The sequence below is a fragment of the Terrisporobacter hibernicus genome, assembly GCF_020809405.1.
Taxonomy (GTDB): Bacteria; Bacillota; Clostridia; order Peptostreptococcales; family Peptostreptococcaceae; genus Terrisporobacter; species Terrisporobacter petrolearius.
In genome coordinates this window covers 2,595,216-2,825,901 of sequence record NZ_CP081135.1, presented here as the reverse complement: position 1 = coordinate 2,825,901, position 230,686 = coordinate 2,595,216, and the positions used below count along the sequence as shown (strand labels likewise).

At 28.6% G+C, this 230,686-nt stretch carries 217 protein-coding genes, 1 tRNA gene, 1 other RNA gene and 1 other annotated feature (2 of these 220 only partly in view); of the genes, 36 read left to right on the top strand and 183 right to left on the bottom strand.

Annotated elements, in window-relative coordinates; genetic code table 11:
• Positions 1-386 carry the beginning of a molybdate ABC transporter substrate-binding protein gene (modA, locus tag JW646_RS13695; protein ID WP_228415455.1) on the bottom strand. 424 nt of this gene lie to the left of the window's left edge, so only the first 386 of its 810 coding nucleotides appear in the window; its start codon is at positions 384-386; its stop codon lies beyond the left edge, outside the window.
• 167 nt (positions 387-553) lie between these two features.
• Between modA and JW646_RS13690 the strand changes: the two genes are divergently transcribed.
• Complete coding sequence (locus tag JW646_RS13690) at positions 554-1,489, top strand: helix-turn-helix transcriptional regulator (protein ID WP_228415454.1); 936 nt, start codon at positions 554-556, stop codon at positions 1,487-1,489.
• An 81-nt stretch (positions 1,490-1,570) separates the two neighbouring features.
• Here JW646_RS13690 and JW646_RS13685 read toward each other — a convergent pair whose 3' ends face one another.
• The 14 genes from JW646_RS13685 to JW646_RS13620 all read right to left on the bottom strand — a co-directional run bounded on the left by JW646_RS13685 (position 1,571) and on the right by JW646_RS13620 (position 23,470).
• Positions 1,571-2,473 (bottom strand): ECF transporter S component, encoded by a 903-nt coding sequence (locus tag JW646_RS13685; RefSeq protein WP_074915045.1) that lies wholly within the window; start codon positions 2,471-2,473, stop codon positions 1,571-1,573.
• Positions 2,431-4,131 (bottom strand): ABC transporter ATP-binding protein, encoded by a 1,701-nt coding sequence (locus JW646_RS13680; protein WP_228415453.1) that lies wholly within the window; start codon positions 4,129-4,131, stop codon positions 2,431-2,433. The genes JW646_RS13685 and JW646_RS13680 overlap by 43 nt, the downstream gene beginning before the upstream one ends.
• Positions 4,104-4,994 carry an energy-coupling factor transporter transmembrane component T gene (locus JW646_RS13675; RefSeq protein ID WP_206924150.1) on the bottom strand — a complete coding sequence of 297 codons (891 nt, stop codon included), beginning with the start codon at positions 4,992-4,994 and terminating at the stop codon, positions 4,104-4,106. The genes JW646_RS13680 and JW646_RS13675 overlap by 28 nt, the downstream gene beginning before the upstream one ends.
• On the bottom strand, positions 4,991-6,241 hold the full coding sequence (locus JW646_RS13670; RefSeq protein ID WP_228415452.1) for a DUF4430 domain-containing protein: 1,251 nt from the start codon (positions 6,239-6,241) through the stop codon (positions 4,991-4,993). Before JW646_RS13670 ends, JW646_RS13675 begins: the two co-directional genes overlap by 4 nt.
• 21 nt (positions 6,242-6,262) lie before the next feature.
• A complete protein-coding gene (locus tag JW646_RS13665; protein WP_148556170.1) occupies positions 6,263-6,907 on the bottom strand; it encodes a cohesin domain-containing protein in 645 nt (214 codons plus the stop codon).
• A complete protein-coding gene (locus JW646_RS13660) occupies positions 6,908-8,662 on the bottom strand; it encodes a hypothetical protein (RefSeq protein WP_228415451.1) in 1,755 nt (584 codons plus the stop codon).
• Positions 8,663-8,874: 212 nt separating this feature from the next.
• On the bottom strand, positions 8,875-13,137 hold the full coding sequence (locus JW646_RS13655; protein ID WP_228415450.1) for an Ig-like domain-containing protein: 4,263 nt from the start codon (positions 13,135-13,137) through the stop codon (positions 8,875-8,877).
• A gap of 22 nt (positions 13,138-13,159) precedes the next feature.
• Positions 13,160-14,749 (bottom strand): DUF4430 domain-containing protein, encoded by a 1,590-nt coding sequence (locus JW646_RS13650; protein ID WP_228415449.1) that lies wholly within the window; start codon positions 14,747-14,749, stop codon positions 13,160-13,162.
• A gap of 214 nt (positions 14,750-14,963) precedes the next feature.
• Positions 14,964-19,445: an Ig-like domain-containing protein gene (locus JW646_RS13645; protein WP_228415448.1), complete on the bottom strand. Its 4,482-nt coding sequence runs from the start codon at positions 19,443-19,445 to the stop codon at positions 14,964-14,966.
• Between the two features lie 168 nt (positions 19,446-19,613).
• Positions 19,614-20,225, bottom strand: a complete 612-nt coding sequence (locus tag JW646_RS13640; RefSeq protein ID WP_074915027.1) for a helix-turn-helix transcriptional regulator — start codon at positions 20,223-20,225, stop codon at positions 19,614-19,616.
• A 229-nt stretch (positions 20,226-20,454) separates the two neighbouring features.
• Positions 20,455-21,237 (bottom strand): Cof-type HAD-IIB family hydrolase, encoded by a 783-nt coding sequence (locus JW646_RS13635; protein WP_074915025.1) that lies wholly within the window; start codon positions 21,235-21,237, stop codon positions 20,455-20,457.
• A gap of 342 nt (positions 21,238-21,579) precedes the next feature.
• Positions 21,580-21,993: a YkvA family protein gene (locus tag JW646_RS13630; RefSeq protein WP_083399231.1), complete on the bottom strand. Its 414-nt coding sequence runs from the start codon at positions 21,991-21,993 to the stop codon at positions 21,580-21,582.
• A gap of 101 nt (positions 21,994-22,094) precedes the next feature.
• Positions 22,095-22,748, bottom strand: coding sequence for a pentapeptide repeat-containing protein (locus JW646_RS13625; protein ID WP_074918970.1), 654 nt, complete (start codon positions 22,746-22,748; stop codon positions 22,095-22,097).
• Between the two features lie 59 nt (positions 22,749-22,807).
• Positions 22,808-23,470: a B3/B4 domain-containing protein gene (locus tag JW646_RS13620; protein ID WP_074915019.1), complete on the bottom strand. Its 663-nt coding sequence runs from the start codon at positions 23,468-23,470 to the stop codon at positions 22,808-22,810.
• A 201-nt stretch (positions 23,471-23,671) separates the two neighbouring features.
• Between JW646_RS13620 and JW646_RS13615 the strand changes: the two genes are divergently transcribed.
• The 5 genes from JW646_RS13615 to JW646_RS13595 all read left to right on the top strand — a co-directional run bounded on the left by JW646_RS13615 (position 23,672) and on the right by JW646_RS13595 (position 30,628).
• Entirely contained in the window at positions 23,672-24,181 is a 510-nt protein-coding gene (locus tag JW646_RS13615) for a ferritin (protein ID WP_074915017.1), read from the top strand.
• Positions 24,182-24,341: 160 nt separating this feature from the next.
• The gene (locus JW646_RS13610) at positions 24,342-25,016 is read left to right on the top strand and encodes a TetR/AcrR family transcriptional regulator (protein WP_074915015.1); all 675 of its coding nucleotides are present in this window, start codon (positions 24,342-24,344) and stop codon (positions 25,014-25,016) included.
• Between the two features lie 149 nt (positions 25,017-25,165).
• Entirely contained in the window at positions 25,166-27,259 is a 2,094-nt protein-coding gene (locus JW646_RS13605) for an efflux RND transporter permease subunit (protein ID WP_228415447.1), read from the top strand.
• 20 nt (positions 27,260-27,279) lie between these two features.
• Positions 27,280-29,817 (top strand): YhgE/Pip domain-containing protein, encoded by a 2,538-nt coding sequence (locus JW646_RS13600; protein ID WP_228415446.1) that lies wholly within the window; start codon positions 27,280-27,282, stop codon positions 29,815-29,817.
• A gap of 166 nt (positions 29,818-29,983) precedes the next feature.
• On the top strand, positions 29,984-30,628 hold the full coding sequence (locus JW646_RS13595) for an HD domain-containing protein (RefSeq protein WP_228415445.1): 645 nt from the start codon (positions 29,984-29,986) through the stop codon (positions 30,626-30,628).
• 38 nt (positions 30,629-30,666) lie between these two features.
• Here the strand turns inward: JW646_RS13595 and JW646_RS13590 are convergent, their stop codons facing one another.
• Both JW646_RS13590 and JW646_RS13585 read right to left on the bottom strand, forming a co-directional pair.
• Positions 30,667-31,176, bottom strand: coding sequence for a TIGR03943 family putative permease subunit (locus JW646_RS13590; RefSeq protein WP_228415444.1), 510 nt, complete (start codon positions 31,174-31,176; stop codon positions 30,667-30,669).
• Between the two features lie 67 nt (positions 31,177-31,243).
• Entirely contained in the window at positions 31,244-32,155 is a 912-nt protein-coding gene (locus tag JW646_RS13585) for a DMT family transporter (RefSeq protein ID WP_228415443.1), read from the bottom strand.
• A 175-nt stretch (positions 32,156-32,330) separates the two neighbouring features.
• Here JW646_RS13585 and JW646_RS13580 point away from each other — a divergent pair, with 175 nt between their 5' ends.
• Positions 32,331-33,047, top strand: coding sequence for a DUF1648 domain-containing protein (locus JW646_RS13580; RefSeq protein ID WP_228415442.1), 717 nt, complete (start codon positions 32,331-32,333; stop codon positions 33,045-33,047).
• A gap of 194 nt (positions 33,048-33,241) precedes the next feature.
• Here the strand turns inward: JW646_RS13580 and JW646_RS13575 are convergent, their stop codons facing one another.
• The 29 genes from JW646_RS13575 to JW646_RS13440 form a co-directional block, all read right to left on the bottom strand.
• A complete protein-coding gene (locus JW646_RS13575; protein ID WP_206924163.1) occupies positions 33,242-34,198 on the bottom strand; it encodes a carbohydrate kinase family protein in 957 nt (318 codons plus the stop codon).
• A gap of 215 nt (positions 34,199-34,413) precedes the next feature.
• Positions 34,414-34,653, bottom strand: a complete 240-nt coding sequence (locus JW646_RS13570; protein ID WP_148556161.1) for a hypothetical protein — start codon at positions 34,651-34,653, stop codon at positions 34,414-34,416.
• 24 nt (positions 34,654-34,677) lie between these two features.
• Complete coding sequence (locus tag JW646_RS13565) at positions 34,678-35,223, bottom strand: DUF2812 domain-containing protein (RefSeq protein WP_074914996.1); 546 nt, start codon at positions 35,221-35,223, stop codon at positions 34,678-34,680.
• Positions 35,224-35,242: 19 nt separating this feature from the next.
• Positions 35,243-35,569, bottom strand: a complete 327-nt coding sequence (locus JW646_RS13560) for a PadR family transcriptional regulator (RefSeq protein ID WP_074914994.1) — start codon at positions 35,567-35,569, stop codon at positions 35,243-35,245.
• 188 nt (positions 35,570-35,757) lie between these two features.
• Positions 35,758-36,480: an ABC transporter ATP-binding protein gene (locus tag JW646_RS13555; RefSeq protein ID WP_074914992.1), complete on the bottom strand. Its 723-nt coding sequence runs from the start codon at positions 36,478-36,480 to the stop codon at positions 35,758-35,760.
• Positions 36,462-38,900, bottom strand: a complete 2,439-nt coding sequence (locus JW646_RS13550) for an FtsX-like permease family protein (protein ID WP_228415441.1) — start codon at positions 38,898-38,900, stop codon at positions 36,462-36,464. Before JW646_RS13550 ends, JW646_RS13555 begins: the two co-directional genes overlap by 19 nt.
• Positions 38,901-39,302: 402 nt before the next feature.
• Positions 39,303-39,680 (bottom strand): hypothetical protein, encoded by a 378-nt coding sequence (locus tag JW646_RS13545; protein ID WP_074914988.1) that lies wholly within the window; start codon positions 39,678-39,680, stop codon positions 39,303-39,305.
• A gap of 31 nt (positions 39,681-39,711) precedes the next feature.
• Positions 39,712-41,880: a M56 family metallopeptidase gene (locus JW646_RS13540; protein WP_228415440.1), complete on the bottom strand. Its 2,169-nt coding sequence runs from the start codon at positions 41,878-41,880 to the stop codon at positions 39,712-39,714.
• Positions 41,881-41,894: 14 nt separating this feature from the next.
• Positions 41,895-42,260: a BlaI/MecI/CopY family transcriptional regulator gene (locus JW646_RS13535; RefSeq protein WP_074914984.1), complete on the bottom strand. Its 366-nt coding sequence runs from the start codon at positions 42,258-42,260 to the stop codon at positions 41,895-41,897.
• Positions 42,261-42,339: 79 nt separating this feature from the next.
• Positions 42,340-43,131: a DUF3298 and DUF4163 domain-containing protein gene (locus JW646_RS13530; protein ID WP_074914982.1), complete on the bottom strand. Its 792-nt coding sequence runs from the start codon at positions 43,129-43,131 to the stop codon at positions 42,340-42,342.
• A gap of 95 nt (positions 43,132-43,226) precedes the next feature.
• Complete coding sequence (locus tag JW646_RS13525) at positions 43,227-44,072, bottom strand: DegV family protein (protein ID WP_228415439.1); 846 nt, start codon at positions 44,070-44,072, stop codon at positions 43,227-43,229.
• 19 nt (positions 44,073-44,091) lie between these two features.
• Positions 44,092-44,532, bottom strand: a complete 441-nt coding sequence (locus JW646_RS13520; protein ID WP_074914978.1) for a MarR family winged helix-turn-helix transcriptional regulator — start codon at positions 44,530-44,532, stop codon at positions 44,092-44,094.
• A gap of 24 nt (positions 44,533-44,556) precedes the next feature.
• A complete protein-coding gene (locus JW646_RS13515) occupies positions 44,557-45,306 on the bottom strand; it encodes an acyl-[acyl-carrier-protein] thioesterase (RefSeq protein ID WP_074914975.1) in 750 nt (249 codons plus the stop codon).
• A gap of 177 nt (positions 45,307-45,483) precedes the next feature.
• Positions 45,484-46,014, bottom strand: a complete 531-nt coding sequence (locus JW646_RS13510) for a hypothetical protein (RefSeq protein WP_074914974.1) — start codon at positions 46,012-46,014, stop codon at positions 45,484-45,486.
• Positions 46,015-46,138: 124 nt separating this feature from the next.
• On the bottom strand, positions 46,139-47,014 hold the full coding sequence (locus tag JW646_RS13505; RefSeq protein WP_074914972.1) for a DegV family protein: 876 nt from the start codon (positions 47,012-47,014) through the stop codon (positions 46,139-46,141).
• 146 nt (positions 47,015-47,160) lie between these two features.
• Positions 47,161-47,775, bottom strand: a complete 615-nt coding sequence (locus tag JW646_RS13500; protein ID WP_206924175.1) for a DUF4397 domain-containing protein — start codon at positions 47,773-47,775, stop codon at positions 47,161-47,163.
• Positions 47,776-48,097: 322 nt separating this feature from the next.
• The gene (locus JW646_RS13495) at positions 48,098-50,194 is read right to left on the bottom strand and encodes a DEAD/DEAH box helicase (RefSeq protein WP_228415438.1); all 2,097 of its coding nucleotides are present in this window, start codon (positions 50,192-50,194) and stop codon (positions 48,098-48,100) included.
• Between the two features lie 225 nt (positions 50,195-50,419).
• Entirely contained in the window at positions 50,420-50,548 is a 129-nt protein-coding gene (locus JW646_RS20140) for a hypothetical protein (protein ID WP_255701312.1), read from the bottom strand.
• Positions 50,549-50,671: 123 nt separating this feature from the next.
• Positions 50,672-51,664 carry a catalase family protein gene (locus tag JW646_RS13490; RefSeq protein WP_228415437.1) on the bottom strand — a complete coding sequence of 331 codons (993 nt, stop codon included), beginning with the start codon at positions 51,662-51,664 and terminating at the stop codon, positions 50,672-50,674.
• A gap of 95 nt (positions 51,665-51,759) precedes the next feature.
• Positions 51,760-53,124 carry an MATE family efflux transporter gene (locus JW646_RS13485; protein ID WP_228415436.1) on the bottom strand — a complete coding sequence of 455 codons (1,365 nt, stop codon included), beginning with the start codon at positions 53,122-53,124 and terminating at the stop codon, positions 51,760-51,762.
• 210 nt (positions 53,125-53,334) lie between these two features.
• Positions 53,335-54,375: an energy-coupling factor ABC transporter permease gene (locus JW646_RS13480; RefSeq protein ID WP_228415435.1), complete on the bottom strand. Its 1,041-nt coding sequence runs from the start codon at positions 54,373-54,375 to the stop codon at positions 53,335-53,337.
• Between the two features lie 167 nt (positions 54,376-54,542).
• Entirely contained in the window at positions 54,543-55,010 is a 468-nt protein-coding gene (locus JW646_RS13475) for a DUF1648 domain-containing protein (RefSeq protein ID WP_074914960.1), read from the bottom strand.
• 231 nt (positions 55,011-55,241) lie between these two features.
• Positions 55,242-56,219: an SPFH domain-containing protein gene (locus JW646_RS13470; protein ID WP_148556149.1), complete on the bottom strand. Its 978-nt coding sequence runs from the start codon at positions 56,217-56,219 to the stop codon at positions 55,242-55,244.
• A gap of 52 nt (positions 56,220-56,271) precedes the next feature.
• A complete protein-coding gene (locus JW646_RS13465) occupies positions 56,272-56,460 on the bottom strand; it encodes a hypothetical protein (RefSeq protein WP_074914956.1) in 189 nt (62 codons plus the stop codon).
• Positions 56,461-56,537: 77 nt separating this feature from the next.
• Positions 56,538-57,008, bottom strand: a complete 471-nt coding sequence (locus JW646_RS13460) for an HAD family hydrolase (protein WP_228415434.1) — start codon at positions 57,006-57,008, stop codon at positions 56,538-56,540.
• Positions 57,009-57,032: 24 nt separating this feature from the next.
• The gene (locus tag JW646_RS13455) at positions 57,033-57,782 is read right to left on the bottom strand and encodes a phosphate ABC transporter ATP-binding protein (protein ID WP_074914951.1); all 750 of its coding nucleotides are present in this window, start codon (positions 57,780-57,782) and stop codon (positions 57,033-57,035) included.
• Positions 57,764-58,609: a PstA family ABC transporter permease gene (locus tag JW646_RS13450; RefSeq protein ID WP_074914949.1), complete on the bottom strand. Its 846-nt coding sequence runs from the start codon at positions 58,607-58,609 to the stop codon at positions 57,764-57,766. The genes JW646_RS13455 and JW646_RS13450 overlap by 19 nt, the downstream gene beginning before the upstream one ends.
• A 3-nt stretch (positions 58,610-58,612) precedes the next feature.
• On the bottom strand, positions 58,613-59,479 hold the full coding sequence (pstC, locus tag JW646_RS13445; protein ID WP_228415433.1) for a phosphate ABC transporter permease subunit PstC: 867 nt from the start codon (positions 59,477-59,479) through the stop codon (positions 58,613-58,615).
• A 108-nt stretch (positions 59,480-59,587) separates the two neighbouring features.
• The gene (locus tag JW646_RS13440; protein ID WP_074914945.1) at positions 59,588-60,487 is read right to left on the bottom strand and encodes a phosphate ABC transporter substrate-binding protein; all 900 of its coding nucleotides are present in this window, start codon (positions 60,485-60,487) and stop codon (positions 59,588-59,590) included.
• A 159-nt stretch (positions 60,488-60,646) separates the two neighbouring features.
• Between JW646_RS13440 and JW646_RS13435 the strand changes: the two genes are divergently transcribed.
• The 4 genes from JW646_RS13435 to JW646_RS13420 all read left to right on the top strand — a co-directional run bounded on the left by JW646_RS13435 (position 60,647) and on the right by JW646_RS13420 (position 62,184).
• Entirely contained in the window at positions 60,647-60,775 is a 129-nt protein-coding gene (locus tag JW646_RS13435) for a helix-turn-helix domain-containing protein (protein ID WP_228415432.1), read from the top strand.
• A gap of 253 nt (positions 60,776-61,028) precedes the next feature.
• A complete protein-coding gene (locus JW646_RS13430; RefSeq protein WP_228415431.1) occupies positions 61,029-61,187 on the top strand; it encodes a cupin domain-containing protein in 159 nt (52 codons plus the stop codon).
• A gap of 122 nt (positions 61,188-61,309) precedes the next feature.
• Entirely contained in the window at positions 61,310-61,855 is a 546-nt protein-coding gene (locus JW646_RS13425; protein WP_228415430.1) for an NADH peroxidase, read from the top strand.
• An 11-nt stretch (positions 61,856-61,866) separates the two neighbouring features.
• Positions 61,867-62,184, top strand: coding sequence for a DUF1540 domain-containing protein (locus JW646_RS13420; RefSeq protein ID WP_074914943.1), 318 nt, complete (start codon positions 61,867-61,869; stop codon positions 62,182-62,184).
• A 75-nt stretch (positions 62,185-62,259) separates the two neighbouring features.
• Here JW646_RS13420 and JW646_RS13415 read toward each other — a convergent pair whose 3' ends face one another.
• From JW646_RS13415 to JW646_RS13405, 3 genes are all read right to left on the bottom strand, one after another.
• Complete coding sequence (locus JW646_RS13415) at positions 62,260-62,673, bottom strand: MarR family winged helix-turn-helix transcriptional regulator (RefSeq protein WP_074914941.1); 414 nt, start codon at positions 62,671-62,673, stop codon at positions 62,260-62,262.
• Between the two features lie 21 nt (positions 62,674-62,694).
• Complete coding sequence (locus JW646_RS13410; protein ID WP_228415429.1) at positions 62,695-63,255, bottom strand: hypothetical protein; 561 nt, start codon at positions 63,253-63,255, stop codon at positions 62,695-62,697.
• Between the two features lie 86 nt (positions 63,256-63,341).
• Positions 63,342-63,749 (bottom strand): VOC family protein, encoded by a 408-nt coding sequence (locus JW646_RS13405; protein ID WP_228415428.1) that lies wholly within the window; start codon positions 63,747-63,749, stop codon positions 63,342-63,344.
• A 142-nt stretch (positions 63,750-63,891) separates the two neighbouring features.
• On the opposite strand from JW646_RS13405, the gene JW646_RS13400 reads away from it, so the two are divergent.
• Entirely contained in the window at positions 63,892-64,227 is a 336-nt protein-coding gene (locus tag JW646_RS13400; protein WP_074914935.1) for a hypothetical protein, read from the top strand.
• Positions 64,228-64,267: 40 nt separating this feature from the next.
• On the opposite strand, the gene JW646_RS13395 is transcribed toward JW646_RS13400, so the two are convergent.
• The 3 genes from JW646_RS13395 to JW646_RS13385 form a co-directional block, all read right to left on the bottom strand.
• Positions 64,268-66,751 (bottom strand): heavy metal translocating P-type ATPase, encoded by a 2,484-nt coding sequence (locus JW646_RS13395; RefSeq protein ID WP_228415427.1) that lies wholly within the window; start codon positions 66,749-66,751, stop codon positions 64,268-64,270.
• Between the two features lie 96 nt (positions 66,752-66,847).
• Positions 66,848-67,951 (bottom strand): sensor histidine kinase, encoded by a 1,104-nt coding sequence (locus tag JW646_RS13390; RefSeq protein ID WP_228415426.1) that lies wholly within the window; start codon positions 67,949-67,951, stop codon positions 66,848-66,850.
• Positions 67,941-68,609: a response regulator transcription factor gene (locus JW646_RS13385; protein ID WP_148556140.1), complete on the bottom strand. Its 669-nt coding sequence runs from the start codon at positions 68,607-68,609 to the stop codon at positions 67,941-67,943. The genes JW646_RS13390 and JW646_RS13385 overlap by 11 nt, the downstream gene beginning before the upstream one ends.
• Before the next feature lie 156 nt (positions 68,610-68,765).
• On the opposite strand from JW646_RS13385, the gene JW646_RS13380 reads away from it, so the two are divergent.
• A complete protein-coding gene (locus JW646_RS13380) occupies positions 68,766-69,716 on the top strand; it encodes an urease accessory protein UreH domain-containing protein (RefSeq protein WP_148556139.1) in 951 nt (316 codons plus the stop codon).
• 49 nt (positions 69,717-69,765) lie between these two features.
• Here JW646_RS13380 and JW646_RS13375 read toward each other — a convergent pair whose 3' ends face one another.
• Positions 69,766-70,407: a hypothetical protein gene (locus JW646_RS13375; RefSeq protein WP_074914924.1), complete on the bottom strand. Its 642-nt coding sequence runs from the start codon at positions 70,405-70,407 to the stop codon at positions 69,766-69,768.
• A 433-nt stretch (positions 70,408-70,840) separates the two neighbouring features.
• Here JW646_RS13375 and JW646_RS13370 point away from each other — a divergent pair, with 433 nt between their 5' ends.
• The gene (locus JW646_RS13370) at positions 70,841-71,479 is read left to right on the top strand and encodes an HAD family hydrolase (RefSeq protein WP_228415425.1); all 639 of its coding nucleotides are present in this window, start codon (positions 70,841-70,843) and stop codon (positions 71,477-71,479) included.
• Positions 71,480-71,560: 81 nt separating this feature from the next.
• Here JW646_RS13370 and JW646_RS13365 read toward each other — a convergent pair whose 3' ends face one another.
• The 4 genes from JW646_RS13365 to JW646_RS13350 all read right to left on the bottom strand — a co-directional run bounded on the left by JW646_RS13365 (position 71,561) and on the right by JW646_RS13350 (position 74,333).
• Positions 71,561-72,157 carry a cytidylate kinase-like family protein gene (locus tag JW646_RS13365; RefSeq protein ID WP_074914919.1) on the bottom strand — a complete coding sequence of 199 codons (597 nt, stop codon included), beginning with the start codon at positions 72,155-72,157 and terminating at the stop codon, positions 71,561-71,563.
• A 48-nt stretch (positions 72,158-72,205) separates the two neighbouring features.
• Entirely contained in the window at positions 72,206-72,850 is a 645-nt protein-coding gene (locus tag JW646_RS13360; protein ID WP_074918969.1) for an HAD family hydrolase, read from the bottom strand.
• 98 nt (positions 72,851-72,948) lie between these two features.
• Positions 72,949-73,578: a tetratricopeptide repeat protein gene (locus JW646_RS13355; protein ID WP_074914917.1), complete on the bottom strand. Its 630-nt coding sequence runs from the start codon at positions 73,576-73,578 to the stop codon at positions 72,949-72,951.
• Positions 73,579-73,664: 86 nt separating this feature from the next.
• On the bottom strand, positions 73,665-74,333 hold the full coding sequence (locus JW646_RS13350; protein WP_228415424.1) for a CPBP family intramembrane glutamic endopeptidase: 669 nt from the start codon (positions 74,331-74,333) through the stop codon (positions 73,665-73,667).
• Between the two features lie 152 nt (positions 74,334-74,485).
• Here JW646_RS13350 and srtB point away from each other — a divergent pair, with 152 nt between their 5' ends.
• Positions 74,486-75,181, top strand: coding sequence for a class B sortase (gene srtB, locus JW646_RS13345; protein WP_187359172.1), 696 nt, complete (start codon positions 74,486-74,488; stop codon positions 75,179-75,181).
• Positions 75,182-75,234: 53 nt separating this feature from the next.
• Here srtB and JW646_RS13340 read toward each other — a convergent pair whose 3' ends face one another.
• From JW646_RS13340 to JW646_RS13295, 10 genes are all read right to left on the bottom strand, one after another.
• The gene (locus JW646_RS13340; RefSeq protein WP_148556133.1) at positions 75,235-75,912 is read right to left on the bottom strand and encodes a nitrite/sulfite reductase domain-containing protein; all 678 of its coding nucleotides are present in this window, start codon (positions 75,910-75,912) and stop codon (positions 75,235-75,237) included.
• 72 nt (positions 75,913-75,984) lie between these two features.
• Positions 75,985-76,851, bottom strand: coding sequence for an aldose 1-epimerase family protein (locus tag JW646_RS13335; RefSeq protein ID WP_228415423.1), 867 nt, complete (start codon positions 76,849-76,851; stop codon positions 75,985-75,987).
• Positions 76,852-76,930: 79 nt separating this feature from the next.
• A complete protein-coding gene (gene ptsP, locus JW646_RS13330) occupies positions 76,931-78,640 on the bottom strand; it encodes a phosphoenolpyruvate--protein phosphotransferase (protein ID WP_148556131.1) in 1,710 nt (569 codons plus the stop codon).
• Between the two features lie 68 nt (positions 78,641-78,708).
• A complete protein-coding gene (locus JW646_RS13325; RefSeq protein WP_074914905.1) occupies positions 78,709-78,969 on the bottom strand; it encodes an HPr family phosphocarrier protein in 261 nt (86 codons plus the stop codon).
• A 45-nt stretch (positions 78,970-79,014) separates the two neighbouring features.
• A complete protein-coding gene (locus JW646_RS13320) occupies positions 79,015-80,265 on the bottom strand; it encodes a patatin-like phospholipase family protein (RefSeq protein WP_148556130.1) in 1,251 nt (416 codons plus the stop codon).
• Between the two features lies 1 nt (position 80,266).
• Positions 80,267-80,611: a hypothetical protein gene (locus tag JW646_RS13315; RefSeq protein WP_228415422.1), complete on the bottom strand. Its 345-nt coding sequence runs from the start codon at positions 80,609-80,611 to the stop codon at positions 80,267-80,269.
• A 58-nt stretch (positions 80,612-80,669) separates the two neighbouring features.
• Positions 80,670-82,439, bottom strand: coding sequence for an Eco57I restriction-modification methylase domain-containing protein (locus tag JW646_RS13310; protein ID WP_187359171.1), 1,770 nt, complete (start codon positions 82,437-82,439; stop codon positions 80,670-80,672).
• A 125-nt stretch (positions 82,440-82,564) separates the two neighbouring features.
• Positions 82,565-83,386, bottom strand: coding sequence for a C40 family peptidase (locus JW646_RS13305; protein WP_148556129.1), 822 nt, complete (start codon positions 83,384-83,386; stop codon positions 82,565-82,567).
• 169 nt (positions 83,387-83,555) lie between these two features.
• On the bottom strand, positions 83,556-84,833 hold the full coding sequence (locus tag JW646_RS13300; RefSeq protein WP_148556128.1) for a C40 family peptidase: 1,278 nt from the start codon (positions 84,831-84,833) through the stop codon (positions 83,556-83,558).
• 248 nt (positions 84,834-85,081) lie between these two features.
• Entirely contained in the window at positions 85,082-85,516 is a 435-nt protein-coding gene (locus tag JW646_RS13295) for a dUTP diphosphatase (RefSeq protein WP_074914895.1), read from the bottom strand.
• A gap of 165 nt (positions 85,517-85,681) precedes the next feature.
• On the opposite strand from JW646_RS13295, the gene JW646_RS13290 reads away from it, so the two are divergent.
• Positions 85,682-87,871, top strand: a complete 2,190-nt coding sequence (locus JW646_RS13290) for a type IA DNA topoisomerase (protein ID WP_228415421.1) — start codon at positions 85,682-85,684, stop codon at positions 87,869-87,871.
• 65 nt (positions 87,872-87,936) lie between these two features.
• Here the strand turns inward: JW646_RS13290 and pepT are convergent, their stop codons facing one another.
• From pepT to JW646_RS13275, 3 genes are all read right to left on the bottom strand, one after another.
• Complete coding sequence (gene pepT / locus JW646_RS13285; protein ID WP_228415420.1) at positions 87,937-89,154, bottom strand: peptidase T; 1,218 nt, start codon at positions 89,152-89,154, stop codon at positions 87,937-87,939.
• A gap of 109 nt (positions 89,155-89,263) precedes the next feature.
• On the bottom strand, positions 89,264-90,643 hold the full coding sequence (locus tag JW646_RS13280; protein WP_074914890.1) for a peptide MFS transporter: 1,380 nt from the start codon (positions 90,641-90,643) through the stop codon (positions 89,264-89,266).
• A 194-nt stretch (positions 90,644-90,837) separates the two neighbouring features.
• Positions 90,838-92,631, bottom strand: coding sequence for an aminopeptidase P family protein (locus JW646_RS13275; protein WP_074914889.1), 1,794 nt, complete (start codon positions 92,629-92,631; stop codon positions 90,838-90,840).
• 401 nt (positions 92,632-93,032) lie between these two features.
• On the opposite strand from JW646_RS13275, the gene JW646_RS13270 reads away from it, so the two are divergent.
• The 6 genes from JW646_RS13270 (at position 93,033) to JW646_RS13245 (ending at position 102,524) form a co-directional block, all read left to right on the top strand.
• The gene (locus tag JW646_RS13270) at positions 93,033-94,112 is read left to right on the top strand and encodes a M24 family metallopeptidase (protein ID WP_074914887.1); all 1,080 of its coding nucleotides are present in this window, start codon (positions 93,033-93,035) and stop codon (positions 94,110-94,112) included.
• Positions 94,113-94,409: 297 nt separating this feature from the next.
• A complete protein-coding gene (gene kdpA / locus JW646_RS13265) occupies positions 94,410-96,224 on the top strand; it encodes a potassium-transporting ATPase subunit KdpA (RefSeq protein WP_228415419.1) in 1,815 nt (604 codons plus the stop codon).
• 13 nt (positions 96,225-96,237) lie between these two features.
• Positions 96,238-98,307 carry a potassium-transporting ATPase subunit KdpB gene (kdpB, locus tag JW646_RS13260; protein WP_228415418.1) on the top strand — a complete coding sequence of 690 codons (2,070 nt, stop codon included), beginning with the start codon at positions 96,238-96,240 and terminating at the stop codon, positions 98,305-98,307.
• Between the two features lie 20 nt (positions 98,308-98,327).
• Positions 98,328-98,924, top strand: coding sequence for a potassium-transporting ATPase subunit KdpC (kdpC, locus tag JW646_RS13255; protein ID WP_228415417.1), 597 nt, complete (start codon positions 98,328-98,330; stop codon positions 98,922-98,924).
• 215 nt (positions 98,925-99,139) lie between these two features.
• Entirely contained in the window at positions 99,140-101,836 is a 2,697-nt protein-coding gene (locus JW646_RS13250; RefSeq protein ID WP_228415416.1) for a sensor histidine kinase, read from the top strand.
• Positions 101,829-102,524: a response regulator gene (locus JW646_RS13245; RefSeq protein ID WP_074914878.1), complete on the top strand. Its 696-nt coding sequence runs from the start codon at positions 101,829-101,831 to the stop codon at positions 102,522-102,524. The genes JW646_RS13250 and JW646_RS13245 overlap by 8 nt, the downstream gene beginning before the upstream one ends.
• Before the next feature lie 58 nt (positions 102,525-102,582).
• Here the strand turns inward: JW646_RS13245 and ppdK are convergent, their stop codons facing one another.
• From ppdK to gpr, 34 genes are all read right to left on the bottom strand, one after another.
• Positions 102,583-105,213: a pyruvate, phosphate dikinase gene (gene ppdK, locus JW646_RS13240; protein ID WP_148556117.1), complete on the bottom strand. Its 2,631-nt coding sequence runs from the start codon at positions 105,211-105,213 to the stop codon at positions 102,583-102,585.
• 49 nt (positions 105,214-105,262) lie between these two features.
• On the bottom strand, positions 105,263-106,102 hold the full coding sequence (locus JW646_RS13235) for a pyruvate, water dikinase regulatory protein (RefSeq protein WP_074914874.1): 840 nt from the start codon (positions 106,100-106,102) through the stop codon (positions 105,263-105,265).
• A gap of 10 nt (positions 106,103-106,112) precedes the next feature.
• The gene (locus JW646_RS13230) at positions 106,113-106,742 is read right to left on the bottom strand and encodes a helix-turn-helix transcriptional regulator (protein ID WP_074914871.1); all 630 of its coding nucleotides are present in this window, start codon (positions 106,740-106,742) and stop codon (positions 106,113-106,115) included.
• A 273-nt stretch (positions 106,743-107,015) separates the two neighbouring features.
• Positions 107,016-109,082 (bottom strand): glycine--tRNA ligase subunit beta, encoded by a 2,067-nt coding sequence (gene glyS, locus JW646_RS13225; RefSeq protein WP_228415415.1) that lies wholly within the window; start codon positions 109,080-109,082, stop codon positions 107,016-107,018.
• Positions 109,082-109,960, bottom strand: coding sequence for a glycine--tRNA ligase subunit alpha (glyQ, locus tag JW646_RS13220; protein ID WP_074914867.1), 879 nt, complete (start codon positions 109,958-109,960; stop codon positions 109,082-109,084). The genes glyS and glyQ overlap by 1 nt, the downstream gene beginning before the upstream one ends.
• A gap of 142 nt (positions 109,961-110,102) precedes the next feature.
• Complete coding sequence (locus JW646_RS13215) at positions 110,103-110,705, bottom strand: DUF4342 domain-containing protein (protein ID WP_074914865.1); 603 nt, start codon at positions 110,703-110,705, stop codon at positions 110,103-110,105.
• The gene (recO, locus tag JW646_RS13210) at positions 110,706-111,467 is read right to left on the bottom strand and encodes a DNA repair protein RecO (RefSeq protein ID WP_228415414.1); all 762 of its coding nucleotides are present in this window, start codon (positions 111,465-111,467) and stop codon (positions 110,706-110,708) included.
• A gap of 194 nt (positions 111,468-111,661) precedes the next feature.
• The gene (mgtE, locus tag JW646_RS13205; RefSeq protein WP_228415413.1) at positions 111,662-113,035 is read right to left on the bottom strand and encodes a magnesium transporter; all 1,374 of its coding nucleotides are present in this window, start codon (positions 113,033-113,035) and stop codon (positions 111,662-111,664) included.
• An 11-nt stretch (positions 113,036-113,046) separates the two neighbouring features.
• Positions 113,047-113,937 (bottom strand): GTPase Era, encoded by an 891-nt coding sequence (gene era, locus JW646_RS13200; RefSeq protein WP_074914860.1) that lies wholly within the window; start codon positions 113,935-113,937, stop codon positions 113,047-113,049.
• Positions 113,938-114,066: 129 nt separating this feature from the next.
• The gene (locus JW646_RS13195) at positions 114,067-114,789 is read right to left on the bottom strand and encodes a diacylglycerol kinase (RefSeq protein WP_074914859.1); all 723 of its coding nucleotides are present in this window, start codon (positions 114,787-114,789) and stop codon (positions 114,067-114,069) included.
• Between the two features lie 5 nt (positions 114,790-114,794).
• Entirely contained in the window at positions 114,795-115,256 is a 462-nt protein-coding gene (gene ybeY, locus JW646_RS13190) for an rRNA maturation RNase YbeY (RefSeq protein ID WP_074914857.1), read from the bottom strand.
• 22 nt (positions 115,257-115,278) lie between these two features.
• The gene (locus tag JW646_RS13185; RefSeq protein ID WP_148556113.1) at positions 115,279-116,292 is read right to left on the bottom strand and encodes a PhoH family protein; all 1,014 of its coding nucleotides are present in this window, start codon (positions 116,290-116,292) and stop codon (positions 115,279-115,281) included.
• 34 nt (positions 116,293-116,326) lie between these two features.
• Positions 116,327-117,619, bottom strand: a complete 1,293-nt coding sequence (locus tag JW646_RS13180; RefSeq protein WP_228415412.1) for a sporulation protein YqfD — start codon at positions 117,617-117,619, stop codon at positions 116,327-116,329.
• 12 nt (positions 117,620-117,631) lie between these two features.
• Entirely contained in the window at positions 117,632-117,865 is a 234-nt protein-coding gene (locus JW646_RS13175; RefSeq protein ID WP_074914851.1) for a YabP/YqfC family sporulation protein, read from the bottom strand.
• Positions 117,866-117,984: 119 nt separating this feature from the next.
• Positions 117,985-118,482 (bottom strand): TspO/MBR family protein, encoded by a 498-nt coding sequence (locus tag JW646_RS13170; protein ID WP_074914849.1) that lies wholly within the window; start codon positions 118,480-118,482, stop codon positions 117,985-117,987.
• Positions 118,483-118,611: 129 nt separating this feature from the next.
• On the bottom strand, positions 118,612-119,055 hold the full coding sequence (locus tag JW646_RS13165) for a GatB/YqeY domain-containing protein (RefSeq protein ID WP_018591463.1): 444 nt from the start codon (positions 119,053-119,055) through the stop codon (positions 118,612-118,614).
• Positions 119,056-119,081: 26 nt separating this feature from the next.
• On the bottom strand, positions 119,082-119,261 hold the full coding sequence (rpsU, locus tag JW646_RS13160) for a 30S ribosomal protein S21 (protein WP_074914847.1): 180 nt from the start codon (positions 119,259-119,261) through the stop codon (positions 119,082-119,084).
• A 159-nt stretch (positions 119,262-119,420) separates the two neighbouring features.
• On the bottom strand, positions 119,421-119,771 hold the full coding sequence (locus JW646_RS13155) for a histidine triad nucleotide-binding protein (protein ID WP_074914845.1): 351 nt from the start codon (positions 119,769-119,771) through the stop codon (positions 119,421-119,423).
• Positions 119,772-119,816: 45 nt separating this feature from the next.
• Positions 119,817-121,127, bottom strand: a complete 1,311-nt coding sequence (gene mtaB / locus JW646_RS13150; protein ID WP_228415411.1) for a tRNA (N(6)-L-threonylcarbamoyladenosine(37)-C(2))-methylthiotransferase MtaB — start codon at positions 121,125-121,127, stop codon at positions 119,817-119,819.
• Positions 121,127-121,879: an RsmE family RNA methyltransferase gene (locus JW646_RS13145; protein ID WP_074914842.1), complete on the bottom strand. Its 753-nt coding sequence runs from the start codon at positions 121,877-121,879 to the stop codon at positions 121,127-121,129. Before JW646_RS13145 ends, mtaB begins: the two co-directional genes overlap by 1 nt.
• An 8-nt stretch (positions 121,880-121,887) precedes the next feature.
• Complete coding sequence (prmA, locus tag JW646_RS13140) at positions 121,888-122,829, bottom strand: 50S ribosomal protein L11 methyltransferase (RefSeq protein WP_074914840.1); 942 nt, start codon at positions 122,827-122,829, stop codon at positions 121,888-121,890.
• 155 nt (positions 122,830-122,984) lie between these two features.
• The gene (gene dnaJ, locus JW646_RS13135; RefSeq protein WP_074914838.1) at positions 122,985-124,145 is read right to left on the bottom strand and encodes a molecular chaperone DnaJ; all 1,161 of its coding nucleotides are present in this window, start codon (positions 124,143-124,145) and stop codon (positions 122,985-122,987) included.
• Between the two features lie 132 nt (positions 124,146-124,277).
• The gene (dnaK, locus tag JW646_RS13130) at positions 124,278-126,107 is read right to left on the bottom strand and encodes a molecular chaperone DnaK (protein ID WP_228415410.1); all 1,830 of its coding nucleotides are present in this window, start codon (positions 126,105-126,107) and stop codon (positions 124,278-124,280) included.
• A 57-nt stretch (positions 126,108-126,164) separates the two neighbouring features.
• On the bottom strand, positions 126,165-126,761 hold the full coding sequence (gene grpE / locus JW646_RS13125) for a nucleotide exchange factor GrpE (RefSeq protein ID WP_228415409.1): 597 nt from the start codon (positions 126,759-126,761) through the stop codon (positions 126,165-126,167).
• A gap of 17 nt (positions 126,762-126,778) precedes the next feature.
• Complete coding sequence (gene hrcA, locus JW646_RS13120) at positions 126,779-127,810, bottom strand: heat-inducible transcriptional repressor HrcA (RefSeq protein ID WP_074914834.1); 1,032 nt, start codon at positions 127,808-127,810, stop codon at positions 126,779-126,781.
• Between the two features lie 115 nt (positions 127,811-127,925).
• Positions 127,926-129,056: a radical SAM family heme chaperone HemW gene (hemW, locus tag JW646_RS13115; RefSeq protein WP_074914832.1), complete on the bottom strand. Its 1,131-nt coding sequence runs from the start codon at positions 129,054-129,056 to the stop codon at positions 127,926-127,928.
• 145 nt (positions 129,057-129,201) lie between these two features.
• Positions 129,202-130,821 (bottom strand): gamma-glutamyltransferase, encoded by a 1,620-nt coding sequence (locus JW646_RS13110; protein WP_148556107.1) that lies wholly within the window; start codon positions 130,819-130,821, stop codon positions 129,202-129,204.
• A gap of 122 nt (positions 130,822-130,943) precedes the next feature.
• A complete protein-coding gene (locus tag JW646_RS13105; RefSeq protein ID WP_228415408.1) occupies positions 130,944-132,281 on the bottom strand; it encodes a CapA family protein in 1,338 nt (445 codons plus the stop codon).
• Between the two features lie 10 nt (positions 132,282-132,291).
• Positions 132,292-132,741, bottom strand: coding sequence for a poly-gamma-glutamate biosynthesis protein PgsC (pgsC, locus tag JW646_RS13100; RefSeq protein ID WP_074914828.1), 450 nt, complete (start codon positions 132,739-132,741; stop codon positions 132,292-132,294).
• Between the two features lie 17 nt (positions 132,742-132,758).
• A complete protein-coding gene (gene pgsB / locus JW646_RS13095; RefSeq protein ID WP_206924227.1) occupies positions 132,759-134,033 on the bottom strand; it encodes a poly-gamma-glutamate synthase PgsB in 1,275 nt (424 codons plus the stop codon).
• A 745-nt stretch (positions 134,034-134,778) separates the two neighbouring features.
• Positions 134,779-136,581 carry a translation elongation factor 4 gene (gene lepA, locus JW646_RS13090; RefSeq protein WP_074914824.1) on the bottom strand — a complete coding sequence of 601 codons (1,803 nt, stop codon included), beginning with the start codon at positions 136,579-136,581 and terminating at the stop codon, positions 134,779-134,781.
• Positions 136,582-136,764: 183 nt separating this feature from the next.
• The gene (locus JW646_RS13085) at positions 136,765-136,959 is read right to left on the bottom strand and encodes a hypothetical protein (RefSeq protein ID WP_074914822.1); all 195 of its coding nucleotides are present in this window, start codon (positions 136,957-136,959) and stop codon (positions 136,765-136,767) included.
• Positions 136,960-136,973: 14 nt separating this feature from the next.
• A complete protein-coding gene (gene spoIIP, locus JW646_RS13080) occupies positions 136,974-137,945 on the bottom strand; it encodes a stage II sporulation protein P (protein WP_228415407.1) in 972 nt (323 codons plus the stop codon).
• 15 nt (positions 137,946-137,960) lie between these two features.
• Entirely contained in the window at positions 137,961-138,914 is a 954-nt protein-coding gene (gene gpr / locus JW646_RS13075; protein WP_074914819.1) for a GPR endopeptidase, read from the bottom strand.
• Between the two features lie 273 nt (positions 138,915-139,187).
• Between gpr and rpsT the strand changes: the two genes are divergently transcribed.
• Positions 139,188-139,454 (top strand): 30S ribosomal protein S20, encoded by a 267-nt coding sequence (gene rpsT / locus JW646_RS13070; RefSeq protein ID WP_018591488.1) that lies wholly within the window; start codon positions 139,188-139,190, stop codon positions 139,452-139,454.
• 128 nt (positions 139,455-139,582) lie between these two features.
• Here rpsT and holA read toward each other — a convergent pair whose 3' ends face one another.
• The 4 genes from holA to JW646_RS13050 form a co-directional block, all read right to left on the bottom strand.
• Complete coding sequence (holA, locus tag JW646_RS13065; RefSeq protein WP_228415406.1) at positions 139,583-140,626, bottom strand: DNA polymerase III subunit delta; 1,044 nt, start codon at positions 140,624-140,626, stop codon at positions 139,583-139,585.
• Positions 140,595-141,860, bottom strand: coding sequence for a ComEC/Rec2 family competence protein (locus tag JW646_RS13060; RefSeq protein ID WP_228415405.1), 1,266 nt, complete (start codon positions 141,858-141,860; stop codon positions 140,595-140,597). Before JW646_RS13060 ends, holA begins: the two co-directional genes overlap by 32 nt.
• Positions 141,861-142,101: 241 nt before the next feature.
• Positions 142,102-143,259, bottom strand: a complete 1,158-nt coding sequence (locus JW646_RS13055; protein ID WP_228415404.1) for a GNAT family N-acetyltransferase — start codon at positions 143,257-143,259, stop codon at positions 142,102-142,104.
• Positions 143,260-143,264: 5 nt separating this feature from the next.
• Complete coding sequence (locus JW646_RS13050) at positions 143,265-144,170, bottom strand: DUF2156 domain-containing protein (RefSeq protein WP_074914812.1); 906 nt, start codon at positions 144,168-144,170, stop codon at positions 143,265-143,267.
• A 309-nt stretch (positions 144,171-144,479) separates the two neighbouring features.
• On the opposite strand from JW646_RS13050, the gene JW646_RS13045 reads away from it, so the two are divergent.
• On the top strand, positions 144,480-145,313 hold the full coding sequence (locus JW646_RS13045) for a ComEC/Rec2 family competence protein (RefSeq protein WP_331478021.1): 834 nt from the start codon (positions 144,480-144,482) through the stop codon (positions 145,311-145,313).
• A 147-nt stretch (positions 145,314-145,460) separates the two neighbouring features.
• Here JW646_RS13045 and JW646_RS13040 read toward each other — a convergent pair whose 3' ends face one another.
• From JW646_RS13040 to JW646_RS12995, 10 genes are all read right to left on the bottom strand, one after another.
• Complete coding sequence (locus JW646_RS13040; RefSeq protein WP_228415403.1) at positions 145,461-146,165, bottom strand: tRNA threonylcarbamoyladenosine dehydratase; 705 nt, start codon at positions 146,163-146,165, stop codon at positions 145,461-145,463.
• A gap of 211 nt (positions 146,166-146,376) precedes the next feature.
• Complete coding sequence (gene metK / locus JW646_RS13035; protein WP_228415402.1) at positions 146,377-147,570, bottom strand: methionine adenosyltransferase; 1,194 nt, start codon at positions 147,568-147,570, stop codon at positions 146,377-146,379.
• Positions 147,571-147,580: 10 nt separating this feature from the next.
• Complete coding sequence (speB, locus tag JW646_RS13030; RefSeq protein WP_228415401.1) at positions 147,581-148,498, bottom strand: agmatinase; 918 nt, start codon at positions 148,496-148,498, stop codon at positions 147,581-147,583.
• Positions 148,488-149,339, bottom strand: a complete 852-nt coding sequence (gene speE / locus JW646_RS13025) for a polyamine aminopropyltransferase (RefSeq protein ID WP_228415400.1) — start codon at positions 149,337-149,339, stop codon at positions 148,488-148,490. The genes speB and speE overlap by 11 nt, the downstream gene beginning before the upstream one ends.
• 129 nt (positions 149,340-149,468) lie before the next feature.
• Positions 149,469-149,882, bottom strand: a complete 414-nt coding sequence (speD, locus tag JW646_RS13020; protein ID WP_074914803.1) for an adenosylmethionine decarboxylase — start codon at positions 149,880-149,882, stop codon at positions 149,469-149,471.
• 19 nt (positions 149,883-149,901) lie between these two features.
• A complete protein-coding gene (locus JW646_RS13015; RefSeq protein ID WP_228415399.1) occupies positions 149,902-151,380 on the bottom strand; it encodes an aminotransferase class I/II-fold pyridoxal phosphate-dependent enzyme in 1,479 nt (492 codons plus the stop codon).
• A gap of 533 nt (positions 151,381-151,913) precedes the next feature.
• A complete protein-coding gene (locus JW646_RS13010) occupies positions 151,914-152,744 on the bottom strand; it encodes a 3D domain-containing protein (RefSeq protein WP_228415398.1) in 831 nt (276 codons plus the stop codon).
• A 193-nt stretch (positions 152,745-152,937) separates the two neighbouring features.
• The gene (locus JW646_RS13005) at positions 152,938-153,252 is read right to left on the bottom strand and encodes a rhodanese-like domain-containing protein (protein WP_074914799.1); all 315 of its coding nucleotides are present in this window, start codon (positions 153,250-153,252) and stop codon (positions 152,938-152,940) included.
• A gap of 68 nt (positions 153,253-153,320) precedes the next feature.
• Complete coding sequence (locus JW646_RS13000) at positions 153,321-153,995, bottom strand: uracil-DNA glycosylase (protein WP_228415397.1); 675 nt, start codon at positions 153,993-153,995, stop codon at positions 153,321-153,323.
• Positions 153,996-154,010: 15 nt separating this feature from the next.
• On the bottom strand, positions 154,011-154,388 hold the full coding sequence (locus tag JW646_RS12995) for a NusG domain II-containing protein (protein WP_074914795.1): 378 nt from the start codon (positions 154,386-154,388) through the stop codon (positions 154,011-154,013).
• A gap of 96 nt (positions 154,389-154,484) precedes the next feature.
• On the opposite strand from JW646_RS12995, the gene JW646_RS12990 reads away from it, so the two are divergent.
• Positions 154,485-155,534 carry an FAD:protein FMN transferase gene (locus JW646_RS12990; RefSeq protein WP_074914793.1) on the top strand — a complete coding sequence of 350 codons (1,050 nt, stop codon included), beginning with the start codon at positions 154,485-154,487 and terminating at the stop codon, positions 155,532-155,534.
• 73 nt (positions 155,535-155,607) lie between these two features.
• On the opposite strand, the gene JW646_RS12985 is transcribed toward JW646_RS12990, so the two are convergent.
• Positions 155,608-156,237, bottom strand: a complete 630-nt coding sequence (locus tag JW646_RS12985) for a helix-hairpin-helix domain-containing protein (protein ID WP_228415396.1) — start codon at positions 156,235-156,237, stop codon at positions 155,608-155,610.
• Positions 156,238-156,316: 79 nt separating this feature from the next.
• On the opposite strand from JW646_RS12985, the gene JW646_RS12980 reads away from it, so the two are divergent.
• Positions 156,317-157,618: a D-alanyl-D-alanine carboxypeptidase family protein gene (locus JW646_RS12980; protein ID WP_228415395.1), complete on the top strand. Its 1,302-nt coding sequence runs from the start codon at positions 156,317-156,319 to the stop codon at positions 157,616-157,618.
• Positions 157,619-157,649: 31 nt separating this feature from the next.
• On the opposite strand, the gene argH is transcribed toward JW646_RS12980, so the two are convergent.
• From argH to nadD, 8 genes are all read right to left on the bottom strand, one after another.
• Positions 157,650-158,966: an argininosuccinate lyase gene (gene argH / locus JW646_RS12975; protein WP_228415394.1), complete on the bottom strand. Its 1,317-nt coding sequence runs from the start codon at positions 158,964-158,966 to the stop codon at positions 157,650-157,652.
• Between the two features lie 72 nt (positions 158,967-159,038).
• Positions 159,039-159,878 carry a Cof-type HAD-IIB family hydrolase gene (locus JW646_RS12970; protein ID WP_228415393.1) on the bottom strand — a complete coding sequence of 280 codons (840 nt, stop codon included), beginning with the start codon at positions 159,876-159,878 and terminating at the stop codon, positions 159,039-159,041.
• A gap of 117 nt (positions 159,879-159,995) precedes the next feature.
• Positions 159,996-161,261: a cation:proton antiporter gene (locus JW646_RS12965; protein ID WP_228415392.1), complete on the bottom strand. Its 1,266-nt coding sequence runs from the start codon at positions 161,259-161,261 to the stop codon at positions 159,996-159,998.
• A 110-nt stretch (positions 161,262-161,371) separates the two neighbouring features.
• Positions 161,372-161,755 (bottom strand): RidA family protein, encoded by a 384-nt coding sequence (locus JW646_RS12960; protein WP_018591515.1) that lies wholly within the window; start codon positions 161,753-161,755, stop codon positions 161,372-161,374.
• 180 nt (positions 161,756-161,935) lie between these two features.
• Positions 161,936-164,356, bottom strand: coding sequence for a leucine--tRNA ligase (gene leuS, locus JW646_RS12955; protein ID WP_228415391.1), 2,421 nt, complete (start codon positions 164,354-164,356; stop codon positions 161,936-161,938).
• Between the two features lie 114 nt (positions 164,357-164,470).
• Positions 164,471-164,667, bottom strand: a binding site (T-box leader).
• A gap of 29 nt (positions 164,668-164,696) precedes the next feature.
• Positions 164,697-165,047 (bottom strand): ribosome silencing factor, encoded by a 351-nt coding sequence (rsfS, locus tag JW646_RS12950; RefSeq protein WP_026255137.1) that lies wholly within the window; start codon positions 165,045-165,047, stop codon positions 164,697-164,699.
• Between the two features lie 150 nt (positions 165,048-165,197).
• Positions 165,198-165,782: a bis(5'-nucleosyl)-tetraphosphatase (symmetrical) YqeK gene (yqeK, locus tag JW646_RS12945; RefSeq protein ID WP_074914782.1), complete on the bottom strand. Its 585-nt coding sequence runs from the start codon at positions 165,780-165,782 to the stop codon at positions 165,198-165,200.
• Positions 165,783-166,472, bottom strand: coding sequence for a nicotinate-nucleotide adenylyltransferase (gene nadD / locus JW646_RS12940; protein WP_139216727.1), 690 nt, complete (start codon positions 166,470-166,472; stop codon positions 165,783-165,785). It abuts the gene before it with no gap.
• Between the two features lie 236 nt (positions 166,473-166,708).
• Here nadD and recX point away from each other — a divergent pair, with 236 nt between their 5' ends.
• Both recX and JW646_RS12930 read left to right on the top strand, forming a co-directional pair.
• Positions 166,709-167,350: a recombination regulator RecX gene (gene recX / locus JW646_RS12935; RefSeq protein ID WP_074914780.1), complete on the top strand. Its 642-nt coding sequence runs from the start codon at positions 166,709-166,711 to the stop codon at positions 167,348-167,350.
• Positions 167,351-167,583: 233 nt separating this feature from the next.
• Positions 167,584-168,504 carry a ribonuclease Z gene (locus tag JW646_RS12930; RefSeq protein WP_228415390.1) on the top strand — a complete coding sequence of 307 codons (921 nt, stop codon included), beginning with the start codon at positions 167,584-167,586 and terminating at the stop codon, positions 168,502-168,504.
• A gap of 30 nt (positions 168,505-168,534) precedes the next feature.
• Here JW646_RS12930 and JW646_RS12925 read toward each other — a convergent pair whose 3' ends face one another.
• The 12 genes from JW646_RS12925 to JW646_RS12870 form a co-directional block, all read right to left on the bottom strand.
• On the bottom strand, positions 168,535-169,707 hold the full coding sequence (locus JW646_RS12925; protein ID WP_228415389.1) for a S41 family peptidase: 1,173 nt from the start codon (positions 169,705-169,707) through the stop codon (positions 168,535-168,537).
• Positions 169,708-169,722: 15 nt separating this feature from the next.
• Positions 169,723-169,938 (bottom strand): helix-turn-helix domain-containing protein, encoded by a 216-nt coding sequence (locus JW646_RS12920; RefSeq protein WP_074914774.1) that lies wholly within the window; start codon positions 169,936-169,938, stop codon positions 169,723-169,725.
• A 9-nt stretch (positions 169,939-169,947) separates the two neighbouring features.
• The gene (locus tag JW646_RS12915) at positions 169,948-170,430 is read right to left on the bottom strand and encodes a DUF2975 domain-containing protein (RefSeq protein WP_228415388.1); all 483 of its coding nucleotides are present in this window, start codon (positions 170,428-170,430) and stop codon (positions 169,948-169,950) included.
• Positions 170,431-170,584: 154 nt separating this feature from the next.
• A complete protein-coding gene (locus JW646_RS12910; protein ID WP_074914770.1) occupies positions 170,585-171,649 on the bottom strand; it encodes an ABC transporter substrate-binding protein in 1,065 nt (354 codons plus the stop codon).
• Positions 171,650-171,871: 222 nt separating this feature from the next.
• On the bottom strand, positions 171,872-172,243 hold the full coding sequence (locus JW646_RS12905) for a YhbY family RNA-binding protein (RefSeq protein WP_074914769.1): 372 nt from the start codon (positions 172,241-172,243) through the stop codon (positions 171,872-171,874).
• 25 nt (positions 172,244-172,268) lie between these two features.
• On the bottom strand, positions 172,269-173,546 hold the full coding sequence (obgE, locus tag JW646_RS12900) for a GTPase ObgE (RefSeq protein ID WP_228415387.1): 1,278 nt from the start codon (positions 173,544-173,546) through the stop codon (positions 172,269-172,271).
• A gap of 88 nt (positions 173,547-173,634) precedes the next feature.
• A complete protein-coding gene (rpmA, locus tag JW646_RS12895; RefSeq protein ID WP_018591528.1) occupies positions 173,635-173,925 on the bottom strand; it encodes a 50S ribosomal protein L27 in 291 nt (96 codons plus the stop codon).
• A 13-nt stretch (positions 173,926-173,938) separates the two neighbouring features.
• Positions 173,939-174,259, bottom strand: coding sequence for a ribosomal-processing cysteine protease Prp (locus tag JW646_RS12890; protein ID WP_018591529.1), 321 nt, complete (start codon positions 174,257-174,259; stop codon positions 173,939-173,941).
• A 15-nt stretch (positions 174,260-174,274) separates the two neighbouring features.
• Positions 174,275-174,589 carry a 50S ribosomal protein L21 gene (gene rplU, locus JW646_RS12885; RefSeq protein WP_228415386.1) on the bottom strand — a complete coding sequence of 105 codons (315 nt, stop codon included), beginning with the start codon at positions 174,587-174,589 and terminating at the stop codon, positions 174,275-174,277.
• Positions 174,590-174,707: 118 nt separating this feature from the next.
• Positions 174,708-176,111 carry an Rne/Rng family ribonuclease gene (locus tag JW646_RS12880; RefSeq protein ID WP_228415385.1) on the bottom strand — a complete coding sequence of 468 codons (1,404 nt, stop codon included), beginning with the start codon at positions 176,109-176,111 and terminating at the stop codon, positions 174,708-174,710.
• Positions 176,112-176,122: 11 nt separating this feature from the next.
• Positions 176,123-176,821 carry a TIGR03936 family radical SAM-associated protein gene (locus tag JW646_RS12875; protein ID WP_228415384.1) on the bottom strand — a complete coding sequence of 233 codons (699 nt, stop codon included), beginning with the start codon at positions 176,819-176,821 and terminating at the stop codon, positions 176,123-176,125.
• A gap of 2 nt (positions 176,822-176,823) precedes the next feature.
• Positions 176,824-178,668, bottom strand: a complete 1,845-nt coding sequence (locus tag JW646_RS12870) for a TIGR03960 family B12-binding radical SAM protein (RefSeq protein WP_228415383.1) — start codon at positions 178,666-178,668, stop codon at positions 176,824-176,826.
• 375 nt (positions 178,669-179,043) lie between these two features.
• On the opposite strand from JW646_RS12870, the gene JW646_RS12865 reads away from it, so the two are divergent.
• The gene (locus JW646_RS12865) at positions 179,044-180,237 is read left to right on the top strand and encodes an FprA family A-type flavoprotein (protein ID WP_074914757.1); all 1,194 of its coding nucleotides are present in this window, start codon (positions 179,044-179,046) and stop codon (positions 180,235-180,237) included.
• A 55-nt stretch (positions 180,238-180,292) separates the two neighbouring features.
• Here JW646_RS12865 and mgsA read toward each other — a convergent pair whose 3' ends face one another.
• The 32 genes from mgsA to polA form a co-directional block, all read right to left on the bottom strand.
• Positions 180,293-180,706, bottom strand: coding sequence for a methylglyoxal synthase (gene mgsA / locus JW646_RS12860; protein WP_074918960.1), 414 nt, complete (start codon positions 180,704-180,706; stop codon positions 180,293-180,295).
• Between the two features lie 30 nt (positions 180,707-180,736).
• Entirely contained in the window at positions 180,737-181,855 is a 1,119-nt protein-coding gene (gene rodA / locus JW646_RS12855; protein ID WP_074914755.1) for a rod shape-determining protein RodA, read from the bottom strand.
• A gap of 97 nt (positions 181,856-181,952) precedes the next feature.
• A complete protein-coding gene (gene minE, locus JW646_RS12850) occupies positions 181,953-182,237 on the bottom strand; it encodes a cell division topological specificity factor MinE (RefSeq protein WP_018591537.1) in 285 nt (94 codons plus the stop codon).
• A gap of 15 nt (positions 182,238-182,252) precedes the next feature.
• Positions 182,253-183,050, bottom strand: coding sequence for a septum site-determining protein MinD (gene minD, locus JW646_RS12845; protein WP_074914753.1), 798 nt, complete (start codon positions 183,048-183,050; stop codon positions 182,253-182,255).
• Positions 183,051-183,054: 4 nt separating this feature from the next.
• Positions 183,055-183,762: a septum site-determining protein MinC gene (locus JW646_RS12840; protein ID WP_074914751.1), complete on the bottom strand. Its 708-nt coding sequence runs from the start codon at positions 183,760-183,762 to the stop codon at positions 183,055-183,057.
• A gap of 61 nt (positions 183,763-183,823) precedes the next feature.
• Positions 183,824-186,868 carry a penicillin-binding transpeptidase domain-containing protein gene (locus tag JW646_RS12835; protein ID WP_228415382.1) on the bottom strand — a complete coding sequence of 1,015 codons (3,045 nt, stop codon included), beginning with the start codon at positions 186,866-186,868 and terminating at the stop codon, positions 183,824-183,826.
• An 11-nt stretch (positions 186,869-186,879) separates the two neighbouring features.
• Positions 186,880-187,368: a rod shape-determining protein MreD gene (mreD, locus tag JW646_RS12830; RefSeq protein ID WP_074914748.1), complete on the bottom strand. Its 489-nt coding sequence runs from the start codon at positions 187,366-187,368 to the stop codon at positions 186,880-186,882.
• A gap of 15 nt (positions 187,369-187,383) precedes the next feature.
• Positions 187,384-188,280, bottom strand: a complete 897-nt coding sequence (gene mreC / locus JW646_RS12825) for a rod shape-determining protein MreC (RefSeq protein WP_228415381.1) — start codon at positions 188,278-188,280, stop codon at positions 187,384-187,386.
• Positions 188,281-188,288: 8 nt separating this feature from the next.
• The gene (locus JW646_RS12820; RefSeq protein WP_074918956.1) at positions 188,289-189,356 is read right to left on the bottom strand and encodes a rod shape-determining protein; all 1,068 of its coding nucleotides are present in this window, start codon (positions 189,354-189,356) and stop codon (positions 188,289-188,291) included.
• 30 nt (positions 189,357-189,386) lie between these two features.
• On the bottom strand, positions 189,387-190,043 hold the full coding sequence (radC, locus tag JW646_RS12815) for a RadC family protein (protein WP_175487684.1): 657 nt from the start codon (positions 190,041-190,043) through the stop codon (positions 189,387-189,389).
• A 44-nt stretch (positions 190,044-190,087) separates the two neighbouring features.
• Positions 190,088-190,672 (bottom strand): Maf family protein, encoded by a 585-nt coding sequence (locus JW646_RS12810; protein ID WP_074914744.1) that lies wholly within the window; start codon positions 190,670-190,672, stop codon positions 190,088-190,090.
• Between the two features lie 242 nt (positions 190,673-190,914).
• Positions 190,915-191,913 carry an RnfABCDGE type electron transport complex subunit B gene (locus JW646_RS12805; protein WP_148556080.1) on the bottom strand — a complete coding sequence of 333 codons (999 nt, stop codon included), beginning with the start codon at positions 191,911-191,913 and terminating at the stop codon, positions 190,915-190,917.
• A 16-nt stretch (positions 191,914-191,929) separates the two neighbouring features.
• Positions 191,930-192,505: an electron transport complex subunit RsxA gene (gene rsxA / locus JW646_RS12800; protein ID WP_074914740.1), complete on the bottom strand. Its 576-nt coding sequence runs from the start codon at positions 192,503-192,505 to the stop codon at positions 191,930-191,932.
• Between the two features lie 16 nt (positions 192,506-192,521).
• Positions 192,522-193,115, bottom strand: a complete 594-nt coding sequence (gene rsxE / locus JW646_RS12795; protein ID WP_074914737.1) for an electron transport complex subunit RsxE — start codon at positions 193,113-193,115, stop codon at positions 192,522-192,524.
• 12 nt (positions 193,116-193,127) lie between these two features.
• A complete protein-coding gene (locus tag JW646_RS12790) occupies positions 193,128-193,694 on the bottom strand; it encodes an RnfABCDGE type electron transport complex subunit G (RefSeq protein ID WP_074914735.1) in 567 nt (188 codons plus the stop codon).
• Positions 193,687-194,673: an RnfABCDGE type electron transport complex subunit D gene (locus tag JW646_RS12785; RefSeq protein ID WP_074914733.1), complete on the bottom strand. Its 987-nt coding sequence runs from the start codon at positions 194,671-194,673 to the stop codon at positions 193,687-193,689. Before JW646_RS12785 ends, JW646_RS12790 begins: the two co-directional genes overlap by 8 nt.
• 18 nt (positions 194,674-194,691) lie before the next feature.
• Positions 194,692-196,032, bottom strand: coding sequence for an electron transport complex subunit RsxC (gene rsxC, locus JW646_RS12780; RefSeq protein ID WP_148556076.1), 1,341 nt, complete (start codon positions 196,030-196,032; stop codon positions 194,692-194,694).
• Between the two features lie 238 nt (positions 196,033-196,270).
• Positions 196,271-197,185, bottom strand: coding sequence for a hypothetical protein (locus tag JW646_RS12775; RefSeq protein ID WP_074914729.1), 915 nt, complete (start codon positions 197,183-197,185; stop codon positions 196,271-196,273).
• Positions 197,186-197,320: 135 nt separating this feature from the next.
• Positions 197,321-198,664: a C40 family peptidase gene (locus tag JW646_RS12770; RefSeq protein WP_228415380.1), complete on the bottom strand. Its 1,344-nt coding sequence runs from the start codon at positions 198,662-198,664 to the stop codon at positions 197,321-197,323.
• 26 nt (positions 198,665-198,690) lie between these two features.
• Complete coding sequence (locus tag JW646_RS12765) at positions 198,691-199,062, bottom strand: VOC family protein (protein WP_074914725.1); 372 nt, start codon at positions 199,060-199,062, stop codon at positions 198,691-198,693.
• An 89-nt stretch (positions 199,063-199,151) separates the two neighbouring features.
• On the bottom strand, positions 199,152-199,787 hold the full coding sequence (locus JW646_RS12760; RefSeq protein WP_228417388.1) for an endonuclease/exonuclease/phosphatase family protein: 636 nt from the start codon (positions 199,785-199,787) through the stop codon (positions 199,152-199,154).
• Positions 199,788-199,979: 192 nt separating this feature from the next.
• Entirely contained in the window at positions 199,980-200,588 is a 609-nt protein-coding gene (locus tag JW646_RS12755; RefSeq protein ID WP_074914721.1) for a hypothetical protein, read from the bottom strand.
• 317 nt (positions 200,589-200,905) lie between these two features.
• Positions 200,906-201,298, bottom strand: a complete 393-nt coding sequence (locus JW646_RS12750; RefSeq protein ID WP_074914719.1) for a DUF3887 domain-containing protein — start codon at positions 201,296-201,298, stop codon at positions 200,906-200,908.
• A 1-nt stretch (position 201,299) separates the two neighbouring features.
• Complete coding sequence (locus JW646_RS12745) at positions 201,300-202,019, bottom strand: YhfC family glutamic-type intramembrane protease (protein ID WP_228415379.1); 720 nt, start codon at positions 202,017-202,019, stop codon at positions 201,300-201,302.
• A 19-nt stretch (positions 202,020-202,038) separates the two neighbouring features.
• Positions 202,039-203,349 carry a sensor histidine kinase gene (locus tag JW646_RS12740; RefSeq protein WP_228415378.1) on the bottom strand — a complete coding sequence of 437 codons (1,311 nt, stop codon included), beginning with the start codon at positions 203,347-203,349 and terminating at the stop codon, positions 202,039-202,041.
• Positions 203,349-204,065, bottom strand: coding sequence for a LytR/AlgR family response regulator transcription factor (locus tag JW646_RS12735; protein ID WP_228415377.1), 717 nt, complete (start codon positions 204,063-204,065; stop codon positions 203,349-203,351). Before JW646_RS12735 ends, JW646_RS12740 begins: the two co-directional genes overlap by 1 nt.
• Before the next feature lie 345 nt (positions 204,066-204,410).
• On the bottom strand, positions 204,411-204,818 hold the full coding sequence (locus tag JW646_RS12730; RefSeq protein WP_228415376.1) for a bacteriohemerythrin: 408 nt from the start codon (positions 204,816-204,818) through the stop codon (positions 204,411-204,413).
• A gap of 261 nt (positions 204,819-205,079) precedes the next feature.
• Positions 205,080-206,108, bottom strand: a complete 1,029-nt coding sequence (locus tag JW646_RS12725; RefSeq protein WP_228415375.1) for a branched-chain amino acid aminotransferase — start codon at positions 206,106-206,108, stop codon at positions 205,080-205,082.
• Positions 206,109-206,253: 145 nt separating this feature from the next.
• The gene (locus JW646_RS12720; protein WP_228415374.1) at positions 206,254-207,933 is read right to left on the bottom strand and encodes an ABC transporter substrate-binding protein; all 1,680 of its coding nucleotides are present in this window, start codon (positions 207,931-207,933) and stop codon (positions 206,254-206,256) included.
• Positions 207,933-208,490 (bottom strand): lytic transglycosylase domain-containing protein, encoded by a 558-nt coding sequence (locus tag JW646_RS12715; protein WP_228415373.1) that lies wholly within the window; start codon positions 208,488-208,490, stop codon positions 207,933-207,935. The genes JW646_RS12720 and JW646_RS12715 overlap by 1 nt, the downstream gene beginning before the upstream one ends.
• The gene (gene coaE, locus JW646_RS12710; RefSeq protein ID WP_074914704.1) at positions 208,483-209,085 is read right to left on the bottom strand and encodes a dephospho-CoA kinase; all 603 of its coding nucleotides are present in this window, start codon (positions 209,083-209,085) and stop codon (positions 208,483-208,485) included. Before coaE ends, JW646_RS12715 begins: the two co-directional genes overlap by 8 nt.
• A gap of 8 nt (positions 209,086-209,093) precedes the next feature.
• On the bottom strand, positions 209,094-211,748 hold the full coding sequence (gene polA, locus JW646_RS12705; RefSeq protein ID WP_228415372.1) for a DNA polymerase I: 2,655 nt from the start codon (positions 211,746-211,748) through the stop codon (positions 209,094-209,096).
• A gap of 272 nt (positions 211,749-212,020) precedes the next feature.
• On the opposite strand from polA, the gene JW646_RS12700 reads away from it, so the two are divergent.
• Positions 212,021-212,106, top strand: a tRNA-Leu gene (locus JW646_RS12700).
• A 49-nt stretch (positions 212,107-212,155) separates the two neighbouring features.
• Here the strand turns inward: JW646_RS12700 and JW646_RS12695 are convergent.
• From JW646_RS12695 to pdxR, 9 genes are all read right to left on the bottom strand, one after another.
• Positions 212,156-213,082: a DUF1848 domain-containing protein gene (locus JW646_RS12695; RefSeq protein ID WP_228415371.1), complete on the bottom strand. Its 927-nt coding sequence runs from the start codon at positions 213,080-213,082 to the stop codon at positions 212,156-212,158.
• Between the two features lie 229 nt (positions 213,083-213,311).
• The gene (locus tag JW646_RS12690; protein WP_228415370.1) at positions 213,312-215,333 is read right to left on the bottom strand and encodes a methyl-accepting chemotaxis protein; all 2,022 of its coding nucleotides are present in this window, start codon (positions 215,331-215,333) and stop codon (positions 213,312-213,314) included.
• 280 nt (positions 215,334-215,613) lie between these two features.
• On the bottom strand, positions 215,614-216,489 hold the full coding sequence (pdxS, locus tag JW646_RS12685) for a pyridoxal 5'-phosphate synthase lyase subunit PdxS (RefSeq protein WP_074914648.1): 876 nt from the start codon (positions 216,487-216,489) through the stop codon (positions 215,614-215,616).
• Positions 216,490-216,585: 96 nt separating this feature from the next.
• Entirely contained in the window at positions 216,586-217,407 is an 822-nt protein-coding gene (locus JW646_RS12680) for an alpha/beta hydrolase (RefSeq protein WP_228415369.1), read from the bottom strand.
• A 170-nt stretch (positions 217,408-217,577) separates the two neighbouring features.
• The gene (locus JW646_RS12675) at positions 217,578-218,387 is read right to left on the bottom strand and encodes a metallophosphoesterase (RefSeq protein ID WP_228415368.1); all 810 of its coding nucleotides are present in this window, start codon (positions 218,385-218,387) and stop codon (positions 217,578-217,580) included.
• A 78-nt stretch (positions 218,388-218,465) separates the two neighbouring features.
• A complete protein-coding gene (locus JW646_RS12670) occupies positions 218,466-219,200 on the bottom strand; it encodes a hypothetical protein (protein ID WP_074914642.1) in 735 nt (244 codons plus the stop codon).
• Positions 219,201-219,561: 361 nt separating this feature from the next.
• Positions 219,562-220,956: an aminopeptidase gene (locus JW646_RS12665; protein ID WP_228415367.1), complete on the bottom strand. Its 1,395-nt coding sequence runs from the start codon at positions 220,954-220,956 to the stop codon at positions 219,562-219,564.
• 33 nt (positions 220,957-220,989) lie between these two features.
• Entirely contained in the window at positions 220,990-221,202 is a 213-nt protein-coding gene (locus tag JW646_RS12660; RefSeq protein ID WP_074914637.1) for a DUF896 domain-containing protein, read from the bottom strand.
• Between the two features lie 25 nt (positions 221,203-221,227).
• Positions 221,228-222,649 (bottom strand): MocR-like pyridoxine biosynthesis transcription factor PdxR, encoded by a 1,422-nt coding sequence (pdxR, locus tag JW646_RS12655; protein WP_074914635.1) that lies wholly within the window; start codon positions 222,647-222,649, stop codon positions 221,228-221,230.
• A gap of 102 nt (positions 222,650-222,751) precedes the next feature.
• On the opposite strand from pdxR, the gene JW646_RS12650 reads away from it, so the two are divergent.
• From JW646_RS12650 to JW646_RS12640, 3 genes are read left to right on the top strand one after another with little or no spacing between them, the layout of a single operon-like run.
• On the top strand, positions 222,752-223,546 hold the full coding sequence (locus tag JW646_RS12650; protein WP_228415366.1) for a histidinol-phosphatase HisJ family protein: 795 nt from the start codon (positions 222,752-222,754) through the stop codon (positions 223,544-223,546).
• A 51-nt stretch (positions 223,547-223,597) separates the two neighbouring features.
• A complete protein-coding gene (locus JW646_RS12645) occupies positions 223,598-224,917 on the top strand; it encodes a polysaccharide biosynthesis protein (protein ID WP_074914630.1) in 1,320 nt (439 codons plus the stop codon).
• Between the two features lie 17 nt (positions 224,918-224,934).
• Positions 224,935-225,582: a hypothetical protein gene (locus tag JW646_RS12640; protein ID WP_228415365.1), complete on the top strand. Its 648-nt coding sequence runs from the start codon at positions 224,935-224,937 to the stop codon at positions 225,580-225,582.
• 91 nt (positions 225,583-225,673) lie between these two features.
• Here the strand turns inward: JW646_RS12640 and JW646_RS12635 are convergent, their stop codons facing one another.
• Positions 225,674-226,870 (bottom strand): exosporium morphogenetic protein CdeC, encoded by a 1,197-nt coding sequence (locus JW646_RS12635; protein ID WP_228415364.1) that lies wholly within the window; start codon positions 226,868-226,870, stop codon positions 225,674-225,676.
• Positions 226,871-227,045: 175 nt separating this feature from the next.
• Here JW646_RS12635 and JW646_RS12630 point away from each other — a divergent pair, with 175 nt between their 5' ends.
• Complete coding sequence (locus JW646_RS12630) at positions 227,046-228,062, top strand: hypothetical protein (RefSeq protein ID WP_228415363.1); 1,017 nt, start codon at positions 227,046-227,048, stop codon at positions 228,060-228,062.
• Between the two features lie 56 nt (positions 228,063-228,118).
• Here the strand turns inward: JW646_RS12630 and ssrS are convergent.
• Positions 228,119-228,303: non-coding RNA, 6S RNA (ssrS, locus tag JW646_RS12625), on the bottom strand.
• A 151-nt stretch (positions 228,304-228,454) separates the two neighbouring features.
• Positions 228,455-229,351 carry a hypothetical protein gene (locus JW646_RS12620; RefSeq protein WP_228415362.1) on the bottom strand — a complete coding sequence of 299 codons (897 nt, stop codon included), beginning with the start codon at positions 229,349-229,351 and terminating at the stop codon, positions 228,455-228,457.
• A 262-nt stretch (positions 229,352-229,613) separates the two neighbouring features.
• Between JW646_RS12620 and JW646_RS12615 the strand changes: the two genes are divergently transcribed.
• Together JW646_RS12615 and JW646_RS12610 are read left to right on the top strand one after the other, a co-directional pair.
• The gene (locus tag JW646_RS12615; protein WP_074914618.1) at positions 229,614-230,405 is read left to right on the top strand and encodes a zinc dependent phospholipase C family protein; all 792 of its coding nucleotides are present in this window, start codon (positions 229,614-229,616) and stop codon (positions 230,403-230,405) included.
• Between the two features lie 115 nt (positions 230,406-230,520).
• Positions 230,521-230,686, top strand: partial view of a biotin transporter BioY gene (locus JW646_RS12610; RefSeq protein ID WP_228415361.1) — the 5' portion only. The gene runs 374 nt beyond the window's last position; only the first 166 of its 540 coding nucleotides appear in the window; its start codon is at positions 230,521-230,523; its stop codon lies beyond the right edge, outside the window.

The window sequence follows — 230,686 nt, the reverse complement described above, 5'->3', positions numbered from 1 at the left end:
GCAACTAATACTAAATCATTAGTTAATAAAGTTTTATTTGTTCCATCTAATAACAAATCCTTTTCTTCTAATGCTTTCATTTGTTTTTCACCTGCTGATATAAACACATCACAAGCAGCGCCTTGCTCTATTTGTTGCTGTAAAGCTCCAGAAGATCCTAAGTTAACTTCTAGTTTTACACTTGAATCTATTTCTTTAAATTTTGTTTCTAATTCAGTCATTGCCTCTTGTAGAGACGCTGCTGCAGATATATTTAAAGTTACTCCCTCTTCACTTGTTGTGTCATCCTTCTTACTCTTGTCTTCACTGTTGCTAGAACACCCAACTACTCCTAGGGCTAAACCTAAAACGAGACCCATTATTCCTAACTTTCTTAAAACTTTCATAAACATCCACCTCTATTATGTTTTATTATGTTTCGTAACATTATGTCATGTTTTATAATTTATATTGTATATATTTGATACTTTTATATCAACAAGTTTATACATTTTTTAGAATATTTAGTAAAAAAAATATTTTATGTTACAATATTTCTAGGGAGGTGTTTGTTATGAACTCATCATTAAATGCAATAGAAGTTGCTGACATGTTAAACATTACAAAAAATACAGTTTATGAAATGATAAAGAGAGGAGAGCTTCCCTCTTATAAGGTTGGTAGAAAAATAAGAATTGATAAAAGTGATGTGGAAAATTATATAAATAGTCAAAAAAATACATTTATCAACAATTCCATACCCTTATTTGAACCTACTATTAATATGAAACCTTCTGCTACAAAAAGTGGAGAAATTATAATTTCTGGCCAAGATATTATTTTAGATATATTATGTAGAATTATAGAAGTTAAAACAAAAAATATAAGAACATATCGTTCTCATATGGGCAGCTATAATGGATTATACGACATGTATAATAACAAAGTTTCCATATCTTCTTGTCATCTTTGGGATATGGAAACAGATACATATAATACTAATTTTGTAAAAAAGTTATTACCAGGTGTGCCTTGTATTTTAATTAATATTGCTTATAGAACACAAGGGTTTTATGTTAAAAAATGTAATCCTAAAAATATAAAAAATTGGAATGATTTAAGCAGAAATGACATTACTATGATTAATAGAGAAAAAGGTTCAGGAGTTAGAGTATTGCTTGATGGAAAACTTCATTCACTTAATATATCTACTGATATAAATGGATATGAAAATGAAGAAACATCTCATCTTAGCGTTGCTAGCTATGTTGCTAGAGGTGGTGCTGATGTGGGAATTGGTAATGAAAAGGTTTCGAAACAAGTGGATAATATTGAATTTGTTCCTCTTCAAAAAGAACGCTACGACTTAGTAATAAAAAAATCCGATTTAGATAATCCAGTTTATAAATCTATTATTGATATTCTATCTTCTAAAGAATTCAAATATGAGCTTGAAGGACTTGGAGGATATGATTTAAAAGATACCGGTAAAATAGTTGGCCAAACATAAAATTCAAAACAAAAGCATGAATTAAAATCTAATCTTGCTTTATACTAAAAAATAATGCTCCTCATAGAGGAGCATTATTTTTTATGGTTCAATTAATCCGTATTTTACCTTTATTCTATCAAGCTTTTCTATCATAGGTTTACTAAGTATAAACAAGAAAAATATTGTTGATATGCCATGAATCATATTAAATGGTATACCACTTATGTATACTGATATAGCTCCTGCTTTTGTTATATTTTTTTCTGAAAACATAAATATGGATGCAGTGTCTAATAAAAAACCATATATAAAGAATGTGGAAATACCTCCATATATACATAAGGATAGTTTTTTCTTTTTTAACATTCCTTTTTTAAATAATAGCCCTGCTATAAATCCTATTATTCCAAAACCAAACATTTGCCATGGAGTCCAAGGTCCCTGCCCAAAGAAGAAATTAGACACAATTCCAGAAACAGCTCCTACTAAAAAACCTGCTTCCCCTCCAAAACAAACTCCTGCTATTATCACTATAGCTGCAACAGGTTTGAACTGAGGCAGCATAAAAAATGCACCTCTCCCAGCTACCGCTATAGCTGCTAACACCGATATTACAACAAGTTCTCTAGCCTGAGGATCCCTATCTTCAAATACCATAAAAAATGGTACCATGGTTTCTATAACTATAATAAGACTAGTTGCATAATAATTTTCTCTTTGATTTCCATGAAAAACAGCTAAATATATAGTGAATGGTATAGCAAGTAATATTATAAACATGGCTACAAAAGTTCTTTTACTTAATTTAGAATCTTTTGCTAAAGTCCTTTTTGCAACTCTATTTCTAGCAAAATAATAGCGCCTACTTCTTTTTTTTATTTTCTCTTTTTTTTCTTCTTTTATATATATTTTCTTCTTTTTTTCTTCTATAGAGTTAATATTGTCACATAGATTATCTACTAAGCTAATGTTTGTAGCATTGCTTCCTTGTTCCCATTGCATAAAGTTATCACATCCTCACATGTTACAGCATTTTCAAATACCTGCCTACTCATTCTATTTGCTACAGTTGTGTAGAAACTATTTCCCGAGAAAAACTTATTTGGTGTATTACTAGTTACAATACTTCCATCAAAGAAAAGAGCACATCTATGAGCATAACTTGCACAAAATTCTATATCATGAGATACCATAACTACTGTTACTTTATTTTCTATTAATTTATTTATTATTTTAGCAAACTTAACCTTAAAATGAGCATCTAAGCCTTTTGTTGGCTCATCAAGTATTAATAGTTTAGGTTCTAAAAGCAATACTTTTGCCAAAGCTGCTCTTTGTTGCTCTCCACCGCTTAAGTCATATGGATGGTGATTTAATAAATCTTCTATTTCAACTAATTTAGATATCTTTGCTATTTTATTTATTTTTTCCCTTTTACTCATTCCCAACTTTGGAAACATTTCATATAAATCTTTTTCTACTGTATTTTTTACAAATAAAGACTGAGGATCTTGAGGAAGAATAGCTATATTATTATTAAATAACTCTTTATTTTTATATTCTTTTATATTTTTTTCAAAAACTTCTACTTTGCCTCTATAAGGTTTGTTTATTCCACATATTAGTGAAACTGTTGTACTTTTTCCCGTACCATTACCTCCTACTACACAGAAAAACTCACCTTCTTTAACTTCAAAGTTTAAATCTTTTACAATGTCATTGCCATCTTTCTCATATTTAAACCAAACATCCTTCATTTTTATTGCTGCTTTATCTGAGTATATATTATTATATTCTTTATCATCTTCTACTCTTGTATATGCTACTTCTTCATTTACAAATAATTCATTAATAAAATATCGTCCCTCTTTTACAGTAATAGGTGTTTCATTTATATTTAAAGAAGAAGCTATTTTTATAGGAGATGGCATTGCCTCAAACATATCCGGCATTAATTGCTTTACCTTTTTCCCCACATTCTTTGGCTTATCATCAATAATTACTTCGCCAGCGTCCATAAGTATTATTCTATCAGCCATATTAAAAACTTCTTCTAAATCATGTTCTACCATTACTATTGTAATTCCCAACTCTTCATTAATTTTTTTTATAGTCTTTAAAAAATCACTAGCTGTTATAGGATCTAGTTGACTAGTTGGTTCGTCCAAAATTAGTACAGATGGTTGCATCGCCATAATTGAAGCCAAATTTAATAATTGCTTCTGTCCTCCTGAAAGTTCTGTTACATTTTTTCTAAACCAAGTTTGTATACCAAAGAAACTAGCCATTTCTGCTACTCTAAGTCGAATGGTATTATTGTCATAACCTAAACTTTCAAGACCAAAAGCTAATTCATGCCATACTTTATCTGTTACTATTTGATTTTCAGGACTTTGCAATACATACCCTATTTGTGATGACTGAGTTCTATCATCAACTAAATCAAGCAATTTCCCTTGAAAATATATATCACCTTCTCTTTTTCCATAAGGTGTAAGTACGGTTTTTAAATGTCTTATTAATGTACTTTTCCCACAGCCTGACTTTCCACAAATTACTACAAATTCTCCAGAATCAATAGTTAAGTTTATGTTTTTTAAAGCTAGTTTTTCCATATTAGGATAAGAAAACGCTAATTGTTCAATTCTAAATGTCTCCATTTTATTTCCTCCTTAATATCAAGAATCACTGGGATAATACATAAAAGAAAATATGCAGTATAATCAATTATACTAAATATTGTAATAGGAACCGTTTTTATGGCAGGAAAATAAATCATAGTGTTTTCTCCCCTAGAATGACCTATTAAAATTATTATTGTAAAAAAAATCATTATAGTTATTACAATTTTATCCCTATTATCAAATCTATAATTTGAAAAACTAGTTCTTCCTTTAAGACCATACCCCCTTGATTTCATTGAATCAGCTGTTTCTATCCCATTTTCCAATGCCCAAGTCATCATTATAGATAAAATTTTTATTCCATTAAGAGCCTTAGTTATTATATTTCCGTTACTAACATCTCTCCCTATACATTTTTGTGAATTAGATATTACTTTAATTTGTGCCTTATACTTTGGTACAAATCTTAATACCATAGATATAATAAGTGATAATCCTGGTATTATTCGTCCAAATAGATATATAAATTTATCTGAACATACTACTGCGTTATAACAAGAAAACCAAAGAATCATTGATATAAACATAGTTGCTGCTGCTATACCATAAACAATAGATTCTAGGGTTAATGGATTTCCTGTACTAAAGTATCCAAGAATAGTTACTCCTGCATGACTAAAGGCTGGATTTATTACTGCACAAAATACTAAAAATGGTATCATATATACTATATTAAACTTTACAGCTTTTCCTCCATTTAAACAAATAGAGTAAATGAATGATGTAATAAAAGATATCCCTAAAAAAACAGGGTGCATGAAAAACATGCTAAATAATATTACTACTGTAAAATAATAAAAATTCACAATTGGATGGTAAGATTTAAAAGAGTTTATCATTTTTTATTTGCCATCCAATCACATCCAACATCTTGACCTAAATCACAAGTATATCTCCATTTTATCTTGTCATTATTTTTTAATTTATATCTACTACATCCATAATTAGGGTACCATCCGTTAACTTGATACATCCATCCACTTAATTCTCCTCCGTCAAACTCATATAAATTATGAATACCTTCTATATAATTACTGTTATAAATAGGAGTCATGGAAAATTCCATATGAATTTTATTATCTTTTACTTCTCTTAATAAAACATCGAATACTGTTTCATTTTTATAAAACTTAACTTTTTTAGTTTTATATATAATTCCATCTGATGGAATCATATCTCCTTTTCCATTTTCTATTGCAACCTTTCTATTTGATGGTTTTAATAAAGTCTTACAATCTATTGATAAAGTTACATATCCTGCTACTTTACTTTTGTCAACTTTATTTCCACCTTCATTCCATTCAAAAGGTTTAGGTTTTCCAGCTGGAGTTGGATCTGTTAAATATTTATCTTTTCCATCTTTCCCTGGAGTCCCTTCTTCTACATTAATTCCCATCTGCTTTTTATATTCTAAACTTTGTTTTGCTTTGTCACTCTTACTGTCATTACTACTTCCACCATTTGAACTATTTGAACTCTCTGAGCTCTCTGAACTACTTCCATCAGTATCTGCATCTATTGCTGCTTGTTTTGGATCACTTCCTACAATATAAAATGTTCCTTCTCGATCTTGTATACTAAAGTTAATAGTTGTTTTATCTGATGAAAAATCTACAGTAGCTGTAGTTACTTTTTCCAATTTATCTGATTTTAGCTTATATATATCTGCTGCACTGCACTTTAACTTACTATTAAATATAATTGATAAAGCTGTGCTGCTTTCTAAACTTGAAGCTTCTTCAAAAGAAAACCCATAAACTATATCTGATTTAGATTTTTCTTTTACTAAATCTATATTTTCACTTACTGAATTAACTTTTAAGTTTATATCTTTAGGTTCTTTAATATCACTAGCCAAAAACATCCATTCATAAGAAAAATCTTTATTATTACTTTCAAATAAGGCCATTTCTCCACTATCTTTTATTTTTTCAAATGTTTGTGCAGTGACTACTCCATTTTCAGGAATCTTACTATTATCTCCAGAAGCTCCACTACCTTCACCACTACTAACTACATTACATCCTGTAACAGCAAAAACCATAATCAAAAGTAAGGATATGACTATTTTTTTTATCTGCTTCATTTTTCTCATCCCCCTAGCAAATTACTCTATTTTTATATTGCAGTCTTCAAATTTAATATTTTTATTTTTTGTTGATAAACTTGAATTGTCTTTGTCCCCATTAACAGTTGCAAAAACTGCATCTTTTATCTTAAAACTTATATTTTCTCCACTTTCAACATCATCTTTTAATTTAAATTCTAATATTAAAATATTATTTTTTCTTTCTTCTACTATAGATTTACTAGTAAATGATTCTTTTCCTCCTGTAGAATCCAGATACATAATATTAGCTTGACCTCTTTTATTACTTGCTTTTACATCATATTCCCAAGATGGTGAATTAGATGAGTAAGTTAATATATCACCTTTTTCTATATCAACAAATTCAACTTTATTTTTATCAAAAGAAATAGAAAAACTTGCACTTGAATATATATTAGAAGGAATCTGTGACATCTTTAACTTTAATTTAAAAGTATTTTTATTATTCTTAGATAAAATACTATCTCCATTCAATGATATTGATACTTCTTTTTTTATTTCACTGTTGTTATCTATATCGTTTTTAGTATTTTTTTCTTGTGAATTTATAACTACAATATAAGAAATTCCTATTACAATTGCTAAAATAGAAAGCAAAATTAATATGGTATATTTTTGTTTTTTATCCAAATTATTTAACATTTAAGATTCCTCACTTACTTTATCCGATTCTTTGTCTTTTTTATTATCATCTTTGTATATTCCAAAGGCTTTATAATCTTTATTACTTACAAACTTATTTATTATGCTATCAATATCTCCATTATCAATTTTAGAATCTATCGTCACATTTGCCGCTATTATTTCTTTATCCTTGGAAATTTTTATCTTTCCACTTAGAACTGATTGTAAATTCAATAAATCTTGACCATTAACTATTTTGTCATTATTCAAATCTCCAAATATTATTTCTTCTCCTTTTTCTTTCATAAACTTATATTTTTCCATATTTATTAAATCTTCTTTTTTACTATCTTTACTAATAAGACCTATATATGTAGGTGATTTACTTAATTTTGATAATTCTTCGCTATAATACAAATTATTTTTTTCATTATACATTACCCCTACTTGATCATCTCTTTTAGGAAATTCTACAACTATGCATTTTTTATTTTCAGGAATCAAACCATCTTTTTCACCTTCATAAATAATTTTAAAGTTTATAGTAGCATCTTTTTTGTTTTTAGATGAACTACTTGTATTGGGTGAAGTATTTGAACTACCTGAACTAGTTGATCTATTACTTACTGATGAACTACTAACTCCTTTGCTAGGCAAATTACTGTCCTGATTTATCGTCCCTCCAGATGAATTTTGACTATTATTTTCTTTGTTATTGTCTTTATCATCACTAGGCTTGACTAAATCAGGATTTTCTCCAGTGGATAATGTTCCTTTTGCATCTGTCATATTATAAAGTCTATTTTTACCATCTAAAAATCTTTGGTATGCTACTAATGCATACATTCCTTGATCAGTAGCCATTGCGTCTATTTCCATATTTTCCACATGTTTAAATCCGCCACCTTTAACATAAAATCTCATTAAATTAGATATTAACCAGCAATCACCTTTAATAAATCTTTCATCTTTTCCTGGATCTATACCAAGTGCACATAGTGCCACTATAACCTGATCAACACTTTCACTATTTGTAGTTCCCCAACTAGAATATCCCCCCTTATCATTTTGTAATTTTGATAATACTTTAATAGCTCTATTTATATACGGCTTAACTTTTTCTTCATTTTTATATGGCGCCAATGATTGTAGGGCCATTGCAGTAATATCTGGGTCTGGAGTTTTTCCACTAAGTGCCCATCCACCTCCATCAATTTCTTTGTTTAAAATATAATCAATTAGTTTTTCTCTACTAGTTTGAACTTTTACACCATCAACTATTGGTATCTCATAATTATTAGTGTCAAAAGCTATAAGAGCAAAAATTGGACCATTTATACCTTGTTTTATTACTTTACTAAAATCTGCTAATTTTTCAAGTAAATTATATCCTCCAACATTTCTAGGATCTTTTCCTATGGATGTTAAACCTAGAATAACCCTAGAGTACTCTGTATATTTTATATTATGCAAAACACCATCACATTCTTTTAGGGTTTTAACTACATTTGAATAATATTTATCATAATAAGACTGTGGTATTTTAATTCCACCTCTTGCTAAACATAGTATGGACCATTCACCACTAAATGTCCCTACATTTGGGTCCGGTGTATTTTTGTGGATCAATATACCTGTATTATTTATAGCCTCCTTAACACTTGGATTGGGAGTTTTTAACGATAATGCATAAGATCCACTTAAGCAAGTAGTTACCATTACTACAAATGTCAATATGCATATTATTTTTTTTAATATTCTATTCCTAAACAAAATCTTTCCCCCTTTATATAAAATTTTAGAATGATTATTTCAACCTATTTAAATGGTAGATTTTATTTTATTTATGTACAATAAAATAAAGTAAAGAGTATACTTAAGTTACTACAGTAGTACTACCTTGTATACTACTTATAAATACATTTTTATCAAAAAAGTTAGGATAAATATGATAGTAAATATCCTATTATCCTAACTTAAAAATATTATTTTACTATAATAGTTTTATCTAATCCTAGCGTTTCAGTTTTAGTCATTTTTATAGTAATCTTAGTATTTTTCTTTTGTTTAGGTATGTTAACGCTAAACTTGTTATTTTTAGATACTTTAATAGTTTTTCCTATTTGCTTTCCATTAACATACACTCTTACTGTAGCACCATATTGTCCTTTTCCTGTAATTACCTTAGATCTAGATTTTACCGAATTTACACTTAATTTTTTGCTAAATACTTTTAAAACTGTTGTTGTTTTACTTCTTGTATAATATCCTGATTTAGATATTCTTAAAGTTACAGATTTTCTGGCCGCTTGTTTTTGCACAGATATAGAGAATTTTCCTTTTGAATCTACTTTTACAGTACTTCCTATTTGTTTTCCACTTTTATCATATGCTCTAACATAAAACCCAACATTTCCTGTACCTGTTATTTTTTTATCTCCACATTTCACTTTGTCTACTGTAAATTTCTTTATTTCCTTTAAAACTGATTTTTTTACTTCTGCCGTTTTATATCCTTCTTTTTTCATTTTTACAGCTATCGTTGCTCCGCCAATTAACTTGTCAGTTTTAATAGTATAAGTACCATCTTTTTTAACTGTTGATGACCCTATTAATTTTGAACCAACATATGCATGGACTTTAGCTCCAGCTTCACCTTTTCCAGCTATAGATGTGGAATTATATTTTATATTATTTATTGATAAGACTTTTTTAAACTCTTTTTCTATTGGTTTTTCTGGCTTATTTGATATTTCTATTATAATTTGATCCAAAATATTTTTAGTATTTTGTACTTTTAAGTGTTGTTGCAATTCACTATCCATATTAGAATAAGCACCCGCAGCATCTATTACTTTATTAATAGAAGTTTTAGTTGCTGGTCTTTCTATTTTAGAAACTAAATTTACAAAATTGTCTATTTCTAATTCTTTTATTTTATCTATTGATATATTCAATTTTTCATGTAATTCTTTTGATACCAAAGATTTTTGAGTTTCACTTAATTTATCAAATTCATTCTTAGCATTGTTTACTTTATTTTTTTCTACTGAGCTAAACCCATTAGTTAAATCTATTGCTTCTATTTTTTCACTTACTTTTTGCGCCAATACTTTATTTGTGGTTTCTTCTTCTACATTTACAACTTTTATAGTTATTTTAGGTAATTCATTTTCACAGTATTTTTTAGTAACGGCTGGTGCCAATTCAATTGGCATATTGGGATGTATAGCAGCTCTCCAATATGCTTCTATATATCCATCTGATAAAGTATATTCTCCTGCTTTTGTATCTTCTGGAACTGTAAATTTAATAGTTTTTATTAACTCACTATTTATTATTGCATTTTCAGATTTAGTTTGTGAAACACCTGGCATATTAGTATTAAACATAAGACTAAATCTTTCCAACCTACTATTCCCATTACCATCATTACTTATATCTGGTACTTCTAACCCAGTAAATTTTATAGTAACTTCATCTCCTACTTCTATTCTTTTTGGAGATATAGTTACATTTATTGCTTTTTTAAGATTATCAATTGCTTGTTGTAAGTCCTTCGTTGTATTATTTATTTCATTTTTTAAAGATTTTTCATTATTATAAACTTCCTTTGATATTTTTAATTGTTCTTGTAATTTTAGCCAAGTATCTTCTGTGTATTTACTTTCGTTCATTGATTGAACTTCTTCTATTAAGGCTTTTAATGATTCTCTCTCTTCATCAGTAGCCGGTTTTTCTGGTGTTACCTTAACAGTTATAGAATCCGTTTTATTTGAATCTTTTGTAGTAACTATTATTGTAACATTTCCTTCTTTTAATCCTTTTATCACTCCATTTTGATCAACAGTAGCTACTTCTTCATTATCACTTGACCATGTTACAACTTTATCTGTAGCATTCTCTGGAAGTACAGTAGCAGTTAATTTAGTTTCCCCTGTAACTTCTATAGATACATCTTTTTCATTGATTTTTACACTTTCAACTGGTTTATATTCTGCTGATGCTACATTTATTGTAAAGTTTGGCACAGAAGAGAAATATCTTGAATTTTGTGGAGCTTCTAAGTTAGGTTCTCCTGAACCTTCTTGTCCTTTATCAGCCCCAAGCTCGCTTCCCCACCATTCACTAAATATTTGTCCTGAATTAAATTTGTACTCTCCTGCTTTATCAAAAGTCACTTTAATAGTATTTACTGTAGCTAGATCCCATTGGTTACAATATCCTTTTACAGTACCTAATACATCATTTTTATACTCAACAAAAGTTCCTTTTGATGGCCAAGGTGCTGTACTTTGCCAAGTTGGATTGTATATCGTTGCTAATTTATACACCGGATGAGTTATACCTTTAAAACTTATTTTAGCAGTATCACCAGCTTCAAATGTAGCACCTGGTCTAGAGCTATTTACTATTGATACTTCTATTTTTCTAGCATCTACAACTTTGAAATAACTCTTAGTCCCTTTTGAATTAGTTGCTTTTATTCCTATAATGTTACTTTTATTTTCTAATTTTGCAGTATATTTGCCATTTTTTTCAGTAACTACATTTCCATTACATGTTACTTCAACAGTATCAGCTCCTGTAATAGTTGGATCTATTTCATAGTCAACTGTTGATCCTTCTTTATAGTAAATTGTATCGTAAGAAGTTTCTTTAATATTTGAATTTATAGTTATTCCTGTATTAGCATCTCCTACTACATCATATACAACATAAGCTGTATTAACTATTGAAGATGCCCCATAACTTCCACATGCATCATATGTAACTTTTACTATAGAAGTACCTTCTTTGACTGCTGTAACTGTTGCTTTGTCTGTAGATTTTGTTGTATCTAGACTTATACTATCACCTGATATTATTTGAAAATTAAAATTTGGTCTTGTTACATGGTTACTTATTGGATCGTCTATTATTTGAGGTACTCTTCTTGGATATATAGTAGCTGTGCCATTAACTTTTAATTCTTTGTAATCATATTGCAACCACAAATCATTTTCAAAATCATCTGGTACATTACTTGGTGCGTCTACATCTCCGCCATGGTCTGTATCTTCTTTCTCTAATGTAGTAACTGCATCATTTATTTCTTTAATGTGTTTACTTACTACTAACTCCTTATCAGTGTCTTTGCTATTATATTGTTCGTCTGAAGTTATTACTTTAGCATCTTTTATGGCTGTATTAACTTTAGCTATAGATTGTGAAGTATAATTTCCATTTTTAATTGTATCTTGTGCATCTGCAATTAATTGTTTTAAATAATCTACAAGTGGATTATTTAATTCTTCACTTTCTACTGTTCTACAATATCTTAATCTTACTGTGTCATTTACTTTTAACTTATACGCTGATAGGCCTACATCTGGGAATACTCCATTTACTTCATATTTCCATCCGCTTCCTTGTCCATGGTCAAACTCTCCATCACCTGAAATAGAAGATACATAAACAGAGTTATAAGCTTCATGATGAGTGTATTTTAATTCTATTCCTCTGGCTTCTGATTCTCTTTTTAATACATCCCAAGCAGTATCCCCTTCATACATATCAACTTCTTCCATTGACAACGTGTCACCTTTACCAATAGTTCTTTTTTCTATTGATAAATTAACTTTTCCTACTGGTTGCTCTTGATCAGATCCTACTGTAAAAGTTATATCTGGTAATCTTCCAAAATATCCTTCTGTTCCTATTTCTGTTATACCCGAACTCCACTCATTTGCTTTTTCATATATAGATCCATTTGTTAAATGATAAGTTCCATTTGTTAGTCCTGTTATTTCCAAAGTCTTAAGATCATAATTTTTAGAAGTTATTTTTGTTTGGCTTTCTATATCTGTATCATAAGATATTTTTGTTTCTCCTGCATAAGCCGAGTTCCATTGACCACTTACAGAACCTATAGGTGTATTAATACCCGTAAATGCTATAGTGGCTTTATCACCTTCAACCTTTATGTTCACTGTAGTCTTTTTGTTTTTTAAGTTTAAAGTTTCATCCCCAGCTTTAATTTGGTTTTCTGATATAAACTCTACACTTTTACCATTGTAAGTATAGCTTTCATTTTCTACATAGTAATATGTTTCATATCGATTACCATTTAAGTCATTCTCTTTTATTTCAATAGAATTACTTTTTGATTTTGTACTATCTGCAAACACATTTGTAGGTACGACAGAAATTATCATCATAAATGCCATTAATACAGATAAAAATTTTGATATTATTTTGTTTTTCATTCTACTTCCCCTTGTAATCTAATTATTTTACTTTTGTATATTTTACAGTGCTGAATGAACTATAAACTTTATTTCCATCAATAGTTTTATAGGATCTAACTTTATAATAATATGCTTTCTTTTTGGTAAGTTTACTATTTGTATATGATAATGTAGACCCCTTAGTTATTGTATTTATTTTTGAATATTTTCCAGATTTACTAGTTGCTCTATAAACTTCATATCCACTTGCATTTGTTATCTTATTCCAAGATACTTTAATTTTTTTACTTCCTGCTCTTAATTTAATACTTGGAGTTGATGGTTTTGTAGTTATTTTTTTTACATCACTAAAATTGCCATAATAAGTCTTTTTACTATCTGTTGTATATGCCCTTACTTTATAAGAATAACTTGTTACAGGACTTCTTTTTGAATTTGTATATGAAGTAGTGCTGTTCTTGCTTATAGTAGAAATATGGTCATAAGATTTAGTTTTAGAATTGTATCTGTAAATTCTGTATCCACTGGCTTGGGGTACTTTGTCCCAAGTAAGTTTAACTGATGAAGTTGTTGCAGAAGCTTTTACATTTTTTACTTTCCTTGGTAAAATTTTAAATGTTACTTCCTTTCCAAGTTTTTTATAATTATTTTTACCTATTACTTTTACTTTAGCTGTTCCTACTTTTTTATTATTGCTATAGGATAATGTATAATCTGTACCTGATTTTAATTTTTCACTTCCATCTTTTACTGTTACCAATGGTTTTATTTCTTTTCCTGTATATTCTTGATTTGATATTGTACTAACAGATAATGTTTTAGGAATTTCAACATTAACCAAGGCTTTATTTAAAGTAGTCAAAGTATCATCTACTTTATCTTGTTTAGATTCCATATTTTGTAATACTTTGTACCCATTATCATAAGCTAATTTTACATCTTTATCTTGTAAAATATATTCCTTTTTATCTGAGCTATTTATTTTAGCAATAGCTGTAGTTAACTTGTCTTTATTTGCTGCATTTACCAATGCATCTGTACCGCTATCACCAGACATAAATGTTGATCCTAAATCTGCGCCATACCCCCAAACAGTATATTGCCATCTCATTACATCTCCATCTTTTAATTTGTATTGTCCTGATCCATAATTAGGAAACCAATTATTTACAGCATACATCCAGCCTGACATAAATGTATAATCAAACTCACCTAACCAGTCTTTTTCATTTCTTCCATAGGGCTCATCACACACATCTAAAATATATTTTGGTATTTTAGCCTCTCTTTTATCTCTGTCTTTTACACTTGCTAAGTAAAATGTTTGTCCTACTACACCTGATTGGTCCCCTATGCTTCCAGTATGTTTATAGCTTCCTTTTCCCAAATTTTCATCCATTAGTCTAGTTATAATTTTTGCACCAGTATCTCCCTCATATATGGGAACTCTTACTGGTTCTACAATATAACCAAGTCCTAAAGTGAATTTTTCCATACTAACTGTAACGTATCCCTTTGGAACAGAAGCTGCTTCAGCACTTTGTGGCATAGAAAAACACATAACAAAAGTTAAAATAAATGCCATTAATACTGATAACATTCTACCTATTTTAGATTCTAATCTTTTCATGAAATCACCCCTTAATAAAAGTTTTCTAACTACTCATTTGATTATAGTTATTCACACATTTCTTATCAATAAATTAACAATAAGATTACACTAAAGTTACTTTAGTAGTACTACTTACCCTTGCTACTATTTATATAAATAAATCCTCCATATATGGAGGATTTATTAAAAAGGGTAAATTTTATATTAAATAAAATTATTTGATGACATTTAATTATTTTACAACTCTATCTTTATCTACACTTGCTGTGGCTGTTTTACTCATTTTTATAGTTATTTTAGTATTTTTCTTTTGTTTTGGTATGTTTATTGAATAAGTACTATTTTTACTAACTCTAACTGATTTACCTATTTGTTTTTCATTTACATAAACTCTAATAGTTGCTCCAGGTTCACCTTTTCCACTAATTTTTGTTGATGTTGATTTAATTGAATTTGCAATAAGTTTTTTAGAGAACACTTTTAAAACTGTTGTAGTTTTTCCTTGTGTATAATATCCTGATTTTGAAATTTTAATATTTATTTTAGAATATAGTTTTTGAGTAGGTATTTTAACAGAGTATTTACCATTTTTATCTACTGTTGCTTTTCCTATTTCTTTATTATTTGAATATACTCTAACTATAGCTCCTGACATACCTTTTCCTGTTACTAATTTATCCTTTGGTTTTATTCTATTTACTGTAAAAGTTTTTATTTGCTTTAATACTGTTTTTGATAGTTTTTGTGATATGTACCCATCCTTAATCATCTTTACAGTAATTTTTGTTCCTCCTGCTTGCTTTGATATTTTTATAGAATAAGTTCCATCAGCTAAAACTGTTGAAGATCCTATTAGTTTATTTCCAACATAAGCTTGTACTTTAGCACCACCTTGTCCTTTACCTTTAATTATAGTTGCATTGTATTTAATATTATTTATAGTCATGTTATTATCAAACTTAACTTTTAGTTGACTTACTGCACTATTTAACCTGTCTATTTTTTCCACATAATTTTTTTGTTCATTACTTAATTTATCATAAGCTGATTTTACTTCTCTTATTTGCTCGTAATCATTTTCTGTTATTTTTGATGGTATTTTACTTATTAATTCATCTACCTTAGTAGCCCCTTTTAAATCTGATTCACCTTTTAATACTAAGTCTTTTAAATTATTTATTTTATCATCTGTTAATATATAATCTTGTACTTCCTTACTAAGTTTTTTAAAGTCACTTAAAAGTAACTTTCCTTCTTCCAATTGTTTTTTATTAGTAACTATTAAAGAAGCATCTTTTACTTTATTGTCAAATTCATCAGCTTTTTTAATTAATTCTAAATTGGTTATGACTTTGTTATAAGATTCTTTTGCAGAACTATTTGCATCAAAGTATTTTTTAGATTTAGAATTTAACGACTCATATCTATTTATTAACATCTTAGCTTTTTCAACAGTACTTCTATCGTATTTTAAAGGTAGTTGTAAATCTGCAAATTCCTTTGCAAGCATTGAAGCATTTTCTTTATTTACATTGTCTTTTCCTATTTCTAGTACTATTTCGTCAAGCATAGCTTTTGCAGTTTTCACCTTATTATTATTTTTCACACTATTATCCATATTCCCATGTGCGCTTATTGCAATTACTACATTTTCCATATCTTTCTCTAATGCTGGTCTTTGAATTTTTTCAACCAAACTTACAAAGTTATTTATTTCCAAATCCTTAATTTCTTCTATGCATTTATTTAACTTTAACACTGTTGAGTTATCTATTAGTAGTTTTTGATCTTCGCTTAATGAGTCATACATTGATTTTGCTGATAATATGTCCGTTTTATTTTTATCACTATACCCATTACTCAAATTAATACTATTAATAGCTTTTACAACATTATCTACAAATGCTTTATTAACTGCTTTTATACTAATAATTGTATTTTCTGCATTTTTTATTTTACTTATATTGTTTGTCATATCAGTATTTAGTAGTTCTTGTTGCTCTTTTTTTAATGAATCATATGCTTTTCTTGCTTCTTTTATTGCATCTTCATCATTCAAAGTTATTTCATCTGGTATTTTTGAAATAATAGTTTTTACTTTTTCTATTTCTAATTTACTTATTGTTTCTTCAGCGTTAAGTAATTTATTTAAATTAGTGACATATTTTTTTTGTTCATCTGTTAAAGAATTATATGCATTTCTTATTTCTTCAATTTCTTCTTTGTTGTTTAAAGTAACGTCTCCTATTTTATTGATTTTTTCTATAACAGAACTTACTGTTTCTTCATCTTCACTTATAACAGTTACTTTACAGTAAGCAGATTTTCCACCGACTTTACCATATATATTTGTATTTCCAGCTTTTTTGCCAGTTACTACACCATTTTTATCTACCGTTGCTATTGAATTACTAGAAGTTGTCCAAGTAACTGTTTTATCTACTGTTGAATTATCTGGTTCTGTAATTGCAGAAAGTTTTATAGTTTTATTTACAGATATTTTAGCTGTACTTGGATTTATAGTAACTTTTGTTATAGGTATATTTACTGTAACGCTACATTTAGCAGTAAATTCTCCTATTTGTGCTACTATATTTGTTCTTCCTGCTCCAACTGCTGCTACCAATCCGTTTTTATCAACCTTTGCAATTGATTCGTCCTCTGATTTCCATATTGCAGTAGCATCTCCCATAGCATCTACTGGATCAGCAGTAGCAATTAATGTATAAGTTTTATCTAAATCTAAAGATAATTCAGTTTTACTAATTTTTACCCCAGTAAGTTTCGATTGAACATTTACATTACAAGATATATCTTGACCATTTACGTAGGCATGTACTTTAGTAGTACCTACACCCATGCCTTCTATAGTTCCATCTTGAGAAACTGTTGCTATTTTATCATCATCTGTAGACCAGTATATATCTTTAGGTGTTAACCCTCCATTTATCTTTAATTCTAGTTTCTTACTTTCATTCTTTTGCAAAGTCACATCACTTAGTGACATAGAAATTACATCTGTCATATCATAAAGGCTATTTTTTCCTTGTAAAAATCTTTGATACGCCACAAGTGCATACATTGCTTGATCTGTAGCCATTCCATTTACTGTACCACTTAATGTGTGCTTAAATCCCCCACCTTCACAGTAATATTCCATAATTGCTGTTAATAACCAGTTTTTCTCTTTTATAAATCTTACATCTGTTGTTGGATCTATGCCTAGTTCACACAAAGCAACTATAACTTGAGCTATGCTTTCACTATTTACAGTTCCCCAACTTGCATAACCACCATTTTCTTTTTGTATATTAGAAAGCTTAGTTAATGCTCTTTCTATAAAAGGAGCTACTTTTTCATTATCTTTATATGGTGCTAGGGCTTGTAGTGCCATAGCTGTTATATCTGGATCTGGTGTAGTTCCAGTTAATGCCCATCCTCCTGCTTCATTAGTACCAGTCTTTATCTCTTTACTTAATATATAATCAATATATTTATCTCTTGTAGCTTGTTCTTTACCTTCTTGCACCGTTGGTATGTTATAATCTCTAGAGTCTAAAGCTATAAGTGCAAAAACAGGTCCATTAATCCCTTGCCATATAACTTGTTGGTAATCTGCCAAAGGAGCAACCATATTATATCCAGCTACATCTCTTGCGTCCTTATCTATAGAAGATAATGCCAATATTAATCTTGAATACTCTGTATATTTTCTCTTGTCTAACACACCATCTACACTTTTTACTTTTTCTTCTATTCTTTTGTAATAGTCTCCATAATAATTTTTGGGAACGCTGATATTTCCTCTTGCAAGAGAAAGAACTGTCCATTCTCCTCCACCTGTCCCAAAATCCGGTTTTGGAACTGTATTTATCATAAGTTTTCCAGTTGAACTTATCGCTTCCTCAACTGATGGTGATGGTTTATTTATATTATCATTTGCACCCAATTGTTTAAGGGAACTTTCCAACGATTTCAATGCATTATCTACTTCATCTTGCGTACTTTCCATATTTGTTAATACATTATTGGCTTTATCATAAGCTTTTCTTACTTTTATATTACTTAATAATGATAATTTATTGTCTCCACTATTTATTTTTGCAACTGCTGTTGTTAATTTATCTTTATTTGCTGTTTTAATCGAACCCCAAGATGCACCTAAATCTTCGCCATATCCATATACAGTAAATTGCCATCTCATTACATCTCCATTTTGGGGCTCATATCCAGACACCCCCACATTTGGAAATTCATTGGCTACTGTATACATCCATCCAGACATTTGAGTATAGTCAAATGCACATAACCATCCATCTTTTTTTCTTGAAGTAGGATCACTTGATAATCTTTCTAAAATATATGTTGGTATATTTTCTGTTCTATAGTCATCGTCTTTTACACCAGAAATATAGAAAGTATTTTCAATATCTCCTGTTGCTTTATAGTTTTCTGACCCAAGAACTCTATCTACAACCTTAGCGCCATTATCACCTTCATAATAAGGAACTATAACAGGCTCTTGTATATAACCTAGTCCAAGTGTAAATTTTTCTATACTTAGAGTTATATACCCTTGAGGAGTTTTTCCCTCAAGATAGCCTAACTTTTTATTGGTTTGATTCTCACCACTTGCAAATACTGGACACAACACATTAAATACAAGTACTAAAGACATCACTAGGGATAAAAATTTCCCTTTGAGTTTTTTCATAAAACCCATCCCCCTTTTAAATTTTATCAGTGAAATATTTACAAGATGTTATCAAAATTGCTATATTTTGTTCTATATAAAATTATATAAAAAAAAAGACTAAAACATAGTCTAGTCTTTTTGTATTAGCATGGTAGTACTACTGGAAGTAATACCATATAAATATTTTTATTCTTTACTTTGTAACTTCACATATGAAATTGCTTCTTTTCTGTTTCGAAGATTTAGCTTTACAAAAATATTACTAACATGCTTTTTAACTGTACATTCTGTAATATATAATTTACTTCCAATTTCTTTGTTATTACATCCATCTCCAATTAACTGCAAAACTTCATCTTCCCTTTTAGTTAACTTATTTCTACTATGTTTTTCTTCGTGCTCAAACAACTTTTCAAGTAAATCTAAATCATAGTACTTTTTACCTTTTATTACGCTATGTAAAATAGAAGAAAAATCGTTTTTGTCAGGTATGTCTGCAACATAACCTTCCACACCATTTTTTAAAGCTCTCTTAAAAATAGCCCCTCTTTTTCTAATATCCAACACAATAACTTTTATTTGATTATTGATAGACTTTATAGATTCTACAAAACTTAATAATTCCAAATAGTCATTCCTTATATCTATTATTATCATTTCAATATTATCGTATTGCATATTGCAAATAAGTTCTAATTTTTTCACAGAAATAACTTCAATTTCATCTTCACTATTATTTAGTATCTCTTCTACTACCCCAATAATAATATCTGATTCCGAAATAACCAAAACATTCATTTTGTTACACCCCTTACTAAAAACAAAAAATCAAGCAAACTGACATTTTAGTTTTAAATTTATTCCCTCAATCTTGAAAAAATCATAACCTTAACCCTAATAAATTACTTTTATCATTTAATTATCTGTATTTATAAAGGAGTCTATCATTTAACTTAAGTTCTGTCAATTAAAGTAGTACTACTTTATTAATCTAAAAAAATATATTTAAAGTAAATAGAGTTTATATTTAATCAATAATATCAAAATATTTCATTGCATGTTCTATTCCATCTTCATCTATATGTTTTGTTACAAATGTAGCTTTTTTAAACAAATCTGGATTGCCATTTCCCATAACTATACTATTGGAGGCACTTTCTAACATTGGTATATCATTGTTGCTGTCTCCAAAAGCAAATGTATTTTCTTTATTTATATTAAAATAATTGATTAAAAAATCTATCCCACTTCCTTTTGAATGTCCTTTGGGTATTAATTCTCTCGTTCCTTTTCCATGATCTATGTAATCAAATATTTCTTTTATTTCTTCACAGAAATCATCTATATATTTGTTATCATCATACCTAATAAACATCTTATTAAATGTCATATTTTCTAAATCATATGCCTTTACTGGGTAGTTTTGTTTTCTTAGATTAGACAATAAAAAGTCATCTTCTGCATTTTCGTCAACATATATAGCTTCTTCACCTTCTAAAACAGCATTTAGCTCATATTTTTTTAATGAATCTAGTATAACGTTATACTTTTCTTTATTTACTCTGTTAACATAAAGTACTTCATTGTTAACTTCTATATAAGTCCCGCATCCACAAACATATCCATCAAAACCTAGTTCCTTTATATCATCACCAATTAATGATTTTGTCCTTCCTGTATTTATAAAAATCAAATGGCCTTTTTCTTTTGCTTTTTTAAGTGCATTCTTTGTACTTTCTGGTATTGTAAACGTTTTGTGAGAAAGCAAAGTTTCATCAATATCGAAAAATAAAATTTTTCTATTTTCCATGTTATTATCCTCCCTAATGTCTTTTTATTTAAATATAAATATAGCCTTAAGTTATATTTTTTTCAATTGCATTTTTTCTATTATACAAATAATTTTATGAAATCTAATTACTCAAATATTAATATTTTTCGCAAAATAAAATTTATGGAAAAACTAAATTTTTGTATGTTTTTGCCGAAATAAAGCAATGTATAATGTAATAATGTGCAAATTATCTAATATATAATAATTTTTTCACTTTTCTAATATATCTACTTTGTAACACATACAGTTATGCCAACTTATATCCCTAAAATTAAAGTAGCTGGAAATTACAATAAAAAAGCCAGTGTAAAACTGGCTTTATTCTTCATCTTTAATGCTATAGCTAGCATCATCTATTATATTTGGGTCTTTATATATTTTTTTGCCACTTCTCTCATATGGATCTTGAGGACCCTTATACTTGGACAGTTCCTCATGAATTATACCTATTGCCCATATTATCATGAAGGCATCATCAAAAAAACCTAATGGCCCAAACAATGCCTCTGGAATCACATCTATAGAAAATACAAAGTATATTAGTGTGGCTACAAAAGAAAAAAATACTTTTGCTTTTCCTAAAAAAGATACATTTCTATCACTAAAATAGTCTGCAACTTTAGGTAAATTTTTTATAAATCCTATGCCAAATCCAGCTTCTTTAAATCTTACTAATATTCTCTTAAAGCTATCTAAAAACCTGTTGCCAGTATTCATAGTCTTGTTCATCATACATTCTCCTTAAGAATAAGATCTTTGTACATAATTGTTTATACAATATATTAAAACAAAAATCGACTATATTCAAGAATTTTATTATGTATTCCTATAGTTTATTCTATAATTAATCCTATTAGTCTTACCAATTCTAATCCTTGACTAGCATTTACTTTAGCTTTATATAGTTCAGGTATTCCAATTTCTATTCCATCAATCTCACAGTTAGATAAATTTACACCTTCTAAATATGTTCTTGTAAAGACTGTCTTTTTAAAATCACAATCATCGAAGTTCAAACATTTATTTTTTACTTCCATAAATACACTTGAAGCAAAAGATGAGCCTTCTAAGCTTACCTTATTTAATTTACTGAAAGCAAAACTACTGTAATCACCTAAAATATTTTTAAATAAGCAATCTTTTAAATGTGCATCTTCAATTTTGCACCCTAACATCTTGCAATTTACAAATTCAGTTCTAAATATACTTCCTTCTGAAAAATCTATATTTGATAGATCACATTTGTCAAATATAACATCTAATAAGTCTATATATCTAAATATACAATTGTCGAAATTCACATTTTTAAAAACACAACTATCAAAAGATAACCTAGACTCATCCATAGTTGGAATATCAATATTTTCAATCAACTTATCACAAATTTTTTCATCTTCCTCTATTAATTCTAATAACTGGTCTACAGTGTTTATTACTTCTAAATTAACATTTATCTTAGGCTTTTGAATTTTTTTCAATCTACTCATCTCCATTCTTAAAATTTCTCCATATCCTTTGGAAAAATAATTATTTTTATTTAATTATATTACCATTTATTTATTTCTTTACATAAAATTTTTCCATCAGCATATTTTTCTAAATATTCACAAGCCTCATCCATATATTTATCTAACTCTTCTTCACCATTAAATGAAATTATATTCATTAAAATATGCTTAGAATCTGTGGTTATCATAGCTCTTATAGAATCTGAAGTTGTGCTACCAAACTTTCCTTTATCATCATAAAATACTGGTAAATTAGAAATATTCAATTCTCCCTTACCTATACCTGCATAAGTTTCGCCTTCCTCAGCAATTGTAAAATGTATATCTCCACTTATCTTATCTAAATCATAAGTTCCCACAGAGTATGCAGAGTTTAAAGAAATTAAATTATTTATGTCTACCACATTATTAACTCTGTATAAACCAATCCCTCTGGCTATTCTTCTATATAGTGCCTCAGAAGATAATCTATATCTAGATGGATCTTTTCCAAAAGATTTATAAGCAGCTCTAGAGTTTGCAATATTTTTTATTGTATTAATTGTTTTAACAGGTACACTATTTTCTATTTCCTTTGCTTTTTCATCAATTATGTTCCATAATTTTTCATTATTTTCTGTTACTCTAACATAAGCTTCAATAGAACCGATCGCCACCTTGTTGCATTTTTCATTAATTTTATCATCAATTATTATTTTCATTTTTTCAACCCCTTTTCTATTTAGATATAATTATACTATAAAAAAACATACTTATCATTTTTAACCAAATTTTTGTTTATATCCATATTTTTTCTTTTCAATAATACTATTTTCTTAATATAAATTATTTTTATGGCCAAAATATTCCATAAGCTATGTTAAAATGATAGTAGTTAAAATATTATATTAAGAGGTGTAAATATGTTAAGTGAAAAGCTAGAAAAAAGTTTAAATGATCAAATAACTTTTGAATTCTATTCTTCATATACTTATTTAGCAATGTCTGCATTTTGTGAGTCTTCTGACTTAAGTGGATTTGCTAATTTTTTTAGAGTTCAAGCAAAAGAAGAGTTAGATCATGCTATGAAGTTATATGATTATGTATTCCAAAAAGGTGGTAAAGTGATCCTTGGGGAAGTAGAACAACCTAAAAAAGAATATGATAACATGGTAGATGTATTTGAAACTGGTTTAGAGCATGAAAGAATGGTAACAAGTAGAATCTACGCTATTACTGATATAGCTACCGAAGAAAGAGAACACGCTACTATGAGTTTCTTAAAATGGTTTATTGATGAACAAGTAGAAGAAGAAAATAACTTTAACTCTTTACTAAAAAAAGTAAAAAGATGCGAAAATAATCCAGCCGCTCTTTATATGCTTGATGATGAGTTAGCAAATAGAACTTACGTGGCGCCTGTTACAAATTAATTTATAAAGTTACCTATAATGACAATCATTTTAGGTAACTTATTTTTTTACTTTTATTTAAATATTAATTAATATTTTATTTAAATAAAAAAAACTTTCCAAATTAGAATATAGTATTATAATAGTGTTAAATAAATTCTAATTAAAAGGGAGTCTTAATATGAATGAATTAAAAACGCAAACCATAAGTGATATGGAGAAAAATATATTAAAAATATCTACAGGGTTATTTTTAAATCAAGGCTATGATAAAACAACTATTAGACAAATTGCTGAACAGTGTGGAATAGGAAGAGGTCATTTATATTATTACTTCAGAAAAAAGGAAGATATTTTAATCCATATTTTTAAACAAATCTTAAATAAAATTTATGATGATGTTATAGAAAGTAGCGATGATAAAACAGAAGTATTATTAAGCTATGCTACAATACAATGTGTTTATACCTATACTTTAGTTTTAAATGAAAAATTATTTAGAATTTACCTACAAGGTTCTAATATAGAAATTGTAAGAAGAGCTGCTCAAAATATTTTAATAGATTTGTGCAAGAAAAAGGCTGAAGATATGAATTACGATATAAAAGAAAAAGATATATGTTTTAGTGTTACTATTGGGTATGCAGGGGAATGTGAATTATTAAAAAGATATTATCACGGTGAAGAGGACTTTGACATAGATTCAATTGTAAGAAGTATTACCTCTACTCGTTTACTATTGCTTAATATCATAGATCATAAACAAGTGAATGAAATCGTTGATAAAGCAATGGTAGAGGCAAAAAAATTTGATTATAATGACATAATTGCAAAATTCCACTATTTTGAATTTTAAGATGAACAATGTAAAGTTGTTCATCTTTTTTTATTTTAAACTAATTAGAAAATTTTAACAAAAACAGTTGACATAGTATTGGGCGCGCCCTATAATTTTGTTATAAATTTGGGCGCGCCTAAACGTGCTAATATTTTGGAGGGGTAAATATGGAAAGAATTGCAGAAAAAATTGCAAATCACAGTAAGTTAATCTTACTACTGGCAGTAATCTTATTAATTCCATCTGCGTTTGGTTATTTTAACACAAATATTAATTATGATATCTTAAGTTATTTGCCAGACAATATTTCTACTACAAAGGCCGAAAAACTTTTAAAAGATGATTTTGGTTGTGGTACTCTAGCCATGTTAATTGTAGAAAATATGGATGATAAAGACGTTTCTAAGGTTAAGGACAAGATTGCTCAGGTTGATGGTGTAGCTGATGTGCTATGGGTAGATGATTTTATGGATTTATCAGTACCTAAAGAAATTTTACCAAAAGATATGACTGATTTTCTATACAACGGGGATAAATCTACGATGATGATAGTAAAAATGGAAAAAGCTACTGGGGATATAAAAACTCAAAATGCCGTATCTTCTATAAGAAGCATTGCAGGAAAGCAAGCTTTTTTAAGTGGTATGTGTGGAATTCTTAAAGATACCAAGGATTTAGCCGACAAAGAAGTTCCTTTATATATACTAGCAGCAAGTATTTTAATTCTAGTCATTCTTTTTCTTACTTTAGAATCCTCTGTTATACCAATAATTTTCTTAACAAGTATTGGTATGGCCGTAATATATAACTTTGGCTCAAACATTATATTTGGAGAAATTTCTTATATAACAAAAGCCTTAGCTGCTGTATTACAACTAGGTGTTACTATGGATTATTCAATATTCTTATTGCATCGATACGAAGAAGAAAAAATCAAGTGCCCAAAGGATAAAAAAAGTGCTATGGCAAGTGCCATAAAAAATACCTTTATATCTGTTGCTGGTGGCTCTGTTACTACCATAGCAGGTTTTTTAGCTCTATGTACTATGGAGTTAGGCTTTGGAAAAGATATAGGTCTAGTAATGGCAAAAGGAGTTTTAATTGGTGTTCTTAGTACTATTACTATACTACCTTCTTTCATACTTGTGTTTGACAAACAAATTGAAAAATATAAACATAGAACAGTAATGCCAAAGTTTAATAAAGTATCTAAAATTATAGTCAAGAATTATAAGAAATTAGCTATCTTATTTGTAATAATATTTATTCCATCTTATTTTGGATATAAAAATGCTAATGTCTACTATAATTTAGATGAAAGTTTACCAAGTAATTTTCCTTCAATTATTGCTACAAACAAAATGAAAACTGATTACAGTATGGAAAGTACTAATTTTATATTAGTAAAAGATAGTGTTTCTCCAAATGATTTAAGTAAAATGATTAAGGAAATTGAAAATTTAGACGGTATTACTTCTGTTATTGGACTTGAAAAATATATAGGCCCAAGGGTTTATCAAGATTTCTTACCTGACGATATTTTAAGCGAAGTAAAATCTAATGGTTATGAACAAATACTAGTCAACTCAAAATATAAAGCAGCTACGGATAAATGTAATGCTCAGATTGAAAAATTAAATAAAATAGTTCATGAATATGATAGTGAAGGACTTGTAGGTGGTGAAGCACCTCTTACTTTAGACTTAATAAAAATTGCAGACACAGATTTCAAAAAAGTAAGCGCTGCCTCTATTATTGCTATATTCATTATTATTGCTTTATTATTTAAATCAGCATCACTTCCAGTAATACTGGTTGCTACTATACAGTGTGCTATATTCCTTAATTTAGGTATTCCTTATTATACCGGAAATGTAGAACCATTTATAGCCTCTATAGTTCTTGGTACTATACAACTGGGAGCTACTATTGACTACGCTATACTTCTTACTTCTAGGTTTAGAGAGGAAAGAAATGAAGGATATGAAAAATTCGAAGCTATGGAACGCTCAATAAAAGGAAGTGCTCCTTCTATTATAACTAGTGCTCTATCATTCTTTGGCGCTACTGTTGGTGTAGGATTAATTTCAAAGCTTGATATGATTAGTGCTCTTTGCACTCTAATGGCAAGAGGTGCCATAGTTAGTATGTTTATAATTATTTTTATACTTCCTGCAATATTATTATTATTTGAAGGAATAGTTATTAAAACTAGTAAAAATTTTATAACTAAAAAAGAATTATGTGAAGAAACTAATTAATTAATAGGGGGTTTATTAAAATGAATAATAAAGAAATAAAAAATAAATCTGTTGCTCTTGCAACTATAGTACTTATGCTTGGTAATTCATCTTGTGTTTTTGCTGATAACAATATAAGTAAAGATGAAACCGTATACTCTATCTTAGATGAAAATGGTAATGTTAATAAAAATATAGTATCGGCTTGGATTAATAGTTCATCTTCTCTTGGAACTATCCATGATGTAAGTTCTCTAAGTAATATAAAAAATGTTAAAGGCGATGAAAAACCTGAAATTAGTGGAGACAAAATAACTTGGGATGTTAAAGACGATGATTTATATTATCAAGGTGAAACTAGCAAGAATTTACCTATTAATGTAGATATTAAATATGAATTAAATGGCAAAGAAATAGATCCTCAAGATATTCAAGGTAAAAGTGGTCAATTTAAAATCACTTTATCCTTAAAAAATAATGAAAGCCGTCAAGTAACTATAAATGGAAAAAACAGAACTATTTATGTTCCTTTTATAACTGCTTCAGAAATTGTTTTAAATAGAGATAATTTTAAAGATATAAAAACAAGCACAGGGGCTTTATTAGATGAAGGAAGTAATTGCGCTATTACATTTGTATCTATACCAGGTTTCAAAGAATCTCTTGATTTAGACAGTAAGTTCTCTAGTTATCTTGATTTAAAAGATGAGGTTGTTATCGAAGGAAATACTACTTCTTTTGAAACTCCAAATATAATGATTGCCGCTACAAGTGATGTATCAAAATATCTAGAAGATATAGATGATGATACTAGCTTTGGTGATTTAAAACATTCTTTGGATAAATTACAAGACGGTGGTAAAAGCTTAGTAGATGGTGCTAAACAAGTTAGTAATGGTGCTAATACTTTAGATACTAATTATAAAAAATTTAATAACGGAGTTAAAACATTAGATAATGGTATAACTACTCTTAATAATGGCGCTTCTCAACTTGTAAGTAAATTACCTGAATTAAATAATGGAGCTCAAAGTTTATCTAGTGGTCTTAATACTTTAAGCTCTTCTTCAAAGGACTTAAGTAATGGTGTTAATAAAGTTAATTCTGGCGCTTCTAGTTTATCTAGTGGGCTTAGTACTTTAAGTTCTTCTTCTAAAGATTTAAATAGTGGTGCTAAACAAGTTAGTGATGGAGCTTCTTCTCTATCTAGTGGACTTGGTACTTTAAGTTCTTCTTCTAAAGACTTAAGTAGTGGTGCTAAACAAGTTAGTGATGGTGCTTCTAAATTAAATAGTAACTATTCTGCATTAGATAAAGGTATTAATTCTTCATATAGCGGTGCTAGTGAGTTACAAAAAGGGGCTAAACAACTACAAGCTGGTGCTGACAATTTAGAAGAAGGATTAAGCGATGGTTCTAGCGGAGTAAATGACTTAATATCTTCTACAAATGTAATTAGAACTCTTGCTTCAAAAATAGAGGACATTGCTTCTAAATTAAATGCTGGAAGTAGCAGCAAGATTCAATCTAACCTTTCATCTATAGCTACTAGAGCATCTGAAAATGGTGATAAAAAAACATTAGCTAATGTACAAGAAATTAGTGATTCACTTAGTAAACAATCTTCAAGTATTAGTAGTGCTGCCGATGGCTTAAATAGCATTGCCAAGGGATTAAATGATTTAGCTGATAAACAAGAAAGCGGTCTAAAATCTTTAGCAAAAGGGATTAATTCTGCAGTAGCTGGTGCTAAAAAACTTTCTTCTGGTTTGAGTAATCTTAATAGTGGATTATCGGATTTAAAAACTGGTTTAGGAGAAGTAAGCAAAGGTTCTAACTCTGTTTCTAGTGGACTAAAAACCCTAAGTGATGGTAGTTCAAATTTGGCAAGTGGTTCTTCTAAACTTGCTAAAGGTGCTTCTGATGCTTACTCTGGTAGTGCTAGCTTAACATCTGGTACTTCTAGTCTTGCTAAAGGTTCTTCTATGCTTGCTAAAGGTGCTTCTGATGCTTACTCTGGTAGTGCTAGCTTAACATCTGGTACTTCTAGTCTTGCTAAAGGTTCTTCTATGCTTGCTAAAGGGGCTTTTGATGCTTACTCTGGTAGTAAGACTCTAGCTAACGGTACTTCTCTATTAGAATCTAGCGGTAAAGCTTTGGCTGACGGAGTGGGTACATTAAAGAATGGTTCCTCTGAACTTTCTAGCAATTCTGACAAAATTTCAACTGGAATAGGAACATTATCTAGTGGTACTGACCAATTATATTCAGGCGCTAAAAAGCTTCAAAATGAAGGTTTAAATAAACTTGCTAAAGAAGGTGATTCTTTAATAAGTTCTTTAGATGGAGCTATGGAAGTTAGAGACAAATTAATAGACACTGCTAAAGAATATGATAACTTTACTGGTATAAGTGATAGCATGGATGGTAGTGTAAAATTTGTAATGAAAGTAAAAGCTGAAGATTCCAATAAAGAACAAGCTTCTGATACTAAAAATGATGATTCAAAAAAAGTTGATAACAGTGAAAGTTCTAGTAGTAATTTTATCGACTGGATAAAGAGCAAGTTTAATAAATAGATATTACCATTTTACCTCTTTATAAGGAGCAAAGGAAAATAATTATGACCTTGCTCCTTTTTAATTACATATTTTTCTCTTGTTTGTGAAAAAATGTATGTAAGAGCATAATTTATATTATAATAAATTTATGCTTTACATAAAATTGAAATTGAAGGATGGTTAAATGGATAAAGACGTAATATTGAAAGAAACCAAATCATTTATAAAAAATAAATTATATAAAGAAGGCTCTGGCCATGATTGGTTTCATATAAAAAGAGTTTATAATTTGGCTACTTATATTTGTGAAAAGGAGGGGGGAGATGAATTCATTATTAAAATGGCTTCTCTACTTCATGATATTGATGATTGGAAATTTAGCAATAATAATAAAACAACAGAAAGCTTTTTAAAATCCATTCCTGTTGATGAAGAGTCTATTTATAAAATAATAAATATAATCACCACCACGTCCTATAAAGGCGGTGTAGTAAATTCTTATCAAAACAATCTAGAAGGCAAAATTGTTCAAGATGCGGATAGATTAGATGCTATGGGTGCCATAGGCATAGCAAGAGCTTTTACATATGGTGGTAGTAAAAATAGATCAATGTATGATCCTCATATTAAACCTAAAAATTTTCAAAACCTAGATGAAGTAAAAAATCTTGATAACCACACAATAAATCATTTCTATGAAAAATTACTTAAGCTTAAAGATTTAATAAACACAGATACTGCTAAACAAATTGCTGAAGAAAGACATAGATTTATGGAAATTTATTTGGATGAGTTTTATTATGAATGGAATTTTAATAAAGAAAAATAATCAATAAAAAGTCCTATAAATAATATAGGACTTTTCTTTTAATAAAATTGCTTTACTTTTTCCATTCCTCTGTTTTCCATTATCTTTACAGAATCTGCCTTAATAACTAAATTTCCATCTTCCTCTTCTAACTTACCTAAAACTTGTATCCAATTATTTTCTTTTGGCAAATCCCCATCATAGTCAAATTCTAATCCGCACATAGTTTCAACTTCTTTATGCTCTTCATCTTCATGTCCAGAGTCATCATCATGGTTATGTTCTACTGTATCAGTTAATCTATAAACATATAAATGATTTTTATTATCTTTATTTGTCAATTTTGTGAACATACCTTCTAGTTCTATGGTTTTGCCCACATATTTGCTGCTATCTAAATAAATATCGTTTATATAGTCAACATATACATTTTCCATTATTTTAATTATTTCTTGAGAATCTTCATTTTTATGTATTTCAGCACTTTCACTAGATACTTTTTTATTACATCCAGTCATAATAATTATTGTGCATAAACTAATTAGTATAATACCAAATACTTTCTTCACTTATTGACCTCCAAAATATGTATTAAATATTTTGTCTTATCTTATCATGAAGAAAAAAATGTGTCAATTACTCTTCCTCAGTAGTAGCCGACTCCAATAAAAATTCTTGTGATTTTATTTTATTGCTATACACCTCACTAATAAATGTAGATCCTAATATTAATATTCCTCCAATAATTTGTAATAAACTCATACTTTCATTTAAAATTATAGTTGACATAAATATTGCAGAAATGGGATCCACATAGGAGTAAATAGCCACAGTCTGACTTTCTATTTTTTGAATAACAGTAAAATATAACAAATAAGCTATTCCTGTATGAACTACACCTAGTACTAGTAATAGAATTATTGACTGACTAGAAACACCTACTAAACTTATTTTTTCTGTGAAAATTACATAAGGTAGCAGAAATATAGCTGATACTGATAGCTGTACTATGGCACTATCTCTACCTGAAATCCCCTTTAAAAATTTATTTAATATTACCACACCTGTATAAAAGCATGCAGCACTTAAGCCATAGAGTATTCCAACCATATTATTTTCCCCCATACTACTCTTATCAATTCCTACAATACAAAGCATTCCTATCATGGCTGCAACTATACAGGAAACTTTTACTGAGTTTAGTTTTTCTTTTAATAAAAATGGTGATAAAAACATGACTATTATTGGTGCTAAGTAATAACAAATTGTTGCTGTAGAAATAGTTGTGTAGTGATAAGCTTGAAATAAGAAAATCCAATTGAAGCCTAAGCATATTCCACAACATATTAATACCAATAAATTTGATTTTATCTTTTCCTTGGATAAACTTTCTTTTGATATCATACTAAAAATTATCAAAAATATACTTCCTACAATTGCTCTTACCAATGCTATTTGGCTAGACGTAAAATTAATATATTTAACAAACATACCAATACTACCCCAAATTAACATGGAAATAATAAGACCTAATTTATATTTTTTCATATACTATCTCCCTTAATAACAAAACTTATTATATAAATTATAACCAATGTCAAATATAATTGGTTTAATATTCTAAATTTTATAAAAGTTTTTATTTTAGTCACATCTATTAGCTTTTTCACTATATAATATTATATAGAGTAATCTAAATTTTTAATTAAAGAGGACGAGTATAATGAGGAAAGTAGAAAAGATTAACACGATGGTTAAGGCTTTTTATAATATATTTGGCACGCTTCCTTTGTTAATAACCCTATATATATACCCCTTAATCCCCAACAAGATTCCTATTCACTATTGGATGAATGGAACTATCGATAGATGGGGAAGTAACAATGAATTATTTATTGTTCCAATAATAATTTTTTTATTGTTTGTTATTTTTAAACCTAAGTTCTTTTTTTTAAGTTTTAATTATGAACCTGAAGATAAAATAACAAGATGGAACAACTATTATTTTTTGATAATATTAAATATTTTAGTTTATACAAGTATATATATTTCTTTAAACTATGAGACTTGCTTAAATAATTTTAACTTTTACAATTTTTTTGCTTGTGCTATTTGCTTTCTATTTGGCTTTTATGGTAACTATTTACCTAATTGTAGTAGAATCTCTAGTTTTTCTATAAGAAATAAATATACATTAGAAAATCATATTATTTGGCATAAAACTCATAGATTTTGTGGAATACTTTGGTTTGCTGGTAGTGTCATATTCTTTCCTACGCTTTTGTTTAGCAGTAACTATTATCTTTTAGCTATTGTAATCTTAATGTTATGTATTTTTTTAATATCTCCCATTATATATATCAAATATCTTCATGATAAACATATTAAAGATGAGTTGAAAAATAATACTATGAAAAAAAAAATTCAGCATTCTCATTAGTTAAAAAAGACTCTAGATAATTATAATATCTACAGTCTTTTTTAACTATTTTCTCTTACAAATTTACTAACTCAAATTTGTAATGAATTTTCTCAAATATATATTATGTTAAGATCAAATGATTTTCCTTTATTCTCATATTCTATAACTAAAAAAATCCAACCATTATTATGGAAGGATTCTAATTTTAAAGATTATTTATTATATTTTACATGAGTCCATTGTATATTATCAACATATTTTTTAACTAAATCATAGCACATATCAGTATGAATAGTTTCTTCTGTTGATATAGTTATAGTTGACATGGAAATAGCAAACTTAAGCGTATCTATTAATGAAATATTTTCCATATATCCATAGGCTATTCCTGCAACAAAAGAATCTCCGGCTCCTGTCACATTTACAACTTTAACATCATTAGCTTTTAATTTACCTTCTTCAACTCCGTTGTTATAGTATATTCCGTCTTCATCTAATGTAATAAATACATTTTTTATTCCTAAATCAATAAAGTATTTTCCAGCTTTTTTTACATCTTCATCATTTTTAATTTTAAATCCGCACATTATTTCAGCTTCATATCTGTTTGGCTTTATAGTGTGGAAATATTTTATTAAATGTTTTATACCTTCTGCTTTTGCAGCAGATACAGGATCTAATATGAATTTAGTTTCTCCACTAAAATTTTTAAGTATATATTCTACTATGTCCGGTCTATCTGAATCTAATATCATATATTCAGAATTTCTTATTGTTTCTGCCTTAGAGTCGATAAATTCAGTAGTAAATTTATCTATTATTTTCATATCTACTACTGCTGATACCATCTCTCCTTGGTGGTTAAGTATTGCCATATATGTTGGTGTATGGCCACCTTCTATAATTAAAGAATCACTCATATCGTAATTCATAAGCTTTGAATGTTCTATCATTCTATTTCCAGTTTCATCATCGCCTAAGATTGATATAAACTTAGTATTAACTCCTACTCTAGACATACATTCAGCTATGTTTCTGCAAACACCTCCAAAAGAAGTCTTCACCTGACCTGGGTTAGAGTCATTGCATCTATAATTATTATCCGTAAATCCACAAATATCAAAAACTGATACTCCGAATACTAATGCATAGGAATTTGTATTTTTCATAATATAATCGTAACCTTTCTAAGAAATTATTTTTATATTTTAACATATTTTTAACGTTAATTTCTACAAATTTCAACATTTTTACAATGTATTTTTTTTACATCTCATATAAATTTATTTTTCCACATCTATAATAACTTATTAGTCACGAAAATATTACCATAATTATTACATATAAAAAGGAGTAATAAACCTCCTTTTTTATATGCCACATTCTATTTCCCAAAGATTTTATTTAACATTTTATGTTTATAATTTTTTATTTTTACCAAATTATAAGTCTCACAGTATAGTCCAAATAGTATTAATATTAAACCTAAACTTATTAAAAACCCTTGTAAAAATCCTTTAATAAAATCTGGTAAAATAATATAAAATATATGAAGCTGACTTATTAGAAATGAAGTCCCACTAAAAATTAATCCAATGCAAATGTATTTTTTATTATTATTCATATTTATCATCCCCAAATAAAATTTTTATTTATCTTCCATTTTTTCATTCATTATATCAAGACCTTTTTTTATCCATAGAAAAATTCCCCAGAACAATACTGCTTCAATTCCAATAAATATATCCATATGTTTTATTGCAATAAATGTATATATCAAAGCAAGTACAAGCTCTACAACAAATATAACTTTACCTAATTTACACCATCTCCCTAACATTTCTTTGTAAGAAGTATGATCTGTGTATATTTCATATTCGCTAGCGTCATTATTTTCATTGTATTCTTTTCTAAAGTAATTCCAACCGTTATAAGTTGAGTTAATATATTCCCATCCTAAATCTTCAAACATTTCTATATATCTTCTATTCTCTATGAATTTCTTCATAGTTTTTGGATTATAGTCTATCTTATATACATATTTTTTTGAATCATCTTTTTCATATACACTGTGGAAACACCCTCCCTTTATAAGTTGCCATCCATCATTACTATTTTCATTTATAAAATCTTCTTCTTTTTCATAATTCCAAGCCGTATATAATCTATATGATCTTTTTAACTCTTTTCCCATTTTTATTATCCCCCTATTTTTATATCTTGTCTTCTATCAACTTTGCGCTATTTAGCAGCTCTTTAAGTCTTTTTATTTCACCATATAATATATCCGTTCCTTCTTTTGTTATTTCATATGTTCTTCTTCTATCATCACTGTCATCTACTGTTATACTATCTCTTATCCACCCTTTTTTTATCATTTTGCTTACTGCAGTATACATTGTTCCCGACCCTATTTTCACCCTATTATCTGAAAATTTCATAGCATCTTGCATTATTCCATAACCGTGATTAGGTCCTTTATATAAACAAAGCAAAATATAGTAATAGCTTTCTGTTAAAGGTTCATACTTCTTTGTCATCCATTATCATTCCTTCCTTTGTTGTGTTGCATGACGATATATCGCCATGCGATATATCTAGCTTATTTATATCGTAACACGACATATATCGTAGGTCAACATATTTTGAATATTATTTTACTATTTATTACCAATATAAAAGACTAGAGAGTTTTCTCTAGCCTAATAAATTAAAATATACTTTCACCTTATATTTCTTTCATTTTTTCAATAATTTCACCATATAGTTTATCTTTATCATTTCCTCTAATTTCATGAGCAATCATTCCATCTTTTAGCCATATTACCCTGTTACAGTAGCTAGCTATAACTGGATCATGGGTTACCATTATCAGAGTTTTTTTAAGCTCAACATTTGTATTTATCAGAATATCTATTATGGTTTTACCTGTTTTTGAGTCTAAATTTCCTGTAGGCTCATCAGCATAAATAATGCTTGGGTCATTTATTAAGGCTCTACAAATTGCTGTTCTTTGTTTCTCACCACCGGAAATATTAGATGGCTTTTTATTTAATAGATGTTCTATTCCAACTTTTTTAGCATAATAATTACATTTTTCAAACATAATATTTTCTTCCTCTTTATTTATTATCATGGGAAGCATGATATTTTCTTGAACCGTTAAGCTATCTAATAATCGAAATTCTTGAAAAACAAATCCTATGTCATTTAATCTAATTTCTGAAATTTCATCACTACATAAGCTTTTACTTTCCTTACCTTTATAATAAACTTCTCCATATGTAGAACAATCTATAAGACCTAATATTTTTAATAATGTAGTTTTCCCACATCCAGAGTTTCCCATAATTGCAATTCTTTCGCCTTCTTCTATTTGAAAGTTTAATCCTCTTAATACATCAACACTTCCAAAAGATTTTTTTAAGTCAACTACTTTGATAATTTCCATGGCTTTTTCCCTCCAATGTTTCTAATTAAAATATGAGATATAATAAAAGTTGATATACTATATATAACTAGAAAAACTAACATAATACTTATATAAACTTTTCCGCTTGATATTATTTCTAAATAAGTAAATCCACGCATATAAACTGTGGTTATAACAACTATTAAAGAAGTTACTATTGCTAATATACATGGTAAAAAAGCAAATGATGTTATTTCTCTTATTATTATAGAGTTGGACTTCTTTTTCTTTTCTCCTAAATAACTAAGCAATTGATAACGATTTTTATAATAAGATATATTTCCAAAAGCATGTACAAAAACAATTATTATACTTGCAATTACAAATGTTAATAGTATGGATATGTTAATAATTAGTTTAAATATTTTTTCGCCTTGAAAACCATCATTTAAATCTTTTGAGTTATAAAGATGCTTCACATTGCTATCAAGATTACTTTCTTCTTTATGGTTTTTTCCATAATTACTCATATAACTTTCTAATGATTTATCATTACTTACATTGCTTTTAACTGTCATTAAATACTTGATGCCATCACTAGTATTATGTTTATTATTAAAATAATCATCAGAGAAAACCACTATATTTTCATACATTACATTTGTCAATCTTCCAAATAGAATTTCTCTTTTTTCACCAACTACCTTATAGTCATTGCTAAATACAACCTTTCTTAATCCAAAATAATAGTTTTCTGCCTCACCTATTTTAATTAACGGCTTAGATCTTATAGCATAAAAATCCAATGGATGAGCTTTATTTGATTTATCTTCTTGATATATAATATAAATTTCTTTATCTTTTAAATTCAATTCTTTGCCACTTATCTTTTCATAAGTGCTTTGAGAAATACCAAGATGATGTCCTATAGGTATTGTTTTATATAGATCTCCATAGCCACCATCTTCTCCACCTGGTACACTAACTCTTACAACAGGATACAGTTCACTTTTTACATCAAATTTATTATCTATACTTTCAAGCTCACTTTTATCCTTTTCATAACCTAAACATACATAATCATAGGGATAAAGCTCTTTAGTTTCTAACGGAAATAAAGTAGCTATTTGAAAAATACTTGTGAAAAACATTATAAAAAGTAAAGTATATAATATTAAAGAATTTTTTAAATAGGTTCTAGATTTATAAAGTGCAAGGTTAAGTGGTAAAATATTTTTCAAATAATATTTTCTATTTTTAATTTTATTAAGAATATAACCTGATCCATAATAAACAAATATTACAAATATTATTATGCAAGGATAAATTATATACTTTGATTCAGCCCAATGAGGATCTGAATAGAATTTAAATAATACTAAAAGAAATATTGGCAACATAAGTATTATCTTTTTATATTTCGGAAGTTTTTCTTCCATATCTGAAGATGAAATATTAGTAATACTACCCTCAATAGCTAAATCTTGAACTATTGCCATAATAAATCCTAATATGACTACACATCCTATAAATGATAACTCTGTAACAAGTACTAAATCTACACTTGGTATATTAGTATTTTGTAAATAAAATTCATATACTTTTCTAAAAACAAAAATCATTCCATTACCTAAAACAGCACCTATTACATAAGAAATCAATAAACTTACAATTAGTAAGTATCTCATACTTTTATATATTTCTTGTTTTTTAATACCTAATAGCAATAGGGTCTTAAAATCATACATTCTGTTTTGTATATAGTTTTTAAGTGAATAAAATTGAATTAATATTGTTACAATTGAAATAACAAATAATGCATTTATTACAACTGAGGTAATTCCTTCAGTAATATATGCAATACTAGTTTGTTGCATATTGTGCACAATGAAAAGGTTTCCTAAAAAACCATAAATATATGTGACTGTCAACACTGCACTTATTATAAAAACTATATAATTTTTAATATTAGCTTTAAAATCCTGTAATAAAATTCTATAAATCCATTTACTATTCTTTTTCTTCTTTATTTTTTTATGATTGGACTCTTTATTCAATCTATTTTGTTCCTTTATTCTTTTGTCTATATCTGCATCTTTGTAACTTAATTGACGAAAAATAATAATACCTAAAGCAATTATTAATCTAAAAAATAATATTATGGGTATTATTTTCAAACTATTTTGTTGACCTAAAATAAATAAAAATGCATACGTAGCCACATGAACTATTATCTCTCCCACTATAGATAAATATATTAATACATTTTCATATGTTACATTTTCCTTATTTTTATATACATAAATAAAATGTATTAAGTATAAAAAAGATACTATTAGATGAAATCCAAAATAAAATAATACTACCCTTTTGTCCACTTCATAAAATATCATGGATGGAATTATCCATAAAAAAATGCCACAAAAAATTAACACATTAAACAATTTTCTTTTCTTCATAACTTCCTGCCCTTTTTAATAAATTTTAATATTTTGGTCTAAATTATTTAGCTTTATATATTTGCTGATTTAATGCTGTCTAATTCAATAATATGGAATAATATGTAAAAAGTAAAGTTAGTTAATTCATTAAAATATCTCTTTCATAATAAAAATAAAATTTATACAATTTTTCATATACAAATAAAAAGAGTGCAGATATATTTATTTATATCTGCACTCTTTTGCATTGAAATTTTAATTTTTATATAATTGTTTATTTTTAATTAGTAGTACTTTATGTTTCTACATATTTATGCAAATTACTTTTTAGATTTACTTCAAGATTTTTTTTATTACTTAATTTAATATCTTCACTTTTTAGTTTTTTTATTTTTCATTAACCAATTTGTCCTTTCAACTTTATGATATTGGTCTTAGTAAATAAACAACTAATGCTGAAATGACTATATCTCCTATTACTATCACATTGTAAAAAGAGAAATTACTAGTTTCTATCATCATTAAAGCAAAAATTACATTTAGTGCAGCGCCTACAAATATAAGAGTAATCGCTAATTTTTTTCCTTTAAAACAAAAATATAACAATAAAAATGATATTGATGCTGAAATAATTAATCCTATAAAAGTATTATTAAAACCAAAGGTAACACTTCCTGCTAAAGTTTCATCATTCACATTAAGCATTACAAAGTTTCCAAAAACATATGAGTACAAAGCATGTATTATTAAAACTACCTTAGACATAATACTAAGTTGATTTTTATTTTCCATATCCATGTGTATTTCCCCCAATTTCCGTATAAATAATCTATTTAAATATAAAATAATATTCTTTAGAATTACCTAAAAATTCTCCGTATATTTTATCATTAAGATCTTCTAATTTAGATACATCATTTATTTTTAAATTAGCATATTTATTTTCTTTAGCTTTTAATTTAGTTTTAAATTCAACTGTTTTCACTGAATCTCCTATGTGGATTTCATCTAGACTTATTTCCATTATATTACTACTCTTGTTTTCTATATATAATCCATACTCCACATTATTATTAATTATAGATATATTTTTTACTGTAATCTTAAAATTTTCATTATCTATAAATACTGGCATCATATCACCAGAATATAGTTTGAAATTTTCACTATCTATTTTTTCGAGTTTCTTTCCATTAATTTTGTATTGCATACGCTCCAGTTCTTCTTTATCTTCATTATATTTAATAAAAGTTAAAATTTTTGAAGATTTATCATATTGAGTTTCATAAATATATCTTTTTTTATCTACCAACTCTTCTTTAGTGCCTATCCAATCTGGATAATTCCATAATCCATCCATATCAGCTCTATCTGCCATAGCTAGTTCATCTATGTATTCTTTTTCAACATATTCAGTTGTTACTTTACATTCTCGCCTTATACTTTTTACATAAGATTGTGCTTGCTTGTTAACATCCTTTAATAATTCCTCTGTAAAATTCCCATTTAAAGCTTCCTGCCCTTCTTTTTTAGGAAACATTTCAAGTACAGAGTCTTTGTAATCTTCACCATCTTTTGCCTCTTCGCTTTCTAGATAATAATATCCGGCTTGTGTTGTTAAAAATTCGCCTTCTTTTACCTTTGAAAATTTTATTCTTATTGGTATATTATAACTTGCACTTGTCATACTAAATATGTCGTTTTCAAAGCTATAATGACCATAAGTTGCCATAACATAAACTTCAACAGAATCATCATCTTCATTTTTCCCTAACATTACATGACTTTCCACATTTAACTCACCACTAAAATCTACACCATACCAATTCTTTATGTAATTATCTATTATTGCTTTTGATATAGCTTGATCTAAATTTTTTAAGTCAGTTTTTTCTGAAGCTAATAATACATTATTCTCTTCTTTATTTATAACTTTGCCATTAGTAAGAAGAACACCGCATAAAACAAATAAACAAGTTATTCCTGTTACAGCAAATATCCTTTTTTTCTTTGTGAAATATTTTGAATTTTTAATTAGCTCAACTCTCTTTTTTATAGTTTTTTTATCATCAGTCATATTTAAACCTACTGTTAATCTTTTATTGTGATTAACTTTTTCTAATACAGTAAGCATAGTAATACCATACTTATTATGGTCTTTTTCCTTTAGATTGTATAAGACTCTTTCATCACAAGCCATCTCCATATCATTTCTCACATGTTTAAATAAATACCAAACTAAAGGGTTAAACCAGTGAACACATTGCAAAACAACTAATATATTGTCAACATAAGTATCTTTGCTTTTGAAATGGCATAATTCATGTAAGAATATATGTTGTAATTCTTCTCTACTCAAATTAGCTAAATTGCTTGGTATAATAATTCTAGTCTTAAACACTCCAACTAAAGATGGGGAATTTATCATATCGTCAACTACCAGTTTGATTTTTCTTTTTATATGTAATTTTTCCTTACATTCCTTCAAAATATTTTCTAAATAATCACATTTATAATCTTCTTTTTTTCTAATATTTTTTATAAAATGCAGATAAATTATAATATAAGTAGTTAAACTTAAAATTAAACCACTTATCCAAATAATAGGTATTATACTTTTAAAAATGCTTTTTTCACTTTCAACATTAATAGTTGAAGAACTGGAGCTATTAATATCATTTTCTTGATCCAAGTTTTCACTTGAGCTACTATTATAATTTTTACCAACAGTAGAATTTATTTCCTCACTAATATTTGACATGTTAGCAGTATTTATATCAGATTGACTATTTATTTTTACCGGTATTTTATTAAATAAACTTAAACTACTTTCTGGTCCAAATGGAAATGCTAGCTTAATAATTAATATCATCCATAATAAATAAGCATATTTTTTATTAATTCTATTTTTCAATAAGCTTTTTATCAGTAATATTACTACTCCCGTTATACTACCATAAATAGTAGCATTTAATATGTACCCCCATATATTGCCCATACTCCACCTCTTTTCTATTCATCCCTTAATATATCTTTTAATTCTTCAATTTCAGCTTTAGATAACTTCTTGTCTTTTACAAAACTAAGAACCATTTTATTTATGGATCCATTATAAAGTTTTTCTAAAAAAGATTTACTTGCATAATTTTTATACTCTTCCTCACTTATGCTAGCGCTGTAGATATAAGATTTTTTATTGCTTTTATCCACATTTACAAAATCTTTTGATACAAGTCTTGTTATAAGGGTTTGTATAGTTTTTGGTTTCCACTCCCTTTTATCTTTTAAATTTTCTATAATTTCAGCACTTGTTGCCTCTTTAAATTTCCATAATACTTTCATTACTTCTAGTTCAGATTCTGAAATATTTTGTTTCATTGATTAACCTCCTTTTAAAACTTACACTTGTAATCTTTAATTAAATCTTACAAGTGTAATCCAGAAATGTCAACCTTTTTTAGAAATACAAAGGGTTAAGTTTTCCTTCTATTTCATTAAGGGGAATTTTAAATTTTGGAATACCTACATAGTAAGGTGCTATTTCGTACAATTGAAAATAAATTACTAATTTATCATTTTCTAAATAAAACCCCTGATCATCATCTATACCTTTAAATCCTTCTTTCCCTGTAAAATATAAATCATTATTTTTTTTAATTTCTTTCTTTATATAAGTATTTATAATACTTTTATAGTTTACATTATCCTTAAAAATATTTTTTAGCTTTAGCTCTTCTCCACTTTTTAAATTATAATTAAAAGATTTTAGTACAGACATTCCATGAGCTCCACCTGTAAATTCATAAGTTAAAATTGGTATACTAACTAAATTATTTTCATTGTATGTCACATCATATTGGCTATAAGCTTCATATATAAACTTTGGTAAAGATGACTCTTTATTACTAATTTCATATTCTTTTTTATACTCTTCAGATTGTTTTTTTATATTATCCTTAAAACCAACTATATAGTTATATATATCGTTGTTAATTTTATATATTGATTTTATACTTTCTTTCTCTTTATCCTCATATTTTTCTTTTATTTGAAAATAAGGATAGTCTAAATGGGTTTCAAAAAACTCACTTTCTTCTTCAATTTTTTTAAGTTGAATATTATATAGATAATTTATTTCATCTCTATCTTTTCTAAAAATTAATGGAAAAGACTCCTGTCCTGCTGAAATGCTTGTACTAAAAAACATAATAATTAAAACTAAAAATGATATCCTTTTTAAATTAGTCATGTTAATAAATCTCCTCATATTTTTATATAAACTTATTATTTGCAAATACGCAAAAAAAAAATGCACCTAAATCATTAGATTTAGGTGCATTTTAATTATTTATTCCACATACAAAGTCCTATTGTCCCTGCTCCAGTATGAGAACCTATACTTGGACCTATTTTAGTTTCTGTCATTTTAGCAAAATTTAATTCACTATTAATTGCCTCTTTTAATTTTTCAAATTCAACTTCATTGTCTCCATGAGCAATGCCTATTCTCTTATCTTCAATATTATTTTTGAAATGCTCTTTTGTTATACTTATCAATTTTGATATAACTTTTTTATGCCCTCTCGCTTGATCTATATTGACTATAAGTCCATCTTGCATTTGTAATATTGGTTTTATACTCAACATACTCCCTATGGCAGCCTTTGATGCTGATAGCCTTCCACCTTTTTTTAAATAATCTAAGTTATCAACTGCAAATAATACCAATATATTATCTCTTATTTCTTCTAGTTTTTTTACTATATCTTCTATTGATTTGCCTTGTTCATTCATTTCACAAGCTGTAACAACTTGAGCTCCACAACCATAAGATAAGTTTAAGCTATCAAATATATGTATTTCCCCTTGTAAATCATTTTTTGTAATCATAGCTGATTGATATGTACCAGTAACCTTAGATGACCCACTAATATATAATATCTTTTTCCCTTGATCCAAATATTTTTTAAATATTGCTTTAAATTGAATATAAGTAGCTTGAGATGTTTTAGGTATTTCATCATATTCTTTTATGAGCTTATAAAATTCTTCATTTGTAAGATTTTGTCCATCTTTATATTCAATATCGTTGATTATTATTGTTAAAGGAATTACTTCTATATCATATAGTTTCACTAAATTTTCTGGAACATCAGCTAAACTATCGCATATTATTTTCAAATCACTCATTGTGCCTATTCTCCTGTCTTTATTCTATCTTATTTCTCTCTATTGCTTTAATAGACATCTGTTTTATAGTATTGTATACTACATTTAATGTTTCAGTATCTATATCCTTTGTTATATAACTATTCCACTGTTCAAGCAGATTCGTTAGTCTTTCCTGTACTTGTATACCCTTTTGGGTCAATTTTATTCTGTTAGTTCTTTTATCATTTTCATCTTTTATTCTAAAAATATATTCTTTTTCTTCTAAAGATTTAATTGCTCTTGCTGTAGCTGCCTTATCAACTATTAAGGACCTTGAAAGCTCTTCTTGACTCATATTATTATTTTCATACATTTCCATTAAAAAAATATATTCTGATGCACCTATTCCTAAGTCTTTTGTGTTGTTATTTATATAAGCCTGAAATTGCCTATATAAAACTGAGATACATTTTCTCATTTCCTTATTTCTTTTATTCATATTTAATATCCTTAATTACTTATTTTATATTTTATACCAGTGAGTTTCTAAAAGAGCTACTACTTCTTCACTATCATTTACAATTTCATGGTATGCACTAACTTTATCATCATTATGCTTTATCTCTGTCTGTACACTTACTTTATCTCCATAAGTTAATTCTTTTTGGTATTTAATTTTAACTGAATAAATTTTATAATTCGTCATAACATCAAAAGGTATGGTTTCTAGTATCCATCCTAAATATGTAACATTCCCAACATGCAAATTCAAATCTATATCGGAATACCTCACATTAAATTCTTTTTTATAATCAATATTTTGACATTTTGAAAGTTTAAGTTTATTTCTTCCTATAATAGGATTCTTCTCCTTAACGCCATATGCTATATAATGTTCATCTGGTATTGATATTGGTCTTCTTTTTTGCGAATCAACTAATATTACTAAGGTCTTTCCCTGAAGAATTAAATTATTACTATCATCGTGTATTTTAAAATGTCTAACTGCATAAAACTTATTCATACCTTCAACATAAGTTGTAGCTTTAAGCTTTTCTTTGTATTTAACATATTTGTAAATTGTTATTTCATAATCTACTAACATCCATGTATGATTTTCCTTTACCATGTCAGCAATAACAAAACCATACTTTTCGTCTTGGCTCAAACCAGAATCTGCCATAAAATTCATATAAGAAGTTAAAAAACATTCTCCTCTTGCATCTGTATCTCTATATGTAACCTCATATTCTTTAGTAAATATTTTTTCCATATCTTATACCTTCTTCCTGTTATATAAATAATTTTATTTATGTTTTTATATAATTAGTTGATATGTCAATTATTTTAATCATATTTAGTTGATATGTCAATTATTATCATACTTATTTTAGTAAAAAGCCATAGTAAAGAATTTAAATCTTTACTACAGCTTCATAATTATATATTATTAATTCTTAGATTTTATTTTTGCTTCACCAAGTAAGAAACCTATAGAAGTACACATTAGATCTCTAAATTGTGCTAATATTGCTACATCTTTAGTAATATCAAAAGCATAAATACTTAGTATTACTAATGCAGCAATTATGGTTATTGATAGTGCTACAACAACCTGTACTGTATTTCCATCACCATAATAATACTTAATTGTTTCTTTTTTTATCTTACATTCTTCAGTAATAGCCTTTTCTCTTTCCATACTAATAGTCATTTTTTCCACATAACTATTTTTATCATTATCTTCTTTTCGTTTTGTATTAGAACTTAGTATAAATCCAAATACTGAAGCTAGAGAAGTCCTAAATATAACTTCAATTCTGTTATATAGGTCTATATCCTTTGCATCACAAATAGCTATAAATATTGTAGATAGTACTAAAAAAAATCCAAGATAAACTAAAAGTTTTGCTGCTAAGTTTAATTTATCCCAATCCATTAGTAACTCTTCAATTAAAGCTTGCACTCTACAAAATTTCATAGATATCACCACCTCAAAGGTATAAATCTCCCCTTATCTTCATAATATTACATAAATACTTATTTGGTGATAAAAAAAGAATTGTTATAATAACAGCCATTATTTTAACAATTCTATAATATAATTATTCTCTTTGTTTTCCGTAAAAATTAATCAATAGTGTACCTTTTCCACTATGAGCTCCTATTATAGGACCTATTTTTGAATGTATGATTTCTCCAACATCACACTCTTTTTTTAGTATTTGTTCTAATTGCATTGCCTCATGCTCACAATCAGCATGAGAAATAATTATAGTATCATATTTATCAGGCAAATAATTATCTTTTAACTTATTAATCATATGATGCTCACAAGTTTTAGTTCCTCTTATTTTTTCTACTAGCTGAAGTTTACCTCCATTATCCATATTCAATAATGGTTTTATATTTAAAGCTGTTCCAAAGGTAGCAGCCACAGAACTAATCCTTCCACCTCTTTTTAGATGAAATAAGTCATCTACTTTATACCAATGACATATATTTAATCTATTTTCTTCAACCCAATTATATAGTTCTTCAATAGATTTTCCCTTTAACTTTTCTTTAGCTGCTAAATAAACTAAAAGTCCTTCTCCTGAAGATGCACATAATGAATCAACGGACATTATCTTTCTCTCCGGGTAGTCTTCTTTTAAGCTTGATATGGCTATTTGTGATGATCCATATGTTCCACTTAAGCCTGATGAAAAACAAATATAAAGAATGTCTTTTCCTTCTTTTAATACAGGAGTAAAATATTCGATAAATCTTACTGGCGTAATTTGAGTTGTTGTTGACATTAATCCTTCTTGTGACATCTTGTAAAATATTTTGCTATCTAACTCCCTTTCATCAGGATAATGTGAGTATACTTTTCCATTCATTTCAAAATCCATGGGAATAATTTTAATTCCAAGAGAATCTATTACTTCTAGTGGCAAATCACTAGTTGCATCCGTGAATATTTCATACTGAGTCATATATTTTTCCCCCTTTTTCATAAATAAAGTATGTATGATTTCTAATTATATTGTAATTATAGTAGTCTTTCATTCAATTTTCAATTATTATGCATATAAAAAAATAGAGGTTTTCACCCCTACTTTTTTACAAATAATTTTATTAACTATTTAAATCTTACAAAGGTACTTCCATCCAAAGACTGCATTCCTAATAGATTTGGCGGATTACCAACTACATAAATAGTATATACCTTTTGACTTTTTAAGTCTGTATTTAGGGTTAATACGGTATCTTTTGTATCAGCAAGATTTACTGTTAAATTATACGAATCTGAAAGTAGTTGGACATAATCTGTTGCATCCATAAATCCTATATCTGTAAATGCCAAATTTCCATCTATTAATACGTCTACATTTGGTGCATCAGGTGATAAATGTATAATTCTTACTCTGCTTTCATCTTCAAATAAATCATCTGCATTACCTTCTATATATGGTATTAATTGAAGATCTTCAAAATTTCCTACTGCAGCTATGGTTACTACTTCTTTTTCTGGTAGCCTAATACTTTGTGTAAGTATAGGAGTTTCTTTTTGCCCAGCTGAAAATACTTCTATTTTATATTCTCCCATTGGTAATTGAACATACTCAGTAAAGTCTTTAAATTGTAAATTTTTAAAAGCAAGTCCTCCATTAACGTAGATGTCTACTGAAGGTCCATTTGGAGAAGCATGAAACACTCTCACATAAGATACATCCATATCATTTCTAATAAACATAAAATTATCATCCCCCTTATATAAAACAATAAGAAATAGCTTTTTATTAATAATTCTATGTTAAATATTTTTTTTTGATACATATTAAAATGCATTTGACAAAATATGTAAATTAGTATACTATAATATTAACAATAAGATAATTAATAATTATATTTTGAAGATATAAATAAGTCAGAAGGCTTTCACCTTCTGACTTTTTTTGTCTTTAAATATTTTTAACCCTTAGATATAGTAATTAATTAACTTAAATTGTATTCTTACTTTCCCCGAGTATGAATTATAATGTTTAAAGATGGTTTTCACCATCTTTTTTTCTTGTTTATATATTTTCAAATAAATCAATTATTTCTTCTCTCGTTAATTTTTTCAAAGATGAACTACTTTCTAAATTAGAATTTATTATATCTTCAATAAGGTCCTTTTTATAGTCTTGCATAGCTATTACTTTTTCTTCTACAGTATTTTTAGAAATTAATTTAATAACATCTACCACATTTTTTTGCCCAATTCTATGTGCCCTATCGCTAGCTTGGTCTTCACTTGCTGGATTAAACCAAGGATCAAAGTGAACTACAATGGATGCGCTAGTTAAATTAAGTCCTGTTCCTCCTGCTTTTAAGGATATTAAGAATACCTTCTTAGTTTCACTATTATTAAATTCTTCTACCAACTTTATTCTATCTTTTGCATCTGTTTTTCCATCTAAGTAGGAATATGATATATTTTCTTCTCCTAATCTTTTTTCTATAATTTTAAGAACTTTTGTAAACTGAGAAAATACTAATATTTTTCTATCACTTTCTTCCTTTATAATATTAATTAAAATTTCTAACTTTGAATTTTTACCTTTATAATTTTTAACAATTATTTCTGGAGCAATACTTAGCTGTCTTAACTTTGTTAAATAAGAAAAAACAGTCATATTATCTTCATTATTTTCTAAAATTCTTCTTTTTATTAAATTCACAAAACTTTTATATGCTCTTTTATGCTCCTTGTCCAACTCAACATAAAATTTATGCTCTATTTTGTCTGGTAATTCATTAATAACTTCTTTTTTAGTTCTTCTAAGCATAAATGGTTTTATTAAATTTTTTAGCTGACAGTGATTTTTTTCATTATTAACAAATATAGTTTCAAATTTCTTTTTACTATATAAATATCCTGGCATGACAAAATCAAAAATTGACCAAAGTTCCATAAGGTTATTTTCTACAGGTGTTCCTGTTAAAGCAAATTTCACATTAGCATTTACTTCTTTCACTGATTTAGTAATTATAGAATCTGGGTTTTTAATATTTTGCGCCTCGTCAATTATACAGTAATCAAAGGTTATATTTTTATATTTTTCCATATCATTTTTATAGGTACCATAACTAGTTAGTATAACATCATAGTCTTTATAATTCTCTAATATTTTTTCTCTTTGAACTTTATTCCCATAAGCAATCCCTAGTTTAATATCTGGTGTAAATTTTTCAAATTCATTTTCCCAGTTATATATTAAAGATGTTGGTGTTATAACTATTGATTTTTTATCTTTTTGTGAAAGTAAAAAAGCTAAAGTTTGTACAGTTTTACCAAGTCCCATTTCATCTGCAAGTATTCCACCAAAGCTATAATTTGATAAAGTATTAAAAAATTCAAATCCATCTACTTGATAATCTCTAAGATTTGCATTTAAATTTTGGGGTACTTTTATGTTTTTGTTTAATTTATTATATTTTTTTATTACATTATCTACGTATTTTCTTCCACTTATTAAAGTATTACTTTCATCATCTAGTAACTTTTCTAGAAATACTGCTTTATTATCTGGAATCTTTATTTTTTGAAAATCACTATAAATACCCAATACATCTATAATTTGAAATATTTTTTCTAAATCATTGTCCTTTAAGTCAATATAACTACCATCTGGCATAAGATGGTACTTGTATTTATTTTTATATGAGTTATATATATTGTCATATTCATTTTTATCTATTTTATCAATATGTAAGCTAGCACCTAAATTTCCACCTCTAGATTGACTTAAATCAAATATTACAGTAGGGTTTAATATTCTATCTCCTTCTGAAAATTCTTCTTTAGTTTTATCCCTTAATTTTTTTATTCCCTCAAGAACTGAAGCCACCATATGAGAGCATACTTGAGTTCCTTTATTATTAAATACATTTTGACAATCACAACTAAGATTGGAAACCGTCCTACTTTTAGTATTTATACTGATCATAGATGTGTAACTTCGTCTATGATGTTCATCAAATACTGTAGCATAAAACGTTGCTTCATCCCCTCTTGTATTTACATAGTCATTACTTACATAGCTTCTCTTATATGATGCAAATCCACTATTATATTTTAACTTATCTGTATATAATCTTAATATTTCACTAAGTTTATCTATTTCCATTTTTCCACCTTTTCCTTAAAAATTTGTCATAGTTTTTTGTGAAAATTCCCTTTCATTTAAAACAGTTTCTATTTTAAAAATAAAATATCATGAGATTGTCCCCATGATATTTCAAATTTTATTGAATTTTAATTTTTATACTTTCATTTTCACATACTTCAACTTAAATTATACTCATATTATTATAAGTCATTCAAGTAGTTATTTAATTCTTTTTTCTTTTATTTACTTTGGCTTTTTTACTAAAGCTAATATTCCAGCAATAATTAAAACTCCTGTTCCTATCCATATCAATGCTTCACCACAACTAGCAAAAGAAATGTCCCTCATACAAAAATCTAATATATTTTTCATCTTTTGACACCCCCCTTTAGCTTATTGCAAAAAATATTTTTAATTATTCAATTTAGCTCTACTATATACTATGAATCCTAAAATAAAAAAATGACACCTACATATTTTAGGTGTCATCAATTTTCATATATTATCAAAATCTTCATCATTTGCTTCATATAATTCTTCTTTATTTCTATAATGTCTATATTTTGTCATTTCTTTATAAATTTTCATTCTTCCTTCATTGATATCTCCAATAGGTTTATGAGAAAGAAGACTATGACCTGGTGAAAAAGACATTTTCTCTGCCAAGTCAAATCTTTTATTAGTTGTAAATCTTTGTTTTGGAATTCTTATCTCTCCCAGTTTAATAAAAGGAGATTTATCCTCTTCCCACTCTATTGAGGCATCATTTATTGGTGTATATATGTTATTTATATAAAATTGTACCATAAAATCAAATACTGCTTCTTCCTTATATAAATGCCTTTGCATATTTTCTGTAAGATAGTTTTTCCCAAGTTTTTTAGGAAGCTTGCTCTTGTACATAGACCTTGGAACTATACTATATTTCACTATTTTATTACCAAACATATATGGTGTAGTGCTGTAATATCTAATGTCTAAAGGACTTGTATCATGTTTCATACTTTTTATAATATCAGTAATTACTTTTGTGTTCTTATCTTTTATTAATTTTCCCATAAAAATTATTGGTGTAGATTTTGTTGTATAGTATAAAGCATCATACATTAATTTTAGGTTTCCTATAGGCATGGTTTTCATACTAACTAATAGAAAATCTTGAGTAAATTTTTCATCTTTTACACATTTATCTCCATAAACATTTAATAACTTTATTGAAAATCCTCTAATATCCCTATATTTATCACTTCTTATTTTAGGATTTGAGTTAGATACTCTTATAAACGCTTTGTAATAATCTCTATTAAAGATTCCTTCTCTATACTGTAAAGGTAAATTTTTATCCACAATAAAATAACCTTTTAGAAGTCCTAAACATTTTGGATGAGCATCTCTTCTTGTTAAGCCCTTTACGTAATCTTTGTCTAATTTTTCTTTTAATAAACATATTATCTTTGAACTTAATTCATCGTTGCTATATTTTCTCAATTATTTTGCTCCTTTACTAAAATTGTAAATAATACTTATTATTCCAATAATAGAAAAGAATAATTACAAAAAAAGAAGGTATTTTACCTTCTTTTCTATTTAGCTATTGCAATATTATTAAACTTAGCTTCATTATTCAAATCACTACTCTTTAGTTTTTTGGTATATATTATTATTCCAAATAAAGTTATAGCTTCTGTAACAGGCACAACAAACCATAAACTAGACCCACCAAATGCCACTGGTAAACTTATCACAAGAATGATATTTAATAAAAACCCTCTTATAACTGATATAAATATGGATGGTTTTTCTTTTCCCACAGATTGAAAATAGTTACAAAGCAATATATTAATATTCATAATACAGAAAGCACTTAAATAAGCTCTCACTGCTGGTACTCCCATAGAAACAATATCTGCATTAGCTTTTACAAAAGCATATATTACTTCTTCTGTAAACATAAATACTACAACATATAGTAAGCATCCTATTGAAATAGTAGTAAACATAGCATATTTTAAAACCGTTCTTACACGCTTGCTCTCATTTGCACCATAGTTAGTTGCTATAATAGGTTGACTAGCTTGAGCAACACCATTAAATAATGCCGTTCCAACTATTACACAATTTGATATAATTCCATAAACTACGATTCCCATATCCCCTATATATTTTAAAATTTGAATATTAAATATAAATATTACAAATCCAGCAGCCACTTCCATTAAGAAACTAGATCCACCACAACTGATTATCCTCTTTATTCTTTTTACTGATGCTTCTTTCAAAGATAGCTTTATTCTATTTTTCTTTGATATAAAATGAGTCAAAAGAACTGTAACTGTTGTTAAACTTCCTATAACTGTTGCTAAAGCTGCCCCCATCATTCCCATATCCATAGGAAATACAAAAATATAATCTAATACTATATTTAATCCTGCTCCTACAAGTACTGATATCATAGCTAGTTTAGGAGCTTTTTTATTACGAATTATAGGTGATAAAAAATTAGTTGCTATAAATATTGGTGTAAATATTGTTATACATCTTCCATATTGTAATACTAAATCAATACTATTTTCATTTGCTCCAAGAAAGTAAGAGATACTTTCTAAAAATATGTTTGTAAATATTGTAAATATTAGTCCTATTATTACTACTGCCACCAAGCTAGAAATAAAATATTTATCTGATTCTTCTTTATTTCCCATTCCATCTTCCATTGATATTAATATTCCTCCTCCCAGTCCAAACATAAGACCTATACCGTTGTATACGGCAAAAAAAGGTAGAAAAATATTTAGTGCAGAAATACCTTCTGCTCCAACACCTTGACCTATCATAAGAGTATCTGCCAATATATAAATTGCTGTTACAAGTGTAGAACATATCGATGGTATTAAATAGTGGTAAAAAACTTTTTTCTCATCATCTTTTAATAAATTTAATTTTTCCATTACAACCCCTCCTATTTTATTAACAATAAAAAAGCCAAATAAGCATGCTAAGTATACTTATTTGGCTTGTTACTTATATTTTATTTTTTGAACCATTAAATTATCTTGCATTGCGATTATAAATTAAATATAATTCGCCACTTGTAACGGCTCTTTTAACAAAAACTATTCTAATACATTAAGTTAATAAAGTCAACCTGGATTTTGCTTTTATTCATTAGTTTCTTTTTTCTTTGCTTTACTAAGTCCAAAGGCTATTACACCACATAAACCTAGTGTTATTGCTGAGCCTACCACTCCAGATACTGTAGTACCCATTGTATTTTCACCATCGGATTTGAAGGCATAATCTGGTAAAAACGCTACTTTTTCTTGAACTCCTCCTAGTGTCTCATTTACACTATTAGTCCTTTCAAGTTCATCACTACCAGTTATATTTTGTATTGCCCACTCTAATCCATCTGGATTTGAAGATGCATATAGGGATAGGCCTCCTCCTATAAGCACTGTAACTACTGCTAAAGTTATAACTATAGATTTTATGCTTGCCTTACCTTCTACATGTTTATCACCATTGTACCCAATTAATAGTTCTGGTTTTGCATTATATATAAATACTAAAACAAGGCCTGTCATAATACCTTCTATTGCACCTATAGCCAAATGTATAGGTTGCATCAACATTACAAAAGTGCTAAATGGTAATTCTGATACACCTGATAGAGTAGTTTCCATTACTACTCCGAAAGCTCCAAGCTGAAGAGATATGACAACTGCCAAAATTGAAGCTACCATTATTTTAGTTGGTGTAAATCCTTTTTTAAGTATCTTACTATATATAAATGGGAACCCAATAAAACAAGCAAATAATCCCATATTTATCATATTACATCCCAGCGCTAGTATTCCTCCATCTGCAAAGAATAAACACTGAATAAGAAGTACAGAAGCTATAGTTAAAAAACCTGCCTCTGGTCCTAATAGAGAGGCCAATAATATTCCACCTCCTATATGTCCACTAGATCCCGTTCCTGGTATAGTAAAGTTAATCATTTGAGATGCAAATACAAAAGCCCCTAAAACTCCCATCAGTGGAATTTTCTTTTGTAAATCCATTGATTCAGGATTTTTTAATTTATACCCTTTTTCTTCTTGAGATAGTTTTTTACAACAATATCCCATTGTAGCTGCTGCTGCAACCCACATTGTTCCCCCAACTACTGGTGACAAAAGTGCATCTGCCATATGCATAACGTAAATCCCCCTTTTAGAAATTAAAAAGCCACGAAGTTATCCTTATTAAGAAATAACCTTCATGGCTTTAATTTCAATTCATATATATTTTTATTATGTATTATATTTTTCTAATTAAATATTAGCACTACAATTTATAAAGGTCAATAAAAATAGTAATATTTCTAACTTCTTAAAGCTTTTATCTTTGCTGAAGTATTAAACCCTATAGCCAACGGTAAAAATGCTGACATTGGAATAAATATAAAGCCTAAATCAACATTATTTATAATGGAAAAAATTATATACGCCATTATACTTACAAGAATTAATTTTAAAAATACAAATAAATCTCCTGCTAATAGAAATGCTTGCTCTTGCTTCTTTTTATCTTTTATATTACCTATTCCCCATAAAGATGGATTTAAATATATCATAGTAAAAACTATATATATTCCGTAAGATATAGCTAGTTTCCATAAGATACTTGTTTTTGAGCCCATACCACCTATTTTACCAGTAATTCCAAAAGATGTTGCTACCTCTTGTGGTATTTTTCCCCACATGACCGCCACATAAATTGATATTGCTATTAGTGTAAATATTGTAAGTCCTTCAATCATTCTTTGTTTTTGTGTGAAAGCCATCTTCATATTTTCATCCCCCTCAATTTTATTTAACATATAAGTATAATTTTACATTATATTATAAGTTTTAAAAAGGTGTTTTATTACAATATTACTTTTTTATATGTTGATTTTTTAAGATTTAACTAAAACTTATTTTTCATACTTACAAATTATATATAAGTTAATACTAAAATATTTTTATGGTTTGTAATACATAAAAAGCTAGATAGTCTTATTACTATCTAGCTGTATATATTAATTAATATTTCCACTATTCACAACAGGCTGAGCATCTTTGTTTCCACAAAGTACTACTAATAAATTACTTACCATTGCTGCTTTTTTCTCATCATCTAGTTTTACAATTTCATTTTCATTTAAAGAATTAAGAGCCATTTCTACCATTCCAACAGCACCTTCAACAATCTTTTTACGTGCAGCAATAATCGCCTCAGCTTGTTGACGTTGAAGCATGGCAGCTGCTATTTCTGGAGCATAAGCTAAATGAGTTATTCTAACTTCACACACTTCAAGACCTGCCACATGAACTCTCGACTGCAATTCTTCTTTTAATTTATCTGCAACTTCTTGAGAAGATCCTCTAAGTGTTTTTTCCTCTGAAGCGTCATTAACATCATAAGGATAAAGTCTTGCCACATTTCTAAGTGCTGTATCACATTGAATTGATAAATATGTTTTATAATTATCCACATTAAATACTGCTTTTGTAGGATTTATAACTTTCCAAATTACTACTACCCCTATCATTATAGGGTTTCCCATTTCATCATTTACTTTTTGTATTCCATTATTTAATGTTAGGGTCTTAAGAGATACTTTTTTTGTTGTAGATGCTATTGCAGCTTCAGACTTATTTTCATCTTCTTTTCCCTTAGCCATTCTTAGTGCTGCTGATTCATATGTTGGGTTTATAGCACTACAAAATGGATTTACAAAATAAAAACCTTCTTTTGAAATTGTTCCATAATAGTTACCAAATAGCACCAAAACTATTGCCTCATTAGGATTTAATATCTTTAATCCACAAAGCATAAAGATACCAGCTATTAAGCATATAATTCCTATTATTGTTGGAAATGCTATATCCTTAATTATAGTAAAGTAAATTGCCACTGGAAAAATCAACATTAAAATTAATCCAATAAGTAAACCTAGCCAACCACTCATAGGTTTAAGTTCTTTTTCATTAAATTTAATTCTTTCTTCTATCATAATTTCCCCTCCCTTAAAATAACACCATATCCTGCAATACTTTTTATTTTCATTATTCTTTTACAAAAAACAAATATGCTATTGTAAAAGCAATTTGCCAAAAGGTTAATACTATACCTGTGGCATACTGTTTTGATATAAACAATTCATATATCCATACAACTACAAATAAAATTGTAAACATAACATATAGAAATAAAATAAAATTATTGCTAGAAGATTTCTTTTTCCTTAATCTCAATCATATTGCCCCCTAAATACAAAGTGACTCAAAAATATATTGCAGGATATCATTAATTATATATTATACTATATTACTTACCATCGCAAATCTGCTTTAATATGATTTGGAACTAAAAATAAATTTAATGCTTCTTCTATACTCCTTGTTACTATATCACTATTCATAATTAGTTTACTGCAGGTACCTTCTCCCTCAATAACCGCAATAGAAAGTCTAGCTTCTTTGAACATATCTATATCATTAAAACCATTTCCAACTGCTCCAGTAACATCTCCTCCTAACTTTTTTACTAAATCGCTTTTGTGTTTTCCTACACATCCTGTTGGCACTGTTATTACTTTTAAGTTTGCTTTTTCACATTCTTCTTGTGCAACGCCATATGTATCCGCTGTAATAACATATATATTTATTTTCCTTGATAATTGACTTAATTTATTTTTAATATTTTCTAAAATTCTTCCATCTACAGCTATGGTTCCATTAAAATCAAAAACTAGATTTTCCAATTCTAAACTTTCTCTTCCCGGTATATCAATCTTGATCATCACATCACCCCCAAATTTTATATTTTACGTTGCCATATATTGAATATATTCTTTGCTCAAATCTTCTTTGGGAGAATTAAAAAACTCTTCTGACTTACCTATTTCAATAATTTCTCCATTATCCATAAAAATAATATTATCACCTATTCTTTTGGCTTGAGCTAGATTATGTGTAACTATTATTATAGTATATTTATACTTTAACTCCTTTAACATTTCTTCAATAAACATGGTATTTTTAACATCTAAAGCAGAACAAGGCTCATCTAGTAATAATATTTTTGGCTTCACACTTAAACATCTTGCAATTGATAATCGTTGCTTTTGACCACCTGATAATTTGCCTGCAAACATATGAAGGTTATCTTTTACTTCATCATACAACTTAGTTTGTTTAAGTAACTCTATTTTTCTTTTTTCTATTTCTTTATTATCATAATTATTGTGATATTTTAAAGCATATGTAAGGTTTTTTTCTATAGAAAAAGGAAAAATTGTAGGATTTTGAAAAACTAACCCAATTTGAGTTCTTAACGTTTGTAAGGGTATATTATTAAAATTTATTCCGTCAATTATAATATTTCCTTCTATTTTTCCTCCTTCTTCTTCAATAATTCTATTAAAAGATTTTAACAACGTGGACTTTCCACATCCTGATTGTCCTAGTATAACAGTTATTTGTTTTTCTTTTATATTAAAGTTAATATCATTTAATATTCTTTTTTTTCCAAAAAATACATTCAAATTTTCTACATTTAAAACATTCTTTTCCATGATGCACCTTCTCTCCATATTCCTATTAGCCTACATAAGCCATTTATTATAAGTAACAGTACCATTAATACAAAAGCTGTTCCATAAGCATTTTCCAAAGATAATCCTTCATTGACTAAAATATATAAATGATATGGAAGAGCCATTACAGGTGAATTAATTTCACTTGGCAAACCAGAATATATAACTGCTCCTGTATACATAATAGGCGCTGTTGCTCCCATAGCATAAGCCATTCCTAGTGTTATACATGTTAATATATTTATCATAATATTTGGAAGAATAATTCTAAATAAAGTATATGACTTAGATACTCCAAGACATAGTGAAGACTTCATTATGTCTTCTCCACCATCCATTAATAATTTTATTATTCTTATGGATATGAACGGTATTATCATAACAGCAAGTGTTATTGAAGCACATAATAATCCTCTTTCCATTCCAAACTTACATATTAAAATTGTATAACCAACCAACCCCAATACAATAGATGGTACACCTGACAATCCATAAAGAAATGACAATATTATGTTTTTGAACTTAATGGAAGTACAGTAAAATACTAAATATATAGAAATTGAAATACCTAAAAAACCTCCAATTATTCCTGATAATAACCCCATAAGTAGACTTCCAACAATTGCTGGAAAAATTCCTCCCTCTGTTCCAAGAGGTGATCCTTTTGGACTATTTAGTATAAAATCAACAGATATTACATTAAAACCTTTACATAATATATAAATAAAAATGCCTAAAGTAATACTTATAACTAGCATTCCAGATATAAAAATCCATAACTTTAATAAGTAATCTCTTTTTTTCATAATTTACTCCATTCTGCTCTTAATTTTTAAGTATTTTGCTATGGCAAAAATTATTATAAGTAAAAATATTAAAACCACATTCGCTGCGTATAAGGCAGATGAATGTAAACTACCATACTGCACGGTTCCCATTTCCAGTGCTGTCAATGAAGGTATAGTCTCTCCTCTAGAAAATAATCTAGGCAATATTGGAGAGTTTCCCATTACCATCATCACGGCCATAGTTTCTCCCATAGCTCTTCCAAAAGACATCATTATAGCTGAATAAATACTGTTTTTTATTGATGGAAGTATAACTTTTTTTATAGTATATTCTTTAGATACTCCCAAAGATAAAGACTCTATTTCAAATTTATTTTTAGCTTCATCTATGGATTCACTACAATTTGATATTATATATGGCAATAGCATAATTGCTAGCAATATTCCTGCAGCTAATACACATTCTCCTGATGTCATATTAAAAAATATTTCAAAATATTTCACTATTATTACCAAACCAATAAAGCCAAATATAACAGATGGAATACCCGCTAATAAATCTATGCATGCTAGTATAGTCTTTGAAATTCCCTTTTTATTATAAAAGTTTAAGAAAATAGCACATCCTAGTCCTATTGGAAGAGCTATAAATACAGCTAAAAATGAAACATATAGTGTTGCTAAAATCATCGGCAACAAAGAATAGCTAGCTTCTGATTTTAAAGGATTCCATCCTCCCGAAATAATAAATCCATTAATTCCGATTTCTTTAAAGAAAGGAATGCTTTCTATTGTTACACATGCAAACAAAGATACTACTATTAATAAAAACAATATGACGGTTAAAAACAAAACATATTTAATAAAACTGTCTTTTATATACTTCAATAAATCACCTTCTTAATTATTTATCGTTAATTTAATTGTAATAAATTTCAACTAAAAAAGAGCTTAAATACAAAATAATAAGCTCTTTTTAGAAAATATTTATATTTTTTATTTATTCATTGGAATAAATCCTAATTCTTCTACCATAGCTTGTCCTTCTGTCCCTAAAACATAGTCTATAAATGCTTGTTGTTCAGCAGTTGGATCTCCACTTCCTAATATTAATAAAGGTCTTTGTATTTTGTAATCACCACTTAATATATTTTTTGCATTAGCTTCTACACCATCAACTTTTAATTTAGATATTTTACCATCATTTTGGTTTGCAACACCATATGAAGCATATCCTATAGCATATTCATTTTCTATTACTTTAGATACTAAAGCACCCATAGAAGCGGCTTGTATAGCATCAGCTTTTACTTCTTTTTCTCCCATTATAGCTTTTTGGAATACTTCATGGGCTCCTCCACCAATGTCTCTAGTTACTACAACTATTTCTTTATCTGGTAAAGATGAATCTACATCTTTCCAAGTTTTATATTCTCCCGAAAATATTTTTGCAATCTCTTCTGATGTTAAATTATCTTTTACTTTTAATATAGGATTTTTAGGATTAACAGCTATTGTTAATGCGTCTATACCTGCTTGATACTCTTTCTCATTTTCTATTTTTTCTTTTTCTTCGTCTTTTACTTTTCTTGCAACCATACCAAAGTTTGCTGTCTTATCAATTACAGCTTGTACACCTTGACCTGAACCACCTGCTGATACGTATATTTCTATATTATCTTCTGAAAAGTCTTTATTTACCTTATTCCAAGTTCCATAAGACTCAATAAATTCTAATGATATTTTTGACATAACTGGAGCTAAAGTTGAAGAACCTATAAACATTATTTGTGATTTATCCTTTGAATCACTTTTATCTTTTTCTCCACTATTACAAGCAACTAAGGATAACATCATAGCCATAGACATAAATATAGCCCAAAATTTCTTTTTCATTTCTAATCCCCCTATTTCGTTAAATTTCTACAAATTCATTTTATCACAAGTTTTATGGAAATATTTGTAATAAAAATCTTTTGTGTATTGAAATATTAAATAATTCCTATACTTTTATAGTTTTTATCTATAAATATATTTTTCTATGGAGATGAATTTATGATGACACAAATCCCAAAAGTCGGGCAAAATTTAAGAAAAATACGAAATGATTTAGGACTAAGCTTAGATGAAACCTCTAAATTAACTGGTGTTAGTAAACCCATGTTAGGTCAAGTGGAAAGATGAGAATCAAGTCCTACTATTTCTACTTTATGGAAAATTTCTTCTGGTCTTAAAGTTAACTTCACTTCTCTTTTAGACGATAATTCTGGAGAATTAGTCCTTGCAAAAAAAGAATATGTTGAAGTAGTTCAAGAAGAAAATACTCATATGAGACTTTTTCCTATTTTCCCTTTTGATTCCAAAAGTGGAATGGATGTATTTATTATAGAATTAGATGTAAACTGTAAACATATATCTGCAACGCATAAAAGAAATAGTGATGGTTACAGAGGGTTCCTTAGAACTTACTATTGAAGATAAGACTTTTATATTAGAAAAAGATCATTCATTAAAATTTGATGGTAGCTTAAACCCCTCTTATAAAAATTACGGTAATAAAAAAACAGTTTTTTATAATATAGAAATTTATAAATAATACTTATCATCAATTAATATATTTATTATTTGTTTATAGTATTTTAATTTTCCAAATGCATATCTTTATTCATTTATGAAAATAATAAAATTGTTACATAAATAAACAAAGGAGTGTAATGAATGAAAAAATTTATTTGTACTGTTTGTGGATATATACATGAAGGAGATGTTCCTCCTGAAATTTGCCCAATTTGTAAAGTTGGAGCTGACAAGTTCATAGAAGCAAAAGAAGAAATGGTATGGGCAGACGAGCATAGAATAGGTATAGCAAAAGATATAGATCCTGAAATAATTGAGGGTTTAAGAGCTAATTTTATGGGTGAATGTACAGAAGTGGGAATGTACATCGCTATGAGCAGACAAGCTGATAGAGAAGGCTATCCCGAAGTTGCAGAAGCTTACAAAAGAATAGCTTGGGAAGAGGCTGAACATGCTTCTAAATTTGCTGAAATTTTAGGTGAAGTTGTTTATCCTAGCACTAAGCAAAATCTATCTGCTAGAGTTGAAGCTGAGTTTGGTGCTTGTTCAGGCAAAAAAGAATTAGCTACAGCTGCTAAAAAAGCTAATCTAGATGCTATTCATGATACTGTTCATGAAATGTGTAAAGACGAAGCTCGACATGGTAGAGCTTTTAAAGGTTTATTAGATAGATACTTTTCTAAATAGGAGGTTTTGAAATGACGAAAATTAATTGCAATGTAACTAATTGTTCTCATAATAAATCTAGTGTTTGTTATTCAAATATAGTTAATATTAAGGGTGGTAAAGCAAAAGATTCATGTAACACTTGTTGCGGAAACTTCCTTGATGAAAAAAATTATTCTACTTTAACTAATAATACAAACACTAGTGGAGAATGTGACTCTCTAGTTTGTACAGTTCAAACTTGTGTATACAATAGAAACCTAGCTTGCACTGCCGAAAATATTAATGTAGATGGAGCAAATGTTAACATCTATACTGAAACAAATTGTTCTACATTTAAACATGCATAAATTATTTTCTAAAATTATATAAATAAAAAGTAGATAGTTTAACACTATCTACTTTTTATTTATTATACTTAAAATTTAAATATTACTACAAAGCTTATTTAGTAAATTGATTAAAGTATCTGATTCTTCTTTATTAAAATTTTTTATTACTTTTTCATACCATTTTTCTTGATATTCGTTAATTAATTTAAGAATTGATATACCCTCATCTGTAAGGCATAAGTCAAAAAACCTATTGTCATTTAATCTCTTAACTTTTACTACATAATTCAAATCTTCCAGCTTTTTTATATTTCTAGTAATAATGGCATTGTCCACATTCAGTGACAGGGCTATATCTTTTAAATTGCAACTTTTATTATTTTCTATTATCATCATACAACGCCACATATTGAGAGTTAATCTGTATTCAGATAATTTTAATTCTGAATGTTTAATAAAATCTCTATTTAAATCTGATAAGTATTTTCCTAGCATTCTATACGTCAAATACACTCCTCTTTTCTTATTTTAATTTATTTTTCCATAAATTATAGGATCAATAAAACCAAAAGTTATTTTCCCATTTTTTCTAAATACTTCACTTACATACATTTTATTATTTTCAATTTTTTCTTCTAGAGTGAATTCAATCTCTTCAGTAAAATCACTTATACTTTTACCTTCATATGATCCATTATTTTCTGTGTACATCATAGGATTAAATTTTGATGAAGCATTAAGTTCTTTATAATCCATAGTTAAATTTTTATTATCATTTCTAAAATCTACTTTAGGAATGTCATGTGGAATATCATATGAAGTTAAAACTATGTTATTATCTTCATTTAATGTAAATAAAAATAAATGAGGAAGAATATTCTTATGGTTGCCTTGCTCATAATAGCTTTCTTCTATAACAAAATATCCCTTAAAATCCCTTGGTAAATTAATTATTTTGTTATTACAAATTCCATTAATATGCTTTGCCTTGGGATGTTTTAACTGCCCTAATTTCATTTCTTCCTTTATTTGATTTTCATTGCTAAATACTCCACACAATTCTTTTATAAATACATCTAGTTTATTCATAAAATCACTCCTTTAATATTTGATACTGTCAAGTATATCAATATTGTTTGACATGGTCAAGTATTAAATTGTTAAATCATTAGTTTCTATTTTATGTCTGTATCTCTTATTTCTATTTCTGTTCCCTCTGGAGCTTTTATTTTAAATAAACTTTCACCTTTTACTTTATATACTATTTCTCCATTTTTAACTTTAAAATCTGTATATCCTAAATTCTTTATTCTATTATATTCCTCTTCAACACTCTCTACTATAAATCCCATATGCACTGGTCCTGAATTTAAATTACTCCACTTGTTGAATTTATTATTACTTTTAGGTGTTTGTAATTCTATCATAAAGTTTTGTAATTTTAGCCATGTGTTATAATCTCTTCCATGAAAATTCTTTGTTTCATTTATTACTTCAAATCCTAAAATATTTTTATAAAAGTTTAATGACTCTTTGTAGTTTTCTGTTTGAATACAAACATGATGTACCATCTTTATGCTCATAATCTTCTCCTCTTTCATTTAATATATTTTGAAATATTATATATTTATTTTACACCATTATAAAAAATATGGTAACCAATATCATCCCTCGCCATAAAATGTAATACAAATATTTAATAATCATATATTGGAGGTTAAAGCATTGGATTATGTTGATATTTTATATAATGTTAATGAAATTATTGTTGATTTAGGACTTGAAAAATCTTATAAAGAATTTTCTTGTAATCTAAATAATTACTTATTAAATAAATATGGTGAATACTATCTAGGATTACAACTATACCAGAGCAATGAAAAACAAAATTATTTCTACGTTGTGGCAAGTTATGATAATGATTTTGGTTTGGATTGGGTGATAAAGGATATTCAAAAAGACATTTCTAATACTTATGATTATAAATGGGGTAGCACTGTAAAACGAATTTCTTTGTTTTCATTTACTACAACTACTAGATTTCTTCCTCCTCTTTACTAAATTAAAAAGGCTAATCTATTTTTAGATTAGCCTTTTTAATTTATTTTTCTACTTTAAACCTTTTTAATCTTAATGCATTTAATAAGACTGATGTTGAACTGAATGCCATAGCAAGAGCTGCTATTACTGGACTTAAAAGGGGACCACCAAATAAATATAAAATTCCAGCTGCTACTGGTATACCTATTATGTTATATCCAAATGCCCAGAATAAGTTTTCTTTTATATTCGTCATTGTACTTTTACTAAGTCTTATGGCAGTTGGTACATCTAACAAATCACTTCTCATTAAAACAATATCTGCAGATTCCATAGCCACGTCCGTACCACTTCCTATGGCTATTCCAATATCTGCTTGGGCTAAAGCTGGTGCATCATTTATTCCATCACCAACCATGGCAACAAATTTACCTTCTTGTTGAAGTTTTTTAACTTCACTAGATTTATCTTTTGGTAAAACTTCTGCTAAAACTCTATCTATTCCAACTTGAGAAGCAATTGCCTGAGCTGTCTTTTTATTATCTCCAGTAATCATAGCCACTTCTATTCCCATGTCATGAAGCTTTTTAATAGCTTTTGCACTGTTTTCTTTAACTATATCAGCAACAGCTATTACCCCACCTATTTTATTGTTAATTGCAACGTACATAGGTGTCTTTCCTTCACTTGCAAGCTTATCAGATTTTTCTTCTAAATCTTCAAGGTCTATATTTTTATCTTTCATTAATTTTTCATTTCCAAGTAAAATGTCACTTCCATTTATAACAACTTCAATACCATGACCTGGTATTGCCATGAATTTATCTAGTTTATAAAATTCAAGATTTTTCTCTTCACAATCTCTAACTATAGCTTCTCCTAAAGGATGTTCTGAAGATTTTTCTGCACTTGCTGCTACTTTCAATAATTCTTCTTCTGTAATATTTCCATGGGTTATTATATTTGTAACTACTGGTTTACCTTCAGTAATTGTACCTGTTTTATCAAATACTATGGTATTAATTTTATGAGTAGTTTCTAGAGCTTGACCACCTTTAATTAAAATACCATTTTCTGCTCCTTTACCTGTTCCAACCATTATAGCTGTAGGTGTTGCAAGACCTAGGGCACATGGACAAGCTATAACTAAAACTGCTATAAATACTGTTAGTGAAAATACTGCTCCTTTACCTGCTATAAACCAAGAAAGTCCTGCAATTATAGCTATAACTACGACTACTGGAACAAAATAACCTGCAATTATATCAGCTAATTTTGCTATGGGTGCTTTTGAACCTTGAGCATCTTCTACTAATTTTATTATTTGAGATATTGCTGTATCACTACCTACTTTTTCAGCTTTAAATCTTATAGTTCCATTTTTATTTATACTAGCGCCTACTACTGAACTACCAATATTTTTTTCTACTGGTATACTTTCACCTGTTAACATTGATTCATCTACAGAAGTATGTCCTTCTACAACAGTACCATCTACAGGTATCTTAGAACCTGGTTTAACTACTATAACATCTCCAACTTCAACTTCTTCTATTGGTATTTCTATTTCTTTATCACTTTTAACTATTATAGCCGTTTTAGGGCTTAGTCCCATTAGCTTTTTAATAGCTTCACCTGTTTTTCCTTTAGCACGAGTTTCAAAATATTTTCCAAGTAATACAAGAGTAATTATTACACCTGCACTTTCAAAGTACATATGATGTACGGCCATTTTGTCACCACTATATACTAAATATAGTGAATATAAACTATATATAAGAGCTGCACTTGATCCTATAGTTATTAATGAATCCATAGTTGGTGCTTTGGCAATCATAGATTTAACTCCTTTTGAGAAAAACTTATTTCCTGCTATAACTATGGGTATAGTTAAAAACAATTGAGTAAGTGCAAAGTTTAATGGATTTATATTAGGGTCTATTATTTTAGGTAGGGGTAAGGGGCCAATTGGTGCTGGTATCATGTGTCCCATTGCTATATAAAATAATGGAACTGCAAATATAGCTGATATTACAAATTTATTAAACAAAGTTTTCATTTCTTTTTCTTTTCTTAATTTATCATCATCAACTGATACTTTCTTTTCCATCTCCAAAACTTTAAATCCAGCTTTTTCTATAACATCTTTTATTTCATATAATTTTACTTTGCTTGGTATATAACTTATTGTTGCTTTTTCTGTCGCTAAATTAACCTGAACATTTTTTACCCCATCTATTTTTTTAACTGCCCTTTCCACTGCTTTTACACAGGATGCACACGTCATTCCACCTATTGGTATTATTACTTCTTTATCTTTTTCTTCTTTTACTACTGTAAAACCAACTTTCTCTATAGCACTTTCTATATCTTCATTTTTTACTTTCTCTTTATCATAAGATATACTCAACTTTTCTGTTGCCATATTAACGCTAGCTACAACACTTGAGTCTAGTTTTTTAACTGCTCTTTCCACTGCTTTTGCACAAGATGCACATGTCATTCCACTTATTTTTATATCATAAACATTTATTTTATTATCCATGACTGTTCTCCTTTCATAAGTTATTTTTAGTATTATTATCTTGCTACAATAACATCCTATAATAACTTTATGAATATTTTATGAAGATAAAAATCTTTAAGAAGGAAGAGTAATTATAAACTCACTGCCTTCATTTACTTTGCTTCTAACTTCTATTTTTCCTTTATGTAAATCAATTATAGATTTGCATATGGTAAGTCCTATTCCTGTTCCACCTGTATTTCTACATCTTGATTTATCTACTCTATAAAATCTTTCAAATATATAATCCAAACTTTCCTCTGGTATTCCTATTCCATTATCTTTTACAACTATTTTAATAAAATCATCTGCTTTATATAATTTAATAATAATCTTTCCTTCTATTTTACAATTACAATTTGTATACCTTACAGCATTAGATATTAAATTAACTATAACTTGAGTTATTTTTTCTTTATCTACTTTCGCTGTAAGTTCTTCCAATTCATACTCTATTTTTATATTCTTTTCAAATGCAAAACTTTGATTATTATATATAATATTTTTAATTAATTGTTTTAAATCAACTTCACTTATTTCCAGCTTGTTTTTTTCACTATCATATTTAGTAAGATTTTTCAACTGATTTACTAAATGATTAAGCCTAATTACTTCTTCATTTACACTGTTTAATCTTTCTTGTGATGGTTCCCATATTCCATCAATCATTGCCTCTAAATGTGTTTGTATACTTGTTAGAGGAGTTTTAAGTTCATGAGAAATATCTGATGTTAATTTTTTTCTCATCTCCTCCATTTTATATAATTCTCTAGATAACTCATTAATAGAATTTATTAAGTCATCTATTTCTACAATAGAACTTTCATATTCTAGTGTTTGGTCATATCCTCCTCTTTTGATAAAATCTGTCATTTTTGACACAACAATTATAGGCTTTGAAATTTTTTGAGATATAAAAATAGAAATTGATATTGAAACTATAATCATAAGCAAAGATATTCCTATAATTAAGTTAGTAATATCTTGTAAAAATAATTTCCTATTTTTAGCTAAAGATGATTTAGACAACTCCATCATATTTGAAGAATAATATATAATTTTGTTTTCCACTGAAAAGTTAATGCTTACAGCCATTATTAAAATGATACCTATCATTACCATAGCTAAATAAAATATTAACTTTTTATTAAGGTTTAGTTTCCTCTTGTTAAATTCCAAATTTATACCCCACTCCATAAACTGTTTGTATTATTTTTGGTTTTTTAGTGTCTTTTTCTATTTTTTGTCTTAAATTTTTAATATGAGCATCTATTATCCTATCAAACTTTTCATAATAATCATCTGTTACTAGCTCTAATAATTCTTCTCTCGTAAAAATTTTCTTTTGATTATTTACAAATAATAATAATAACTTATATTCTGTATTTGTCAGATTTACATCCTTATCTCTTATTTTGACTTCATGAGATAATGTATTAATCTCTATTTCATCATTTACTTTTATAATTTCTTCTTTTTTTATTTTTCTAAGTGCTGCCTTAGCCCTCAAAACTAGTTCCTTCACATTAAATGGCTTACAAACATAATCATCACATCCCAAGTTAAATCCATCTATTTTATCTTCATCTTCAGTTTTCGCCGTTAGCATTATTATATGTACTAAAGATGTTTCTCTTATTTTTTCACAAATTTCTTCACCACTTATATCTGGTAACATTCTATCTAAAATTATTAAATCCAATTCATTGTTATTAAATAAATTTAATGCTTCGTTACCATCATGGGCTACTAAAGTATTATATCCTTCTTTATCTAGGTAAGCCTTTACAACTTCTGTTATTTTTTTTTCATCATCAACTAATAATATATTAAACATAAATCCTCCTAAAATTTCCTTATAATTTTACAATATCATATAATTATATATTTTTTATGAATTTTTAACTCAAGTATTACTATTCTTCATTATTTTTTCATAATTATAGAATATAATATACATAATATAAACTTATTTTAAAATTGAGGTAATATTATGAGTAAAATTACTAAATTCTTTCATGTCTATGGAATGAAATGTCACTCTTGCGAAGTGGCAGTTGAGGAAGAAATTAATAAACTACAAGGCATTGTAAATATAGACGCTGACCATAATAACTCTATGGTCATAGTCACTTATGAAAATGCCTTATGCAATGATGATAAAATTAAATTAGCTATTAAAAACTCTGGCTTTTCCTCAAGTAATAATATGTTAATAAAAGTTTTGGCTTTAAGTATTGTGATAATATCTATGTTTTTCCTGGGAAATAATCCTTTAACAGGATCAAGTGCTTCTTTCACAAGTGTTGAAACTTCTTTTATAATGTTATTTGTACTTGGTTTTTTTACATCATTTCATTGTGTTGGAATGTGTGGAGGTATTTTACTTACACAAACCATAAATAAAGCCGAAAATATCAAGGATAAAAAATCATCTTTTAAAACTGCTTTACTTTACAATAGTGGACGTGTAATCTCTTATACTATCATTGGAGGAATTGTTGGTGCTCTTGGTTCAATTTTTTCTGCCACTATTCAAATTCAAAACTTTATAAAAATAATTGCTGGTGTTTTTATGATAATTTCTGGACTTCATATGATTGGAATCAAAATATTAAATAATATTAAGATACCCATATTTTTCAAAAAAAGTACTTGCGTAAATAATCATAAAAATCCATTTATAGTTGGCTATCTAAGTGGATTTTTACCTTGTGGTCCCCTACAAACTATGCAATTATATGCTCTATCTAGTGGCAGCTTTATTATGGGCGCTTCGTCTATGTTTGTTTTTTCATTAGGAACACTTCCTATTATGTTATCATTTGCTTATTTTTCATCTAGAATGTGTAAGTCATTCAATGAGAAATTATATAAATATGCAGGGATTTTAATTGTTATATTGGGTGTTCTTATGATGAACCCTCGTCTACATTTTAGATAAAAAATAAACCGATAAAATTCAATAAATTATTATCGGTTTATTTTCTTATTTAAATTTTTTTCTCAATAATTATAGTCAAATCTGAAATTATTATTTGATTCAAAACCGTTAAATTAAATCCAAATTCCTTTAAAGAAACATTAACTTTATAAGGTAAGTTTTCTTGCACAATCTGTAGTTTAGTACCTTGAATTGTGTTGCTTATTTCGTTACTCTCTCCATCATCTATACTTGGTACAATTATTGTATTATCTATTGAAAACAATTCTTCATTGTTTCCATCTATCTTAAAACCCACTCTAAATACATCCCCTTCTTTTGCATTTTCATTAAACTTGAAACTATATTTTAAAGAAACATATATAGAATAAATGCCTAATTCATTTATTGTTAAAGTATCATTAGGTCTTTGAATAACACTTGATTCAATTTTATAAGATGATGTATTTATTTCAAGAGGTACAGCTGTAAGATGTAAATTTTGATTATCAGTTATTATTTGTAATAATTTTGGGTCATTAACTTGTACTATACATATATCCTTTGGTTGCAAATAGCAACAATTATTATTGTTATAAGATAGTTTATCACATTTGCATATGCATATTTTTTCACAGCCACAAGGACAAATTTTTTCACATTTTTTGTGCTCCTCACAACTATTATTTTTTGAGTCATCTTTCATAGTCATTTTATTATCCCCTCCCATATTTTAATTACTATCTTATTTAATATACTTCTACAATATTTTATTCTTTATATGTACCTTTAGTGACATTATTTGATACATTTTTAATTATTGCAATTTTCAATATATTATTTGTACCTTTAGAATTGAAATTTGTCTTTAATAAAGCCATTGTATTAAAGTCATAAATTGATAGGGCATATTTTAAACTATCTCTGTTCGATTATCCTCTTTGCATTTTAACATCAAGTTCATCTACTATAAAATCTTCACAATCCATACAGGGAACTAAAGTGAAATCTACTACACTATCTTAATTTTTAGGATATATTTCACTGTTTATTGAATAAATTTATACTATACGTTTTATTGTAAAATAATGTATAATTTTTATTGAGATTAAAATTGTCAAAATAGGGTTTAAAAGGAGTAATATATGTATAAATTAATAGTTTTTGATATTGATGGCACATTATTAGATACAGAATCTGCTGTACTAAAAGGATTACAAAAATGTTTAAATGAACATCATAATATAAAAGTAAACTTAAAAGATTTAGAATTTGCTATTGGCATGCCTGGAGATGAAGTCTTTTCAAATTTTGGTATTAGTGATAATGGATTTAGTTATAGTAAGTGGATTAAGTATGTGGATGACTATAAAGAAGAGATAAAATTATTTGATGAAATTGAAGATACTTTAGAATACTTAAGAAAAAATAACGTTATTCTTGCCATTGCCACTTCTAAAACTAGATTTGAATATGATACAACAGTTAAGCACTTCAATATTAATCATTATTTTGATTATGTAGTTTGTATAGATGAAGTTGAACATCCAAAACCAAGTGCAGATTCACTTTTAAAAATTCTTCAACAGTCAAAAATTCCAGCTGAAGAAGCATTATTTATAGGTGATACTTATTTTGATATAGAGTGTGCTAGAAACGCACAAATTGATTTTGGTTTAGCATTATGGGGAGCTCATGAAAAATGTAAGTCTATGTGTGATATTCATTTTTCAACTCCAAAAGAATTATGTAAAACTAATATATTAGATTCTGTAAATGCTTAAATTACATATTTACAGTAATTAAAAAGCTGGACATATAATAATACATCCAGCTTTTTAATTAGTTTTTTATATACTAATTGATTATTTGTATCTTTTTTCTACAAAGTTTATTATCATCCTTGTTGCCTCATCTATTCCCATAAAGCTAGTATCTAAACATAAATGATAGTTCTTTGCATCTCCCCAGTAAGAATCTGTATAGTACTTATAATAAGATGCTCTTTCTTTGTCTATTTTTTTTACAACAGAAGCACTTATTTCTTCCTTTACATTATGTTCAATTATAGCTCTTTTTCTCCTAAACTCAAATTCTCCATGAATGAATATATTAAATACATTATCAAACTCTTTTAATGCATAATTTGATGCTCTTCCTACGAATATGCAAGATTTTTCACTAGCAAGTTTTTGTATCAAATTAAATTGTTTTAAAAATAATTGGTGATTAATAGGTAGATTATTTGAGCCGTAGTCATATCCAAAGTAGCTCAAAACTTTTAATGGCTTTTCATCATATTTCTCAAAATATTCCTTACAATATCCACTTTCTTTTGCAACCATAGTTAGTAATTCTTTATCATAGCATGGTATATCAAAGTATGCAGCTAATCTTCTTCCTATTTCTCCACCACCACTACCATATTCTCTACCAATAGTAATTACAAATTTATCTTTCATAAGTATCCCCCATTTTTAAATAAATGTTAAAGTAATAAATAATATCTTCTATATAACATCTAGTATAGATGATATATTATTTACTATCTTAATATTATTATATTCTTTAAAGTCATTTTGTGATGTAGTCCCAGTAGTAACTCCAACAAAATCTATTTGTCCATTTTCTGCTGCCTTAGCATCTATATAACTATCTCCAACATATAATACATCTTCTTTTTTACAATTGAAGTAATCTAATGCTTTCATTAATCCTTCTGGATTTGGTTTATGAGTTGTTACATTTTCATAACCTATTATGTAATCAACATATTTTCTACAATTTAAGTGTTCTAATATTTTATCTATTCTAGCTCCCATTCTACTAGATACTATTCCCACCTTTATTCCATTTTTCTTAAGGGTTTGTAGCGTTTCAACAGTATCTTCAAATAAAACAGTATTTTGAATTGTAATCTCATCTGATTTAACTCTATAAATTGATACAAGTTCTTGAACCTTTTTTTCATCCTTTATTCCTGTTAGTTCTGGAAAGGCATTATCCAATGTCATACCTATAGTTTTAATAGCTTTTTCTCTATCAAAGCCATCTATATTCATCGTTTCGAAAGTATGCCTAAAACATTCTACTATGGGCTTGGTTGTATCTGCTAAAGTGTAATCAAAGTCAAATAAGCATAATTTATATTTCATATTTGTCCCCCTAAATTTGTCATTTATTATTAATAATATCATAAATACAAATTTATTTCTTAACATAATTAAAGAGGGCTTACACCCTCTTAATGATTTTAATGATCCTTCCAATAGTTATCCCTCTTAGCACAATAATATTTATACATCTTTTCATCTCCTAATTCTTCATAGCAAGATGCAATATCAAAAAAGAAAAATGGATTATCTCCATATAATTTTGTAATTTTTTTTAAAGTGCCTATTGCATCCTCATACTTTTTAGCTTCTATCTGACTTTGCGACTTAAGATATTGTATATATTGATCCTCTTTAATTTCCTCTTCCATATCTTCAGCAATTTCAAAATATTTTATTGCTTCCTCATGTTCATTTATTTCTGCTAATATATCAGCTTTTAATAAGTAACTATCTGGAAATATTGGTATAAAATCAATAAGCTCATTTGATATTAATAAAGCCTTTTTGTAATTTTTTTTCTTTTTATATTCTTCACACATAGTATATAAAACATCATACTTATCTTCTAAATAATCAAATTCCTTTATGGCTGAAATCATTTCAAAAGCTTTGTCTACTCTATCTATTCTTCTTTGTGCAAGGAACAAAACTGAATCATCTATACTTAATTCATCATAATATTTTTTCATCAAATTGAAATAAGATTCCTTGACTTCCTCTTCAGAAAAATCTTCTTTTACATTAAGCTCTCTAAAAATATTTTTCATCTTGACCTCCCCTGCATAGCAACTAATTTTCTTATTTTAATTATAGTACTTAATTACTAATTACAATCCATAAATTACAAATATTTTTATCTACTAAATATATTTATAAAACTATGGACTAATATACAAGAGTATGAGTTTTTTATTTTATATCTAAAAAATCCTATAAAGAATCCATAGCTTAGCATTAGTGAACATTTAATTAAAATCATTAATGCCATCTGATTAAATCCACTTGTCATAATAATTGTATCTATATAACCAATATGATAAATAGAGAATAGAACTGTAGTCAAAAAATAGGCTTTTACTTCATCCTCATTATCTTGTTTCAAAACATTCCATATGTAAGATCTAAATAGTAATTCCTCATATATAGGTGTCATTATAGCAGTATAAAGTAAGGGGATAATACTTTCTATTGATGTTTTTGTCAAAAAAGAAGGAGATGTAAAAATTAAAAGTAATACAGCCCCAGTAACAATAACATAATAAATTTTTGATTCTTTATTTTTCATATAAGAGAAAATATCTAAAGAAACTTTTTCTTTTTTAGATTTATATATTACAAATAACGTAAGTAAAAACATTACAATCATAGATATTAATACATCGTTAAATTTGTTATAAGATAAAAATAAAAATGCACTTTGCTTTAGTGCTATTCTACTTACCTGTAATCCAATTAGTAACGCTACAATTTTTATCATTGTGTAAGAATTTTCATTATTATTTAACTCACTACTATTATTCATTTTGTACTCCTTTGTATTAATATAAATAATCACTCACTTTAAGTTTATTATTGTTTTAATTAATAATTACATATATTCTTATGTTTTAATTAAATTGTGTTTATTTTTAGTAAAACATTGTATAAAATTATATATTAAAGGAGGTATATTTAGTGAAAAAATTATTTCTTAATATATTAACATTCATATGTATAGTAGTAATTTGTATATCTGGTTATAAGATTTATACTACTCTAAAAGATTATAAAAAAGCTGATGATGTTTATTCTCAACTTAGAAATACAAAAGAAAATTCAAAAGATATGACTGAAGCTAAGAAAAACTTATCATCCATAAATTCAGATTATAAACTTTGGATTAGTGTGGAGGGTACAAATATTGATTATCCTGTTGTCCAAGGAAGTGACAATGATTTTTATCTAAACCATGATTTTAATAAAAACTACTTACCTTCAGGATCTATATTTTTAGACTATAGAAATAATCTTGAAACAGATTCTAACTCTGTTATTTATGGCCATCATATGAAAAATTCAACTATGTTTGGTCAAATGGAAAAATTTAAAGATAAAGATTTTTTTAGAAATAATAAAATCATCACACTTAAAACAGACAATACTACATATACCTATGAAATATTTGCTATCGGCGTGTATGATGCTGATTTTGGATATAATAAGGTAAATTTTACAAACGAAAATGATTTTAATAACTTTATAAATAAAATCTTAAGTAAATCTATGTATAGCAGGAATATTGTGACTTCAAAAGATCAAATATTAACTTTATCAACATGTAGTTATGAGTACGACAATGCTAGAATAGCTATTTTGGGTGTAAAAAGGTAATTATATAATTAAAGAGTTATAAAAAACGCTATAACTCTTTAATTATAGTAATATTATAATTTAAGTTCTAAATTAGCTATATTAAGAATTTCTTCTCTAAAAGTATCTAAACTTATTCTATCTATGAAATCTCCTAATTTTTCACCTGCTTTTGCTGTGTCTTTATAGTAAAAAAGTATAGTTTTTACTAAATTAAATGCATCCTTTTCTAACAATCCTTTAGTAAGTATATCTGCACTTCTTGGATAATACCCCCCACTACCACCAACAGTAATAAAAAAAGTACTATCTAAATCAACAATTACTCCTATATCTTTGGAATATACACTTGTACATGCGTTTTTGCATCCTGCTACACCTATTTTCGTTCTGCATGGAAGTTCCATCCCATGAAAATTTTTGCTAATTTTCATACCTATCCCAATAGTTGGATATTTTGAACGCTTGCAATAGTTTGCTGGACACATTTCCACATTTTTAAGTGAATTTTGTACTTTTACAGCTGGTTCCATTCCTAATTCTTCCCATATTGTAGGTAAATCCTCTTGTTTTAAATTTGTAATTAAAATTCTTTGGCCAGAAGTTATTTTTAAAACACCTTTGTATTTTTTAGCTACTTCTCCTATTTTTATTAAATTATCTGGAAGAATAAATCCACCTGGAATATGTGGTGTTATGGCATAAGTTCGTTTTCCATCTTTTATCTTTTGCAAATTTCCATATGCACTCATTTACATATATCTCCTTTGTCTAAGTTAATTAATATTTTTAGTATACAACAATATAATTTAATTTATCACTTTTTATTTAACTTCAATATAATAACTTACTTCAAAACTATCTCCAGTATTTAACTTATTAATATATTTTTTATTTTTATATATCTTGTTAGAATCAATACCATCTGCTATTCCATACCAAGGCTCTATTGAAATAAATGGTGCTGTACTATTTTTATCTTTATAATAGGGAGTCCATATTCCAACTAATGGGAAATCTTTAAAGTTCACATTAATGTAGAATTCTTCTTTTGTAGACTTTAATGAAATTTCATCTATATTAGTATAAATGATTGCATCATTTTCAAATAAACCAGGATTTAATTTCAGTGTAGATAAAGAGTTCACTTCATCTATTTCACTATAATAAGGACCTTCTAAATTAATTTTTTGTACATTTTTTCTGCACTTAAATTCAATATAGTACTCCCATAAGTTTTCTGGTGAGGAAATATTAAATGCTGGATGGCCTCCTATAGAAAAATATATATCTTGAGAATCAATATTTTGCACATTCCAAGTAATCTTAACTTTTTCCTCTACTATTTTATATGAGATGAAGAGATTAAAATTATATGGGTATATTTTTATTGTTTTTTCATTAGATGTTAACTTGTAGGTTATAGTATTTTCATCCTTATTGATCAAATCAAAATCCATATCTCTAGCAAATCCATGTTTATTTATATTATATATTTCACCTTCTATTAAAGTTTTATCTTCCTTTAATTTTCCTACAATAGGAAATAGTATTGGAGATTGTCTCTTCCAATATTTTTTATCTCCATTCCATAGAATTTCTTTTTTGTATTTCTTAGAATATATCCTCGTTAATTCTGCTCCATTACTTTTAGTTTCTATTATTAAATTATTATTTTCTAAAATCTGCATATATCCTCCAAATTTATAATTTTTCAATATGTAAAAAGCTATCTTATACAAGATAGCTTTTTTCTATTATTTAAGTTAGTTATTTACTAAAAGTTTTTTCTACATAAGCTTTTATTTCTTCTGCAGTTCCAAGAGATAATACTTCCTCTGAGAACTTTTTCATGTCTTCAAAGCTTAATGAATTTATTAATTTTCTAGCAGGTAATATTGATATTGGACTCATTGAAAATTCATCTAACCCAAATCCAAGTAATATTGGTATCATTAATTGATCTCCTGCAGACTCTCCACACATTCCAGCCCATTTGCCTTCTTTGTGTGCATTATCTATAACCATTTTTATAAGTCTAAGTACAGCCGGATTAAATTGATTGTACAAGTAACTTATTTTTTGGTTCATTCTATCAACAGCACAAGTATATTGTATTAAGTCATTAGTTCCTATTGAGAAGAAATCAACATGCTTAGCAAGTACATCTGATATTACTGCAGCAGATGGAACTTCTATCATCATACCAACTTCTACTTCTTCAGAATAAGCTATCCCTTCAGTTTTTAACTGTGCTTTAACTTCTTCACAAACTTCTTTAGCTTGTAATAGTTCTTCTAATGATGATATCATTGGGAACATTATTCTTAATTTTCCATGCACACTTGCTCTATATAAAGCCCTAAGTTGAGTTACAAATATTTCTTTTCTATCTAGACAAAGTCTTATGGCTCTATATCCTAAAAATGGATTCATTTCTTCGTCCATTGGAAGGTAGTCTAATTTCTTATCTCCACCTATATCTAATGTTCTTATAACTATTGGTTTTCCTGCCATTCCTTCAAGTACTGCTTTGTAAGCATTGTATTGCTCTTCTTCACTTGGAAAATCACTTCTGTCCATGTATAAGAATTCTGTTCTATAAAGTCCTACACCTTCAGCATCATTTTTTATAAGGCCTTCTACGTCACCTGGAGTACCTATGTTACCTGCAAGTTCCACATGTCTTTTGTCAGTAGTTATTGAAGCCTTACCTTTTAATAAGTCTAATGCTTTTTTATATTCTTCAAAATCAGTTTTTAATTTTGTATATTTAGCTATAGTTTCTTCATCTGGATTTATTATTACTTCACCAGTGTCTCCATTAAATGCTACAAAATCACCATCTTTTATTTCTTTAGTAGCATGACTTAAACCAACTATAGCAGCTATTTCTAAAGTTCTAGACATTATAGCAGTATGAGAAGTTCTTCCACCTATATCTGTTAAGAATCCTAAAACTTTTTTCTTATCCATTGTTGCTGTATCAGATGGTGTTAAATCATGAGCAACTAATACTACTTCCTCAGCTAAGTCAGCTAAGTCTACAACTTTGACACCTAATATGTGTCTAAGAACTCTATTTGTTACATCCTTTATATCAGCAGCTCTTTCTCTCATATATTCATTATCCATAGATTCAAACATACCTACGAACATTTCTTTTATTTCATTTAATGCAAAGTCTGCATTAACTTTTTCATCATTTATTTTACTAACAGCAGATTCAACTAATTCTGGATCTTCTAACACTAATAAATGTGCTTCAAATATTTCAGCCTCATGCTCACCAAGTTCAGCTAAAGCCTTTTCCTTTACTTTTGTTAGTTCTTCTTTTGAAACTTCAACAGCAGTTCTTAATTTTACTACTTCTGCTTCACAATCAGTTATTGTTTTTCTTTCTACTACTAACTGCGTATCTTCAACTACTAATGCCTTCCCCAAAACAATACCTGGAGATGCTCCTATACCCTTTAACATGTTGCTATTCCTCCTAAAGATATTATTACATTAAAACCTGGGTAATTTATACCCAGGTTTATATTGGATTATTCACCAAATCCAGATTCTACTAGTTCAACTAATGCATTAACTGCTGCTTCTTCATCTGCACCAGCTGCACATATAGTTACTTCTTCACCTTTTCCAAGTCCTAAACTCATTATTCCCATTATTGATTTAGCGTTTACTACTTTACCTTTGCATTTTACTTCAACTGTTGAAGTGAATTCTGATGCTTTTTTTACAAACATACCAGCTGGTCTTGCATGTAAACCTGTTTCGTTTTTGATTATTACTACTTTTTCCATTTTACAACCTCCAGGCAAATTAAAAAATTTAATTAAATAATTAGCTTATTTTTGTTTATTAAAATCATAAATAATCAAATTAGTGATTATTTTTGCTAATTTACTAGTTGAGTGAGTAACAAGTAACTTGTCATCATTCATTTGTTTATTACAAATTTGGATAACTTTATTAAAATCATAAAGTTCAACCCTATTTATATTATTTTCCTCAAGCTTTCTTTCATATATACTGTAAAAAATATCTTTGTAAGAAGAGTTTTTGTCAATATCTAAAACCTCTATGATTTTAGGTATAACATTTTCCATTAGTGTTCTACGATTTATATCCTTTTTTATATTTAATAAATAGCATAAATCATTTATAGTATCCTTACTCAAATTACATATTTTATTAAAACAATAATCCTCATTATATTTACAGTCAAGATTGAAGAAATAATTAACACCATCATATCTTTTATAAGCTTTCATAGTATCCAGATATCCAAGCTTTATATTTGACTCAATATGATCCTTATCTTTATTAAGAGAACCTCCCAAATATTGAGAGGGTACTATAACTTTTAAATTCAAATCTTGATATCGGTTTATTATCATTTTACCAAGAAAATCATCCACTAATCTAATTACTACTATATCATCATATCCTTTTTGTGCCAACATATTAATTGGTATATTGTCTGAAAACATTCCATCTAGATAAAGTTTATCATCTAGCTTGTCCAATTGAAATATTGGTAGTGATGAGCTAGCTATTAAATAATCTATCAACCTTCCTTCTGGTATGTCCTCTGTATATAGAAGTTTTGGAAATATCTTTCCGTCCCAATATGCTGTAGTTATACCAAAATCAATTTTAGATTTTCTAATTTTATCTTCATCAATTTTTTCTTCTAGTAATTTTCTAAGTGGGCTTATATCTATTCCTTGATTTTTTCTAGCATTATTCATTAGTTCTACAACATCGTGAAAGCTTTTCACCTTCATTTCAAGATTTTTATATCTTTCATAAGTGTCCTCATCTATATTCATAAAGCTTTTATAATCATAGTTTACCCAAATATCTTCCATAGCATCGAAATCTCCCTGAACAATAAGGGCTCCATTTAATGCCCCTATAGAAGTTCCTGCTATTCCAGTAAATTGCATTCCTAAATCTGTTAATGCTCTATATGCGCCTATTTGATAAGCGCCTTTTGTTCCCCCACCTTCTAACACAAGACCTTTTTTCATTTTATCACCTAACTTTTCATGGAGAATATATATATAATAATACATTCTCCATATTTTTTTCATGTTATTTTATAGCCCCTTTAGTGTTTACAACCTTTACTGACTTTAAAAATAATTTCTTTTCAATCGGTTTTAGTGATAAGTTGCTCATTATATAATTTGCTTCATCAACAAGATAAATTTTCTTATATCCTGTTTTTAAGAAAGCCATACATACTGTTCTGATATCATCTTCATCTTCGCATTCGAAAAAAGATGGAGAAACTACTAGTTTATATGATGATGATTTTTTATTTTTCATAGTTTGCTTATAAGTATTTAAAAAATTATTTGCTTCTCTTTTACTTATAAAACCACTTACATCAATACAAACTTTCTTTTCTTCTTCATTTATATTCATATTTATCACTTATCTCACCCCCAAATAATTCATTATTTTATTATATGAATTGTTTAGAGTAAAATTGCTATAAGTTAAGTGATTTATTAATTAATTCGTTAACTTTATTTTGCAGGAAATGGCTTTCATTTTCAAGGTAATTAATTTCCTTATTAATGGCATTTTTTTTACCTTGCAACTTTTCGTTATTTTTAATTGATTCAACTTCTTTTTTTATTGAAATTATTTTTTTACTAATGTCCTCTATTTGACTATAATTCTCATCTTTAAATATTTTTAATTTCATTACTTTATTTGGATAATAATCGTATAATTTGTTTCCCATACCTTTACCTATCATTTTAAAATATCTATCATAGATTTCACTGTTTAATATTCCCACTATATATTCATAAGAAAATACGTTTTCATATTCTTTTTTAATATAAAAAGAGTATACGTCTGCGCTACTAAAATTGTTATTATTATCTATGGCAAATTTGTTGTTAGAGCTCTTGTATGGATACATTATTTTTTTTCTTTCAAATAAACTTTTTTCTCTTCCCCATTGAAGTTCATACCATTTTCTAACTTTCTTAATACATTCCCTTCTGTCTTCCAATTTTCCCCTATACGGTTTAAAACAATTTTCTTCTATATAAGGATAGTCTTGAATTTCCTCAATATCATTTGCATAAATTAACTTTTGATTACTTTGTTCTATTATATATTGATTTACATTTCTATTTTTTATCCATGACTTTAAGAGCTTTTTGTCAATATGTTCTATTCTTTCATCTTCAATATTTAATATAAAGGCTTTATCACAACCAGTTATTATCCCTTGAAAACTTATACAAATATCTTCTAAATTATATTTACTTTTTTGAACTATTCTTTCATAAAGCATTTTGTCTTCATAATTAAGTATTATCCAATTATTCCTTAAATCTACTTGATTAATACTTATTTTTTCACATTTTTCACTATTTAACAATATTTTTAAGTCTTTTATATTTTCAATATTTGTGTTATCTCTTATTTTATATGTAGCTAATATATTGTAGTTAGTTTTTTTCTCCAAAATTGCTATAAGAGGTGCTATCCCTAAATTTTTAAATATATTAACATTCTTTAAATCTATAATTTTTTTTATGTCACAATTACTCCTAAGGTAATCTCTAAGAAGTTTGCCAGATGGACTTTCTAAAAAGTATCTCGGTGTAATAATTCCTATTTTCCCCTCATCACTTATTAAATCTAAAGCTTTTTTATAAAAACAAAAATACATATCAGCTTTATCTTTATAAACATCTTTATATTCCCTTAATAAAAATTTTTTGTATTCCTTATCTAGCATCTTATGTCCTATATACGGTGGGTTTCCTATAATATAATCAAATTTCATATTATAATTTTTTTTTAGAGCGTCTTCACAACTTATGTTGTCTATTGTTGATTGATTTTCTTCATTGTGATTATATGATTTTTTTTTATTTAAGGTTTCTTTTAAAATATTTATGGCATCTTTATCTATATCTACTCCATAAATACATTTATTTATAATATGATCACTTATATTATTGATATAGTTTTCACCGTACGCTTCATTTATTTCATCTATGTTATTTTTTATCAATTTATATATCATATTATATGCTTCTATTAAAAAGTTCCCACATCCACAAGATAAATCTAAAATCTTAGGCTCTGGATTTTTAATTATATTATGATTTTTAAATACTTCTTGTAATATATAGCTAACAATTATTTTGGGTGTATAATAAATACCATTCACCTTTTTGTCATACAAAGATAAACTTTCTTCATATGACTTTGCCAATTCATAGTTATCCATTTGTCTCCCCCCTTACAATTTTTATCCCCTATGTTGAAATTATAGCATATTTGTTTTTTGTATAAATATGTAAATTATAAAGTCTTAATAATTTTAAAACCGCCTCTTTAAAGAGGCGGTCTTAATTATTTTAATACTCTTCTTCCATTAACGAAAGCTTTTGAGTAATAATCACTATTCAATTGAGAAATTACTACTTTACCCTGGCTGGAAGATGCATGTATGAATTCATTATTTCCTGCATAAATTCCTGCATGAGAAATAACATTATCCATAGCTCCTACAGTATCAAAAAACACTAAATCTCCAACTTGTAAATCTTTTTTATTAATATATTTTCCATACGCTCCTTGCTCTTTTGATGAACGTGGTAAATATATTTTTGCTACGTTTTTATATACATACCAAATGAATCCAGAACAATCAAAAGTTTCAGGACCTTCATCTGCCCAAACATACTTTTTACCAATTAAAGTTTTAGCATATTTAATTATCTTCTCTGCACTTACTGAAATAGTAATTTCATTAATATCTGATATTTTATTGCTTAAATAATTACTTGCCACATATCCTTCTTTTCCATTGTATTTTATTTTTGACCATCCATCTGATGTTGATATGACTTCTACTTCCCTTTCCTTCGATATGGTGCCTATAATAGAAGATTTTGTTGAAGGCCCACTTCTAAAATTCAATACACTTACATTAACATACTTTTTAACCTTTTCTACAACTTGTGCTGTTTTGTCACTTAAATACTTACTGGATACAAATCCAAGAGTATCTTTGTACCTAACTAAAGTCCATCCATCTGACTGTGGCACTACTTCAACCTGAGTATTTTTAGGAAGAGATTGTATTATTTTATGATTAGTAGAGGGTCCCTTTCTAAAATTTAAATTGTCCACATTAACTATTTTTATTTTATTATTTACACTTGCACTCATGTTTTCTCTTACAATTTAATATTATAAGATTATCAACTCCTACTGATAATTTTAATAGAAAAAACTCTATTATTGTAAATATATGCAGATTTATAATAATTTGTGTTTGTTTAAATATAATAAAAAATTCATTAAAGCAAAAAACACCTCTAAAAATAGAGGTGTTTTTTTATAATACTCTTCTAGCATTTACAAAAGCTCCGTTATAATAAGAACTCATTTGAGAAATTACAACTTTTCCTTTACTTGATGATGCATGTATAAATTCATTATTTCCTAAATATATTCCAACATGGCTAACATTACCATTATTTGATCCACTTGTATCAAAAAATATTAAGTCTCCAGCTTTTAAATTACTTTTACTTACATAAGTTCCATATTTACTTTGATCCTTTGAGACTCTTGGTAAACTTATATTTGTTGCATTTTTAAATACATAGTAAGTATACCCTGAACAATCAAAGCTACTAGGTCCTTGCGCTCCCCATACATAAGGCTTTCCAAGTAAAGTTTTAGCCATTGATATAACCTTACTTACTGATGAAGATGTTGAATTAGAATCATCAGGAGCATTACTACTTAAATACTCACTTGATACATATCCTGTTTTATTATTATATTTTATTTTTGACCATCCATTTGATGTTGATATTACTCCTATCTTAGTCCCACTTGATAATGTTCCTATTACTGAATAACTTGTTGATGGCCCACTTCTAACATTTAATGTTGAAGTATTTACATATTTTGTTGTTGTATTGTTTGATTCAGGAGCACTACTACTTAAATACTCACTTGATACATATCCTGTTTTGCCATCATATTTTATTTTTGACCATCCATTTGATGTTGATATTACTTCTACCTTAGCTCCACTTGATAGTTTTCCTATTACTGAATAGCTTGTTGATGGTCCACTTCTAAAATTTAATGTTGCAGTATTTACATATTTTGTTGTTGTATTGTTTGATTCAGGAGCACTACTACTTAAATACTTACTTGATACATATCCTGTTTTACCATCATATTTTATTTTTGACCATCCATTTGATGTTGATATTACTTCTACTTTAGTTCCACTTGATAGTTTTCCTATTATTGAGTAACTTGTTGATGGACCACTTCTAAAGTTTAATGATGTAGTATTTACATACTTTGTTGTACTAGACGAATATTTTTCAACGTATTCCCCATAAACATATCCTGTTTTGTTAGAATATTTAACTTTTATCCAGGAACCGCTTTCACCTAAATATTCTACTTTATCACCTTTATTGAACTTTCCAATTGATGAATAACTTGTTGATGGTCCACTTCTAAAGTTTACTGCATCTGCTGTTATAACTCTATATTCAGTATCTGCAAATGCTGTAGTCATTCCTGTATGTAACATAATTGATGATGCTACTAATCCTGTTAAAACATATTTTTTATCAATACTCATAAATATATTATAACCTTTATATAGTTATAATTTACTCAACTCCTCTCACAGTGCCATTTCTATATTGTCAATTTTTAAAGATAACTTTCTTAATAATTATAAATATTACAATTAGTATTATTACAAAAACGTAAGGTTTTGTCCATAAGTTTGAATGTTTTTACATTATTTACATGAGTAATTAACTAATTTTGGGACATAATAATAGGCTAACTATAATTTAGTTAACCTATTATTATGTAAATATATTATTGTTTCCCTGTACTTCCAATTCCACCTCTGTCTTCTGCTTGAAGCTTTTCAACTTCATCAAAAACTATCTTTGGTTGATTTTCTTGTATTCTAAATTGGCATATTCTATCATTTATTTCTATTACTGTATCTCTAAGAGCAAATGCTGGCATAAACCACCAATCATTAGAGCCACAATATGTGTTATCTACGATTCCACAATGATTAGTTTGAATTATTCCAAAGTTTTTAAAAGTACTACTTCTCGGCACTATATGCGCTTCATAACCTTCAGGTAACTCCATAGCTACTCCTAAATGTATTAATTTAAATTCTCCTGCTTTTAATTCTACTTTTTCAGCAGCTCTTAAATCTATCCAATCAGACTTTCCATCTATGTATTCTAATCTTTTTATTTCATCATTAAGATATTGAATTTTTATATTTTCCATGTTGTTATCTCCTTTTAAACTTGTTATTTTTCATCTTACTTTAAAGCACTTTTATATTTTACTACAATATCTAATATTATGTAAGTGTATAAGAATTTAATTTGCAAATACTTGAGTAGTTCCAATATATGTGGTAATATTGTAATGTTCAAAAGGAGGTATGAAATGAAACTTATTTTAGCAGAAAAACCATCTGTTGCTAAAACTATTGCATCCTTTTTAGGTGCAAAAACTAGGCACAATGGATATTTTGAAGGAAATGAATATATCGTCACTTATGCAGTTGGACATTTAGTATCTCTATATGATATGAAAGATTATGATAAAGATAAGTATTCTGGGTCATGGAAAATGGATAATTTTCCATTTATTCCTCAAGATAGATTTAAATTTAAAGTTGAAGCTTCTAAAAAAGATCAATTCAATGTAATTAAGACCTTGTTAAACAGAAATGATGTTGAATATATAATAAATGCAACTGATAATGATAGAGAAGGTGAACTAATATCTTTTTTAATTTTTCTTATGGCAAAAAATAAGAAGCCTGTAAAAAGAATATTAGTTAATGAGTGGACTCCTCAAGATATTACAAAAGGTCTTCAAAATCTTAAAGACGATGAAGAAATGAGAAATTTACAAGCTGCTGGCTATACAAGGCTAATCACAGACTGGCTAATAGGCATAAACTTTACTTCTATAGCCACTCTTAAATATGGAAATGGTAAATTACTAAACATAGGACGTGTTATACTTCCTACTGTAAAACTAGTTTACGATAGAGACATGGAAATCAGAAACTTTGTTCCAAAAGCTTATTATGAAATAGAAGGACATTTTAGATGTAAAAACGGTGAATATAAAGGTAAATTAGTTAAAAATAAAAATAGTAAATTTGATACACCTGAAGAAGCTAAGGTAATAATAGATAGTATTACTTCTAAAGAAGGTATTATAACAGATAAAAAAGTTACTACTTCTAAAGAATATGCTCCTAAATTATTTTCTCTGACTTCACTTCAAGGTTTTATAACTTCTAAGTATAGTAACTTTACATCGGATAAAGTTCTTAGCGTTTGTCAGTCTTTATATGAAGGTAAAGGAAAAGGTGGATATATTACTTATCCAAGAACTGATTCTATTTATTTGGAAGAAAGTTTAGTGGATAAAACTGCTCAAACTTTAGAAAAATTAAAAAAGGGTCTTCCTTACGAAGGTAAAATTAAGTTTACAAAAACAAAAAGAGTTTTTGACTCTTCAAAAGTTGATAGCCATAGTGCCATCACACCTACTTACATAATTCCTACAAATCTAACGCCTGATGAAGCTATTGTTTACAATACTATCAAAGATAGATTTATGGCTAACTTTATGCCACCTGCAGAATATGAAAATACAGAAATTAAAACTGATGTGGATAAAAATATCTTCCTTACTAAAGGAAAGGTGTTAAAAGTTAAAGGTTATTTAGAAGTATATAATAAGGAAGAAAAAGACGACTTACTTCCTATGATGGATAAAAATGAAGTAGTAAAGGTTATTGAAGTAAAACCTATAAGTAAACAAACTACTCCTCCTAAAGCATATACTGAGGATACTTTACTTAAAGCTATGAAAAACTGTGGTAAAAATGTATCTGACGAAGACACTGCTGTATTATCTGGTTATTCCATAGGAACTTCTGCCACTCGTGCTGATGTACTAAAAAAAATCGGTCAAGTTGGGTACGTAGGTAAAAAAGGAAAATCTTATTTTGTAACTGACTTAGGTCAAAACCTAGTAGAAATATTCCCTGTTAAGGAATTATTTGACGTGGATTATACTGGTAAACTAGAAAAAAGTTTAAGTGATATACAAAAAGGTCAGTTTACTAGAAAAGAATATTTAAACAATATAATGAGTTTTATTTGGAATAATGTAAATCTTATTAAATACGATAGACCAAAAAAAATCTCTACAGAAAGTTTCACTTATAATGCAAAAACTAAAAAGTTTGTAAGTGATAAAAAGCTTTCATCCTCTAAAAAATCTGCAAAAAGTGATACTAAGACATCTAAATCCAGTGAAAATACTTCTCTAGGAAAATGTCCTGTTTGCGATGGTGATGTTATGGAAAGTGAAAAAGGATTCTTTTGTACAAATTATAATAATTGTAAATATGGCATATTCAAGGATGATAAATATTTACAATTATTTAAAAAAAAGCCAACAAAAACTATGGTAAAAAGCTTACTTAAAAAAGGTGAGGCTAAAGTAAAATCTATGACTGGTAAGGATGGCAATAAATTTGATGCCATACTAAAATATGAAAAAAACAATAATGGATATTATGGCTGGTTAATAAAAAAAGATTCATAATAAAAATGGAGGAATAAATTATAATATTCATTCCTCCATTTTTCTAATTAACTATTTAAATATAATTACATTTGGGCATATATTTTAACTAATTCTACAGCTATGTCTACAACCTTATCCATTCCTTCTACACTTATATGTTCACAAGCACCATGATAAGCAGCTCCACCTGTCCCTATATTTGGACAAGGTAATCCTTTGAAACTTAATTGTGCTCCATCAGTACCACCACGTATAGCTCCTACTTCAGGTTCTATTCCAACTGCCCTTATAGCTTTTTTAGCATTATCTATTAAGTGCATGCATGGTTCTATTTTTTCTTTCATATTTCTGTATTGTTGCTTTATAGTAAGAGTTACCACACCTTCACCATATTTTTCATTCATAGTTTTTTCTATATTTTTTAAGAATTCATTTCTTGCATCAAATTTATCTGCATCATGATCTCTAACTATGTACACTAATTTTGTATTTTCTACTGATCCTGTAATTTCCATCAAGTGATAGAATCCTTCATATCCTTCAGTAGTAGCTGGAGTTTCAGTAGGTAACATTGAGTTAATTTCCATTCCTATTAACTGAGAGTTTACCATTATATCTTTTGCACTTCCTGGATGAACATTTATACCTTTTATTTCAAATATAGCAGAAGAAGCATTAAAGTTTTCAAATTCTATATGTCCTTCTAACCATCCATCTAAAGTATATGCAAAGTCAGCACCAAATTTTTCAACATCAAAGTTATGAGCTCCAGTCCCTATCTCTTCATCTGGATTAAATCCTATACTTATTTTACCATGAGGTATATTTTCACTTTGGATTCTTTCTATAGCAGTCATTATTTCTGCTATACCAGCTTTATCATCAGCTCCAAGTAAAGTAGTTCCATCAGTAGTTATTAAAGTTCTTCCTTTAAAGTTCTTTAAATGTGGGAAATCAGAAGTTCTTATTACTCTTCCACTATCTCCTAGAACTATATCTTCTCCATCATAATTTTCTATAATCTGAGGTTTTACATTTTGACCGCTTATATCTTCTGAAGTATCTAAGTGAGCTATAAATCCTAATTTAGATTTATCTTCATATCCTTTTGTTGCAGGTAAAGTTCCATAAACATAACATTTATCATCTACATGAGCATCTTCTATTCCTAGTTCCTTCAATTCTTCTACTAATAATTTTGCTAAATCGAATTGACGAGAAGTTGAAGGCACACTTTCACTACTACTATCACTAGTAGTCCATACTTTTACATAATTTAACATTCTTTCATAAGCTCTCATAGTTTCAATCTCCTTCTATTTAAAAATTTATTTTAATTTAATAAAAAACTGGGTTCTGTAACAGCTCAGAACCCAGTTATAATATTTTTATTTTGATATTGTATGATAATTAAGCTACTTTATTTGCGCCATTTTCATTATCATCAGCAACTAATTTGCTTAAGTTTTTATCTAGTGCAAATAATGCTACTGCACAAACAAATAATATTACTGGTATTGCAGTATAAACTGTTATCATATCAAATTGCTTTGTAAAGTTATATATTGCTCCGTGAGTTTTACCAGCTATAAATGTAGCAAAAGTCCAAACTCCCATTAATACTGCTAAGTATTTTTTTGGAGCATATTTACTTACAAATGAGTTTCCAAGTGGAGAGAAGCACATCTCACCTAAACTTAAGAAGAATCCAAATGCTATTATCCATATTATAGAAGCTTTTGCTGTATCTGGAGCACCTATTCCTCTTGTAAATTCAGCTCCAACTAACATTAAGAATGCAACTCCTAAGAAAGCTAATCCTATACCTGTTTTCTTAAATAAAGATAAGTCACCTTGTGGTCTTTGAGATAGTTTGTACCATAAAGCACCTAAAACTGGCCCAAGTGCAATACATAAGAATGCATTTTCTGAGTCAAACCATAATAATGGTACTTCAAAGTTACCAATTGACATATCAACAAATGCTCCACCATAATCATAAACTGCTAGGTAAGTAAGATACCAGAATAACCAGAATATTACTGAAAAAGTAGAAACTAAAACTATAGCCATTACTCTTTTCTTTTCAATTACAGTTAATGGTGCTTTGCTGTCATCTTTATTACTAGTATCTTTTTCTTGACCAGCTAAGAATGGCTTTTTACCATGTTCTCCTAATAGCTTCCATCCTAAAACAAATATTATTGCTCCAACTACCATTATGGCTGCTGAGAATTTAAAGCATGCTGTAAATCCTAAAACATCGCCTTTATTAAATAAATACATATAAGCAAATCCAAAGAAAGTTGTTCCAAAGAAACTACCTATATTTATGAAACTATATTGTGTTGAGAAAGCTGAGTCAAGTTGATCTTGATCTTCAAATAAAGTACCTGTTAATGCAGATAAATTACCTTTAAATAAACCTGTACCTAAAGCAACTAAAGCTATCATTATATTAATTCCTGATATATCTGTAGCATTAGCCCCTACAAAATAACCAGCACCCATTATTAACATCCCTACTGGTATAGCATATCTAGCTCCTAACCATCTATCACAAACCATACCACCAAATATTGGTGCTAAGTAAGTAAATGCAACTAAGTTAGCTACTGCTAAAGCTGCTTGATCTGATGTAAGTCCTAAACCGCCTGTTGCAACGCTTGCTGCAATAAATAATAACAATATTCCCTTACTTCCATAGTATGCTGATCTTTCAAATGAAAAAGCACCTGAGCATAAATAGAAAGCTAAAGGTCTCTTTTTTGATTTAACTGTGTTTTCCATGTTGTCCCCCATTTAATGTATTTTTGTGTATCTTTCATATCAGTCATTTCCAAAGCTGTTAATAAATATGTCTGATTGTCTGTACACAGTTTTATGATAATTATCAAAAATATATTGATAGATATCTTTGATAATTTCAAACTCCTTAAGCTTATTTCAAACTTCTATAACTATTCTGTTTTTAATTTTAAATACTATATTGCTCTTGTATATTCTTTTAACCAGTTTCTTTCTTCTTCATTTAAATAAGGACTGATTGTTTCATATACATTTTTATGATAATCATTTAAATATGATTTTTCTCTTTCAGTCATTAAGCTTGGATTAATTCCATCTAAATCTATTGGACACATAGTTATTGCATCAAATGCCATGAATTGTCCATTTATATTTTTCTCTAGCTTTTTAACAACTAGTTGATTTTCTATACGAATTCCATGAGAACCTTCCATATAAATTCCTGGTTCATTTGTTATAACCATTCCTTCTTCAAAAGGAGTCGTCTCATGTTTTGCAGGTACAATATACCATCTGAATCCAGCTGGTCCTTCATGTACGCTTAACATATATCCAACACCATGTCCTGTTCCACATTTATAGTCAATTCCCATATCCCACATTGGGCCTCTTGCAAGTATATCTAAGTTATATCCTCTACACCCGTGTAGGAACTTAGCCTGAGATAAATTTATCATACCCCTTGCTACTGCAGTATAATGAGTTTTCAATTCCTCAGATATTTCTCCCAATATATATGTTCTTGTTATATCTGTAGTTCCTTCTAAGTAATGACCTCCAGAATCTACTAAGAACATATGCTCTGCTTTTATTTTGTAATCGCTTTCTTCAGTAGCTGCATAATGCATCATGGCAGCATGTTCTTTATAACCTGCTATAGTTTCAAAACTTAAATCAACAAATCCTTCTTGTTCTTTTCTAAGTTGTAATAATTTTTCTGATGCGCTAAGTTCACTAATTTCAATTTTACCTACATTAGTTTTTAACCAGTACATAAATTTAGTACAAGCTACACCATCTTTTATATATGCATTTTCTATATTTTTTAATTCAGTTTTATTTTTCATTGCTTTCATTAAAACTGCAGGATTTTCTATTTCTACTTTTTTAATATTTTCTGAAATATTATTATATAAAGAGTAGTTTACTCTCTCTGGGTCTAGCATTATAATTTCTTTTTCATCTAATTCTTTTATAAAATCATAAACATCATTATATGGTTTTATTTCTATATTAGATTCATTAAATTCTAATTTAACAGAATCATCAAGTTTATTGTCATTAATAAATAAATAAGCTTTATCAAGAGTTATAGCTGCATAAGCTAACACTACTGGTGTATAACTTACATCATTTCCTCTTATATTAAATATCCATGCTACCTCATCTAAAGTTGTTACTACATGAGTTGTTGCACCATTTTCTCTCATTACATTTCTTATTCTATTTATTTTTGATTGAAAGCTTTCTCCAGCATATTTCACATCTAATACGAAAGCCTTTTCTTCTGATAAAGCAGGTCTATTTTCCCAAATGCAATCAATAAGATCTTCGTCATATTTAATGATAACGTTTTTCTTTTCTAATTCTTCTTTAAGTTCTAATCCATCACCGGCTGCTATTAATCTTCCGTCAAAACCTAATTTTCCACCTGTGTTTATATTTTCTATAACAAACTCATTAACAGTTGGTACTCCTTCTTCTCCCATTTTGAATAGGTCTATACCACTTCCTGCCAACTCTTTTTCCGCTTGAATAAAATATCTTCCATCAGTCCATAGTCCAGCTTTTTCTTTAGTTACTACTACAGTTCCTGCTGAACCTTTAAAGCCTGAAATAAATTGTCTAGATTTAAAGTGTTCCCCAACATATTCACTTTGATGATTGTCTGCAGAAGGAATAATGTAAGCATCAATATTTCTGTCTTCCATTATTTTTCTAAGTGCAGATACTCTACTTGCTATACTCATAACTATCCACCCCTAAATATAATATTTCGTAAAACATTTGATATTATGTTGTCTACAAGTCACATACATTTGAATATAATTATTTTATTTGAAATATATATTTGCATTTAACATGTCTTGTCATTTGTAATTATAATATAATCTTAGAATAATTACACTACATATTATTTTTTTTTTATATAAATTTACATTTTTTTGTCACATTACTTCTCATAACTACACACCAATAATAAATTATTAATTTATTAATAATTTAACAGACTTTAAATGTTTTATTTTTTCATGTTTTCAGTGACTAATATTGACTTTATTAGACATGAATACTACAATAATCTTAGTTAATTTAAATATATGAATTTTTAGATTAATTAATTTGTACTTTACAATAGGGGGATTTATTAATGGATCAAATGAAATTACAAAGAATTATTACATCAATGAAGGAAAACAATGTTCCTCAATTAATAGTAGCTGATCCAGCTTCTATATGTTATTTAACAGGCCGTATGTTAAATTGTGGCGAAAGAATGCTTGCTCTTTATCTTGATGTTGAAGGCAATCATAAATTTTTCATAGGTAAATTATTCCCACAGTCTACTCCAATTGAAGGAGCTGAAATAGTTTACTTTGATGATATTGACGATTATGTAGGAATGTTAGCAAACTGCATGAGAGAAAATACTATAGTTGGTATAGATAAAGTTTGGCCAGCTAAGTTCTTATTACCTTTAATGAGCAAATTAAATGCCACTAAATTTATTGATGGATCATTCATAATAGATAACATTCGTCAAATTAAAGATGAAAAAGAACAAGAATTAATGAGAGAAGCTTCAAAATTAAATGATAGCGTTATAGAAAGATTAATGCCTCTTGTTAAAGAAGGTTACACTGAATTAGAAATGGCAGACAAAATTCTAGAAATGTATCTTGAAGGTGGAGCATCAGGTCACTCTTTTGATCCAATAATAGGATATGGTGCTAATGCTGCTGACCCTCACCACGAATCAGACAACTCTAAAGGTAAGTTAGGTGATTCAGTTGTTCTTGACTTAGGTTGTGTAAAAGATGGATACTGCTCTGACATGACTAGAACAGTATTTTTAGGTGAAGTTTCTGAAAAAGGAAGAGAAGTATACGAAGTAGTTAAAGAAGCTAACTTAAGAGGTATAGCTGCTTGTAAACCAGGAAATAGATTCTGCGATGTAGATAATGCTTGTCGTGACTACATAACTGAAAAAGGTTACGGAGAATACTTTACTCATAGAACTGGTCACTCTATAGGAATGGAATGCCATGAGTTCGGTGATGTATCTTCTGTAAATGAAGCTATATTAAAACCAGGTATGATATTCTCAGTTGAGCCAGGTGTTTATTTACCAGGTGAAGTTGGAGTTAGAATAGAAGACTTAGTATTAATAACTGAAGATGGTTGTGAAGTATTAAACAACGTAACTAAAGATTTAATTGTTATAAAATAAATATTACTTTAATTATTTATTATAAAACCAGAGTTTTTCTAGCTCTGGTTTTTTTGTGCATATTTTTAAGCAATTACAGTATTATATTTTTCAAAAACATTTCATATCTTATAAATCTTAATACTATTTTAATACTACTCCTATAAGTCTTAATACATTTTTTAAACCTCAATTCTTATAATTGAATTATAAAAAAAAGGAGGTATAAGAAATGCAAATACTAATTTGGACAATTGGTCTAGTTGCGATAATTTTATTAATTTACTATTTTGTAATTCTTATGGGAGGAGATAAACAATGACATACACAATTTTGCAATATTTAATTTATTTAGTAATTCTTATAGTGCTTGCCATACCACTTGGTTCATATATAGGTAAAGTAATGAATGGAGAAAAAATATTCTTATCAAAACTTTTATATCCATGTGAAAAATTTATTTATAAATTAATGAAAGTTAAAAGTAATGAAGAAATGAACTGGAAAAAATATATCTATTCTGTTTTAACCTTTAATGTAATAGGTTTAATATTTTTATTTCTTCTTCAGCTATTACAAGGTCATTTAATTGGTAACCCTCAAAAGCTACCTGGTGTTCCATGGGATTTATCTTTAAATACAGCTATAAGTTTCATAACAAATACTAACTGGCAAGCCTATAGTGGTGAATCTACTTTAAGTTATCTGACTCAAGCCCTTGGACTTACAGTGCAAAACTTTGTTTCAGCTGCAACAGGCATATCTGTATTATTTGCTCTAATTCGCGGATTTACAAAGGTTAATTCAAAAGGACTTGGTAGCTATTGGGTTGATATGACTAGAATAATACTTTATATTTTAATCCCTCTGAATATAGTTATTTCTGTTGGACTTTTATCTCAAGGTGTTGTTCAAAACTTTAAGTCTGCTGAAACTGTTCAATTAGTTGAACCTATTGCTGTTGACAATGATGGTAATATTATTGAAAATGCAAAAATTGACTTAAAAACTAATACAGTTTCTGTTAATGGAAAAGTAGTTAACAATGCACAAGTTATAGATAAAGAAATTATTCCTCTTGGCCCTGCTGCTAGTCAAGTGGCAATAAAGCAAACCGGTACTAATGGTGGTGGTTTTTATGGAGTGAACTCTGCTCACCCTTTAGAAAACCCAACAATAATTTCTAATTTACTAGAAATGATTTCAATTTTACTTATACCTGCATCTTTATGCTTTACATTTGGTAGAAATGTAAAAAACAAAAAGCAAGGTATTGCAATTTTTATGGCTATGTTTATAGTTCTTGTAATAGCCCTTGGAGCACTAGCTGTATGTGAACAAAATGCTACTCCTCAACTTTCACAAAGTGGTATTGATATGACTACTATAGAACAGTCTGGCGGAAATATGGAAGGTAAAGAATCTCGTTTTGGTATTGCTGCTTCATCTACATGGGCTACATTTACTACAGCTGCTTCCAATGGTTCTGTAAATTCTATGCATGATAGTTATACTCCTCTGGGTGGAATGGTAACCATGTTACTAATGCAACTTGGTGAAGTAATCTTCGGTGGTGTTGGATGTGGATTGTATGGAATGCTAGCTTTTGCCATATTAACTGTATTTATAGCAGGACTTATGGTTGGTAGAACGCCTGAATTTTTAGGTAAAAAAATTGAACCTTACGAAATGAAGTGGTCAGTTCTTACCTGCCTTGCTACTCCTATTGCTATATTAATTGGTAGTGGTATTGCAGCTGTTTGGCCTGGTATTACAGATAGTCTAAACAATGCCGGAGCCCATGGTTTTTCTGAAATACTTTATGCATATTCATCAGTGGGTGGAAATAATGGATCTGCTTTTGCTGGTTTTGGTGCGAATACAGTATTTTTAAATCTTACTTTAGGGTTTTGCATGTTATTTGCTAGATTTATTCCAATGATAGGCATTATGGCTATTGCTGGTAGCTTAGCTCAAAAGAAAAAAATTGCTACTACAGCAGGTACGTTATCAACTACAAATGCCATGTTTGTATTTTTATTAATTATGATTATTTTATTAATTGGTGCCCTTAGCTTTTTCCCAGCATTATCATTAGGACCAATCGCTGAATATTTCAGCTCAATCTTATAGGAGGTGACCTTAATTGAACAATAACACAAAGACTGCTTTTTCAGATAAAAATATGATTAAAAGGGCTATAAAAGATTCATTTACAAAATTAAATCCAAAAACACAAAAGGAAAATCCTGTAATGTTATTGGTTTATATATCTGCCATATTAACTAGTTTGCTTTGGATAGCATCATTATTTGGTATTAAGGATGCTTCACCTGGGTACACATTGTCCATAGCAATAATTCTTTGGTTTACAGTAATATTTGCAAATTTTGCAGAAGCCATAGCTGAAGGTAGAGGTAAAGCTCAAGCAGATACTTTAAGAGCAAGCAAACAGGACGTAAATGCATATAAAATTCTATCTTTAACTGAAAAAGATAATGTAACTGTAGTTGCATCTGCTACTTTAAAAAAAGGTGATTTAGTAATTGTTAAGGCTAATCATCAAGTACCTGCTGATGGTGAAGTAATTGAAGGCGCTGCTTCTGTAGATGAAAGTGCTATAACTGGTGAATCTGCACCAGTTATACGCGAGGCTGGCGGAGATAGAAGTGCTGTTACAGGAGGAACTACAGTAATTTCCGACTGGATAATAATAAAAGTCTCTAACGAAGCAGGAGAAAGCTTTCTTGACAAAATGATTGCCATGGTTGAAGGTGCCTCAAGGAAAAAAACACCTAATGAGATAGCCCTTGAAATATTTCTTGTAGCTCTTTCAATAATATTTATTTTGGTTACTATGTCACTTTATACTTACTCTGATTTTGTTGCAAATCAAGAAGGAATGAATAATCCAACATCTATAACTACATTAGTAGCTTTGCTTGTTTGTTTAGCTCCTACAACAATAGGCGCTCTACTTTCTTCCATCGGTATAGCCGGTATGAGCAGGCTAAACTCTGCAAATGTACTTGCAATGAGCGGTCGTGCCATAGAGGCTGCTGGCGATGTGGATACATTAATGCTTGATAAAACAGGTACTATAACACTTGGTAATCGTCAAGCCAGTGAATTTATTCCTGTAGATGGTAATTATCCTAAAGATTTAGCTGATGCTGCACAATTATCATCTTTAGCTGACGAAACTCCAGAAGGTAGAAGCATAGTAATTCTTGCTAAAGAGCAATTTAATATAAGAGGAAGAAATCTAAATGATAAAGATATTAATTTCATTTCCTTCTCTGCTAAAACTCGTATGAGTGGAGTTGATTATAATGGAGACGAAATTCGTAAAGGTGCTGTAGATGCAATAAAAGACTATGTCTCTCAATTTGGTGGTATATATAGCGATGAATGCGATGAAGTTGTAAGAAAAATATCTAACCAAGGTGGTACTCCATTAATAGTTGCTAAAAATCATAAAATACTTGGGGTAATACATTTAAAAGATATTATAAAAAAAGGCGTAAAAGAAAAGTTTGCTGATTTAAGAAAAATGGGTATTAAAACCATAATGATAACTGGAGATAACCCTCTTACTGCAGCTGCCATATCTGCTGAAGCTGGAGTTGATGATTTTCTTGCAGAGGCTACACCAGAAGGAAAACTAGAATTAATCAGAGAATACCAAAGAAAAGGTCATCTAGTTGCTATGACTGGTGATGGAACAAATGATGCTCCAGCTCTTGCTCAGGCTGATGTTGCTGTTGCTATGAACTCAGGTACACAGGCTGCAAAAGAAGCTGGAAATATGGTTGACTTAGATTCATCACCTACAAAACTTATAGATATAGTTCGCATTGGTAAGCAACTTTTGATGACAAGAGGTAGTCTAACTACTTTTTCTATAGCAAATGACCTGGCAAAATATTTTGCCATAATACCCGCCCTATTTTTAGGCTTGTACCCTCAACTTTCTGCGTTGAATATTATGAACCTTTACAGTCCGCAAAGTGCTGTTTTGTCAGCAATAATATACAATGCTTTAATAATCATTGCTTTGATTCCACTGGCATTAAAAGGTGTTAAATATCGTGAGGTATCTGCTGGCAAATTGCTATCTAGAAATTTATTGGTATATGGACTTGGTGGCGTAATAACTCCATTTATTTTTATAAAAATAATAGATGTGTTATTAACTTCTGTTGGTCTAGTTTAATTTAGTAAGGAGGCATTAAAATGAAATCTATTTTTTGTAAAGGAGTATCATCCTTTATAATTTTCACCCTACTTTGTGGTGTTATATATACAGGGGCTATAACAGGTATTGCTCAAGCATTCTTTCCATCTAAGGCCAATGGCAGTATTATTGAAGTTGATGGAAAGCAGTATGGTTCACAATTAGTTGCTCAACAATATACAGATGAAAAACATATGTGGGGACGTATAATGAATATAGATACAAAAACATTTACTGACGAAAATGGTAATAAAGTATTGTACTCTACTCCATCTAATTTAAGCCCCTCTAGTGATAAATATGAAAAACTTGTAAAAGAAAGAGTTGATAAAATAAAATCATCTCATGAATATAATAAAAGTCAAGCAGTTCCTGTTGATTTAGTAACATGTTCTGGAAGTGGACTAGATCCTGAAATATCATTAGCCGCTGCCAAGTATCAAGTTAAAAGAATTGCTGATAATAATAATATGACTGAATCACAAGTTAATGATATTATAAATAAATGTACTAATAAGCCATTTTTAGGAGTACTTGGTGAAACTACAGTAAATGTACTAAAGGTAAATTTAATGATAGATGGTATACTTTCATAAATTTAAATAAAAAGCAAAGCTTTTAAATAAAATTGCTTTGCTTTTTATACTGTAAAATGTTCATCAATCATTTATATAAGTTTAATAAATTAAAATTTAACATTATTTTAATATGAATCTTTATATAATTTTAATACAATTATATAAAACTATAATACATTAATAACACGTATTCTGTTAAGATTATAGCATAATTACATTTTGAGGTATTTATTATGATAGATAGAAAAATTAATCCAGATAAAATATTAAAAAAAATAAACTATGAAGAGAGATCAAAAGGAAGAGGCCATCTTAAAATCTTTTTTGGATATGCTGCTGGTGTTGGTAAAACTTATGCCATGTTAAAAGCTGCCCATAAAGCAAAAGATTCTGGCATAGATGTAGTTGTTGGATATATTGAGCCTCATGCAAGACCTGAAACAAAAGAACTTTTAAAAGGCCTGGAGGTTATTCCAACACTTAATATAAAACATAAAAGCCTTAATTTGAATGAGTTCAACATTGATTTAGTCATAAAAAGAAATCCACAAGTTATATTGGTAGATGAATTAGCTCATACAAATGCTACTGGATGTCGCCATTTAAAAAGATATCAAGATATAAACGAACTCCTAAATTTAGGATTTGATGTTTATACTACTGTTAATGTTCAACACATAGAAAGCTTAAATGATATTGTATCTTCTATAACAAAGATTACAGTTCGTGAAAGAATACCCGACTATGTCTTCGATAATGCAGATCAAGTGGAACTTGTAGATATAGAACCAGAGGAGCTTATTGAAAGGTTGAACGAAGGCAAAATATATGCACCAATACAAGCAAGAAATGCATTAGTTAACTTTTTTAGCATTGAAAATCTAACTGCTTTAAGAGAAATTGCATTAAGAAGAAGTGCTGATAGAGTTAATAAAATTTCAGAAAAAGTAAAACAAAATGACGCTGCTAGTTATTTTACAGATGAGAAAATATTAGTTTGTCTATCTTCTTCTCCTACTAATAGTAAAATCATTAGGAGCGCAGCTAGAATGGCTTCTGCTTTTAGAGGAGAATTTATTGGCTTATTCGTTGAAACATCTGACTTTGATAATATGAAGGAAGAAGATAAAATTCGTTTAAGAAATAATATTCATTTAGCAGAACAACTAGGAGCTAAAATAGAAACAGTCACTGGAGATGATATAGCTCTGCAAATAGCTGAATTCGCAAGACTTGCAGGCATTTCCAAGGTAATACTTGGTAGAAGTAACAGCAGGAGAAAATACTTCTTTGGAAAATCACCTTTAACCGAAAGACTTACTTCTTATGCACCCAATTTAGATATTTATATTATTCCCGATTCAGCATCATTTAGCTATTCTTCAAATGCACAGATTAATATTAAGTCGACAATAACATTAAAGGATTTATTTATATCTTTGTGTGTTTTAATCTTAGCAACTATTATAAGTTTTGTATTTTTCTCTCTTGGTTTTAGTGAGTCTAATATTATAACTGTATATATTTTAGGTGTTTTAGTTACAGCAATACTTACAGAAAATACGTTACAAAGTATTATATCTGCATTTATAAGTGTCTTTGTATTTAATTTTTTCTTTACTGATCCGAGGTTTACTTTTAACTCTTATGATGCTGGCTATCCAGTAACCTTCGTTATTATGTTTATATCAGCATTTTTAACAGGATCTCTTGCTTCTAAGATAAAACGTCAAGCTAATCAATCTGCCTATATGGCTTATCGTACTAAGATTTTGCTTGAAACTAATCAGCTTTTACAACAAGAAAGTAAAAAAGAAGGAATTATTAAAGTTACAGCTATACAATTGGCAAAATTATTAAATAAAAATATTATATTTTATAATTCAGAAGATAATCAGTTATTAGATCCTATTATTTTTTCACCTGCCGAGTACGCTTGTGACACATCTAAGTTTATTACATCTAACGAAAAAGCTGTAGCTCAGTGGGTGTTTAAAAATAATAAACATGCAGGTGCAACTACAAACACACTAGGAAATTCTAAATGTTTGTATTTAGCAATAAGAGTTGGTAAAAGAGTTTATGGTGTAGTAGGTATTGCTTTAGAAAATGATTCTTTAGACTCTTTTGAAAATAATATTATGTTATCCATATTAGGCGAATGTGCTATTGCTTTAGAAAATAATTTTATAAGTAAGCAAAGAGAAGAAGCTGCCACTCTTGCAAAGAACGAGCAGTTAAGAGCTAATTTACTACGCTCTATTTCTCATGATTTACGAACTCCTCTAACTAGCATATTTGGCAACTCGGAAATGCTATTAAAAGACGAAAAAATTATTTCTAAGGAAAAAAGAGTTCAACTTTATTCTGATATTCATGAAGACTCTTTATGGCTAATTAATTTGGTAGAAAATTTACTTGCTGCTACTAAAATTGAAGATAATACAATGATTCTAAATATGAAGCCTGAACTTATGGAAGAAGTAATAAATGAAGCCCTTAGACATATTAAAAGAAAAAGCATAAATCACTTTGTAGAGGTTACTAGCTCACACGATATAATTTTTGCAAAAATGGATGCCAAATTAATAATACAAGTAATTATAAATATTGTAGATAATGCACTTAAATATACACCAGAAAACACCCATATTAATATTCATACACAAAAAAATGAAGATATGGTTTTAGTAGAAATTAGTGATGATGGTAATGGTCTGTCTGATAAAGATAAAGATAAAATCTTTGATATGTTTTACACTGTTAACAATCAAATTGTTGATAGTAAGCGTAGTTTAGGTTTAGGATTAGCTCTTTGTAAATCTATTATTTTAGCTCACGGAGGAGAAATAGATGTAAAAGACAACAAGCCTCACGGAACAATATTCTCATTTACATTACCATTGGAGGAGGTAAACTTACATGAATAAACCATTAATTTTAATAATAGAAGATGATAAAGCAGTTAAGAATTTAATATCAACTACTTTAGAAACACATAATTACAATTATCACACTGCTTCAAACGGTGAGTCTGCCATATTAGACGCAACTTCTAATAACCCTGATGTTATTTTTCTAGACTTAGGACTTCCTGATATAGATGGTATTGATATTATAAAAAAAATTCGATCCTGGTCTAATGTACCTATCATTGTAATAAGCGCAAGAAGTGAAGATAAAGATAAAATAGATGCTTTGGATGCAGGTGCAGATGACTTTATAACTAAACCATTCTCTATTGATGAACTTCTTGCAAGACTAAGAGTTACTTTGCGTAGATTAAATAACATGCAGTCTGCCACTACAGAAAGTTCAATTTTTAATAATGGTGATTTAAAAATTGACTATGCTAGTGGATGTGTTTATAAAAACAATGAAGAATTGCATCTAACGCCTATTGAGTATAAATTAATTTGTCTACTTGCTAGAAATGTTGGAAAAGTTTTGACTCATACTTATATGACAAAGGAAATTTGGGGAAGTTCTTGGGATAGTTATGTTTCTTCTTTAAGAGTTTATATGGCCACACTTCGAAAAAAAATTGAAACTGATACTTCTCATCCTCAGTATATTCAAACTCATGTAGGTGTTGGCTACAGGATGATAAAGATATAATAAAAAGGTCAAAGTGCTTACACTTTGACCTTTTTATTATATCTTATTATTTATGTTTCTATTTTGATTTTTTCTTAATAGTTGCTTGTGCAGCTGCAAGTCTAGCTATTGGAACTCTATATGGTGAACAAGATACATAGTTAAGTCCTGTCTCATAACAGAATTCTACTGATGTAGGATCTCCTCCATGCTCTCCACATATTCCAAGTTTAATATTATTACCTTTTTCTTCTCTTGCTAGTGTTGTTGCCATTTTCACTAATTTACCAACACCATTTTGGTCTAACACTTGGAATGGATCTTTTTCTAAGATTTCTTCATCCACATATTGACCTAAGAATTTTCCAGCGTCATCTCTAGAATACCCAAATGTCATTTGTGTTAAGTCATTTGTTCCAAATGAGAAGAAATCAGCTTCTCTTGCTATTTCATCAGCTATTAAACAAGCTCTCGGTATCTCTATCATTGTACCTACAGTATATTTTAAATCTACGTTGCTATCTTTTATAATTGCATTTGCTGTTTCAACTATAATATTTTTAACTACTTTAAATTCATTTAAAGCTCCAACAAGTGGTATCATTATTTCTGGTTCAACATTTAAACCTTCTTTATTAACTTCTATAGCAGCATTTATTATAGCTTTAGTTTGCATTACAGCTATTTCTGGATAAGTAACTGCTAGTCTACATCCTCTGTGGCCAAGCATAGGGTTAAATTCTGCTAAGTCCACTATTCTCTTTTTGATTTCACTAGCTTGAATATTCATATCCTTAGCTAATTGTTCTATTGTTTCATCATCATGTGGTAAGAATTCATGTAGTGGTGGATCCAATAGTCTTATATTAACCGGTCTGTCACCCATAACCTTGTATATATCAACAAAATCTTGTTGTTGCATAGGTAATAACTTATCTAATGCTTCAACTCTATCTTCAACAGTATTTGATAATATCATTTTTCTAACAGCAGGTATTCTATCTTCATCAAAGAACATATGCTCAGTTCTACAAAGTCCTATACCTTCTGCACCAAAATCAACAGCAGCTTTTGAGTCTCTTGGATTATCTGCATTAGTTCTAACCTTCATATCTCTAACTTCGTCAACCCAGTTCATTAATTTTTCAAAATTGCCTGTCATAGATACTTTTGTTTTAGCTACATCTCCTAAGTAAACAATACCTGTAGAACCATCTATAGATATGAAATCGCCTTCTCTTAGAACTAAGTTGTCTCTTCTTACTTCTTTGGCTATTTCATCAACTTTTATTTCTCCACAGCCAGCGACACAACATTTACCCATACCTCTAGCCACAACTGCAGCATGAGAAGTCATACCACCTCTTGCAGTAAGTATACCTTGAGAACAAACCATTCCTTCTATATCTTCTGGAGATGTTTCTTGTCTAACAAGTATTACTTTTTCTCCGTTTTTTGAAGCTTCTACAGCCTCTTCAGCAGTAAAGTAAATTTTACCACTTCCTGCCCCTGGTGATGCTGGTAACCCTTTAGCTAAAACTGTAGCTTCTTTTAATGCTTTATCTTCAAACTTTGGATGTAATAATTGATCTAATTGCTTAGGCTCAACTCTCATTATAGCTTCTTCTTTACTTATTAAACCTTCTTCAACTAAATCTACTGCAACATTTATAGCAGATGCAGCTGTTCTTTTACCATTTCTAGTTTGTAAGAAGAATAATCTTCCTTTTTCTATAGTAAACTCAACATCTTGCATATCTTTATAATGATTTTCTAATTTTTTAACAGTATCTATAAACTGTTTGTAAATCTCTGGCATTGCTTTTTCAAGTGTAGCTATAGGCTCTGGAGTTCTTATACCTGCAACAACATCTTCACCTTGTGCATTTATTAAGTATTCTCCTAATAACTTGTTTTCTCCTGTTCCAGGGTCTCTTGTGAAAGCAACTCCTGTACCAGAAGTATCTCCCATGTTACCAAATACCATTGATTGTATATTAACTGCAGTTCCCAAATCATTTGGAATATCATTTAATCTACGATATACTATAGCTCTTGGGTTATTCCAAGATCTAAATACAGCTTCTACTGCTAACATTAATTGTTTTTTAGGCTCTTGTGGAAAATCTTCTCCAACTTCTTTTTTATATATTGCTTTATAGTCTTCTACTACTGATTTTAAATGATCACATGTTAAGTCTGTGTCAAATTTAAAATTATTTTCTTCTTTGTAGTTATTTAGAACATTTTCAAATTTGTATTTTGGAACTTCCATAGCAACATCAGAGAACATTTGTATAAATCTTCTATAACTATCATATGCAAATCTATCGTTATCAGTTGCTATTGCCAATGCTTTAACTGTATTATCATTCAATCCAAGATTTAATATAGTATCCATCATACCTGGCATTGATATAACTGCACCTGAACGAACAGACACAAGAAGCGGGTTTTCTTCACTTCCTAATTGTTTGTTTAAATCTTTTTCTAGAGAAGATAACTTTTCTTCAATTTGGTTTATAATTTCTTGCTTTATTGTTTTGTTGTTTTCATAATAATCGATACATGACTCAGTTGTTATAGTAAACCCAGGAGGCACAGGAAGTCCTATTTTAGTCATTTCTGCTAAGTTAGCTCCTTTCCCTCCTAATAATGATTTCATTTCTTTACTTCCTTCATTAAAGCTATAAACGTATTTAACACTCATATCACGAATCCCCTTTGAAATATTTATTTATGCAAATCTTAAAAAGATTTTAATTAGCTGTGTGTATTTTTTTCTTTAAACCATTTTCTTTCATAATATCTATAATTAATCCAGCTGTTTCTTCTATTGCTTTATTGGCAACATTAATAACTGGACAAGATAGCTTCTTCATTACTTCTTCAGAGTAATCTAACTCTTCTAAAATTCTATCTAATTTAGCGTAATTTGCACTACTTGATAATCCAAGAGCTTTAAGTCTTGCTTGTCTTATCTCATTAAGTTTTTCTGGTGTGTTAGTAAGTCCTATTATTTTTTTAGGATTTATTTCATATATTTCTTTTGGTATTGGTATTTCTGGTACTAAAGGAATATTTGCTACTTTTATATTTCTATTTGCTAGGTACATACTAAGTGGAGTTTTTGACGTTCTTGATATACCAACTAGTACTAAATCTGCCTTTAATACTCCTCTTGGGTCTTTACCATCATCATACTTAACAGCAAATTCTATAGCCTCTATTCTTCTGAAGTATTCTTCATTCATTCTTCTGATTATACCAGGCTCTCTCTTTGGAGATGCTCCTATTTTTTCTGTTAATATATTTAATATTTGAGACATTAAGTCTACACAGTGTAAATTTTCTTTTGAACAGAAATTTTCAACAATATCGCCTAAATGTTCACTTACTAGAGTATAGACAACTATAGCATTTTCACTTTTAGCACTTTCTAAGATTTCAAGAAGAACTTCCTTGCTAGACACATAAGGAAATCTTCTTATATCGTAAGTTTCTTCTTTTATATCAAACTGCGATATGGCTGCCTTAGCAACTTGTTGTGCAGTCTCCCCTATTGAATCGGATATTGCATATAATATAAAACTCTCCATATTCTCCTCCTTAATTGTCTACAATCTCTAAAAATAATTTTGTAATGTTTGTTTTTGATATTTTTCCTATTACCTTGATTTTATCATCTATATTTTCAACTACTGGAATAGAATCTATTTCATGCTCTATTATTTTTTTAGCTACTAAGATAACACTGTCTTCTTTTTCTACTGTAATAATATTAGGAGTTCTAGTCATTATCATTCCTATAGGCATTTTATTCATATCTGCACCACCTATAGTTGCCTTTAATAAATCTTTTCTCGATACTATACCGCATAAACCTTCATCATCATCTATGATAAAAATACTTCCCACATCTGATAAAAACATATTTACTATTACTTCATATAAACTATCATCTTTTTTTGCTATTACAGGAATACTCATGATATCTTCAACCTTTTTATTTTTCATGTCGTTTCCTACTAAGTTAAGTTTATTTATTCCCGAATAAAAGTAACCTACTTTTGGTCTAGCATCTAATATTCCCGTCATTGTTAGGATTGCTAAATCTGATCTTAACGTAGCACGAGTAACATTTAATATAGAAGCAATTTGCTCACTTGTTATAGGTTCATCTTCTTTTACTATTTCTATTATCTTTTGTTGTCTTTGATTTAGTTGAATGACAATCACCTTCTTTCAATATGCTATACTTTATCTCCGTTACACCTTATATAGTATATTATATATCCATATATGCTATTGTGTAAATAGATTTTTTCATTATTTATGATATATTTTTAATTATTTTCATCATGTATGTACTTAGTTTTTACTGTACCATTAATATTAATACACACTATATCAATTTATACATAGTATTTGTGTTACACTAAATATCCTAAGCAAAAAATGCCTTCCTTTATTTTGGATTCAAAAGGAAGGCCAGTATTTTTATATAATTGTTTATTTATAAACTATCTTAGATAAATCACAAATAGTAAGCATTGTGCTGTAAATTTGTTTTAATAATCCAAGTCTATTTTCTTTTATTGCTTCATCTTTGTCCATTATCATTACATTGTCAAATAAATTATCAACTAATGGTCTTAGTATAGCGAAAGCATCTAAAGCTTCATTATATTTTTTATCTGCCAACAAAGCCTCCACATTTGATTTTATTTCATTAAATCCATTATTTAATTTAATTTCTGCATCTTCTTTTAATAGTTCTTCTTTAACTATATCAGTAGTTGCCTTCTCTGCTAAAGTAGAAACTCTGTTGAAAGCAGTTAACATTTCAACTAGTTCGTCTTTTTGAAGCCATCTATTTAGTTCAAGAGCTCTTGTATGTATATCTGATATATCATCTAAATTACTATTTAATACTGCATCTATGACATCATATCTTATTCCTAAATCTTTGAATAGATTTTTAACTCTTTCAACAAAGAATTCAACTATTTGAGAAGCTACTTCTTCTTTATTAAATTCTAAGCTAGAATAGTTATCTAGTGCTGCATTTATTAAATTATTTAAGTTAACAGATAATTTTTTATCTAATAATATAGAAAGTATTCCTAAGGCTTGACGTCTTAGAGCATAAGGGTCTTGAGATCCTGATGGCTTAATTCCTATAGCAAAAAATCCTGCTATTGAATCTAGTTTGTCAGCTATAGATAAAGCTATACCTGCATTAGTTTTTGGTAATATATCACCTGCAAATCTTGGTAGATAATGCTCAAATATACCTTGGCATACTTCTTCATTTTCTCCACTTACTTTTGCATAATCCCTACCCATTATACCTTGAAGTTCAGTAAACTCGAATACCATATTAGTTACAAGGTCAGCTTTACAAAGTTTAGCTGCTCTTGAAGTATTTTGGGCACTCTCAGTCATATTTAATTCATCAAGTATAACTTTAGATAATTTTTCTATTCTTAATGTTTTATCATAAACTGTACCAAGTTTAGCTTGGAATACTACTGTATGTAATTTATCAACAAAACTTTCTAAAGACTTTTTAGTATCTTCATTGTAGAAGAATAAAGCATCTGCAAGTCTAGCTCTAAGAACTTTCTCATTCCCAGCTTTAACTAAATCTATTCTATTAGAATCACCATTTCTAACAGCTATAAAGTTTGGTAATAATTTTCCATCTTTTAATACTGGGAAGTATCTTTGATGTTCTTTCATTGGTGTAGTTACAACTTCTTTTGGTAACTTAACATATTCTTCGTCAAACTCACCATAAAAAGCTGTTGGATATTCTACTAAGAATGTTATTTCTTCTAGTAAATCATCATCTAATTCAACTTCTCCACCTAAAGAATTAGCTACTTCTATAGCTTGTTCTTTTATCATTTCTTTTCTTTTATGTTGATCTAATACCACAAAGTTCTTTTCTAATTTTTCAAAATAATCTTCTATTGAATTTACTTCAAATTCTTTTTCTCCTAAGAATCTATGACCTTTAGTAATATTAGAAGATTTTATACCCTCTAGGTTTACCTCTAGTACTTCATTATTTAATAATGTAACCATCCATCTTATTGGTCTAGCAAATCTCATGTTTTTACCACCCCAACGCATTGCTTTAGGGAAAGTTACATTTTTAATAGCTTCAGGAATTATATTTTTTAACACTTCTTTAGTATCTTTTCCTTCTTGCTTAATTGTACTAAATAAGTATTCAGCATTTCCTACTTGCTTAAAGTATACATTTTCTGGGTCTAAACCTTTACTTCTCATAAACCCAAGAGCAGGTTTTGTAAAGTTTCCTTCATCATCTACTGCTATTTTTTTAGCAGGCCCTTTAACTTCTTCCTCTAAGTCACTTGCTTTATCAGCTAAGTCAACTATAACAAAAGTTAATCTTCTTGGAGTTGCATACTTTTCTATTTTGTTAAAACTTACTCTTTCATCTTTAAGTAACTTACTTAAATTATTTTCTATTTGATCTAATGTAGTTTGTCCAAATCTTGATGGTAATTCTTCTACCCCAATCTCTAATAAAAGGTAATTATTCATTATTTGTCACCTTCCTTTAATAGTGGATATCCCATTTCTTCTCTTTGCTTAACATAAAGTTCAGCTACAGCTTTTGCCATGTTTCTAACTCTACCTATAAATGATGCTCTTTGACTTACACCTATAGCTCCTCTAGCATCTAATGTATTAAAAGTATGAGAACATTTTAACACATAGTCATATGCTGGTACTACAAGCCCTCTTTCTATTATTCTTAATGCTTCTTTTTCATATATATCAAATAAGTTAAATAACATATCTGCATCGCACTCATCAAATGAATATGTACTATTTTCAAATTCAGCTTTTTTAAACACGTCACCATAAGTTATACTATCGTTCCACTTTAAATCATAAACACTGTCAACGTCTTGTATATACATGGCAAGTCTTTCTAATCCATATGTTATTTCTCCAGTTTCTAACTCACACTCTATTCCTCCAACTTGTTGGAAGTATGTGAATTGAGTAACTTCCATACCATCTAACCAGACTTCCCATCCAAGCCCCCAAGCACCAACAGTAGTTGATTCCCAGTTATCTTCAACAAATCTTATATCATGTTCTAATGGATTAATTCCTATAGCTTCTAAACTTTTTAAGTATAGTTCTTGTATGTTTTCTGGAGATGGCTTTAGAATAACTTGGAATTGGTGATGTTGATATAATCTATTAGGATTTTCTCCATATCTACCATCTGCAGGTCTTCTTGATGGTTCTACATAACAAACACTCCATGGTTCTGGACCTAATGATCTTAAGATAGTGTTTGGATTCATTGTTCCTGCACCTTTTTCCACGTCATAAGGTTGCATCATGATACATCCTTGCTTAGACCAGTAACTTTGAAGTGCTAGTATCATATCTTGAAAATTCATATTAATACCTCCTAAATTTAATTTCTTAACTATTTATAGCAATAAGGCCTTCCGTATCCACGAAAGGCCTTTTAATACTTCGTTTATATTTGTAAGAATAACAAAACATAAAAAATTTGTCAATAAACTAGCTCATTATTTGTTATTCTTCATCCTTTTTTTCTCTGTAGTCGTTTTTATTAAGATCAATTATAACTTCGTCATTATCACATTCATTTTTATCTTCTGTGTTTTTATTTTTCTTATCAACAGCTTGTTTTACATCTTTAGCAGCTGAACTTACCATATCTTTAATAATATTCAATTTTTCTTCGCTAAATTCGCCTAAATCAACTGTTGTGCCTTCATCTTCATTTTCAATTTTTATTCTATATTTTGCAAGTACTGATGCTGATAAACCTATTAATGATAATATCGGTGCAAATACTACTCCAACAACTCCTACAGTAATAGGTATATTCATTATTATTTTTCCATTTTTTTCAATAACTATACGTATAACGCTACTTTTTCTTAAAAGTTCTGTTACTTCTTCTTTTATTTTATCTGAGTCTTTTCCAAATACATCTTCAAATGATTTTTTATCTTTATCCTCTTGTGAACCTGTAGAATTGTCTTGTAGTAAAATTATAGCATCAACCACATCTCCATCACATTTTTCAAGAGCCTCTTTTACTTGAGAATAAGTTACTCCTGGCACTCTTTCCATCACCTGATCAATGGCTTCAATAGTTATTTTACTCATTTATTCCACTCCCTTTTTATTTAGACTTTTTAAAACATTCAATGATTTTTCGTTTATACTTCCTAAATATTCGTTCATGTAAATTTTTAAAATCTTATTTAGCTCATTTATTAGATATTTAGATACTTTAGCTTTTGAACATATAAGCATATCATTTTTTAATATATAGTCCATTAGATTTGCTGTAGTTATATTCATCCTTAAGTTATGTTGGAAATTATCACTACACCTTTCACATAATATTCCACCTTCATATATATTAAATGCAGGATTTTTAAAATTATTATTGTTACAACTTACACATTTATTAACAATAGGCTTAAATCCTACATAATCTAAAAATTTAAGTTCAAAGCATAAGCTCACGTATTCCATATCTATATTTTCTTCACAAAATAAGTAAAGAGTTTGAGCCAGCGATATAAACAGTCTGTTATTAGATTGATTATCAACAACAAAATTGTCTAATAATTTTAGTATATGCGTTGCATAAGAAAAAGCCTCAAAATTATAAGATAAGTTATAAAAACTTTTTATAATTTCACTTTGGGTTACTCTATACATATTTCCTTCTTTTTTTAATGTAAAGTTAGAATATGCAAATATTTGCGAAGAGGACAATAAAGAACTTTTACTTTTCTTTGCGCCTCTAGCTATTGCAGCTATCTTTCCCAGCTTTCTAGTATATATAGTTAATATTAAATCATTCTCTTTATATGTGACTGATTTAAGCACTATACCCTGGGTGTTTAATATTACCATTACTTATCTCCCTTTTATTCTTTCTTTTTAAGTAAGGCTTTATGATTATTAATATACAAGTAAGCTTCTATACTTCCACTTTTTTTAAAAAATTGCCAACATATATTGTGCATATTATTACCCCCTTCTTACATTATTTATAATATTTTTCGTAAGAATGATGGAAATAATTCATATCTTTTAAAAACAATTTTTTACAGGAATATAGTTACTATTAAGAAAAATATACATATTCCTATAAAATCAAGTATTACAGAAATTAGAGGTGCAGATACTATAGATGTATCTATATCTAATTTTTTTAATAAAGCAGGGACAAAGGCTCCAATAGTAGCTCCAAATATCATATTTATCATTATTGCTATTCCCACAAGTAAAGCAATATTTTCATTGTTAATTATAATATATGTTCCAGCTCCTCCTATCAGTCCACATAATGCACCTGTTATTATACCTACTAAAATTTCTTTTAGTGTGTTATTTAAAGATGTCATATCTTTATTTGATAAGGTCATTATTGTTATAGATGATGATTGCATACCTATACTTCCACCTAAACATAAAATAACAGGCAAGAAGAAAAGTATATTTACATAGGTTGAATCTGCTCCAACAAAATCTAGTTTCGTTAAAAGTATTGTTGATAATAATCCCATTATTAGTATTATTATTAACCATGGCATTCTAGCTCTAACAGAGGATGTTACTTGTTGAAGTGGTGTGGCATTTTGATCTTCTGCCACATCTCTTTCGTGTTCTGAAGAACCTGCTAACTTATATAAGTCTTCACTTGCTTCTTCTTCCATAACATCTATAATATCATCTACTGTTATTATCCCCTTTAATACTCCTTGTTTATCTATTACTGGTATGGCAATTAAATCATATTTTGATACTAATCTAACTGCTTCTTCTCTATCTTCATCTACATCTATTGAAATAATATTTTCACTCATTAAATCTTCTACAATAACTGAATCTCTTGCTGTTATTAATTCTCTAAGAGATAAAACACCAACTAGTTTTTCATCGTTATCTACTACGTAAATATAATATATTGTCTCTGCATCTAAAGCATTTTCTCTCATGTGATCTATTGCTTCTTTTGCAGTCATATTTTTATTTATTTCAATATAACCAGGAGTCATTATACCACCAGCTGAATCTTCATCGTATACTAATAATTCTTTAACATCATCAGCATCCTCTTTACTTAAAAGATTCATTATTTTATGTCTTTCTTCTTCTTCTATTTCGCTCAAAATATCTGTTAAATCGTCTAATGACATTTGTTCTAATATATTTCTGCCATGTTCTTGGTCTATATTAGACAATATTGATTTAAAGAAATCTGGACCACTTTCTTCCAAAATAGAAGCAGACATATCTATTGGCAATACTTCAAATAATTTTATTTGCATATCTTCATCTAAATTTTCCATTACATCGAAAATATCCATAATATGATATTCTTCTAGTAATTCTATTAGATCTAATAATTTATTATTTTCAAGTAAGGATATAACATCCTTTAACAAATCCCTGGAATCTTCTTGTTTCTTATCCATATAATCCACCTTTATTTATCATTGTAACCAAAATCACTTATGTAATTTTGAGAGTTTCTCCAATTTTCTTTTACTTTTACCCATAATTGAAGATTAACTTTAGCTCCTAAAAGCAATTCCATATCTTCTCTTGCTGACTTTCCTATCCCTTTTAGTTTTCTACCATTCTTTCCTATAATTATACCTTTATGTGAACTTCTTTCGCAACAGATAACCGCAGAAATATCTATGATGTTTTTATCTTCTCTAAATTTCATTCGTTCTATTTCTACTGCTACACCATGAGGAACTTCATCATGGACAAAGTGTAGTACTTTTTCCCTAATTAACTCAGAAACTAAAACTCTTTCTGGTTGATCAGTTATCATATAGTCTGGGAAATACTTAGGTCCTTCTTCAAGGTAACCTTCTATTACCTTTAGTAATTCTTTTACATTTCTACCTTTTAATGCTGATAGTGGCACAATTTCTTTGAATATGCCTTCCTCATTATATAATTTCATTAAATTAAACAAATCAGCTTCTTCTATTAAATCCATTTTATTTATTACTAATACTACAGGAGTTTTTATATTCCTTAAATCTTCTATTATTTTTTTATCTCCTGGTCCTATTTTTTTAGATTCATCAACAACAAACAAAACTACATCTACATTTTTAAATGCATCTGTTGCTTGACTTACCATAAACTCACCTAGTTTAGTTTTAGGTTTATGTATTCCTGGTGTATCTAAAAATACGATTTGGCAATCTTCATTTGTGTATACTGCCTGTATTGTATTTCTTGTTGTCTGAGGTTTATCACTCATTATGGCGATTTTTTCACCTATTACATTATTCATTAATGTAGATTTACCAACATTTGGTCTACCTACTATACTTACAAAGCCTGATTTAAACATTTATGATTCTCCTAACTTTTCTTTATGATTGTTTATATTATTGTTCATTTTTTCCTAGGTTTATATATCTATTCATTTCACTAATATTTTTTATAAAAATTAAATAAACATCTAATATTATAACACATTTTAGTAAAAGTTAATTATTTTTAATTGGAAAACTAACATAGCCACTAAAATACCCAATAATGCACCTGCAACCGTCTCCCAAAATGTATGTATCTTACCTTCTATTCTACTTTGCGCCACTAATATTGCCATAACATAAGCTAGTGCTGATACTAAAGGTCTTTCTATTAACATTGTTATAGATGTAGCTACTGCAAAGGCAAGAGCTGAGTGCCCACTCGGCATTCCGCCTTTTAACGGTGTTCCTGTAGATGTTAATGCTTTTACTACTACAACAGATATTAATACTAATACAATACATATTAATGTAACATGGGGGTCTGATTTTCTAATGGTAAATATTAAGGATTTAGATAAATCCGTGAATTTATCATAAAATATAAGATAACCTACTGCTACTGCATTCAAAGCCGATATTAATACGCCTCCTGCAGCCACATCTTTTGCTATTTTAGCTAGCTTATGATATTTATCTGTAACTAAGTCTACTGTATTTTCTATAGCAGTGTTAAACATTTCAGCTATTATAACTAGAGAAATAGATAATATTAATATCATCATCTCCAGTTTACTTAAATCAAAACGCGAACTTACAATTAGCACCGCAACTGCTATAAAATAATGTATTTTCATATTTCGCTCATATTTAAATGTATATAATATACCCTGAATAGCTGCATTAAATGCTTCTATAATACTAGGGCGAGTTTTTTTATCTTTCATAAAAATTACTCCCTTGTTATACCAAGCTTATTTAAGATAAGTTCTTCCTTTTCTCTCATTTCTTTTGTATTTTCTTCTGTGTCATGATCGTATCCTAATAAATGAAACATACTGTGACATACTAAAAAACACACTTCTCTTTCAAAACTATGGTTATATTCTCTACTTTGTTCAAAAGCTCTTTCTAAGGAAATAACTATATCTCCTAAAGATTCTTCTCCAAAGTCTACGTCAAATTCTTCATCTACCAAAAGAGGAAATGATAATACATCTGTAGGTCTATTTACCCCTCTAAACTCTCTATTTAATTGATGTATTTCTTTATTGTCAACAAAAGATAAACTTACTTCGTAGTCGTCATCATAACCTTCATAATCTAAACACTCTGATATAATATCTTTTATTTTTTCTATTAGTTCTTCTTTAACTTCTAATTTGTCTTGTCTATTGTCTATTATTAATTCCATTTTTTCACCTTCTATTATCGCCTTATTTTTTTGTACTGTTATCTTTTATTTTGGTCTCTTGTTTTTTATTTAAGTTAAATTCTTCTTTTTTCTCAAATTTTTCATACGCTCTAATTATTCTTTGAACTAACTCGTGTCTTACAACATCCTTTTCACTTAGAGCAATACTTCCTATCCCACTTACATTAGAGAGTATTTTTGTAGCCTGAACTAATCCACTTTTTTTATTATTTGGAAGATCAGTTTGAGTTATATCTCCAGTTACTACAGCTTTTGAGCCAAAACCAAGTCTTGTTAAAAACATCTTCATTTGTTCTGGTGTAGTATTTTGGGCTTCATCTAGTATAATAAATGCATTATCCAAAGTTCTACCTCTCATAAAAGCTAGTGGTGCTACTTCTATTGTTCCTCGTTCTAAGTATTTATTAAATCTATCAGGTCCTAGCATATCAAATAAAGCGTCATATAAAGGTCTTAAATAAGGATCTACTTTATCTTTCATATCTCCAGGCAAAAAACCTAAACTTTCCCCTGCTTCAACAGCTGGTCTTGTAAGGATTATTCTACTTACCTCATCATTTTTAAAAGCTCTTACTGCCATAGCTACAGCCAAATAAGTTTTTCCTGTTCCTGCTGGACCAATTCCAAAGGTTATATCATTATTTCCAATCAGGTCCACATATTCTTTTTGGCCTAAAGTTTTAGGCTGTACAGGATTTCCTTTTTTGGTTAAAACTATTACACCCTCTAGCTCTTTTATCTTTTTTTCACTTCCTTCTAATAATAGTCCCAAAGAGTAGGTAATACTTTGCTTGTCTAAAGACTTGCCTTTAGACACTGAATCATGTAATTCATTCATTAATCTAAGTGCCAAGCCTACATTTTTTTCTTCTCCCATTAGCACTATATTACCTTCTCTTAGTATCACATCTATATTTAAAGCATTTTCTATTAATTTTATATTTTCGTCAAAATTCCCAAATAATTCTCTTTCAAATTTTTCTTCTGATACTATAAATTTTTTTTGTATAATCAATTGAAATATTCCTCCTTAAGTGATATACAGTATATTAATTTTCTTTATCTTTATCATTAGTCTTAATATCTTCTTCTTTAAATTCATTTCTTATATCATTAATAGGTCTGTTTTGTGGATTTGAACTCTTTTGTTCTCCTTCTTCTTGCTTTTTCTTTTCTAGATTAGACTTAATTATTGCTTGTGCTTCACTTTTACTTAATATATCAAGCTGGGCTATATCTTCACTTGTAGTTACTGTCACTACATATTCTACCATACTTTTATTTACATTATATTTATCCTTGGAATCTACTATCCTTGCTGATACTGGAATTTTATAATCTAACTCTTTTAGCACTGATGATGATAATTCTTCTTTTACTTTTTCAACATCTATTTTATTTTCAACTTTTTTCACTTCATAAAAAGTACTTACTATTATTTTCACAGGAAATGTATAATCTCCTACTTTAAGCTCATGTGTTTTATTTTCAATTTCATAGTCCTTATATTTTATATTTCTCAATATTTTATATTTCTTATCATAGAAACTTATGGTATAAACTTTTTTCTTATTATCAGTCCTTTGATTTTTAATATCTATGTAATTTGAAGATTTTTTTGCTTCATAAAAAGTCGTTGCCCACACTTCTGGTAAAGCTGTTGTATTTGCTCCATTAACTAGAACATCTCCTTTTTTTACTATGTCACCTTCTTCAACAAGAGCTTCCCCACTTCTAGGTACTACTTTTTCTATTATACCATCTTTTGTTGCTATAATATTACAATAATTAGAGTTTTCCTTGGAATTTTGACTTCCGTCTTTTTTTGTTATATTTACAAAAATATTAGTTCCTTTAACATTTATTGATACATATGCAATTTGATTAAATTTAACCATTATATTTTCTCTTACAACTTTTCTGTCTATGCTCTTTTTGTATACTCCTGGTTTAACTCCTTGTATGTAGAGCTCCTTTTTTAGAGCCACTTTGTCTATTCCCTCTGGAACTGTAATATACACATCTGTAACAAACTGGGATGTGGACATTAATATGATTAAAGAAATTATTGCACATATAACCATACCTCTATAAGTATATATTCTTCTAGCAATAAAAGGAATGCCTGTCTGTTTTTTAACCTTAATATTAAACTTGTTACTTCTATGAATTTTTTTTAACCTTTTAAAATTTTCTCTATCAATATTAAATTCAATTTTAGTTTTTTCCATCCTATTTACATTGTAAACATATATTTTATTTCTTATAAGGTAATTTAGAAAGCTTTCTGTATCAAGTCCTTCTACAACAATTGTATAATATCCTCTTATGAAACTTATCACTACTATCTCCTCCTAATCAACATACTCTAGGGAGTATATAAGCCCTTTTATTCCAATCTCTTCTGTTTCTATATACTTTAATAAAAGTTTATCCCCAGTTATTTTTATTGTTTTAACTTTTGTCTTTATTTTAATTAAACTAGTATCATAAGTTATAATTGATAAATAATTTTCTATTTTAATAAATGTATTGCTTACTAAAGTAACTGTCGGTTGCGTCACTTTCAAATCTGGCGATATATCCATAATGAAAATCCCCTCCTCCTTGTATATTCTATTAATGTACCTCCTTAAAATTTCATATTTTTTTATATGTTCATATAAAAAAAACTGAGAATACTCTCAGCATTTTTTATTTCATTTCTCTACTTATTTATAAACCATATGAAATAATTAAGAACTAGAGCATAAATCAACCACAGAATATATGGTATATTTAAATAAGAAGCAATTGGTTTAATCTTATAAAACTTATAAACCATAATTAATACAAAAACAAAGAGTAGTATTAAGTCTACTAACGCTGTTAATCTAAGTTGAAATCCAAAAAATAAGATAGACCACAAGAAATTTAAACCCAATTGAACCCAATAATAAAACATAGCATCTTTTATTTTTGTTTCATTTTTCTTTTGTGATAATATTATGTAAGAGGATGTTCCCATTAATATGTATAACACAGTCCAAACAATAGGAAATACTATACCTGGAGGTGCAAACCCCGGTTTAATAAGTTCATGATAATATGTTATAGTATCTACTCCACTTATAGCTTGGGCTAAAATACTACTCAAATACCCAACAAGTAATGGGATTAATACGCAACAGATATACTTTTTAACTTCTTTTACTGATATAATCAACTTCCTCCCTCTCTTTCACTTATTATTCATATTTATTTCTATTAAATAAATATGAACAACAACAAGTTATTATGATTATTAATTAATTACAGCACAAAAAAACCTAGAGATTTCTCTCTAGGTTTTTATCTATTGTAAATTTTTCTTTACTAACTCATTTATTAGTTTTCCATCAGCTCTGCCTTTTACTTTAGGCATGATTGATGTCATAATTTTTTTCATATCTTTCATAGAAGTAGCTCCTACTTCAGATATAGTAGAAATTACAATTTTATTTAATTCTTCTTCGCTTAATTGTTGAGGTAGGTACTCTTTTAAAACTTCTATTTCTGCTTCTGCCTTGCTCACTAAATCTTCTCTCCCAGCTTTTAAAAACTCTTCACGAGAATCTCTAGTCTGCTTTAATTGCTTTGCAATAAGATCTACTATTTCATCGTCTCCTAATTCAACTCTATTATCAACTTCATATTGTTTAATAGAAGCTCTAATAAGAGTTATAACAGACTTCTTAATAGCATCTTTATTTTTCATAGAAGATTTTAGATCTTCTTGTAACTTTTGTTTAAGGGACATTCCCCTCACCTCTTTATTTCTATTTACTATTTCTTAGCGTTTTTTCTTCTAGCTGCTTCAGCTTTTTTCTTACGTTTAACACTTGGCTTATCATAGTGCTCTCTTTTTCTCACTTCTGACATTATGCCAGACATTGCACATTGACGTTTAAATCTTCTTAAAGCACTGTCCAATGATTCATTTTCTCTTACTCTTACTTCTGACATTCTTTTTCCCTCCCTCCGATTGCGCGAATTATGCTGGGACTGTAATCTGATTATATCTGCATCACTGCATTACAACCTCACACTTTGTTTATTATAAACTAAAATTAAATTTTTATCAAGTATTTAATTATTTATAATTTTAATTTATTCAAGAAAAAATTATTTCTTATCAGCTTCATAATTAGGTAGTTTTTTACCTGCTAATATGTGATAGTGAAGGTGTTTTACTTCTTGTCCTCCGTCACTTCCACAGTTATTAATTATTCTAAATCCAGCATCACTAAAACCTTTATCTATAGCTATTTTATTTATAACAGAGTGAATGTGTGCAACAATTTCAATTTCTTTATCTGAAATATCTATTATACTATCATAATGTTTTTTTGGAACAACTAATATATGATATGGCGCCACAGGATTTATGTCATTAAAAGCTAATACCTTATCATCTTCATATACTTTGTCACAAGGTATATTTCCATCTATTATTTTACAAAATAAACAATCCATCTTTCCACCTCCTCACTATTGATTATAACCCTAAAATTCTACATGTTACACTAAAATTCCTTCTACATATTCATCTTTTACTTCTGTAATTTTAACTTTCAGTATTTTTCCACAAATATCTTCATTATAATTAACAAAAGTTTTTAAATAATTAGGAGTTAATCCTTCATATTTATTTTCTTCAGTTTTTTGTTCAAATAATACTTCAAATTCTTTACCAACCATTCTTGATGCGAATTTTTCAAAGTTTTCTTTATTTAACTGTAAAAGTTTTTCACTTCTTTCATGTTTAATTTGTGGAGAAATTTGATCTTTCATATCTGCCGCTTTAGTTCCTTTTCTTGGTGAATACTTGAATATATGCATTTGTGATAACTCAATATCTTTTAAGAAATTGTAAGTTTGTTCAAATTCTTCTTCTGTTTCACCAGGAAAGCCAACTATTACATCAGTAGTTATTGTTACGTTAGGAATTTCACTTCTCAATTTATCAACTATTTCTTTATATTCTTCAGTTGTATATCTTCTGTTCATTCTTTCTAATGTCTTATCACATCCACTTTGTAGTGATAAATGATAATGAGGCATTACTTTTTCCATTTTAGATACTTCATTTACAAATTCGTCTGTAAATAATATCGGCTCAACAGAACTTGTTCTTATTCTTTCTATTCCATCTATTTCATTTATTTTCTTAATTACATCTAAAAGACTCGCTTGTTCTTCTTTTAAATCTTTTCCATAAGAAGCTACATGTATACCTGTAAGTACCACTTCTTCGTACCCATTTTCAGCTAAAGTTTTAGCTTCATTTACTATACTTTCCATATCTCTACTTCTTACTTTTCCACCTCTTGCGTAAGGTATTATACAGTAGGTGCAGAATCTATCACATCCATCTTGTATTTTCATAAATGCTCTAGTTCTACCATTTGATTGGCTTATTTCTATTTCTTCAAAAGCTCTAACCTTCATTATGTCATCAACTGTAGAAGCTTTTCTATCTCCTTGTACAACTTCTAGTTTTTTTATTTCATCAACGATAGTTCTTCTCTCATTAGTTCCCATAACCAAGTTTACTTCTTCTATTTCAAGTATTTCTTCTGGGGATACTTGAGAATAACATCCAACAACAGCTATTATAGCATTTGGATTTTTCTTTTTCATTCTTCTTATATATTGACGTGACTTTCTATCACTCATATGTGTTACCGTACATGTGTTTATAACATAAACATCTGCAAAGTCTTCGCTACCAACTTGTTCATATCCGTCTGCTTTGAACATTTCAAGCATAGCTTCTGTTTCATATTGATTCACTTTACATCCTAAAGTATAAAAAGCTACTTTTTTCATTATATATTTCCTCCTAAGTCACTTAGCTCATATAAAACTATGGAAGAAGCAACTACAGATGCGGTTTCTGTTCTAAGTATTCTAGGTCCTAGAGAAACTACTTTTCCATCTATATTTTGAATTTTTTCAATTTCTTCTTCTTCAAATCCACCTTCTGGTCCAACAAAAATTCCAATTGTATTTGCACGACAATCCTTTAAGCCTTCTTTTACAGAAATTGTTCTTTCATTTTCATAAGGACAAAGATTTAAATCATTATTTTTCATATCTTCTAGGGCCTCTTTAAAAGTTAAAACTCCTGTAAGTTTTGGGATTTTTCCTCTTTTACTTTGCTTAGCTGCTTCATAAATGATTCTTTCCCATCTTTCAATCTTTTTGTCTTCTTTTTTATTGTCTATTTTAGTTACACTTCTTTTGGTTTGTACTAAAACTATTTCATCTACACCTATTTCTGTTAGTTTTTGAAGTATTAACTCCATTTTAGTTCCTTTAGGCATACCTTGATATAGCTTGATTTTTAAATCAGATTCACGTTTTATATTTGCTTTTTCAATTATGTCTAATAATATACTGTCTTTATTTATTTCTTTTATTTCACAAATATACTCATTATTGTCCATATCACATACTTCTAATTTGTCACTTTCTTTACATCTAAGAACTCTAGAAATATGCTTAACATCTTCACCTTCGATAATACAAGTATTTTGTTCTAAATTAATGTTATTTTTAGGCGTGAAAAATCTATCCATAATTTCACCTACTTAAGTTTTGATACTATAGCTGACCATTCGCCAAGTTTTACTATCTCAACTATCTCAAATCCATTTTTTTCTAAAGACTCTACAACTTCATCTATTTTAGCATGAATTATCCCTGATGATATAAACACTCCATCTTCACTTAAGAATTTACTTACATCATTTGCTAATATTTTTATTATATCTGCTATTATATTAGCAACAATTACATCTGCTTTCCCTTCTACAACTTCAAATAAGCTACCGTGTTTTACAACAACTTTGTCTGATACATTATTTAGTTCACAGTTTTCTTTAGAAACTTTCACTGCTACTTCATCCAGATCTCCTGCAACAACTTCTTTCCCTCCAAGTTTAGCTGCAGCTATTGCAAGTATTCCACTACCACATCCTATATCAAATACTCTTTTACTTTCATCAACATATTTTTCTAATTCTCTAATACACATTGAAGTTGTTTCATGGGTTCCCGTACCAAAAGCCATTCCTGGATCTAACTCTATTATTAAATCACCCTCTTGCTTATCATAATCTTCCCAAGTAGGTTTCACTACAATTTTTTGCCCAATCTTTGTTGGCTTATAATACTTTTTCCACTCATTTGCCCAATCTGACTCATTAACATCACTTAAAGAAACAGTTCCTTCACCTATGTCTAAGCCAAAAGATGGTAGTAGTGATATTTTAGCTTTTATAGTTTCAACAAGTTCTAATACATTTCTTTCCTCAGGTATATATGTTTTTATTAATACTCCATCTTGATTGCTTTTATTAAATACTTCTTCTTCTACATAATCCCAATCCAATTCATTTTTCTTTTGGAATAGGAAGTCTTTAGGGTCTTCAATCATTACCCCTCCACATCTTTCTTCTAATAATATATTACTTATAGCTTCAACAGCTTCTGTCGTTGTTTTCACTGTTACTTCTGTCCAATTCATATGTAAACCTTCTTTCAATAATTTAATACTTTTTCATGAATTTTATTATATCATAATTATTCTCTTTTATAATATTGTTTTATACATATAATAGTCATAATCATATAAAAAATCCCTCCAATATGATTATAATTGGAAGGATTTTTTATATATTTTTACTTCTTTTTTAAATTTTTAAAGAAGCCATCTATTTTGTCACTTAAACTTTTTTGCCTTTCATGCACCTCTTCGCCACACTCTTTAGCAAATTGTCTTACTAGTTCTTTTTGTTTGTCATTAAGTTTTTTAGGTATCTCAACAGTTACTTTAACATATTGATCTCCTCTAACGTTAGATCTTAGTTTTGGTATACCCTTGCCTTTTAATCTAAATACTGTTCCTGTTTGAGTTCCTTCTGGAACTTGATATTGTACTTTTCCATCTAATGTAGGTACTTGTATTTCATCTCCAAGAGTAGCTTGGGCAAATGTTATAGGCATTTCTAGATAAACATCATAGCCTTCTCTTGTAAATAGTTGATGAACATTTACACTTACTTCAATGTATAAGTCTCCTCTTGGTCCACCTCTAGTTCCAAGTTCACCTTGACCAGAAAGTTTAATCATTTGACCTTCATCTATACCTGCTGGTATGTCAACTTCTATAGTCTTAGTTTTTCTTATACTTCCTTTTCCATGGCATTTGCTGCATGGAGAATCGATAACTTCCCCTTCACCATTACATGTAGCACATGTTCTTGTGCTTGCTATATTACCAAAAGGAGTTCTTTGAACTGATTGTACTTGACCGCTACCATTACAAGTAGGACAAGTTTTCTTTGAAGTTCCTGGTTTTGCACCACTTCCATGACATTCATCACATTCTTCACTTCTATTAATTTTAACTTGAACTTTCTTACCAAAAGCAGCTTCTTCGAAAGATATATTTATTCTTTGTCTTATGTCCGCTCCACGTTCAGGACCTCTTCTTCTTGGTCTTCCACCACCGAAGCCTCCGCCAAACATATCGCCAAATATGTCTCCAAATATGTCATCAAATCCACCAAATCCTTGGCCGCCGAAACCTCCAGCACCGCCAAATCCTTGGCCATTTACACCTTCATGACCAAATTGATCATAATTATTTCTCTTAGTTTCATCTGATAATACTTCATAAGCTTCATTTATTTCTTTGAATTTTTCTTCCGCTTCTTTGTCACCTGGGTTTTTATCTGGGTGATATTTCATTGCTAATTTTCTATAAGCCTTCTTTATCTCCGTTGCATCCGCACTTTTGCCCACGCCTAAGACATCATAGTAGTCTCTTTTAGTACTCAAGTTTTGTCACCACCTTTATATTACAAAACAATAGCTTGTAGAATATTAAACTACAAGCTATTATTAATTGTTTTAAACAGATTAATATCCTTAATTTATTATACACAATCTGTATGTTTTTGCAATTAAATCTTATACTTCTTTAAAATCTGCATCTACTACATCATCATTTGATTGATTTTCTTGTGCTTGCTCTCCACCTTGAGCTCCTTGTTCAGCTTGAGCTTGTTGATACATTTGCTCTGAAACTTTGTGGAATTTGTTCATTACTTCATCTATTGCAGCTTTTATTTCTTCAGCTGTAGAAGCTTCTTTATCTTTTACTTCTTTTAATGAAGCAATAGCAGTTTCTATTGCAGATTTATCATCAGAACTTACTTTATCACCAAGTTCATTTAAAGTTTTTTCTGTTTGATATATAGTTGAATCAGCTTGGTTAAGAGCTTCTATTTTATCTTTTTTAGCTTTATCAGCTTCAGCATTCATTTCAGCTTCTTTAACTTTCTTTTCTATTTCGTCTTCACTTAAATTAGTTCCTGAAGTTATAGTAACCTTTTGTTCTTTTCCAGTTCCTAAATCCTTAGCAGTAACGTGAACTATACCGTTAGCATCTATATCGAAAGTAACTTCTATTTGAGGTATTCCTCTTGGTGCTGGTGGTATTTCAGATAATTGGAATCTACCTAAAGTAGTATTGTCGTAAGACATACTTCTTTCACCTTGAAGAACATGTATGTCAACAGCAGTTTGGTTATCTGCAGCAGTTGAGAATACTTGTGATTTCTTAGTTGGTATAGTAGTATTTCTTTCTATTATTTTTGTCATTACGTTACCCATAGTTTCTATTCCTAGAGATAATGGAGTTACGTCTAATAATAATAAGTCGTTAACTTCACCAGTTAATACACCAGCTTGTATAGCAGCACCAGCAGCAACACATTCGTCTGGGTTTATACCTTTGTGAGGTTCTTTTCCTATGAATTTCTTAACAGCATCTTGAACAGCTGGTATTCTTGTAGATCCACCTACTAATAATACATCGTCTATTTCTGATACAGAAAGTCCAGCATCAGATAAAGCTCTCTTAGTTGGTTCCATAGTTTTTTCTACTAAACCATGAGTTAATTCATCAAACTTAGCTCTAGATAAATCAATATTCATATGCTTTGGTCCACTTGCAGTAGCTGTTATGAATGGTAAGTTTATGTTTGTTGTCATTGTTGAAGATAATTCTTTTTTAGCTTTTTCAGCAGCTTCTTTTAATCTTTGAAGAGCCATACCGTCTTGTCTTAAGTCAACACCTTCAACTTTTTTGAATTCTTCAGCTAAATAATCTATTACAACTTTATCAAAGTCATCTCCACCTAATCTGTTGTTACCAGCAGTAGCTAAAACTTCAAAAGTACCATCACCTATTTCAAGTATAGATACGTCAAAAGTACCTCCACCTAAGTCAAATACTAATATTTTCTTATCTTGATCTAATTTGTCCATACCGTATGCAAGAGCTGCTGCAGTTGGCTCGTTTATTATTCTCTTAACTTCTAATCCTGCTATTCTACCAGCATCTTTAGTTGCTTGTCTTTGAGCATCTGTAAAGTAAGCTGGAACTGTTATAACAGCTTCTTTAACTGGTTGACCTAAGTAACTTTCAGCATCAGCTTTTAATTTTTGAAGTGTTATAGCTGATATTTCTTGTGGTGTATATGATTTTCCTTCTATGTTAACTTTGTAATCTGTACCCATATGAGTTTTTATAGATATTACTGTGTTATCAGCATTTGTTACTGCTTGTCTTTTTGCAGGCTCCCCTACTATTCTTTCTCCGTCTTTTGTGAAAGCAACTACAGATGGAGTAGTTCTCATACCTTCATTATTTGCTATTATTTGTGGTTCTCCATTTTCTAAAACAGCAACACATGAGTTTGTTGTTCCTAAATCTATTCCTATTACTTTTGACATAATTCATATCCTCCTTAATTCTTCATCTATTTAAATTTTAATAATTTGTTATTTTAATTAACAAGAAACTTTAACCATTGTAGGTCTTATTACTTTCGTGTTTAACTTATAACCTTTTTGTAGTACCATTACCACTTTATTTGGTTCTACTCCTTCTATGCTTTCTTGCATTACAGCTAAATGTAAATTTGGGTCAAAATCTTCATTTAGTGCACTGATTTCTTCAACCTCAAACTTTTCTAAACAGTCTATTAACTGTTTATGTACAAGTTCAATACCTTTGTACATATCATTTTCTTTATCTGCACAAGCATCCATAGCTCTTTCCATGCTGTCAATAACAGGTATTAACTCTGTAATTATTTTTTCATTGGCAAATATACCTATAGTTTGCTTTTCTTCTTGAGTTCTTCTCATATAATTAGAGTACTCAGCTTGAAGTCTTAGATATTTGTCCTCTTTTTCTTCTACTTGTTTTTCAAGTTCTTCTATTGTGTCATTTATTCTTTTTTCTTCTAACTTAGAGTTTATATCTGTTAAATTCTCTTCACACGTAGCTTCTTCTACATTTTCTTCAGATGTTTGCCTTACTTCCTCTTCATTAGAAGTGCAATTTTCTTGTATTTTTTCATCCTGATTCATGTTATTTTCCAAGATTCACACCCCTCAGCTTAAAATTTATTTGATTTATTATTTAATAATATATTCATATAATTTATTATAGAATATATTCTAGAATAATCCATTCTTGTTGGTCCTATGAAACTTATACGCCCAATCAAATCTTTATCTACTTTATAGGTTGCTGTTACAACGCTACATTCTTGAGCTTGTTCACAATCATTATCGCTACCAATAATAATTGTGGCATTATCCTTTAATATACCCTTTGACTTAACTATTTTAGCAATTGTTTCTTTCGTTCCTAACATATCTAAAAAAGACCTGGCCTTTAGCATGTCATTAAATTCTGGATAATTGAAAATATTAGTAGCTCCATTTAAAGTCATCGAAAGCTCTTCCTCAGTAGGATTTGTATTTAACATATTAAGTAATTGGTCTATTATAGATGAATATTCGCCAATTTCATATTTTATATATGCTATTAATCTATCATCTATTTCTGTTATAGTTTTGCCAGAAAGCTTTCTAGTTAAATTATCAGAAATTAAATTCAACTTAGCTTGATCTAAATCAATTTTAGCACTTAAGCTGGATTTTTTTATATCGCCTTTTTCTGTAACTACTATTAATAAAATCTCACCTTCATGCATTCTAACCAATTGAATATGTTTAATTTCACTTAAAGTAGCCAAATGTTTTGTCATTGCAACTGTAGTATAGTTAGTAAGTTGAGATAACATTTTTGATGTTTCATGTATTAAGTCTTGAATATGATTCATGTTACCATCTACACATCTTTCAATCACCTCTTTATCACTATCACTAAGTTCTATAGTATTCATAAGAGAATTTACATATAGCTTATAGCCCTTTTCTGTAGGAATTCTTCCTGCAGATGTATAAGGTTGAACTAAGTATCCTAGTTCTTCTAAATCGGCCATTTCATTTCTAATAGTTGCTGCACTAACTCCAAGGTTATATTTTTTTGATATTGTTCTAGACCCTACAGCTTCAGCTGTTTCTATATAATCTTTAACTATTGCTTTGAGGATATTCATTTTTCTTTCATTTAATTCCATTTTCAAATACCTCCTTCGCTGTTAGCACTCACCAAATCCGAGTGCTAAAAAGATTATATATATTATATACCATGTTATTTTTTTATTGTCAATAGGTTTCAAATAATTTGTTTTCTTATTTTATAAATTCTACAAAAACACTGTTAGATATTTCTCTACCTTTTTGAGTTAATATCATCCCTTCATCACTAATTTCAATTAATTTCATTTTATTTAACTTATTAATTTCTTTTTCATATACTTCTTTAAAATCAATATTATATTTTTCATAAAAATCTATAAATTTTATACCTTCATTCATTCTTAAACCTAAAAATATACTTTCCTCTACCTTATCTTTAATACTTAATTTTTCTTCCCATTCTATAGGTTTTTTACCAGTATTTATTTCATTTTCATATTTTTTTAGTTCACACAAATTATTATATCTTGTATCATTTAAATATCCTGATGCTGATGCACCTAATCCAATGTAATTTTCACACTTCCAATATAAAATATTATGCTTACATTCAAATTCTTCTTTTGCATAATTAGATATTTCATATTGATTATATCCATGTGATTTTAAATAATTTATAGTATATTGGTACATTTCAATATCTGTTTCTTCATCTAATAGATCAAATTCTTTTCTCTTATACATCTTAAATAGCTCTGTATCTTCTTCTAGTATTAGAGAATATGCAGAAATATGAGTAGGGTTTAGTTTCACAATTTTTTCTAAAGACTCTATCCAATCTTTTTTGCTTTGATTTGGAAGAGCATACATAAGATCAATATTTATATTTTCAAATCCAACTTTTTTAGCTTGGTAGTAATTTTCTTCAAATTCTTCATATGTATGTATTCTTCCTATGTATTCTAGATGGTTATTTTGTACTGCTTGCAGACCAATACTTAATCTATTAACGCCACATTCTTTCATTATTTTTAATTTATTTAAAGTTAATGTACCAGGATTACATTCCATGGTTATTTCTGCATTATTTTTTATATTAAAATTATTTTTTATATTATCAAATAAGAACTTAATCTCATCTTGATTTAATATACTAGGTGTTCCACCTCCAATAAATATGGTATCAATTTCTTTGCCTCTTACTTCTTCTTTATAAAATTTCATTTCTTTTTGTAATGCATTTAAATATTTTCTTTTTTCATCCAAATTTAATTTATAGGAATTAAAATCACAATATTTACACTTTGATATACAAAAAGGAATATGTATGTATAAACCTAACATATATTTTCTCCTTAAATAATTTTTCTAGTTACTATATTATTACCCACTCATATATTTCATTATTTTATATTTTCTATTTATGTACACAAAAATATCCTACATGACAGATTCTAACCTCTATCATCTAGGATATATACATTTAAATTTATTTATTACTTATAGATACTTTTCCTGGTCTTCTTATATCAGAAGCTCCAATATATTTACCATTTTCTATTCCTGCAGCTTGAACAGCTCCAAAATATAATTTATCTTTAGATTTAATTACAGGATATTTAGTAGTGCTAATATCTATGATAGATTCATTGTTTTCATTATCTTCTGCTAATATTGTTCCTTTTGAATAGAAAGTAACCCTATTTTTATTTATTGATTCTTGTAAATCTTTTTCAAAATATAACTTATCAACTAAAATAGGCGCTAAAACCTTAACTATTCTATTTCCTCCAGGAGTTCCAATAGCCAACGTAAAGTCATCACCTTTCTTTACTATAGTAGGTGACGTAAATGTTCTAGGTTTTTTTCCTGGTGCATATTTATTAATACCACTCTTACCAAAGTTGCTCATTGTTCCATTTAGATAGAATCCATCCACTAATGTTTCTGATCCATAGAAATGACCTAGTGTATTAGTAGATGAAACCACCATACCATTTTTATCTACGATAGAAAAATGTGTTGTACTTTCAGATTCTTCATCATCTTGATATTTTACATTTCCCATATTAATCAGTGCTTTTATATTTTCTTCTGAAGTCATTGTTTTATAATCAATATTTGCAAAATCAGGGTCACCAATTTTTTTAACTCTTTCATATGTTGATAAGTCAGTAGCTGTATTAAGAGCATCTAAATAATTATTAGCATCTTTTAAATCTTTATCTTTACCAAGTTGTTCAATTATTTCCATAGTTTGAATTAAAGTTGCCCCTGAGAAAGGTGCTGGTGCAGAAACTACATTGTATCCATTAAAATTACCAGAAATAGGTTCTACAACATCTACTTTATAGCTCTTCATATCATCAACAGTTAAAACTGATTTTTTAGATATATTAGTAGCTATAACATCTTCATAAAAACCTTTAGCACCATTAGACTTAATATATTCCAATGTTTCTGCTAAGTCTTGTTGAACTAGATTCTCACCTTTTTTTATTAATTGTCCATTACTCACATATGCACTATTGTTCATAAGTGTTGCTGAATATACATTTATAACTTTCTCTAACTCTTCATCAACTTTAAAGCCATTTTTAGCTAGATTTATTGATGGTTGAATTAAGTCTTTAAATTCCATACTTCCGTAATCTTTAAATACTTTTTCCATACCAGCTACAAATCCAGGTACTCCAACATTACTTTTTTTAGTACTCTGAGATAAAGGCGCTATATCTTTATAATCATAGAATTTATATTCGTCAGCAGATGGATTGTATATAAGCATGCCTCCGCCTCCTCCAATTCCAGATCCATAGGGTTCTACAACTCCTAAAGCATAAGAAACTGCAACTGCAGCATCCACTGCATTTCCGCCTTTTGCTAGAATTTCTTCTCCCACTTGTGTAGCCAATTCATTAGATGTACTTATACTATAAGAATATTTAGAGTTAATTTTAGATAAACTATTATTGTTTAACACATTCTTTTTAATATAGAAACCACCAACTATAGATATTATTAATATAAATATAGCTAATACTTTTAAAGTTTTCATTCTTTTCTTTTTCGTTTTCATCTTTTTATTTTTACTATACTTCTTACTCATACATAACTTCCTTTTTCATATGATTTTTTCCCCGTTAACTTAAATTTACTTATGATCGATATTGCTAATATCCGTAATGTATTTATGTTTAAATGGTATATATATAGTAGTTCTTATTGAGATTATTGTAAAGTATTTTGTTGTGTTTGTTCTAAATTATTTTGTTGTGTTTGTTGTGTTTGTTCTAAATTATTTTGTTGCGTTTGTTGTGTTTGTTCTAAATTATTTTGTTGCGTTTGTTGTGTTTGTTCTAAATTATTTTGTTGTGTTTGTTGCTGCAAAATACCATCTTGCGTTTGTTCTACATTTTCTTTTTTAGTAATATCTGTTTTAATAATATTTTTTAATGTTAATGTATCTCCTGTCACCTCATACTTAGACTTATCCAAGTCTTTAATTAGAGTTGCAAATATTCTTTTTTGATAAAACTTATTAGTAGTTGGTACAGGATATCCATTTACTATCCTTACTGGAACTACTTCAAAAGTACCCTCACCTTTTTCGTTAATATAGTAGTTTAACACCATACTATCTTTTGTTCTAGTCCAACCTTGATCAAATACAAAGTTACCCATACTGTAGAATATAATTCCGTCTTTATATGTTTGTATAGGTTGTAATACGTGAGGATGTGATCCTATAATCACATCTGCTCCAGCATCAATTAATGACTTTGCAATTTTTTCTTGTGCCTCACTCTGACCAACACCATACTCAACGCCCCAGTGTAGATTAACTACTACTAAGTCGGCTTTTTGAGATGCTTCATACACTAGTTTATTATAACCAGGATACATAGTTGATAATATACCTGCTTCTGTTCTGCTCGCACTGAAGTCTTTTGGTACTATATCACTTATACCTAAAGTTGCAACTTTTATACCATTGACTTCTTGAATATCGTAAGTAGCAGCATCATCTCTATTCTTTCCAGCACCAACATATTTTAGTCCTGCAGATTTAACAGCATTGATAGTACTTGTTACCCCATCCCTGCCAAAATCACCTAAGTGATTGTTAGCTAAATTAGCCATTGTAAATCCATTTTTCTTTAAAAGATTTGAAACTTTTGTTTCTGCATATAAATGAATTTCTTTGTCACTTTTCTGAAAATCATCTGGATTATCAAGTAAAGCACTTTCTACATTTCCTGAAACATATTGTGAATCTTTCCATAAATATGATACATCTTTAAACACACTTTCATAATTATCTAATTCACTTTTAATTTTAACTGATCTTCCCAGCATCATGTCTCCAACAAAGGTAAATTGAGCTAACTTATTATCCGAATAGTTAAGTTTAAGTTTTTCATTATTACTATTTGCGTATACAAAAGTTGATCCAAAAACTATACTTGCAAGTAAAAATATTATTATTAATGTTTTTTTGCTTGTAATTTTAGGTTGATTTTTAATTTTTATTTGTAATCGATCTTTAAATGTTAATTTATTTTTCATAAACTTCTCCTTACACTAAATATAAAATTTGCATTAATGCAAATACAAATCCAGTCATTAAAAGTGTAGATATTACTGTAAGTTTTATTCCTTGTCTTGAGTAAGAATTTGCCAATAACGCTGGTACTATTACTCCTATCCCTCTAAATTCAAAAGTAGGGAATGGTGTTAATGGATATGCGAATTCAAATACTAACTTTAACACAATCGCTATAATTAATGTAGCTGTAAATTTTCTTTTCCCATACAAGATTACAAACTTAGGTAAAACAAAATTAACAAGCCAATATGTTATAAACGAAACTAAAAATATTAATGCTAATGTTATAGGCGAATCAAATACTAAAGCCAAATAACTGGCTGCTATTAATCCCCCTGGCGTAATTCCCGTCTTTTCAGTGAATAACAAAGTACTTGCTACTCCTATTATTAATGCCATATAAAAATCTGTAATAAACATATGTGTCCTGTCTCCTCCTAAAAATTACTACTTCTATATTTCTTTATATACGCTCTGATACTTATATTGTTATTTACTTCTTCATGCTCATCTGTATGAATATATATATTACACATCTTTTGTAATAATATTTCAGCTTGTCCATGTATATTTCCGATACCATAAATAACTCTATTATGCATCATTCCATGTAATTCATCAATTACTTCATCAACTTCATAATCTGATAAATCTATATACTCTTTTATATTACTTAATCTTCCATCTTCAATTGCATTTTGTATACATTCTATTCCCTCTCCTATACCTATTAAAGTGGTATTTTTTAAATAAGGGAAACAGTCATCAACAAACTGATTAGTTCTATCTATTCTATCTTCTCTTCCATTAAAAAGAACTATTGGATTTTCTGTATTCGGTATAGTATCCTTTATTCTATCCCATATTGCAAGTGTTGATTCAGGCTCATTAGCTGCAAAACCATTTACAAAATTACTTACATTATCCCCACATTCTATAGGGTTAATAGTAGCTGCTCCTGGATCTGGATGTGCATTTAACATACCTTCAAAAGCTGTTTCTGCATCTATATCTAGTATTTCTGCCACAGCTAATGCTAAAGATATATTATCTTCAAATATTGTATATTTAAACTTTTTAACAAGTCCTTCTGGTATTTTTGAGTTATCTGCAACAACAAGTTTTGTTTTTCTTTGTTTACAGATTTCTTCAAAATATTTTACATAAGGTCCATTGTCAACTACTAAATATCCATTGTATGGTATAGTTGAAGAAAATGCTAAAGCAATTTCATCTGTTGTTGGTCCCATAACATCTAAGTGGTCTTCCAAAACATTAACTATAACTGTAATATTTGATTTAAAAATATCATTTTGATACACTGATTGATATTCAGGTCTCACGGCCATACACTCACATACTAAAGCTTCTGCACCAACTTCTCTTGCTTTATCTATAACTTGAATTTGCTCTTTAATATTCGCTCCTAAAAGATTACGCTTAATAACGTCTTCATCTTTTTTGTTCCAATATATCATTCTTGGAGAAGTTCCTGTAGTTTTACCCACAACTTTATAATCTGCGTTACTCAAAACACCTGTTATTAATCTAGTCGCAGTTGACTTCCCACGTATACCATTTACATTAATTCTAAGGGGTATTTCCTTTAAATTTTCTTCATTCTTTTTCTTTTCCTTAATTCCTAAGTAAAGTAATATTGCCATATAAGCTACAATCACCAACAATTGTAATAATGTTATCTTATCAAACATACTCTCCTCCATAACTACTGTAACTTTGATTTTTTATCATTTTTTTGAAATATCTTTATTAGCCCCATAAAAACAACTCAGTAGTTCCACTATTCTCTTCTAAGTTCCTCAACAGCTTAATATTGCCCAGTCTTCATATTACTATGGTACACTCTAGCAAATAAATTTAACATTTTTAAATTTTATATTCTTTATTTTTGTAAAAGCAGGAAAAATACCTTCCTTATCTTTTATATTTAGCGACTCATCTCCTCTTCTTGTTTTTAAATAATAAAATTATAATATTTTATTATTTAGCTCATCTAGTAAGCTTTTTTTACTCACAATTTAACGAATCTTCATTTTTAAATATACATCTATTATCTATCACCACTATATTACTATATATGATTCTTTTAGGTCAATAGAACATTTTTTCCACAATATATTACAATATATTACAATAAAAAGCAAAAAAAATTAAGATGTATTTAAAAATTTTGCTAAAATTATTAGTATGTCATGAAAATTTTCATTTAAATACTACATTTAAAGCAATAAATCAATAATTTATTATATAATGTTTACTATCAAGTACCCATTATATAATAAATTACTTCATAACACAAAGAATATATTCAATATGTTATAATTTTCTTAAATTACAACTTACTCTCAATAAATTATATCTTTTATATTAAAAATAGTAATGCTTTATAAATAATACAACTGTTATAATGTTACTTTATCGTTAAATAACTTTCGATTATTCGTCTAACTTAAGAACTGACATAAATGCTTTTTGTGGCACTTCTACACTACCAATTTGTCTCATACGCTTCTTACCTTCTTTTTGTTTTTCAAGAAGTTTCTTCTTACGAGATATATCTCCACCGTAACATTTAGCAAGTACGTCTTTTCTAAGAGCACTGATTGTTTCTCTAGCTACTATTTTATTTCCAACAGCTGCTTGTATAGGAACAGCAAATTGATGTCTTGGTATTTCATTTTTAAGTTTTTCACACATTGCCTTACCTCTAGAGTATGCTTTACTTTCGTGAACTATAAAACTAAGTGCATCAACTTGTTCTTTATTTATTAATATATCTAACTTGACAAGTTGAGAAGGAACATATCCCTTCATTTCATAATCTAAAGATCCATAACCTCTAGTTCTAGATTTTAATGCATCAAAGAAATCATATACAACTTCATTTAGAGGTAAATCATAATGAAGCATAACTCTTTTCTCATCTATATATTCCATGTGTAACATTGTTCCACGTCTTTCTTGACATAGCTCCATAACTATTCCAACAAAATCTTTCGGTGCTATGATATCAGCTTTTACTATTGGCTCTTCTATCATCCTTATTTCTGAAACCTCTGGCAGGTTTGCAGGGTTTTGTACCATAACAACTTCTTCATCATTTTTAGTAACTCTATATATAACTGAAGGAGCTGTTGTAACTAAATTCAGATTAAATTCTCTTTCTAATCTTTCCTGTATTATTTCAAGATGTAGTAATCCTAAGAATCCACATCTAAAACCAAATCCTAAAGCCGCAGAAGTTTCTGGCTCAAACTCAAGAGCAGCATCATTTACTTGTAATTTTTCTAAGCAATCTCTTACATTTTCGTATTTTTCGCCTTCACCTGGATAAATACCACAATAAACCATTGGAGTTGCTTTTTTATATCCTTCTAAAGCTTCTTGTGTTTTATTGTTAGCATCAGTAATAGTGTCACCTACGTGACAACTTCTTATATCCTTTATACTTGCTGCTATATATCCAACATCACCAGCTGATAAACTGTCTAGTTCCGTTGCCCCTGGAGCCATAACTCCAACTTCTGTTACTTCGAATTTCTTCTTAGTATTCATCATTTCTATAGTCATACCTTTTTTAACTTCACCTTCAAATACTCTAACATAGGCTACAACACCCTTATAAGCATCATAGTATGAATCAAATATTAAAGCTTTTAATGGTTTATTTATATCTCCAGTAGGAGCTGGTACGTTTGCAACTATATCTTCTAATACATCTTGTATATTTAAACCACTTTTTGCTGATATTAATGGTGCCTCACTTGCGTCAAGACCTATTATATCTTCAATTTCTTCTTTAACCTCATCTGGTCTAGCACTTGGTAGATCTATTTTATTTATTACTGGTAATATTTCTAGATCTTGATCTAGAGCTAAATATACATTAGCTAAAGTTTGAGCTTCCACACCTTGAGCGGCATCTACTACAAGTAACGCCCCCTCACATGCTGCTAAACTTCTTGATACTTCATAGTTAAAGTCCACGTGACCTGGAGTATCTATAAGATTTAAATAATATTCATTTCCATCCTTAGCCTTATATATTAACCTTACATTTTGCAGTTTGATAGTGATTCCTCTTTCTCTTTCTAAGTCCATGTTATCCAATAACTGACTTTTCATTTCTCTATCACTTACTAAACCTGTATACTGTATTAATCTATCAGCTAAGGTAGACTTACCATGATCTATATGAGCAATTATACTGAAATTTCTAGTTCTATTTTGTTTGTCCACCGTTATTCCTCCTTAATAAGTTCTTATCATAGACTTTATTTTATAATATATCTGCTTTTATGTAAATAAGTAGTATATAACAAAAAAATAAGACTTGTTTTTTAAGTCTTATTTTTTCTATTATTTTGGTTTGTTTTTGAAATTTGTATTCTTTAATATTATATAGAGATTAAATATTATAGTTTAAAATATATTCATTATATACTTTATAATATTATTTTTACTATCATTATCTAATACTTCATTAATTCTATAATCTACTAGTAGTACGCTCGCCGTAGCAATTGCTAGCATCATAAACATAAATACAAATCTACAAATTGTTTTATATTTTTTTTTAGAACATTTTTCTTTTTTAGATTTTTCTAAACGACTCATAATTTATACACCAATTATTTCATATTTGAATAATACTCATCAAGTATTTCTGCCAGATATTTACATGTAGCTTGAGCTTCTTTTGTACTTGTTGCATTATTACCTATTTCTATTAATAATCCATTATCTGCCATATACTGATTAAATCTACCATATTGTTTTGTAACTACTGGACAGACTAATCCTGGATATTTTTTTTCAGCTAAAGCTGTAATCTCTTGTGCCTGTCTCTTTAATTCTCCCACATTTTGATTTCTCTGACCAACTACTAAGAAAAACTTCGCAACAGTTTCTCCATTTATTTTAGTTGTATACTTATCATGTACTGATTTTTTAGCCTGCGCAGTACTTACACTTTGCCCGTCTCTATGTAAATCTATACTTACCTTAATAGAATTATACTTAGATAGTATAGACTTCATTGTCTTGGCACTAGATGCATAAGCATCATTATAAGATAAGTCATTATACTTAGTAGTATGAACTACACCCCATCCCTTTTCTGATAACGATGTAGATAAAATACTTCCTACAGACATAACCGAATGCTCTATATCTGTTGAGTGATAGTTATTCTTTGGTGAATCGGAGTAAGTTTCACTACTATGAGTATGATAGATAAGCATTTGTGGCTTGTCCTTTGTTACTCTTATATCATTAGTGTAACTTGAATCAATAACATTACTAGTTTCTTTAGATTTTTTTTCCTCTTTTGATTCTGGCTTATTTTCCTCGCCAACATAAACATTAACATATTCTTTGTCATCTTTACTATTTGTATTGCTTTTTATATTATCTGTAGATTTCGAGTTATCATCAGAATCTTTATTATCCTTATCTTCTTTGTCTATCACTTTTACTTCAGGATAAGATGACTTCACCAAATATTTTAATATATCTTCTTTATCTAACGCTTGAGAAATAGTAGGCAAAATACAAACTATTAAAAATCCAATTTTTATAGCTTTTATTTTATTTTTAATCATTAAAATTCCTCCTTATTACGAAGTTCTTCCTGGATGAAGAGACCTATTTAGTCCTTCACTAATTATTATTGATAGATTTTCTATAGTTTCATCTATGTCCTTAGGAGTAACAATTAAGTTTTTGTCATAAGGATCTAGAGAGTCTTTAATTAGTTGATACTTTTCTTCTTCCTGTAGTTTTTGAAGCATTTTATAAAATACTTCCCCTTCATCAGATTGTTCCATTAAATTATTCACTGCCATGTCTAGTACGTCACTAGTTAAAGTAGCCGCATCAACTACAGTTGGTACACCTATAGCTATAACATCTACTCCCAAGTATTCTTTATTCAGAGCCTTTCTTTTGTTACCTACTCCTCCACCTGGAGATATACCTGCTGTAGATATTTGTATTGTAGAATTTACTCTGTCCATTTTTCTTGAGGCAAGTGCATCTATTGCTACTACTCTATCTGGTTTAATAATATCTACTATTGCTTTAACAGTTTCGCTAGTTTCTATTCCAGTTATGCCCATAACTCCTGGGCTCAGCGCAGCAACCTCTGCAAAATCGTCATCATAATCCTTATTGTAGTTTTTAAATATATGACGTGTTACAAGAGTTTTTGATACTGATTTTGGGCCTAATGCATCAGATGTTATATTCCAGTTGCCAAGTCCAATTACTAAAGTTTTTTTATGTTCCTCTGAGCCAAAAATATCTTTAAGTTCCTTAGCCAAATAATTTATTATTTGTTCTCTTGATTCATCATCATCATATTTCATCAATTTACTTTCTAACGTTACGTACGTTCCAATTCCTTTATTCATTATTTGAGAGCCTTGCTCATTTAATACTTCTACTTTTGTAACTACACAGTCATCAAGTTGTTTGTTTGTTGTTTTAACTCCTGGTATTTCACTACTATTACTGCTTTCTTCTATTATCTCTCTTGCTTCTAGAGCTAGGTCAGTTCTAATTTTTATCATAGTTTCCTCCAGTATTCAATAAAATGATATTATTGATTATTGACAGGTGCTAACATTTTAAACATTATTTATTATTTTTTATTACTTTTATGAATAAATAAATCTATTATTGTGAAATATTTTTATATGTGATAAAGTAAGTCATGCACGAAAAAAACAGTTAACAAATTATATTTAACTAATAAATATTAACTCTTGATTTTTATATTTATTTCTGTTAAAATCTAATATGTTGACGATGAGAATAATTATATTTACGAGGAGGTGTTTTTCGTGGCAAACATAAAATCAGCTAAAAAGAGAATAAAAGTTATCGATAAGAAAACTGCTTTAAACAAAGCTAGAAAATCTCAGTTAAAAACTGCTATAAGAAGATTCGATGAAGCTGTTACTGCAGGTAACGTTGAAGAAGCTACAGCTAGATTCCAATACGCTCAAAAGAGAATATATCAAGTAGCATCAAAAGGAACTATACACAAAAACGCTGCAGCTAGAAAAGTTGCTAAATTAGCTCAAAAATTAAACGCAATGAACGCATAGTAACAGTTTAATTTTTATAAATTTAAACCCTTGATTTTATATCAAGGGTTTTTTATTGCTTTAATTTAATATTATCTTACTACCCCATCCCCACAAACAAAAAAGCCTTAGCATTTTAACTAAGGCTTTTAACTAATGTTTCGTTGGCAATACTTACTGACTAGTATTTCTATAGCCAAAGTATCCTTTATTAATCCATTTTTAATTTTAAAATCATTTTCTAATATAAAGTTTAACATATCTATTATTATATCATCAGAAAAGTTACGACTTTGTTTTAATGCTTTATTAACAACAAATTGTCTCAAACTAAGTTTTTCACAAATATCATTTACAGGTGTTCCCTCTATTTGTAAGCTTCTAACCTGAAGAACAATTTTAAATTGTCTACTTATCATAGCAAATATTCCAAGAACAGATTCGCCTTCACTAATCATATCATTCAATATTTTTATGGCTGATGAAGAATTCTTTTCTCCCATATAGTCTATAAGTTTAAAAATATCATTTTCTATTTTCTTTTGAGAGAGCCTATCTATAATCTCATTATTTACTTTATTTTCTTTGCCTACAAAGGAGCTAATTTTAATTATTTCATTTTCCAGGTCTGATAAAGTCTTTTCACTATTTTTATCTCTATATCCTTGAGATTCAATAAAGTACATAACTTGAGCATTTTCTATTATAGAACCAAAACTTTCAAATTTTCTTTTTGTCCATTTAAATAGATCCATATCAGAAATTTTATCACAGTTAAATACAACACCTTTTTCTTGTATTTTTTTTACTATCTTTTTTCTTTTGTCTATTTCTCCGTACACGACAAATACTAAAACTGTACTTTCTGATATATTATCCAAGTAATCTACCAAGTATTTTTCATCACCTTCAGAAAGATTCTTTCTTTTTCCTTTTAATAGTTCAAAATCCTTTACTATAGTAATTTTTTTATCATCCATAAAAGGAAGAGTTTCTATAGAGCTTAGCAATTGATCAAAAAAAACTTCTTTACCATCTATTATATCTAAATTAAAATCAATCATAGACTCATTAAGGCTTTCTTTAAAGCTTTTTATGGCATTATCAATTAAGTAATACTCTCTACCATATAAAAGATATATATTTTCAAAATTTTTATTTTTAATATTCCTTATAATATCCTTGTAATCCATTTTCTTGCTCCTTCATAATTTTTAACTCTCTATATATCATATACGAAAAAATTAAAATGTAATAAAAAGTTACATAAAATAATTTAGGATTGTTAATTTCTATATATGCTAATTTATTCCCTGCGAGTTTGTCTAATAAATAATATACCATAATAATAATACTTTTGCTTAAATATGCTAAAATTTTTGATATTAAAATACTAAATTTAAATAAAATCACACTAATTATACTTAAATTCATTACTATACCAATTACAGGAACAACAATCATGTTACCAATAAGGAATAAAACCGGTATTCCTTGGAACACATAATATATAATTGGCAAAGTTAGTATATTAGCACTTATACTTATGGATATTATGCTTATTTTAAGGTATTTATTTATTATTTTATAAAAATATATAATAGATAAAGTTGCTAAAAAAGATAATTGAAAAGATATATTATAAATTACATAAGGATTATTCACAATCAAAAACGCACCTATTAATGATAGTGTGCATATTCCATCTCTCTTTTCTTCTATGAATATGGCCAGATACATAATTACAACAAAGACTATAGATCTACTTATAGATGGAGAAAATCCAATCAATATACTGTATAAAATCATTATAATTGTTAAAATTATAAGTTTATAAAATTTATTAATTCCCTTTATAATAATTGCAATCATAGTGCATAGTATACCTGTGTGAAGTCCAGATATAGCTATTACATGACTAGTACCAGTTTTTGAAAACATGTCTTTTTCTTCTTTACTCAAGTTTTCCTTTTGCCCTAATATTAAGGAATTAATAAAATCAGATTTATCTTTATATAAATATCTAAATGTATCACTCAAATAAGTTTTTGTATTACCTACAAAAGTATAAAATTTGTTATCTCCTTGTATTTTATAATATTTTGCAGTTATAATACCTTTAAATCCCATACTTTTAATATATCTACCATAATTAAAATCATCAAAGTTCATTTTATCTAAACTTTTAATGCTTCCATTTATTTCAACTATTTTACCTATTTTTATGTCTAGTTTTTTACTATAATCATTTACTAAGTATTTTTCTATTTTATATTGATCATATTTATCTTTTTCAATTTTATCCTTTACAACACCTTCTATAGTTATATTTTCTTTATCTTTAATTTGGTCTAAGGATTTGTTATTTGTATAACTGTAAGATATGAACAATAAAAATATGAACAATATTAATATTGGTCTTCTCATCTTTCCTCCATAATTTTTTATTTATTTTTATTATCATCATCTTAAATTTTTTCAAACATATTATACATTTCTATTAAATAAAAAATATACTTCTTTAAAAATAACTCATGAACCATATGAAATTTTAGGTAAATACCTTTCCCAAGTAATTAGAAATTTAAAAAACACATCTTCACACAAGAAGATATGCTTTTTATAAAGTTATATTTACACCTAAAAAAGACAGCCTTTAGCTGTCTTTTTATATATATTCATTTATATAATTTTCTTTTTTAACAAAAACTAAATCCAAAAATTTTATAACCTCTTTATTTTCTTTTAAGTTGTTTAATAAATAAGCTTCTTTTGAGTTGATATAAGAAAATGCTAGTTGAGATATAGTATTTATGTCGAACTCCACATCATAATCAAAGTTACCATCTTCCACAATTAGCTTATTATTTTCTAGAGTAATTTTAAATATTTTATTATTTTCATTTATATAATTATCTTTAATAGAAATAATTACACTTAATTTATCGTTACCTTCTATATATAAACTTTCTAAATATTTCTTAAAATTAATAACTCTTCCCATCATAAAAGGTTTTAATTTCATAGTAACAGTTCTAGGATTTGATAAAACAAATCTTATCTTATCATCTAAAGGTGATGTTATATTTACTTTTTTGCATTGAGTATTATGGTTGTATATAAATCTCAACATTCCCTTAAGAGCATTCAAATTTTTATAATATAATTCTCTAACGAAAATATTGTCTCCATTTATAAAGTATATTATATATCCATCACTTTCCTCATTTCTATGAATATAAATATGTCCATCTTCACTTTCTATTTCTTTGAATAAATTTTTATAGTAATCTTCATCCCTTATTACTTTTCCATTTAAATTTACTAAGAAAGATCTTTCTATACTTATCATCTCATTAATATGATCTGAAGTAGCCTTTATTAAACTTCCCGATGATTTAAATCCACCCAAGTCTTCTATATTAATTTCATACTCTATTTGATCATAACAATGCTCATATCCATATTTTCTATACAATCTATAATCTATTGGCATCAAAATTGAAACAAGCTGTTCTTTTTTATATAACTCATTTAAAGTAAAGTTCATAATATGTTTCATATATCCTCTACCCCTAGCTTCTGGCAAGGTAGATACTCCTACAACATAAGACGTTTCATATTCTTTATCATTTAATCTTATCTTATATTGATTTAATTGAAGAGAAGAGACTATATTTGCCTCTTCCTCAACTACTATTGTGTTATAATTTTTATATTTATTATTAAAATAATAATCTGTAAATTTAGGACCATCATTAAAACAATAGTTCCAAATTTTCATTATATTATTTTGGTCACATTCCCTAGCAAACCTAATCTTCATAAATCTTATACCTCTCTAACAGTATATTTTTCTACAAATCTAACTGGGTGATAAGAAAGTTTTGCCTTTCTAAGTCCTTCTATCCCTAAATCTTCTTCTCTATTTACAAATTCTGCATCACTAAATTCATGAACTAAAAATTGTTGATTTATAAATGGATATAATCCTCTTATGACTGGATTAGCTTTTTCTATATGAATTAAGGCCATATTAGGGTTAATATACTCTCCCATTGTAAAAGCTTCTAATTTTCCGTCTATGAATATTCCAGCTATTTTAAGTTTATCTTTTAAAACACTGTAGTTTTCAAATAGCTTCTTAATTCCAATAAGCTCTTCTTCCATCTCTTCATCTACAGCATTATTTTCTTCTTTATTACTAGTCCATTCTTGTACTAGTTCTAAACAAGCGTCAAAATCTTTTTCATCAAGTAATCTATATTCGTATCTTCCTTCATATTCTTTTTTGAAGTAATTTATATGATTTCTTTTCTTTACGTTCTTTCTACCCTTTAGTTCTCTCATGCTTTCCCCATCATAAACATAATCAAATAAATCTCTTTCTTCAATATAATTGAATTTTCCTGGGTAATTTTCTTTTAAGAAATCTACTACTTCTTGTGTTATACCTCTAAAATAGATTTTCTTTTGTTCTTTTTCAAAGTAATCAACAACAAATTGTATAACTCTTGGCATATCTTCTTTTTTAGCTAATGGTAATATTGAAAATGTATTTCCTTCATATTCTGCAACTATTACTGCAAATCCATCTCCTATATAATAACCAGTTTTATATAAATGCTGCCACATATATAATGTATTGAAACAATATTCACACGCTTCATAATCTACTAAATCGAAATATGGATTAAGCATTTCTCTGGATTCCATATTTATATTTTTAAAAATCATAATTTCCTCCTAATTTACTGCTACAAATTCTATGTTAAATAGTAATTTTACATTTGTATTTTATTATTAAATATTTTCGCTCAAAATTGAATTTAATATATATAATACCCCAACAATGCATATATAAACATTTTTATTTGAATTCAAATAAGTTTTTTATTTTATTCATTGTATATAATAGCACTTTTATCCAAAGTAAACAAAAAATTTTAATTTTTTTGTTTTTAATATTGTAGATGTATAATAAGTCTTATTTTAATTAATAATTGTGAATAAAATATGAAGACTAATTATTGGGAGGGTTTATTTTTGATAAAAAAAATTAAATGTATGATTATAGCTTTACTTCTTACTTTATGTTGTGGTTGCGACAGATATAAAGATTTTTTATCTGTACATATTATAGATGTAGGACAAGGAGATTGTATTTTAATAAAAACTCCTCAAAATCAAAATATATTAGTTGATGGTGGAGATGACAACACTTATAAAATTATAAAAGCTTATTTAAAATTGAATAAAGTAAATAATTTAGACATAATTATAGCTACTCACTTAGATAAGGATCACATTGGTAGTTTAGACGAAATTATTAATAATTTTGACGTAAAGAAAGTTTATACACCAAACCAAAAAGATGATTCATCTCATTATTATGATCTTGTAAATGCTTGCAAAAATAAAAAACTTAAAATCAATCATTTAAGTAAAGGTGACTCAGTAAAAATAAACAGTACTACACTTTTAAATGTACTTAGTCCTTCCTACATACAGGATAATAATAATCAAAATTCCATTGTATTCAATTTAGAATATAAAAACATGGACTTTTTATTTACAGGAGACTGCGAAGAAACAAACGAGATTGAGATGGCTAATTCATTTGAACTTGAAGATGTTGACTTTTTAAAAGTTGCTCACCATGGAAGTAGTTCTTCTTCTACTGATAATTTTGTAAAAGACACCAGCCCTTCCATTGCAGCAATTTCTTGTGGTTACAAAAATCAATATGGGCATCCACATAAATCAACTTTAGATACTTTAAAAAAATACGGAGCAAAAGCTATTCGTACTGACGTTAATGGCGATTTAATATTTTATAGCGATGGATACAAGATTTTTACTACTAAAAATTATAAGTAATCATAAACTAAAGAAGATACTATTAATACATTATTCTTATACATACTACTTCCCTAGTTATTTTCAAATAGGTATAAATTTATAATAATCTACAATTCCAAAAAAATACTTATATATAAAAAAAGCCCTCAAGAGGGCTTTTTTATATTATTTATTAATTAAATCATTTACAACAACTGAGGCAATTATTAGTCCTCCTACAGATGGTACAAATGAAGTACTTCCTGGAGTAACCTTTCTTCCATTCATTATTTTTTTCTTTAGTTCTTGTGGTTGCTCTTCAGAATAAACTACTTTAAGTTTTTTAATCCTTCTATCTTTTAATTCTTTTCTCATTACTTTGGCAAGTGGACAAGTATGAGTTTTATGTATGTCCGTAACTACTATTTTTGTTGGGTCTAACTTATTTCCCATTCCCATAGATGATACTAATCTTAATCCTTTTTTGTTACATTCTTCAACCAATAAAATTTTAGATGTAACCATATCTATTGCATCTACCACATAGTCATAATTTTCTATTAGTATTTCGTCTGTAGTTTCTTTATTATATTTTTTAGCTATAGCTCTTATATTTAAATCTGGATTAATATCTAATAATCTTTCTTTCATAACATCTACTTTTAATTTTCCTACTGTAGAGTGTAGAGCTGGTAGTTGTCTATTTATATTAGTTATATCCACATCATCAAAATCTACTATAGTTATGTTTCCAATTCCAGCACGAACTAAAGCTTCTGTAGCAAAACTTCCCACTCCACCTACTCCAAATACTATAACATTTGATTTTTCTAACTTATCTATACCCTCATCTCCAACAATAAGGCTTGTTCTCATGGTAAAATCTTTCATATATACATTCTCCTTGATTTTTAAATAAATATTATTATAAGTTATCTTTTATAAGATTAAAAGACAATCTGTATAATTAATTTTCAATTCCACATAAATACATCTTAATTATAGTTTATTATACCTTATTTTTATACTTTGTATTAAGTCATATTGTCACAAATAAAAAGGAGCGAATTATCTATAAAATAGCTAATTCGCTCCTTTTTAATTATTTGTTTAAAGCTTCCAATCTAAGTATTTCTGCTTTATCAGTTTTTTCCCAAGTAACACCTAGGTCAATTCTTCCAAAATGTCCATATGCTGCTGTATTTTTGAATATAGGTTTTCTAAGTTCTAAGTCTCTAATTATTGCGCCTGGTCTTAAATCAAAATGCTTATTTATAAGCTCAACCAAAACTTCATTGCTAACTTTACCAGTTCCAAAAGTATCAACAAATATAGATAGAGGTTTTGCCACTCCTATAGCATAAGCCAGCTCTATTTCACATTTATCAGCAAGTCCTGCTGCAACTATATTTTTAGCCACATATCTTGCTGCATATGCAGCTGATCTATCAACTTTAGTTGCATCTTTACCAGAGAATGCTCCACCACCATGTCTTGAATATCCCCCATAAGTATCGATTATTATTTTTCTTCCTGTAAGACCTGTATCCCCTTGAGGTCCACCTATAACAAATCTTCCCGTTGGATTTATATATATTTTAGTTTCTTCATCTAATAAATTAGATGGTATTACTTCTTTTATTACTTTTTCAATTAAATTTTCTCTTATTGTTTCATTTTCCACATCTTCGCTGTGTTGAGTAGATATAAGTATAGTGTGAACTCTAAGAGGAGTATTTCCTTCGTATTCTACAGTGACCTGCGTTTTACCATCAGGTCTTAAGAAATCTAAAGTCCCATTTTTTCTGACTTCTGTTAATTTTCTTGATAATTTATGAGCTAAAGATATAGGTAATGGCATTAATTCTTTTGTTTCATTACATGCAAAACCAAACATTATACCTTGATCACCTGCTCCTATAGCTTCAATTTCATCTTCACTTTGTTCACCTATTCTATTTTCTAAAGATTCATCTACTCCCATAGCAATATCTGATGATTGTTCATCTATCGCTGTTAACACACCACAAGTCTCACAATCAAATCCATATTTTGCTCTATCATATCCGATTTCCCTTATTGTTTCTCTTACAACTTTAGGTATATCAACATATGCATTTGTGCTTATTTCCCCCGCTACCAATACAAGGCCTGTTGTAACAGTAGTTTCACAAGCAACCCTTGATAGAGGATCTTGTTTTAATAATTCATCTAATATGGCATCTGATATTTGATCACATATTTTATCTGGATGCCCCTCTGTAACTGATTCTGATGTAAATAAATGTCTCGTCATTTTTTTCTCCTTATATAAGTTTATTTTTTTCTTTTTTTTCACGATTTTTTATTAAATTATCTGAAGTAACTAAAGATAATTCTCTTAGTATTTTGCATGCTACAATTGTAGATACGTTGCTTGTGTCATAATCAGGACTAAGTTCTACTATATCGCAGCCTACTAAATTTATATTTGAGTTTTTTAGTATTTTAAATATTTGTTCAAACATCCTATATGTTATCCCTCCAGGTTCTGGTGTGCCTGTTCCTGGGAATATGGATGGATCTAATACATCCAAATCTATAGTTAAATAAACATTTTTGCCACCTAATGTGGATACTATTTTCCAAAAAGTATCTATAGTATGAGTTTCCATATAAGTATGTTTTTCTCTTAAAGCAAATTCAAACTCTTCTCTAGTACCTGATCTTATTCCAAATTGAAATATTTTTCCATCACCTGTTATATCCCAAATTCTTTTTATTACTGTTGCATGAGAGTTTTTATTATTATTGTACTCTTCTCGTAAATCTGTATGCGCATCAAAATGAAGTACATATACATCTCCATATTTTTCTTTAATTGCTTGAAATGCAGGAAGAGTAACTAAGTGTTCTCCTCCTATCATAAATGGGAATTTTTCATCATTTAGTATTTCTTTTGTACCTTCATATATTTCATTTAATACTTTATCAGTATTGCCTATACTTAACTCTAAATCACCTATATCACATATATTAAAATCTTGTAAATCCAACTCCAATAGAGGACTATATGTTTCTAGTCCATAAAACGCCCCTCTCATGGCACTACTTGCAAATCTAGTTCCCGGTCTATTAGAAGTAGTTCCATCAAACCCAGCGCCAAATACTATTACATCTGACTCTTCATAATCACATTCCATTTCCATAAACTGACCAATATTATAAAATCTATTATTTTTCATTTAACATATCCTTTACATATTGAGGTAACATAAATGCTCCTCTATGAATATCGCTATTATAATACTTAGTTTTTAGCTCTAAAGCTTTCCATTTTTCTCTATTTTGGTCTTTTATAGGATCATATTTTTTCGATGCAAACCCAAATAACCAATGTCCAGATGGATATGTTGGAATATGCGCTTGATAAACTTTAGCTATAGGAAATAGATGATTTATTTTTTCATAAGCTCTTTTCATTTCTCTTGCATTAAAATCAAAATATGGACTTTCATTTTGATTTACAAGAATTCCTTCATCAGACAGTATTCTATAACAATCATTATAGAAATCAACAGAGAATAATCCTTCTCCTGGACCTATTGGATCTGTTGAATCAACTATTATTAAATCATAAGTTTTGTCTTTAGAATTTTTTACAAAAGCAACTCCATCTTCATAATATAAGTTAACTCTTTCATCATCTAATTTGCATGCACAAATATCTATAAACTCCCTAGATACATCTACTACCATTTTGTCTATTTCAACCATATCTATGTTTTCAATTTGAGTATATCTAGTAAGTTCTCTTACTGTTCCACCATCTCCTCCACCTATAACTAATACATTTTTAATGTTCATATTAGTTGCCATTGGAGTATGAACTATCATGTCATGATAAATAAACTCATCTTTGTAAGTTACCATCATTAATCCATCTAATGTTAAGAATTTCCCATATTCCTCACTTTCAAAAACATCTACCCTTTGAAAATCTGACTGTCCACTGAAAAGTTGTTTATCAACCTTTATGGAAAAACGTACATTGTCTGTCCACTCTTCTGTATACCAAAATTCCATAATTCTTCCTCCATTTTGTTATTTTATAATTATCTATATCTCTGTATTTGTATAATTTTTATTTTTATGTTAAAATGTTATTCCGATTTTTATTTTATATTTTTATTTTATATTTAGGTATTAATTTGCTTATATAGCTTCTGGCTTATGACTAATTTTGCCTAAATCTTTTTTTGCAAATTTTTGTATTTTACTTGTTAATCCTCTTGGTATTTCTGTTGATTCACTTCTTTCAGCTTCTAATAATTTTTCTAATAATTCAAAACTTTTCCATGGATCAATATCTCCACATGTAAAGAAATCTGCTGCTGCATAACCATATTCTGGCCATGTGTGTATTGTCAAATGTGATTCAGCTATTATTACTGCACCTGATACACCCCATGGATTAAAATGGTGAAAAACTGAATCAACTATCGTTGCTTTTGCATTTAATGCAGAGTTGTTCATATACTCTTCTATAAGTTTTGGATTTGATAGCATCTCCTCATTGCAGTTATAATATTCTACTAATATATGACGACCTAATGTTTCAAATTTCATATTATTCACTTCCTTCTTTCTATTTTTCTTTTATTACCAAAATTGTATTTAGTTCTTTATCTATCATATCTGTTAAGTGCGCATTACTACTTTTAAGAACTTTTATATAGTCTATAATTTCTTTAGTTATTATTTCTCCCGGTGATATTATAGGAATACCTGGTGGGTATGCCATAATATTTTCTCCACAAATTCTATTTATAGAATTTTCAATATCCAAACTTTCCTTTTGGCTATAGTAGGCATCTCGTGGATTCATTTTCACAATAGGATTTATTTGTTTCATAGAAGCACCCTTTAATATACTATCTTTTTTGTACATCTTAGAAATTATACCTATGGCATTTATAAGTCTATCCACATCTCCTTTGGTAGTTCCTAATGATATTAGAGCTAAAATGTTATACAAGTCTCCTAATTCCACCTGTATATCAAATTCTTGATATAAGATATCGTATACTTTAAATCCAGTTATATTTAAATTTTTAACGTTTATGCAAAGTTTTGTTTCATCAAGAAGATACATTCCTTCTCTGTTACTACTTTTATGACTAATAACCTTTATTCCTGGTATTTTATTAAGTTTATATTTAGCATATCGAGAAATTTTCAAAGCTTTAGATAATTGTAATCTACCCTTATTAACTAAATTATATCTAGCTCCATCAATACTTGACATTAATAAGTAGGATGCAGATGTAGATTGTAACATGTTTAAAGTTTGACTAACTTTCTCTCCATGGATATTTTCTTCATTCACTAGTAAAACAGAAGCTTGAGTTAATGCACCTCCTGTTTTATGCATACTAACTGCTGCCATATCTGCTTTTAACTTCATTGCCGAAGGTGGTAGATCATCATGAAATGGAAAATGTGCTCCATGAGCTTCATCTACTAATACCAATACTGAATGGCTTTTGCATAAGCTGATTATTTTTTCTAATTCACAACAAGCTCCATAATATGTTGGGTTTAATAAAAATATAGCTTTTATATCATTATTCTTTTCCAACTCATTTTTCACACTTGAATAACTTACATTTAAACTTATGCCTAATTCTTCATCAAATTCAGGTTGAATATATACAGGTTCTCCTCCACTAAGTATTAATGAATTAATGACCGACTTATGTATATTCCTAGGTAAAAGTATTTTGTCGTTAGGGTTTATTACACTTAAAATCATAGTTTGAATCCCTTGTGTAGTTCCATTTGTTACAAAAAAGGCTTTATCACATTCATAGGCTTGTGCTAATAACTCTTGTGATTTTTTTATAATTCCACTTGGTTTAGATACATTATCCATATATGGAGATGAGTTTATATCCATTTTCATTACATCGTCTCCAAAAAAATCATTTAATATTTCCACACCTTTGTTTTTAACATGACCAGGTACATCAAAGCAGGCTATATTCCTATTAGAATAATCCTTCAATCCTTGTAACAAGGGTATATTATCTTCACTTAATCTAACGCTATTATTTTCAATAATCATATTTCCATTCCTCCTTCCCATGCATATTACATTGACCAATTGATTATTATTTCTAATTTTCTAATTTAGTTTTATTAAACTTACGAATCAAATTATATAAATATTTTCATGAAATTGCAAGAACTTTTTTCATATTAAAAACCTCTATTTTTCAATATTTTTTCAATATCATTTCACTTATGTTTATATTATTTTATTTAAAATTTAGTATAAGTAAACATTATTTTTAAGATTTCTCCTCTAAAATCCTTTTAATTATTTAATTTGAGTTATATAATTAGAAATACTTTATTTAATATTTTTAATAATAAAATATACTATTACTAAACTTTTAATTTTTAGTTTTTGATACAAAAATATAAAAAATTTCCTTATCTTTAAACCATGTTTGTTGGAAACATTTTATATTACAAGAATTCATCTTTGCTTCTTTTAAAATAGTAATTATTATAATTTATCTAAAAATCAAATAATTTATAATATCTCAGTGCACAAAAAAACCTTAAGATGGTTGTCCACCTTAAGGTTTTTATCTATTGAACAATATATATATCTATTGTTCTTTTACCCCAGTTATTACACTGAGATTCACTATTCATAAATATATCGATTTTATTACCTTTGATTCCTCCACCACAGTCTTCAGCTATAAAATACTTATCAAATTGAGGTATATATACCTTTGTTCCATATGGTATAACAGTCGGATCTACTGCTATAGTTCCCCATTTAGGAACTGTACCTGTAGCTGTTATAGTATGTCCACTGTAAGCTGTAGCTGACACTGTTACTTTCTTCCCTAAACTACTTTTAGCACTACTTGACTTTTTACTAGTGTTAGTATTTTTACTAGTGCTTTTAGCCTTTTTCTTTTCTTTTGTACCCTTTTTAATTATCTTATCCTTAGATTTTTCTATTGTATTTTTTTCTACTAAGGTTTTACTTACTAGTCTACCATTTTGGTATATAGCTTCATATATAAGCTCTCTCGTACCTTTTTTCCCTTTTTGTGATATCTCTATTTTACCCTCTAATAAAGAATTATCTTTTTTTATAACAGTATCATAAGGTATGTTTTGCGTTTCAGTAATAGTCTTTTTTTCAACCTGTCTAACTTCTATTTTCATCCCATTTTTCAAGGAAGTATCTAAGTCTTGGTTAATTATATCATTTTTATCATAATCTATTTCATTTTCTTCTAGTACACCTTGTACGTTTCGTTGAAGTGACTTCACTTCAATTTCTTGCCCATCAACTACTAAAACAACCTCTTTATTAAAGGCAACATAATTTGCTGTTACAATCCCCATAGATAATAGTCCCGATAACATAATAGATTTTACTTTTCTATTTATATAACTCAAACTATCTCCTCCTAAGTTTTATTTAACTTTAAATTATTTTCCAAAGTTATTTTGTTACTAAATTGTAAACTGTTTTTTATCACCTGTCAACTTGACAAAAAATACAAAGAGTGCTTATCTAGTTTTTTCAACCATTTAAGCACTCTTTCACCAAAGTTCAACAATTAACAAAAATGTTACCTTTTGTTTAAAATTATTTATACAGTTTATATCTGTAATTTTTTATTCCATTAGCAAGACTATACACATTATTAAACCCATCTAACAGAAGAACTTTTCCCACCGTTATGCTTTGATTTCCATTAGCACAGTATAGCAATATGCCTTCATTTGTAATACTTCTAATTTGTTCTAGGTTATCATTTATTTCACCTGTAGGGATATTAACCGCCTCTGGTAAATGTCCTTCTAAGTAAAGTTCTTCTTCTCTTAAATCAATTATTAATTTAAATTCATTATTTTTTACCATTTCACTAATTTTTTTACTATTTAATATATTAACCTTCATAATTAACACCTTACCTCAATATAAGATATTACATTTTGAGATAAGGTGTTACAATAAAACATATTATTTTATAAATTTGGTATTTGCCAATCAATAGGATCCTTCCCTGACCTTATAAGTATGTCATTTATTTTAGAAAAATGTTTACAACCAAAGAATCCTCTATGTGCAGATAATGGACTTGGATGAGGAGCTTCTAGAATATAGTGTCTATTGCTGTCGATAAAAACTTTTTTCTTTCTAGCATTTCCTCCCCACAATACAAAAATTACAGGTTCTTCTCTTTCATTTAATTTCTTTATTATTTCATCAGTAAATATTTCCCAACCTTTATTTTGGTGAGAATTTGCCTCTCCAGCTCTAACTGTAAGAGCAGTGTTTAATAATAATATACCTTGATCTGACCAAGGAATCAAATAACCATTGTTAGGTATAAAACATCCCAAGTCATCCTTCAATTCTTTGTACATATTCAATAAAGATGGTGGAGTCCTAACTCCTGGTTGTACAGAAAAAGCTAATCCATGAGCTTGATTTTCTCCATGATATGGATCTTGTCCTAAAATTAATACCTTTGTATCCTTATAGGACGTATGTTTTAGCGATTCAAATATATTGTACATATTTGGATATATAATCCTGCTTTTATATTCTTCAATCAAAAACTCTCTTAATTTTACGTAGTAATCTTTTTCAAACTCTTCTTTTAATAATTCATCCCAATCATTTCCTAAGTTAACCATTTTATCCTCCTATTTTTAATTCGATATAACATCTTCTTTATTTTTATCTTTATCTTTGTTCTGAGTCGTTATTTTTATATGAACCTTGTTTGGTAGACATACTATACTTTCGCTGGGCTTGGTAATAAAACCAGCGTGAACACATACTTTATCTGGGCAAGATGCCTCTGATATTTCAACTCCATGATCATGAATTTTAATTATATTATATCCTTCTTGACTTTCTATTTTGATTTCGTCTTCATCATCAATACTATAAGTTTTGTATAACTTATTATCCACATATATTTCTATATTGTCTCCACTTTTAGTATTTACAAAGTAGTTAATCCCAAAAGTAGTGGCTATAACTATTAAAATTGCAATTATTAATATAAAGTCTTTTTTTTTCAACCTTCTACCTCCTAATCATAAATATTATTTGTAAATATTTATGATATAATTATAAATATTAAATTAAATATAACATAAAAAATTGGAGGAATCATTATGAATAAGAAAAAACTCCCATCAATTTTAATTTTAGTTGTAGTTATAGTATTTGGTCTTTTTATAATAATTAAGAACAAAAAAGAAGATAAGTATTCAAATACCTACTATAATTTAGGAACTATAAATGAAATAACTTTATACGATATTACAAAAAAAGATGGGGATAGGATATTAAAAAAATGTGAAGCAATATTAAAAGATATAGACGATAAGATGAGTTCCCAAATAGCTTCTAGTGAAATTTCTAAAATAAATGACAATGCCGGGAAAAACCATGTTAAAGTATCCGATGACACATATTATGTTATTAAAGAATCCATAAAATTCTCTAGTATGTCTAACGATACATTTGATATTAGTGTAGGTCCTATCATTGGCTTATGGGGAATAGGTACAGAAAGTGCAAAAATACCTAAGGAAAAAGAAATTAAGGATAATCTAACTTTAGTTAATTACAAAGATATACTTTTAGATGATGAGAATCACTCTGTAAAATTAGCAAAGAAAAATATGAAAATAGATTTGGGCGGTATCGCTAAAGGATATGCTGCAGACAAAATATATGAATACTTAAAAGAAGAAAAATTAGAACGTGCTTTAATTAACTTAGGTGGCAATATATACGTTCTTGGTAATAAAGAAAATAATCAACCTTTTTCCATAGGAGTTCAGGATCCAACTAAACCTCGTGGAAATTCTATAGGAAATATTAAAGTTTCTAATAAATCTGTTGTTACTTCTGGAATTTATGAGAGATATTTTGAAAAAAATAATAAAATTTATCATCATATGCTAGACCCTCATACAGGGTATCCTTTTGATAATAATTTAAGTAGCGTTACTATTGTATCTGATAAATCAATTATTTGTGATGCATTATCAACAACAACATTTGGTTTAGGCATTAAAGATGGCCTAAAATTAGTAGAAAGCTTAGATGGCGTTGATGCTATTTTTATTACAAAAGATAAAAAGATATATTTAAGCAGTAATTTAAAGAATAAATTTAACTTAACTGATAGTAGTTTCAATATTGTTGATAAATAATACTTTTCATAAAAAATTCTTCCTAGGTTTAAAATCCCTAAGAAGAATTTTTTATTTATAAAAAGTTATAATTTTATTTCACACATATTAAATCCTTCATGTCTTCAAATTTTTTGTCTCCTATACCATTAACATTCTTAATTTCTTCAATAGATTTAAAATCACCACTTTCACCTCTGTGACTGACTATTTTATTAGCTGTAGCCTCTCCCACTCCTGGCAAGGTATCAAGTTCTTCTATTGTAGCTGTATTTATGTTTATTTGAGATGCTTTTGATGATTCACCCTGATTAGCATCGTCCTCCTTTACAACCTGAGTAGCATTGTGCTTAGCCACTGCTCCTATTTTAGGAATTATATAATGCATTTCATCTTCCACTTTAATAGCCATATTTACACCATCTAAATCAGCTTTTTTAGTGGTTCCTCCAACTTTTTTGACAGCTGTTGCAAGTCTTTCACCTTCATTTAAAGATACTATTCCCGGCTTACTTACTTCACCACTAATATACACCGTTATTTTTTTATTGGTAATACTTTCTTCTTTTTTTTCTTCTTTTTCCTCAGTAATTTTTTCAGGTTGCTTCTCATCTTCTGTCAAAACATATACATTTTCTTTTGATTGAAGCTTATCCTTAATAATCAAACCAACAGGGCACATTAATATTATAAATATAAAAACAATTATTTTCTTTTTATTCACTATTTTTATCCCTCCTTAATTTAATTATTAACAAAAATATGATATACTAAAAGACGAGACTAAAATTGGGAGGTTACATATGAAAAAGTTTTTATCTTTTTTGCTAGCATTTCTTTTTTCTATAACAACTTTTTCAGGTCCAATTTCTGTATTTGCTGATAGCAAAGATGTATCTATTTCTTCACCTAACTCCGTAGTATTAGACTACGAAACAGGTACAGTGCTTTATGAGAAGAAAGGAAATAAAAAAATATATCCAGCATCAACAACAAAGATATGGACTGCTTATCTAGTTATAAAAAATGTAAAAGATTTAGACCACTCTATTGAGATTGATAAAGATCTTTCTGTAGATGGGTCGAGTATGTACTTACAAAAAGGGGAAATATTTACTGTTCGAGAATTATTACAAGGATTACTTGTACATTCTTCAAATGATACTGCAGAGGTATTGGCTGAATATGTATCCGGATCCAAAGAAGCTTTTGCTGACTTAATGAACAAAGAGGCAAGGGCAATAGGGGCAAAAAATACTCATTTTAATAATCCTCATGGATTACCTGACAAAGAACATTATACAACAGCTTACGATATGGCTTTGATGGCAAGACAAGCTATGAGTAATGACCTTATTAGAGAAATCGTTAGCACAAAATCATTAACCTTTGAGAAGTGCGATACCCCTACTAGTAAACGTTTTATAACAAGAACTTTCTTTAATACAAATAAGTTTTTAACTTCAACGGAAAAAATTCAATATAAAGGAAAGTCTGTAGATATAAAATACGACATAGTAGATGGGATAAAAACAGGGTATACTGATGATGCAGGAAGATGCTTATTATCAAGTGCCGTAAAAAATGACATGAGAGTCATATCAGCAGTTTATAAAGATGCTGGTACTGATGTGTATGCAGACTCTAGAACTCTTATAGATTATGCCTTTAACAATTACTACAATCAAACAATAATCAACAAGGCTGATTATACCAAAAGCAAAAGGGTTCTATTTACCGAGGAAAAAGAATTACTTTACGAACCTGAATTCAACTATAAAATTGTTTTAGAAAAGGGAAGTAAAGCATCTGAAAATTATAATGCAAAAGTCAATTTAGACTATGATTTGCCTATTAAAAAAGGTGATAAAGTAGGTACTCTTGATGTATACAACGGTAAAACTTTAGAAAAAACCATAAATTTAGTAGCAAAAAATAATTTAAATAGCTTATTTGGATTTATTACGGAAAATACTACTGTAAAATATTCTATTAAACTTGCTTTGGCTTTAATTTCTTTATTTATTATATTTATAATTTCTAAAATAATAAAGAAAAGAAAAGCAAGAAGAAGAAGAAAATCAGTCAATTTTAAAAGAAAATAAAAAATAAGATGGATTATCCATCTTATTTTTATTATTTTAAACTTTTCTTTATACCTTTATCCAGTATATTTTCATAATCAATAAAATCATATATATCTTCATCAAAAACTTTAGAGAAACTCTGCAACTCACCTAAAGATAAATCCTCTATAGATTTATTATTATCTTCACAATAAATTACAATTCTACCCACTATACCATGAGCATCCCTAAAAGGAACATTTTTATTTACTAAATAATCTGCTACCTCTGTAGCATTTAAAAAACCACCTTTAACAGCTTTTTTCATATTATCTCTTCTAATTTTCAATGTAGCTATCATTCTCTCCATTATTTGAAGACACATAGAAATAGTGTTTACACTATCAAAAAATCCTTCTTTGTCTTCCTGCATGTCTTTGTTATAAGCTAGAGGCAATCCCTTCATTACTGTCAATAGAGAAATCAAATTACCATATACTCTTCCTGTTTTTCCTCTTATCAATTCTGCTCCATCAGGATTTTTCTTTTGTGGCATTATAGAACTACCCGTTGAATATAGATCATCTAACTCAATAAATCTAAATTCTTGAGAACTCCAAAGTATTAGTTCTTCACTAAGTCTGCTTAGATGCATCATTATTATAGAAAAATCACTCATAAGTTCCAATAAATAATCTCTATCACTTACACCATCCATAAAATTGTCTACTGGCTTTTTAAAGCCCAACATGTCACAAGTAATATCTCTATCAATATTATGAGTAGTGCCAGCCAATGCTCCACATCCTAAAGGCGATTCATCTAAAATTTCTAAAGCATTATTTAGTCTTTTACTATCCCTATCTAACATACTATAATAAGCCATAAGGTGATGTTTAAACGTAACTACTTGAGCTCTTTGTAAATGAGTATATCCAGGCATAATAACCGGATTATTATTTGCTACCTCTTTAAGTGTATTTTTTAATTTGTCTACATAAAAAATGATTTCTTTACATTTTTCCTTTGCAAATAATCTCATATCTATAGCAACTTGATCATTTCTACTTCTTCCAGTATGAAGTTTCTTACCTACATCTCCAACTCGCTCAATTAAATTTATCTCAACAAAACTATGAATATCTTCATAATTTCCTATAAGAGATAATTTTCCTTCTTCTATGTCTTTTTCTATGGATTTTAGACCTTCAATTATTATCTTTCCTTCTTCTTCACTTAACAAGTTAACCTTAACTTGCATATGAACATGAGCTAAACTTCCCTCAATATCTTTTTTATATAAAAGCGAGTCAAAACCAAAGGACTTATTAAATTCCTCCATTAACTTATTTTCATCACTTCTAAAACGTCCTCCCCAAAGCTTCATCTAAATTGCCCCCTTTAGTACATAATTTGTCCTATTAATCTACATTTCTTATAATAGTAGCATAATTATTAATTAAGCACTAACAACTTTTTGTAAAATTAAATCATTTATAGCCTTAGCTACCCCACTATCTCCATTTTTATCTGTTACATGATTAGCAATTTTTTTCACATCTTCTTCTGCATTTCCCATTGCCACACCTGTTCCTGCAAATTCAATCATAGATAAATCATTGTAATTGTCTCCAAAAGCCATAATTTGTTCTCTATCTATTTTTAATAAATTAGATAGGTACTCTACAGCATTTCCTTTATGACTGCCTTCACTCATCATCTCTAAATTGCCTTTCCATGAAGATGTAATTTCTATATTATTTACAAATTGTAAATCAGCTCTAACTTTATCTAATAAATCTTCCTTTTCCATTTCCATAACATTAAACTTTAAAACATTACTACTTTTAACATCTTCTCTTAAGTCTTTTTTAAATATTATTTTAGCCTTATCAGAAAAATTTTTTTGAATAAATTCTTTCATAAATCTTTTTTCTTCTTCAGTCTCATACTTTTGAAATATCTTTTCATCTGTATAAACTTGGTATCTAAGATTATATTCGTCTATAATATCCATTATTTTCAAACATATATCTTTATCTATAAACTTAGAATATAGAACTTCATTTGTTATTGGATGTTTAATTATAGATCCATTAGAAGATATTATTGGCATTGTATTGTCTAAAAAAGTAACATGTTCTTTAGCTGAATCATGAAATCTCCCTGTAGCAAAGACAACTTTAATCCCCATTTTTTCTGCTTCTTTTAATGCAATTTTATTTTCCTCTGTAATTTTATGGTCTTCACCTAAAACAGTTCCATCCATATCTGTAACTATCAATTTATAATTTTTCATACTCACTCTACCTCTTTTTATTATTTAGTCACTTTATATTTTATCATATAAATAAATACCCTTAAAACAAAAAAAATATAGCATAAATACAAATAATTTATACTATATTTTTTATTCTTAATTTAATGTTACCTCTTCACTTTCTTCCTCTTCCATTTCTAATAAACCAAGTTTTTTAGCTACAAACTTAGTTGTACTTCCTTGTAATATAAGTGTTATTAATATTGTCATAAAAACAATAGATGATATTATTTCACTTCCAGGCACCTTCATAGCAGTAATTATACCACAAAGGGCTGCTGGTATAACTCCCGTTTCCCTTACCCACATCATAAATATAAGTTGGTTTTTATTCCATTTTGCTTTTCTATCTACTAAAGTACATGCTAGTACACATAAAGGTCTTACTATAAAAATTAAACCTAGAACAGATAGTAACGAAGGTACGAAATATTTAAACAATACATCTAATTGAACTTGACTACCCAATATTATAAATATGCACATTCTACAAATTGTACCTAGAGTTTCTGCCACACTACAATCTGCATCATAGTGTTTTTGGCTAAGCCATAATTTAAAGTTCTGTTTGTTTCCTGTCACCAAACCAACTATAAAACATGACATATATCCACTACCACCTAAATAGGTAGAAAGCTCATATGCTATTATTACGGATAGTATAGATATTATAGGCGTATAATCTTTAAATATCCCCTTAGGACTGTCATTTACTAAGAATAATAAAACTAGTCCTGTAATTAAACCTACTATTATCCCTACTATAACCATAATACAAAGATTGTATATATTTTCCTCTACAGAAAAATGCCCTCCCATAATTATGGATAAAACTGCCACTGTTAATATAGCCCCAGTAGCATCATTTAATGCAGATTCACTAATTACTGTTTGTTTTACTTTTTTATCAATTTTCACTTGGTTAAATATTGGCACAATTGTTGCTGGGTCTGTAGACGCTATTATTGAACCGGCTAAAAGACACGTCATAAAACTAGTTTGAAAATTCAGTCCTATAATTTTTGCCATCAAAAATGATGTTATAACAACACCAAGTGTAGATAAAAGAAATACACTAATTTTTACATCTTTCAGGACTTTTAAACTAACTTCTTTTCCTCCCAAATATAAAATAAATGCTGATCCAAATGTTAATATTAGTTGGTTTTCTAGTTGAAACTGAGTAATATCAATAATTTTTAGAACTGAAGGTCCTAAAAAGATACCAACAATCAAAAACAATACTACATCCGGTATATTTATTAATTCACTACCTTTGCTGCATATTATTCCTGTAATAGCTATGGTTGCAAATAGAATTAATAACTTGTTACATGCTATTGCATGAATGGATGTTTCCATGTCCCCATCTCCTTTTTTCGTGTATGTTATTTTATACCATAATATTAATTATAAATAAAAAATGACCATCTGTGATGGTCATTTGTGTTAAATTTATGTTATAAATTTTACTATTCAACTACTGCTATTATTTCTATTTCAACCTTAACGTCTTTTGGTAATCTAGCAACTTCAACACAAGCTCTAGCTGGTTTATTTTCTCCAAAATATTCAGCATAAACTTCGTTTATTTGAGCGAACTCATTCATATCCTTTATGAATACTGTAGTTTTAACTACATGTGAAAAATCAGCTCCTGCTTCTTTTAATATAGCTTGAAGATTTTTTAATGATTGAGCAGTTTGTGCTTTTACATCTCCTTCAACTATTTCCATTGTTTCTGGAACAAAAGGAACTTGTCCTGATATAAATAATAAGTTTCCAGCCTTAACAGCTTGAGAATATGGTCCTATTGCAGCTGGTGCATTATTAGTATGTATAACTTGATGTTTCATGTTTTTTACCTCCTAAAAAAATATATTGATTAAAAACATTTTCCTCTTTATTATACTACTCATAAAAAGAATTGTACATATGATTTTTTATAATTCTTTTTATTTAATAAACAAAAAAAGGTCTAAGTATTTATTTTTAGACCTTTTTTTTATTTTTACTTTATATATTTAAAGCAGATTCTATTTAACAACTATATTTATTAATTTTTTAGGAACAGCAATAACTTTTACTATGTTTTTTCCTTCTATTGCGGCTTTAACTTTTTCGCTTTCCAAAGCTACTTTTTCCATATCTTCTCTAGCTATATTAGCATCCATAGATACTTTGTCTCTTAATTTACCATTAACTTGAACTATTACTTCTACTTCATCTTGAACTAAAGCTTTTTCGTCGTATTTAGGCCAGTTTATATCAAATACACTACCGTCTTTACCTATTATAGTCCATAATTCTTCCCCAACGTGAGGAGTAAACGGTGCAAGTATAGTTACTATTGTTTCGATACCTTCTCTGATTATTCCATCATTTCTAGTATCTAATTCTTTGTATTTGTACATTTCATTTATTAATTCCATTAATGCGGCTATAGCAGTATTAAATCCGAATTTTTCACTTAAATCAGCAGTAACTTTTTTAAGTGTTGAATGTATTACAAGTCTCATAGCTTTATCTTCTTTAGTTACAGCTTTAACCTCTGCATTTGATTTAGCAACTTCAGCCAATTCATCAACTAATCTGTAAACTCTGTTTAAGAATCTGAAGCATCCTTCAACACCTTGTTCTGACCAGTCTAAGTCTCTTTCTGGTGGAGCTGCGAATAATACAAATAATCTAGCTGTATCTGCTCCATATTTGTTGATTATTTCTATAGGTGATACAGTATTACCTTTAGATTTACTCATTTTACTTCCATCCATTAAAACCATACCTTGAGTAAGTAAGTTTTTGAATGGTTCATCAAAGTCTAACATTCCCATTGATTTGAATGCTTTAACAAAGAATCTAGCGTAAAGTAAATGCATTATAGCATGCTCTACTCCACCTATATATTGATCTACTGGCATCCATTTGTTTACTAATTCTTTACTGAATGGTTCCTCAGTATTTTTAGGATCTATATATCTTAAGAAGTACCAAGATGAATCAACAAATGTATCCATAGTATCAACTTCTCTTCTCGCTTCTTTTCCACAGTGTGGACAAGGAGTTGTTTTGAATGCTTGAGAAGTAGTAAGTGGAGATTCTCCTTTTCCTGTGAATTCAACATCTGTAGGAAGTAATACTGGTAAATCTTTTTTATCTACAGGTACTATTCCACAGTCATCACAGTAAACAACTGGTATTGGGCATCCCCAGTATCTTTGTCTAGATAATAACCAGTCTCTAAGTCTGTAGTTAGTAGTCTTCTTTCCTCTATTATCTTTAGCAAGTTTTTCAACTATACCTTCAAATGCATCTGAAGCGTTCATTCCATTGAATTCTTCTGAGTTTATCATTTTATTGTCTTCATCTATAACAGGTATTATATCTAAACCAAATTTTTCAGCAAACTCTTTATCTCTATCATCATGAGCTGGAACTGCCATTATAGCACCAGTACCATAGTCAGCTAATACATAGTTTGCTATCCAAACTGGTATTTTCTTGTTATTTACTGGGTTTATAACATATTTACCAATAAACATACCTTCTTTTTCTACATCAGAAGCAGTTCTTTCTATTTCTGTCTTAGTGTGCATTTTTGCTATAAAAGCATTAACGTCGGCTTCATATTCAGTTCCTACAACTAATTCTTGAACAAGTTCACTTTCCGGAGCTAAAACCATGAAAGTAACGCCATACGTAGTATCTGGTCTAGTAGTGTATACTGTCATAGATTTGTCAGTTCCGTCTATATCAAATACTAATTCAGCACCATTAGATTTTCCAATCCAGTTTCTTTGCATTGTTTTAACTTTTTCTGGCCATCCATCTAAAGTGTCTAAGTCATTTAGTAATTCCTCAGCAAATGCAGTAGTTTTGAAATACCATTGTTCTAAATCTTTTTTAACAACTACGCTATCACATCTATCGCAAAGACCTCCAACAACTTGCTCATTAGCAAGAACTGTCTCACAAGATGGACACCAATTAACAAAAGATTTTTTCTTATAAGCAAGACCTGCCTCTAAGAATTTCAAGAATATTTCTTGTGTAAATCTATAATATTCTGGAGTAGAAGTAGCTACTTCTCTTTCCCAGTCATAACTTAATCCTAATAATTTTAATTGGCCTTTCATATCTTCTATGTTTGCCATAGTCCATTTATGTGGATGTACTCCATGTTTTATAGCTGCATTTTCAGCTGGTAAACCAAATGAATCCCATCCCATTGGATGAAGTACATTGTATCCTTCCATTTTCTTGAATCTAGCAACTACGTCACCTATAGAGTAGTTTCTAACATGCCCCATATGTATGTTTCCTGATGGGTAAGGGAACATCTCTAAAGCATAATAATTTGGTTTTGAAGAATCTGTTGTGTCAGTTTTATATTGATTATTCTCTGTCCATGTTTTTTGCCATTTGTCTTCAATCTTTTTAAAATTGTAAACGCTCATGATTTACCTCCTAAGTATTCTCTGTAATAATTTCCATAAGTATTATTTTATCCAAATTAAGAAATTCTAAAATTTCTTAATAGTATTAAAAAAATCCCCGTCCTAAACTTTACGTTTAGGGACGAGGATATATTTTCGCGGTACCACCCTAATTAGTTTACAAAAGTAAACTCTCTTAGACAGTTTTTATGCCAACTACGGCCAAATAATTCAATGTTAGCAAGTTCAAAAATAGTTTATGCTGATTCACACCAAATATCAGCTCTCTGAAATAAACAAAGTTTTCTACTACTCTAACTTATTTGATTTCAATCTTTATTTTTCTATAATATTAACATCTTTATGCTAAAGTGTCAACATCCACGTATGGAGCATCTTTCCATAGTTTTTCTAAGTTATAGAATCCTCTATTTTCTTCATCAAATACGTGAACCATTACATCACCATAATCAAGTAATATCCAATTTTGAGTTTCATATCCCTCTTTTGATCTTGGTTCTATTCCGTGCTCTGTTAACGCATCTTGTACATTATCTGCTATTGCTTTAACTTGTCTTGTAGAACCAGCAGTTGCTATAACAAAATAATCACATAGAGAAGATACTTTCCCTATATTTATTATTGATATATCTTGACCTAATTTATCATCAATTGCATCGTAAACAATCTTTGTCATTTGTTCAACAGTCATGTTAGTCATATTCCGTCTCCTTTCAATTTTAAAGCTACCTAGTTATTATATCATAAATATTTGTATTATTACTATTATATATACAAATTTAAAAATTTGCGCCTATTATTATACAATCTGACAATACTATTTTCCATAAATATAATTATTCTAGTTAAAAGTACCTATAATCAACTCTTCTAAGATATAATTTCTAGCTTTTATAGTTCTTGGGTGTATTAACTGGTTGTTATCTATTACAAATTTTATAGTATTATTGAAGGATAAAAGTAATGCTTCTTCTAACTTACCACTATAGGTTAGTTCTCTCAACTCTTCTACTCTTGGAAAGTTTCTATCTTCTTCTATTAAGTCAGCCATATATATTATTTTTTCTAAAAGAGACATATTTTCCTTTCCTGTAGTATGATATTTTATTGCATTTATAATTTCTTCATCCTTAATACTAAATATATCTACTGCTACATAAGAACCTATAACGCTATGAGATAGGGCTATATTGTTTACTTCCAAAGGATCTAGTTCTACATTAAATCTTTTTATGCTATCTTCAATTTGTTCATCTGTAAAATATTTAGCACAATCATGAACAAGTCCAGCAATCTCCGCTTTTTCTTTGTCACACTTATATATTTCACTTAGCTTTACTGCACATTTTGATACATTTAAAGAATGTTTTAATCTTCTTTCAGGTAACATCCCTTTTAGTGTTTTTTCTATTTGTTTTATATCCATTTACTCAACTCCAAAATTGTATAAACCCTTTTCCTTTATATATGATTCCACATTTTCAGGTATTAGGTACCTAACTGACTTCCCTAAATTCAGTTGATCTCTAATATATGTGGATGATATATCTAAAGAAGGTACGTATACATTTATAATTTTTGCATTATATTTATTTTCTAATTTTTCTATATAGTCTTGAGCTCTAAGCAGACTTATACCTGGTCTTGTTGCTGCTACAAATGTGGCTAATTTGAAATTTTCAGCAACATCTTTCCATGCTTCTATATCACATATGGCATCTGCTCCTGTAATAAAAAATAGTTCACAAGTTGGATAAGTCTTTTTTAACTCCCTCAAAGTATCTATAGTATAAGTCTTTCCATCTTTCTTAATTTCCATATCAGAAACTACAAAATTTTCATTTTTTACAGTAGCCAGTACTACCATTTCATAACGATCTTTTTTATCAGTTATATTCCAAAATTTATGAGGAGGATTACCAGAAGGTATGAAAATAACTTTGTCTAAATTATATTTGCCTCTTATAAACTCCACCGTTGCTAGATGAGCATAATGTATAGGGTCAAATGTTCCGCCTAATATTCCTATTCTTAAATTATGAGCACTGTCCCTAAATTTTGCCATCTTATCATTATTTTTCAATATAGATTCAATAACTATATCTTCAATCCTCATTATTATTCTCCTTTTTACTCCCTTTTTTCTATAACAATTAAGTTTATTATATAAAAACCCTTTTTTTAGTATATAATCATAAATATATATTTTTATTAACTAAATTATCTATATTTATACTTTAATTGCAAAAATTTGTTCACTATTAATATATATAATAATTTCAATTATATAACAAGTGATTTTTAACATTTATTTAACTTTAAGCAATAAATTTAATTCAAAGGAGACAAAATATGTCTGTAATAACAAAAATTGAGGTTCAAAAGAAAAACCAAGACAGAGTAAATATTTATGTTGATGAAGAATTTTTCATGGCTATTTATAAAGAGTTAGTATTTACTTTCAACTTAAAAAAAGGTGACAACATAGAAGAAGATCATCTTAGACAAATTTTAAAAGATGAAATGTTTTTAAAAGGCAAAAACAAAGCTTTAAATATTTTATCAAAGGCTAACCAATCTGAGAAGAAAATTAGAGAAAAATTAGTAAGTGATTTTGAAGAAGACGTTATAGACGAAGTTCTTGATTTTTTAAAAAAGTACAATTTTATCAACGATAACGAATTAGCTTCTAAAATTGTTACTACAAATGTTAATCTAAATAAATATGGTAAAAATAAAATAAAACAAAATCTTTATAATAAAGGAATTGAGAAATCAGCCATCGATGAGGCTATATCTGAAATTGATGTAGATGCAGAGTTTGAAAATGCTCTTTATTTGGCTGAAAAAAGATATGCACGAGTAAAAAATGAAGACCCTAAAAAAGCTTATGCTAAAGTTGCAAATCACCTTGCTTATAAGGGCTTTAATTATGATATAATTAAAAGCGTATTAAATAAGATTTTTAAAAGTGATTACAATGATGATTATTAAGATGTAAGTATATATTATACTTTAGGAGGTAATATGAAAACTGCTATAGCCATACTTTGTGTACTATTATCAATTTACAATATTAAACAATTATACAAAGAAGATAGATAAAGAAGAGATTATTTAATAATCTCTTTTTTAAATAAAAGATATTTAATAAAATATTTTGTTAAAACTATAATTATAATTAGTGATTGTTATTTTAAAATAAATTATACATAAGGAGAATTCATATGATAGATTTAGTTTTGCTAGGATGTGGCGGTAACGTGCCCATGCCTAATAGAAACCTTTCTTCTTTATTTATTAATTATAAAGGGAAAAAAATTTTAATAGACTGTGGTGAAGGTACTCAAGTATCTATGAGAATGAAAAATTGTGGTTTCAAAGATGTAGATTTGATTTTAATAACTCATCTCCACGGTGACCATATAATAGGTCTTATTGGTCTTTTGTCCACTATGGGTAATAGCGGTAAAACAGAAGACTTAACTATTGTTGGACCTAAAGGAATTATAGAAACTATGAAGGCTATAAAAGTCCTTGTGGAATATTTGCCTTATAAATTAATAATAATAGAAAACCCAGATAAAAGTTTCACCTTAGAAGATCACCCTACTTTTAAAGACTTGGAAATATTTACACTAGAGCTGGATCACTCCACTGAATGCTTAGGTTATAGCTTGTATTTTAAAAGATCTCCCAAGTTTAACGCAAAAAAGGCAAAATCAAATAATGTTCCTAAACATTTGTGGAGCAGACTACAAAAATGTGATTCTGTTTTTTATGACGGGAAAATGTATACTTCTGATATGGTTTTTGGGGATGAAAGAAAAGGTATTAAAGTTAGCTTTGTAACTGATACACGATTTTTACTTACTATTCCTGACTTTATTAATGATAGTGATTTATTTGTCTGCGAGGCCATGTATGGAGATGATATGGATATCTCTAAAGCTGTAAAAAATAAACATATGACCTTTACAGAAGCTGCTAATCTAGCATCCTTAGGAAAAGTTAAACAACTACTTTTAACTCATTTTAGTCCTTCTTTAGAAGATCCTCATGAATATTTAGAAAATGCCACAAGGATTTTCCCAAATACTATAGTTGGAGAAGATAGATTGTCTTTATCCTTAAATTACGAAGATTAAAAATAGTGCTCAATATAACGAGCACTATTTTTATTTAATATTTTCAAGTTCCAATACCTTATTTATACAAGGGTCTATTTTTTGTATACCATACCTTATAGTATTATTCACTACTATATCTGGTGTAACTTTTTTCTCTTCGTCACATATACCACTTTCTGTCAAATACATTGTAGATGACATTCTAACTATAAGACCACTATTATTTAGTTTGAAAAGCACTGGATCATACACATATCCATCTCCACCAGTTTCAGATCCTATTATAGTAGCAAATTTTTGTTCTTTGCAAAATATAGCAAAGGACTCAGCTCCAGAAAATACATCACTATCTACTAATAAATATATTTTTCCTTTAAAAGGTGATTTTGATTTTCCTTCTACAATTTCTTCATTATATTCAAAATGTGTAAACATATCAGTAGCTTCTTTGGGTGCATTACTTAGCATAGGTAATTCATCAATATCATTAAGTTTTACGTTTCTCGCCTTTGTGTAGCTTCGTATAACATTTGAAGAATTTCTAAATAAACGATATCCCCTACATTTATAATTTTTATCAGAAATATTAGATACTAAGTCTATCCAGTATTGGTCATTCCCCCCCATATTTCCCCTTATATCAATAATAAGAGATTGATAACCTTTTATTTCATTTATATAGGAAGCAATTTTTTTCATATCATCCTCAATACTTCCACTTGCTGAATTCATTTGAGGTATATAAATATATCCCACTTTATCTTCAACTAAGTCTTTAAGTTCTATGTTTTTTCCACTTCCCATTCCATATACATTACTTTTTTCTTTATCATTATATAAGTGGCTTAAATCTTTATGATCAAAAAAATCATACCATTTTAAAGGCTCATAGACATCTTTTAACATATTAAAGTATGAAGAATCCGTTATCACTTCTGTGTGGCCATTATGCAATTCTCTCATTATAGAATTTAACTCATTAGCAAAATCTTCATCAGATGATGTTTTTTCAATTCTCTTTTTAAATTCTTCTTTATTTTCTAGCCAATCCTCTTTGTATAACCTTTTATTAACTTCTAAATAAGGATATCCCTCTTTAACCTCATTATATAATTGTTCAAAATCAGCCACTTTTTCTTCTAAAGTTAAAGTACTAGTCTTTGAACATCCAGCTGTAATTAGACATGTTAATAGAGATATTATTAATATTCTCCACCTCATAAATTTTCCCCCTAATTATTCTTCCTTGTCTTCTATATACTCAAGTATATCTCCTGGCTGACAATCTAAAACTTTACATATTTCGTTTAGAGTTGTAAACCTAACAGCCTTAGCTCTGTTATTTTTGAGTATAGATAAATTGGCATTAGTTATCTCTATTTTTTCAGCCAAATCTTTTAGAGACATTTTCCTCTTTGCCATCATCACGTCTAAGTTAACTATAATAGTCATAATAATCTCCTATACAGTAAATTCATTTTCCTCTTTTATTGTTATAGCTTGATCAAAAGCATCTGCTATAACAAAACATAATAACCCTGATATAAAATACACACATATTCCTGGTGTTATAAAAACTCCTGGAGCCAAATCTACAAATCTCATACCACTTACACCATAAATGGTACCAATAGCATAATGTATAACTAAATTTATAAGTAGTAAATATCCTATCTTCCTAAACTTATATACATTTGATTTCACAAATATGTTAACTCTAGAACTACTTACTATATCTGATAAAAGAGCTACCATTATAAAGTATGTAATCCCTATAATAAATCCTCCTATAGCATTTAATATCTTAGTTCTATCACCAATATTATTAATAATATAAGGAATGCCTAAAATTACCCCTATGATAAGAATTATACCTAATACGAAAAATAATATTATCAATGTAGTACTTAATACCCCTTTTGTTTTCATTGAATTTTTAAACATCTATCATCACTCCTTTTTATAACATAATAATAGCAGATACCATATCGATTTTCAATAATTTAATATTGTATTTTAATATATTCTTATTATAAAAGATTAATATATCAAACTTTTAATTGCACAAAAATAGAGGTAGACTTATCTACCTCTATTTTTATTGTTCATCTGATTTTATTGCAATCCATGCTTTATCATACATTTTTTTAACGTCTAATGGGAAATCTTTGTAAATTTCACATCTATTCATTATTTCTGTAGGCATATATGCATTTGGGTTATTTTTCACATTATCTGGTTGTTCTTCTCTTGCTTCTTTGTTAGGAGTTGTGTATCCTATTTCATCAGCTATTCTAAGAGCACTTTTCTTATCACTTACAAAGTTTATAAATTGTTCAGCACCTTCCACATTTTTAGCATTTTTAGGTATACATAAACTATCAATCCAGAAGTTTGCTCCTTCTTCAGGCACTACATAAACCAAATTAGGATATTCATCTTGTAAGTTTAATCCTTCCCCAGACCATATCATGTTTATATCTGTCTCTCCTGCTGGAATCATTGTTGTTCCGTTATCTACACCATACAATGGTTTAACCAATTTTCTTTGTTCTAATAGTAATTCTTTTGCTTCTTTTATTTCCTTTGGATTAGTTGAATTTAAAGAGTACCCTAATTTCTTTAATGCTACACCTATTGTGTCTCTATATGTATCAAACATAAATATTTTGTCTTTATATTTTTCATTCCATAATATATCCCAACTTTTTACTTCTTCTTTCACCACATCTTTATTATAAATAAGTCCTACTGTTCCAAACATATAAGGTACTGAATATTTATTACCTGGATCTATTTCTAAATCTAGGTATTCTTTGTCCATTTGAGAGATATTAGTTATATTATCTTTATTTATTTGCTGTATAAGCTTTTGGTCTATCATTCTTGGCATTAAAGCATCTGACACTAAAATAACATCATATTTCCCTGCACCACTTTTAACCTTTGAATACATAGCTTCCATATCATCAAAAGTTTCAATATTAACTCTTATGTCGTATTTTCTCTCAAATTCTTTTACTGTTTCATCATCTATGTTTTCGCCGTAGTTAAAAAAGTTTATTTCTTCAGGATAATTATCCTTTTTACTACAACCTATAAAAAATATGCTTACTGTTGTTAAACATACTATTAAGATTAATAATTTAGCTATTTTTTTCATATTTTAATTTCCTTTCATATTTTATGTTTTAATTTATTTATGAGTTATAAATCCAAATATCATTTTACAGTATAACATACTTTATATAAAAATTAAAATTTACCTTTCTCAAATCAATCAATTAGAAATAAAAAAAGCCATTATAAATGACTAGCTTAGTCACTTAATAATAGCTTCTTTTTATATAATTATGACACTTATTTTATCGTAAATTATATATCATTATCTTCTTTGAGATCTTTTAGTTGGTTTTCCTTTTTTAGTCATACCTTCTTCTGCTACTTTTTTAACTGAAGCTTTTTGACCTGGGAATAATATTTTTGGTTCTTCTACATTTTTTCTGTATAATGTAAATTTAAAACCTATAGCTTGAACAAATTCCGCTCTTAATGCTTTACATATAGCATTAGCTGCTTCTTTCGTATCTATACCAGCAGTTTCTAATATAGTTACTTTAACTAATTCTTTTGAATCTAGCATTACATCTAATTGTTCTAAAAAGCCTTCAGTTACACCGTCTTTTCCTATTTGAGTTATAGGCTTAAGAGTATTTGCTAAAGATCTTAAATACGCTCTTTGTCTTCCGTTTAACATATTGTCACCTCTTTTGTATTAAATTTTAGTCATAGAATTCAAATTCTATTTCGTATATCTTAACTGTATCTCCATCTTCAATACCCATTTCTCTAAGTTTGTCAAATACACCTTGACTTTCCATAGATTTTTGGAAGAATTGAATAGATTCCATATCTTCAAAGTTAACAGAGTACATAATTCTTCTAAGTGCCTTACCTGTAACAACATATACTCCATTTTCTATTTCTACTTGTAAAGCTTCTTCTTCTTCAGAGTCTAATCCAGGAACATATAGTTCTTCTTCTGATACAAGTTCTATTTCTTCAGCATCTTTCAACACTTGAGAAACATAAGTTATTACATCATCTATACCTTCTCTTGTTGCTGCAGACATTTTGAATACTTTGTATCCTCTTTCTTCTAAAGTTGTCTTAAACTCTTCATAAACTGATTCATCTTCAAGAATATCTATTTTATTAGCTACTACAACCTGAGGTCTTGTAGCTAGTTTTTCATTGTATAATTTAAGTTCACCGTTTATACTATCAAAGTCTTCTAAAGCATTTCTACCTTCTAGTCCTGAAATATCAACTATATGTATTAATACTTTAGTTCTTTCAACGTGTCTTAAGAAGTCATGGCCAAGACCAATTCCTTCAGCTGCACCTTCTATAAGTCCTGGTATGTCAGCTAAAACAAAGCTATCGCCAAATTTTGTTTGTACCACACCAAGATTCGGTGTTAAAGTTGTGAAGTGATAGTTTGCTATCTTTGGTTTAGCTGCAGTAACAACTGATAAGAATGTAGATTTACCTACGTTAGGAAATCCTAATAGTCCTACATCAGCTATCATTTTAAGCTCTAATATAACCCATTTTTCTTCACCATCAGTTCCTGATTTTGCAAAGTTTGGAGCTTGTCTTACTGCGTTTGCAAAATTGTGGTTTCCTTTTCCGCCTCTACCACCTCTTGCAACAACAGCTTTATCTCCTTCTTTTTTTAAGTCAGCTATTATTTTATTTGTAGCTTCATCTCTGACTATTGTTCCAGCTGGTACCTTTAGCACTAAATCTTCACCATTTTTACCAGCTTGTCTTTTTTTACTTCCATCTCCACCTGGAGTGGCTACGTATTTTCTTTGGTATTTAAAGTCCATTAGTGTTCTTAAGTCGTTATCAACTTCGAATATAACACTAGCGCCTCTTCCTCCGTCTCCACCATCTGGTCCACCTGCAGGAACATATTTTTCTCTTCTAAATGATACTGCACCGTTTCCACCATTTCCAGCTTTGACAAATATCCTTGCCTTATCTATAAACAAAAGTGGCACCTCCTATTGGAATTTGCATTTTATTCAAATTCTCATTATTTAAAAAGAAAAGGAGTGTAAATACACTCCTCTCCCTTTATTATTCAGCAACTTGTACTGGATATATACTTACTTTTTTTCTTTTTTTGTCTTTTCTTTCGAATTTTACAGTACCGTCTATTAATGCGAATAAAGTGTCATCTCCACCTTTACCTACATTAGTTCCTGGATGTATTTTAGTACCTCTTTGTCTTACTATTATACTACCAGCAGTAACTATTTGTCCGTCATATCTTTTTACACCTAATCTTTTAGCTATAGAATCTCTACCGTTTTTAGATGATCCTACCCCTTTTTTAGATGCTAATAATTGTAAGTTCATGTTTAACATTTGGAGTCACCCCCTACTTTTTTAAGATTTTTATATTGTTTCGATAATCCTTTTGGATTGATTTCATTGTTAACTCAAAATGTTCTAGTAATAAATCAGTTTTTTCATTTAAACTTTCTTCGTGAACTAGACATTCAATAAAACCTTCTTGGCCTATTACAGAATCGAATTTTACTTTTGCTAATGTATCTAATGAATTGATAACACCAATAGCATTAGAAGTCACAGCTGAACAAACAATATCTTGTCCTATTGGAGCAAAATCAGCATGTCCTTTTATTGTAAAACCTTTACGTCTAAATTCGTCTGTATAATGATATTTTATCTTTATCATTTTGTTAACCTACTACTAAGCGTTTATTTTTTCAACAACTATCTTAGTGTATGGTTGACGATGACCTTGTTTTCTTCTGTAGTCTTTTTTAGCTTTATACTTGTAAACTACTATTTTCTTAGCTTTTCCTTGCTCTACTACTTTAGCAGTAACAGAAACACCTTCTACAACTGGAGCTCCAACTTTAAGTTCTCCTTCTGCATTAGTACAAGCTAATACTTCGTTTAAAGTTATTTCTTCACCAGCTTGCGCTTCTAACTTTTCAACGAATAATACATCACCTTCAGCAACTTTGTATTGCTTTCCACCTGTTTTAACTATAGCGTACATTAATATACACCTCCTCGGTCTAAGAACTCGCCATCAAGGTATTTCCAAAGGAAAGTTTGAACCTTTTCTGTGCGGCATTACAGTTATAAATAATACTACTTATTGAACAAAATGTCAACTAGCTTACAAAAATAATTTTATATTTTTCATAGGATATATCTTTATTTTCTTCTAACAAAATGTTCATTTCATATTTTTCACTTATTTTATTAATTAGGCCCATGTAATTAACTTTAATTTTACTAAGTGCTATGGGGTTAAATTCAACAATAATATGATTATAGCATGTGTGATGTTTTATTCTATTTATTTCTTTTTCCAAATCATCCATAATATAGTTTATTGATTTTGTTGAAGAATCTCCATTACATGTACTACATTCTTCTAAATAATATTCATTTATTGATTTTTTTTCTCTTCTTCTCGCAACTTCTACTAGTCCTAGTCTTGTAAGTCCTAATACTTCAGATTTTCTTTTATCTTTTTGCATCTCATGATTTAAGATTTTTAGTAAATTTTCCTTATTTTTCTTTTTAATCATATCTATAAAATCAACTATGATTATTCCGCCTATATCTCTAAGTTTTAACTGCCTTGCAATTTCTATACATGCTTCTTCATTAGTCTTATATACTGTATCTTCTCTGCTTGAATTTCCAGTGAATTTTCCTGTATTAACATCTATAACAGTTAAAGCTTCTGTTTTTTCTATAATTAGATAACCACCGCTTTTTAGCCATACTTTTTTGTTCAGAGCTTTGTCTACTTGACTTTGAACTTTATATAAATCAAAAATATCTACATTATCAATTATCTTTAGTTTGTTTAAATAATCTTTATTAATACTTTTTAAAATACTTTTTATCTCTTCATATTTATTATTATCATTTACAACTATTTCGCTAGTGTAGTCATTTACATTGTCTTTTATGTATTTTGTAGATGCATCTAGCTCTTTATATAAAAGCTTAGGCCCTATGCCTAACTTAAATTCTTTGCAAATTAAATCATACTTTTCCTTTAAGTCAGAAAAATCTTTTTCTAATTCTTCTTCACTACATCCATTAGCTTCTGTCCTAATTATAATTCCACAGTCTTTTCCAACAAGTTTTTTTATAATTTTTTTAAGTCTAAATCTTTCTTGTTCATCTTGCAATCTATTAGATATGGTTATCCTATCATTGCTTGGTATATAAACTAAGTAACGACCTGATAAACTAACTTCTAAGTTTAATTTAGGACCTTTTGTACCTACTGCGTCTTTATTAATTTGAACCATAATATCCATTCCAGATTTTATGTCTGAATCCTTCTTAAGAGGAAGATAAGCTAGCTTTTCCATGCCTATATCTACAAAGCAGGCCTCTAGGCCTGCTTTTACATTTTTGACTATTCCTCTATATATGTTAGATACTAATTTATTATTTTCATTTTCATCAATTAATAATTCTACAAGTTTATCATCTTCAACTATGGCAGTTTTCTCTGATGATACTAAAGTTTCAATTATTATTTTTTTCATTATTATCCTCACTATAATGGAGTTACTAATTCTCCATCTACTATCTTATAAAGGTCTCTTCTTATTATTTCAACTTCTTTTGGATCCATCTGTATCCCTAATATTTCAAGTAAGATCGGTACAAATATATTAGTATTTAAGTTAGCTTTAGATCCTGTAGCTATAATAGCTTCAAAAGTAGCTCTACTATCATCTAACGCAACTAAGTCAAAAGTTTTAATCATTGGTCTTATATCAACTTCCACTATTTTACCTTTTTTATTTTTCTTACTTATCATTATTGATTTACTTGTTATAAACTCAAGTACTCTAGTTTTTACAAGCTCTTTGCTTAAAGGAGTTTCTAAATCTATATTAAATAAATATTCTCCATAAACTATTTCTTGTGCAAGAGCTGGAGTTTGTGGAGTTATTTCTTCTGCTTTTATAAACTCCACACCTATTGGTAATTCTTCATTTATTCTTTGTAAAAAGTCTTCAACCGATATATAATCTTCTATTTCTATATCTACATACTCTCCTTGACTTTCTGTTCCTAGTGCTAAAGCATTAGCATAACTCATCTTTGGGTGAGGGTTAAATCCTTGAGAATAAGATAAGTTTATTTCTGCTCTTCTAAATGCCCTTTGTAAAAGTCTTTGTAAGTCAAGATGAGATATAAATATCATATCATTTTCTTTTTTGTATTTAGCTCTAATTAACTTACTCATAATTAACATAGCCCCCTTCCTAAGTCCGTTATATTTATTCCACAACCATTACATTTATGTCTACAGTCTGGTGTTACTGCATCTTCTTTTGATTTGTCATTTTCTCTCATCAAGAATTTTTTGGATACACCTACATCTATGTGGTCCCATGCAAATACTTCATCGTAACTTCTTTCTCTATGAGCATACCAGCTTACGTCCAGTCCGTTTTTTTCCATAGCCTCAGTCCATATATCTAAGTTAAAGTATTCTGACCATCCATCAAATTTAGCTCCAGCTTTAAATGCATCGTAAATGACTTTACCTATTCTTCTATCTCCTCTAGATACAACAGCTTCCATTAAGCTAGTTTTTGAATCATGATAGTTATATCTTATATCTCTATTTTTTAGAGCTTTAACTAAGTATTGTTGTTTTTCTCTAACTACATCTCCTGTATCTTGTGGATGCCATTGGAATGGAGTAAATGGTTTTGGTACAAATGTTGATGTACTTACTGTTACTCCAAACTTTCTAGATAATTTTCCGCCGTGTACTTCTCTATAAGTATCTATTACATTGTATGCTAAATCTTTTATTCCATCTAAATCTTCGTATCTTTCTGTTGGAAGACCAATCATGAAGTAAAGTTTTACACTATGCCATCCCATTTCAAAAGCTTTTGTAGTAGCATTTTTTAAATCCTCTTCACTTACACCTTTATTTATAACATCTCTCATTCTTTGGGTTCCTGCTTCTGGTGCAAATGTAAGTCCTGATTTTCTAACTTGTTGTATTTTCTCCGCAATTTCCATTGTAAAGTTATCTAGTCTAAGTGATGGTAATGATATACCTATGTTTTTGCTTGCGTATTCATCTATTAAAACATCTGTAAGTTCACTTAGTTTAGAATAATCACTAGTTGAAAGTGAAGATAGAGATATTTCATCATATCCTGTACTTTTTATTAGTTTGTCTAAAGATGTTTTTAGCGTATCTATACTTTTTTCTCTTATCGGTCTATAAATCATACCAGCTTGACAGAATCTACATCCTCTTGTACATCCTCTAAATAGCTCTAAAACTACTCTTTCGTGAACAGTTTCTATATATGGAACTATTAAAGCTTCTGGATATGGAACTTCATCCATGTTTTTTATTATTCTTTTTCTTGGATTAGTAGGGACTCCTTCTCTATTTGGTAATGTTTCTTTTACTGTTTTATCTTCATTATATGTAACATCATAAAAACTTGGTATGTAAACACCTTCTATTTTAGATGCTCTCATTAAGAAGTCTTCTCTAGTTGTTTTGTTTTTCTTCCACTCTTTGTACTCATTTAGTACTTCTAAATTAACCTCTTCGCCTTCTCCAAGTATTACTATGTCCACAAAGTCTGCTAAAGGCTCTGAGTTGTAAGCACAAGGTCCTCCAACCATTATGAATGGATCATCTAACTTTCTATCTTTGGCAAATATCTCTATATTAGCTAAGTCTAATATGTTTAATATATTTGTATAAGAAAGTTCATATTGAAGGGTAAATGTAACAAAGTCAAAATTTGTTATAGGTTCTCTTGATTCTATTGCAAATAGAGGTATATTCTTTTCTCTTAATATTTCTTCCATATCTACTGCTGGAGAATAAACTCTTTCACAATAAACATTTTCATCGCTATTTAATACTCTATATAAGATTTGACTTCCTAAGTGACTCATTCCTACTTCGTATAAGTCTGGGAAACACTGTGCGTATCTTATTAAACCTTCTTTGCTAGTATCTTTATGTATAGAATTTATTTCATTTCCTAAATATCTAGCTGGTTTTTCTACTTTTTTTAAAATTTTTCTAAATTCTGCTTTATCCATCTAATATTGAAACCTCCGATAAACTAATTGTAATTAACATAAATTTTATTATACACTATAAAATATTCGGTATCAAAAATTTTTACTTTAAAAATCCAAATATTAACTCATTACTTATATTATCGCGTTATTATTATTCATTATACTTGTTTTTCAACAACTTTATCTATTATAAATATTAATTTGTAAAATGTTCTTTATAATAATATAATTTATTTAGTAAGATTATTTATACTATTTTAGTTTTTTCTTATTTATTGAGTAAAAATAACAAATAACTAAGATAATAATCTTAATCATATTTTTAGTTTTATTTTGAATCAGATTGGGTATATACAATTTGTGCTATGATTTTTTATATTTAGGAGGTTTGCAATGAGCAATGTTTTTGAAATTAAGCCAGATATATTTTACACTGGCGTAGTAGATAAGGATTTAGAAATATTTGATATTATAATGGAAACAAAATATGGAACAACTTATAATTCTTACTTAATAAAAGATGAAAAAGTTGTTTTATTTGATACTGTAAAAGATTGTTTTAAAGATGAATTTTTAAGTAATTTACAAGAAGTAGTAGATATTAAAGATATTGATTGTGTGGTTGTTCACCACACTGAGCCAGACCACTCTGGTTGTTTAAAGTATATATTGGATATAAATCCTAACATAGAAGTTGTATGTACTAATGCAGCTAAATTATACTTAAGCGACCAAGTTAATAGACCATTTAATTGTACTACTATTAAAACTGGTGACAAATTAAACATAGGTAAAAGAAATCTTGAATTTATTCAAGCTCCTTTCTTACATTGGGCAGATACAATGTTTACTTATGTTCCTGAAGACAAAATTTTATTAACTTGTGATGCTTTTGGATGCCACTATTCTCATTATGATGCAAAAGCTATACATGGTGAAGGATATTTAGATTCAGCAAAATTATATTATGATTGCATAGTTAGACCTTATGCAAAATATGTTTTAGACGCTGTAAACAAAGTTGTTGAATTAGGATTAGACTTTGACACAATATTAACTTCTCATGGTCCTATTCTTTCTGAAAAACCAATGGAGCAAGTTACTAGATATGTAGAATGGTCAAAAGAAGCTTTAGAAGAAACTAACCAAGGCGAAATGGCTATATTCTACTTATCAGCTTATGCTAATACTTTTGAAATGGCTAAAAAAATACAAGAAGGTGCTCTATCTCAAGGTGTTAAGGTTAAATTATTTGACTTAGAAAAATTATCTTTAGAAGAAATTCATACTGCTGTATTAAATGCAAAAGTAGTTTTAGTCGGTTCTCCAACAATTAATAGAACAATGGTTAAACCTATGTGGGATTTATTCTCAGCAATAGACCCAATGGCTAACAAAGGAACAATTGCAGGTGTATTTGGTTCTTATGGCTGGAGTGGTGAAGGTATCTCTATGGCAGAGAATATATTCAAAGCTATGTCATTTAAGGTTCCTCAACCAGCTCTTAAAAAGAAATTCTTCCCATGTGATGATACATTCAAAGAATGTTTAGATTACGGTGTAGAATTTGCTAGTTATATTAAATAAAAAAATTAAAAAGGTTAATGTGCTGAAAATCAATTCTTCACATTAACCTTTTATTTTAAACTCTTTGACTTGTAGTTTTTCTTACTTCTCTAAAAGAGAACTCTCCCCTATCCAATGCTTTAATAAAAATTTCTGCACTAGCTAAGTTTGTTGCCACCGGCACATAATATACATCACAAAGCCTAATCAATGCTTGTATATCTGGTTCATGAGCCTGAGAAGTTAGTGGATCTCTCAAAAATATAACCAAATCAATATCTTGATTAACAATTAGTGAACCAATTTGTTGATCTCCTCCAAGAGGTCCAGATGCTAACCTATTTATTTTTAAGTTCGTTTCATCCATTATTCTTTTACCTGTAGTTCCTGTTGCATAAATACCATATTTTTTTAATATGTTCTCATAGGCAATACAAAAACCTACCATAGTATTTTTCATCTCATCGTGTGCTACTAATGCTATATTCATTTTCATATTTCCCTTGCACCCCTACTTTCTCTAGAAGTTTATTTTCTTTCTTCTCATACAAACATTTAATATTAAACCTAAACTTGCCATAGATGTTAAAACAGAACTTCCTCCATAACTTATGAATGGAAGTGTTACACCTGTTACTGGTATTAAAGATACAGTCATACCTATATTTTGGATAATTTGGTATGCAAACATGGAAGCTACACCAACAGCTATCAATGCTCCGTATTCATCCTTGGATTCAACTGAAATTCTTAACATTCTATATAAGAAATAAGCATATAAGCTTATTAAGACTACCATTCCTATTACACCTAATTCTTCTCCAACAACTGCAAATATAAAGTCACTATCTTGTATAGGTAAGAAGTCTTCTTGGTTTTGTGTCCCTTTAAAAAGACCCTTTCCAGTAAATCCACCTGAACCTATAGCTATATTAGACTGCATAACTTGATAGTTTCCTTGTATGCTGGTGTCTTCTGGATGCAAAAATCCCGTTATTCTGTCTTGTTGATATGGATCTATACATAGATAAACAATAGGCAGAGCTACAACTCCAACTATCATTGCTTTTCTTAATATTTTGTAGTCAATTCCTGCTGTAAATATTATTCCTGCAATTATGCAACAAAATACTATAGCTGTACCTAAGTCTGGTTGTGCAATTAATAAACCAATTATAGGTGCTGCATACATTAATAATCTTACAATATCTTTTACATTGTCCATTTTTCCCTTTTTGATCTCTACTATCTTTGCATAACTTAATATAAAGGTAAATTTAACCACTTCCGCTGTTTGTAAATCAAGTGGACCAAAGGATAATGTCGATCTAGCTCCTCCTCTAATAGCTCCTACTCCAGGTATTAGAACAATTGCTAATAATACAACACTTACAACATACAACTCCTTGTAATATTGCCCTAAAAAATTGTAATCAAAAATCAGTATGAACAAAATCACCCCTAAACCTAAAACAAAAGCTACAGTTTGTTTTATTAGTCTAGAATAATTTCCAGTTTGATTTGCATGAGTAGCACTGCTTAGAATAACAATACCAAAAGTAAAAATTACTAAAAGTGTGGCTATTAACTTCCAATCTAACTGTTTCAATAACTTTAAACTATTTTTATACTTAACCAATTCATCACCGTCTTTCTGGTATAGAAATTCATATTAAAATGTCATGAACTAAATAGGGAATATACCTTATGTATATCCCCCCTTTATTAAGACTAATTTATATTTTTTTGTCTTTTAAATTCTTAAGTGGTATATTTGCAACTAAGGCAGATACTGCTCTGTCTCCATTATCACTTCTAGTTTTAGACATTTTTATCTCTAAACCGTCTTCTTCTATATCAGCGTAGTTAGATATAACTTTTAATATGTCATCTTTAATCATATTTAAAAGTTGTGGAGAACAATCTACCCTGTCATGTACAAGAACTAATTTTAACCTTTCTTTTGCTACGTTTTTGCTAGTCTTATTTTCGCTTGAAAAAGCCTTAAAAAGATCAAACATGAATATCCCCCTATTCTATTTAGCTACGCCAAACATTTTTTTGATTTTTCCAAAGAAGTTAGTTTCTTGTTCCATTTCCATAATTGGAACATTATTTCCTAATATTCTTTGTGCAACGTTTCTATATGCTTTACCTGCATTTGATTTAGTATCAAGTATTGCTGGTTCCCCTTTGTTTGTTGATATAATTATACTTTCATCGTCAGGTACTATACCAATCAAGTCTATAGCCAATATTTCAACTATATCTTGCTTGTCCATCATATCCCCACGTTTAACCATATCTTGTCTTATTCTGTTAATTATCAGCCTAATGTCACTGATTTCATTAGCTTCTAATAACCCAATTATTCTGTCTGCATCCCTAACAGCAGAAACTTCAGGATTTGTAACAACAATAGCTCTATTTGCTCCTGCTATGGCATTTCTGAATCCTTGTTCTATTCCTGCAGGACAATCTATTATTATATAATCAAAACTTTCTTTTAATTTTTCACAAAGCTCAGACATTTGTTCTACAGATACTGCATTTTTATCTCTTGTTTGTGCTGCTGGTAATAAGTATAGATTTTCGAATCTTTTATCTTTTATCAATGCTTGCTTTAACTTGCACGTTCCCTCAACTACATCTACCATGTCATATACTATTCTGTTTTCTAGACCCATAACCACATCTAAATTTCTAAGTCCTATATCTGCGTCTACTACAACAGTTCTTTTATTTTCTAAACTAAGTGCTGTACCTAAGTTAGCTACCGTTGTTGTTTTTCCAACTCCACCTTTGCCTGAAGTTATAACTATGACTTCGCTCATTATACTACCCCCTATATATTTCCTTGTTTTTTAAAGTTTTAGGTAAAAAGCTTTCAATAACAATCCTGTCTTTACTCACAAAGGCTATCCCAGGAATAATTTTTTTATCATCTTCAGATTCTTCATAATCATCCTCTGGCGCCTCTGCAATATTATCTGCTATTTGCAGTATTTTAGGATTTAAATTATTTGCTATAACATAAGCCGAATTATTTCCTTTGGCTCCTGCATGAACAAACCCTCGCACTTCACCCATTACTACAATATTCCCATTAGCAACTACTTTAGCTCCAGAATACATATTACCCATAATAACAACATTTCTAGTGGAACTAACTTGTGAACCAGGGTTCATATCACTCATTACTACAACATCTCCATCAAAGACTACATTTTCCCCAGATCTCATAGCATCCACATACTTTGTTTCGAAAGCGTTAATATAAGTTTCTTTTTCTTCTTCTACAAACTCTATGTCAAATTTAGATGTAATAGATTCTTTAATCATCATCATGTGAATATCATTTAGATAGTCACAATTAATCTGATAAATTTTTGCCCCATTAAAAAATCCAACATTTTCTTCCAATCTATCTATTATACTTTTTTCTACATGTTCAAAGGGTGCTACTTTTTTAATATTAATAATAAGCCCTTTTTTATTTCCTTTAAACTCTATAAGCTCTTCTGTGGAATATTCACTAAAAGACATAACAACCTCCAGAGTGATATTAGTTTATTTATATATTCTTCATAAATATCTTAATCACCTTTTATTTTTTCAATTGTGTCGAAAAATTTATGTTATCTTCTTCTGAATTATTGTTGTCTTCTTTGTCTTTGCTGTCTGTTGTATTATTTGTATCATTAGAAGATTTACCTCTTAGACCCATGTAGTGTCCTATAATATCCTTCATAGGCAATGTTGCATAAGTCCCTGAGTTACCTTGCGGTATTACAACACATATTGCTATTTCTGGATCATCTGCTGGAGCGTAAGATACTGCCCAACCAAAGTCTCCATACGTTTCTTTAAATGCATCTATATCCTCATCTGTAATTTTGTGATTAAGCTCTTTTATTGCCCTTCTTAAATAAGCTGCATTTATTCTATCATTATCTTCAGGTAATTTCTCAGAAACACCTTCTTTTAATTCTTTTTCTAGTGCTTCCTTAGTTTCATCATCAATATCTTTACTTCCTATTTGTTCTTTAATTTCAGCAATTCTAGCCTTAGTTAACTCTGCTTCTCTTTCTGCTCTTAACTTATGATATACATCTAACACTTCATCTTTATTTACATTGTATGATGATAAATGACTCATTAAGTATTCATACTCATTATCTGTTGGTATTTTTGTACTCTTTTGTGCTGTACCAGTCTTAGCTGCTATAGGCACACCAAGATTTCCTAATACTTTCTTTGCTGTACCTTCAGTAACAACTTTTTTCATACCTATAATTAAATCTTTTAGGTTATCATCATCTTTAAAATCTATTTTTTCAGATTCAGGTTCTTTTATATCTACTTTACTATAGTCAGGTGATATAGACTTTTGAATAACGTATAGTTGATTTAAAGTTCCTCCATTTGCTATGGCTGAAATATATCTAACTACTTGAGCTGGTGTATAAGCATTTTCACCCTGGCCAATAGCCAAGTTAAATGCATCTGATACAGTCCATTTAGAGAATCTCAAGTACGTATATACTATTTGATCAGCTAAAGGTTCTAAATCATCTTCTTTTACCTTAAGTTCTGCTAATCTTTTTAAAACTTCAGCCTTTTCTGGTGTAGTTTTTTCCTCACACCAGTTTGCTATTTGCTGAATTCTTGCAGCAAACTCTTCAGGATCTTTATCCTTAGTTATGTCAGTAAAACTATTTTTCATAACTTTATTTAAATATGTTTTTAACATAGATTTTGTAGATTCAATTTTAGCTTCTTCACTAGGTACTGTACCCTTACTTTCACTGCCTAAGTCTTCATATAATCCAGTGTAATCATCTAAACCAAATAGTTTAGCATATTCCATAACTTGTTCTGGACCTATTTTTGCATTAGGATCTGCTCCACCAATTCTATTTTCTCCTGTACCTATAGTATAGAAATAAATATTACAAGATTCTTGTATGGCTTTATAAAGATTTACAATCCCATGATTGGTTCTACTTTTATTCCATATGGCATCACCATAAGATTTTTTTGATGAACCAGAACCCATCCAAATAACACCTGGGTCGTTTATGCTATATTCTGGATTTAATCCATTCTCTAGCGCTGCCATACCTGTAATCATTTTAAATGTTGAACCAGGTTGGAACACACCTTGAGTAACTAAGTTTAACAGTGGTGCTGGTGCAAGCAAGTCATTTGCGTTTTTAGGCTGTAAGCTATTATAATCCTTTGAAGATATTCCAGATACAAATAAATTCGGATCATATGATGGATAAGACGCTGAAGCTAAAACCTCACCAGTATTTACATCTGTAACTATAACAGCACCTGATTTTGCATTTGGATTGCCACCTGCAACACTTACATCTCCATAATCACTTTCATAAACTCCACCATCGCGTAATGCTTTAAGTGTCTTTTCTAAAGCTTTTTCTGTTACTTCTTGTAAATCTTTATCAAGAGTAAGATATACTGTATCTCCTGAAATAGGCTCAGTTACCTCTAGATTTTCTGTTATGTTTCCAACAGCATCAACTTTAACTTTTTTATATCCATCTGTCCCATGTAATTTGCTTTCTTGAGTTTTTTCCACTCCAGCAAGACCTACTATGTCATCTTTGGAATATTTTTCTTCCTTATTCTCTAGATATTGTTTTTCTTGAGTTGAAGGTATTTTCCCTAAATATCCAAGAACATGTGACGCCAAATTCCCGTTAGGATAGGTCCTAACTGGCTCATTAGACACAGATATTCCAGGAAGCTCAATAGCCATCTCTTCAATTGTTGCTATTGTATTTTCACTTATATTTTTTGCTATTGTTACTGGTTTATATTTTGTATAACCCTGAGATTTTATAAGATCTCTAACTATAAGTATTTTTCTAGCCTCTGAATCACTTAAACTTGAATCTATTAAGTAGTAATCTCTAACTGCTTTAAATGCTACCTCTGCATCAGGTTTACTAGAATCTATTTTCTTTTCTTTCATCCATTTGTCTACTTTGTACCCTTCAAGCCAGTCATTCTTCTCTCTATCTTCTGTAAATGTCCAAGTAGATACAAGTATTGGAGGATAATATCCTGCTTCATTCACTTTTTTCTGTAGATCTGCCGGCTTTAAGTTTCTATTTTCTTCTGCTAACTTTCCATCTGCTATTAATTGATCTACTAAATAATAAAATGTTTCCTTGGCATTTAAATCCTGTGGAATATTATTTTCTTCCTTATATTGTCTTATATTTTCATCATAAGTATAATAATATTTCCCATCTTCTATTATTATTGGAAACTCATCTGTATACTTTTCTTTATTTTTTTCTAATAAATTGATAAGTTTTAAAGAAATATTGTTTCCTTCTGACTTATCTTCCTTTGTATCATTTTTTGTTAATTCATTTATTGATACTTGAACAGTAAACTGATTTTCATTTCCTGCTAATATTCTTCCATATCTATCTCTTATTTCCCCTCTAGCCGCTTTTACAGTAATTTCTTTATATGTTTTATTATCGGCTAAATCTGTATAATAATCATATTTAATTATATTCATATATAAAATTTTGATTATTATAGCTGCAAAGGCAAAAAGAAATACATTTTTTATTACCTTACATCTTTCATTAATTTTCTTTTCATCCATTAAATCACCAACTAATCTTCTTTAAGTTTTAATATTGACTTATCAAAAGCCTTATATAAGATTAAGGCTATTATACTATTTAAAATTGGTAATATTACTATACCTCTTATTATTAATCTAGTAAGAGTGAAACTATTATATACAACAATAGATGCTAATATATTAAGCACAGAGCTAAATATAGTTGTTGCTAAAATCAGCGTAAATATAGTAACTTTACTTTCTTTGTATATTTTTTTTCTTGAGTAACTAATGGTATAACATATCAAAAAATAAACTAAACCATTTAATCCAAATATGCCACCAACAGTTATATCTTTCAATAAACCTAATATAGCTCCTATTATACCTATCTCAAGCTCATCTAGATACAAAGATATAATTGTTAGGAAAATCAAAAGAAAATCTATTGTTACTCCAAATATACTTATATAATTTGTTATACTATTTTCTAATATCAGTATAGCTATTCCCAAAAGAGAAAGGTAAATCTTTTTCATTTTAGATACCCCCCTCTAATTTATATTTCTTGGCTCAACGATTACTACATCGTCTATATTTTTGAAATCAACATTTGGTTTTACTATTACATATTTTAATGAGTTATTTTTATTTTCAATTACTTTTTCTACTTTACCTATTACAATTCCCTCTGGAAATAGCGCAAGGCCTGATGTTGTAACTACATCACCTGGTAATACATCATAAGTAGAGTCAAACATATGTCCTTGTAGTAACCCATTGTCTCTATAGTCTGTTTTTTCGTCTACATTTTCACCATACGTAATAATACCCTTAAATTCAGAGTTCTTTGCTAACTTAAAACTTACTGATGATTTTGTGTCTAGTAAAGAAATAACCTTACAATAGTTTTCAGATACTTCATATACTATACCTACTAAACCATTACCATTCATAACTAAACTGTCTTTTTTCACCCCATCTTTACTACCAGCAGATACAACAAAACTTGTATACCAATTTCCATCGTTCTTACTAACTACCTTGGCAGATAAAGTTTTAGCTACATATTTTTCATCTACAAAGTTTAGTGCAGTTTTTAAACTTTGTAGAGATTGAACATCATCTAATTTGCTTTGCAAATCAATTACATCTTGTTGTAATTTGTTATTTTCTTTTTCTAAACTTTCAGCCTTTTTGGCATTTTTTTGAAAATTAATTATATTTTCAAATCCACTTTTTACAAAGGTAAATCCACTATTAATAGTACTTCCTATGGTAGATATTGTAGTCATTCCAACATTTGAACCTGCAGGGTTACTCCCGCCGGTTCTTCCAATAGACATAGCTACAATTCCAATTAAAGTGATAGCAACTACACCTGTTGCTATCACTTTAAAATTAACCTTTTTCTTGTTTTTATTATTCTTTTCAAACTTCAAGGTCAGCACCTACTTCATTACTTTTTATTGTTCATCATTAGTACTTTTTCAAATATTTCTGCATCTTCTACTGATTTACCTGTACCTATAGCAACACAGTCTAGTGGATTTTCTGCTATTTTAACCGGCATTCCAGTTTCTTCTTTAACTAATTTATCAAGCCCTTTAAGTAAAGCTCCTCCTCCAGTTAACATTATTCCATTTTCCATAATGTCTGAAGCTAATTCTGGTGGAGTTTTTTCTAGTGTAGATTTTATTCCATCTACTATAGAATTAACAGGTTCTCTTAATGCATCTCTTACTTCTGATGAAGATATTTGCATAGTTTTTGGAAGACCAGATATTAAATCTCTACCTCTTATTTCCATTTCAACTTCTTCGCCTTCTTTGTAAGCTGAACCTATTGTGATTTTTACATTCTCTGCAGTTCTCTCACCTATCATTAAGCTGTATTCTTTTTTTACATAACTAACTATAGCTTCGTCTAATTCATCTCCACCAAGTCTTATTGATTTAGCTGTAACTATACCACCTAGTGATATTATAGCTATTTCAGAAGTACCACCACCGATATCTACTACCATATTTCCTTCTGGTTCTTCTATTCTAAGTCCAGCTCCTATTGCAGCTGCCATTGGTTCTTCTATTAAGAATGCATCTTTCGCTCCAGCTTGTCTTGCAGCTTCTTCTATTGCTCTTTTTTCAACTTCTGTTACACCAAAAGGCACACATATAGCTATTCTTGGAGACACTACACCCTTTTTAGCTGCAGCCTTTTGTATGAAGTAACTTAACATTGATTGAGTAACATCAAAATCAGCTATAACTCCATCTTTCATTGGTCTTATAGCTACTATGTTTCCTGGTGTTCTACCTATCATTCTTTTTGCTTCTTCACCAACTGCTAAAACTTGCTTGCTATCATCTCTTATAGCAACAACTGATGGTTCTCTTACTACTATTCCTTGTCCTTTTATATAAACTAATGTATTTGCAGTACCTAAATCGATACCCATATCCTTAGTCATTTTTCCAAATCCAAACAAAGATTTATAACCTTTTTTTTCCTTCTTTTCCTTTGCCATTTTCATGCACCTTCCTTACTTTTATTCTTATTAAATCAACATATTCTCTTTAAAACTGAAATAAACTCCGTCCCCTATTATGATATGATCTATAACTTCTATGCCCACAATTTCCCCACAATCTCTCAGCCTGCTTGTTACGTTTTTGTCTTCTTTTGAAGGCTCACAGTTTCCAGATGGATGGTTATGTAATAAAATAATCTTATTACTACTTCTTCTTATTGCCTCTCTAAAAACTTCTCTAGGATGAACAAGGGATGAATTTAGAGTTCCCACAGAAATGTCCACATCAGTTATTATTTCATTTTTAGTATTTAAAAGAACTACCTTAAAAATTTCTTTATATTGATATCTTAAACTCTCCATATAGTATTTATATATGTCCCAAGGGTTTTTGACTTTATATTTTGCAGGCTTATATGATGCTATCCTACTAGCTAATTCTAGGGCTGCCTTAATTTGAAGTGCTTTAGTTTGTCCTATACCATGAATGCTTTTTAGCTCTTCAAAAGTTAAGTCTTGTAAGTATCTGATATTATCAGCTTTGTCTATAATAGCTTGGCCTAGTTGAATTGCATTTGATTCTTTAGTCCCAGTTCTTATAAGTATGGCTAATAACTCTGCATCAGATAAACTATTTGCGCCATTTAGAATCATTTTTTCTCTTGGTCTTTCTTCTAATGTCATATCTCTAATTGTCATTAATGAATTAGAAGACTTTTTCAGTTGAATCAACCTCCGTAAAAAAGATTTATTTTAAAGTGATCCTTCAAGCAGTCACTTATTTTTGATATAGGAAGACCTACTATATTAAAATAGTCGCCTTGAATATTATTAACTAATAATCCTCCATACCCTTGTATTCCATAAGCTCCAGCTTTGTCTAAAGACTCTTTTGTATTCAAATAATCTTTTATACATTCTTCGGATAATTCTTTAAAAGTTACTTGACTAACCTCACAATCAATAACTTTTTTGTTCAAACTTAAATTTATCAAAGCGAAACCAGTAATTACATAATGAGTTTTCCCTGACAATAACTTAATCATGTCGTATGCTTCTTCTTCGTTTTTAGGTTTTCCTAAAATTCGGTTGTTTATCACAACAATTGTATCTGCACCAATTACTAAAGATTCTTCATTGTTATTTGCCACATCTAATGCTTTTTCATATGCAAGCCTCATTACTGTTTCTTTTGGTGATTCATTTGCTTTAATAATTTCATCAACTTGACTTTCTTTTACGGAAAATCTCACCTTAGTATTTTCTAAGATTTCTCTTCTTCTAGGTGATTTCGATGCTAAGATTATATCCATTCTCTCACCTCACCTTGTACTATTATTTTGTACTAATTAAGTTTATCATTATATTGTAAAAATTTCAATGTTAATGTCGAGTCTTTTGATTACATAATTGTTATATTTATAATTTTTTCTTCTAAATAATTAGAAAGCTTATATGGTTTGATTTTTAACAAAAAAAATAAAGGTATGGATTATTTCCATACCTTTATTTTAACCATATTTAAAATATTTTTACATTTATTTTATAACATGTGTTATTGGTTAGTTGCTTTAATCTCTTCATCAACTAAACTCATAGCACCCTTTTTACATTTTGGTAAACATAAATGGCACCCTTTACATTTATCTTGGTCAACTTTGTGTGGTTGTTTCTTTTCACCTTCTATTGCACCAAATTTACATGCTCTCGCACAAGCAGTACATCCTATACATTTTTCTTCGTCTATAGTAACTTTTCTTCTGTCACTTATATCCCCTGATATAACTTTTGTTGGACATTTTGCCACACAAACTTTACATCCTATACATTTTTCTTGGTCTATTACTGCAAGCTTGTTATCCATTGTTATAGCATCAACTGGGCAAGCTTTAGCACAAGCTCCACATCCAATACATCCTGCTGAACATTTTACTTTTACAGCTTTACCAAATTCATGGCTATTACATTTTACAAACACTTCTTTACTAGCTGGTTTTTCTACTATTAAAGCCTTTGGACATGCTTCTTTACATTTACCACAATTTACACATTTTTCTTCATCTACTACTGCTACACCATTTTCTATTTTAATAGCATCAAACTTACATACAGAGACACATGTTCCAAATCCTAAACATCCTGCACTACAAGCTTTTGAACCACCTATTAAAGCTGCTGCTGCTCTACAATCTTTTAATCCTTGATGTTCATATTTGTCTTTTGCTTTGTCACAAGTACCACTACATTTTACTACTGCTACCATTTTTTCTGAACTACCTGCTTCTACTCCCATTATTTCTCCAACTTTGGCTGCAACTACCGCTCCACCAACTGGACATCCATTAATTGGGGCATCTCCTTTAGCTATTGCAGCGGCTAATCCTCCACATCCTGGGAATCCACAACCACCGCAGTTTGCTCCTGGAAGTACTTCAAGTATTTTTTCTTCTTTTTCATCTACTTCAACTGCAAATTTTTTAGATGCATAGGCTAATATTGCTCCGAAAACTAATCCTAAACTACCTAAAAGTAAAATTGCTTTTAATATACTCACAAAATCACCTCCTGCTTTATAATTGTATTAATCCTGTAAATCCTAAGAAAGCTATTGACATTAAAGCTGCTGATATCAATGTTATTGGAAATCCTTGGAATGATTCTGGTATATCTGCTAATTCTAATCTTTCCCTAATTCCTGCAAACAATACTATTGCAAGTGTAAAACCAACACCTGCACCTGCACCATTAATTAATGTTTCTATTATATTATACCCTTTTTGTATATTAACTAATGCTATACCAAGTACAGCACAGTTTGTTGTTATAAGTGGTAAATAAACTCCAAGTGCTTGATATAAAGATGGACTCATCTTTTTTATAACCATTTCAACAAACTGAACTATGGAAGCAATTACTAAAATGAAAGCAATTGTTTGTAAGTATCCAGTATCTGTTATATTTAATATTTTTTGTATAAAGAATGTAATCACAGAGGCTAATGCTAAAACAAAAGTAACTGCAACCCCCATTCCAACTGCTGTATCAACTTTCTTAGAAACACCTAAGAATGGACATATACCTAAGAATTGTGATGTTATAACGTTATTAACAAGTACAATACTTAGAAATAATAATATATAATTCATTTAACTTTCCTCCCTATTAAGCTTTTTTCTTTACTACTTTATTAAATAGTGCCATTAAGAATCCTAAAGTTAAGAATGCACCTGGAGGTAGTATAAATAATAAAGCTGGTTGATAAGAAGCTCCAAATAAGCTAAATCCAAATACTGATCCTGCTCCCAATAATTCTCTAACTGCACCTAGAGCTGTAAGAGCTATTGTAAAACCAAGACCCATTCCTACACCATCTACTGCAGATGCTACTGGTCCGTTTTTAGATGCAAAACTTTCTGCACGAGCTAATATTATACAGTTAACAACTATTAACGGAATATATAATCCAAGTGCTTTGTCTAAAGCTGGTACATATGCTTTTAAAACCATTTGAACTATTGTAACGAATGTTGCTATAACAACAACAAACGCTGGTATTCTTATTTTATCTGGTATTACTTTTCTAAGCAATGAAATAGCTAAGTTTGAACACGCTAAAACTACTGCTGTAGAAAGTCCCATACCTATACCGTTTACAGCAGAACTTGTTACAGCTAGCGTTGGGCACATACCTATAACTTGAACAAAGGTTGGGTTCTCGTCAATAATACCATTTTTAAATATTTTTCCTAGATTCATACTATTGTCCCCCTATTTATTAATACTCTCATATATTTCTACTGCTGTATTAACTCCTTTTGTTACAGCCTTAGATGTAATAGTAGCTCCTGATATCGCTTGTATTTCTGTTTCTCCTGCAGCTCCACTTTTTATAACATTAAGTTCTGTTGCTGGTTTACCTGCATACTGACTATAAAAAGGCTCTTCCTTAGCTTTAGCTCCAAGTCCAGGAGTTTCAGTCATATTTCCTACTTTAACACCTGATATAGTTCCATCTTTGCTAACACCTACCATAAGTTCGATTTCTCCGCCATATCCTTTTGGAAGAACTTTTATAGTATATCCTGCCACATCAGACCCATTTAAACCTTCATAAACTTCTACAACTTTTACATCAGATTTATTTTTATATTTATTACTATCAACTAATTTAAATTCTTTCGCTTCTGACAATACTATTTTTCTAGCTTCGTCATTTGCCTGTTCATTCCTTTGTTCTATTATTGGTGCAGTCATTTGGTTTGTTCCAGCTAAAAGCCCTGCAGCTATGGCACAAATAATAAATAAATTTAATCCTAATTTTAATATACTATTCACTCTTAGCCACCTCCCCAAACACTCTGTTATTAACATATTTATCTATTAGTGGTGTAACAACATTTGCTAATAATATTGAATATGAACATCCTTCTGGATAACCACCATATAATCTTATTACTGTTGCAATGACACCCGCCAAAACAGCATAAATAATTTGTCCTTTTTTCGTCATAGGAGACGTTGTATAGTCAGTTAACATGAAGAATGCACCTAACATAACACCACCTGCTAAGATTTGGAACATCGCGAATTCAAAACTAAATCCACCTAATAAGAAACTTAATATAAATATTGTACCTAAATAGCACACTGGCATTATATAAGAAATAATTCCCTTATAAATTAAATAAACTCCACCTAGAAGTATTAATATTGCACATGTTTCACCTATACATCCACCTATATTACCTAAAGCCATATCTAAAAGTGATACTCCACTTTCTTTTAATGGTTCAAGACCAGCTGCGCCAGCTTTTAAGAAACTAAGCGGTGTAGCAGTTGATACTGCATCTAAACTTCCTGTACTTACCCAGTTTACACCAGTTTTAGTCCAAGCAGTCATTGCTACTGGAAATGATGCTAGTAAAAAAGCTCTACCTGCAAGAGCTGGGTTAACAAAGTTATTCCCAATTCCGCCAAATACCATTTTTACAACTATAATTGCAAATACTCCACCTAGTATACACATCCACCATGGAAGTGATGCTGGCACATTAAATGCAAGTAATAATCCTGTTACTACTGCAGAGAAATCTCCCACAGTACTTTTTTGTTTAGTTATTTTTTGATATAAAAATTCTGAGCCAACTGTACCCAGTATACAAAAGAACATTACGAATAAAGCACTAGCTCTAAAAAAATACACTGCAGCAAGTGCTGCTGGTACAAGGGCAAGTACTACTTGTTTCATTATATAAGACGTATCTTCATTGCTTCTAATATGAGGTGATGATGATACAATAAACTTATTTTCCATATTTTTTCCCCCTAACTACTATTTGTTAGCCGCTTGTTGTTTTCTTCTCATAGCTTGAATTTGTCTTTTAGCATTTCTTATTGATTCTACCAACGGTCTTCTTGCTGGACATATAAATGAGCAAGATCCACATTCTATACAATCAAGAGCTCTATGTTCTGCTGCTCTCTCAAAGTCGCCTTTTAAAGAATTCGCACTTATATATAAAGGTTGTAAAAATGCTGGACATACATCTGTACATCTACCACATCTTAAACAGTTACTTGGTTCATCTATTTTAGCTTCTTCTGCTGATATACATAAAATACCAGAAGAACCTTTGTTAGTAACTACATTTGTTGTATATTGAGTCATACCCATCATAGGTCCACCCATTATAAACTTACCTACTTTTACATCTTCTTTAAATCCGCCACATTGATCAATTATTTCAGAAACTACTGTACCTACTTTTGTTACTAAGTTTGCAGGTTCTTTTATACAGCTTCCTGTTACTGTTGTAATTCTCTCGATTAATGGTAATCCAGTTTTAATAGTTTTCGCTATTTGAGCAGCCGTTCCAACGTTATCAACCACAGCTCCTGCCGCTGATGGTAATGCTCCTGATGGAACTTCTCTTCCTGTACAAGCATATATTAATTGTTTCTCTGCTCCTTGTGGATATTTAACTTCTAGACCAACTACTTCAACATCGTTAAATCCTTTTGCAGCATTTGTTATAGCTTCTATAGCGTCTGGCTTGTTAACTTCAATACCTATATATCCTTTTTTAACGTTTAGAGCCTTCATTATTACTCTAATACCAAAGACAACGTCTTCAGGATTTTCTACCATAAGTCTATGGTCAGCTGTAAGATATGGTTCACATTCCGCCCCATTTAAAATAACAACATCAATATTTGCATCTGGTGGTGGTGAAAGCTTAACATGAGTTGGGAATGTCGCTCCACCCATTCCAACTATACCTGCTTCTTGGACATACTTAATTATATCCTTTGAGTCTAATGTTTCTAGCTCACCTTTTGGCCCTATACTTTCATCCAATTCTTCTTTAAAGTCATTTTCGATTACAACACAAATTCCTTTTCCTCCTGGAATTTCATGTTCTTCTATACTAATAACTTTTCCTGAAACAGATGAATGAATATAAGTTGATACAAACCCTTGAGGTTCACCAATCTTTTGTCCTTTTTTTACCTCTTCTCCTACTTCAACTATAGGTTTTGCTGGTGCACCTATATGTTGTTGTAGAGGTATATAGACTACTTTTGGAGCCTCTGCTTTTTTTAAAGCGATTTGATTTGTATACTCTTTATTATATGAAGGATGTATTCCTCCTTTAAATGTTAAGAGCTTCATTTTACTACCTCCCCAAACTGTTTTTAACTTTTATGCTATTAACTATAGTATACTATAAATTTTTTAAAAGTTAATAATTGTTAAAAAAATATCCCAATTTGCTAATTCTGATAATCATTTTAAACCGTTACTAATATATCAATTTAAAAAATTAAGAATTTATAAATCATTCCATTTTGGCATGTTTCATTTTTATTACATAAAAAAAGGTTGATACAACAACCTTTTTTTACGTTAACTATTTCATTGATTGTACAAATAAGTAATACTGTTGTATAGAAGATAACAACAAACCTTGACTCACATAACCTTTATTTTCATTTGCGCTTTTTGATGAAGTTAAAATATAATTTTGTGTGTTATTTATGTAAGAAATCAAATTATTTTTAAATTTATCCATTTTTGAATAGTCAATTTTTTGTGTATTTTTTTTCAAATTTTCTAGTATTGTCTTTCGATTTGTTAAAATTTCATTGTAAGCAGATAAATCATTTTTATTTTTATCCCAATATTGACCTTCTTTTTGATAATTTTCAATCAAATCATTTAAACCAGTTGCTATATCTTTCATATAAGAATAGTCATCTGTATATTCTAAAGATAGCATAGGTACCTCTATTTTTGTTAAAAAAGAGTCAGAGAAGTATGTTTTCGTCTTTTCCAGGTTGTTTCTCACCTTAGTTTCATCAAAAGAAGAGTAAACTTGAATTTTTTCAGACTTATCTATTGTCATACTTGATGATGGAATTTTATATTGATTCATAACTTCTTCTATTTTTTTCAAATCATTTTTATCTTCTAAAGATGCTACTTGTATGGTATATACTACCATCTCATTTACACTTGCTACCTGAGAGTTTTCTTGTGTGTCCTCTTTATCTCCTTTTTCTACTTCATTTAACTGAGACTCAATTGTGGATGAAGTTATAACCTTGCTTTTATCAAATAAATTTTTAACCCCATCCCATATTGAAGCATTTTTTATTGCACTTACTACGTTCACCTTTCCCAACTTGTCCATAAAATCTTTATCCTTCAAGTTTATGTATGCATAAGTACCCACAATACATAAACATAGGGTAACAGTTACTACCCTCGTTCCATTAAATCTTTTTCTCTTATTGAAATTTTTGTAGAATTTTCTTTTGCTCATAAGTCGTCCCCTCCTAAATGGTTTTACTAATATATATTTAGAAGATGTCCAATTTATGATATGAATTTGATTATATATAATTATAAAAAAAGCTATGAATTTAGATTTTTTCTAATTTCATAGCTTTTGATGTTATTAAAATCTTCTTGCTCCTAGCAATACTTTTCCATAATATCCAGACAAAGAGTCTATTTTCACCTTATCTGGTCTTGTTTGAGATCCACTGGCATGAATAAATTGGTTATTTCCAATATAAATCCCCACATGTGAGGTTCTTCCAGGTGTAACTGTAGCGAAATGTAATAAATCTCCCTTTTTCAAGTTACTTGTTCCTACAGCAGTTCCTACCCTTGCTTGGTCGTAGGAAATCCTAGGTAAAGATGTTCCTCTTGCATGTAAATATACATAACTTGTAAATCCTGAACAGTCAAATGAGTTTGGCCCATTTCCACCCCATACATAAGGCTTACCTAATTGAGCCATAGCAAGATTCACTACTGATTCATTTTTAGATTCACTTGATGTATTATCTCCTGATGTATTATCTCCTGGTGATTCAGTTGTAATATTTATATATTTAGAACTTACCCATCCAGTAATATTAGAACTAGTTTTTATTTGGTACCAAGAGTTAGAGCTGTTAGTTATGGTTACTACTTCACCTTTTTTTAGAGCAGTTTTAACAGAGTGGTTAGTTCCTGGCCCACTTCTTACATTTAAGCTATCTGTTGATTTTCCATAAGTATCGCTTTTAGATATATATGAAGATGAAGCCCATCCTATAGTGTCATTGGATAATTTTACTTTGTACCATCCATTGGATTCACTTAATAAAAATACCACTTGACCAGGTTTTAAATAAGTTTTAACGGAGTAATTGGTTCCCGGTCCACTTCTTACATTTAAATTAACACTACTAGTTACTTTTCCATTTAAATTAACTTCTGTTTCTGGAGTTCCTTCAGGTTTATTTGAATCATTGTTAGAATCATTAGAATCACTAGAAACATTGCCCGTTGTCTCCTCAATATAAGATCCATGTACCCAACCACTATTTCCATTAGATAACTGTATTTTATACCAACCATTTGATTTGTCAGTTATTTTATGCATCGTTCCATTTTTCACAGTAGTTTTAATTTCATATGATTTGCCTGGTCCACTTCTTACATTTAGTCTAACCTTGCATTTAATTTTTGCATTTAGACTAGCACTTTCTATTTGAATATATTTATCACTGACCCATCCAGTTCCCTTATTGGGTAACTGAACATTTAACCAACCATCACTTTTTTCTAGTATTGCTACAACATCACCTTTGTGCAAGCAACCTTTTATGCTAGTATCTGTACCTGGTCCACTTCTTATATTTAATGCACTTACTGTAACAGTTCCTTTTTCCTGTGCACTAACACTAGAATGGCCTAAAGATAATGCTAGCGTGCCAACTCCTATAGCTGTAATTACTTTTGTATTCACAGTTATCTCCCCCAAATTTTATCATTCTATTTTTTCTTTGGTAATATTTCTATCCAGTAATTATCTGGATCAGCTATGAAGTATATTCCCATAGCTTTATTTTCAAAACAAATACAACCCATTTCTTTATGTAATTCGTAAGCTTTATCAAAGTCTTCTACTTCCAATGCTAAGTGGAACTCGTTATCTCCTAAATTATAAGGTCTGTCCCAATCTCTTAGCCAAGTTAATTCTAGATTATGAGATGTTACTCCATCACCTAGGTATACTAAAACAAAACTTCCGTCTTCTGAATTTATACGTCTAGTTTCCTTTAAACCTAATGCTTTTTTATAAAATTCTAAACTTTTTTCTAAATTTAGTACGTTAAAGTTATTATGGCAAAATGTAAATTTCATATTATTTCCTCCTTATATGTTACAATATCCTATATTTGTATAATTAAATATTATTACATTTTTTTGTACATTACTACAATATTCTATTATTATATTCTCAATTTTGCAATAATCGGATAATGGTCTGATAATTTTTTAATAATAACCCTATAATTTATAGGTACAATATCTTGTGAAACAAAAATATAATCTATTCTTTCTATTCCTAAAGAAAAAGTCAAAGTATTTGATTTATCTAATGTTTTTGCCACATCTATACAGTTATCATCAAGATTTATCTCTGCCGCATTAAAGTCTCCTGCTATGATATAAGGTTCATTACCAAGTCCATCAATAAAAGTTTGCAATTCCTTTAACTGCTCTTCTTGTTCTTCTTTATTTGTTCCCAAGTGAACATTAATTATGTTTACATTCTTACCCTTAACATCAATGACTGTATGTAATATACCCCTTTGCTCCTTAGAACTACTCAGGTATACATGATTTTGCCTAATTATTCTATATTTTGAATAAGTAACCAGTCCATAATTTGAATTTAAATTTACTACATTTGCACCAAAGTGAGAGTTCATTCCCAATTCTTCCTTTAGACTACTCACTTGAAATCCTACCTTTGCAGATTCATTTACTTCTTGTAAACAAATTATATCTGCATCACAATTTTTCAAAAAATCTATAATATCAAAAAGAGTTGGAAACATATCTTTATCTACACCACTATGTATGTTATAACTTACAATTTTTAAATCTGTATTTAATCTTCCTTCATTTGTATTAACATTGCTAGCTATTACACTAGAAATTATAATTAAGATTAATAAAAAAAGTTTTTTTAACTTAATATTTGATCAACTCCTTTTACACAATTTTTTTATATTATCGCCCAAAAATTAAAGACGCCAATAGCGTCTTTAACTTTAATGACTTTTCTTTGCAACTTTCTCTTTTATTATATAATTAATTACTTTTTTTCTTATGTCTTCAGCAGAGTCTTCTTCTACTATTTTTATATTTAGAAGCTTTGCTATTGATTTCATATCTTCTCTAGTTTTTGATTTATAACTTTCTATTAAGTCTTTTTTTATTTTTTCAGGTTCTAATACATATTCTTGACTATTTCTTTTATAAAAAACATATTTTTTAGAGTATGACCCTCTATTGCCATAAATATGCTTTGAAACCTTTTTTAATATTTGATTGTAAGAATTTTTTTTATTTACACTTACTCCCAAGTAGTTAGCAAATTTTATTAACTCTCCTTTTGACTTAAATAGCTCTTGATTTCTAATAATTTTTGCTACTGAAACCATATTTTCTTGATATGCACCATTTTTTAATACTTTTAAATAGGTTTTTTGAATATTTGAGTCTTTACTTACTTTTTTTATATAATTATTTATGACTTTATCTATATTTCCTTCAAAGTATTTTTGTGCGCCTTTTTGAGATACATAATTTTCAAGTTCTTTGTGGGCCATATCAAGTATCATATCTTTCAAATCTTCTTTATAATATCTAGATTCCATGATACCTCCCCCTTATTATCAACAATCTTATACTTACTTATTATATTCAAGTAATTTTAAATTGGTGAATTTGCTAAATATTTTCTATCTATGGTTTATTTAATTATATGATTTTTATTGAAAATTATTAAATTGTTTTGAATTTATGTATAAACTATTTTGTTTTGGTAAAACTAGTACTATAAAATCAAACATACTCAATCTCCCCCATTTAGGCTTCTATTTTCCCCCATAAATAGAAGCCTTTTTTTTACAAAAAAGTACCTTATATAGTCAACTATGTTTTAACTGTATAAAGTACTTTATTATTTTATAATTTATTTAATATAAAATCCTGTGAGCTTCATATCTTTATTGTAGCTTATAGTAAATTTAACATTTCCATTTTCAAATTTAGATATAATTACCACTGTAGCTTGATCTCCATTTCCTACTACTGCTTCTTTATCAAAAGAATGAAATTTTCCCAAATCTTTAGCCATAGGTTCCCAAACTTCTTTTATTTTTTCCGTTACTCCTGCATCTATTAATTCTTTTCCTGACATTTCTTTTATTTTGTCGTATTCCTCATTACATAACCGTTGAATAACTTCTTTTGTAGTTGTCTTTAACTCCTCTTCATTAAAATCATCACTTAATTTGTTTGAAGAACACCCTCCTAACATTACACAACCTAAAGTTATCATTAAAAGTAATCTTAATTTTTTCATTTTACTCCTCCATTTTAGTAAACCTCAATTTTAATTTATATATTAAATATAAAAAGACTAACCCCCAAATCAGTACATATATTTCAATCCCTATAGTTTTCATATTAAATATTTGTGATAAAATACCTATTCCCCCATCTATTATTCCATGAAGGATAATAGCAATAAATAGATAAGAAATTTTGTTTAGTCTTACAGAATATAATACAATTATGGAAAATCCCACATGTACACTTAGTACAAATAACCTTTCCATTCCTATCATAAAAGCATTTATTATACTCAAACTTGAAGCTTCAAGTAAATTATGACTAAATAAAAGAATAACTGCATTTATTCCTACTATAAATAATGCCTCTATCCCCCAATGTCCAAAACCAAAGCTAAGTCCATCATCATATTTTTGATTATTTTTCAGGAAATATTTAAATCCTATATATCTCCCTACTTCTTCAAAAATACCTGCAGTCAATCCTAAAAAAATACTATGCAAATAAGGATTTAAACTTAGTCTCATATACCAAATTTGATTTGGAAACACATAAGATAATAAGGGTAGTCTTAATATGATTTGAGATATAAAAAAAACTAAAACACCTACTATAAAAGGTTTTAGTTTTTGTTTTTTGCAAAACATGTAGTAAATAAGCATTACTATTGGAACCACAAATGAAATTATAGCACTTATTACTAAACCTATTTTAGTTCCTAATTCAATCACTTTATTCACTTCCTAACTATTAATTTGGAATTACAATATTGACTTTAAATTCATCTTCATTAAAATCAATGACTAAACTTCCTTCATATTTTTCCAAAGTCTTTCTTATATTTTCTAAACCTAAACCATCATGGTTAATTTTTGTGCTTTTAATTTTATTATTTTTCATAATTGGTTTTTCTTTAATGGAATTCACTATATTTATAACTATAAAATCATTAAATTTATTCACATGAAATTTTATATAGCTGTTATCTTCCACTTTTTTTGCTGCTTCTATAGAATTATCCAAAAGGTTTGCAAATATTGTTGTAATATCAATTTCTCTTATAAAGCCAAGATCTATCTCTCCTATTTTACAATCAAAATCTATGTTAGTTTTTTTTATAATTTGATATTTATCATTTAAGATAATATTTAATATTCTATTACTTGTATAATACTTTTGATTTAATTCGTTTAACATTAGATGAATATCATTTGTATATTTCTTAGCCAAGTCTTCTTCTTTATTTTCATACAACCTTTCTATAGATTGTAAGTGATTTCTTACATCGTGAATTAGTTTACGAGATTCTTTATATTTATTTTCCAAATTATCATAATACTTGTGTTGTAGCTCACTTTGTTGATGATACAATTTAACTTCATTTTGCAAAGTATTGTTCTTTGATACAGTATCAAAAATATGAGTTACATATATATTTAAAATCAATATTAAAACTACGTTTGCAACTAGTAAAACACTTTCTACAAATCCAGCATATAGTTGCAATAAGTAAACTAGGGTCATTATATAAATTACGCTAAATAAAGGAATAACTAAAAAAGTAAAACTCTGAATTTTGCTTATAATTTTAGCTTCTCGTCTATTTATGAAATTTGTAAAAAGTTTTATGTAAACATATTCTATAATTCTAATTAAAAATACTACTGTTATTTGTAAATAAGCTAAACTGGAAAAATGAAATCCTCCATAAGATATTACAAAAGAGATAAAGAAACTAACCAATAAGTCTACAAATAAAAAACAAAGAGCAAATATACAATAATATAATAAATAAAGTTTTGAATCATTATATAAAAAATGTCCTATTATCAATATTCCACTTAAAAATGCAATCATATTTACTAAAATACTTCCTGATAAGGCACTACATGATAAGGCAATATTAAATAGTACAAATGCAAATATATAACCTATCTTTTTTCTATATATATTTCTATCTACTTTTTTCATAAAATCAAAGCAAGCATAAACAATAAATACACTTCCTATGATTGGCAATATTAAGTATGCAATTAGGTCAATATAACTATTAATTTCCACTACCTCCTTATCTGTTTCTCAATATGAATACTAAGATAAATATTGAGAGCATTTCTAAACTCACTTGATTTTTTTTGAGATAAAGGTATTACACTTTCATCCATCATATAAATGTCATAACCTTTGATAGATTTCACATTATACAAATTTACTACAAAGCTTTTATGAGGCATTTCAAAACCAAAGCTTTTCATTTTATCGCTTATGGCTGAAATTTTATCTTTTATGATATGAGTTTTTTCACTTGTTCTCAAAAGTATTTTTCTAGATGCATATTCAAAATAATATATTTTCTTTACATCTATTCTTACTAATCCACCTTCTGTCATAAAGTCTATTAAAAATTCTTCCTCTTCTTTTATATAGGATAAAGCTTCATCAAGTTGTTCATGAAGATCTTTTTCCTTAATGGGTTTTACTAAATAACCAAAAGCGTGAACACTAAAAGCAGAAGATGTGTAGTCTGTATAATTTGTTACATAAATTATTTTTACTTTTTTATCGTAAATCCTAATTTTTTTAGCCGTTTCTATTCCATTAATCCCACCCATATCTATGTCTAAAAATATAATGTCAAACTTCTCTTCACTTTCTAACAATTCTTCTCCACTTTTGTATGAGTATATTTGCAAATCTTTTATTTTGTAATTTTCTATTTTTTCTTTCGTATGATTAAGGATGATTAAATCATCATCACAAATAGCTATTTTAATCATTAATAGTTCCCTCTCCCCTTGCTTATTTTCATTATATGTGCTTAAAAAATATAATATCAATAAGTCTGCTTAAGGTATAGTATTTTATACATAAGTTACAGTTAAATTAAATATAAATATTTTGTGAACAATAAATTCTTATATAAAAAATTCGCTTCACTCATGTCGCCAACGAGATGCCTTCGCTATCGCTTCAGGCAACTCCGTTGCTCAAAGATACATTTTTACACTTTCTAAATGAGTTGATATAACTTAATTCCAGAGTTTATCATCAGCGTAAATTCAACTATAATTTCCTAACATGTAAAAAATACCTAGAGAACTTCTCTAGGTATTTTCATTAAATTATTTTGATTTACTTTTTATATGTTGTGCAACTTTCACATCTTCTCTTTTTATATGATTAATTATCCAATTACCAACTTTACTATTGATTTCCCCAACCAAAACAATACTTGAACCCTCTGCCAAAAGTTTTTTATGTATACTTTCAACTTGTTCCACAAAATGTTTATGATATTTTTTATGATTATTATAGTCAGGGTAGCTATATTTCATTTGTAAAGCCTCTTCATGAGCAAAATGTGTTTTTGTATAAGAAGATAAAAATTTAACTGTTTTTTCCAATTCAGCTCTACCTTTCCCCTTACTGCAAGCTTCTAACAAATCATTAATTGCTTTTATTAATTCTTTGTGTTCTGTATCAATTTGCATATTCCCTGTTAGTAAATCATCTGACCATTTATACGCCATTTTTCTCCCTCTCAATCCATAATTATTTTGTAAAATGTTACCAAAATGATAGCATTATATTTTAATAAAGTCAATTATACGTCATAAAATCACTATATTTTACATTGTAATTACAGAATTTATAATCTAATGTTTTTATATGAATACATTTTTAGTTCTAATTATGCAATAAAAAACTATTTTGAACCTTGCCTAAAGACAAATGCATTCAAAATAGTTTTCATAACAAATATTTTTATCTTAATGTTTTTATATTTTCAATTACTCAGATATTACTTTAATCCAACCTTCTGGTGCTTCTATTTTACCCATTTGTATTCCTGTTAATGTATCGTATAATTTCTTACAAATTGGTCCCATTTCAGTGACTCCATTTGAGAAGCATATTTCTTCACCCTTATGTGTTACTTTCCCAACTGGTGATAATACTGCTGCTGTTCCACATAAAGCACATTCTGTAAAATCTTTTAACTCTTCCACATCTACTTCTCTTTCTTCAACTTCTAGTCCAAGGTATTCTTTTGCTACATACATTAAAGAGCGACGTGTTATTGATGGTAATATAGTATCAGATTTTGGCGTAACTATCTTTTTATCCTTTGTTACAAATATAAAGTTCGCTCCACCTGTTTCTTCAACCTTTGTTCTTGTTTGTGCATCTAGATACATATTTTCATCAAATCCATTTTCATGAGCAACTTGAAGTGGGTGTAAACTCATAGCATAATTAAGTCCTGCTTTTACATGACCTGTACCATGAGGTGCTGCTCTATCAAAATCACTTACACATATACTAAGTGGCTTAACTCCTCCCTTAAAATACGGCCCAACAGGCGTTGTGAATACTCTGAATTGGAACTTAGTATCTGGTTTAACTCCTATAACTGATCCACTTCCAAATATATATGGTCTTATATATAATGTACCCCCGCTTCCAAATGGTGGTACAAAATCAATATTTGCCAACACCACTTGTTCTATTGCATCTAAAAACTTTTCATGTGATATTATCGGCATATGCAGTCTTCTTGCTGAGTCTGCCAAACGTTCAGCATTAAGGTCAGGCCTAAATATAACTACCTTTCCTTCCTCTGTTCTGTAAGCTTTTAAACCTTCAAAGCAAGTCTGTGCATATTGTAAAACCCCTGCACATTCATTAATAACAACATTTGAATCTTCTGTTAAAATTCCTTCATCCCAAGTTCCATGCTCATAATTAGATACATATCTCTTAGCAGTTTGTCTATAATCAAACCCTAAGTTTTTCCAATCTAGGTTTATATTTCCCATGTTGCCCCTCCTAAATCTATTTTTTAAGTCCTTTATATTATAATACATCTATCTTTTTAATACAATTTATAGATTCCCAAAATAAAAAAGGAATATTTATGTAAATATTCCTTTTTTATTTATATCTATTTATCTTATTTTTAGTTTATTTACTCATTTGTAAGTTGGAAATTCCTTTATAAATATCGAAATCATTAGGATGAATAGTTCCCTCAAGTCTCTTATTAGATACTATAAAATTATCTAGTATTCCTAAAGATATAAATGAAGCTTTTTCAGCCACATGTTTTTGAATTTGATCATATATTTTTTTAGTTTCATCCTCTGAATTAGAATTTCCCAAAGACTTAATATATGTGGATATTTCCTTATCTTTTATATTGCACGATTCCAGTATATCTCTAGCATCTGGAATACTTGATAAAGAGTAACCAACTACTGCTAAATCATAGTTTTTAGAATCAATAGCTTTAGTTAAGTCTTTTTCATTTAATTCTTTAATCTCACTTTTAATTCCTATTGAGGCTAAATTTTGTCTTATAATGTTTGCTACCTTTATTCTTTCACCGTTACTGTTAGATACTACGATGTTTAATTCTACTTGATTTAATACTTCTTTCATTTCTTTTTTTGAAAGCTCTGAGTTAGAAGATGACCCTGTAGAATTATCCTCTATTACACCTTGTAAGTTTTGTGAATTTTGCTTACTTGACTCAGCTTGTTTTTTCGATTCTAAAGATTCATTTACTGATTTAAGTCCCTCAGTTAAGTATTCTATGGCCTTTTCTTTATTAAATGCTAAGTTATTAATGTTTTTATTGTAATATTTACTAGTTGTATTAAGAGGGAAATATGATAAAGTTGCATTTCCTATATAAGCTTCTTTCAAAAGTTTCTCTCTATCTATGGCAGAAATTATGGCTTTTCTAAAACTAACATTTTTTAGAAATTCATTATCGTAATTAAATATAACCATTTCGTAGTCTCTACCTTCATAGTTAGTAACATTAAACTCTTTCTTTTTCTCAAACTTACTTAATTCTGATAGATCTATGCTCGCAATATCACTATCTAGGGCAAGGACCATCTCTGTTTGTGACTCCTTATCAGGAACTAGTTTCACAAATATTTCTTTTCTATTTTCTGGTAACTTATTAAAATATTTTTCGTTTCTCTCAAGTATAATATATTTTCTATCAACATAGTCTTTTATTTTATAAGGTCCATTTCCTAAAAGGTTGTACTTATACTGACTTATTTCATCAGTGTTTAAGTTACCTAACCTTTCCTTCGAAACAATAGGGAAAGTTAATTTGTCTATTACAAAAGGATCATTTTCTTTCAAATTAATAGTAAAATTCTTACTGTCACTTATATGTATTGACTCAATGTTTTTTACTAAGTCTGAGTAAGGACTATCATTAGTTTTTTTAATTAAATCAACTGTAAAGCTAACATCACTAGAAGTTACCTCTTTATTATTGTGCCAAGTAGCATCATGATTTAATTCAATATTTATACTCTTTCCATCTGATGACTTTGTATATTTTTCAACTAACCTTTGTTCCACATTGTAATTCTCGTCAATTTCAAATAAACCATCATAAATTAAATTCATTATGTATCCTACTGATTTATCTTTGTTTAGTAGGGGATTTATAGTAGTTGGAAATAACATTGTCAAATGAATATAGTTAGACTCTTGAATATTCAACTCATTTATCTCATCATTATTATTTTTGTTTTCTTTTTCTTTAGAACATCCTACAGTTCCCAGAACTATGGTTAAAACTATTGCTAGAAGTTTTATTAATTTTTTCTTCATTAGTTCCTTCCTTCCTTGCTGTATAACATATTATATTGCTCATAATTTTTCTTTACTTTAATTACGTATTTATCAGTTTCAGAAAAAGGTATAGTATGTAAGTTTTCTCCGTCCTTACTAAACTCTTCATCTGATAGCCATTTTCTTACGTTTCCAGAACCACCATTGTATGCTGCCACTACTAAGTCAGTTTTGCCGAATTCTTTGTATAAAGTGTTGAGATACCAACAACCTATTCTTATGTTAGTTTCTGGATCATACACATCTATATCATCACTTAACTCCAATTCTTCTATTGCCCAATCTTTTGTAACATCCGCAATTTGCATCAAACCTTTTGCACCTCTACGTGATAGTGCTTCTTCATTAAATTTACTTTCTGCTTTTATAATACTATAAACTAAATTTTCATCTAGATTATATTCCTCTGCGTATTTCTGTACATATGCAGAGTACTTTTTGGGATAGAGTAATGTTTTTATTCTTCCGCCTTCTAAATAAATCGCTCCGCCTAAGACTATAATAACAGATAAGATTATAATACTCTTCTTATACACTCCAATTCTCCTTTATATAATTCAAAAATGTAAAAGCCTTTTTCTTCAACTCGTCAATTGTACCTGAATTATCTATTATATAATCTGCATATTTCGCCTTATTTTCTTGACTCATTTGAGATTTTATTCTACTAAGTGCCTCCTCAGTAGAACAATTATCTCTATTTTTTATTCTTTCAATTTGTATATCTTCATTACAAGTAACTACTAGTAATTTATCAACAAAATTTAAATAATCTGACTCAACAAGTAGGGCTGCATCTAGTATTACTATTTTTTTATTCTGATTTTTATACTCATCAATTTGATTACTTACATTTTGCCTTATCATTGGATGAGTTAATTTGTTAAGTTGAATTAGTTTTTCATCATCATTAAATACTATTTTTCCTAAAGCCTTTCTATTTAAAGAACCATCTTGATTTTTTATATGGTTTCCAAAAGTATCATATACTTTCTTAAGTAATTTTTCATCATCATAAATTTGTCGTGCAATAATATCTGCATCAATTATATCTATATTTTCCTCAATAAATATTGCAGACAAACTACTTTTTCCACATCCAATATTTCCAGTTAATCCTAAAATAAGCATATTTTCACCTACTTAGTTTCATACCAAGAATCACCAACATTTAAATCCACATCTAAATGTACTTGTAAATTAACTGCGGATTCCATTTCTTCTTTTACTATTTTACTTACTTTATCTATCTCTTCTTCTACTGCCTCAACTATAAGTTCATCGTGTACTTGTAGTATTAGTTTTGATTTAAGTTGCTCATCTTTTAATCTATTATATACATTTACCATAGCTATTTTTATAATATCCGCTGCGCTTCCTTGAATAGGAGCATTCATGGCAAATCTTTCACCTTGTTTTCTCACCATAAAATTACTTGAGTTTATTTCTGGAATGTATCTTCTTCTGTTAAATTCAGTTAATACATAACCTTTTTCTTTTGCTTGTTCAATAACTTTATCCATAAAATCCTTTATGCTAGAGTAATTTGCAAAATAACTTTCTATATAAGCCTTGGCCTTTGCCACAGGTATATTTAGGTCTTGTGATAAGCCAAAATCTGTTTTACCATAAACTATACCAAAGTTTATAGCTTTAGCTTCACTTCTTTGTGTAGAGTTAACTTCATTTACATCAATACCAAATATTTGTGATGCTGTTTTTGAGTGAATATCTACATGATTTTGGAATGCTTCTATCATATGTTCGTCACCACTCATATGAGCTAATACTCTAAGCTCTACTTGAGAGTAATCTGCATCTACTAGTTTTGAGTTTTCATCAGCAATAAATACTTTTCTTATTTCTCTACCCATTTCTGTTTTAACAGGTATATTTTGTAGATTAGGCTCAGTAGATGATATTCTTCCTGTAGTTGTTATTGTTTGATTAAATGAAGAATGAATTCTACCGCTTATTGGATTGATTATATTGCTTAATCCTTCCACATATGTTGAGTTTAATTTAACTATTTGTCTATATTCAGTAATTTTGTCTATTATTTCATGTTTGTCCCTAAGTTTTTCTAATACATCTGCATTTGTAGAGTATCCTGTTTTAGTTTTCTTAATTACTGGTAATTCTAGCTTTTCAAATAATATGACTCCCAATTGTTTTGGTGAATTTATATTGAATTTTTCTCCAGCAAGTGAGAATATTTCTTCTTCTAAGTTTGCAATTATGTTTTTAAATTTATCACCAAGGTCTTTCAATTGATTTTTGTCAACTGCTATACCATAATATTCCATAGATCCTAATACTTCTACCAATGACATTTCCACATCATAGAATAAGTACTCCATATCCATATCTTTAAATGCTTTCTCCATAATTGGATATACATTATAAACTACGTTTATCATTTCTCCAAAATATTCACTTAATTCTTCCATGTCTAAATCCTGGAATTTCTTAGCTTTAGCTCCTTTTCCTAAGATTTCTTCTTGGGATTTCACCTTTTTAGTTAAATATTTCATAGCTATATCACTACATTCATAAGACGTAGATGATTTTGAATCTATTAAATATTCTCCTATGGCTATATCAAAGAAAATATTATTCATTTCCATATTGTATGATTTGAAAGCTAAGTAATCATCTTTTAAATTGTAACCTATTTTCTTAATTTCTTCATTAGAAATTATCTCTTTTATTAATTCTAATTCTTCACCACTTAAGTAATAAATATCTGTTCCACTTGAGCTTACAAATACATATTGTATATTTTTATCTAATATGTTTCCTACTTTTTTTACAGTTTTTATAAATAATTTATTGGTTTTTTCAAGCTCTTTTTTAAATTCTTCAACATTATCTAAGTGATTAATATTTAGATCTATCTTTTCTTCTACAGCAGATTCCTCACTTCCCGAATCCATAGATAGCACTTGTTTTATTAGCGTGTTAAATCCAAATTTTTTAAACTCTTCTATTACTGCATTTTTATCATAATCTCCAAAAGATAATTCATCTAGAGTTACTTCAATAGGTACATCTCTTATAATTGTGGCAAGTTTTTTACTAAATACAGCTTGCTCTTTATTTTCTTCTATTTTTTTCTTAACACTTCCTTTTAGTTGTTCAGTGTTTTCTATTAAATTTTCAACAGAAGAGAACTCTTTTATAAGTTTTATACCTGTTTTTTCTCCTATACCTGGAACCCCTGGTATATTGTCTGATTTATCTCCCATTAAACCTTTTAAGTCTATAAATTGTGTAGGAGTCATTTCATATCTTTCTAGAACTGAATCATAGTTGTATTCTTCCACTTCCCCTACACCTTTTTTAGTAATTAATGTGGTTGTTTTGTTTGATGCAAGTTGTATAGCATCTTTATCTCCTGTAACTATGTATACTTTAAAGTCGTTATCTTCTCCCATTTTTGAAACTGTACCAATTAAATCATCAGCCTCATATCCTGCCATTTCCATTCTATGAATATTAAAAGTATCTAATAATTCTTTTAATGGCTCTAATTGTTGACCAAGTTCATCTGGCATCTTTTTTCTTCCTGCTTTATATTCAGTAAATTCCTTATGTCTAAATGTTGGGGCTTTCATATCGAAAGCAACACTTATGTGAGTTGGTTTATAATCATCTATTATTTTAAATAACATTCTAGTAAAGCCATATATGGCATTAGTTTTTAATCCATCACTATTACTCATGTCTGGTAATGCATAAAATGCTCTATTTATTATCGAGTTTCCATCTATAATTATTAATCTTTTGTCCAAGTTTATCACTCCTATATTTTTCAATATTATATATTTATATATCTTATTATATACCCATATATTATTATTTAATAATACCACAATAATCAAATTATATTAAGGTGTTTAATAAGAAAATCACCTTATCTTCATAATTATCAATCATAGTTTTTTTATGTGCACTGTTATATATACTTTACTTTTTTAAGTATCTTAAAACATTTTTATTATAATTAAATATATCTTTATACTTGATTTTAATTTAAGTCTTTGTTATAATTTAGTAATAATATGCCGGATTGGTGGAATGGCAGACGCGACGGACTCAAAATCCGTTGGTAGCAATACCGTGTGGGTTCGAGTCCCACATCCGGCACCAATGAAAAAGTAGTTACTAAGAATTTTTCTTTAGTAACTACTTTTTTTTATTAAAAAAACGAAATTTGATTATCTATATAACTATGCTGAATAGCCTCTTTAACAATATCACCTTCCATATAGTCTCCAATCAAAAACGGTGAGTTTTTATTATGCTCTCTAAAGTTATCCTTCACAATATCTTTACTATAATTAGCGTAACAATACAAACATCCATGGTAGCAAGTATTGTACATACCTATATCGTTGCCAAGCAAACAGTCACAACTTTCTCTGCTTCTCTTTTTCTTAGGTACTTTCAAGTTACTATGTATTGCCCTCTCTAATACAGGTTGTGTCATACATCCACTACAATCCACACCAAATTTAGATAATTCGTATCCTTCTGCACAAGTTTTTATCTTTATATTATTTTTATTGCCTATAGCAACAAATTCTCTTCCTATAATCTGACGTTCTTCTTTTGATACTTCTCTAACCCCATGAAAATTACGCTTTGTTTTTTCATATAGATCTATAAAACTAATAATACATTCCCCAGTATATCCAGAAAGGCTAGATGCCATTTTTTCAAAGTTTTCAATATGACTATTCAAGCTATATTTTTCTGAAATAAAAATAGGATCATACCTCCAAACAGTTTTCTCAGAACCTATTGTTGACGACAATTTTTTAAAACTTTTTATTACTCTTTCTTTATTTGGTACATTAGGTTCTATGTCTTTATCATAAGGAGTTATTGTAACAAACCAAAACTGGCCAAATTCTTTTAGTTTATCTAATCTAGAAATCATTGGTTCAGGATTCTTGGTGCAAAAGCAAATACAATCTACCACATGGGGAGTTATACTATATTTTGTAACTTGACTTGGATAGTATGGATTTCTAGCACAAACATATCCTTCTTTTATTCTATTATAAAACCAGTCACTAAAATAAGCTGGTATATCTGTTCTATTTCCTGTATTAATAATCATAAATTATTTATTTCCTCCATACTTTCCTTATGAAATTCTTTTATTTCTATCTTACCCCTACTTACACTTCATAATCTATTTGTTTTGAATTAAATTTACAAATGCTTGATGAACTCCTGTACTTGCTAAGCCTAAGTGCCAAAAAAGACTAAAGGAATTAATCTCCTTTAGCCTTTTAAATTTCTATTTATTTAAAACTTAACTAAAAATAATTTACTTTATTTTTATGTTAGTTTGTCTCATCATCAATTTTAAATTGTGATGCAATTGCTCGAAGGTCTTCAGCTTGCTTAGATAAATCATTACTTGCAGCTGAACTTTCTTCAGATGTTGATACATTTGTTTGAACAACATTACTTATTTCTTCAATACCTTCTAATGTTTGTTTTAGAGCTGTAGCTTGCTCAGAAGATTCATCTGATATCTCATCTATTAGTTTTACTGATTCAGATACACCTTGTAATACTTCTACAAGCATTTCTCCTGTTTTATTAGCTATTTTATTTCCATTTTCTACAGCCTTAATAGATTCTTCAATTAAGTGAGTAGTTTCTTTTGCTGCATCTGCTGATTTTGTTGCTAGATTTCTTACTTCATCAGCCACCACGGCAAATCCTTTACCTGCTTCTCCAGCTCTAGATGCTTCTACTGCTGCATTTAAAGCTAATATATTTGTTTGGAATGCAATGTCTTCAATAACTTTTATTACTTTGCCTATTTCTGATGATTTATTATTTATTTCAGTTATTGCCTCCATCATTTTTTGCATTTGATCATTACTTAAATTTGAAAGTTCTCCAACAGATTTAATTTGATCAGCAGCACCTAATGCATTTTCTGCATTTTTTGATACTCTATCAGATAAATCATTTACTGTAGATGTAAGCTCTTCTGTTGTATTTGCTTGATATAGGGCTCCATCTGCAAGAACCTGCGATGCTGTAGCTATTTCTCTTGAGCCTAATGCCACATTTTCTGATGTTTCTATTATTTGACCTATAGTATGTTTAAATATCTCAGAAAGCTGAATTAACGAATCTTTAATTTTTTCAAACTCTCCATCGTAATCTTGTTTTAAATCTATATTTAAGTCTCCTGTTGAGAATCTATTTAATGATTCTGCTATTTCGTCTATATAGACAATATACTCATTTAATCTTGTAACTAGTTTTTTCATTGATTCAGCTAATTTACCTGTTTCATCATTATTATCAATGTCAATTTCAGCATCTAGATTACCTTCTGCTAAATCTTCTGTAACTTCCATAAGCTTTTGAATTGGCGATACTATACTTTTTGTAACAAAATATATTACTACTAAAAGAATTATAATAGCTAATCCATAAACAAGCATCATATCTTTCTTTTCTTTTTTTACTAATGCATTATATCTATCTTCACTTATACTAAATATAGTTTTTAAGCCAGCATCTCTTACTGAATTTACAATTCCATAACGTATTTGCCCATTATCAGTATATTTTATAACTTTTTTACTAGGATTTTCTACTTCTTTTAACATAGTTTCGTCAAATCCTATTTGACTAACATTTTTAAGCAACTTATCATTATCTTTGCTTGCTAATACTTGTCCTGATCTAGATACAAGCATAGTGTACCCGTCTTTTCCAAATACTGTTTCGTTAGATGCTATTTTATTACTTAAAGTATCAAGTTGGATATCTAAAGCCGCCACCCCAACTATTTCTTTTCCATCTAAACTATATACTGGTGCCGCAAATGATACTATCATATTTCCAGAAATAACATCTTCAAATGGATCAGTTATTATATATCCATTTTTTATATCTTCTTCATTTGAAAACCAGTATTTTTTTGATTTTAAATCAAAGTTTTTATCTGAAACCCAGCTAGTACCATCAAATGCTAATGTGTCTTTAGCAGAACAAACATATGCCGTTGATATTTGTTCATCCTTTTCCGCCACAAATCCCAAATACTTATATGTATCTTTGAATGAAGATTTATCTTTATAGTTTTCTCTAGTAGCTTCCGTCAATGCTTGTCTTACAGACGTATTTCCTGCCATCTGAATTGCCATGGTTTTATATCTTGTGAAATATTCATTAATCTCAACCCCTAATTTATCTGTAGTTAGTGTTGAGATAGTTTCTTGAGAATCATCCACCATATTTAGTGTATTTTTTATTGAAATTCCACCTGAGATAATCATTGCTAAAATTGCTACTCCACCAATCATTACTAAAATTTTCGTCCTTATGCTTTTCATTTGCCTGTTCACCCTCCTCGGTTTTACCTACTTGAATAAATTATTTTTAATATGGCATTCACTTCCGCTTTAAATAATTTCCAAATATTACATATTATCTCCAAAGAAATTATACGGTTAAATTTATAAAAACTTAATACTTTAAATACAAAAAATCACTTACTTTTATAAAGCAAGTGATTTTTATTATTTTTCTATTTAAATATTAATTTTTACCATATCTACAAAGTACTTATGCTCTTCATAATCACCTTACATGGCTAGCACTCCAATTTTTATATTAGCAACCTCTAACTGCTAACAATTCTTTGTCTTCTAAAGTATTCACTGCTACACCACTCATCGCTCCACCTAAATCTTCTGATATTTGTGCTAACACTTTTGGGTTATTATAATTTGAAACAGCTTTTACTATGGCTTCTGCTCTTTTCTCCGGATTGTCTGACTTGAATATTCCTGACCCTACAAATACTCCATCACATCCTAGTTGCATCATTAATGCTGCATCTGCTGGTGTTGCAATGCCTCCTGCTGCAAAGTTTACTACTGGAAGTTTATTGTTTTCATGAACAAATTTAACTAAATCGTATGGTGCTCCCATTTCTTTAGCTGCATTCATTAACTCTTCTTCGCCCATAGATACTATTTTTCTAATTTGAGAAGTTACCGTTCTCATATGCTTAACTGCCTCAACTACATCTCCAGTACCTGCTTCACCTTTTGTTCTTATCATTGATGCACCTTCACCAATTCTTCTAAGAGCTTCTCCTAAGTTTCTTGCTCCACAAACAAAAGGAACTTCAAATTTAGTTTTTTCTATATGATAAACATTATCTGCCGGTGTTAAAACTTCACTTTCATCTATAAAATCTATTTCTAAAGCTTCAAGTATTTGTGCCTCTACAAAATGTCCTATTCTTACTTTTGCCATAACTGGTATGCTTACAGCTTCTTGAATTTCTTTTATCATTTTAGGATCTGACATTCTTGCCACTCCGCCTTCTTTTCTTATATCAGCTGGAACTCTCTCAAGTGCCATAACTGCACATGCTCCTGCATTTTGTGCTATTATTGCTTCTGCTGGATTAGTAACATCCATTATTACTCCACCTTTTAACATTTGTGCTAAATTTTTATTTAATACTTCTCTACTCATTAATTGTACCCATACATTTATTGTACTAAAAAAGCTAGAAAATGCATTACTTTAAATACATGTTCTAGCCTTAGTTTATACTTTATATTATAAAATTTATATTCTATCTTCCAACCAAGAATGTACATCTTCCAGTACCTTATCTTTATCAAATTCATTCATAATTTCATGATAGAGACCCGGATATACTTTTAAACTCTTATCTAAAGAAGATATCTGTTCATAAAGAATTTGTGAATCTTCTGATGAAACTATTTTATCATCTTCTCCATGTAATATATACACTGGGTATTCAAATTCATGCATATTTTCAGATATATATTTTACTGCCTTGTAGCATTCTTTATATATCTTTCCTAGTGTTACATGGCATACTAAAGGATCATTTTCGTAATCAGCTACTACTTTTTTATCAGTGCAAATTAAATCCCCTAAAGCATTTGGGATTTGTGCATCGTCTTCTACGTCTTTATTGCTTTCTAGTAGCTTGGCCTTATCAAGGGTAACTCCTGCAGATAAAATTATACCATCTACTATGTCTTTGTAATCTATTCCATATACTGTACTTATCATCCCACCCATACTGTGTCCTAGTACAAAAACCTTCTTGTCATCATTTTCCTTTTTAGCCATAGATACAATTTCATTAACATCCTTAGAAAAATTATTATAACTTTCTATGTATGTTCTTCTTCCTTCAGACTTTCCATGACCTTGATTATCAAATCTATAAACACTATATCCCCAATCATTTAATTTTGATACTACATAATCATATCTCCCTAAATGTTCTGCCAATCCATGTACTATTACTATTACTGCCCTTGCATCTTCAACTAAGTTTTTCTTTACAAAAAGTTCTATATTATTCTTATTTCTAAACATCATACTTTCATTTAAAGCTTTAGTTTGTCCCATGCTTTACCCCCATCTTTAGTAAATTAAGAATAAGACTTTGTATGATCTAAGGTGATATATCCTCAAATTCAGTATACCAAAACTTATTTTTTATAACTATAGTTTAATGTCAAGTTTCCTAAGTATACAGTATTCTCATGTATTTTAGTAAGAATACAAAAACATACATCCTAATAATTTTTACTTTTCAATGTTATCTTAACAATTTCTGGCTTACAGTTAATTCTAAATAGTACCTTAGATCCACCCAGTCCTTTAGTAACTATCATAGTTGAATCATTTTTATCATATTTACCCAAATCATATTTTGGGAAAAATTTTCTATTTGGCGATAATAAACCTCCTACAATAGGTAGTCTAATTATGCCTCCATGTACATGGCCAGCTAAAATAAGGTCTCCACCCCATTTTTCATAATCATCAAAGTAAAAAGGTGTATGAGCTAATAAAATATTATACTCATTTTTATTTATAAATGGTAAGTTCTTTTGTAAAAAATTTTCTTCTAAATCTGTACTTTTATCCTTATCAAACAAGTATTTATAATATCCAAAGGGTATTGTTAATCCATAAATATTTATATGACTATTGCCTTTTTTTATTTGAACTTTTTCATTGTCTAAATGAATAGCACTTAAATCATGTAGTTTTTTAAAATACTCTTCATATAATTTTTTATATCTTTTTACTAAAGCTTTTTGTTCGTGGTTACCAGTAATATGATAAACCTTATATTTAGTGCTTAAATCTTTCAACAAATCTAATGAAACTTGAAAATTTTTATTTTCTCCGTCTATTATGTCTCCTGTAATAAGTACTACTTGAGGACTTATTTGGTCAATCTTATTAATTAGATTAATATTATTTTTACCAAAGGACTTATTATGTAAGTCACTTATTTGAACAATAACATAATCATTAAATTCTTGTGGTATTTTTTTATTTTCTATAATGTAATTGACTACTTCTAATTTACTCATTTGCGATTATTTTCACCTACAACTTTTCTTATTATAAAAAAGTTATAGATTTCATTAAAATCTATAACTTTTTTATAATTAATTATCTAGCATTATATACTTTATCTCATTTATGACTTCTTTTTTATTATCAAGAATTTTAATTTCTGATATTTTATTATCTTTTGTAAATATGGCTAGTAGCTTATCTTCGTTGTCCAATTTAAACACATTTATGGACTTTTCTACTTTGTCATATAAGTATGCATCATAAGATGGTTGTTTATGTCCTACTATAGTTGATATCTCCCTAGAATCATCACCAATAAACGTATTTAGTTTTTGGGTATCTAAGTGTGACATTTCAACTATCTCTCCATCATCATAACAATCTATAAGTATTTTAGATTTGTTAATGCCTTTAGTTATATTAGATCTAGAATTAGAATAATCCACAATTTGTGCATTTTTTACTATTTTATTTTTTAGATGTAGATATAAAGAAGTACTATTAGTATTTTCATCCGATACCTTCTTCAAGTAAACTAAATTTATATCTTCTAAATTTTCTGCATCATCTAGGGTATCTAAACTATCTATCTTATTTTTATCTATCCAATATGCTGTAGCATTAGGCTTTCCTAAATTACTTAAGACATAATCGTAATCTTTGTTTATTATTTCATTTACATCATTTTGAACTTTAGTCATAGTTTTTTGTTTAGTTGCTTCATCTGGCAAAGTTATGCCTTCATTTTGGACTTGATAATTGGAGCATCCCGTAAAAAGCATGGTTAAAATAATCAATGCAGATAATGATCTTTTAAGGTTCATAAATTAATCCTCCTTGTACCAAGTATAGGTAAATATTTTATTTTGTCTCACATAGATGATTTTTATCATTTTTTCTTATTTTTTAAATTATAACCTATAATTAACGGGAAATCATAACAAATATCATTCTGTAATTTTTTTGTAATACAAATTATGTCCCTGTATTTTTCTTATTATTAATATAACAAAAATTTCCTTAACAATCAACAACTCATATAGTTGCCATAAGTTTTATCTATTATTCTAGAAAGCTGTATCTGTTTTATTTACTGGGATTTAAACTTACTTATCAAAAAGTTAAATTTTTTTAATTACAATAAAAAAATCCTTCTATTTTATATTAAATAGAAGGATCTAAATTTTATAGATTTATGTTTAAGAAAGCCTTATAACCTCTATACATTTCAAATATATCTGCCTTTGAAGCAACTTCATAAGGTGCATGCATACTAAGTAATCCTACACCACAATCTAAAACCTCAGCACCGTAATTAGCCAATATATAAGCTACAGTACCTCCGCCTCCTTGATCAACTTTTCCAAGTTCTCCTGTTTGCCATACTACATTTTCTTTGTTAAATATTCTTCTTACTTCACAAACAAACTCTGCATTAGCATCACTTGTGCCACTTTTACCTCTTGAACCAGAGTATTTCATTATGGCAACACCTTTACCCATATGAGCTGAGTTAGCTTTTTCATATGCTGAAGAGAAGTTTGGATCATAAGCTGCATTAACATCTCCAGATAATATTCTAGATCTTGACATAGCTCTTTTTATTTTTAAGTCAGAATAATTCCCTTGTAAGTTTATTAATTCTGCCACAGTATTTTCAAAGAATTTTGAGTGCATTCCTGTATTGCCATAAGAACCTGTTTCTTCTTTATCAACACATAATGTAACTGCTGTATACTCTGGCTTTTCAGTTTCAAATATTGCTTTTACACCTGCAAAGGCACATACTCTGTCATCTTGTCCATAGGATATAACCATTGATTTGTCTATTCCTAAGTCCTTAGCTCTTCCTGCTGGAACTACTTCTATTTCAGCACTTAAAAAATCTTCCTCAGTAATTTTATATTTTTCGTTTAACAACTTTAACATATTGTATTTTACAGTTGCATTTTCTTCTTCATCAAAAGGAATACTTCCTATTAGTACGTTTAAATCTTCTCCACCAATAGCTTCACTTACTTTCTTTTGATTTTGTTCTGATGATAAGTGAGGTAATAAGTCATTTATGCAAAATACTGGATCTTCTTCATCATCGCCTATGGCTATATCAACTTTAGTACCATCTTGTAAAATTGCTACTCCATATAGTGCAAGTGGCATTGATACCCATTGATATTTTTTTATCCCACCATAGTAATGAGTTTTGAAATATGCCATATTATCATCTTCGTATAATGGATTTTGTTTTAAATCTAGTCTTGGTGAATCTATATGAGAAGCAATTATCTTCATACCTTCTTCTATATCTTTTTCACCAATTACAAATAAAGCTACACCCTTATCCTTATTTTCAGCGAAAATTTTATCTCCAGATGCTATTTTCCCTTTTTTAATTACTTCTTCTATAGATATAAAGCCTTGTGATAATGCTAGTCTAATAATCTCCCTAGCGCAAAGTCTCTCTGTTTTACCTTTGTTTAAGAAATCAATATATTCTTTTGAGTATGACATAACATTTTCCATATTATTCATTTCTTTTATAACTTTCCAACCATTTGCAAATTCATATTTTAAATTCATATTGAGCTCCTTAATTTATATATTTTATCAAAGCTAGTTTTGATTTTTCTTCGTTAATTCATCGTACTCTTCTTGGCTATGTACAACTTTAACATTTTCAAGTCTAGATTTAAAGTGTGCTCTAAAGTTTTCTAAGTATTCTTTTCTCAATACTTCTCTTTCTGCTAACTCTTCTTTTGTTAATCCCTCTTCTTTATTTTTTTTAGCTAAAAAATTTATTCTGTCTAGTTTCTTTTGATCAAACATTTTTTCCTCCTATTATTTTCACTTATTAATAAAATATTTTATTACTTCTTATATCTTCTCCATTTTTATAAGATGTAATAAATTCTTCTAAATTATTTTCTATTATAGTTATTCCCTTTTCTATATCCTCAATTGTTTCATTTGCTATGTTAATTCTAAAAAACCTGTCATCCATTATATTATCAAAAAAATAAGTTCCTGGTGTAATACAAACTCCCTTTTCTAGCATAAAATTGTAGAAAACTTGAGATGAATATCCTCTTGGTAATTCAATAAAAAAGTTTAGCCCACCTTGAGATTTGCATATTTTTAACTTGTCTCCTAATTTTTCTTCTAATAAAATTTTTGTTTTTCTATATTTTTTAGTATAAATTTTATCTATACTTTTTAAATATTCTTCCCAATTAAAATACTTCATATAATAGTACATAGACTTTTGTATAAGTCCTGGTGTTGATATATCTGAAGAATATTTTGCCCAAAGTATTTTCTTTTGCAGTTCTCTTGGTATATCAACTATACCAATTCTAAGACCTGGCATAAGTATTTTTGAAAAAGATTTAATATAAATAACTCTATTTTTCATATCGTAACTTTTAAGTGGTCTGTTATCTTTACTATCAAAAGCAAAGTCACTTATAAAGTCGTCCTCCAAAATATAAAAATCATATTTTTCACTTAGTTCTATTAGCTTCTTTTTCTTATATTCACTATATGATATTCCACTTGGATTTTGAAAATTAGGCATAACATATATTAATTTAGGTTTTATTTTTTCTAACTTAAGCTTTAATATACCTATATCTATACCATCATCTAACATGGGAATAGTAATTATTTTTGCACCTCTACTTTTGAATACTTCTAAAGCACCATTGTAGGTTGGCTCTTCAACAAATACCACATCTGAATAATTTATAAGTCCTTTACAAACTATATCTATACCTTGTTGTGCACCTGAAATTATCTGTATGTTATCTTTATTAGTATTTATTCTTTTCTTCTTTAAATATGTACTTAATTCTTCTCTTAGCTCTTCAGAACCTTTTCCTTCATCATATTCAAAAATAGCTGCTCCATCATTTTCTAGTGCCATATTTATGGCTGATTTAAAATTATCTAAAGGAAACACATCTTTTGATGGATTGCCACTATCAAAATGTATCATATCCTTATAGTTTTCCAAATTTACTTCTTTATTTATCTTTATAGAAGAAACAAAAGTTCCACTACCGATTATTTTGTATACGTAACCTTCTTTTTCTAACAGCTCGTATACCTTAACAACAGTAGCATTATTAACACTTATAAAATCTGCTAACTTTCTAATTGGTGGCAGTTTTTCATGTTCATTTATTTTTCCCCCAACAATCATTTCTTTTATATGATTATAAATTTGAATATATTTACTATTATTATCATCTAATTCTAATTTGTATTTATCCATTTAATCACCACTTACTTATTTTTAGATTTATTGATGTTTAAATATGTATTTGTTATCATTAATATATATAATACCAAATTTTTTATGAAAGGGGAAATAATAATGTTCTACGACTATCACATGCATTGTAACTTCTCTCCAGATAGTAAAACTCCCATAGAAAAAATGATTGAAACTTCTATTAACTTAGGTCTAGAAGAAATATGTTTTACAGATCATATGGATTATGATGTAAATCAAACAGATAAATTTGTTGTAAATTACGAAAAATATTTACATACACTAGAATCAATGCAAAAAAAATACGAAAATAAAATAAAAATAAAAAAGGGGATTGAATTAGGATTACAACCTCATCTTGTAGACAGATATAATGAGGATATGAAAAATCACAAATTTGACTTTATATTATGTTCCCAACATGCTATAAATAAAAATGATTTATACTACGATGAATATTTTAAAGATAAAAATCAACATGAGGCTTATGAGATCTATTACAAAACTTTATACGATATAGTTAAAAACTTTAATAACTATAGTGTTTTAGGTCATTTAGATTTAGTCAAAAGATATGGAGATTATGAAAATCTTCTTGGAGATAGCTTTTACATGGACATTATAGAGTCCATATTAAAAGAAGCCATATATAATGGTAAAGGTATAGAAGTAAATACTTCTTGTTTTAGATATAACTTACCTGATTTAACACCTTCAAGAAACATAATCTCTCTTTACAAAGAACTAGGGGGAGAAATTATTACTACAGGTTCTGATGCTCACTCTCCTTCTTATATTTCTTGTAAATTTGATTATGTATATTCCTATTTAAAAGATTTAGGATTTAAATATATTTCTACTTTTGATAATTTAAAACCAAATTTTATAAAATTATAATTATTTTTTCACCTCCACAAGAATACATTTTTAGTATGTGGAGGTGATTTTTTGAGAATTCCTAATTTGGTTTTATCAACGATAATACTATTCATATCAAACCTAATAGTAAGAATATTAGGCTTTTTATATAAAATATTTCTATCACGGGTCATGGGGGATGTTGGACTTGGAATATATCATATGGTCTTCAATTTTTTAATGATATGTATTGCTCTCACCACCACAGGTATTCCCACTGCCCTTTCTTGCTTGGTTGCAAAGGAAAGTGCTTTAAAAGATAAAAAAGATGCAAATATATTTTTTATATCCACTTTATATATGGCATTTTTTATATCTTTGTTAATTTCATTATTAGTTTCTTTTAATAGTACATATTTATCTTTTAGACTTTTGCAGGATGAAAATTTAAATTTATTTATTCTTTCCATATGTCCAGCTATAGTTATAATTACTATTTCAAACGTATTAAGAGGATATTTTTATGGAATAAAAAAGGTTATGGTTCCTGCTATAGGTCAGATTATTGAACAAGTTACAAGAATTTTATTTGTATTTTTATTGGCAATGTACATAAGTGATAAGGCTATGATTTGTTATGTAACACTTCTTGGTATTTCCTTTGGGGAGGCAACCAATGTGATTTATATGAGTATTTGCCTGTACAAAGAATCATCCTTATACAATAAATTTACTATAAGACTTAAAGATTTTTATAATTCTTCTATGGAAACTTTAAAAATGGCTCTGCCTATTACATGTAATAGAATGTCTTCTGTTATTTTACAATCCGTAAGTTCTATGATAGTACCTTCTAGGTTGGTTTTGTCTGGAATATCATATACACAGTCCATAGGTCTTTACGGTATTGTTTGTGGTATGGTAATGCCCTTTGTATATCTTCCTTTTACCATAGGCTCTGCTCTTGTAGTAAATTTAATTCCAAGCATCTCTCAAGAGGTTGCTTTAAATAAAATTAAAAATGTAAAAATAAAAATATACTATGCTGTTGTTTTAACTGTATGTGTAGGCATTATATCTGCTTTATTTTTTTATTTCTTCGGAGAAGAATTATGTTTAATAGTTTTTAGCAATAAAACTGCTGGAATTTACTTGAAATCCATGTTTCTAGCTCCTCTTTTTCTTAGTTTAAATCAAACTTTATCGGGAATACTTCATTCCATAAGAAAAGAGGTTATATCTAGTGTAAATACTATTGTTGGCATGGTTATTCAGGTTATTGCTATTTATTTCTTATTACCTATACCTAGTTTAAATATGTATGCCTATATTTATGCTATAACTGCCACATCTATTTTTACAACTCTTCTCCATAGTGTAGTTTTAATAAAAGCATTGAAAAAAATGTAGGGAAAGTAGGTGAAAATTTGATTAATAATATAAAACCATTTTATGTTTACGAAGAAAATAACTCCTTATTTATAAAAAATATTAATGAGAAAATAGATAAAATTTCAAATAATGTTATCTCTTATTGTGCAAATTTTGATGATAATAATTTTATTCATATTTGTACCATTGATACAAAAGGAAAACTTATTCACTTTATGTACAAAGATGGGAAAGTAAGAAGAAGATCTCTTTGTAAAGTCTGTAACAATACAAATAGCTTAAAAAACATGAGGCTTTTTATTATTCAAAATATTTTAAATGTATTTTTAGTTGAGGAATCTCCTATTAAAGATAATTACTATAGAGTATCCCATTATAATTTTAGCCCTAGCAATTATCACCTTCATAAATACCACATTAATAATATTGTTAAAAATGGCGAATGTATTTATAGATTAAACATCGATAACATGAGTAATATGATTTTAACTTATAACTCTATTGTAAATAATAATAGGTCTGATATTAATACTAAAACTTTAATTTTTAATTATAGTAATAAAAAATGGGTATCAACTCATAATTTGTTTAGAAGTAGCAAGACTTTTTATGATTTTAAATCTGCTTCAACTATTAAAGATGATATATTCGAATATTGCTATAGTATTAATTATAAAAATTAAAAATAAAAGGACTATCAAAATTGATAGTCCTTTCTTTTAGTAGAGTAAAATTAAATAATTATCTTATAGGAAGTTTCTAAGGAAATTCAAGTTAGTTTAATCCACAACTTGGGAAGTTACATACATTAGCAAAAGTATCAACTACTCTTGGCTCTACGCCTCCAGATATACCCAATACTACTACTCTATCACTTATTAAAACACTTACGGTTTCTTCTACACAACAAATTAAATCTATTCCACTTGGTATATTTAATTCAAAACAATCACAGTCACATCCGCAGCAATCTTGTGCACATAAATGAGCTTTTGATATACAGTCAACTGTTAAAGCAGTTTGATAATCTTGTCTTAATTTAAATGGTCTTCCATCAGATGGACAACAAATTCTAGCTGCCAAAGTATTATATCTAAATTCTACAGAGTCAACTCTACATAATTGACCACCCATTTTCTTTACTGCTGGATAAGCAAAAGCAACTATCTTAGTACATCCACAGTGTCCTCTTAGTTCAAGAACTAAATCATTAGCTACAACAGTTAATCCTCTTTCTTTGTAAGATACACTTTGACCTTTGTTTTGTCTACAGCAAGTTTTATTTTTATCTGGGCAAACTGCATATTCAAATACTGTATCGCAAGGTGCATTATTTTCTATTTCTGCTATTTCAAAATCTTCTACTGTTGGTATTCCAGGCATAACTTCTAATGATGAATAGTTCATGCATACTTCATCAATTATAACATTTGCTATTCCTGCAGATGGAACTCCTCCATTAACTTCTACTACATCGTAATCAAAGTATAAAGGTTCTCCATTTGGTCCTGTTGCATCTGTAAATATTTGGAACTGAACTGCATCATATATTCTCTCTGCTTCTATTGCTACTGGACAAGCATTCTTAGTAGAGAAAGTTGGGTTAAGTCCATTACAGCATTCATTGTTAGCACAAATATTTTCTACGCAAGTATCACTTTCTGCTTCACATGGTTCACAATCTGGTTTGCATGGTTTTTTGCACTCACAAACACATTCACATTCAAGAGTTTCATGTTCATGCTTTGGATGACATTTTTTCTCATGACTTATAGGTTGAGTTTGTTCATGGTTGCAACAATTATTATTATTTGTATTATTTGTGTTATTTGTGTTATTTGTATTGTTTTTGCATTTGCATCCTCTTTCAAGCTCATCTATTTCTACTGTGGCTTCTTCTTGGCAAGTATTTTTCATAGCAGACATTTGTTTGTTATACATTTTTCTCTTACTTCTTTTTAGGTCGTTCATTTTTTATTATCCCCCTTAAATGATATTTATTAAATGTCCTGGCTTTGTAAGCCTAATTAATATTATGCTTTTTGAGGGCTAAGTGTGACTTATGTATAGTTAAACATAACAAAAAGTAGAATAAAAATTTTTTTTGTAAATATATTATAGTATGAACTTTTTTAGGAGGTTTGAAATGAGTTTTATAAATGAACGTTGCGCTATAATTAGGCGAAGTTACAAAGATATGTTTTATATGTATTTAGACATGGATGGTCTTTACTATAATTATTATGATGTTAGAGGTTATATTGTTCATAGAGATAAATTGATTAGTGATACAAATTTAGACTTTACTAGATACTCATTTTCCCTTGATAAAGATAATAATGTTTACTGTATTTATTGCGACAAATCTTTGCAAGTTCTTGAGTGTAAAGATAATTCCTATGTTTTTACTCAAAGGGAATATGTGACTTATAATTATAAGAAATTTAATTTAGCATTTCCTTATGTAAAATATACCGATGGCAATCCTCATATTTTTTATTATGTTTTTAATAATAACTCTACTAGTACATGTGCTCTATTTCATCATTACAAACATAATGATTACTGGATAGAAAATAAAATTGATTTTATAAATCATATTGTTTTAGATAGCTTTACAGTACTTTGGAATGAATCAGTTCCAACTATTTTTTACTTTAATTTAGTAAATGGGTGTGAGGAAGTTTTAGCATCTAGGTTTAATCTTGGTACTTTTACTTGGAGTGACCCTGTTCAAATAACAAATACAGGTAAGAATAAACTTTATTTAAGTGGAATAAGAGATAGTATTAATTTTTATCATCTTTGCTTTTGCGAAAATGAGGAAAATGGATATGCTGTTAAGTACGTAAACGGATATCTAAATGAAAATAAATTTAACCTGGATACATCCTCTTATTTATGTGAACCTTCTACTTGCATGTATCCTTCCATAGTAAAAGTTGATAATACTCTCTTTGTATCATGGGTTAATTTTAATAAGTTACTTACTTCTAACTCTAAAAATTCTGGTAAATCCTGGTCTCAACCTGTAATTGATGAATATTCTGCTGAGGATAAATTTATAAGATCATCATTTTATTCTAATTATGAGGAAGATTTGAAATACAATGTAAGTAATGTTTTTTCAACACTTAATGACGTGGGTATTTTAGGAATTTAGTATATAAGATTAAAAATTTGCAAAATAAAAATGTTGCTAAAAAATAGCAACATTTTTTTATTCCCAAGGCACCGTTGGTCCCATAAATTCAGACCCGAGAATCTCCCAGGTGGGTGACCTGCTTGCAAGTTTAAATTCCTTTATATAAATATAATGGCCTCTTACTATTGCAAGACCCGATCTCCCGTATAGTGCATGTCGGTTGAATTTAAAGGTTACCACTCGTATGTCTCAGGAGTTTTTTCTTTTTTGTTTATATTTATTATAATACAAAAGTCGAAATAATTAAAGTAGTTTATTCTGTAAAAGTTTTTAATTTTAAGATATTTTTACAATATCTAGTAATTTAACTTATGTAAGTATCCAATTGTCATCTAAAATAGTGTATTTCATCACATTTGTTTTTTCCTTCTGCTTTTACTTTTTTTAGATTTACTTTTACTATGTTTTTTATTATTTGTCATAGCTTTGTTCACTTCCAAATATTGATCATAATCATCTACTAAATCCTCATCTTCTTCTACTTCTATATAATCATATTCTTTCTCTTCTTCCTCTTCATCATCATCTAAACTTCTCAATAAACTTCCTAATAATTTCAAGTTGCTAATACTTCCTAAATTATTAATATCTGCAAGAGAACTTAAACTAAATCCTCCACCTTCTTCTCCATCTGGTAAAAATAACTCTGCAAATAAATCTATCATTTTTTTCATTTCAAGAGCTTTTTCCACAGATTGTTTTTTCTTTTCTGGGAAAACTTCTATTATTTCTTTAATCATCATATTTTTCTTATCTTCTTCATCCATGCTTCTGAAAAATTCACTTTCATCTTCTTCGCTCAATATATTAATGTCATTTAATTTTTTTATTCCTTTTACTAAGTCAAGAACACTTTCCAGCTTTATAAGTATATTTCTTTCATCTTTATTCATATACTTCTTAGTTCTTGTTATAATTTCCATTCCTCTATCTAAATCTTCTTCACTTAGATCCATTAAATTGATACCTTTGTTAACGTCCGTAATATCAAATTTCAAAATATTTTTAATAGGATCATTCTTTTTTTCTCTAGTAGGATCTTTGCTTCGTGTTTTCTTTTTTATTTTTTTAACTTTTCTAACTGTTGGACCACTTCTTTTATTTTGATTACTTTTAACATTTGGCTCTATAACATCCACTTTTGTCGACTCCTCTGCACGCTTATTTGATTTATTTTTATTATCAAATAATGATACATTACCATTACTTAATACCATCATTGCAAGTATTAACAGTAAATTGTTCACACAAGTCACCCCTTAATATTACTACCCCTTCTTAATAAAATATGAATCCTAAATAATATGTGTTACATTTTTAATATCCTAATGCAAATATATTTTTATAACAATTTATTTATCTTAATTAATCCAACTACCTTATTTACAAATTACTTCTATATATTAATACTATGAGAAAAATTCCATATATATTATAGAAAGTAATTTTTTTCTTCGAAAGTTGATATACTAAGTCTTATACATAACATTTTATTTGGAGGTAGTAGCTATGCCTGGAACTTATGCTCATTATACTTTTGGAAAAAAAGTTTTAGATCAAGTAGATGATGAAATTTCTAAAATCATTTCAAAAAATATGGAACTCTTTTTTATAGGACTTCATGGTCCAGATATTTTCTTTTACTACAAGCCAATACTATATCACAATCCAACAAATAAATTAGGACATGATGTTCACTACGAAAAGGCCAATGTATTTTTTGAAAAATCAAGGAACATAATAGAAGACTCTAAGGATCAAGAAAAATCCCTAGCTTATATATTTGGATTTTTGTGCCATTTTATCTTAGACAGTGAGTGTCATCCTTATATAAATAAAATAATTAAAGAGGAGAAATTGTCTCATACTGAAGTTGAATCTGAATTTGATAAATTGTTAATATATAAAGAAGGTAAAAACCCCTTTGACATAGACTTAACTACTCATATTCATGCAGATAGTACTCTGTCCGAAGTTATATCACCTTTTTTTAATACGTCCACTTCTAAAATAACAAGGGCCCTTAGCTCCATGAAATTTTATAACTCTATTTTTAATACACCAAATAAGTTAAGTAGATTTATTATTTTTTCTGGACTTAAAATTGTAGCCCTTTATAACAAATTACATGGTATATTTTTTAACTTAAATGAAAACCCCAAATGCAAAAGCATATGTGTTAATATTGAATCTTTATATGATAACTCTATTAGTAAGGCTGCTTGTATGTTAGAGGACTTTTATTTATCTATTAAAAATAATTCTCCTTTTCCAGAAAGGTTAAATAGGAACTTTGAATAAGCATGAATAAATTTATATATAAATATTCTTGATTTTTTATTTTTTTCCTATATAATTAAGTTAACCATATATTTTTACAGGTTAACCTAAACAATAATTATTAAGGAGGATTATTATGAAACTTTCAACTAAAGAACTTATACTCTGTGCTCTTTTTGCTGCTATAATATCAATTTTAGCTCAAATTTCAATACCATTGCCTTTTACAACAGTTCCACTTACTATGTTAATTTTTGCTGTAGCTGTAACAGGATTAATTCTAGGATCTAAATTAGGTGCTA

What these genes read in the sequence shown, in the direction of transcription:
- JW646_RS13690 (WP_228415454.1), top strand. Translation starts at nt 554, where the DNA reads ATGAACTCATCATTAAATGCAATAGAAGTTGCTGACATGTTAAACATT.
- JW646_RS13685 (WP_074915045.1), bottom strand. Translation starts at nt 2,473, where the DNA reads ATGCAATGGGAACAAGGAAGCAATGCTACAAACATTAGCTTAGTAGAT.
- JW646_RS13680 (WP_228415453.1), bottom strand. Translation starts at nt 4,131, where the DNA reads ATGGAGACATTTAGAATTGAACAATTAGCGTTTTCTTATCCTAATATG.
- JW646_RS13675 (WP_206924150.1), bottom strand. Translation starts at nt 4,994, where the DNA reads ATGATAAACTCTTTTAAATCTTACCATCCAATTGTGAATTTTTATTAT.
- JW646_RS13670 (WP_228415452.1), bottom strand. Translation starts at nt 6,241, where the DNA reads ATGAAGCAGATAAAAAAAATAGTCATATCCTTACTTTTGATTATGGTT.
- JW646_RS13665 (WP_148556170.1), bottom strand. Translation starts at nt 6,907, where the DNA reads ATGTTAAATAATTTGGATAAAAAACAAAAATATACCATATTAATTTTG.
- JW646_RS13655 (WP_228415450.1), bottom strand. Translation starts at nt 13,137, where the DNA reads ATGAAAAACAAAATAATATCAAAATTTTTATCTGTATTAATGGCATTT.
- JW646_RS13650 (WP_228415449.1), bottom strand. Translation starts at nt 14,749, where the DNA reads ATGAAAAGATTAGAATCTAAAATAGGTAGAATGTTATCAGTATTAATG.
- JW646_RS13645 (WP_228415448.1), bottom strand. Translation starts at nt 19,445, where the DNA reads ATGAAAAAACTCAAAGGGAAATTTTTATCCCTAGTGATGTCTTTAGTA.
- JW646_RS13640 (WP_074915027.1), bottom strand. Translation starts at nt 20,225, where the DNA reads ATGAATGTTTTGGTTATTTCGGAATCAGATATTATTATTGGGGTAGTA.
- JW646_RS13635 (WP_074915025.1), bottom strand. Translation starts at nt 21,237, where the DNA reads ATGGAAAATAGAAAAATTTTATTTTTCGATATTGATGAAACTTTGCTT.
- JW646_RS13630 (WP_083399231.1), bottom strand. Translation starts at nt 21,993, where the DNA reads ATGATGAACAAGACTATGAATACTGGCAACAGGTTTTTAGATAGCTTT.
- JW646_RS13625 (WP_074918970.1), bottom strand. Translation starts at nt 22,748, where the DNA reads ATGAGTAGATTGAAAAAAATTCAAAAGCCTAAGATAAATGTTAATTTA.
- JW646_RS13620 (WP_074915019.1), bottom strand. Translation starts at nt 23,470, where the DNA reads ATGAAAATAATAATTGATGATAAAATTAATGAAAAATGCAACAAGGTG.
- JW646_RS13615 (WP_074915017.1), top strand. Translation starts at nt 23,672, where the DNA reads ATGTTAAGTGAAAAGCTAGAAAAAAGTTTAAATGATCAAATAACTTTT.
- JW646_RS13610 (WP_074915015.1), top strand. Translation starts at nt 24,342, where the DNA reads ATGAATGAATTAAAAACGCAAACCATAAGTGATATGGAGAAAAATATA.
- JW646_RS13605 (WP_228415447.1), top strand. Translation starts at nt 25,166, where the DNA reads ATGGAAAGAATTGCAGAAAAAATTGCAAATCACAGTAAGTTAATCTTA.
- JW646_RS13600 (WP_228415446.1), top strand. Translation starts at nt 27,280, where the DNA reads ATGAATAATAAAGAAATAAAAAATAAATCTGTTGCTCTTGCAACTATA.
- JW646_RS13595 (WP_228415445.1), top strand. Translation starts at nt 29,984, where the DNA reads ATGGATAAAGACGTAATATTGAAAGAAACCAAATCATTTATAAAAAAT.
- JW646_RS13585 (WP_228415443.1), bottom strand. Translation starts at nt 32,155, where the DNA reads ATGAAAAAATATAAATTAGGTCTTATTATTTCCATGTTAATTTGGGGT.
- JW646_RS13580 (WP_228415442.1), top strand. Translation starts at nt 32,331, where the DNA reads ATGAGGAAAGTAGAAAAGATTAACACGATGGTTAAGGCTTTTTATAAT.
- JW646_RS13575 (WP_206924163.1), bottom strand. Translation starts at nt 34,198, where the DNA reads ATGAAAAATACAAATTCCTATGCATTAGTATTCGGAGTATCAGTTTTT.
- JW646_RS13570 (WP_148556161.1), bottom strand. Translation starts at nt 34,653, where the DNA reads ATGAATAATAATAAAAAATACATTTGCATTGGATTAATTTTTAGTGGG.
- JW646_RS13565 (WP_074914996.1), bottom strand. Translation starts at nt 35,223, where the DNA reads ATGGGAAAAGAGTTAAAAAGATCATATAGATTATATACGGCTTGGAAT.
- JW646_RS13560 (WP_074914994.1), bottom strand. Translation starts at nt 35,569, where the DNA reads ATGACAAAGAAGTATGAACCTTTAACAGAAAGCTATTACTATATTTTG.
- JW646_RS13555 (WP_074914992.1), bottom strand. Translation starts at nt 36,480, where the DNA reads ATGGAAATTATCAAAGTAGTTGACTTAAAAAAATCTTTTGGAAGTGTT.
- JW646_RS13550 (WP_228415441.1), bottom strand. Translation starts at nt 38,900, where the DNA reads ATGAAGAAAAGAAAATTGTTTAATGTGTTAATTTTTTGTGGCATTTTT.
- JW646_RS13545 (WP_074914988.1), bottom strand. Translation starts at nt 39,680, where the DNA reads ATGGATATGGAAAATAAAAATCAACTTAGTATTATGTCTAAGGTAGTT.
- JW646_RS13540 (WP_228415440.1), bottom strand. Translation starts at nt 41,880, where the DNA reads ATGGGCAATATATGGGGGTACATATTAAATGCTACTATTTATGGTAGT.
- JW646_RS13535 (WP_074914984.1), bottom strand. Translation starts at nt 42,260, where the DNA reads ATGAAACAAAATATTTCAGAATCTGAACTAGAAGTAATGAAAGTATTA.
- JW646_RS13530 (WP_074914982.1), bottom strand. Translation starts at nt 43,131, where the DNA reads ATGACTAATTTAAAAAGGATATCATTTTTAGTTTTAATTATTATGTTT.
- JW646_RS13525 (WP_228415439.1), bottom strand. Translation starts at nt 44,072, where the DNA reads ATGAGTGATTTGAAAATAATATGCGATAGTTTAGCTGATGTTCCAGAA.
- JW646_RS13520 (WP_074914978.1), bottom strand. Translation starts at nt 44,532, where the DNA reads ATGAATAAAAGAAATAAGGAAATGAGAAAATGTATCTCAGTTTTATAT.
- JW646_RS13515 (WP_074914975.1), bottom strand. Translation starts at nt 45,306, where the DNA reads ATGGAAAAAATATTTACTAAAGAATATGAGGTTACATATAGAGATACA.
- JW646_RS13510 (WP_074914974.1), bottom strand. Translation starts at nt 46,014, where the DNA reads ATGAAATTTTGTAGAGTGCAAGCTTTAATTGAAGAGTTACTAATGGAT.
- JW646_RS13505 (WP_074914972.1), bottom strand. Translation starts at nt 47,014, where the DNA reads ATGACTCAGTATGAAATATTCACGGATGCAACTAGTGATTTGCCACTA.
- JW646_RS13500 (WP_206924175.1), bottom strand. Translation starts at nt 47,775, where the DNA reads ATGTTTATTAGAAATGATATGGATGTATCTTATGTGAGAGTGTTTCAT.
- JW646_RS13495 (WP_228415438.1), bottom strand. Translation starts at nt 50,194, where the DNA reads ATGGAAATAGATAAACTTAGTGAAATATTAAGATTATATACAGATAAG.
- JW646_RS20140 (WP_255701312.1), bottom strand. Translation starts at nt 50,548, where the DNA reads ATGAAAAATATATTAGATTTTTGTATGAGGGACATTTCTTTTGCTAGT.
- JW646_RS13485 (WP_228415436.1), bottom strand. Translation starts at nt 53,124, where the DNA reads ATGGAAAAATTAAATTTATTAAAAGATGATGAGAAAAAAGTTTTTTAC.
- JW646_RS13480 (WP_228415435.1), bottom strand. Translation starts at nt 54,375, where the DNA reads ATGCATATGGCAGATGCACTTTTGTCACCAGTAGTTGGGGGAACAATG.
- JW646_RS13475 (WP_074914960.1), bottom strand. Translation starts at nt 55,010, where the DNA reads ATGAAGATGGCTTTCACACAAAAACAAAGAATGATTGAAGGACTTACA.
- JW646_RS13470 (WP_148556149.1), bottom strand. Translation starts at nt 56,219, where the DNA reads ATGATAGAAGAAAGAATTAAATTTAATGAAAAAGAACTTAAACCTATG.
- JW646_RS13460 (WP_228415434.1), bottom strand. Translation starts at nt 57,008, where the DNA reads ATGATCAAGATTGATATACCGGGAAGAGAAAGTTTAGAATTGGAAAAT.
- JW646_RS13455 (WP_074914951.1), bottom strand. Translation starts at nt 57,782, where the DNA reads ATGGAAAAGAATGTTTTAAATGTAGAAAATTTGAATGTATTTTTTGGA.
- JW646_RS13450 (WP_074914949.1), bottom strand. Translation starts at nt 58,609, where the DNA reads ATGAAAAAAAGAGATTACTTATTAAAGTTATGGATTTTTATATCTGGA.
- JW646_RS13440 (WP_074914945.1), bottom strand. Translation starts at nt 60,487, where the DNA reads ATGAAAAAGAAATTTTGGGCTATATTTATGTCTATGGCTATGATGTTA.
- JW646_RS13435 (WP_228415432.1), top strand. Translation starts at nt 60,647, where the DNA reads ATGATGACACAAATCCCAAAAGTCGGGCAAAATTTAAGAAAAATACGA.
- JW646_RS13425 (WP_228415430.1), top strand. Translation starts at nt 61,310, where the DNA reads ATGAAAAAATTTATTTGTACTGTTTGTGGATATATACATGAAGGAGAT.
- JW646_RS13420 (WP_074914943.1), top strand. Translation starts at nt 61,867, where the DNA reads ATGACGAAAATTAATTGCAATGTAACTAATTGTTCTCATAATAAATCT.
- JW646_RS13410 (WP_228415429.1), bottom strand. Translation starts at nt 63,255, where the DNA reads ATGAATAAACTAGATGTATTTATAAAAGAATTGTGTGGAGTATTTAGC.
- JW646_RS13405 (WP_228415428.1), bottom strand. Translation starts at nt 63,749, where the DNA reads ATGAGCATAAAGATGGTACATCATGTTTGTATTCAAACAGAAAACTAC.
- JW646_RS13395 (WP_228415427.1), bottom strand. Translation starts at nt 66,751, where the DNA reads ATGGATAATAAAATAAATGTTTATGATATAAAAATAAGTGGAATGACA.
- JW646_RS13385 (WP_148556140.1), bottom strand. Translation starts at nt 68,609, where the DNA reads ATGTTTAATATATTATTAGTTGATGATGAAAAAAAAATAACAGAAGTT.
- JW646_RS13380 (WP_148556139.1), top strand. Translation starts at nt 68,766, where the DNA reads ATGAGTAAAATTACTAAATTCTTTCATGTCTATGGAATGAAATGTCAC.
- JW646_RS13375 (WP_074914924.1), bottom strand. Translation starts at nt 70,407, where the DNA reads ATGACTATGAAAGATGACTCAAAAAATAATAGTTGTGAGGAGCACAAA.
- JW646_RS13370 (WP_228415425.1), top strand. Translation starts at nt 70,841, where the DNA reads ATGTATAAATTAATAGTTTTTGATATTGATGGCACATTATTAGATACA.
- JW646_RS13365 (WP_074914919.1), bottom strand. Translation starts at nt 72,157, where the DNA reads ATGAAAGATAAATTTGTAATTACTATTGGTAGAGAATATGGTAGTGGT.
- JW646_RS13360 (WP_074918969.1), bottom strand. Translation starts at nt 72,850, where the DNA reads ATGAAATATAAATTATGCTTATTTGACTTTGATTACACTTTAGCAGAT.
- JW646_RS13355 (WP_074914917.1), bottom strand. Translation starts at nt 73,578, where the DNA reads ATGAAAAATATTTTTAGAGAGCTTAATGTAAAAGAAGATTTTTCTGAA.
- JW646_RS13350 (WP_228415424.1), bottom strand. Translation starts at nt 74,333, where the DNA reads ATGAATAATAGTAGTGAGTTAAATAATAATGAAAATTCTTACACAATG.
- JW646_RS13340 (WP_148556133.1), bottom strand. Translation starts at nt 75,912, where the DNA reads ATGAGTGCATATGGAAATTTGCAAAAGATAAAAGATGGAAAACGAACT.
- JW646_RS13335 (WP_228415423.1), bottom strand. Translation starts at nt 76,851, where the DNA reads ATGCAGATTTTAGAAAATAATAATTTAATAATAGAAACTAAAAGTAAT.
- ptsP (WP_148556131.1), bottom strand. Translation starts at nt 78,640, where the DNA reads ATGTTAAAGGGTATAGGAGCATCTCCAGGTATTGTTTTGGGGAAGGCA.
- JW646_RS13325 (WP_074914905.1), bottom strand. Translation starts at nt 78,969, where the DNA reads ATGGAAAAAGTAGTAATAATCAAAAACGAAACAGGTTTACATGCAAGA.
- JW646_RS13320 (WP_148556130.1), bottom strand. Translation starts at nt 80,265, where the DNA reads ATGAAAAAAATATGGAGAATGTATTATTATATATATATTCTCCATGAA.
- JW646_RS13310 (WP_187359171.1), bottom strand. Translation starts at nt 82,439, where the DNA reads ATGGATAACTATGAATTGGCAAAGTCATATGAAGAAAGTTTATCTTTG.
- JW646_RS13305 (WP_148556129.1), bottom strand. Translation starts at nt 83,386, where the DNA reads ATGAGTGCAAGTGTAAATAATAAAATAAAAATAGTTAATGTGGACAAT.
- JW646_RS13300 (WP_148556128.1), bottom strand. Translation starts at nt 84,833, where the DNA reads ATGAGTATTGATAAAAAATATGTTTTAACAGGATTAGTAGCATCATCA.
- JW646_RS13295 (WP_074914895.1), bottom strand. Translation starts at nt 85,516, where the DNA reads ATGGAAAATATAAAAATTCAATATCTTAATGATGAAATAAAAAGATTA.
- JW646_RS13290 (WP_228415421.1), top strand. Translation starts at nt 85,682, where the DNA reads ATGAAACTTATTTTAGCAGAAAAACCATCTGTTGCTAAAACTATTGCA.
- pepT (WP_228415420.1), bottom strand. Translation starts at nt 89,154, where the DNA reads ATGAGAGCTTATGAAAGAATGTTAAATTATGTAAAAGTATGGACTACT.
- JW646_RS13280 (WP_074914890.1), bottom strand. Translation starts at nt 90,643, where the DNA reads ATGGAAAACACAGTTAAATCAAAAAAGAGACCTTTAGCTTTCTATTTA.
- JW646_RS13275 (WP_074914889.1), bottom strand. Translation starts at nt 92,631, where the DNA reads ATGAGTATAGCAAGTAGAGTATCTGCACTTAGAAAAATAATGGAAGAC.
- JW646_RS13270 (WP_074914887.1), top strand. Translation starts at nt 93,033, where the DNA reads ATGGATCAAATGAAATTACAAAGAATTATTACATCAATGAAGGAAAAC.
- kdpA (WP_228415419.1), top strand. Translation starts at nt 94,410, where the DNA reads ATGACATACACAATTTTGCAATATTTAATTTATTTAGTAATTCTTATA.
- kdpC (WP_228415417.1), top strand. Translation starts at nt 98,328, where the DNA reads ATGAAATCTATTTTTTGTAAAGGAGTATCATCCTTTATAATTTTCACC.
- JW646_RS13250 (WP_228415416.1), top strand. Translation starts at nt 99,140, where the DNA reads ATGATAGATAGAAAAATTAATCCAGATAAAATATTAAAAAAAATAAAC.
- JW646_RS13245 (WP_074914878.1), top strand. Translation starts at nt 101,829, where the DNA reads ATGAATAAACCATTAATTTTAATAATAGAAGATGATAAAGCAGTTAAG.
- ppdK (WP_148556117.1), bottom strand. Translation starts at nt 105,213, where the DNA reads ATGAGTGTTAAATACGTTTATAGCTTTAATGAAGGAAGTAAAGAAATG.
- JW646_RS13235 (WP_074914874.1), bottom strand. Translation starts at nt 106,102, where the DNA reads ATGGAGAGTTTTATATTATATGCAATATCCGATTCAATAGGGGAGACT.
- glyS (WP_228415415.1), bottom strand. Translation starts at nt 109,082, where the DNA reads ATGAATAATTACCTTTTATTAGAGATTGGGGTAGAAGAATTACCATCA.
- glyQ (WP_074914867.1), bottom strand. Translation starts at nt 109,960, where the DNA reads ATGAATTTTCAAGATATGATACTAGCACTTCAAAGTTACTGGTCTAAG.
- JW646_RS13215 (WP_074914865.1), bottom strand. Translation starts at nt 110,705, where the DNA reads ATGAGTAAAATAACTATTGAAGCCATTGATCAGGTGATGGAAAGAGTG.
- recO (WP_228415414.1), bottom strand. Translation starts at nt 111,467, where the DNA reads ATGGTAATATTAAACACCCAGGGTATAGTGCTTAAATCAGTCACATAT.
- mgtE (WP_228415413.1), bottom strand. Translation starts at nt 113,035, where the DNA reads ATGGATAAGAAACAAGAAGATTCCAGGGATTTGTTAAAGGATGTTATA.
- era (WP_074914860.1), bottom strand. Translation starts at nt 113,937, where the DNA reads ATGTTTAAATCAGGCTTTGTAAGTATAGTAGGTAGACCAAATGTTGGT.
- JW646_RS13195 (WP_074914859.1), bottom strand. Translation starts at nt 114,789, where the DNA reads ATGAAAGATAAAAAAACTCGCCCTAGTATTATAGAAGCATTTAATGCA.
- ybeY (WP_074914857.1), bottom strand. Translation starts at nt 115,256, where the DNA reads ATGGAATTAATAATAGACAATAGACAAGACAAATTAGAAGTTAAAGAA.
- JW646_RS13175 (WP_074914851.1), bottom strand. Translation starts at nt 117,865, where the DNA reads ATGGATATATCGCCAGATTTGAAAGTGACGCAACCGACAGTTACTTTA.
- JW646_RS13165 (WP_018591463.1), bottom strand. Translation starts at nt 119,055, where the DNA reads ATGTCCCTTAAACAAAAGTTACAAGAAGATCTAAAATCTTCTATGAAA.
- rpsU (WP_074914847.1), bottom strand. Translation starts at nt 119,261, where the DNA reads ATGTCAGAAGTAAGAGTAAGAGAAAATGAATCATTGGACAGTGCTTTA.
- JW646_RS13155 (WP_074914845.1), bottom strand. Translation starts at nt 119,771, where the DNA reads ATGGATTGTTTATTTTGTAAAATAATAGATGGAAATATACCTTGTGAC.
- mtaB (WP_228415411.1), bottom strand. Translation starts at nt 121,127, where the DNA reads ATGAAAAAAGTAGCTTTTTATACTTTAGGATGTAAAGTGAATCAATAT.
- JW646_RS13145 (WP_074914842.1), bottom strand. Translation starts at nt 121,879, where the DNA reads ATGGATAGATTTTTCACGCCTAAAAATAACATTAATTTAGAACAAAAT.
- prmA (WP_074914840.1), bottom strand. Translation starts at nt 122,829, where the DNA reads ATGAATTGGACAGAAGTAACAGTGAAAACAACGACAGAAGCTGTTGAA.
- dnaK (WP_228415410.1), bottom strand. Translation starts at nt 126,107, where the DNA reads ATGTCAAAAGTAATAGGAATAGATTTAGGAACAACAAACTCATGTGTT.
- hrcA (WP_074914834.1), bottom strand. Translation starts at nt 127,810, where the DNA reads ATGGAATTAAATGAAAGAAAAATGAATATCCTCAAAGCAATAGTTAAA.
- hemW (WP_074914832.1), bottom strand. Translation starts at nt 129,056, where the DNA reads ATGTTAGGTTTATACATACATATTCCTTTTTGTATATCAAAGTGTAAA.
- JW646_RS13110 (WP_148556107.1), bottom strand. Translation starts at nt 130,821, where the DNA reads ATGAGTAAGAAGTATAGTAAAAATAAAAAGATGAAAACGAAAAAGAAA.
- JW646_RS13105 (WP_228415408.1), bottom strand. Translation starts at nt 132,281, where the DNA reads ATGAAAAATAAATTAACATTTAAAGATCGATTACAAATAAAAATTAAA.
- pgsC (WP_074914828.1), bottom strand. Translation starts at nt 132,741, where the DNA reads ATGTTTATTACAGATTTTTATATGGCATTAATAATAGGAGTAGCAAGT.
- pgsB (WP_206924227.1), bottom strand. Translation starts at nt 134,033, where the DNA reads ATGTTTGATAAGATAACATTATTACAATTGTTGGTGATTGTAGCTTAT.
- JW646_RS13085 (WP_074914822.1), bottom strand. Translation starts at nt 136,959, where the DNA reads ATGAGTCGTTTAGAAAAATCTAAAAAAGAAAAATGTTCTAAAAAAAAA.
- spoIIP (WP_228415407.1), bottom strand. Translation starts at nt 137,945, where the DNA reads ATGATTAAAAATAAAATAAAAGCTATAAAAATTGGATTTTTAATAGTT.
- gpr (WP_074914819.1), bottom strand. Translation starts at nt 138,914, where the DNA reads ATGATAAAAATTAGAACTGACCTAGCTCTAGAAGCAAGAGAGATAATA.
- holA (WP_228415406.1), bottom strand. Translation starts at nt 140,626, where the DNA reads ATGGATTACAAGGATATTATAAGGAATATTAAAAATAAAAATTTTGAA.
- JW646_RS13060 (WP_228415405.1), bottom strand. Translation starts at nt 141,860, where the DNA reads ATGAGAAGACCAATATTAATATTGTTCATATTTTTATTGTTCATATCT.
- JW646_RS13055 (WP_228415404.1), bottom strand. Translation starts at nt 143,259, where the DNA reads ATGAAGATTAGGTTTGCTAGGGAATGTGACCAAAATAATATAATGAAA.
- JW646_RS13050 (WP_074914812.1), bottom strand. Translation starts at nt 144,170, where the DNA reads ATGATTTTTAAAAATATAAATATGGAATCCAGAGAAATGCTTAATCCA.
- JW646_RS13040 (WP_228415403.1), bottom strand. Translation starts at nt 146,165, where the DNA reads ATGAAAGATTTTACCATGAGAACAAGCCTTATTGTTGGAGATGAGGGT.
- metK (WP_228415402.1), bottom strand. Translation starts at nt 147,570, where the DNA reads ATGACGAGACATTTATTTACATCAGAATCAGTTACAGAGGGGCATCCA.
- speB (WP_228415401.1), bottom strand. Translation starts at nt 148,498, where the DNA reads ATGAAAAATAATAGATTTTATAATATTGGTCAGTTTATGGAAATGGAA.
- speE (WP_228415400.1), bottom strand. Translation starts at nt 149,339, where the DNA reads ATGGAATTTTGGTATACAGAAGAGTGGACAGACAATGTACGTTTTTCC.
- speD (WP_074914803.1), bottom strand. Translation starts at nt 149,882, where the DNA reads ATGAAATTTGAAACATTAGGTCGTCATATATTAGTAGAATATTATAAC.
- JW646_RS13015 (WP_228415399.1), bottom strand. Translation starts at nt 151,380, where the DNA reads ATGATTATTGAAAATAATAGCGTTAGATTAAGTGAAGATAATATACCC.
- JW646_RS13005 (WP_074914799.1), bottom strand. Translation starts at nt 153,252, where the DNA reads ATGAAGGTTAATATATTAAATAGTAAAAAAATTAGTGAAATGGTAAAA.
- JW646_RS13000 (WP_228415397.1), bottom strand. Translation starts at nt 153,995, where the DNA reads ATGGTTAACTTAGGAAATGATTGGGATGAATTATTAAAAGAAGAGTTT.
- JW646_RS12990 (WP_074914793.1), top strand. Translation starts at nt 154,485, where the DNA reads ATGAATAAGAAAAAACTCCCATCAATTTTAATTTTAGTTGTAGTTATA.
- JW646_RS12980 (WP_228415395.1), top strand. Translation starts at nt 156,317, where the DNA reads ATGAAAAAGTTTTTATCTTTTTTGCTAGCATTTCTTTTTTCTATAACA.
- argH (WP_228415394.1), bottom strand. Translation starts at nt 158,966, where the DNA reads ATGAAGCTTTGGGGAGGACGTTTTAGAAGTGATGAAAATAAGTTAATG.
- JW646_RS12970 (WP_228415393.1), bottom strand. Translation starts at nt 159,878, where the DNA reads ATGAAAAATTATAAATTGATAGTTACAGATATGGATGGAACTGTTTTA.
- JW646_RS12965 (WP_228415392.1), bottom strand. Translation starts at nt 161,261, where the DNA reads ATGGAAACATCCATTCATGCAATAGCATGTAACAAGTTATTAATTCTA.
- JW646_RS12960 (WP_018591515.1), bottom strand. Translation starts at nt 161,755, where the DNA reads ATGAAACATCAAGTTATACATACTAATAATGCACCAGCTGCAATAGGA.
- leuS (WP_228415391.1), bottom strand. Translation starts at nt 164,356, where the DNA reads ATGAGCGTTTACAATTTTAAAAAGATTGAAGACAAATGGCAAAAAACA.
- rsfS (WP_026255137.1), bottom strand. Translation starts at nt 165,047, where the DNA reads ATGACTGTTGAACAAATGACAAAGATTGTTTACGATGCAATTGATGAT.
- yqeK (WP_074914782.1), bottom strand. Translation starts at nt 165,782, where the DNA reads ATGGATATAAAACAAATAGAAAAAACACTAAAAGGGATGTTACCTGAA.
- nadD (WP_139216727.1), bottom strand. Translation starts at nt 166,472, where the DNA reads ATGAGGATTGAAGATATAGTTATTGAATCTATATTGAAAAATAATGAT.
- recX (WP_074914780.1), top strand. Translation starts at nt 166,709, where the DNA reads ATGTCTGTAATAACAAAAATTGAGGTTCAAAAGAAAAACCAAGACAGA.
- JW646_RS12930 (WP_228415390.1), top strand. Translation starts at nt 167,584, where the DNA reads ATGATAGATTTAGTTTTGCTAGGATGTGGCGGTAACGTGCCCATGCCT.
- JW646_RS12925 (WP_228415389.1), bottom strand. Translation starts at nt 169,707, where the DNA reads ATGAGGTGGAGAATATTAATAATATCTCTATTAACATGTCTAATTACA.
- JW646_RS12920 (WP_074914774.1), bottom strand. Translation starts at nt 169,938, where the DNA reads ATGACTATTATAGTTAACTTAGACGTGATGATGGCAAAGAGGAAAATG.
- JW646_RS12915 (WP_228415388.1), bottom strand. Translation starts at nt 170,430, where the DNA reads ATGTTTAAAAATTCAATGAAAACAAAAGGGGTATTAAGTACTACATTG.
- JW646_RS12910 (WP_074914770.1), bottom strand. Translation starts at nt 171,649, where the DNA reads ATGAAAAAAATAGCTAAATTATTAATCTTAATAGTATGTTTAACAACA.
- JW646_RS12905 (WP_074914769.1), bottom strand. Translation starts at nt 172,243, where the DNA reads ATGTTAAACGGAAGACAAAGAGCGTATTTAAGATCTTTAGCAAATACT.
- rpmA (WP_018591528.1), bottom strand. Translation starts at nt 173,925, where the DNA reads ATGTTAAACATGAACTTACAATTATTAGCATCTAAAAAAGGGGTAGGA.
- JW646_RS12890 (WP_018591529.1), bottom strand. Translation starts at nt 174,259, where the DNA reads ATGATAAAGATAAAATATCATTATACAGACGAATTTAGACGTAAAGGT.
- rplU (WP_228415386.1), bottom strand. Translation starts at nt 174,589, where the DNA reads ATGTACGCTATAGTTAAAACAGGTGGAAAGCAATACAAAGTTGCTGAA.
- JW646_RS12880 (WP_228415385.1), bottom strand. Translation starts at nt 176,111, where the DNA reads ATGAAAAAAATAATAATTGAAACTTTAGTATCATCAGAGAAAACTGCC.
- JW646_RS12875 (WP_228415384.1), bottom strand. Translation starts at nt 176,821, where the DNA reads ATGAGTAAGTTAATTAGAGCTAAATACAAAAAAGAAAATGATATGATA.
- JW646_RS12870 (WP_228415383.1), bottom strand. Translation starts at nt 178,668, where the DNA reads ATGGATAAAGCAGAATTTAGAAAAATTTTAAAAAAAGTAGAAAAACCA.
- JW646_RS12865 (WP_074914757.1), top strand. Translation starts at nt 179,044, where the DNA reads ATGAGCAATGTTTTTGAAATTAAGCCAGATATATTTTACACTGGCGTA.
- mgsA (WP_074918960.1), bottom strand. Translation starts at nt 180,706, where the DNA reads ATGAATATAGCATTAGTAGCACACGATGAGATGAAAAATACTATGGTA.
- minE (WP_018591537.1), bottom strand. Translation starts at nt 182,237, where the DNA reads ATGTTTGATCTTTTTAAGGCTTTTTCAAGCGAAAATAAGACTAGCAAA.
- minD (WP_074914753.1), bottom strand. Translation starts at nt 183,050, where the DNA reads ATGAGCGAAGTCATAGTTATAACTTCAGGCAAAGGTGGAGTTGGAAAA.
- JW646_RS12840 (WP_074914751.1), bottom strand. Translation starts at nt 183,762, where the DNA reads ATGTCTTTTAGTGAATATTCCACAGAAGAGCTTATAGAGTTTAAAGGA.
- JW646_RS12835 (WP_228415382.1), bottom strand. Translation starts at nt 186,868, where the DNA reads ATGGATGAAAAGAAAATTAATGAAAGATGTAAGGTAATAAAAAATGTA.
- mreD (WP_074914748.1), bottom strand. Translation starts at nt 187,368, where the DNA reads ATGAAAAAGATTTACCTTTCTCTTTTGGGAATAGCTATACTGATATTA.
- JW646_RS12820 (WP_074918956.1), bottom strand. Translation starts at nt 189,356, where the DNA reads ATGGCAAAGGAAAAGAAGGAAAAAAAAGGTTATAAATCTTTGTTTGGA.
- radC (WP_175487684.1), bottom strand. Translation starts at nt 190,043, where the DNA reads ATGACATTAGAAGAAAGACCAAGAGAAAAAATGATTCTAAATGGCGCA.
- JW646_RS12810 (WP_074914744.1), bottom strand. Translation starts at nt 190,672, where the DNA reads ATGGATATAATCTTAGCATCGAAATCACCTAGAAGAAGAGAAATCTTA.
- rsxA (WP_074914740.1), bottom strand. Translation starts at nt 192,505, where the DNA reads ATGAATTATATATTATTATTTCTAAGTATTGTACTTGTTAATAACGTT.
- rsxE (WP_074914737.1), bottom strand. Translation starts at nt 193,115, where the DNA reads ATGAATCTAGGAAAAATATTTAAAAATGGTATTATTGACGAGAACCCA.
- JW646_RS12785 (WP_074914733.1), bottom strand. Translation starts at nt 194,673, where the DNA reads ATGGAAAATAAGTTTATTGTATCATCATCACCTCATATTAGAAGCAAT.
- rsxC (WP_148556076.1), bottom strand. Translation starts at nt 196,032, where the DNA reads ATGAAGCTCTTAACATTTAAAGGAGGAATACATCCTTCATATAATAAA.
- JW646_RS12775 (WP_074914729.1), bottom strand. Translation starts at nt 197,185, where the DNA reads ATGAGCAAAAGAAAATTCTACAAAAATTTCAATAAGAGAAAAAGATTT.
- JW646_RS12765 (WP_074914725.1), bottom strand. Translation starts at nt 199,062, where the DNA reads ATGAAATTTACATTTTGCCATAATAACTTTAACGTACTAAATTTAGAA.
- JW646_RS12755 (WP_074914721.1), bottom strand. Translation starts at nt 200,588, where the DNA reads ATGGAATCTAGATATTATAAAGAAGATTTGAAAGATATGATACTTGAT.
- JW646_RS12750 (WP_074914719.1), bottom strand. Translation starts at nt 201,298, where the DNA reads ATGAAAAAATTAAGATTACTTTTAATGATAACTTTAGGTTGTGTAATG.
- JW646_RS12735 (WP_228415377.1), bottom strand. Translation starts at nt 204,065, where the DNA reads ATGATTAAAATAGCTATTTGTGATGATGATTTAATCATCCTTAATCAT.
- JW646_RS12730 (WP_228415376.1), bottom strand. Translation starts at nt 204,818, where the DNA reads ATGGCGTATAAATGGTCAGATGATTTACTAACAGGGAATATGCAAATT.
- JW646_RS12725 (WP_228415375.1), bottom strand. Translation starts at nt 206,108, where the DNA reads ATGGGAAATATAAACCTAGATTGGAAAAACTTAGGGTTTGATTATAGA.
- JW646_RS12720 (WP_228415374.1), bottom strand. Translation starts at nt 207,933, where the DNA reads ATGAAGAAAAAATTAATAAAACTTCTAGCAATAGTTTTAACCATAGTT.
- coaE (WP_074914704.1), bottom strand. Translation starts at nt 209,085, where the DNA reads ATGCTTATTTTAGGATTAACTGGAAATATTGGATGTGGAAAAAGTAGT.
- JW646_RS12695 (WP_228415371.1), bottom strand. Translation starts at nt 213,082, where the DNA reads ATGATTATTAATACAGGAAATAGAACAGATATACCAGCTTATTTTAGT.
- JW646_RS12690 (WP_228415370.1), bottom strand. Translation starts at nt 215,333, where the DNA reads ATGAAAAGCATAAGGACGAAAATTTTAGTAATGATTGGTGGAGTAGCA.
- pdxS (WP_074914648.1), bottom strand. Translation starts at nt 216,489, where the DNA reads ATGAGTAGAGAAGTATTAAATAAAAATTTAGCACAAATGTTAAAAGGT.
- JW646_RS12680 (WP_228415369.1), bottom strand. Translation starts at nt 217,407, where the DNA reads ATGGGACAAACTAAAGCTTTAAATGAAAGTATGATGTTTAGAAATAAG.
- JW646_RS12675 (WP_228415368.1), bottom strand. Translation starts at nt 218,387, where the DNA reads ATGAGTAAATTAGAAGTAGTCAATTACATTATAGAAAATAAAAAAATA.
- JW646_RS12670 (WP_074914642.1), bottom strand. Translation starts at nt 219,200, where the DNA reads ATGAACCTTAAAAGATCATTATCTGCATTGATTATTTTAACCATGCTT.
- JW646_RS12665 (WP_228415367.1), bottom strand. Translation starts at nt 220,956, where the DNA reads ATGAATTTAAAATATGAATTTGCAAATGGTTGGAAAGTTATAAAAGAA.
- JW646_RS12660 (WP_074914637.1), bottom strand. Translation starts at nt 221,202, where the DNA reads ATGTTTGATCAAAAGAAACTAGACAGAATAAATTTTTTAGCTAAAAAA.
- pdxR (WP_074914635.1), bottom strand. Translation starts at nt 222,649, where the DNA reads ATGGATAAATACAAATTAGAATTAGATGATAATAATAGTAAATATATT.
- JW646_RS12650 (WP_228415366.1), top strand. Translation starts at nt 222,752, where the DNA reads ATGTTCTACGACTATCACATGCATTGTAACTTCTCTCCAGATAGTAAA.
- JW646_RS12635 (WP_228415364.1), bottom strand. Translation starts at nt 226,870, where the DNA reads ATGAACGACCTAAAAAGAAGTAAGAGAAAAATGTATAACAAACAAATG.
- JW646_RS12630 (WP_228415363.1), top strand. Translation starts at nt 227,046, where the DNA reads ATGAGTTTTATAAATGAACGTTGCGCTATAATTAGGCGAAGTTACAAA.
- JW646_RS12615 (WP_074914618.1), top strand. Translation starts at nt 229,614, where the DNA reads ATGCCTGGAACTTATGCTCATTATACTTTTGGAAAAAAAGTTTTAGAT.